Origin of the sequence: Aureimonas sp. Leaf427 (assembly GCF_001425485.1) — a bacterium.
In the GTDB taxonomy this organism is placed as follows: domain Bacteria; phylum Pseudomonadota; class Alphaproteobacteria; order Rhizobiales; family Rhizobiaceae; genus Plantimonas.
Genome location: NZ_LMQW01000043.1, coordinates 112805 through 334786 on the forward strand (window position 1 = coordinate 112805; position 221982 = coordinate 334786).

207 protein-coding genes (1 of these 207 running past the window's edge) are annotated in these 221982 nt (G+C 67.8%); 118 read left to right on the top strand and 89 right to left on the bottom strand.

Going from position 1 to position 221982, the window contains the following annotated elements:
* The 5 genes from ccoG to ccoN all read right to left on the bottom strand — a co-directional run.
* Positions 1 to 573: the beginning of a cytochrome c oxidase accessory protein CcoG gene (gene ccoG, locus ASG62_RS18415; protein ID WP_082537377.1), read on the bottom strand. It extends 990 nt beyond the left edge of the window; only the first 573 of its 1563 coding nucleotides appear in the window; the start codon lies at positions 571 to 573; its stop codon lies beyond the left edge, outside the window.
* A 97-nt stretch (positions 574 to 670) separates the two neighbouring features.
* A complete protein-coding gene (ccoP, locus tag ASG62_RS18420) occupies positions 671 to 1603 on the bottom strand; it encodes a cytochrome-c oxidase, cbb3-type subunit III (RefSeq protein WP_244487646.1) in 933 nt (310 codons plus the stop codon).
* 1 nt (position 1604) lies between these two features.
* Positions 1605 to 1778: a cbb3-type cytochrome c oxidase subunit 3 gene (locus ASG62_RS25885; protein WP_082537378.1), complete on the bottom strand. Its 174-nt coding sequence runs from the start codon at positions 1776 to 1778 to the stop codon at positions 1605 to 1607.
* A 6-nt stretch (positions 1779 to 1784) separates the two neighbouring features.
* Positions 1785 to 2555: a cytochrome-c oxidase, cbb3-type subunit II gene (gene ccoO, locus ASG62_RS18425; RefSeq protein WP_056696992.1), complete on the bottom strand. Its 771-nt coding sequence runs from the start codon at positions 2553 to 2555 to the stop codon at positions 1785 to 1787.
* A gap of 60 nt (positions 2556 to 2615) precedes the next feature.
* Positions 2616 to 4229, bottom strand: a complete 1614-nt coding sequence (gene ccoN, locus ASG62_RS18430) for a cytochrome-c oxidase, cbb3-type subunit I (protein WP_056696994.1) — start codon at positions 4227 to 4229, stop codon at positions 2616 to 2618.
* A gap of 637 nt (positions 4230 to 4866) precedes the next feature.
* Here ccoN and ASG62_RS18435 point away from each other — a divergent pair.
* From ASG62_RS18435 to ASG62_RS18445, 3 genes are all read left to right on the top strand, one after another.
* Positions 4867 to 5703, top strand: a complete 837-nt coding sequence (locus ASG62_RS18435) for a cache domain-containing protein (RefSeq protein ID WP_056696997.1) — start codon at positions 4867 to 4869, stop codon at positions 5701 to 5703.
* 3 nt (positions 5704 to 5706) lie between these two features.
* Entirely contained in the window at positions 5707 to 7299 is a 1593-nt protein-coding gene (locus tag ASG62_RS18440; RefSeq protein ID WP_056696999.1) for a methyl-accepting chemotaxis protein, read from the top strand.
* 239 nt (positions 7300 to 7538) lie between these two features.
* The gene (locus ASG62_RS18445; RefSeq protein ID WP_056697001.1) at positions 7539 to 7760 is read left to right on the top strand and encodes a hypothetical protein; all 222 of its coding nucleotides are present in this window, start codon (positions 7539 to 7541) and stop codon (positions 7758 to 7760) included.
* Between the two features lie 99 nt (positions 7761 to 7859).
* Here ASG62_RS18445 and ASG62_RS18450 read toward each other — a convergent pair whose 3' ends face one another.
* From ASG62_RS18450 to ASG62_RS18465, 4 genes are all read right to left on the bottom strand, one after another.
* Positions 7860 to 8237 carry a DUF779 domain-containing protein gene (locus ASG62_RS18450; protein ID WP_056697003.1) on the bottom strand — a complete coding sequence of 126 codons (378 nt, stop codon included), beginning with the start codon at positions 8235 to 8237 and terminating at the stop codon, positions 7860 to 7862.
* A gap of 82 nt (positions 8238 to 8319) precedes the next feature.
* Positions 8320 to 9816 (bottom strand): aldehyde dehydrogenase, encoded by a 1497-nt coding sequence (gene adh / locus ASG62_RS18455; RefSeq protein ID WP_413814220.1) that lies wholly within the window; start codon positions 9814 to 9816, stop codon positions 8320 to 8322.
* Between the two features lie 674 nt (positions 9817 to 10490).
* On the bottom strand, positions 10491 to 11507 hold the full coding sequence (locus ASG62_RS18460; RefSeq protein ID WP_056697006.1) for a DUF6976 family protein: 1017 nt from the start codon (positions 11505 to 11507) through the stop codon (positions 10491 to 10493).
* A gap of 11 nt (positions 11508 to 11518) precedes the next feature.
* Positions 11519 to 11731, bottom strand: coding sequence for a hypothetical protein (locus ASG62_RS18465; protein WP_056697008.1), 213 nt, complete (start codon positions 11729 to 11731; stop codon positions 11519 to 11521).
* 350 nt (positions 11732 to 12081) lie between these two features.
* Between ASG62_RS18465 and ASG62_RS18470 the strand changes: the two genes are divergently transcribed.
* The 6 genes from ASG62_RS18470 (at position 12082) to ASG62_RS18490 (ending at position 18205) form a co-directional block, all read left to right on the top strand.
* Complete coding sequence (locus ASG62_RS18470; protein WP_056697010.1) at positions 12082 to 13557, top strand: PAS domain S-box protein; 1476 nt, start codon at positions 12082 to 12084, stop codon at positions 13555 to 13557.
* A complete protein-coding gene (fixJ, locus tag ASG62_RS18475; protein ID WP_056697012.1) occupies positions 13547 to 14158 on the top strand; it encodes a response regulator FixJ in 612 nt (203 codons plus the stop codon). The genes ASG62_RS18470 and fixJ overlap by 11 nt, the downstream gene beginning before the upstream one ends.
* 114 nt (positions 14159 to 14272) lie before the next feature.
* Positions 14273 to 14710, top strand: coding sequence for a response regulator (locus ASG62_RS18480; protein ID WP_156382240.1), 438 nt, complete (start codon positions 14273 to 14275; stop codon positions 14708 to 14710).
* 72 nt (positions 14711 to 14782) lie between these two features.
* Positions 14783 to 15478 (top strand): helix-turn-helix domain-containing protein, encoded by a 696-nt coding sequence (locus tag ASG62_RS18485; RefSeq protein WP_056697016.1) that lies wholly within the window; start codon positions 14783 to 14785, stop codon positions 15476 to 15478.
* 144 nt (positions 15479 to 15622) lie between these two features.
* A complete protein-coding gene (locus ASG62_RS26700) occupies positions 15623 to 15859 on the top strand; it encodes a hypothetical protein (protein WP_156382241.1) in 237 nt (78 codons plus the stop codon).
* A 402-nt stretch (positions 15860 to 16261) separates the two neighbouring features.
* On the top strand, positions 16262 to 18205 hold the full coding sequence (locus tag ASG62_RS18490; protein WP_056697018.1) for a hypothetical protein: 1944 nt from the start codon (positions 16262 to 16264) through the stop codon (positions 18203 to 18205).
* 144 nt (positions 18206 to 18349) lie between these two features.
* Here the strand turns inward: ASG62_RS18490 and ASG62_RS18495 are convergent, their stop codons facing one another.
* From ASG62_RS18495 to ASG62_RS18525, 7 genes are all read right to left on the bottom strand, one after another.
* Entirely contained in the window at positions 18350 to 18556 is a 207-nt protein-coding gene (locus ASG62_RS18495) for a hypothetical protein (protein ID WP_056697021.1), read from the bottom strand.
* Positions 18557 to 18780: 224 nt separating this feature from the next.
* A complete protein-coding gene (locus ASG62_RS18500; protein ID WP_156382242.1) occupies positions 18781 to 18966 on the bottom strand; it encodes an SPOR domain-containing protein in 186 nt (61 codons plus the stop codon).
* A gap of 153 nt (positions 18967 to 19119) precedes the next feature.
* Positions 19120 to 19917 carry an ABC transporter permease gene (locus tag ASG62_RS26705; protein ID WP_056697024.1) on the bottom strand — a complete coding sequence of 266 codons (798 nt, stop codon included), beginning with the start codon at positions 19915 to 19917 and terminating at the stop codon, positions 19120 to 19122.
* A 3-nt stretch (positions 19918 to 19920) separates the two neighbouring features.
* Positions 19921 to 21096 carry an ABC transporter permease gene (locus tag ASG62_RS26710; RefSeq protein WP_056697026.1) on the bottom strand — a complete coding sequence of 392 codons (1176 nt, stop codon included), beginning with the start codon at positions 21094 to 21096 and terminating at the stop codon, positions 19921 to 19923.
* Positions 21093 to 22160, bottom strand: coding sequence for an ABC transporter ATP-binding protein (locus ASG62_RS18515; protein ID WP_056697028.1), 1068 nt, complete (start codon positions 22158 to 22160; stop codon positions 21093 to 21095). The genes ASG62_RS26710 and ASG62_RS18515 overlap by 4 nt, the downstream gene beginning before the upstream one ends.
* Before the next feature lie 80 nt (positions 22161 to 22240).
* Positions 22241 to 23290 carry an ABC transporter substrate-binding protein gene (locus ASG62_RS18520; RefSeq protein WP_056697029.1) on the bottom strand — a complete coding sequence of 350 codons (1050 nt, stop codon included), beginning with the start codon at positions 23288 to 23290 and terminating at the stop codon, positions 22241 to 22243.
* 155 nt (positions 23291 to 23445) lie between these two features.
* Positions 23446 to 23994, bottom strand: a complete 549-nt coding sequence (locus ASG62_RS18525; RefSeq protein ID WP_056697032.1) for a cupin domain-containing protein — start codon at positions 23992 to 23994, stop codon at positions 23446 to 23448.
* Positions 23995 to 24224: 230 nt separating this feature from the next.
* On the opposite strand from ASG62_RS18525, the gene hisD reads away from it, so the two are divergent.
* Positions 24225 to 25526, top strand: a complete 1302-nt coding sequence (hisD, locus tag ASG62_RS18530; RefSeq protein ID WP_056697374.1) for a histidinol dehydrogenase — start codon at positions 24225 to 24227, stop codon at positions 25524 to 25526.
* A gap of 4 nt (positions 25527 to 25530) precedes the next feature.
* On the opposite strand, the gene ASG62_RS18535 is transcribed toward hisD, so the two are convergent.
* The 3 genes from ASG62_RS18535 to ASG62_RS18545 are packed head-to-tail and all read right to left on the bottom strand — an operon-like array spanning position 25531 to position 30102.
* Positions 25531 to 29052, bottom strand: a complete 3522-nt coding sequence (locus ASG62_RS18535; protein ID WP_056697033.1) for a molybdopterin cofactor-binding domain-containing protein — start codon at positions 29050 to 29052, stop codon at positions 25531 to 25533.
* Positions 29049 to 29582, bottom strand: a complete 534-nt coding sequence (locus ASG62_RS18540; protein WP_056697035.1) for a (2Fe-2S)-binding protein — start codon at positions 29580 to 29582, stop codon at positions 29049 to 29051. Before ASG62_RS18540 ends, ASG62_RS18535 begins: the two co-directional genes overlap by 4 nt.
* Positions 29583 to 29616: 34 nt before the next feature.
* A complete protein-coding gene (locus ASG62_RS18545) occupies positions 29617 to 30102 on the bottom strand; it encodes a MarR family winged helix-turn-helix transcriptional regulator (RefSeq protein ID WP_056697036.1) in 486 nt (161 codons plus the stop codon).
* A 455-nt stretch (positions 30103 to 30557) separates the two neighbouring features.
* Here ASG62_RS18545 and ASG62_RS18550 point away from each other — a divergent pair, with 455 nt between their 5' ends.
* The 6 genes from ASG62_RS18550 to ASG62_RS18575 all read left to right on the top strand — a co-directional run bounded on the left by ASG62_RS18550 (position 30558) and on the right by ASG62_RS18575 (position 36539).
* A complete protein-coding gene (locus ASG62_RS18550; RefSeq protein WP_056697038.1) occupies positions 30558 to 31709 on the top strand; it encodes an FAD-dependent monooxygenase in 1152 nt (383 codons plus the stop codon).
* Positions 31706 to 32524 (top strand): alpha/beta fold hydrolase, encoded by an 819-nt coding sequence (locus tag ASG62_RS18555; RefSeq protein ID WP_056697041.1) that lies wholly within the window; start codon positions 31706 to 31708, stop codon positions 32522 to 32524. Before ASG62_RS18550 ends, ASG62_RS18555 begins: the two co-directional genes overlap by 4 nt.
* The gene (locus ASG62_RS18560; protein ID WP_056697042.1) at positions 32521 to 33276 is read left to right on the top strand and encodes an Asp/Glu racemase; all 756 of its coding nucleotides are present in this window, start codon (positions 32521 to 32523) and stop codon (positions 33274 to 33276) included. The genes ASG62_RS18555 and ASG62_RS18560 overlap by 4 nt, the downstream gene beginning before the upstream one ends.
* Positions 33277 to 33288: 12 nt before the next feature.
* Positions 33289 to 33924, top strand: coding sequence for an N-carbamoylsarcosine amidohydrolase (locus ASG62_RS18565; RefSeq protein ID WP_056697045.1), 636 nt, complete (start codon positions 33289 to 33291; stop codon positions 33922 to 33924).
* Between the two features lie 62 nt (positions 33925 to 33986).
* A complete protein-coding gene (locus tag ASG62_RS18570) occupies positions 33987 to 35015 on the top strand; it encodes a hypothetical protein (protein ID WP_056697047.1) in 1029 nt (342 codons plus the stop codon).
* 207 nt (positions 35016 to 35222) lie between these two features.
* Positions 35223 to 36539 (top strand): MFS transporter, encoded by a 1317-nt coding sequence (locus tag ASG62_RS18575; RefSeq protein ID WP_056697049.1) that lies wholly within the window; start codon positions 35223 to 35225, stop codon positions 36537 to 36539.
* Between the two features lie 88 nt (positions 36540 to 36627).
* Here ASG62_RS18575 and ASG62_RS18580 read toward each other — a convergent pair whose 3' ends face one another.
* The 4 genes from ASG62_RS18580 to ASG62_RS18595 all read right to left on the bottom strand — a co-directional run bounded on the left by ASG62_RS18580 (position 36628) and on the right by ASG62_RS18595 (position 43669).
* Positions 36628 to 37527, bottom strand: a complete 900-nt coding sequence (locus ASG62_RS18580; RefSeq protein WP_056697051.1) for a hypothetical protein — start codon at positions 37525 to 37527, stop codon at positions 36628 to 36630.
* Positions 37528 to 37556: 29 nt separating this feature from the next.
* Positions 37557 to 40262 (bottom strand): carbohydrate-binding protein, encoded by a 2706-nt coding sequence (locus ASG62_RS18585; protein ID WP_156382244.1) that lies wholly within the window; start codon positions 40260 to 40262, stop codon positions 37557 to 37559.
* A 5-nt stretch (positions 40263 to 40267) separates the two neighbouring features.
* On the bottom strand, positions 40268 to 42505 hold the full coding sequence (locus ASG62_RS18590) for an MGH1-like glycoside hydrolase domain-containing protein (RefSeq protein ID WP_056697054.1): 2238 nt from the start codon (positions 42503 to 42505) through the stop codon (positions 40268 to 40270).
* An 84-nt stretch (positions 42506 to 42589) separates the two neighbouring features.
* Positions 42590 to 43669 (bottom strand): ABC transporter substrate-binding protein, encoded by a 1080-nt coding sequence (locus ASG62_RS18595; RefSeq protein ID WP_056697057.1) that lies wholly within the window; start codon positions 43667 to 43669, stop codon positions 42590 to 42592.
* 322 nt (positions 43670 to 43991) lie between these two features.
* Here ASG62_RS18595 and ASG62_RS18600 point away from each other — a divergent pair, with 322 nt between their 5' ends.
* The 4 genes from ASG62_RS18600 (at position 43992) to ASG62_RS18615 (ending at position 47276) form a co-directional block, all read left to right on the top strand.
* Positions 43992 to 44855 (top strand): ABC transporter permease, encoded by an 864-nt coding sequence (locus ASG62_RS18600; RefSeq protein WP_056697059.1) that lies wholly within the window; start codon positions 43992 to 43994, stop codon positions 44853 to 44855.
* An 11-nt stretch (positions 44856 to 44866) separates the two neighbouring features.
* The gene (locus tag ASG62_RS18605; RefSeq protein WP_056697061.1) at positions 44867 to 45646 is read left to right on the top strand and encodes an ABC transporter permease; all 780 of its coding nucleotides are present in this window, start codon (positions 44867 to 44869) and stop codon (positions 45644 to 45646) included.
* Between the two features lies 1 nt (position 45647).
* Positions 45648 to 46721 (top strand): ABC transporter ATP-binding protein, encoded by a 1074-nt coding sequence (locus ASG62_RS18610; protein WP_056697064.1) that lies wholly within the window; start codon positions 45648 to 45650, stop codon positions 46719 to 46721.
* Between the two features lie 105 nt (positions 46722 to 46826).
* A complete protein-coding gene (locus tag ASG62_RS18615) occupies positions 46827 to 47276 on the top strand; it encodes a MarR family winged helix-turn-helix transcriptional regulator (protein ID WP_056697066.1) in 450 nt (149 codons plus the stop codon).
* A gap of 122 nt (positions 47277 to 47398) precedes the next feature.
* Here the strand turns inward: ASG62_RS18615 and ASG62_RS18620 are convergent, their stop codons facing one another.
* The 8 genes from ASG62_RS18620 to ASG62_RS18655 form a co-directional block, all read right to left on the bottom strand.
* Positions 47399 to 48121, bottom strand: coding sequence for an ABC transporter ATP-binding protein (locus ASG62_RS18620; protein WP_056697069.1), 723 nt, complete (start codon positions 48119 to 48121; stop codon positions 47399 to 47401).
* The gene (locus ASG62_RS18625) at positions 48114 to 50177 is read right to left on the bottom strand and encodes an ABC transporter permease subunit (RefSeq protein ID WP_056697071.1); all 2064 of its coding nucleotides are present in this window, start codon (positions 50175 to 50177) and stop codon (positions 48114 to 48116) included. Before ASG62_RS18625 ends, ASG62_RS18620 begins: the two co-directional genes overlap by 8 nt.
* Before the next feature lie 61 nt (positions 50178 to 50238).
* Positions 50239 to 51111 carry a branched-chain amino acid ABC transporter permease gene (locus ASG62_RS18630; protein ID WP_056697073.1) on the bottom strand — a complete coding sequence of 291 codons (873 nt, stop codon included), beginning with the start codon at positions 51109 to 51111 and terminating at the stop codon, positions 50239 to 50241.
* A gap of 192 nt (positions 51112 to 51303) precedes the next feature.
* Complete coding sequence (locus tag ASG62_RS18635; protein WP_056697075.1) at positions 51304 to 52551, bottom strand: ABC transporter substrate-binding protein; 1248 nt, start codon at positions 52549 to 52551, stop codon at positions 51304 to 51306.
* Between the two features lie 321 nt (positions 52552 to 52872).
* On the bottom strand, positions 52873 to 54060 hold the full coding sequence (locus ASG62_RS18640) for an aminotransferase class V-fold PLP-dependent enzyme (RefSeq protein ID WP_056697077.1): 1188 nt from the start codon (positions 54058 to 54060) through the stop codon (positions 52873 to 52875).
* A 404-nt stretch (positions 54061 to 54464) separates the two neighbouring features.
* Positions 54465 to 55622 carry an efflux RND transporter periplasmic adaptor subunit gene (locus ASG62_RS18645; RefSeq protein ID WP_056697080.1) on the bottom strand — a complete coding sequence of 386 codons (1158 nt, stop codon included), beginning with the start codon at positions 55620 to 55622 and terminating at the stop codon, positions 54465 to 54467.
* A gap of 16 nt (positions 55623 to 55638) precedes the next feature.
* Positions 55639 to 58800, bottom strand: coding sequence for an efflux RND transporter permease subunit (locus tag ASG62_RS18650; protein ID WP_056697081.1), 3162 nt, complete (start codon positions 58798 to 58800; stop codon positions 55639 to 55641).
* Positions 58801 to 58846: 46 nt separating this feature from the next.
* On the bottom strand, positions 58847 to 59107 hold the full coding sequence (locus ASG62_RS18655; RefSeq protein ID WP_156382245.1) for a hypothetical protein: 261 nt from the start codon (positions 59105 to 59107) through the stop codon (positions 58847 to 58849).
* A gap of 143 nt (positions 59108 to 59250) precedes the next feature.
* Here ASG62_RS18655 and ASG62_RS18660 point away from each other — a divergent pair, with 143 nt between their 5' ends.
* The 5 genes from ASG62_RS18660 to ASG62_RS18680 all read left to right on the top strand — a co-directional run bounded on the left by ASG62_RS18660 (position 59251) and on the right by ASG62_RS18680 (position 63883).
* Entirely contained in the window at positions 59251 to 59841 is a 591-nt protein-coding gene (locus tag ASG62_RS18660; protein WP_056697085.1) for a TetR/AcrR family transcriptional regulator, read from the top strand.
* Between the two features lie 295 nt (positions 59842 to 60136).
* Entirely contained in the window at positions 60137 to 61147 is a 1011-nt protein-coding gene (locus tag ASG62_RS18665; protein ID WP_056697376.1) for an iron-siderophore ABC transporter substrate-binding protein, read from the top strand.
* The gene (locus tag ASG62_RS18670) at positions 61144 to 62130 is read left to right on the top strand and encodes a FecCD family ABC transporter permease (RefSeq protein WP_056697087.1); all 987 of its coding nucleotides are present in this window, start codon (positions 61144 to 61146) and stop codon (positions 62128 to 62130) included. Before ASG62_RS18665 ends, ASG62_RS18670 begins: the two co-directional genes overlap by 4 nt.
* Positions 62127 to 63107 carry an iron ABC transporter permease gene (locus ASG62_RS18675; protein ID WP_082537382.1) on the top strand — a complete coding sequence of 327 codons (981 nt, stop codon included), beginning with the start codon at positions 62127 to 62129 and terminating at the stop codon, positions 63105 to 63107. Before ASG62_RS18670 ends, ASG62_RS18675 begins: the two co-directional genes overlap by 4 nt.
* On the top strand, positions 63104 to 63883 hold the full coding sequence (locus ASG62_RS18680; protein WP_056697091.1) for an ABC transporter ATP-binding protein: 780 nt from the start codon (positions 63104 to 63106) through the stop codon (positions 63881 to 63883). The genes ASG62_RS18675 and ASG62_RS18680 overlap by 4 nt, the downstream gene beginning before the upstream one ends.
* Before the next feature lie 194 nt (positions 63884 to 64077).
* On the opposite strand, the gene ASG62_RS18685 is transcribed toward ASG62_RS18680, so the two are convergent.
* The 5 genes from ASG62_RS18685 to ASG62_RS18705 form a co-directional block, all read right to left on the bottom strand.
* Complete coding sequence (locus tag ASG62_RS18685) at positions 64078 to 64344, bottom strand: hypothetical protein (protein ID WP_156382246.1); 267 nt, start codon at positions 64342 to 64344, stop codon at positions 64078 to 64080.
* Positions 64345 to 64494: 150 nt separating this feature from the next.
* Positions 64495 to 65658, bottom strand: coding sequence for an N-acetylglucosamine-6-phosphate deacetylase (gene nagA / locus ASG62_RS18690; RefSeq protein WP_056697095.1), 1164 nt, complete (start codon positions 65656 to 65658; stop codon positions 64495 to 64497).
* Positions 65658 to 66683, bottom strand: coding sequence for an SIS domain-containing protein (locus tag ASG62_RS18695; protein ID WP_056697378.1), 1026 nt, complete (start codon positions 66681 to 66683; stop codon positions 65658 to 65660). The genes nagA and ASG62_RS18695 overlap by 1 nt, the downstream gene beginning before the upstream one ends.
* 2 nt (positions 66684 to 66685) lie before the next feature.
* The gene (locus tag ASG62_RS18700) at positions 66686 to 67438 is read right to left on the bottom strand and encodes a GntR family transcriptional regulator (RefSeq protein WP_056697096.1); all 753 of its coding nucleotides are present in this window, start codon (positions 67436 to 67438) and stop codon (positions 66686 to 66688) included.
* Positions 67435 to 68322 (bottom strand): BadF/BadG/BcrA/BcrD ATPase family protein, encoded by an 888-nt coding sequence (locus ASG62_RS18705; protein WP_056697098.1) that lies wholly within the window; start codon positions 68320 to 68322, stop codon positions 67435 to 67437. Before ASG62_RS18705 ends, ASG62_RS18700 begins: the two co-directional genes overlap by 4 nt.
* Before the next feature lie 271 nt (positions 68323 to 68593).
* On the opposite strand from ASG62_RS18705, the gene ASG62_RS18710 reads away from it, so the two are divergent.
* From ASG62_RS18710 to pbpC, 10 genes are all read left to right on the top strand, one after another.
* Positions 68594 to 69640: an N-acetylmuramic acid 6-phosphate etherase gene (locus tag ASG62_RS18710; RefSeq protein ID WP_244487639.1), complete on the top strand. Its 1047-nt coding sequence runs from the start codon at positions 68594 to 68596 to the stop codon at positions 69638 to 69640.
* A gap of 115 nt (positions 69641 to 69755) precedes the next feature.
* Entirely contained in the window at positions 69756 to 70970 is a 1215-nt protein-coding gene (locus ASG62_RS18715) for an ABC transporter substrate-binding protein (RefSeq protein WP_413814221.1), read from the top strand.
* A 124-nt stretch (positions 70971 to 71094) separates the two neighbouring features.
* On the top strand, positions 71095 to 72018 hold the full coding sequence (locus ASG62_RS18720; protein WP_056697102.1) for a carbohydrate ABC transporter permease: 924 nt from the start codon (positions 71095 to 71097) through the stop codon (positions 72016 to 72018).
* 11 nt (positions 72019 to 72029) lie between these two features.
* Entirely contained in the window at positions 72030 to 72881 is an 852-nt protein-coding gene (locus ASG62_RS18725) for a carbohydrate ABC transporter permease (protein ID WP_200944742.1), read from the top strand.
* Positions 72878 to 73927 carry a Gfo/Idh/MocA family protein gene (locus tag ASG62_RS18730; RefSeq protein ID WP_056697106.1) on the top strand — a complete coding sequence of 350 codons (1050 nt, stop codon included), beginning with the start codon at positions 72878 to 72880 and terminating at the stop codon, positions 73925 to 73927. The genes ASG62_RS18725 and ASG62_RS18730 overlap by 4 nt, the downstream gene beginning before the upstream one ends.
* Positions 73928 to 74002: 75 nt before the next feature.
* Positions 74003 to 75004: an ABC transporter ATP-binding protein gene (locus ASG62_RS18735; protein ID WP_056697382.1), complete on the top strand. Its 1002-nt coding sequence runs from the start codon at positions 74003 to 74005 to the stop codon at positions 75002 to 75004.
* A gap of 119 nt (positions 75005 to 75123) precedes the next feature.
* The gene (locus tag ASG62_RS18740) at positions 75124 to 75831 is read left to right on the top strand and encodes a fumarylacetoacetate hydrolase family protein (RefSeq protein WP_056697384.1); all 708 of its coding nucleotides are present in this window, start codon (positions 75124 to 75126) and stop codon (positions 75829 to 75831) included.
* A 556-nt stretch (positions 75832 to 76387) separates the two neighbouring features.
* Positions 76388 to 78865, top strand: a complete 2478-nt coding sequence (locus tag ASG62_RS18745; RefSeq protein WP_056697108.1) for an EAL domain-containing protein — start codon at positions 76388 to 76390, stop codon at positions 78863 to 78865.
* 102 nt (positions 78866 to 78967) lie between these two features.
* A complete protein-coding gene (locus ASG62_RS18750) occupies positions 78968 to 84457 on the top strand; it encodes an alpha-2-macroglobulin family protein (RefSeq protein ID WP_056697110.1) in 5490 nt (1829 codons plus the stop codon).
* A gap of 4 nt (positions 84458 to 84461) precedes the next feature.
* A complete protein-coding gene (gene pbpC / locus ASG62_RS18755) occupies positions 84462 to 86558 on the top strand; it encodes a penicillin-binding protein 1C (protein ID WP_056697112.1) in 2097 nt (698 codons plus the stop codon).
* A gap of 89 nt (positions 86559 to 86647) precedes the next feature.
* Here pbpC and ASG62_RS18760 read toward each other — a convergent pair whose 3' ends face one another.
* Positions 86648 to 87073, bottom strand: coding sequence for a hypothetical protein (locus tag ASG62_RS18760; RefSeq protein WP_056697113.1), 426 nt, complete (start codon positions 87071 to 87073; stop codon positions 86648 to 86650).
* Positions 87074 to 87390: 317 nt separating this feature from the next.
* Between ASG62_RS18760 and ASG62_RS18765 the strand changes: the two genes are divergently transcribed.
* A complete protein-coding gene (locus ASG62_RS18765) occupies positions 87391 to 87726 on the top strand; it encodes a helix-turn-helix domain-containing protein (protein ID WP_162246032.1) in 336 nt (111 codons plus the stop codon).
* A complete protein-coding gene (locus ASG62_RS18770; RefSeq protein WP_056697116.1) occupies positions 87723 to 88217 on the top strand; it encodes a DUF6456 domain-containing protein in 495 nt (164 codons plus the stop codon). Before ASG62_RS18765 ends, ASG62_RS18770 begins: the two co-directional genes overlap by 4 nt.
* Positions 88218 to 88227: 10 nt before the next feature.
* Here the strand turns inward: ASG62_RS18770 and ASG62_RS18775 are convergent, their stop codons facing one another.
* Together ASG62_RS18775 and ASG62_RS18780 are read right to left on the bottom strand one after the other, a co-directional pair.
* Positions 88228 to 88653, bottom strand: coding sequence for a SufE family protein (locus tag ASG62_RS18775; protein ID WP_056697119.1), 426 nt, complete (start codon positions 88651 to 88653; stop codon positions 88228 to 88230).
* 110 nt (positions 88654 to 88763) lie between these two features.
* Positions 88764 to 89240: a DUF5330 domain-containing protein gene (locus ASG62_RS18780; RefSeq protein ID WP_056697121.1), complete on the bottom strand. Its 477-nt coding sequence runs from the start codon at positions 89238 to 89240 to the stop codon at positions 88764 to 88766.
* A gap of 311 nt (positions 89241 to 89551) precedes the next feature.
* Between ASG62_RS18780 and ASG62_RS18785 the strand changes: the two genes are divergently transcribed.
* From ASG62_RS18785 to ASG62_RS18795, 3 genes are read left to right on the top strand one after another with little or no spacing between them, the layout of a single operon-like run.
* Positions 89552 to 91372, top strand: coding sequence for a sensor histidine kinase (locus ASG62_RS18785; RefSeq protein WP_056697123.1), 1821 nt, complete (start codon positions 89552 to 89554; stop codon positions 91370 to 91372).
* A gap of 31 nt (positions 91373 to 91403) precedes the next feature.
* Positions 91404 to 92084: a peptidoglycan-binding protein gene (locus ASG62_RS18790; protein WP_056697125.1), complete on the top strand. Its 681-nt coding sequence runs from the start codon at positions 91404 to 91406 to the stop codon at positions 92082 to 92084.
* A 31-nt stretch (positions 92085 to 92115) separates the two neighbouring features.
* The gene (locus tag ASG62_RS18795; protein WP_056697127.1) at positions 92116 to 92448 is read left to right on the top strand and encodes a DUF1491 family protein; all 333 of its coding nucleotides are present in this window, start codon (positions 92116 to 92118) and stop codon (positions 92446 to 92448) included.
* Positions 92449 to 92562: 114 nt separating this feature from the next.
* Here ASG62_RS18795 and ASG62_RS18800 read toward each other — a convergent pair whose 3' ends face one another.
* On the bottom strand, positions 92563 to 93609 hold the full coding sequence (locus ASG62_RS18800; RefSeq protein ID WP_056697129.1) for a DUF2336 domain-containing protein: 1047 nt from the start codon (positions 93607 to 93609) through the stop codon (positions 92563 to 92565).
* 157 nt (positions 93610 to 93766) lie between these two features.
* On the opposite strand from ASG62_RS18800, the gene ASG62_RS26715 reads away from it, so the two are divergent.
* Complete coding sequence (locus tag ASG62_RS26715; RefSeq protein WP_156382247.1) at positions 93767 to 93943, top strand: hypothetical protein; 177 nt, start codon at positions 93767 to 93769, stop codon at positions 93941 to 93943.
* A 7-nt stretch (positions 93944 to 93950) separates the two neighbouring features.
* Here the strand turns inward: ASG62_RS26715 and ASG62_RS18805 are convergent, their stop codons facing one another.
* From ASG62_RS18805 to ASG62_RS18815, 3 genes are all read right to left on the bottom strand, one after another.
* Positions 93951 to 94568: a hypothetical protein gene (locus ASG62_RS18805; protein ID WP_056697131.1), complete on the bottom strand. Its 618-nt coding sequence runs from the start codon at positions 94566 to 94568 to the stop codon at positions 93951 to 93953.
* Positions 94561 to 95145, bottom strand: a complete 585-nt coding sequence (locus ASG62_RS18810; protein ID WP_056697133.1) for a DUF1214 domain-containing protein — start codon at positions 95143 to 95145, stop codon at positions 94561 to 94563. The genes ASG62_RS18805 and ASG62_RS18810 overlap by 8 nt, the downstream gene beginning before the upstream one ends.
* 119 nt (positions 95146 to 95264) lie before the next feature.
* The gene (locus ASG62_RS18815; protein WP_056697386.1) at positions 95265 to 97418 is read right to left on the bottom strand and encodes a transglycosylase domain-containing protein; all 2154 of its coding nucleotides are present in this window, start codon (positions 97416 to 97418) and stop codon (positions 95265 to 95267) included.
* Between the two features lie 148 nt (positions 97419 to 97566).
* Between ASG62_RS18815 and ASG62_RS18820 the strand changes: the two genes are divergently transcribed.
* From ASG62_RS18820 to ASG62_RS18975, 32 genes are all read left to right on the top strand, one after another.
* The gene (locus tag ASG62_RS18820) at positions 97567 to 98064 is read left to right on the top strand and encodes a YcgN family cysteine cluster protein (RefSeq protein WP_056697388.1); all 498 of its coding nucleotides are present in this window, start codon (positions 97567 to 97569) and stop codon (positions 98062 to 98064) included.
* A 119-nt stretch (positions 98065 to 98183) separates the two neighbouring features.
* A complete protein-coding gene (locus ASG62_RS18825) occupies positions 98184 to 98591 on the top strand; it encodes a hypothetical protein (protein ID WP_056697135.1) in 408 nt (135 codons plus the stop codon).
* Positions 98592 to 98641: 50 nt separating this feature from the next.
* Positions 98642 to 99898: a DNA-packaging protein gene (locus ASG62_RS18830; RefSeq protein ID WP_056697390.1), complete on the top strand. Its 1257-nt coding sequence runs from the start codon at positions 98642 to 98644 to the stop codon at positions 99896 to 99898.
* Positions 99899 to 99926: 28 nt separating this feature from the next.
* Entirely contained in the window at positions 99927 to 101141 is a 1215-nt protein-coding gene (locus tag ASG62_RS18835) for a phage portal protein (RefSeq protein ID WP_056697392.1), read from the top strand.
* Between the two features lie 38 nt (positions 101142 to 101179).
* The gene (locus tag ASG62_RS18840) at positions 101180 to 101506 is read left to right on the top strand and encodes a DUF6107 family protein (protein ID WP_056697137.1); all 327 of its coding nucleotides are present in this window, start codon (positions 101180 to 101182) and stop codon (positions 101504 to 101506) included.
* Positions 101503 to 102051, top strand: a complete 549-nt coding sequence (locus ASG62_RS18845; RefSeq protein ID WP_056697138.1) for an HK97 family phage prohead protease — start codon at positions 101503 to 101505, stop codon at positions 102049 to 102051. The genes ASG62_RS18840 and ASG62_RS18845 overlap by 4 nt, the downstream gene beginning before the upstream one ends.
* A 46-nt stretch (positions 102052 to 102097) precedes the next feature.
* Positions 102098 to 103351: a phage major capsid protein gene (locus ASG62_RS18850; RefSeq protein WP_056697140.1), complete on the top strand. Its 1254-nt coding sequence runs from the start codon at positions 102098 to 102100 to the stop codon at positions 103349 to 103351.
* Between the two features lie 86 nt (positions 103352 to 103437).
* Positions 103438 to 103998 carry a head-tail connector protein gene (locus ASG62_RS18855; RefSeq protein WP_056697143.1) on the top strand — a complete coding sequence of 187 codons (561 nt, stop codon included), beginning with the start codon at positions 103438 to 103440 and terminating at the stop codon, positions 103996 to 103998.
* Complete coding sequence (locus tag ASG62_RS18860; protein ID WP_056697145.1) at positions 103998 to 104330, top strand: phage head closure protein; 333 nt, start codon at positions 103998 to 104000, stop codon at positions 104328 to 104330. Before ASG62_RS18855 ends, ASG62_RS18860 begins: the two co-directional genes overlap by 1 nt.
* Positions 104327 to 104521 (top strand): hypothetical protein, encoded by a 195-nt coding sequence (locus ASG62_RS18865; RefSeq protein ID WP_056697147.1) that lies wholly within the window; start codon positions 104327 to 104329, stop codon positions 104519 to 104521. The genes ASG62_RS18860 and ASG62_RS18865 overlap by 4 nt, the downstream gene beginning before the upstream one ends.
* Before the next feature lie 109 nt (positions 104522 to 104630).
* Positions 104631 to 105041 (top strand): DUF3168 domain-containing protein, encoded by a 411-nt coding sequence (locus tag ASG62_RS18870; protein ID WP_056697149.1) that lies wholly within the window; start codon positions 104631 to 104633, stop codon positions 105039 to 105041.
* A gap of 153 nt (positions 105042 to 105194) precedes the next feature.
* Complete coding sequence (locus ASG62_RS18875; protein WP_056697150.1) at positions 105195 to 105608, top strand: phage major tail protein, TP901-1 family; 414 nt, start codon at positions 105195 to 105197, stop codon at positions 105606 to 105608.
* Between the two features lie 2 nt (positions 105609 to 105610).
* Positions 105611 to 105958 carry a gene transfer agent family protein gene (locus ASG62_RS18880; protein ID WP_056697152.1) on the top strand — a complete coding sequence of 116 codons (348 nt, stop codon included), beginning with the start codon at positions 105611 to 105613 and terminating at the stop codon, positions 105956 to 105958.
* A complete protein-coding gene (locus tag ASG62_RS18885; RefSeq protein WP_056697154.1) occupies positions 105955 to 106188 on the top strand; it encodes a rcc01693 family protein in 234 nt (77 codons plus the stop codon). Before ASG62_RS18880 ends, ASG62_RS18885 begins: the two co-directional genes overlap by 4 nt.
* A gap of 2 nt (positions 106189 to 106190) precedes the next feature.
* On the top strand, positions 106191 to 106778 hold the full coding sequence (locus tag ASG62_RS18890) for a phage tail tape measure protein (protein WP_156382249.1): 588 nt from the start codon (positions 106191 to 106193) through the stop codon (positions 106776 to 106778).
* 44 nt (positions 106779 to 106822) lie between these two features.
* Positions 106823 to 107458, top strand: coding sequence for a DUF2460 domain-containing protein (locus ASG62_RS18895; RefSeq protein WP_200944744.1), 636 nt, complete (start codon positions 106823 to 106825; stop codon positions 107456 to 107458).
* On the top strand, positions 107455 to 108345 hold the full coding sequence (locus ASG62_RS18900) for a DUF2163 domain-containing protein (RefSeq protein WP_056697156.1): 891 nt from the start codon (positions 107455 to 107457) through the stop codon (positions 108343 to 108345). Before ASG62_RS18895 ends, ASG62_RS18900 begins: the two co-directional genes overlap by 4 nt.
* Complete coding sequence (locus tag ASG62_RS18905) at positions 108342 to 108773, top strand: NlpC/P60 family protein (protein WP_056697158.1); 432 nt, start codon at positions 108342 to 108344, stop codon at positions 108771 to 108773. The genes ASG62_RS18900 and ASG62_RS18905 overlap by 4 nt, the downstream gene beginning before the upstream one ends.
* A gap of 3 nt (positions 108774 to 108776) precedes the next feature.
* Positions 108777 to 112670, top strand: coding sequence for a glycoside hydrolase/phage tail family protein (locus ASG62_RS18910; protein WP_056697160.1), 3894 nt, complete (start codon positions 108777 to 108779; stop codon positions 112668 to 112670).
* A 54-nt stretch (positions 112671 to 112724) separates the two neighbouring features.
* Positions 112725 to 112931 (top strand): hypothetical protein, encoded by a 207-nt coding sequence (locus ASG62_RS18915; protein ID WP_056697161.1) that lies wholly within the window; start codon positions 112725 to 112727, stop codon positions 112929 to 112931.
* 104 nt (positions 112932 to 113035) lie between these two features.
* Positions 113036 to 113401 carry a hypothetical protein gene (locus tag ASG62_RS18920; protein ID WP_056697163.1) on the top strand — a complete coding sequence of 122 codons (366 nt, stop codon included), beginning with the start codon at positions 113036 to 113038 and terminating at the stop codon, positions 113399 to 113401.
* Between the two features lie 64 nt (positions 113402 to 113465).
* On the top strand, positions 113466 to 114137 hold the full coding sequence (locus ASG62_RS18925; protein ID WP_056697166.1) for a response regulator transcription factor: 672 nt from the start codon (positions 113466 to 113468) through the stop codon (positions 114135 to 114137).
* Positions 114118 to 115503 (top strand): ATP-binding protein, encoded by a 1386-nt coding sequence (locus tag ASG62_RS18930; RefSeq protein WP_056697168.1) that lies wholly within the window; start codon positions 114118 to 114120, stop codon positions 115501 to 115503. The genes ASG62_RS18925 and ASG62_RS18930 overlap by 20 nt, the downstream gene beginning before the upstream one ends.
* Positions 115504 to 115591: 88 nt before the next feature.
* On the top strand, positions 115592 to 116008 hold the full coding sequence (locus ASG62_RS18935; RefSeq protein ID WP_156382250.1) for a hypothetical protein: 417 nt from the start codon (positions 115592 to 115594) through the stop codon (positions 116006 to 116008).
* Positions 116009 to 116104: 96 nt separating this feature from the next.
* Positions 116105 to 117277 carry a c-type cytochrome biogenesis protein CcmI gene (gene ccmI / locus ASG62_RS18940; protein WP_056697172.1) on the top strand — a complete coding sequence of 391 codons (1173 nt, stop codon included), beginning with the start codon at positions 116105 to 116107 and terminating at the stop codon, positions 117275 to 117277.
* Between the two features lie 19 nt (positions 117278 to 117296).
* Complete coding sequence (ccmE, locus tag ASG62_RS18945) at positions 117297 to 117797, top strand: cytochrome c maturation protein CcmE (protein ID WP_056697174.1); 501 nt, start codon at positions 117297 to 117299, stop codon at positions 117795 to 117797.
* A complete protein-coding gene (locus ASG62_RS18950) occupies positions 117794 to 119785 on the top strand; it encodes a heme lyase CcmF/NrfE family subunit (RefSeq protein WP_056697176.1) in 1992 nt (663 codons plus the stop codon). The genes ccmE and ASG62_RS18950 overlap by 4 nt, the downstream gene beginning before the upstream one ends.
* Positions 119786 to 119823: 38 nt before the next feature.
* Positions 119824 to 120297 carry a cytochrome c-type biogenesis protein CcmH gene (locus ASG62_RS18955; RefSeq protein WP_056697398.1) on the top strand — a complete coding sequence of 158 codons (474 nt, stop codon included), beginning with the start codon at positions 119824 to 119826 and terminating at the stop codon, positions 120295 to 120297.
* A gap of 311 nt (positions 120298 to 120608) precedes the next feature.
* Positions 120609 to 122129: a Do family serine endopeptidase gene (locus ASG62_RS18960; protein WP_056697178.1), complete on the top strand. Its 1521-nt coding sequence runs from the start codon at positions 120609 to 120611 to the stop codon at positions 122127 to 122129.
* A gap of 172 nt (positions 122130 to 122301) precedes the next feature.
* Positions 122302 to 122979, top strand: a complete 678-nt coding sequence (locus ASG62_RS18965; protein WP_056697401.1) for a response regulator transcription factor — start codon at positions 122302 to 122304, stop codon at positions 122977 to 122979.
* 19 nt (positions 122980 to 122998) lie between these two features.
* Positions 122999 to 124486 (top strand): ATP-binding protein, encoded by a 1488-nt coding sequence (locus tag ASG62_RS18970; protein WP_082537386.1) that lies wholly within the window; start codon positions 122999 to 123001, stop codon positions 124484 to 124486.
* Complete coding sequence (locus ASG62_RS18975) at positions 124455 to 127418, top strand: bifunctional [glutamine synthetase] adenylyltransferase/[glutamine synthetase]-adenylyl-L-tyrosine phosphorylase (RefSeq protein ID WP_057180554.1); 2964 nt, start codon at positions 124455 to 124457, stop codon at positions 127416 to 127418. The genes ASG62_RS18970 and ASG62_RS18975 overlap by 32 nt, the downstream gene beginning before the upstream one ends.
* A 92-nt stretch (positions 127419 to 127510) precedes the next feature.
* Here the strand turns inward: ASG62_RS18975 and ASG62_RS18980 are convergent, their stop codons facing one another.
* On the bottom strand, positions 127511 to 129865 hold the full coding sequence (locus ASG62_RS18980) for an ATP-binding protein (RefSeq protein ID WP_056697182.1): 2355 nt from the start codon (positions 129863 to 129865) through the stop codon (positions 127511 to 127513).
* A gap of 131 nt (positions 129866 to 129996) precedes the next feature.
* A complete protein-coding gene (pepN, locus tag ASG62_RS18985) occupies positions 129997 to 132645 on the bottom strand; it encodes an aminopeptidase N (RefSeq protein ID WP_056697188.1) in 2649 nt (882 codons plus the stop codon).
* A gap of 186 nt (positions 132646 to 132831) precedes the next feature.
* Here pepN and ASG62_RS18990 point away from each other — a divergent pair, with 186 nt between their 5' ends.
* Entirely contained in the window at positions 132832 to 135138 is a 2307-nt protein-coding gene (locus ASG62_RS18990) for a xanthine dehydrogenase family protein molybdopterin-binding subunit (protein ID WP_057180556.1), read from the top strand.
* A 95-nt stretch (positions 135139 to 135233) separates the two neighbouring features.
* Positions 135234 to 136187, top strand: coding sequence for a DMT family transporter (locus tag ASG62_RS18995; protein ID WP_056697192.1), 954 nt, complete (start codon positions 135234 to 135236; stop codon positions 136185 to 136187).
* An 18-nt stretch (positions 136188 to 136205) separates the two neighbouring features.
* Here ASG62_RS18995 and ASG62_RS19000 read toward each other — a convergent pair whose 3' ends face one another.
* Positions 136206 to 137180, bottom strand: coding sequence for an MBL fold metallo-hydrolase (locus tag ASG62_RS19000; RefSeq protein WP_056697194.1), 975 nt, complete (start codon positions 137178 to 137180; stop codon positions 136206 to 136208).
* Between the two features lie 138 nt (positions 137181 to 137318).
* Here ASG62_RS19000 and ASG62_RS19005 point away from each other — a divergent pair, with 138 nt between their 5' ends.
* On the top strand, positions 137319 to 137561 hold the full coding sequence (locus tag ASG62_RS19005; protein WP_056697196.1) for a hypothetical protein: 243 nt from the start codon (positions 137319 to 137321) through the stop codon (positions 137559 to 137561).
* 88 nt (positions 137562 to 137649) lie between these two features.
* On the opposite strand, the gene ASG62_RS19010 is transcribed toward ASG62_RS19005, so the two are convergent.
* Together ASG62_RS19010 and ASG62_RS19015 are read right to left on the bottom strand one after the other, a co-directional pair.
* Positions 137650 to 138897 (bottom strand): MFS transporter, encoded by a 1248-nt coding sequence (locus tag ASG62_RS19010; RefSeq protein ID WP_056697198.1) that lies wholly within the window; start codon positions 138895 to 138897, stop codon positions 137650 to 137652.
* 125 nt (positions 138898 to 139022) lie between these two features.
* Entirely contained in the window at positions 139023 to 139889 is an 867-nt protein-coding gene (locus tag ASG62_RS19015) for a uracil-DNA glycosylase (RefSeq protein WP_056697403.1), read from the bottom strand.
* A 248-nt stretch (positions 139890 to 140137) separates the two neighbouring features.
* On the opposite strand from ASG62_RS19015, the gene ASG62_RS19020 reads away from it, so the two are divergent.
* Positions 140138 to 141766, top strand: a complete 1629-nt coding sequence (locus ASG62_RS19020) for an electron transfer flavoprotein-ubiquinone oxidoreductase (protein WP_056697200.1) — start codon at positions 140138 to 140140, stop codon at positions 141764 to 141766.
* Between the two features lie 50 nt (positions 141767 to 141816).
* Here ASG62_RS19020 and ASG62_RS19025 read toward each other — a convergent pair whose 3' ends face one another.
* The 3 genes from ASG62_RS19025 to ASG62_RS26720 form a co-directional block, all read right to left on the bottom strand.
* The gene (locus tag ASG62_RS19025) at positions 141817 to 142869 is read right to left on the bottom strand and encodes an endonuclease/exonuclease/phosphatase family protein (RefSeq protein ID WP_056697202.1); all 1053 of its coding nucleotides are present in this window, start codon (positions 142867 to 142869) and stop codon (positions 141817 to 141819) included.
* Positions 142870 to 142871: 2 nt separating this feature from the next.
* Positions 142872 to 144374: an AMP nucleosidase gene (locus ASG62_RS19030; RefSeq protein WP_056697204.1), complete on the bottom strand. Its 1503-nt coding sequence runs from the start codon at positions 144372 to 144374 to the stop codon at positions 142872 to 142874.
* 89 nt (positions 144375 to 144463) lie between these two features.
* Entirely contained in the window at positions 144464 to 144616 is a 153-nt protein-coding gene (locus ASG62_RS26720; RefSeq protein ID WP_156382251.1) for a hypothetical protein, read from the bottom strand.
* Between the two features lie 171 nt (positions 144617 to 144787).
* Here ASG62_RS26720 and ASG62_RS19035 point away from each other — a divergent pair, with 171 nt between their 5' ends.
* Positions 144788 to 145492: a glutathione S-transferase N-terminal domain-containing protein gene (locus tag ASG62_RS19035; RefSeq protein WP_056697205.1), complete on the top strand. Its 705-nt coding sequence runs from the start codon at positions 144788 to 144790 to the stop codon at positions 145490 to 145492.
* Positions 145493 to 145621: 129 nt separating this feature from the next.
* Here ASG62_RS19035 and ASG62_RS19040 read toward each other — a convergent pair whose 3' ends face one another.
* Positions 145622 to 145945 (bottom strand): DUF2147 domain-containing protein, encoded by a 324-nt coding sequence (locus ASG62_RS19040; RefSeq protein ID WP_244487640.1) that lies wholly within the window; start codon positions 145943 to 145945, stop codon positions 145622 to 145624.
* A 453-nt stretch (positions 145946 to 146398) separates the two neighbouring features.
* Between ASG62_RS19040 and ASG62_RS19045 the strand changes: the two genes are divergently transcribed.
* Complete coding sequence (locus ASG62_RS19045; protein ID WP_056697207.1) at positions 146399 to 146674, top strand: hypothetical protein; 276 nt, start codon at positions 146399 to 146401, stop codon at positions 146672 to 146674.
* A 10-nt stretch (positions 146675 to 146684) separates the two neighbouring features.
* On the opposite strand, the gene ASG62_RS19050 is transcribed toward ASG62_RS19045, so the two are convergent.
* Both ASG62_RS19050 and ASG62_RS19055 read right to left on the bottom strand, forming a co-directional pair.
* Positions 146685 to 147800, bottom strand: a complete 1116-nt coding sequence (locus tag ASG62_RS19050; RefSeq protein WP_056697210.1) for a pyridoxal phosphate-dependent aminotransferase — start codon at positions 147798 to 147800, stop codon at positions 146685 to 146687.
* Positions 147797 to 148336 carry a gamma carbonic anhydrase family protein gene (locus tag ASG62_RS19055; RefSeq protein ID WP_056697405.1) on the bottom strand — a complete coding sequence of 180 codons (540 nt, stop codon included), beginning with the start codon at positions 148334 to 148336 and terminating at the stop codon, positions 147797 to 147799. The genes ASG62_RS19050 and ASG62_RS19055 overlap by 4 nt, the downstream gene beginning before the upstream one ends.
* Before the next feature lie 627 nt (positions 148337 to 148963).
* Here ASG62_RS19055 and ASG62_RS19060 point away from each other — a divergent pair.
* Positions 148964 to 150460, top strand: coding sequence for a porin (locus ASG62_RS19060; RefSeq protein ID WP_056697212.1), 1497 nt, complete (start codon positions 148964 to 148966; stop codon positions 150458 to 150460).
* Between the two features lie 675 nt (positions 150461 to 151135).
* Here ASG62_RS19060 and ASG62_RS19065 read toward each other — a convergent pair.
* The gene (locus ASG62_RS19065) at positions 151136 to 153211 is read right to left on the bottom strand and encodes a lytic transglycosylase domain-containing protein (protein WP_413814222.1); all 2076 of its coding nucleotides are present in this window, start codon (positions 153209 to 153211) and stop codon (positions 151136 to 151138) included.
* 516 nt (positions 153212 to 153727) lie between these two features.
* Here ASG62_RS19065 and dapA point away from each other — a divergent pair.
* The 4 genes from dapA (at position 153728) to ASG62_RS19085 (ending at position 155947) form a co-directional block, all read left to right on the top strand.
* On the top strand, positions 153728 to 154609 hold the full coding sequence (gene dapA, locus ASG62_RS19070; RefSeq protein ID WP_056697215.1) for a 4-hydroxy-tetrahydrodipicolinate synthase: 882 nt from the start codon (positions 153728 to 153730) through the stop codon (positions 154607 to 154609).
* A 140-nt stretch (positions 154610 to 154749) separates the two neighbouring features.
* Positions 154750 to 155223, top strand: a complete 474-nt coding sequence (gene smpB, locus ASG62_RS19075) for an SsrA-binding protein SmpB (protein WP_056697217.1) — start codon at positions 154750 to 154752, stop codon at positions 155221 to 155223.
* Positions 155224 to 155316: 93 nt separating this feature from the next.
* Positions 155317 to 155544 (top strand): DUF4160 domain-containing protein, encoded by a 228-nt coding sequence (locus tag ASG62_RS19080; protein WP_056697218.1) that lies wholly within the window; start codon positions 155317 to 155319, stop codon positions 155542 to 155544.
* Positions 155537 to 155947, top strand: a complete 411-nt coding sequence (locus ASG62_RS19085) for a DUF2442 domain-containing protein (RefSeq protein WP_056697221.1) — start codon at positions 155537 to 155539, stop codon at positions 155945 to 155947. The genes ASG62_RS19080 and ASG62_RS19085 overlap by 8 nt, the downstream gene beginning before the upstream one ends.
* A gap of 7 nt (positions 155948 to 155954) precedes the next feature.
* Here ASG62_RS19085 and ASG62_RS19090 read toward each other — a convergent pair whose 3' ends face one another.
* Both ASG62_RS19090 and ASG62_RS19095 read right to left on the bottom strand, forming a co-directional pair.
* Positions 155955 to 156626 (bottom strand): uracil-DNA glycosylase, encoded by a 672-nt coding sequence (locus ASG62_RS19090; protein ID WP_056697223.1) that lies wholly within the window; start codon positions 156624 to 156626, stop codon positions 155955 to 155957.
* Positions 156627 to 156645: 19 nt separating this feature from the next.
* A complete protein-coding gene (locus ASG62_RS19095; RefSeq protein WP_056697225.1) occupies positions 156646 to 157242 on the bottom strand; it encodes an NYN domain-containing protein in 597 nt (198 codons plus the stop codon).
* 269 nt (positions 157243 to 157511) lie between these two features.
* On the opposite strand from ASG62_RS19095, the gene rpoZ reads away from it, so the two are divergent.
* From rpoZ to nadC, 12 genes are all read left to right on the top strand, one after another.
* Positions 157512 to 157916 (top strand): DNA-directed RNA polymerase subunit omega, encoded by a 405-nt coding sequence (gene rpoZ / locus ASG62_RS19100; RefSeq protein WP_056697226.1) that lies wholly within the window; start codon positions 157512 to 157514, stop codon positions 157914 to 157916.
* Positions 157917 to 158055: 139 nt separating this feature from the next.
* Positions 158056 to 160269: a RelA/SpoT family protein gene (locus ASG62_RS19105; protein ID WP_056697227.1), complete on the top strand. Its 2214-nt coding sequence runs from the start codon at positions 158056 to 158058 to the stop codon at positions 160267 to 160269.
* A gap of 29 nt (positions 160270 to 160298) precedes the next feature.
* Entirely contained in the window at positions 160299 to 160877 is a 579-nt protein-coding gene (gene pyrE / locus ASG62_RS19110) for an orotate phosphoribosyltransferase (protein WP_056697228.1), read from the top strand.
* Between the two features lie 72 nt (positions 160878 to 160949).
* Complete coding sequence (locus tag ASG62_RS19115) at positions 160950 to 161543, top strand: DUF2062 domain-containing protein (RefSeq protein ID WP_056697229.1); 594 nt, start codon at positions 160950 to 160952, stop codon at positions 161541 to 161543.
* On the top strand, positions 161540 to 161947 hold the full coding sequence (gene acpS, locus ASG62_RS19120) for a holo-ACP synthase (RefSeq protein WP_056697231.1): 408 nt from the start codon (positions 161540 to 161542) through the stop codon (positions 161945 to 161947). Before ASG62_RS19115 ends, acpS begins: the two co-directional genes overlap by 4 nt.
* A 202-nt stretch (positions 161948 to 162149) precedes the next feature.
* Positions 162150 to 162899, top strand: coding sequence for a signal peptidase I (lepB, locus tag ASG62_RS19125; protein WP_156382252.1), 750 nt, complete (start codon positions 162150 to 162152; stop codon positions 162897 to 162899).
* Positions 162887 to 163591, top strand: coding sequence for a ribonuclease III (rnc, locus tag ASG62_RS19130; protein WP_056697234.1), 705 nt, complete (start codon positions 162887 to 162889; stop codon positions 163589 to 163591). The genes lepB and rnc overlap by 13 nt, the downstream gene beginning before the upstream one ends.
* Positions 163588 to 164535 carry a GTPase Era gene (gene era / locus ASG62_RS19135; protein ID WP_056697235.1) on the top strand — a complete coding sequence of 316 codons (948 nt, stop codon included), beginning with the start codon at positions 163588 to 163590 and terminating at the stop codon, positions 164533 to 164535. The genes rnc and era overlap by 4 nt, the downstream gene beginning before the upstream one ends.
* 107 nt (positions 164536 to 164642) lie before the next feature.
* On the top strand, positions 164643 to 165401 hold the full coding sequence (gene recO, locus ASG62_RS19140; protein ID WP_056697236.1) for a DNA repair protein RecO: 759 nt from the start codon (positions 164643 to 164645) through the stop codon (positions 165399 to 165401).
* Between the two features lie 271 nt (positions 165402 to 165672).
* Positions 165673 to 166704, top strand: a complete 1032-nt coding sequence (nadA, locus tag ASG62_RS19145; RefSeq protein ID WP_413814223.1) for a quinolinate synthase NadA — start codon at positions 165673 to 165675, stop codon at positions 166702 to 166704.
* 104 nt (positions 166705 to 166808) lie between these two features.
* Positions 166809 to 168380 (top strand): L-aspartate oxidase, encoded by a 1572-nt coding sequence (locus ASG62_RS19150; RefSeq protein ID WP_056697238.1) that lies wholly within the window; start codon positions 166809 to 166811, stop codon positions 168378 to 168380.
* Positions 168377 to 169243 (top strand): carboxylating nicotinate-nucleotide diphosphorylase, encoded by an 867-nt coding sequence (gene nadC, locus ASG62_RS19155; protein ID WP_056697241.1) that lies wholly within the window; start codon positions 168377 to 168379, stop codon positions 169241 to 169243. The genes ASG62_RS19150 and nadC overlap by 4 nt, the downstream gene beginning before the upstream one ends.
* A gap of 15 nt (positions 169244 to 169258) precedes the next feature.
* Here nadC and ASG62_RS19160 read toward each other — a convergent pair whose 3' ends face one another.
* Positions 169259 to 170827: a hypothetical protein gene (locus ASG62_RS19160; RefSeq protein WP_056697242.1), complete on the bottom strand. Its 1569-nt coding sequence runs from the start codon at positions 170825 to 170827 to the stop codon at positions 169259 to 169261.
* Positions 170828 to 170998: 171 nt separating this feature from the next.
* Between ASG62_RS19160 and panC the strand changes: the two genes are divergently transcribed.
* Both panC and panB read left to right on the top strand, forming a co-directional pair.
* Positions 170999 to 171934 (top strand): pantoate--beta-alanine ligase, encoded by a 936-nt coding sequence (gene panC, locus ASG62_RS19165; RefSeq protein ID WP_082537388.1) that lies wholly within the window; start codon positions 170999 to 171001, stop codon positions 171932 to 171934.
* Positions 171903 to 172721, top strand: a complete 819-nt coding sequence (gene panB / locus ASG62_RS19170; protein ID WP_056697243.1) for a 3-methyl-2-oxobutanoate hydroxymethyltransferase — start codon at positions 171903 to 171905, stop codon at positions 172719 to 172721. Before panC ends, panB begins: the two co-directional genes overlap by 32 nt.
* Before the next feature lie 22 nt (positions 172722 to 172743).
* On the opposite strand, the gene ASG62_RS19175 is transcribed toward panB, so the two are convergent.
* Genes ASG62_RS19175 through ASG62_RS19190 form a run of 4 tightly spaced genes read right to left on the bottom strand, consistent with a single transcriptional unit; the run spans position 172744 to position 175682 of the window.
* The gene (locus ASG62_RS19175) at positions 172744 to 173703 is read right to left on the bottom strand and encodes an NUDIX hydrolase (RefSeq protein WP_056697245.1); all 960 of its coding nucleotides are present in this window, start codon (positions 173701 to 173703) and stop codon (positions 172744 to 172746) included.
* Between the two features lies 1 nt (position 173704).
* The gene (locus ASG62_RS19180; RefSeq protein ID WP_056697246.1) at positions 173705 to 174214 is read right to left on the bottom strand and encodes a tyrosine phosphatase family protein; all 510 of its coding nucleotides are present in this window, start codon (positions 174212 to 174214) and stop codon (positions 173705 to 173707) included.
* A gap of 5 nt (positions 174215 to 174219) precedes the next feature.
* Complete coding sequence (locus tag ASG62_RS19185) at positions 174220 to 174807, bottom strand: HD family hydrolase (protein ID WP_056697413.1); 588 nt, start codon at positions 174805 to 174807, stop codon at positions 174220 to 174222.
* A gap of 32 nt (positions 174808 to 174839) precedes the next feature.
* Positions 174840 to 175682: a YgfZ/GcvT domain-containing protein gene (locus tag ASG62_RS19190; protein WP_056697247.1), complete on the bottom strand. Its 843-nt coding sequence runs from the start codon at positions 175680 to 175682 to the stop codon at positions 174840 to 174842.
* A 117-nt stretch (positions 175683 to 175799) separates the two neighbouring features.
* Between ASG62_RS19190 and ASG62_RS19195 the strand changes: the two genes are divergently transcribed.
* Positions 175800 to 177128 carry a dihydroorotase gene (locus tag ASG62_RS19195; protein WP_162246033.1) on the top strand — a complete coding sequence of 443 codons (1329 nt, stop codon included), beginning with the start codon at positions 175800 to 175802 and terminating at the stop codon, positions 177126 to 177128.
* 56 nt (positions 177129 to 177184) lie between these two features.
* On the opposite strand, the gene ASG62_RS19200 is transcribed toward ASG62_RS19195, so the two are convergent.
* The 4 genes from ASG62_RS19200 to ASG62_RS19215 form a co-directional block, all read right to left on the bottom strand.
* Positions 177185 to 178111, bottom strand: a complete 927-nt coding sequence (locus ASG62_RS19200; RefSeq protein WP_056697249.1) for a hypothetical protein — start codon at positions 178109 to 178111, stop codon at positions 177185 to 177187.
* Between the two features lie 34 nt (positions 178112 to 178145).
* A complete protein-coding gene (locus tag ASG62_RS19205; protein ID WP_156382253.1) occupies positions 178146 to 178406 on the bottom strand; it encodes a hypothetical protein in 261 nt (86 codons plus the stop codon).
* 102 nt (positions 178407 to 178508) lie between these two features.
* A complete protein-coding gene (locus ASG62_RS25895) occupies positions 178509 to 179015 on the bottom strand; it encodes a TIGR02301 family protein (protein WP_082537389.1) in 507 nt (168 codons plus the stop codon).
* Between the two features lie 109 nt (positions 179016 to 179124).
* Positions 179125 to 179583 carry an NUDIX domain-containing protein gene (locus ASG62_RS19215; RefSeq protein ID WP_056697253.1) on the bottom strand — a complete coding sequence of 153 codons (459 nt, stop codon included), beginning with the start codon at positions 179581 to 179583 and terminating at the stop codon, positions 179125 to 179127.
* A gap of 84 nt (positions 179584 to 179667) precedes the next feature.
* Between ASG62_RS19215 and ASG62_RS19220 the strand changes: the two genes are divergently transcribed.
* Positions 179668 to 180420: an SOS response-associated peptidase gene (locus tag ASG62_RS19220; protein ID WP_056697255.1), complete on the top strand. Its 753-nt coding sequence runs from the start codon at positions 179668 to 179670 to the stop codon at positions 180418 to 180420.
* Between the two features lie 193 nt (positions 180421 to 180613).
* On the opposite strand, the gene ASG62_RS19225 is transcribed toward ASG62_RS19220, so the two are convergent.
* A complete protein-coding gene (locus ASG62_RS19225) occupies positions 180614 to 180805 on the bottom strand; it encodes a hypothetical protein (protein ID WP_056697258.1) in 192 nt (63 codons plus the stop codon).
* A 287-nt stretch (positions 180806 to 181092) separates the two neighbouring features.
* Here ASG62_RS19225 and cysS point away from each other — a divergent pair, with 287 nt between their 5' ends.
* The 9 genes from cysS (at position 181093) to rarD (ending at position 187755) form a co-directional block, all read left to right on the top strand.
* Complete coding sequence (gene cysS / locus ASG62_RS19230; RefSeq protein WP_056697259.1) at positions 181093 to 182697, top strand: cysteine--tRNA ligase; 1605 nt, start codon at positions 181093 to 181095, stop codon at positions 182695 to 182697.
* Positions 182698 to 182754: 57 nt separating this feature from the next.
* The gene (locus ASG62_RS19235; protein ID WP_056697261.1) at positions 182755 to 183051 is read left to right on the top strand and encodes a type II toxin-antitoxin system Phd/YefM family antitoxin; all 297 of its coding nucleotides are present in this window, start codon (positions 182755 to 182757) and stop codon (positions 183049 to 183051) included.
* Positions 183048 to 183434 (top strand): type II toxin-antitoxin system VapC family toxin, encoded by a 387-nt coding sequence (locus ASG62_RS19240; protein ID WP_056697263.1) that lies wholly within the window; start codon positions 183048 to 183050, stop codon positions 183432 to 183434. The genes ASG62_RS19235 and ASG62_RS19240 overlap by 4 nt, the downstream gene beginning before the upstream one ends.
* A gap of 15 nt (positions 183435 to 183449) precedes the next feature.
* Positions 183450 to 184421, top strand: a complete 972-nt coding sequence (gene pip, locus ASG62_RS19245; protein ID WP_056697265.1) for a prolyl aminopeptidase — start codon at positions 183450 to 183452, stop codon at positions 184419 to 184421.
* A gap of 20 nt (positions 184422 to 184441) precedes the next feature.
* Positions 184442 to 184939 (top strand): GFA family protein, encoded by a 498-nt coding sequence (locus ASG62_RS19250; protein WP_056697267.1) that lies wholly within the window; start codon positions 184442 to 184444, stop codon positions 184937 to 184939.
* Positions 184936 to 185889 carry a prolyl aminopeptidase gene (gene pip, locus ASG62_RS19255; protein WP_056697270.1) on the top strand — a complete coding sequence of 318 codons (954 nt, stop codon included), beginning with the start codon at positions 184936 to 184938 and terminating at the stop codon, positions 185887 to 185889. The genes ASG62_RS19250 and pip (ASG62_RS19255) overlap by 4 nt, the downstream gene beginning before the upstream one ends.
* A gap of 179 nt (positions 185890 to 186068) precedes the next feature.
* The gene (locus ASG62_RS19260; RefSeq protein ID WP_056697271.1) at positions 186069 to 186341 is read left to right on the top strand and encodes a DUF433 domain-containing protein; all 273 of its coding nucleotides are present in this window, start codon (positions 186069 to 186071) and stop codon (positions 186339 to 186341) included.
* A gap of 9 nt (positions 186342 to 186350) precedes the next feature.
* On the top strand, positions 186351 to 186776 hold the full coding sequence (locus ASG62_RS19265; protein WP_056697272.1) for a DUF5615 family PIN-like protein: 426 nt from the start codon (positions 186351 to 186353) through the stop codon (positions 186774 to 186776).
* A 37-nt stretch (positions 186777 to 186813) separates the two neighbouring features.
* Positions 186814 to 187755, top strand: a complete 942-nt coding sequence (rarD, locus tag ASG62_RS19270) for an EamA family transporter RarD (protein WP_056697274.1) — start codon at positions 186814 to 186816, stop codon at positions 187753 to 187755.
* A gap of 32 nt (positions 187756 to 187787) precedes the next feature.
* On the opposite strand, the gene ASG62_RS19275 is transcribed toward rarD, so the two are convergent.
* From ASG62_RS19275 to ASG62_RS19340, 14 genes are all read right to left on the bottom strand, one after another.
* Positions 187788 to 188399: a TIGR00730 family Rossman fold protein gene (locus ASG62_RS19275; protein ID WP_056697276.1), complete on the bottom strand. Its 612-nt coding sequence runs from the start codon at positions 188397 to 188399 to the stop codon at positions 187788 to 187790.
* Positions 188400 to 188468: 69 nt separating this feature from the next.
* Entirely contained in the window at positions 188469 to 189215 is a 747-nt protein-coding gene (locus tag ASG62_RS19280; protein WP_056697278.1) for an ABC transporter ATP-binding protein, read from the bottom strand.
* A complete protein-coding gene (locus ASG62_RS19285) occupies positions 189208 to 189954 on the bottom strand; it encodes an ABC transporter permease (RefSeq protein ID WP_056697281.1) in 747 nt (248 codons plus the stop codon). Before ASG62_RS19285 ends, ASG62_RS19280 begins: the two co-directional genes overlap by 8 nt.
* Before the next feature lie 34 nt (positions 189955 to 189988).
* A complete protein-coding gene (locus ASG62_RS19290) occupies positions 189989 to 190975 on the bottom strand; it encodes an ABC transporter substrate-binding protein (protein WP_244487642.1) in 987 nt (328 codons plus the stop codon).
* Between the two features lie 116 nt (positions 190976 to 191091).
* Positions 191092 to 192585: a glycerol kinase GlpK gene (gene glpK, locus ASG62_RS19295; RefSeq protein ID WP_056697290.1), complete on the bottom strand. Its 1494-nt coding sequence runs from the start codon at positions 192583 to 192585 to the stop codon at positions 191092 to 191094.
* 113 nt (positions 192586 to 192698) lie between these two features.
* A complete protein-coding gene (locus ASG62_RS19300; RefSeq protein ID WP_056697296.1) occupies positions 192699 to 194441 on the bottom strand; it encodes an ABC transporter substrate-binding protein in 1743 nt (580 codons plus the stop codon).
* A 119-nt stretch (positions 194442 to 194560) separates the two neighbouring features.
* Positions 194561 to 194845: a DUF2160 domain-containing protein gene (locus ASG62_RS19305; RefSeq protein ID WP_056697302.1), complete on the bottom strand. Its 285-nt coding sequence runs from the start codon at positions 194843 to 194845 to the stop codon at positions 194561 to 194563.
* A gap of 2 nt (positions 194846 to 194847) precedes the next feature.
* Entirely contained in the window at positions 194848 to 195753 is a 906-nt protein-coding gene (locus ASG62_RS19310) for a carbohydrate ABC transporter permease (protein ID WP_082537390.1), read from the bottom strand.
* Entirely contained in the window at positions 195750 to 196637 is an 888-nt protein-coding gene (locus tag ASG62_RS19315; RefSeq protein ID WP_056697304.1) for a carbohydrate ABC transporter permease, read from the bottom strand. Before ASG62_RS19315 ends, ASG62_RS19310 begins: the two co-directional genes overlap by 4 nt.
* Complete coding sequence (locus ASG62_RS19320; protein WP_056697305.1) at positions 196634 to 197716, bottom strand: ABC transporter ATP-binding protein; 1083 nt, start codon at positions 197714 to 197716, stop codon at positions 196634 to 196636. The genes ASG62_RS19315 and ASG62_RS19320 overlap by 4 nt, the downstream gene beginning before the upstream one ends.
* A 9-nt stretch (positions 197717 to 197725) precedes the next feature.
* Positions 197726 to 198808, bottom strand: a complete 1083-nt coding sequence (locus tag ASG62_RS19325) for an ABC transporter ATP-binding protein (protein ID WP_056697307.1) — start codon at positions 198806 to 198808, stop codon at positions 197726 to 197728.
* Positions 198809 to 198874: 66 nt separating this feature from the next.
* Complete coding sequence (gene glpD / locus ASG62_RS19330; protein ID WP_056697308.1) at positions 198875 to 200386, bottom strand: glycerol-3-phosphate dehydrogenase; 1512 nt, start codon at positions 200384 to 200386, stop codon at positions 198875 to 198877.
* Between the two features lie 91 nt (positions 200387 to 200477).
* Positions 200478 to 201242: a DeoR/GlpR family DNA-binding transcription regulator gene (locus ASG62_RS19335; RefSeq protein WP_056697309.1), complete on the bottom strand. Its 765-nt coding sequence runs from the start codon at positions 201240 to 201242 to the stop codon at positions 200478 to 200480.
* A gap of 130 nt (positions 201243 to 201372) precedes the next feature.
* On the bottom strand, positions 201373 to 202233 hold the full coding sequence (locus ASG62_RS19340) for a D-amino-acid transaminase (RefSeq protein ID WP_056697310.1): 861 nt from the start codon (positions 202231 to 202233) through the stop codon (positions 201373 to 201375).
* Between the two features lie 211 nt (positions 202234 to 202444).
* On the opposite strand from ASG62_RS19340, the gene xylB reads away from it, so the two are divergent.
* The 4 genes from xylB (at position 202445) to ASG62_RS19360 (ending at position 207038) form a co-directional block, all read left to right on the top strand.
* Entirely contained in the window at positions 202445 to 203899 is a 1455-nt protein-coding gene (xylB, locus tag ASG62_RS19345) for a xylulokinase (protein ID WP_056697422.1), read from the top strand.
* 171 nt (positions 203900 to 204070) lie between these two features.
* A complete protein-coding gene (locus ASG62_RS19350; RefSeq protein WP_056697311.1) occupies positions 204071 to 205561 on the top strand; it encodes a sensor histidine kinase in 1491 nt (496 codons plus the stop codon).
* Positions 205558 to 206007: a response regulator gene (locus ASG62_RS19355; protein ID WP_056697312.1), complete on the top strand. Its 450-nt coding sequence runs from the start codon at positions 205558 to 205560 to the stop codon at positions 206005 to 206007. The genes ASG62_RS19350 and ASG62_RS19355 overlap by 4 nt, the downstream gene beginning before the upstream one ends.
* Positions 206004 to 207038, top strand: coding sequence for a sensor histidine kinase (locus ASG62_RS19360; RefSeq protein ID WP_056697313.1), 1035 nt, complete (start codon positions 206004 to 206006; stop codon positions 207036 to 207038). Before ASG62_RS19355 ends, ASG62_RS19360 begins: the two co-directional genes overlap by 4 nt.
* Before the next feature lie 19 nt (positions 207039 to 207057).
* On the opposite strand, the gene ASG62_RS19365 is transcribed toward ASG62_RS19360, so the two are convergent.
* Positions 207058 to 207975: an NAD-dependent epimerase/dehydratase family protein gene (locus ASG62_RS19365; protein ID WP_056697314.1), complete on the bottom strand. Its 918-nt coding sequence runs from the start codon at positions 207973 to 207975 to the stop codon at positions 207058 to 207060.
* A gap of 48 nt (positions 207976 to 208023) precedes the next feature.
* Here ASG62_RS19365 and ASG62_RS19370 point away from each other — a divergent pair, with 48 nt between their 5' ends.
* Complete coding sequence (locus ASG62_RS19370; protein WP_056697315.1) at positions 208024 to 208557, top strand: sugar transferase; 534 nt, start codon at positions 208024 to 208026, stop codon at positions 208555 to 208557.
* 110 nt (positions 208558 to 208667) lie between these two features.
* Positions 208668 to 210656: a polysaccharide biosynthesis protein gene (locus tag ASG62_RS19375; RefSeq protein ID WP_056697317.1), complete on the top strand. Its 1989-nt coding sequence runs from the start codon at positions 208668 to 208670 to the stop codon at positions 210654 to 210656.
* Between the two features lie 175 nt (positions 210657 to 210831).
* Here ASG62_RS19375 and ASG62_RS19380 read toward each other — a convergent pair whose 3' ends face one another.
* From ASG62_RS19380 to ASG62_RS19405, 6 genes are all read right to left on the bottom strand, one after another.
* Positions 210832 to 211938: a branched-chain amino acid ABC transporter substrate-binding protein gene (locus tag ASG62_RS19380; protein WP_056697425.1), complete on the bottom strand. Its 1107-nt coding sequence runs from the start codon at positions 211936 to 211938 to the stop codon at positions 210832 to 210834.
* 151 nt (positions 211939 to 212089) lie between these two features.
* Complete coding sequence (locus tag ASG62_RS19385) at positions 212090 to 212464, bottom strand: DUF6867 family protein (RefSeq protein ID WP_056697319.1); 375 nt, start codon at positions 212462 to 212464, stop codon at positions 212090 to 212092.
* Complete coding sequence (locus ASG62_RS19390; protein ID WP_056697320.1) at positions 212464 to 213213, bottom strand: ABC transporter ATP-binding protein; 750 nt, start codon at positions 213211 to 213213, stop codon at positions 212464 to 212466. The genes ASG62_RS19385 and ASG62_RS19390 overlap by 1 nt, the downstream gene beginning before the upstream one ends.
* A complete protein-coding gene (locus ASG62_RS19395; RefSeq protein ID WP_056697322.1) occupies positions 213210 to 214208 on the bottom strand; it encodes an ABC transporter ATP-binding protein in 999 nt (332 codons plus the stop codon). Before ASG62_RS19395 ends, ASG62_RS19390 begins: the two co-directional genes overlap by 4 nt.
* Positions 214208 to 215602, bottom strand: coding sequence for a high-affinity branched-chain amino acid ABC transporter permease LivM (livM, locus tag ASG62_RS19400; protein WP_056697427.1), 1395 nt, complete (start codon positions 215600 to 215602; stop codon positions 214208 to 214210). The genes ASG62_RS19395 and livM overlap by 1 nt, the downstream gene beginning before the upstream one ends.
* A gap of 79 nt (positions 215603 to 215681) precedes the next feature.
* Positions 215682 to 216602, bottom strand: a complete 921-nt coding sequence (locus ASG62_RS19405) for an ABC transporter permease subunit (RefSeq protein WP_056697324.1) — start codon at positions 216600 to 216602, stop codon at positions 215682 to 215684.
* 305 nt (positions 216603 to 216907) lie between these two features.
* Between ASG62_RS19405 and ASG62_RS19410 the strand changes: the two genes are divergently transcribed.
* The 3 genes from ASG62_RS19410 to ASG62_RS19420 all read left to right on the top strand — a co-directional run bounded on the left by ASG62_RS19410 (position 216908) and on the right by ASG62_RS19420 (position 220663).
* On the top strand, positions 216908 to 218185 hold the full coding sequence (locus ASG62_RS19410) for a nucleotide sugar dehydrogenase (protein WP_056697429.1): 1278 nt from the start codon (positions 216908 to 216910) through the stop codon (positions 218183 to 218185).
* A gap of 150 nt (positions 218186 to 218335) precedes the next feature.
* Positions 218336 to 219559 carry a methionine adenosyltransferase gene (gene metK, locus ASG62_RS19415; protein WP_056697326.1) on the top strand — a complete coding sequence of 408 codons (1224 nt, stop codon included), beginning with the start codon at positions 218336 to 218338 and terminating at the stop codon, positions 219557 to 219559.
* 90 nt (positions 219560 to 219649) lie between these two features.
* Positions 219650 to 220663 carry an adenosine kinase gene (locus ASG62_RS19420; protein WP_056697329.1) on the top strand — a complete coding sequence of 338 codons (1014 nt, stop codon included), beginning with the start codon at positions 219650 to 219652 and terminating at the stop codon, positions 220661 to 220663.
* Positions 220664 to 220898: 235 nt separating this feature from the next.
* Here the strand turns inward: ASG62_RS19420 and ASG62_RS19425 are convergent, their stop codons facing one another.
* Positions 220899 to 221858, bottom strand: a complete 960-nt coding sequence (locus ASG62_RS19425) for an IS481 family transposase (protein ID WP_057180560.1) — start codon at positions 221856 to 221858, stop codon at positions 220899 to 220901.
* Positions 221859 to 221982: the final 124 nt, after the last annotated feature.

Here is a 221982-nt window from a genome sequence, read left to right on the forward strand (position 1 = left end):
CGCGGCGATCAGGAGCCATGCGGTCCAGACCGTCAGGCGCTTACGCATCTTGCCGAGCGACCAAGGGGCTTGGTCGAGTTTCCGGCGGGCGTTGCGGTCGCCCTCGATCCAGCGCTCGACGGAGACGAAGAGGTCGGTCCAGACCGTCTGCGGACAGGCGTAGCCGCACCACGCGCGGCCGGCGACGGAGGTGACGAGGAACAGGCCGAGCGCCGCCATGATCAGGAGCCCGGCGACGTAGTAGAATTCCTGCGGCCAGATCTCGATGCCGAAGAAGTAGAAGCGGCGGTGGGCGAGATCGAGGAGGACCGCCTGGTTGGGCGCCGTCGGGCCGCGGTCCCAGCGAATCCAGGGCACGACCCAGTAGATGCCGAGGAGGACCGCGACGATGATCCACTTCGCGGTCCGGAATGTGCCCCGCACCTTGGACGGAAAGATCTTCTGCCGAGCCACGTAGTCCGAGCGTTGCTCGCGGTCGTTGACGGGTCGGGTGCCGCCGATGGCTTCGTCGGAGCCCAGCGGATCGGGGCCGGAGCGCTTGTCGTTGCTGATCGTGTCGACGACGGTCGCCATGGAGGCTCCTCGGAAGGGAAGACGGTGTCCACGCGTTGCCGAGACACCGTCTGCGGTTCCGTCTACGCGACGACCGGGTGAAGCACCTTGATCGAGATCAATTGCTTGCCGCCTTCTCTTCCGGCCCCGGCTCGCCGCCGCCGCGCGAGTGGACGTAGATGGCGAGTTCCTTGATCGTCGCCGCGTCGAGGCGCTGCCCCCAGGCGGGCATCGCCCCGTGCCGCGGAGAGTTGACCTGCGCCCGGATGGACGCGGGATCGCTGGAGTAGAGCCAGACCGCGTCGCTGAGGTTCGGCGCGCCGACGTCGCGGTTGCCCTCGCCGTTGCCGCCGTGGCAGGCGGCGCAGTTGTTGGCGAAGACGTCGGCTCCGGCCGCGTCCGCGGGCCCTGACTTCGACAGCGACAGAACGTGCCGGGTCACGGCGGAAATCTGGTCGCGGTCGAGAAGGCCGTCCTTGCCGAAGGCGGGCATCTCCGAAATGCGGGTGTCGTCGTCGCCCGCGTAGCGGACGCCGTGCGTGATCGTCTGCGCGATCGCCTCGAGCGACCCGCCCCAGAGCCAGTCGTCGTCGTTGAGGTTCGCGAAGCCGACGCCTCCGGCCGCGTCCGAGCCGTGGCACTGCACGCAGTTCACCTTGAAGGCGGACTCGCCCCCACGGACGGCGAAGTCGTTCAGCGTGGGGTCGCTCGCGACCTGCTCGATCGGCAATGTGCGGATCCGTTCGACCTGGTCGGCCCGCGCGGTCTCGACGGTGTCGATCTCCTCGGCGACCTCGGACCGGGCGTGCCAGCCGAGGAGGCCGGGGGTCGACGATGTCAGGAGAGGGATGGCAGGAAACAGCAGGATGTAGACCAGCGCGAAGGCGTGCGTCGCATAGAAGACCCAGAGCCACCAGCGCGGCATCGGGGTGTTCAGCTCCTTGATGCCGTCCCATTCGTGGCCGGTCGTCGCCGTGCCCGTGACCTCGTCGATATCTCCCCGGTGGGGCTCGGAGCCGGGAACGCGGGGAAAGCCTTCGTCTTTGCCGATGTCAGTCACGGTCCATGCTCTCCAGGTCGTACTTGAAGGGAATGTCCGCCTGATCGCCGTATCCACCTTTCGATCCCGGGCGGAAGGCCCAGACGAGGATGGCCGCGAAGACGAAGGTGAGGGCGAGGAGGGCCCAACTGTCGGCGAAGTGCCGCAAGGCGTCGTAGAAGCTCATCGCGGTCTACCTCAGGTTCTCGTGGCTGAGCGGCTCGTAGCTCGTGAAGTCGACGGAGGTGCCGAGCATCTGGAGATAGGCGACGAGCGCGTCCATTTCGGACACGCGCTGCGCGTTGCCGTCGAAGTCCCGGATCATGACCTTGTCGTATCGGAGCTTCAGGCCCTCCTCGGCGTCCGCCGACCTGTTCGTGGGAACGGCGAGCTGCGCGTAGAGGTCGGTCAGGGCGTTGTCGATCATCTCGGGCGTGTAGGGCACGCCAACCGCGGCGTTCGCCTTGAGCGTACCCGCGACGTCGTCGACCTTCAGGTCCGCGGTCGCGAGAAAGCCATAGCGCGGCATGATGGACTCCGGCACGACGGAGCGCGGGTCCGAGAGGTGGCGGACGTGCCATTCGTCGGAGTAGCGGTTGCCGACGCGGGCAAGGTCCGGGCCCGTGCGCTTCGACCCCCACTGGAACGGATGATCGTACATCGATTCCGCTGCCAGCGAGTAGTGCCCGTAGCGCTCGACCTCGTCGCGCATCGGCCGGATCTGCTGTGAATGGCAGACGTAGCAGCCCTCGCGGACGTAGATGTCGCGGCCGGCGAGCTCGAGGGGCGAGTAGGGGCGCACCCCCTCCACCTTCTCGATCGTGTTGTCGATGTAGAAGAGCGGCACGATCTCGACGATGCCGCCGATGGAGACGACGAGGAACGACAGGACGAGCAGGATCGTGACGTTCCGCTCGACCTTGTGGTGGTGCCGGAAGAGGAACTTGGAAAGCGGGTCGAGCATGGGCCTGCCTTTGAATGGGGAGGGCGGATGGCGGCCGGGCCGGGCGACCCGGCCGCGGTCTCACTCGGCGGGCTGGACGACGCCGACGAACTGTTCGGAGGGAACCGCGCTGCGGATCGTCTTCCAGACGTTGAAGGCCATGATCAGCCCGCCCGCGAGGTACATGAGGCCGCCGAGCGCACGGATGGCGTAGAACGGGTGGAGGGCGGCGACCGTCTCGACGAAGGAGTAGACGAGGTATCCCTCGCGATCGTATTCGCGCCACATCAGGCCCTGCATGATGCCCGAGACCCACATCGAGGCCGCGTAGAAGACGATGCCGATCGTCGCCAGCCAGAAGTGCCAGTTCACGAGGCGGAGCGAGTAGAGGCCCTTCGTGTTCCAGAGGCGCGGAACGAGGAAGTAGATCGCGCCGAAGGTGATCATGCCGTTCCAGCCGAGGGCGCCGGAGTGGACGTGGCCGATGGTCCAATCGGTGTAGTGCGACAGCGAGTTGACCGACTTGATGGACATCATGGGTCCCTCGAACGTCGCCATGCCGTAGAAGGCGACGGCCATCACCATCATGCGCAGGATGGGATCGGTCCGCAGCTTGTCCCACGCCCCGGAGAGCGTCATCAGGCCGTTGATCATGCCGCCCCAGGAGGGCATCCAGAGCATGATCGAGAACACCATGCCGAGCGTCTGCGCCCAGTCGGGAAGAGCGGTGTAGTGGAGGTGGTGGGGTCCCGCCCAGATATACATGAAGATCAGCGACCAGAAGTGCACGATCGACAGGCGGTACGAGTAGACGGGCCGGTTCACCTGCTTGGGGATGAAGTAGTACATCATCCCGAGGAAACCGGCGGTCAGGAAGAAGCCGACCGCGTTGTGCCCGTACCACCATTGGATCAGGGCATCCTGCACGCCGGAGAAGGCCGGATAGGACTTGGCGCCGAGGAAGGAGACGGGGACGGCGAGGTTGTTGACGACGTGAAGGAGGGCGATCGTCACGATGAAGGCGAGGAAGAACCAGTTCGCCACGTAGATGTGGGGTTCCTTTCGCCGGACGATCGTGCCGAGGAAGACGACGAGATAGGCGACCCAGACGACCGTCAGCCAGATGTCGATGTACCATTCCGGCTCGGCGTATTCCTTCGACTGGGTGGACCCCATCAGATAGCCGGTCGCTGCGAGCACGATGAAGAGCTGGTAGCCCCAGAACACGAACCATGCCGTGTTGCCGCCGAAGAGACGGGCCGCCGTCGTCCGCTGGACGATGTAGAAGGACGTCGCGATGAGCGCGTTGCCGCCGAAGGCGAAGATGACGGCCGAGGTGTGCAGCGGCCGCATGCGGCTGAAGTTGAACCAGGGCTCAATGTTGAGGTCCGGCCAGGTGAGCTGGAGCGCGATCACGACGCCGACGAGGAACCCGGCCACCCCCCAGAAGACCGTCGCGACGACGCCGAAGCGGATCGGGCCGTCCATGTAGACCGGCATCCCGCCGACGGTCGTCTCGGGACGAGCGACGGCCTTGGCCGGCTCGGCCGACGTCAGCCGCCATACCGACAGCGTTGCGGCCAGGAACGACACGAGGCCCATGTGGAAGGCGAAGACGTTGTCGTGCGCGTAGGCCGACGCCATGAACGCCGCCAAGGCCACCGGGATCAGCACGATCGGGTTTGCGAGTTCCATCGCCAGTCCTCGAATGGGGGCCGGGCCCCGTTGTCGTCCGGCACCGACCTACGCCCTCGGTCCGGGTGGACGCATTGATCGAGGTCAAATCGCGCGAACGAACATCTGCGCATGCTGCCGTTCGCGGCGCGCCGCCGTTTCAGGGATTGCGATATCGACCCTGACGAAGCGGCGGTCGCCCGGGACGGCGAGTGCCGCGCACCGACGGTGGTATCGCCTGCCGACACGTTCCAGCGATCCGAGCGACAGGTCGCTTGCCGTTCGGGCCTTCGACGGTTCGAACGAAACGTCATGTCGATTGATACTAAAGTCGTTGTCAGTAGAGCCGTGTGTCAAAGCGCTCTAGGTACAAATACTGACTGTCGCTCGGTATTTCCAATCGCGTAAATATACCAGTGATTATCCTTTGCGGGCGAAGTTGATCCGGTGTTGAAGGTCGCGTGTGAGGGGCACGTCATCTGGTTCATCGCCGACGGACTGTCGGTGTGCGACGCGGGACCTGCAACGCTTCTTTCGTCTCCGGCGGACCGTGACGAGGTCGTAGCCGTCCTGCGACGGCCGCTTCGGCCACCTTGCTCACCCTACCGATGTCCACCATCGACGCGATCGTCGGTGGAACGAACCCCAGAGGTCCCGAATGCGCTTCCGTTCCATTCAGATGAAGATCGCCGTGCTCTCGGGAGTTTGCGTGCTCGGTGCCACGGGTGCGCTGGTGCTGGGAAGCAGCATAGCCTCGAACGGCACCGTGACGTTCGTCGCCGACACGGTCGGCGAACTGGTCAAAGCCAAAACGGCGCAATCCATCGCCAGCATCGCCGCCACCAACGCGGGTTCCATTCGATCGACGCTCGATCACGCCTTCGACTCGGCCAGGATCATGGCCCGCTCCTTCGAGATCCTCGCCAAGGGTGACGCCGACGCCCCCGGGTTGGACGACAGACGGGACCGCTTCAACGCGATCCTGCTCGGTGTGCTGAAGGACAATCCGGGCTTCAACGGCACCTACAGCGCCTGGGAGCCCGACGCCCTCGACGGAAGCGACGGCGCCTACAAGAACCGCCGGGACGTCGGCTCCGACGCGACGGGTCGCTTTCTTCCCTACTGGACACGCGACGCCGGCGGCCGCGTGGCCGTTCAGCCTCTCGTCGAGTATGACAGCCACGACCTGCATCCGAACGGCGTCATGAAGGGCGGATGGTACATCGGACCGCAGACGGGCCAAGGCGAGAGCATCCTGGCCCCGCTGCCCTACGTCGTCCAAGGCAAGAACGTCCACCTCGCGACGATGTCGGTCCCGATCACGATCGACGGGACGTTCAAGGGCGTCGTCGGCGCCGACTTCGACCTGGCCTTCGTCCAGGCGCTGGCGCTCGACGTGAAGCGTACGATCTACGGGGGAAGCTCCGCGATTTCGATCGTCAGCGGCGAGGGCCTCGTCGTGGCATCCAGCGAACATCCGGAGGCCATCGGGTAGTCGATGGAGAAGGCCGGAATCGACGCCGGCCGTTACCTGGCCGTCGTGCGGGAGGGCCGCGAAGAGGTGGCGATGGAAGGGGACGCGACGATGGCCGTCACGCCCATTGCCCTCGGCCGGACCAAGACGCCGTGGTCCTTCATGATCGAGGTTCCGACGGCCGTCGTCATGGCCGACGTGGTCAAGCTGGACTCGGCCCTTTCGACCCGCAACATGCAGGACAGGACGATCCAGATTCTCGTGGCGCTCGCCGTCGGCCTTGCCGGCATCGGAGCGATGTGGATGGTCGCCCGAAGCATCGCAAATCCCATCGGCCGCATGACGACCGCGATGAGACGGCTTGCCGACCACGACTTGGCGACGGACATTCCAGGCACCGGGCGGGCCGACGAGATCGGCCGGATGGCCGAGGCTGTCCAGGTCTTCAAGGACAACGCACTGAAGGCCGTCGAGCTGGAGGGCCTCGCGAACCGGACGCGGTCGCAGGTCGAGGCGGAGCGGGCCGGGACCGAACAGACGAGGCGAACGGCGGAGGCCGAGCAGAAGCTCGTGGTCGAAACCCTCGCACATGGGCTCGGACAGATCGCGAACGGCAATCTGACCGCTGAGATCACCGAGGCGTTTCCGGGGGACTATCGCCAGATCCGGGAGGATTTCAACGCAGCCCTCGCGAAGCTGCGGACGGTCATCGGCACGGTGACCACGTCGGTCCAGAGCATGAAGTACCAGACCGCCGAGATCAGCACCGCGTCCGAGGACATGGCGCGCCGGACGGAACAGCAGGCGGCTTCGCTCGAGGAGACGGCGGCGGCCCTGACGGAGGTGACGCGCGCGATCCGAACGACGGCGGACAGCGCCAAGCAGGCCGCCAACGTCACCGTGACCACCCGGCGCGACGCGGAGAAGTCCGGCGAGGTCGTCGGTCAGGCCGTCCTTGCCATGGGCGAGATCGAGAAGTCGTCCGACCAGATCGGGCGCATCATCGGCGTCATCGACGAGATCGCCTTCCAGACCAATCTCCTGGCCCTCAACGCCGGCGTCGAGGCCGCGCGGGCCGGCGAGGCGGGAAGAGGCTTCGCCGTCGTCGCACAGGAGGTGCGCGGACTTGCACAACGGTCGGCCGAGGCCGCCAAGGAGATCAAGACCCTCATCTCGACCTCCAGCACGCAGGTCGCCCACGGCGTCGAACTCGTCGCGCAGACCGGAACCGCGCTGGGACGGATGGTCGAGCAGGTGAGCGAGCTGACGTCGCTGATCACCGAAATCGCCGAGTCCGCGCAGGAACAGGCGGTCGGACTGAACGAGGTCAACACGGCCGTCAGCCAGATGGATCAGGTCACCCAGCAGAACGCCGCGATGGTCGAGGAGTCGAGTGCCGCCAACAGGGAGCTTGCGGACGGCGCCAAGGCGCTCGGGCAGCTCGTGTCGCAGTTCAAGACGGGCGAAGAGGAGAGGCAGCGTCCCATGGGGACGACGAAGTCGGTCGGTCCGGCAGCCACGTCCCGGCAGGTCCGACAGCCGGCGCGGGGAGGCGGCGCGGCCGCGGCGAGGAAGATGGAGCCGAACGGAGACGCGAACGGATGGTCGGAGTTCTGAGCGGCGTCTGTCCCATGCAGGGACGACGATGATCACAGTGCTTCTGCCGGAAGTCACCCGCTGGTGGCCCCCGGCAGAAGCGGCCGGCGTATCGGACCGATCCCGAAAGGGTCGAATGGCGCTGCTGCCTTACTGCCGAGGCTCCCTGCGGTTCACAACCGTCTCTCGGCAGGAAGCACCGCCGCGGACCCGGGCCCGGTTGCGGAAACGTTTCCCTTCATACGATCGAGGTTCGACACATGGCCGAAGACGCCATTCGGGTTTTGCGGGAACACATGGCGAATGCATGGATCGCTTACGACGCCGCGTTTCCCACGGCGGATGGATTTTCGCAGACCTCCTTGGAAGCGAAGGCCTTGCGCGATGCGTTGGAGCGGCTCGGACTCATGGTCCGCGGACTGGAGCACTTGGCCCGCGAGCGTGTCGTCATGCAGCGGCGCCAAGCGTTTCGGGTCGTTTGAGACGCTGGCGAAGTGGTTTGAAGACGCTGGCGTCGGGACGGGGGCAGGCCCGTCATGCGGTCGCCTCCCGACGCTCTGGTCCCGATATGCCGCTCAGGATCAGGCTTGTGAGGGGAGAACCTCGTCAGGGCGGTTGGCCGGAGCGGGTGCCGCGCAGACCGTGGAGCGGGTGAGGAAGCGCCGCTCGCGGCCGTTGTCGAGCGAGAACATGCCGCCGCGCCCCGGCACCACGTCGAGGATGAGATCGGTGTGCTTCCAGGCCTCGAACTGCGCCCCGCCGATATAGACGGGCGTGTCGTCGGCGAGCCGTCCGAGGAGCACGTCGCCCTCGCCGATCCGGAACTCGCCGCGCGGGTAGCACATGGGCGAGGAGCCGTCGCAGCATCCGCCCGACTGGTGGAAGAGCACCGGGCCGTGGTCGGCGACGATCTCGGCGAGGAAGGCCATCGCCGCCGGCGTGGCCGTTACCTTGTCCATGTCCCAACTCCGCCAAGTGTGAAGGGCATGGCGACGGTCGCTTCCGCCGCCATGCCTTTGAGTGCCGGCGCCTGCTACCCGCTTAGAAGAAGCCGAGAGCCTTCGGCGAGTAGCTGACCAGCATGTTCTTGGTCTGCTGGTAGTGGTCGAGCATCATCTTGTGGTTCTCGCGCCCGATGCCGGACTGCTTGTAGCCGCCGAAGGCCGCGTGCGCGGGATAGGCATGGTAGCAGTTGGTCCAGACGCGGCCCGCCTGGATGCCGCGCCCGAAGCGATAGGCGCGCGTGCCGTTGCGGGTCCACACGCCCGCGCCGAGGCCGTAGGGTGTGTCGTTGGCGATGGCGAGGGCGTCCGCATCGTCCTTGAACGTCGTGACCGAAACGACGGGGCCGAAGATCTCCTCCTGGAAGACGCGCATCTTGTTGTGGCCGGCGAAGATCGTCGGCTCGATGTAGTAGCCCTGCGAGAGCTCGCCGCCGAGCTCGGCCCGCTTGCCGCCCGTCAGCACCTCTGCGCCCTCCTGCCGACCGATGTCGAAGTAGGAGAGGATCTTCTCGACCTGCTCGTTCGAAGCCTGCGCGCCGATCATGGTCGTCGGGTCGAGCGGATGGCCCTGCTTGATCGCCTTCACGCGGGCGACGGCCCGTTCCATGAAGCGGTCGTAGATCGACTCGTGCACCAGCGCCCGGCTCGGGCAGGTGCAGACCTCGCCCTTGTTGAGGGCGAACATCGCGAAGCCCTCCAGCGCCTTGTCGAAGAAGGCGTCGTCCTCGTCCATCACGTCGGCGAAGAAGATGTTCGGCGATTTGCCGCCGAGCTCCAGCGTCACCGGGATGAGGTTCTCGGAGGCGTATTGCATGATCAGCCGGCCCGTCGTCGTCTCGCCGGTGAAGGCGATCTTGGCGATGCGCTTCGACTGCGCCAGCGGCTTGCCGGTTTCGAGGCCGAAGCCGTTCACGATGTTGAGGACGCCCTCCGGCAGGATGTCGGCGATCAGCTCGGCGAAGACGAGGATCGAGAGCGGCGTCTGCTCGGCGGGCTTCAGCACCACGCAATTGCCGGCGGCGAGCGCGGGCGCGAGCTTCCAGACCGCCATCAGGAGCGGGAAGTTCCACGGAATGATCTGTCCGACGACGCCGAGCGGCTCGTGGAAATGGTAGGCGACCGTGTCCTCGTCGATCTCCGAGATCGCGCCTTCCTGCGCGCGCAGGCAGCCGGCGAAGTAGCGGAAGTGGTCGACGGCGAGCGGCAGGTCGGCATGGGTCGTCTCGCGGATCGGCTTGCCGTTGTCGAGCGTCTCGACCATTGCGAGGAGGTCGAGGTTCTCCTCCAGGCGGTCCGCGACGCGGTTGAGCAGCTTGGCGCGTTCGGCGGCTGGCGTCCTGCCCCAGCGCTCGCGGGCGGCATGGGCGGCGTCGAGCGCGAGTTCGACGTCGGCGGCCGAGGACCTGGCGACGTGGCAGAGCGTCTTGCCCGTGACCGGGCTCGGATTGTCGAAATAGCGCCCGTCGGTCGGCGCGACCCATCGGCCGCCGATGAAGTTGTCGTAGCGTTCGCGGATCAGGCCCTTGTTCGACATCTGATCGATGGCTTGCTGATACATTTGGTTCCTCCCGGTGTCCGGATCTGGCCCGCGTTCGTTTCGTGTTCGACGCGGCTTTGACAGGGAAGGGTGCGTTGGAAAGACAGCCCGGCGGGGGCCGAGCAGCGGTTCGACAGCCTCCCCCGTCGCCGCGGAACTTGTGCGAGATGCTGAGCGCCGTCAACGACAGGTCTGCGGAAATACGGCTTGAATACGTATATCTACTTATCGGATCTCAGTATGTCTGCAGGCGATACGATTGAATATTGGGTGAAAAGGAGGATTTTGCTGCTTCGGTGACGCTGCCGCCGACGTCCCGTCGCCCCTTCGACGGGCTTCGGCGATCGGGTTCGGAGAGAAGAAGGCCCGCCCGTCGGTTCTTGCGCAATCCAGCACCGTGAGATCCGGGCGGAACGTGGATTTCAACTCCGCAAGCCGACGATGGCCGCATGTATCAGCGCCGTCTCGAGGGCCGCGAGGACGAGGTGCGCATGGAGATGGAAGTCCGGCGCTCGCAGAAACGGCGGCTCCTCGGGAAGACTTAAACTGGGCTCGATTTGAGCCGGCGTCATGGAATCCGTCAGGTTCATTGCGAACCCGACGGATTCTCGTCTCGTTTGTTGCCACTTGTCTTTTCGGGATAACCGGTTCCTGCTTATCCCTCACAAGTTCTAGGCTGCCCGCAGACCGTGTCCGGCGCCTTCCGCCGTGTCGATCAGCAAGACCCTGGCCAAGGTCTGGTTCAGAAGGATGTAGGCGAACTCGCCGAACGTGACCGGGCCGACGAAGCCGCCCGCGCCGCCGCCCTCGAGGTCGGCATGCAGGTAGTTCAAGATGCAGTTGCACGACAACGCAGCGGATGCGGCCTTGCCCCCGGCGGCCAGATCGTAGGCCCCGGAACGGTCATGGAGCGGCTTGGCCAGCTTGTATTCGGTTCCGGCCGTCACCGGGGCATAGAACGCGACGTCACCCTTCACATGGTCGACCGACTGGAACGAGACGTTGACCATCGCCCCCGCATGGTCGGCGACCAGCGGAAGCCGCGTGTCGATGTTGTGGGTGCCGACATAGGTCGCGAAGTTGACGGACGTGCCGTTGACGAGGCAGTCGGTGACGCCGAAACCCGTCCGCGGAAACACGATGGTGTCGCCGTCCCCCTGGACGAACATGTTCACGATGTCGAGGTCGACGTCGGTGGTCTCCGAAATCCTGACCCACATCGTGGCAAGACCGTCCTCATGCGCGGTGCGGGTCGCGCCGTCGTAGACCTTCGGCGCGATCTGGCCGATCCGGTCGAGCGGGACGCCTGCCACCCAGCCGAAGACCGGCTGGTCGAAGAGGGCCGGAAGCGAGGGACCTTCGACGGCGTATCGCTCGTGGACGGAGCTGAAGGCCGGCGCGACGATGCACGCGAAACCCCTGTCGAAACGGCTCGTCACGAGGGCTTTCAGATCGTCGGCCGGAATGATCGAGGTTCGCACGTCGAGGGCCTCGTCGAACACCGTGCAGAACAGGCGGTCGTCGCGCGAGACGCCACCGTCCTCGGTCACGAAGTAGGCGGTCGTGCCGCCGATCCAACGCCCGGACGGGAGGGTCTCGAGCAGCTCCTCGGGTCCCGAGACGAACAGGGCGGCACCGGACGAGATCAGCGCGGCCGCTTCTTCAACGGCTAGGAAAAGGTTTTTCATCGTCGTCTTCCTCAGTTCAGTTGCAGGTCGCGTTGCGCGAAGTCGTTTTCCGCGACGAAGCGGTGCAGCTCGGACGTGGCTTGGCCGACGGTCATCGACTTGTTCTGGAGGGATTGCCTCAGGCGCGTGACGACCAGCCGGGTGGCGAGAGACTTGAGTTCGGGGTTTTTCGACCCGGTCAAGATCTGCCCCCAGAGCGGGTCGCTTTGAGGTTTCATTGCCATGTGTCTTGCTCCGTTGCTGATGGAGAAAGTAATCTCACATGAAACGATAAGGGAATATTTCGACATTCGAGCAAAGTTACCGGAGTAACATAAGTAGAAATACGCAGGGCAGCGTCGAGCGTCGCGAGATGGCGAGCGGGGCGACGAGGGCGCATCTCTGTCGCAGAGCCTTCACGCCCGTCCGCGTCGAGCTTGCTCCCCGGTCGTCCATGCCATAGCGTCCGCGGCCTCACCGATGGATGCGTTGAATGGAAAAGTCGCCGACTCCCCCCGTAGGCGCCGTCGGAAGCGGGAGGGATTCCGTGGCGCAGGCGGGAAGCGGGCCTCACGGCGATCCCGGTCGATGGGCGATGATCGCACAGTCGGTCGGCGACGCGATCATCGGCGAGACGCTCGACGGCGTCGTCACCGACTGGAACAGCGGCGCCGAAAGCATCTTCGGATACACCGCCGCCGAAGCGGCCGGCCGGCATATCTCGTTTCTGTTCCCGGAGGATGCCAAATCCGAGCCGGACACGATCCTCAACCGGATCCGGCTCGGCGAGAGAGTCGAACTCCACATTGCCAAGCGGCGCCGCAAGGACGGCCGCCTCATCGACGTGTCCCTGACGGACTCGCCCGTCTACGACGGGGCAGGCCGTCTCGTGGGGGCGGCGAAGGTTGCCAGGGACGTGACCGACTTCATGGGCTCGCAGGCGCGCCTGGAGGCCAGCGAGGCGCGCCTGAGGTCCGTCCTCGACACGGTGCCGGAGGCGATGATCCTGATCGATGAAGGCGGCGTCATCGAGTCGTTCAGCGCCACGGCTGAGGTGCTCTTCGGCTACACCGCAGAAGAGGCCATCGGCCGGAACGTCAGCACGCTCATGCCTGTCCCGCACGGAGAACGGCACGATGGATACATCCTTCGGTATCTCGCGACGGGCGAGCGCCGCATCATCGGCATCGGCCGGAAAGTGGAGGGACTGCGCCGCAACGGCTCGACGTTCCCGATGCAGCTGACGGTCGGCGAGCTCCGGGCCGGCGGCAGGCGCTACTTCACCGGGTTCGTCCAGGACCTGACGGAGCACGACGAGGCCCAGCGACGGTTGGGGCAGTTGCAGGACGAGCTCGTCCATATGTCCCGCCTGACGGCGCTCGGGGAGATGGCGACGACGCTGGCGCACGAGCTGAACCAGCCGCTGACCGCCACGGCGAACTATTTGAACGGAGCCCGCCGCCTTCTCGCCAACGTCACGCCCGAGCGCCTGGACATGGTTCGCGAGGCCATCGAACAGGCCGCCGGCCAAGTGCTGCGCGGCGGCGAGATCATCCGGCGCCTGCGCGAGTTCGTGGCGCGGGGCGAGACGAACAGGCAGCCGGAAGACCTTCAGACCCTCGTGCAGGAGGCCTGTGCCCTCGGTCTGGTGGGCGCAGGCGAAAGCGGCGTGGAGATCAGGTACAACCTCGACCCGAAGGCCGACGTCGTGCTTGCGGACCGTGTCCAGATCCAGCAGGTGTTGCTGAACCTCGTGCGCAATGGCATCGAGGCCATGCAGGACGTACCGTTCAAGCGGCTGACCGTCGGCACTCGGCGCATCGACCGGGCGACGGTGGAGGTGTCCGTCGCAGACACGGGAACGGGCATCGTGCCGGAGATCGCCGCCAAGCTGTTTCAGCCGTTCGTCACGTCCAAGACGAGGGGCCTGGGGGTGGGCCTGTCGATCTCCCGCACCATCGTCGAGGCGCATGGCGGGCACCTCTGGGCGGAACCCGTGGCAACTGGAGGAACGACGTTCCGCATGACGCTGGTGACGGTACAGGACGGGGAGGGCGACGATGGCAAGTGACGGGATCGTCCATGTGATCGACGACGACGACGAGGTCCGCCGCTCGCTGGTGTTCCTTCTGTCGACGGCCGATTTCGCGGTCCGGGCCTATCCGTCGGCGCTCGCCTTCCTCGACAAGCTCGAAGGAATGCAGCCCGGATGCGTCGTCACCGACGTCCGGATGCCGGGAATGAGCGGAACCGAATTGCAGCGACGCCTCAAGGTCGTGGCGCCCGACCTGCCCGTCGTCGTGATCACGGGGCACGGCGACGTCGCCTTGGCCGTGGAGGCGATGAAGGCGGGTGCCGTGGACTTCATCGAGAAGCCGTTCCACGACGAGGCGTTGATCGGTGCCGTCTCCGCTGCCTTCAAGCGCCGGACTCAGACGGTCGACCGGGCGGGAGAGGCGATCGCCGCGGCCGAGGATCTGGCGCAGCTGTCGCCCCGCGAGCGGCAGGTTCTCGAAGGGCTTCTCAAGGGCCACGCGAACAAGACGATGGCACACGACCTCGGCATCAGCCATCGGACGATCGAAGTGCATCGCGCCAACGTCATGTCGAAGCTCGGCGCAACGAGCCTGGCCGATCTCGTCAGGAAGGCGCTTGTGGCCAACGGCCTCTAGCGATCCGTCAGTCCTCCTTGGATTTGCGGTTTGTCAATGCGGTCGGGCGCAAGGTTCGAGTATGCCGTGATCTCCGAAGGTGGCCACGGCGGCCGCAACGCCCCGGAGCGTCGCATGTTCGAAAACAGGGAGATCGTGCTCGTCGCGGATGGGGACGCCGCCGTTCGCCAGTCCGTCAAGTTCGCTCTCGAGCTGGAAGGGCTGACCGTCGGCACCTGCGCCAGCGGCGAGGAACTTCTCGGCCACCCGGACCTCGACCGGGCATCCTGTCTCGTCTTCGATCATCACATGCCCGACCGGGACGGCCTCGCGATCGCGGACCTGCTCACCGAGCGCGGCGTCCGGGCATCGAGGGTCCTGACGACACAGACGAGCTCGGTGCAGCTCCGTCGGGAAGCGGCCAAGCGCCATGTCGCCCGCGTCCTCGAGAAGCCGCTGCTCGGCGACGTCCTCGCAAGGGCCATCCGGGACGCCGTCGCATGCGGTCGCGGCCGGGCCCCCGACACGGAGCCGGGCTGCGTCACGGCCATGCTCCTCCGTACGACTACGTAGTGGACTGACCGAATTACGCGGGCGCGGGAGCCGGGCTACTCCAGGGCATCGGTTCACGAAGGGATCTGCCCGATGTCCGCACCTTCGCTTCACGCATCGTTCGAGCTTCTGGCCTCGGCTTCAAACGCTGCACGCGTTTCGCGCGAGGCGGGTGGTCAGCCTCTGGCCGGACACGTCGTCGAGTTCGCTCAGGATGCCCGGATCTACGACGAAGGCGAGGCGACGCGATCGTTCTACAAGGTTGTCGGCGGCATGGTGCGCACCTGCAAGTACCGCTCCGACGGTCGCCGGCAGATCGACGGGTTCCACGAGGAGGGGGACGTCTTCGGCCTGGAGCCCGGCACGACATACAGCCTGACCGCAGAGGCGGTGTCGGGCTGCACGCTCGTCGCCTACAAGTGGCGCGGCCTGGAGGCCGCCTGCGGCGACGGGGAGCGTTCCGCCCTGGTTTTCGGGTTCGCTCTGACGTCGCTCCAACGTACCCGGGACCACGCGCTCCTCCTCGGCGGCGCCACCGCTGCCCAAAAGGTCGCAACGTTTCTCGTCGAGATGGCCGAACGGCGGCAAACCGACGGAGCGGTCGACCTCGTCATGTGCCGACAGGACATCGCGGACTATCTGGGTCTCACCATCGAAACGGTCTCCCGCACGCTGTCCCAGTTCGAGCGCAAGGGCCTCATTGCGCTCCCGAGCTCCCGGCACGTCGTCATGCGCGACCCCCGTGGGCTGGGAGAGCACTGCCACGGAACGGCTTCTGCCAGCGCATGAGCTTTGTCCGGCGGTCAGGCCGAGCGTTTCATCCGTGTTGGACGACGATGGCGAAGTTCTTTCCCCGATGTCGGATCTTGATCCGCCCGAGGCTCCATGACGTAAGTGGAGATGCCGATCATGGCTCCAAGGGGGGATCATCAGATGTATCGAGCGACCGTTACGCTTGCGCTTGGCGTGCTTCTACTGGCCGGTTGTCAATCGAGCGACGGACAGCAAAGTCGCATCGCGACGACGATGCCTGTGGTGGCTGACATGGCTCCGAACGAGACGCAGCTTTACGATGACGGAAAATGTGGTCCCGGCGAGATCGCTCGCTACCACAAGCGCGGCAAGAATGCCGGTCTGAGTCGGTCGTGCGTGGAAGCGCCGGCCCGGTAATGCCATCGGCCGTCGATGTCTTTCGGGGCACCGGCGGCTTTCATTGTTCGGGGCCGGTGTTGCCGTGCAAATGTCGCCTTCGCCGCCGGATGTTATTCCTACCAGCCCGTTAAGTGGGTCGATCCCTGGTCTTCGCATCGGCCGGGGGCCATGGCTCACGCGACCGCCCTCGGCTCTCGGTCGATCCCATCGAGACGAAGGCGAGACGACCTATCTGGCCTCGACCTTCCCGGTTCCCCATCGCAGGGACGGCCGACCCCGTCATGCGCGAAGCGGTCGAGCCTTGTTGGGAACGCTCTTGGCTGCCATCACCGATTCGACGGACGGTGGAGCGGTCGGCGCTCTTGTTGGATAAATCGGAGACGGGCACTGGACGAGACGCGAAGGAGGCTCATCGTCGGTTTGGGTGCAGCGGCGGCGGCGGGCACGTCGGTCGGGACGCTGGCGGCGAGCGTGGAGCATGCGTTCGGCCTGCCGCCGGGCGCCGGCGGGGATGGCGCTGTCCCTGTCCGCCGTGCGGCCGCGTGGGGCACGAGCGCGACCAATGTCAAGGAAACCGCGGGCTCCACGCAGAGCGCCTATCTCGCCCGCGATCCGATCTGGCTGACCTCTCCGGTTAAGGCCGGCGAGGAGATCGAATTCGCCTATCCGCTTTGGACGAACGAACGGATCTCCGGCGTCTGCCAGGAGGTATTGATCGAGGAGGCGAACGATTTCCAGTTCGCCATGGAGTATCCGTTCACCGACAGCGCGACGGTCTCGGCCGATCTCGGCCGGCGCATCGAAGGCAAGGCCAACGGCCGGAAGACCTATAGCTACGTGCCGGGGCAGGGCTCCGACATCATGATGGTGTTCAAGGTCACGGCACCCGCCGACATTCCGGCGGGCGTGCCGGTGGGCGTTCTCCTGCTGCAGGACAATGTCGCCGGCCGTACGGGCGCGGTCGTGAACAAGCGCATCGCGCGCATATGCGGGAGCAGCACCTTCATGGGCCGCAAGGGCGGCAGCTACAACGTCGCCAGTGGCACGGGCGGCGCGCTGGGTGCCGATCTGACCATGACGCGCACGGCGTTCACCGCGAACTCCCCGCTCCAGACGGGGTCCGCCGGCGGCCTCATGCTGCCCGGCGCGGTGCGGATCGCGGTGCCATCGACCACGTCGTCCGTCTATGTCGACGACAACTCGATCGGTCAGGGCTCGAACGAGGGCGCGGGAGAGAGCAGCGCCGCAGGCATCGACTATGGCGACGTGGGCGGCGACGCCTACGGCAATACCGGCTATGCCATGCGCACGTGCCAAAAGCTCGGGATCGGCGGCACGAACGGCTCGCGCGGCGCCGACAGCATTTCCAACCATCTGTCTGCCGGCTTCTCGCGGCGTCTGGCCTTCGCGGCCTGGTGCGGTGCGACCAGCTACATCGGCATGAACATGCACAACGACGCGCTGAACCAGGCTCCGGCGCAGGCCTGGGCTCCCGGCGCGACCTATGCTCCGGACGACGTCGTGATCTCGGGCGGCCGCGGCTATCTCTGCCTCGCCGCCGGCTCCGGCACCGTCGCCCCTGCGGGCACGGCCCTGTCCGGCATCGCCTCCGGCACGGCGCAGTGGGGCTATCTCGACGAGGTCGACATCACGGCCGGCAAGGCCTCGTCGCTCGGCATCACCTATCTCGGCAAGATCTCGGCATATGTCCGCGCGATCAAGGCGGCGATCCCGGGCGTCAATGTCGTCATGCCGACGAGCACGCCGGATGCCACCTCCGCGGTCGTCGCCTCGGCCTATGCCTACGACGCGACCAGCGGCGAGCTGCGGGCGACGATCGACGCGGCGACGATCGCGCAGCTGAAGGTCGGCGATCTCATCCGCATCCAGCTGGCCGCGCCCTCGGACGCCAAGGTTGGAACCCGAGGCGTTACCAACTGGCCGATCATCCGCATCGAAGGTGACGACGTCGTCATCCAGCGGGCGGCCGGCCTGCCCGCGCCGACCAGCGAGACGGCCACCGTCGTCACGGGCTGGACGCGTCCGGACTTCCAGACGCCGAATGCGGGGTTCACGGCGGGAAATTCCATCCGCTCCGTCACGCACCGCTATCTGCGGCGGGCGCCTTCGGTCGCGATCCCGATCGACGGGGTCATGGACCTTGCCCGCGTCACCGAAAGCGGGAATCCCGTCACGCTCGAGACGGAAACGGGCGTGTTTGCGAGCTTTCCCGCCGATGGCGCCCCGCTTGCCTTCGCCATTTCCAGCGACGGCGGGCATCTGACGTCGCTCGGAAACGACGTCGCGGCCGCGGGGCTTGCCGCCGATGCTGCGCTGGCGGCGATCCTGCGGCGGACAGCTTGAAGCGGTTGGCGACCGCGTTGCATCACCGTCATCGCCGGTCCGGCTCCCGCTTCGCGGTGGGTGATAATGGAAAGGCGCAGGGTCGCTCGTCGGTTGCGACGCGGCGGCATCGCGCTCGCCTCGGAGGTCGCCGCCGACTGCAGATCAAATCGTGACGTCGTCGCTGAGGGTGCTGACGAAGTCCGCATCCTTTTGGCGCTTCAGATAGCCGCCGGCTTCGAGCCCCTGGATGATGACGACGCGCATGGCGGCATAGCGCGATTCCAGGCCCCGCTCCTTCGCCACGACGTCCAGCGCATCGGCGACCTGATGGCTCGTATAGTGGTCCTGCCGGAAGTCTGAAGGGTCCATGGTCGTTCTCTACGGCTGCTCAATAATGACAGCTTAGCATCTGTGACCTTCGACTGTCGAAACGAATTCTTGGAGTGGCATTTCCACATGAAAGAACGGCTGCGCGGGGCGGAGTGTTCTTCGATTGCGGACTGTGAAGTGAAGGGGTGCCCGTGCAGACGGGCGGCGCGGTCAGCGAAGTCCTTCGTCCTCGAAGACGGCACTGCGCTGCGTAGAGGTCGTGATTACCGAAACCGCAGGGTGTCTGCTTCGGGGCTATAGTAGGAGGCGGCAAGGCGGCTCAGATAGGCGTCGGCCTCGTTCGAAGTTCCGAACGGCATCGACGGGCTCTGCATCTTTTCCCGCCCGGCGGAGGGGAAGGCGGTCGAGAGCTTGGCGAGAAGCGAGCGGGCGTCGGCGGGTGCGGTCATGCCATGGATCATAGAGCGCGTGGGATGGCTGCGCGATGTCATCCTGAATTAAGCGTTAACGGCAGCGGCCCGGCCGAGAGGGCATCCCTCGCTTCGCCGGAAGCCTCTCCGTTTTCCATCCGGCCGCATCGCAAGGCCTGCAGCGCCGAAAGGTCAGGGGACGGCTGCCGCGTTCGGCTTCTTCGGGCTGCGTCGCTGAAGGAGGGCGGCGAGCGCGGCGAGGAGGAGGGTTCCGACGATCAGAAGGAAGGCGGCGGCGGCGACGGTCGGGGAGATGTTCTCGCGGATGGAGGAGAACATCTGGCGGGCCAGCGTGCGCTGGTTGGGACCGGCCACGAAGAGCGTGAGCACGACCTCGTCGAGCGAGGTCGCGAAGGCGAAGACGGCGCCGGTGACGATGCCCGGCATGGCCAGCGGCAGGGTCACACGGCGAAAGACGGTCGCGGGCGGCGCGCCGAGGCTGGCGGCCGCCTGCTCGGTCCGCCGGTCGATGGCGTCGAGCGCGGTCGAAACGCTGACGATCACGAAGGGCACGCAGAGCACCGTGTGGGCCAGGATGACGCCGGTATAGGAATTGGCGAGGCCGAGTCGGACGAGGGCGATCTGCAGGCCGACCCCGAGCACCACGGCCGGCACCACCATCGGCAGAAGGAAGACGGTGCGCAGGAGGTTGGAGAAGGGAACCCGTCCACCCTTCAGGCCGAGGGCCGCCGCCGTTCCGAGGACGACGGACAGGAGTGTCGCCGCCGTTCCGATGACGAGACTGTTCACGATCGAAAGCCGCCATGCGTCGGCGCTGGCCAATTCCCCGAACCAGCGCAGCGATACCGAGGGAATGGGATAGTTGAGAAAGATGCTCGACGTGAAGGCGAGCGGCAGGATCGCCACGAGCGGCAGCAGCAGGAAGGCCATGACCGCGATGCCGAAGACGAGTTGGATCGGGCGCAGCATGGGTCAGGCCCCCAGGGGCGAGCCGGCGCGCGAAAGCCGGCCGTAGATCAGGTAGAGGATGGTGGTGACGGTGAGGAGGATCAGCCCGAGGGCGCCCGCCATGCCCCAATTGGCCGTCTGCAGCGAATAGAAGGCGATGATCGACGAGATCATCTGGTCGTTCGGCCCGCCGACCAGAGCCGGCGTGATGTAGTAGCCGATGGCCACCATGAAGACGAGCAGCGAGCCCGCGAGGATGCCCGGAACGGTCAAGGGCAGGAGAACGCGCCAGAAGGCCCGGAGCGGGCTGGCGCCCATGGAGGCGGCCGCCGGCATCAGGGTCTTCGGAATGGTCGAGAGCACGCTGTAGATCGGAAGGACCATGAAGGGCAGGAGCACATGCGTCATCGCCACCACGACGCCGGCCCGGTTGAAGATGAGGGGCAGGGGCCCCGCGATCCAGCCGAGATCGACAAGGGTTCGGTTGATGATGCCCTGGTCCTGGAGAAGGATGAACCATGCGGCCGTGCGCACGAGAAGCGAGGTCCAGAGCGGCAGGAGCACGGCGAGAAGGAGAGCGTTTCGCCTCCAACCCGTGCTGGCCGCGAGGAGCATCGCATAGGGTAGGCCGATGGCGAGGCAGACGAGGGTGATCGTGCCCGCGATCACGAAGGTGCGCCCGATGATCAGGCGGTTCGCCGATGACGTGGCGGGGAGGGAGGCGATGCTGCCGGCCGCATCGCGCTGAAGATCGACGGCGGCGAGGAGGTTGCGGTCCGTGTAGGCCGAAGTCGCGTTCTTGATGGCGAGCCAGAAGCGCGGGTCGCTCCAGCGTGGATCGACGTCCCGGAGCGGCGGCGGCGACGCCTCGGACTTCGCGGCGGTGGTCGTCTTCGAGATCAGCGTGCGAAACCCGTTCACCTCGCCGTTCAGCCGGCGGACGGCCGGGCCGAGGCTTGCTGCGGGCCCCGTGCGAAGATCCGCCAGGAGCGCGGCCTCGATCTGCGGGCCGGGCTCGCCCTCGCCGTTCCAGTCCTGAATGGCGACCGTCGTCTGGGGCAGGGCGGCGGACACCGCGTCGTCCCGCACCGCGACCGAGACCATCGTCCAGAGCGGCCAGAGAAAGAAGACCGCCAGAAACAGTAGGAGCGGCGCGACGAGCGCCAGGGCCTTCAGGCGGGAGGCGGCGCCCATGCTCATGCGGAAAAGACCGAGCAGTCTTCCGGCGCGAAGGACAGCGTCGCGCCGGCACCGAGCGTCGGCGTGACGTCGCGGCGGTCGGCGCGCGCGACGATGCGCTGGGAACCGACGTCGAGATGAAGGCGCAGATGGTCGCCCTGGTAGACGACGTCCTGCACGATGGCGGCCTGCGCGTTTGGCCCGTCGCCGCCGGGCGCGCCGACGCGGATGCGCTCGGGCCGAATCGACACGACGACGGCTTCGCCGACGGCGCCGGCCGTCGGAGCCGCCGCTTCGATGGTCAGGCCCTGTCCGAGATCGACGCGGATCGTTCGTTCGGATCGTGCGACGACCTTGCCCTCCAGGAGATTGGTCTCGCCGATGAACTGCGAGACGAAGCGGTTCGCGGGACGGTCGTAGACCTCTGCGGCGCTTCCGATCTGGGCGATGCGGCCCTTGTCGAAGATGGCGATGCGATCGGACATGGTCAGCGCCTCGCCCTGGTCGTGCGTGACGAAGACGATGGTGAGGCCGAGCCGGCGGTGCAGCGCCCGGATCTCCAGCTGCATTTCCTCGCGAAGCTGCTTGTCGAGCGCGCCGAGCGGCTCGTCCATCAGGACGACCTTGGGCTCGAACACGAGCGCGCGGGTCAGCGCCACGCGCTGCTGCTGTCCGCCCGACAGTTGCGAGGGCTTGCGGTCCGCCAGATGCGCGAGCTGCACGCGCTCCAGCGCCTTGGCGACCCGCTCGTCCCGCTCGGCGCGTCCGACCTTCCGCATGTCCAGCGGGAAGGCGACGTTCTCGGCGACCGTCATATGGGGAAAGAGCGCATAGTTCTGGAAGACGACGCCCATGCCGCGCTTGTGCGGCGGAAGTCCCTGGATGCGCTGGCCTTCGAGAAGGATGGTGCCCGACGTCGTGGTCTCGAAGCCGGCCAGCATCATGAGCGTGGTGGTCTTGCCGGAACCGGAGGGGCCGAGCAGAGACAGAAACTCTCCCTTGCCCACCACCAGTTCCAGATTTTCGATCACCCGTATCGGACCATAGGCTTTCGACACCTGCTGAAACTGGATGAAAGGTGTCATCGATCCGTCCGTTGGAGGTCTCCGGTGGAGGAACCCGGCCGCTTCGGCCGCCGGGTCGCCCCTCGTCTTTCGCTTCAGGCCTACTGTGCGACCCAGGCGTTGAAGCGTGTCGTCAGCGCCTCGACATTGTCCACCCAGAAATCGCCGTCCAGGGGAATGGAAACGTCGAGATTGGCCGGCGCGGTCGGCAGCTGCGCCGCCACGTCCGGCTTCAGCATCGCGCCCGCTTCCTTGTTGGGCAAGCCGTAGGCGATGAAGTCCGGCAGTTTCGACTGGTTCTCCGGCAGGCTGGCGAACTGGATGAAGTCGAAGGCCGCCTCCTTGTTCGGCGAGCCCTTCAGGACGACCCAGCTGTCGATCGCGTAGATTGAGCCGGGCCAGACGATCTGGAAGTTCTTGCCCTCCGACTTGTTGATGCCGGCGAGACGGCCGTTATAGGCCGAGGTCATCACGACCTCGCCGGAGGCGAGCAGCTGGATCGGCTGGGCGCCGGATTCCCACCAGACGAGATCCTTCTTGATCGTGTCGAGCTTGGCGAAGGCGCGGTCGACGCCCTCCGGCGTCGCCAGCGTCGTGTAGACGTCCTTCGGCGCGACACCATCGGCGATCAGGGCGAATTCGAGCGCGTATTTCGGGCCCTTGCGAAGCGCCCGCTTGCCCGGAAACTTGGCGGTGTCGAAGAAGTCGGCCCAGCTCGCCGGCGGGGTCTTGAGCTTGTCGGCGTCGTAGCTGAGACCCGTCGTCCAGACGATGGCGCCGACGCCGCATTCGTTGACGGCGGAGGGAATGAACTTGTCCTCGCCGCCGAGCTTGGCCCAGTCGACCGGCTCGTAGAGCCCGTCGGCGCAGCCGAGCGCCAGTTCCTCGGTCTCCACCTGGACGACGTCCCAGTTCGGCGTTCCGGCCTGGAGCTTGGCCGCCAGCACGCCGTAGCCGCCGTCCCAGGACTCGTCGAGCAGCGGCTTGGCCGACTTGGCCGCGAAGGGCTGGAAGTAGATCTGCCGCTGCGCGTCCTGATAGTTGCCGCCCCATGAGACCACGGTGAGGTCGCGGGCAAGAACCGGTTGGCTCGCCAGAAGCGATCCGACCAAGAGGGCACCGATCGTCGTCCACCGTCCCGTCGCGCGCATCGCACTCTCCTCTTCGTCATCTTAAGGGAAGGAGACTGAAGCACAAAAAATGCAGTCCGCAGAGCTATTCGACCGCCTGTTGAAGATAATCGACGTTTGCGATGCACTCTGCGGGTCAGGCTGCGCAAGGCGGGATCAGACGACGAGCGCCGACCCTAATAGGTGGGAGGCGTGATCGCGCTGATGAGCTCGGCCGGCGAGTCCGTCGGATTGCGGAAGCGGTGGGGCGTCTGGCTGTCGAAGTAGTAGGCGTCGCCCGCAACCAGAAGCCGGGTTTCCTCGCCCACCGTCACCTCGACGGAGCCCTTCGTGACGACGCCGGCCTCCTGCGCCGTGTGGGAGAAGGCCTGACCGGTATCGGAGCCGGGCGTGTAGGTTTCGCACAGGAGCAGGAGATGCCGGTTCGGGTGGTTGATGCCGACCATGCGGTAGGAAATGCCGTCGGCGCGTCCGATCTCCGCAAGCTCGTCCGCCCGGTAGAAGGGCGAAAACGGCGTGGTCGCCTCGATCTCGGAGAAGAAGCCGGTCAGCGTCGATCCCATCGCCTCCAGAATGGCGCTCAGCGTATCGAGCGAGGGACTGAGACGATCGCGCTCCAGAAGCGAGATCGTGGAATGGGAGATGCCCGAGCGGATGGCCAGTTGCCGCGCGGACAGCTGGCGCCGACGCCTCAGCTCCTGGATCTTCAAGCCGATCGCCGCCATGGAACGCTCCTCCTCCGGATGGGGCCGACGCCCGATCGTCGGCGAGCGGCGATCCCGGTCATCGATCCGCGGCGCCGCAGACCGGTGTCCGACTTGTTTGCACCGCCGTCGCCGCGTGGTGAGTATATCGACCAGTTCGGGTCCTTGTCATTGTGAAGTCGAGACGAGTTTGCGAGCTTCGACGCGATCGGTCGCGGGAACGGTCGATCATGTCCCGGCTGGAGATATCGATGACGACCGCCAATGCAGTGCAGAGCCTTCGCGTGCAGCACCTCAAGGCTCCCGAACGCGATGTCGCGGACGAGAACGCGATCGAGGCCACCGTCAAGGAGATCGTGGCCGCGGTGCGCGAAGAGGGCGACACGGCGCTGACGCGCTACGGCGCGCTCTACGACAAGCTCGACATCTCCGTCTTCGAAGTGTCGCTGGCCGATCGCGACCGGGCCGTGGCGTCGCTCGATCCGCAGACGCGGGAGGACACGCTGTTTGCGATTGCCAACGTCACGGCCTTCGCCGAGGCGCAGCTGGCGACGATCCTGCCGCTCGACGTCGAGCTTCTGCCGGGCGTGCATCTGGGGCACCGGGTCATTCCGATCGGGCGCATCGGAGCCTATGTGCCGGGCGGCCGCTATCCGCTTCTCTCCGCGCCGGTGATGACCATCGTGCCCGCCAAGGTCGCCGGCGTCGGCGAGATCATCGCCTGCCTGCCGCCCGGCGCGCACGAGGCGATGGTCGCCGGATGTCATCTGGCCGGCGCCGATCGCATCTTCCGGATCGGCGGCGCCCAGGCCATCGCCGCCATGGCCTACGGGACGGCCCAGATCCCGGCCGTCGACAAGATCGTCGGGCCGGGCAACGCCTATGTGAACGAGGCGAAGCGCCAGGTCTTCGGACAGGTCGGCATCGACCAGCTCGCGGGGCCGAGCGAGATCTACATCCTGGCGGATTCATCGGGCGATGCGGAGACGATCGCGACGGACCTGCTCGCGCAGGCCGAGCACGACGTGCGCACGCGCGTCGGTCTCATCACCACCGACCGGGCGCTGGGGGAGGCCGTCATCGCGGAGGTCGGCCGGCAGCTCGAACATCTGCCGACCGCGCCGGTGGCCGGGATCGCCTGGGATCGCTTCGGCGAGGTGGTCCTGTGCGAGGACGAAGCTGCCATGATCGCCTATTCCGATCACATCGCCGCCGAGCATCTGCAGGTCCATACGCTCGACCCGCACGCGACAGCCGCCAAGCTGTCCAACTACGGGTCGCTGTTCATCGGCACGATGGCGAGCGTCGTCTATTCCGACAAATGCTGCGGCACGAACCACACGCTGCCGACGATGGGAGCGGGGCGCTACACCGGCGGCCTCTGGGTCGGCTCCTACGTGAAGGTCGCCACGCACCAATGGCTCGACGAGCGCGGCGTGGCCGCCGTCGCGCCCGCGGCCGTTCGGCAGAGCGCCAGCGAGGGTCTGGAAGGCCATCGCCGAGCCGCCGCGCTCCGCCTCGAGCGCGGACAGGCTTCATCCCGAGATCGGTGAGGGCCTACCGCCCGCCCGTCGAAACGGCCGTCGAAACGGCGGTCCAGGGCGCCTTGTCCGGCGCGAAGCGGGCCCGGAGATAGCGCACCAGCGAGGCCGTGGAGGCATCGTCGAGGGTTCCCGCGAAGGCGGGCATGGCCATGGCCTGCGCATCGAGGCCGAAGGGCACGGGAATGCCGAGGCGGATGGCCTGGATCGTGTTGGTCGGTTCGGCAGCGTGGAGAGCGGTGTTGAGGGCGAGCGGCGTCAGCTCGCTATCGTCGCCGTGGCAGGAGGCGCAGGCGCCCTCGAAGATGCGCGCGCCGATCGGCTCGGCGGCGGCGGCGCTCGAAGCCGTCGCGTCCGCGGCGATGATGACAGTGGCGCTGTCGGCTGACGGCGCGGGCTTCGCGGTGAGACTGCCGAGATAGGTGGCCATGGCCAGGATGTCGGCATCGGGCAGGTCGCGGAACGATTCGACGACATGGGCCATGGGGCCGGCGGCCGCGCCGTGGTCAGCCGAGCGTCCGGTGCGCAGGTAGTCGTAGAAGGCGTCTTGCGTCCACGCGACCGGCGCGACGGAAAGAGAGGTCAGGGCCGGCGCGTCCCAGCCGTCGGCATGACCGCCGGCCAGATGGGCCTCGCCGGTCTTCTCCGCGCCCAGCGCGTTGCGCGGGGAGTGGCAGGCCGAGCAATGGCCGAGACCTTCCACGAGTTCGGCGCCTCGGTTCCAGACGGCGCTCTTCGCCGGGTCAGCCAGGGCAGGCGAGGTCGAGAGGAATAGGGCGTTCCAGCCTGCCATGAGCGGGCGAAAGCCGAAGGGGAAGCGAAGGCTCGTCTCGGGGACCTTCGCGGCGGAGGGTGCCGCTGCCATGAGATAGGCATAGAGCGCCTGCAGGTCGCGTTCGCTCGTCCCTGCGAAGGACGTGTAGGGATGGGCGGGATAGAGGAAATGCCCGTCGCGCGAGACGCCCTGGCGCATCGCGCGCTCGAAGGCCGGATAGGTCCAGGCCCCGATCCCGGCCTCGGCATCCGGGGTGATGTTGGTGGCGTAGACCGTGCCGAAGGGCGTCTCCAGCGCCCGGCCGCCCGCGAAGGGCGTTCCGTCCGATCCGATGTGGCAGACGTTGCAGGCGCCGGCGGCGGCGGCCAGACGGCCCCGCTCGATCGTCGCGGAGGAGAAGAGGTCGGCCGCCGGGCGCTCCGCCGGCGCGATCGGCGGGCGCCAGGGCAGGACCGCGGCGCCGGCCGCCAGCAGGCCGGCGAAGACGCCCGCGACCGATCCGAACCAGCGGCGGCGTTTCGCGGCGCGCGGCGCGGGGGCGCGTTCCGGCGGCGGCGGCGGGTGCGCCAGCGGGTTCAAGGCCGCGCGCACGCGCTCCGGGGTGAGCGGTAGCTCGCGGAAGCGCACGCCGGTCGCGTCGAAGATCGCGTTGGCGATGGCGGCGGCGCTCGGCACGGAGGCGGATTCGCCCGCGCCGAGCGGCGGCTCGTCCGGGCGCTCCATCAGGAGAACGTCGACCTCGGGAACATCGGGAAAGCGCAGGATGGGATAGGCGCCCCATTCGAGGCTCGCCACCCCGGTCTGCGAGAAGCGGACCTCCTCCTTGAGCACGCGGCTCGTGGACTGGATGACGTTGCCGTGGATCTGGTGGCGCACGCCGTTCGGGTTCACCATCTCGCCGGTGTCCTGGCCGCAGGTGACGCGCGTCACCGCGATCTCGCCGGTCGCCTTGTTCACGGCCACGTCCGCGACCCAGGCGGCCCAGGCGGCGGCCGTGCCGGGAAACTTGCCGTGGACATAGACGGCATAGGCGAAGCCGCGCCCGTAGAGAATGTCGCCCTCGCCGCCATGGGTGAAGGGCGCCGTGTGCGGCACCCAGGCGGCGCGCTCGGCGACCGCGCGCACCAGATCCACCGCGCGCGGGTCCGTCAGGTAGCGCAGGCGGTATTCGATCGGATCGACCTTCGCGGCGGTCGCCAGCTCGTCGATGAAGGATTCGTGCGCGAAGGTATTCGGCATGGCCGAGACGCCGCGGAACCAGGAGGCCCGCGCGATCGGCGGCATGTCGTGGACGGTGACGCGCAGGTTCGGGAAGGCATAGGGCGGGATCGCCGTGCGGTCGCCCATCTCGGCGATGGCGGCGACGGGCGCGAGCTTGCCGGTGAGGATCAGCGGCAGGGTCGGCGCGAGGTTGGACGGATAGCGCGTCTCGAAATCGTAGAGCGCGGGGCCGCCCTCCCGGTCGAGCCCGCCGCGCACGTCGACGACCTGCGCGGCGCCCTTCGGCTCCCAGGCATGTTCCTGCTCGCGCGTCAGCTGGACGCGAACGGGCGCGCCGACGGCACGCGACAGGAGGGCGGCGTCGGCCGTGACGTCGTCGGCGCAGTTGCGGCCGTAGCACCCGGCCGCCTCCAGCCGCTCCACGGTGATCCGCTCTTCCGGCATGTCGAGCAGCCGGGACAGATCGGTGCGCATGGGAAACGGGTTCTGCGTGCCCGACCAGACCGTCAGCGTCTCCTCGCGCCAGTCCGCGACGGCGCAGGACGGGCCGATCGAGCCGTGCATCTGATAGGGCCAGACGTAAGTCCGCTCCATCGTCTCGGCCGCCCCATCGAAGGCCCCGTCGGCATCGCCCCGGTCGGCCAGTGTCCGGGCGCTGGACGGGTTGGCGCGCAGCGCCTCTTCAGGCGCGTTGAGGTCCGGGATCAATGGGGCAGGGCGCCAGGCCACGCGAAGCCGCTTCATCGCCTCGACGGCATCCTCCTCCCGAACCGCGACGACGCCGACGAAATCGCCGATCGCGACGACGGCGACGCGGCCGGGGATCTCGGCGACCGAGGCCTCGTCGACCGCGATGAGGCTCGTTCCCACATGCGGTCCGGCGTCGAAGCCGGCATAGGGCGGCCGCACGACGCGCCCGTGCAGCATGCCGGGAACGCGCACGTCATGGACATAGGTGAAGCTGCCGCTCGCCTTGGCGGCGATGTCGGTGCGCGCCTGCGGGCGGCCGACGATCGTGTAGCTCGAACGCGGTTTGAGCGGCGCCTGCGGGTCGAGCGCGAGGCGGAGCGAGCGTCCCGCCACGAGATCGCCGAAGGGGACGAAGGCATTGGCCGCGCCTTCGCCGGACACACGCACCACGCCGGCCTCGGCGACGAGATCGCCGGCGGGGCGGCCGAGCCGGGCGGCGGCCTCATCGAGAAGGAAGCGCCGGGCCGTCGCCGCGGCGGCGCGCAGCGGTATGGCGGCGACCTGGATCGTCTCGCTCGCGATCGTCGCGCCCTGGTTCGGGGCGACCGAGGTCGAGCCGAGAACGAGGCTCACGGCCTCGAAGGACACGCACAGTTCCTCCGCTACGATCTGGGCGAGCGAGGTGCGGATGCCGGTGCCGAGATCGACATGGCCGTTGAAGGCGGTGACGCGGCCATCGGCATGGATGGCGATGAAGAGCTCGTCCATCCCGGCTGAGCTGGAGCGCGTGACGATCAGCGCGTCGGGATCGGCGAGGTGCTCGGCGGCGGTGCGGTCCTTCGGGACGGTCATGCTTCGCCTCCATCGTCGTCGCGCGCGTCCCGCGGGGGTGCTCCATCCGGCGGGGGCGCCGCCTCGGCTGCGGCCGCCCGGACGGCGGCGAGGATTTCCAGATGCGTGCCGCAGCGGCAGAGATGGTGGCGCAGCGCCGCGCGGATCGCCGCCTCGTCCGGATCCGGATCGCGGCGCAGGAGCGCGACGGCAGCGATGATCATGCCGTTCAAACAATACCCGCATTGCGCGGCCTGCAGGCGCACGAAGGCGGCCTGGACGGGATGAGGCTCCCCACCCCGAGCAAGCCCCTCCAGGGTGGTGACGGCGCGGCCGGCGAGCGCGCCGACCGGCACGGTGCAGGACCGCATCGACCGGTCGCCGACGAGCACGGCGCAGGCGCCGCATTCGCCGAGGCCGCAGCCGAATTTCGGCCCGTTCAGGGCGAGATCGTTGCGCAGGATGTAGAGGAGCGGCGTCGCCGGATCGGCCGTGACGGTCTCGCTGCGACCGTTGACGCGGATCTCGATCTCGGCCGCCCGCTTCAGCATGGTGCCGTCCCCCGGCCGCCGGCTTGTTTCGTCGTCAGTCCGCCCTGTCCTGCTCCAGCATGCGCTGCAGCGTGTAGAGGAGCGCGGTGCGCTCGCCGGGATTGAGGGCGCCGAAGGTCGCCTCGGTGATCTCCTCGGCGCAGGGGATCATGCGGTCCAGAAGGTCCGAGCCCTCCGGCGTCAGCGTGTTGATCACCTTGCGCGCGTCGCCCGGGTCCTTCGACAGGACGATGAGCCGGCGCGCCTTCAGCCGGTCGACGATGCCCCGGATGGTCGCCTGATCGACGCCGGTCGCCTTGACCAGCTCGCCTTGCGACTGCGGCCCGCCGTCGCGCAGCGCGCAGAGCGTCGCGAACTGGACGCTGGTGAGCTGCGGATCGCAGGCCTTGGCCTGGAAGATGGCGAGATGTCGCTGATAGGCGCGGCGCAGGAGATAGCCGACCTGATCGGAGAACGTGTAGGCCGGTCCGCCCTCGTCGTTTCGGGTCTCGCCGGGCGGCGCTGACGGTGAGGCAGGCATCGAAACGGGCTCTCTGATGGTCGCCGGGGAAGGGAACGCCGGAGCGCCGCGAGACGCCGGACGGCCCGCTTGCCCTTGTCGCAAGCCGGCCCGGAAATGCAAGTCCGGCGCGGCGCGGCACGGCCGGTCCAGCGTCCCTTCCCGGGGCGGGACGAGGCTCGGGCCGTTCCACGGACCGCTTGCCGGGGGGCGCTGAAGCTGAAAGGGCCGTCATGGGCAAGGCTCGGCGGCTGGCGGGGCTATATGTAGCGTAAGCGCTGATAATGAGGATTTCGGTTGGTCTGTCAAACTGAGCAAGATCGCGCCATCATGCTCTTAATTCGAGCGTCTCTGTCGGAAAATAAGCGTTGCAATCTCGGAAAATGCGTCCAAGAATAGTGATGACGCTATAAATGGCTTGCCGGACCCGGGCCTCGTCCCGGCCGCGGCGGCCACGCCCGCAAGAGGTCCGATCCATGTCCCAATCCCCTCGCATCGCCATCGTCGGCGCAGGGCTCGGCGGCGCCTGCGCCGCGTCCCTCATCCAGAAGGCCGGGTTCCAGGTCGACGTCTTCGAGCAGGCGCCGGAATTCTCGCGCTTGGGCGCCGGCATCCATATGGGGCCGAACGTCATGAAGATCTTCCGCCGCATGGGGATCGAGCAGGCGGTCGCCGATCTCGGCTCCAAGCCCGACTTCTGGATGAGCCGCGACGGCGAGACGGGCGAGTATCTCTCGCGCATTCCCCTCGGCGATTTCGCCGTTCGCGAATACGGCGCGCCCTATGTCACCATCCATCGCGGCGATCTCCACGCGCTGCAGATCGCGGCTCTCGACCCCGGCACGCTTCATTTCGACAAGCGCCTGACCGCGATCGAGGACGACGGCGCGGGCGTCGATCTCTCCTTCGCCGACGGGACGCGCCACCGCGCCGACATCGTGATCGGGGCGGACGGCATCAACTCGCGGCTGCGCGAGGTCCTGCTCGGACCGGAGAAGCCGAACTACAGCGGCTGGGTCGCCCATCGCGCGCTGATCCGCGGCGAGGACCTCACGCGCTACGGCTTCGACTTCGAGCCCTGCGTGAAGTGGTGGACCACGGACCGCCACATGATGGTCTATTACACGACGGCCAGTCGCGACGAATACTACTTCGTCACGGGCGTTCCCCATCCCGCCTGGGATTTCGACGGGGCGTCGGTGCCCTCCAGCCAGGAGGAAATGCGCGAGGCCTTCGCCGGCTATCACCCGGAGGTCCAGGCGCTGATCTCCTCCACGACCGAAATCTCCAAGTGGCCGCTGCTCAACCGCAGCCCCCTGCCGCTCTGGAGCCGGGGCCGGGTGGTCCTGCTCGGCGATTCCTGCCATCCGATGAAGCCGCACATGGCGCAGGGCGCGGCCATGGCGATCGAGGACGGCGCGATGCTGGCGCGCTGCCTTGCCGAAACCGGGCTGTCCGACCACGCCACCGCCTTCAGCCTCTACGAAGCCAACCGCCGCGAGCGGGCCTCGCGCGTCCAGGCGGTCTCCAACGCCAACACCTGGCTTCGCACGCAGGAGGACCCCGCCTGGGTCTTCGGCTACGACGTTTACGCCGAACCGCTGCGTGCGGCGGAGGAGGCGGCATGAGCGTGACCCCGACCGGCCATAACGTCGCCGCCAACGGCATCCGCCAGCATGTCCTGCGCTATCGCGGCCCCGGCGCGCCGCTGGTCCTCGTGCCCGGCATCACCAGCCCCGCCATCACCTGGGGCTTCGTCGCCGAACGCCTCGCCCAGGAGTTCGACACCTATGTCGTCGACGTGCGCGGGCGGGGCCTCTCCTCGACGGGGCCGGATCTCGACTACGGGCTCGACGCCATGGCGGACGATCTCTCCGGCCTGATCGCAGCGCTCGGTCTGGACGACGCGACGGTGCTCGGCCATTCGATGGGCGCGCGCGTCGCGATCCGCGCGGCAACGCGCCGGCCGGCCGGCATGGGCCGTCTCGTGCTGGTCGATCCGCCGGTCTCGGGGCCGGGGCGCCGGGCCTATCCCTCGAAACTGCCCTGGTATGTCGATTCCATCCGTCTCGCCGCCGCCGGCATGGACGCCGAAGCCATGCGCGCCTTCTGCCCGACCTGGACCGACGAGCAGCGCGCCCTGCGCGCCGAATGGCTGCACACCTGCTACGAGCCGGCGATCGTGACGGCCTTCGAGGCCTTCCACACCGACGATATCCATCAGGATCTGCCCGCGCTTTCCGTGCCGGCGGTGCTGATGGTCGCGGGGCGCGGCGGCGTGATCGAGCCCGCCGACGAGGCGGAGATCGCCGAGCTGAACCCGGCCATCCGCATCGCGCGGGTTCCGAACGCCGGCCACATGATCCCCTGGGACGATTTCGACGGCTTCTTCCGGGCGCTCGACGAGCTTCTGGGAACACGCTTCGAGGGAGCGCGCGCATGACGACCAAGACCTTCCGCATCGGCCAGATCGTGCCGAGCTCCAACGTTACGATGGAGACCGAGATCCCGGCGATGCTGGCCGCGCGCCAGCTCATCCGGCCCGAGCGCTTCACCTTCCACTCCGCCCGCATGCGCATGAAGCATGTGACGAAGGAGGAACTCGCGGCCATGGACGGGCAGTCCGACCGCTGCGCGCTGGAGCTTTCGGACGCGCGCGTGGACGTGCTCGGCTATGCCTGCCTCGTCGCCATCATGTCGATGGGCCACGGCTACCACCGCGAAAGCCAGGCTCGGCTGCAGGCGGTGACGGCCGAGAACAAGGCGCCGGCGCCGGTCGTCACCAGCGCGGGCGCGCTCGTCGAGGCGCTTGCCGTGATGAAGGCCAAGCGCATCGCGCTCGTCGCTCCCTACATGAAGCCGCTGACGAAGATGGTCATCGACTATATCGAGGCCGAAGGGTTCGAGGTCGTCTCGCATGCCGCTCTTGAGATTTCCGACAACCTGAAGGTCGCCGCGCACGATCCGGCGAACCTGCCGGGTATCGTCGGGGGGCTCGACACGTCCGGCGCCGACGTCATCGTCCTGTCGGCCTGCGTGCAGATGCCCTCGCTCGCGAGCGTTCCCCTCGTGGAGGCGCTGACCGGCAAGCCGGTGATCACCGCGGCCATCGCCACGACCTACCAGATGCTGAAGGCGCTCGAACTCGATCCCGTCGTGCCGGGAGGCGGCGCGCTTCTCTCCGGCGCCTACTGAAGGAACCCGGCCATGAGCGTCACCGCATCCGACAACTACAAGGGCGTCTGGGGCACAAGGATCGGCTTCGGGTCGAAGCCCGCCCTTCTCGTGATCGACTTCATGAAGGCCTATACGACGGAGGGCGCGCCGCTCTTCGCGCCGGGCGTGGTCGAGGCGGTGGCGAAGACGCCGGCGCTTCTGGAGGCCGCGCGCGCCTCCGGCGTGCCGGTCGTCCACACCAATATCCTCTATCACGCGCCGGGCTGCGCGGATGGCGGCGTCTGGGTGAAGAAGGCGCCGGTCATGACGGCCATGGTGGCGGGCAATCCGCTCGCCGAGTTCTGCGAGGGCGTCGAGCCGCTTAGCACCGAGCCCGTCTTCACCAAGCAATATGCCAGCGCCTTCTTCGGCACGAGCCTCGCCCCCATGCTGCACGCGCAGGGCATCGATACGGTCATCCTCGCGGGCTGCTCGACGAGCGGCTGCATCCGGGCGAGCGCGGTGGACGCCGTGCAGCACGGCTTTCGCACCATCGTCGTGCGCGACTGCGTCGGCGACCGGCACGAAGGGCCGCACGAGGCCAATCTCTTCGATATCGACTCCAAGTACGGCGACGTCGTCTCCCTCGACGAGACCCTCGCGCATCTCGCCCGCGCCGCCGCCTGAGCCGACCGCTAGAACCCTACGCTTCCCGGTGCCGTCAGGCGCTCTTTCGAAAGGAGACCAGAATGGACCAGTCCAGCTTCACCGAGATCTGCCTGCATCAGCTGAAGATGTCCGGCGTTCACGAGGGCGAGAAGCTCATCGTGCTCACGCAAGGCAACGACCGGCTCGACTATGCCGACGCCTTCATGGCGGCCGGCCAGCGGCTCGGGGCGAAGATGTATCACATGCGCCTGCCCGCGCCGCCGATCGTCGGCGCCTGGGCGGTCGGGCAGACCGGCCTTGCCGCGCTGCCGGACGCGGTCGAGGCCCTGAAGGCCTGCGACATGCTGATCGACTGCGTCTTCCTTCTCTTCTCGCCCGAGCAGTTCGCCATCCAGGCCGCCGGAACCCGCATCCTGACGGCCGTCGAGCCGCCGGAGCTGCTGGCGCGAATGCTGCCGACCAAGGAGCTGCGCGAGAAGGTCGAGATCGGCGCGGCCTATCTCGACAAGGCCAAGGTGATGCGCATCACCTCGCCGCACGGAACCGACGTCACCTACAAGCTGAACACCTATCCGACGGTCGCCGAATATGCCTGCACCGACGAGCCCGGCCGCTGGGACCATTGGCCCTCCGGCTTCGTCTTCACCGGCGGGGACGACGACGGCGTGGACGGCACGATCGTGGTGGCGCCCGGCGACATCCTCCTGCCGCAGAACATGTACGTTCGCGAGCCCATCACCTACACGATCGAGAAGGGCTGGGTCGTCGACATCCGCGGCGGGCTCGATGCCGAACTCGTCAAATCCTACATGGACGGCTTCCGCGATCCGCGCGGCATGGGCATGAGCCATGTCGGCTGGGGCATGAACCCCAATGCCAAGTGGCACGGCATGGTGCCCGGCGAGTTCCCCGGCGGCATGGGCATGGAGCCGCGGTCCTTCTACGGCAACGTCATGTTCTCCACTGGCCCGAACAACGAGCTGGGCGGCCCCAACGACACGGCCTGCCATCTCGACATTCCGATGCGCGGCTGCTCGCTCTTCCTCGACGACGCGCCGATCGTCATCGACGGCGATCTCGTCGTCAAGGAAATGCAGCACCGCTTCTGACCCTGCTTCGCGCGCGGCCCGAAGGTCGCGCATGCGCCCCGCCGGGTGCGCCCCGCCGGGTGCGCCCCGTAGCCGACATCCGACATCGCCGTCACACGACAGGCCGTTCGCCCTTGGCGGACGGCCCCGGCGATGCTTTGCCCTCAACCCGAGCGGCGCCGCCGATTCCGGCGGCCAAGGCGCCCGCAGCCAGACAGGAGACGCGACATGTCGTCAACGCTCATATCCGTCGAGCAGGGCATTCAGGCTGCGGGGGTCGGACGCTTCCAGCAGCGCCTCTTCGTCATCTTCGGCCTCGTCTGGGCCGCCGATGCGATGCAGGTGCTCGCCATCGGGTTCAGCGCGCCCTCGATCGCCAAGAGCTTCGGCGTCTCCATTCCCGAGGCGCTGCAGACGGGAACGATGTTCTTCGTCGGCATGCTGATCGGCGCCTTCGTCTTCGGCCGTCTCGCCGACCGGATCGGGCGGCGCCCCGTCCTGATGATCGCCATCCTGATCGACGCGATCTTCGGCATCGCCTCCGCCTTCGCGCCCGATATGACCTGGCTTCTCGCGCTGCGCTTCATGACCGGCATCGGCGTCGGGGCGACGCTGCCGGTGGACTACACGATGATGGCCGAGTTCCTGCCGGCCGATCGGCGCGGGCGGTGGCTGGTGCTTCTGGAATCCTTCTGGGCGGTCGGCACCATCCTCCTCGCGGTGCTCGCGCTGGCGGCGGGTTCGCAGGGCGGCGAAGCCTGGCGCACGATCTTCTTCTTCACCGGCATTCCCGCGCTGATCGGTATCGTCCTGCGCTTCTACGTGCCGGAATCGCCGCTCTACCTGAACAAGCAGGGCCGATCGGCGGAGGCGAGAGCCGTGCTGCAGCGGGTGGCCAAGGCGAACGGCTCGACGGCCCCCATCGGCGAGCTTCGCTCGGAGACGATGGCGAAGACCTCAATGGCGGCCCTCTTCTCGCCCACCCTGCGCCGGCGGACGACGTTCCTTCTTCTCGCCTGGCTCCTGATCTCGGTCTCCTATTACGGCATCTTCGTCTATCTGCCGGTCCGCCTCTCCTCGGAAGGCTTCGGCTTCCTGCGCGGGCAGATGTTCCTCGTCCTCGTCGCGCTCGTGCAGCTTCCAGGCTTTGCGCTGGCGGCCTACGGCGTCGAGAAATGGGGCCGCAAGCCGACGCTGATCGGCTTCCTCCTCCTCAGCGCGGCCGGGTGCCTGCTCTACAGTCTGGGGCAGAGCAACACGGTCGTCATCGGCTCGACGCTTCTCATGAGCTTCGCGCTGCTCGGCACCTGGGGCGCCATCTACGCCTTCACGCCGGAAATCTACCCGACCGGCCTTCGCGCGAGCGGCATGGGCACGGCCGGCGCGGTGGCGCGGGTCGGCGGCCTGCTCGCGCCCTCGATCATCGCCCCAATCATGGCGACGAACTTCGTCCTGGCGCTGGCCGTCATCTCCGGCGTGCTTGCCGCGGCGGCGGTCTGCGTCTGGATGGTGGACGTGGAATCGAAGAACGTCGTTCTGGAGTAGCGAGGCCACTCCTCCCGCGACGTCCGGTTCCGCCTATGAAAAAGGCCCCGTCCTGCGGGGCCTTTTTGCTGCCTCGAGAATTGGCGCTTCAGCAGGTGCCGCCGCGCTCGCCTTGGGCGAAACGGACGTCCTCGCGCGCCGTCAGCGTGCGCAGCTGGTGGCAGCCGCAGGACTGGGTCAGCGAGGTGCGGATCATCGTGCGCAGGCTGATGCGGGAGGCCGAGTGGCGAAGGCCGGCATGGAGATCGGAGGAGTCGGCGGGGGGCGTATCGAGGATGCCGTCCTGCCAGCGCACGATGAAGCTCGCCGCGACGTAGCAGGCGCCGATCTCGCGGGCGAGCGAGGCCTCGGCGCCCGTCGAATGGTTCATCGCGTCCGCGCCCATGATCCGGTAGGCGTTCGCCTCCGCACGGCTGCCGAAGCGCGGACCCCAATTGTGCGCGAAGACCAGCTGCTGGTCCTGGCCGACGACCCGGTGGGGCTGGGGCCAAAGCTCCTCGGCGGTGTCCTGGAGGAGGCCGGCGAGCTGCGGGCAGAAGAGCTGCGTCGACTGGCAGGCCGCCGTCATCTTGCCCGACAGCGAATAGCGGGTCTGCGAGACGTCCAGCACGTCGAAGGGAATGATGAAGTCGCCGGGCTTCAGCATCTTGTTGAGCGAGCCGCTGGTGGAATCGGCGAGGATCTTCTGGACGCCCGCTTCCTGCAGAATCCAGGCGACCTTGCGGAACGCCTCGTGGTCGATGGAATCGATCGGCCAGCCATGGGCGAAGACGTTGAGGATGCGGCGCGGCTCGCCGTCCGGCGTGCCTTCGCCGGAGACCTCGATCACCTGCCAGTTCTCGCTGACGCCCCAGGGCGTCTGGAAGCGCAGGCCCCGCTCGCGAACGGAAACGCCGGGCTCCAGCACGTCGTCGGGAAAGCGCAATCCCCATTGCGCGCTGCCGGAGATCAGCGCGAAGGGGGTCATCGGAATGGTGTCGATGGGCATGTCTGTCGATGGTGCGGTCATGGCTTGGCTCACGATGGCGCCTCGCTTCGAGGCAGGATGCGGATGTCGGAGGTTCTCAGCGGCCGGGCTTCGAGGCGGGGCGGCGCGAGGATGCCGGAGGGCTGATCGGCGCCCGCGGCATGGATCGTGCCGGCATAGTAGAGGTTCGCCGCCGTGTTGCGGATGGCGATTTCGACCGCCGTCTTTTGCCGGGAGACGGGAAGCGAGAAGGCGGCTTCGCCGGCGATGCGGCACCCGATGGGCTCGCCATCCGCGAAGGCGGCCGCGACGTCGCGAAGGCCGGGCAGAACGAGATGCCAGGCATGGCCGGCCGGCAGTTCGGACAAGTCCACCTTGCGCCGATAGAGGCCGGTTCCGGCAAATCGCGCAAAACCCTGCCGCTCCCAGCCTCGATCGGTGGCGATGGGCCGGAAGGGGCCGGCCTCGCCGGTCGCGGAGAAGGTCCAACCATCCCCGAGCGGAACGGGCGGCGGCAGGGTGACGGTATGGGGTGTCGGCGGTGCCGTCGGTGCCTCGGTGGTGCGACGGATCTCCAGGCAGAGAAGCGCGCCGGCATCCAGTTCGACGGTGACGGTGCTGCCGGGCCAGATGCCGAGCCGTTCGCGCTCGCCCGTTCCCGCATGCCAGCGACGGATATCGACGGGCCCGTCGCCGAGATCGAGGTTCGCTCGGCGGATGGTCGCGCCGTCGTTGAAGGCGGCGATCCGCATCGCGCCGTCGAACCGCGCCGACGTCGCCCAGGTGGAGCCGGTCTCCATGCGGAAGCCGGGCGGGGGACAGGCGGCGGCAAGCGCCGCGTGATCCGCTTCGCCCGGCGCGTCGGCGAAATGGAGCGTCGCGGGATGTTGCGTCGCCCGATCGACGAGGTCGCGCAGGGTCTTCGGATCGCCATCGAGCCGGGTCCGGGACGGCAGGGGGCCGGACGCGACGAGGCGACCGCCGGCGCGCGAGAAGCGCTCGATCAGCTCGGCGGATGCGCCGGAGGCAAGGGTCGTGACCGCGGGCAGAATCAGGACGTCGTAGCGGCCGGAGGGGAGAACCAGACGGCCATCCGCGATCCCGGCCGATGCGAAGGCGCTTTCGTCGACGATGTCGTAGCCGATGCCGGCCTTGGCGAGAGCCTCGGCGAAGGCGCCGAAATGGCGCGCGCAATCGGGGCTCTGCGGCTCCGCGCGGATCGTCTCCAGCGGATAGAGGAGCCCGACCGGGCGGACGGGCTCGCCCTCTTCCAGAAAGGCGGAGAGACGCGTCAGCTCGTCCATGACGGCGGGCGCATCCGCCCACCAGGGCTGAAGATTGTAGCCCGGCGGAAAATCGAAGAGGGGATCGGAGCGCTCGCCGGGTGACGAGCCGTCGAGATAGAGGGCATGCAAGAGGATGCGCCGGGCGCCGAACAGCGTGTGGCGGATCGACTGCGCCCGCAGCGTCTCCAGCGTCAGGCTCCACTGGCCGGCTGATGTGGGAAGGCCGATCTCGCGGCCCGTCGCATATTGCTCGATCGTGCAGCGGGAGCGCCCGTTCGCACGGGCGAGGCTGTCGCCGAAGCGCGCGGCCAGCTGCGGCTGGAAGTCCGCCGCGTCGACCGCCGTTTCAGAGCGATAAGCGTCGAGCCCGAAATGATCGACGCCCGGCATGGAGCGGGCATCGATGCCGGGAAGCCCGGCCTGAAGGTCCCAGCCGCCGACATGGGTCAGGAGTTCGTGGCCGGAAAAGGCGAGACCGCGCGCATCGCACCAGCGCCGGAGCGTTCCGAAGAAGGCCTCGTGCATCCGCCCGGAATAGGCCGCGAAGAACCGGGCGCGAAGTCCGGCACCCGTCTCGCCGACGGAACCGACAAGGGCGTAGAGCTGGAGCGACAGCGGCTCCGGCCCGAGATGGCGGGGCAGATCGGCGTCCCAGAGAAAGCTATTGCCGAAATCGCCCTCGAGACCCCGCCAGCGATAGAAGCCGGCATAGGGATGGTCGAAGAAGACCGCCCGCGCGGCCCCGCCCGCCGCCTCCACGAGGGGCGCATAGACGGTCTCAGCGAAACGTTCGGCCGTCTCCGGCAGGAGGTAGTTGACGAGGCGCGAGGTGGCGCAGCGGGCGGAGAGGAAGACCGTCAGGCGCGTGCCGTCGGGGAAGGAAGGCCCTCCCTCAAGCCGGACATGGCAGCCGCGCGGGCCGGCGGGTTCGAGAGAGACGGCAATGCCTGACGAGCGGTCCGCGCCGGTCTCGTCGGCGATGGCGACGAGCGTCCATTCGTCGAAGCGGGGCTCGCCGCCCTCGTAGCACCAGGCAAGGCCCTCGGGGCCGAGGAATTCGAGGAAGGGGGAGCGGATATCCTCGATGCCGACGGTCAGCGCGCCGCTCTCGACGCGCCCGCTTGCCCAGACGAGGTGGCGCTCGCGCAGATGCCCGGCGCCGGCGACCACCCGTCCGCCACCATGGCCGGACATCCAGTTGTACTCGTCGTAGATCTCGATGCCGAGGCCGAGCCGCATGGCCTCGGAGCAGGCGAAACGGTAGGCGTCGAGGAAGGCCGGGGAGAGATAGGTCTCCAGCGGCATTCCAAGGCGCGCCTGGATCAGGATCGTGCCGAGGCCGGAGGTCGCGATCTCTGAGAGCCGGGCCGAGATCTCCGCCGGGCTCGGCAGACGGTGCCAGAACCAGAAGGCGGCCGGCCGAAACCGCCGGTCCGGATCGCAGAACGGGTCCGGCAATGCTGCTTCCATCGCCGTCAGGCGAGCGGCGTAAGGTGGATGTCGAGCCGCTCGCCGGCTGCGGCGCCCGACAGATCGAAGGCGAGGAAGGGCTGGCCCTCGAGCGGCGCAAGATCGCGCCCGCCCATCCGGGCCGCGACGAGGCGGTCGGGCGCGATGTCGGGCAGAGCGAGCCGGGCCGTCTCCTGCGCGCCGGAGGCCGGGTGAAGGCGGAGCGAGACGAAGTTCGGCTCCAGGGTCAGATGCGACAGGCGGCCGACGAGATCGGTCTCCAGGCGGATGCGCGAGGCCGAGCGCAGCGTGAGGACGCCGTCCTCGACGCGCAGCTCGACCGGACCGACAGGGCTTTCGACCGGGCCGAGGCGCACGGGTTCGCCGGTGTTTCTGACCTCCCAGCCGCCCCAGGGGTTGAAGTCCATCACTTCGGCGACCCCGAGCAGCGGCAGCATGGCGCCCCAGGAGTAGAAGGGGTCGGTGTCGCCCTGGTCCATCGCCTCGCCGGTCTCGGCATTGTAGTTTTCGGCGACGATCCGCTGCTCCGCCCAGGACTTTTCGAAGAGCTGGAAGCTCTTGCGGGCGAAGGTGCCGGCCTCGTCCTCGAAGCCGGCGGCGCGAAGGGCGTGCCAGAGGAAGTAGTTGACGTTCGGCCAGATCCGGCCGCGCCAGTAGACATTGTCCTTGTAGGCGGGGTCGTCGCGCGAGGCGTTGGGGATGATCCAGTCGCCGCCGAAGCTCTCGGGATCGTCGAGATGGGCGAGGAGGCGCTTGGCCTGCTCCGGCGTCGCCGCGCCGCAGAGAAGAGGATAGAAGCTGGTCGGGCCGACCGAGCGCACGAAGCCGCCCGTCCGTTGGCGGTTGGCGAAAAGGCCGCGCGCCTCGTTCCAAAGCTCGGTCCGGATGAGATCGCGGCTCGATGCCGCCAGCGCCTCGAACTCGGCGGCCTCCGCGTCCCGTCCCAGTTCGCGCGCGATCAGCGCCAGCATCTGCGCATCCAGCGCCAGCACCGCGTTGAGGCCGACGTCGAGCGTCGAGAGCGTGCGTGTCTCGGGATCGTAGACGGCCTCGTCGTGGGTCGCCGAATTGTCCATGCCCGTCTCGTTGCGCGCGCCGAAATGCAGGCCCTTGTACATGCCGTCGCCGACATCAGACGTGCCGCAGGAGACGAGGCCGAGGCGGGTGGGATCGCGATGTTCCCGCCACCAGCGCTGATTGCGCGCGAGCGGCTCGTAGACGAAATCGAGGCCGGAGCGCTCGCGCGTGCGCAGATACATCATCCAGGCCATGAAGGCCCCGTTCGGCGCCTGGCTCCGGTCGACCCACTGGTCGGTCGTGCTGAGAAGGCAGGTGAAATTGCCCTGCGGTGTCGCGCTCGCCATGGCGGCGGCCATGTTCTCGTAGCCGGCGGCCCGGTCGAAGACGTTGGTCATGAGGGCGGCATAGGTCTGGTCGTTGAACCAGACGGCGAAGCCGCCGAGATCCCACATGCGGCTCGTCGCGGTGAAGTTTCGCCGGCTGTCCGTGTCGCGCAGCGTGTTCCAGGCCATGACGTCGCGCACCGCGTCGAGCGCGCCGGCATAGCGGCCGGTCTGCGCGGGCAGGGCGGGTTCGGGCGCGGGATCGGCGAGCGCGGCCTTGGCCTTCGCGATGGCGAGCGCGGCGCTGTCGGCGACGGCGGCGGCAAAGGCGCCGTCGTGGGCCATTTCCAACTCGAAGCGCAGTGCCAGCGCGGGCGCCTCGGTGCCGCGGCTGCCTTTGTAGAAATAGCCATGCGCGTCGAAATCGGCGACGAGGGCCGCGACGTCGGCATGGGCCGTGACCTGGACGGGCCGGTCGCGCGTGACGAGGGCGACGAAGCGCGTGCCGACCTCGACCACGGTGGCACCCTCCGCCGCATCGTAGCGCACGGTTGCGCCGCTCTCCGCGGAGAGGCAGAGCGAGACCCAGTAGCGAAGGCCCCATTCGGCCAGATCGAGCGCGGTCCAGCGCCCGGTGACAATGTAGGGATCGGCCTTGCGATAGGCGAAGGAGAGGCGGCTTCCGCCGTGGCGCGTCTCGAACTCGATCGCCTCGCCATCGAGCCCGTGGCGGCCGAGGAGAAGGTCGGCGCCGGGGCGGATCGTGGTGGCCTTGGCCGCGCGCGAGGAGAAGAGGACCGGCGTCAGCCGGACGCCGAGCGGCAGGAAGACCAGTTCCGCCGGACGGTTCGACCAGGTGTTCCAGGCCTTGGAGGCCTCGACGGTGGCGTCGACGAGCATCGGCATTTCATCCTGCGGCAGGCGGGAAGCGGGATAGACGAAGGGGCGGCCGGCGAGCGGCCGCCCCTTCGATCATGGTGGTACTTACTGGACGAATTCGGTCTTCACCTCGGACCAGAGCTCCTGCAGCTCCTGGCGGCGCTCCTCGGTCAGCGGAACCGCGAACTTCAGGCGCGAATAGACCTCCGGCTTGCCCATGACGGCACGATTGAAGGCCTCGGGCGGCAGGCCCTCGACGGCCTTGGCGTTGGCGGAGACGGCGGCGCCCGAGGTCGTGTCCCAGGTAACGTAGAAGTCGGGGCTGATCATGTAGTCCATGAACTTCGCCGCGCCTTCCTTGTTCGGCGCATCCTTGGCGAGCATGAGGACGTCGAACCAGGCGGAGGCGCCTTCCTCGGGCACGACGAAGGCGACGGGGAGCTTGTACTTCTTGATCGCGCGGGCGGCGCCGCCGGCCCAGATCTCGCCGATGTCGAAGTTCTTGTTGGCCATGCCCTTCATCCACTCGTCCTCGGACGCCCAGAAGGAGCGGACCTGCGGCTTCAGCGCGAGCAGCTTGGCCTTGATCGCCTCCATGTCGGTCGGCGCGTTCATGTCCTGGCCGAGCGCCATGGCGGCGAGCTGCACGTTGAGGATGGCGTCGTCGCGCAGCGAGACGCGACCGGCATATTTGGAGTCCCAGAGCGCGTTGATCGACGTCAGGTCGTCCTTGATGGCGTCGGTGTTGTAGGCATAGGAGTTGATGCCCCAGACCCAGGGCACGCCCCAGGTCTGCCCATCCACCTTGACGATCTCGCTATCCTTGAACTGGGCCGAAACATCCGCGAAGTTCGAGATCTTGGACGTGTCGATCGGCTCGATCAGGCCCTCCTCGCGCGCGGCGGGCAGGAAGGGCGTGCCGACCACGACGACGTCGTAGGCGCCCGGGCTCGTGCGCATCTTCGTCAGCATTTCCTGCTCGGACGTGTAGTAGTCGTGGATGACGGTGATGCCCGTCATTTCCTTGAACTTCTCGACGGCGAACTTTTCGTCCGTGCCGTAGCCGTTCCAGTTGAGCACTCGGATCTCGTTGTCGGCGGCGGCCGCGAGGCTGACGGGCGCGACGGACGCAAGGGCACCCGCGAGAAAGGCGGAGGCAGAGAGAAGGACATGACGCCTGTTCATGAACTGACCTTTCAAGGGGAAGTGGAGCGGCACGAAGCACGCGGATCAAACCTCAAGCAAGCCGTCCGTGCATCTTCGACACGCTGCCCGCTTGTGTTCGTATACAAACAAAACACGAGCCAAAGCGTCTGGCAAGAGGCGGAATGCGTCGTTGGAGGCAAAATTCAGGATGCTCAAAAAAAGGGCTTGCGCTCCTCCGCAAATGCCATATCAATTCGTACACTAACGATTTTCGAGCCCCCATCGACCGATACCTCAGTCCCACGGGCCCTCGTCCGCCGGGGCTCGATTTCGGTTGCGATGCGGTAGGGAAGGTCCCCCCATGACGAGCAATGGCAGACGCCTGAGATCGATCTTCGGCCTGACGGGCGCCACCTATCTGTGGCTGACCGTCACCGTTCTGCTGCCGCTGTCGGCGATGCTCTACTTCAGCTTTCTCGACGTGGCGCCGATCAACGGGCGCAGCGCGAGCTTCTCGCTGGAGAACTACACGGACTTTTTCACCAAGCGCGTCTATCTCGTGAACACTTGGCGTTCGGTGCAGCTCGGGCTCACCGTCACCTTCTTCTGCGCGCTGATCGGCTATCCCGCGGCGCTGGCGCTGGCGCGGGCCATCAAGGGGCGCTGGCGCGAGGCGCTGCTGCTCCTCGTCGTGCTGCCGTTCTGGAGCAACGGGCTGGTGCGCACCTTCTCCTGGACCATGGTTCTCAACGACAACGGGCTGGTGGCCCGCGCGGTCCATGCGGTCTGGCCGGGGGCGCCGTCCTTCGGCCTGCTCGACAGCTACCCGGCCATCGTGATCGGCCTCGTCCACGGCTATCTGCCCTACATGATCCTGACCTGCTACATTTCCCTGCAGGCGATCGACGACAGCCTGACGGAGGCCGCGCGCAGTCTCGGCGCCTCGCATCTGGCGACCTTTCTGCGCGTGACGCTGCCGCTCAGCCTGCCGGGCCTTGCGGCCGGCGCCATCCTCATCTTCGTGCCGGTCATCGGGTCCTTCATGGAGCCGCGCATTCTCGGCGGCCAGCAGGCGATCATGCTGGGAACGCTGATCGAGAACCAGTTCACCGCCGCCTTCAACTGGCCGCTCGGTGCCGCGCTCGGCTTCATCCTCCTGGTGATCGTCATCCTCATCATGGCCCTCTTCTCCCCGGTGCTGAAGAAGCACATGACCGTTTCGTGAGGGCCGCCGCGATGAAAACCAGCACCGCCGTCTCTGGCCTCTATCTCGGCCTCCTGCTCTTCTTCCTCTACCTGCCGATCGCCGTGATGATGGCGATGTCGTTCAATGCCTCCGAGCTCTACATGCTGCCCTTCGAGTTCGATCTCGTCTGGTATCGGCAGCTCGCCGGCAACGGCGCGCTTCTGCAGGCGGCCGGCAACAGCATCGTCATCGCGCTCGTCAACATGGTGGTCGCGACCGCGCTCGGCACGATGACGGCGCTGGCCTTCGCCCGCTACGACTTCGCCGGCAAGCGCTTCCTCCAGGCCATGCTCCTGCCGACTCTCACCATGCCCTGGCTGATCACCGGCACGGCCATGCTGATCTTCTTCTTCTGGTCCGGCATCGGGCGCGGCCTTCACGCCATCCTTCTCGGCCATGTCGCGCTGTCGCTGCCCTATGTCATCATCATCGTCGGCTCGCGGCTGAAAAGTCTCGGCGTCTCCATGGAGGAGGCGGCGGCGACGCTCGGCGCCAGCGCCTGGCAGACCTTCTGGCGCGTCACGGCCCCCCTGATGGCGCCGGGCATCGTCGCCGCCGCGCTCTTCGCCTTCGCCATTTCCTTCGACCAGTTCGTCATCTCCTACTTCCTCGCCCCGGTCGGCACCTCGACCCTGCCGGTGCAGATCTATTCGGCCATTCGCAAGGGCTTCACGCCGGAGATCAACGCGATCTCGACCATCATCATCCTCGCCTCCATGGCGCTGATGATCGGCTTCGCCCGCTTCTCGAAATTCGGTGGAGAACGCTGAGATGAGCGCTGTCGGCATTCAGAACGTCGCCAAGTACTACGGTAAGATCGCCGCCCTCGAGGACGTCTCGATGACGATCGGCGACGGCGAGTTCTTCGGCCTGCTCGGTCCCTCCGGCGGCGGCAAGACCACGCTCCTGCGCTCGATCGCCGGCTTCGTCGATCCCGATCGCGGCGAGATCACCATCGGCGGCAAGCCGGTCCAGAACATCCCGATCAACAAGCGCGACATCGGAATGATGTTCCAGAACTACGCGCTCTTCCCGCATATGACGGTCGCCGACAATATCGGCTTCGGCCTGTCCGTGCGCAGCCGTCCGAAGGCCGAGATCGCGGCGCGCGTCGAGCATCTCCTGAAGCTCGTGCGCCTGTCCGGCTTCGAGAGCCGCAAGCCCAAGCAGATGTCCGGCGGCCAGCAGCAGCGCATCGCGCTCGCCCGCGCGCTCTCGACCAATCCGCGCGTGCTCCTCCTCGATGAGCCGCTGGGCGCCCTCGACAAGAAGCTGCGCGAGGAGATGCAGTTCGAGCTGAAGCAGATCCAGCGCGAGATCGGCATCACCACGGTCTTCGTCACGCACGACCAGGAGGAGGCGCTGACCCTCTCCGACCGCATCGCCATCATGAACGGCGGCAAGGTCGAGCAGATCGGCGCCCCGCGCGAAATCTACGAGCGCCCGCGCACCGCGTTTGCCGCCAGTTTCCTCGGCACGGCGAACTTCTTCGAGGGCACGGTCTCGGGCCGCGACAACGGGCTGACGCGCATTCTTCTCGACGGCGGGCAGGCGATCTACACCGCCGACACGGCCGAGGAGGGGCGCCGCGTGACGGCGGCGGTGCGGCCGGAGAAGCTCCTGGCCGGGCCGGTCTCCGCCGGCCACGACACGTCTCGGACGAATTCGATCGAGGGCCGCATTTCGGCGGAGGTCTATGCCGGCAACAGCGTCACCTATCGCGTCAATGCTGCGGGACGCCCGATCACGGTCTTCGTGCAGAACCGCACGGGCGAGGGCTTTTCGCCCGACCAGCCCGTTGCGCTCAGCTGGAACCCGAGCCAAACGGTCCTGGTCGAGGCCTGACGCTACGGCGGCGGGCAGCGTCCGGCGGACGGCGCGCGACGGATCGTGCTACGGCGGTACCGGTAAGCGCGGGCGTCACGGGGCCGCGGCATGGAAGGGATCGCAATGGACAACCGGTCGGCCGGACTTCAGGAGACGGGCTCCGCCGCCTATGTGCTCGACGAGCAGGTGGGCTTCATCCTGCGCCAGGTCCAGCAGCGCCATGCCACGATCTTCGTCTCGCATTTCGCCAGCGACCTGACGCCGACCCAGTGGGCCGTGATCGCCAAGCTCGCCGAGATCGGCGAGGTCTCGCAGAACCTTCTCGGCCGCCACACCGCCATGGACGTCGCCACGATCAAGGGCGTCGTGGAGCGACTCGTGAAGCGCGGCCTCGTGCGCACGCAGCCGGACCCCGTCGACCGCCGCCGCCTCTCCATCTCGCTCTCCCCCGCCGGCCGCGACTGCTTCGACGCCTCCGTCGCGAACGCCCGCACCGTGACGGAGGAGACCCTCCAGCCGCTGGACGCGCAGGAGCGACAGCTGCTCCTGGGGCTTCTGGAAAAGATCCGCTGAGAGGAACCGGAGGCCGGACGCGGCGCGGCCGTGCTGCTGGTCGAAGGCGCGTGGGTCCACAGTAAAGCGTCGATGTGCCCCGGGCATCGGTTGTCCGGGGCATAGGCCACTGCTCCCGCCCGTCAGTGGTCTCCGCCGAGATAGGCGGCACGGATGGCGGGGTCGGTCTTGAGCTGGGCAGCGGGGCCTTCGGCGCGCATCCGGCCGTTTTCGAGGACATAGGCGTAGTCGGCGACGCCGAGGGCGGCCATGGCGAACTGCTCGACGAGCAGCATCGTCACCTGCTCCTCCTTCAGCTGCCGGATGATCTTGAAGACCTCCTCGACGAGCTTCGGGGCGAGGCCCATGGAGGGCTCGTCCAAGAGGAGAATGTCGGGCTTCAGCATCAGCGCGCGGCCCATGGCGAGCATCTGCTGCTCGCCGCCGGAGAGCGTGCCGGCGAGCTGGGTGCGGCGCTCCTTCAGGCGGGGAAAGAGGACGAAGGCGCGCTCCCGGTCCGCCGAGACATCGCCCCTGGCGCGCGACCCGGTGAGGCGAGGGAAGGCGCCGAGGGTCAGATTGTCCTCGACGCTGAGTGTCGGGAAGACGCGCCGCCCCTCCGGCGAATGGGCGAGACCGGATCGCGCGACGGCATGGCTGTCGAGGCCGCCGATCTCGCGGCCGTTCAGCCGGATCGAGCCGCCCTTCGGCGCGATCATGCCGGACAGGGCGCGCATGGTCGTCGTCTTGCCCGCGCCGTTGGAGCCGATGAGCGTGACGATTTTGCCCTTCGGCACGTTGAAGCTCAGCCCGTGCAGGACCTCGATCTGCCCGTAGCCGGCGGAGAGGTTGGAGACCTCAAGCATGGGAGCCCTCCGCCGTGATGCTGTCTTCCGGCACGCCGATATAGGCTTCGATCACTTTCGGGTCCTTCTGCACCTCGCGGGCCGGGCCTTCCGCGATCTTCTGGCCGAAATCGAGGACCGTCACGCGGTCGCAGAGGCTCATGACGACATCCATGTGATGTTCGATCAGGATCACCGTGATGCCGGCATCGCGGATCTTGCGGATGGCGGCGGTGAGTTCGGCGATGTCGGGCGCGGTGAGGCCGGCTGCGGGCTCGTCGAGGAGAAGGAGCACGGGATCGATGGCGAGCGCCCGCCCGATCTCCAGCATGCGCTGCTTGCCGTAGGGAAGGTTGCGCGCCTCCACATGGGCGACGCCGCCGAGCCCGACGAAATCGAGGATCGCCATGGCGCGGCCGCGCGCCTCGGTCTCCTCCCGGCGGCGGCGGGGCGTGGCGAGGATCGCGTCGGTCAGCGTGCCGTCGAACGTGTGGTGAAGGCCGACGAGCACGTTTTCGAGCGCCGTCATCTCGCGGAAGAGCTGGACGTTCTGGAAGGTGCGCGCGACGCCGGAGAGCGCGATCTGCGAGGGCGTCAGACCGTTCAGCCGCTTTTCGCCGCCCGCGACGGCGAGCGTCACCGTGCCGCCCGTCGGTTTGTAGATCCCGGTGAGGACGTTCATCATCGTGCTCTTGCCGGAGCCGTTCGGGCCGATCAGCCCGTGGATCGTGCCGGGGCGGATGTCGAGATCGACATTGTTGAGGGCCTTCAGCCCGCCGAACTGCATCAGCGCCTGATCGACCTTGAGGAGGGAGCCCGCCGCGCCGCCCTTGCCGCCCTTGGCGATGAGCGCCGTTCCGTCGGTCGAGAGCGTGCCGCCTTGCGCGGTGTGGGCGGGGCGAAGGGCGGGGATCTTCTCGCGCAGGAAGCCGATGATGCCGTCCGGCAGGTAGTAGACGACGAAGAGGATCATCAGGCCGAAGACGGTCAGTCGAAAGTCCGTGACCGATTCCAACGCCAGCGTCGCGGGGAAGAAGAGGATGCAGAGGACGACGGGCACGATGATCCGGAAACGGTTCGGCCGCTTGCGCAGGAAGGCATTGGCGCCGACGAGGACGGCGGCGAGCGCGATGATGCCGGCCATGATCCGCACGAGTTCGATGTCGGCCAGAATGTTCGGCATCATGACGATGATGGCGGAGCCGATGAGCGGTCCGGCCCGCGACTTGCGCCCACCCATGGTGACGGCGAGGAGGAAGAGGACCGTCAGCTCGAAGCCGTAGGAGTTCGGCGCGACATAGCGCTCCGACCAGGCGAAGAGCGCGCCGGCAAGGCCGGCGAGCGCCGCCGAGACCGCGAAGGCGTAGATCTTGTAGCGATAGACGCTGACGCCCATGCAGTCGCAGGCGATCGGGGAATCGCGCAGGGCCTCGAAGGCGCGGCCGAAGGGCGAGCGGACGATGCGGTTCACCACGACGATCGTCACCAGCAAGGCCGCGCAGACGAGGTAGTAGAATTCGAGCTTGCGGCCGGCGGAGCCCCAGAGGGGCTCCATGCCGACGAGCGAGAAGTCGAGGACGCGCGGCGGCGGCAGGGTGATGCCGAGCGGACCGTTGGTCAGCGGCGTCAGCTCGTTGATGAAGATCTGGATGATCGTGCCGAAGGCGAGCGTGACCATGGCGAGATAGGGGCCGGTCACGCGCAGAGCCGGCACGGCGAGGAGGAGGCCGAAGCCGGCGGTGACGCCGATGCCGGCGAGGAGCCCGAACCAGATGCCGAGCTTGAACTTCAGGAAGAGGATCGCCGCCGCATAGGCCCCGATGCCGAAGAGGCCGGCATGGCCGAGGCTGACCTGGCCGGTATAGCCGACGACGATGTCGAGCCCGAGCACGAGGATCGCGTAGATCGCGATGACGGTGAGGAGGTGGATGTAATAGGTGCTGGTGACGACCAGCGGGAAGACCGCGAGCACGAGGATCAGGAGGCCTGCGCCGACGAGGCTCATGCCGCGAATGGCGGGCCGACCGGATGCGGCGGCAGGCCCTGCGGCGGCGGCGGTCGAGGGGGAAGGGGCCATGCGTCGTGAGCTCTCGTTGTCGAACGCGGGTCGGGTCGGCGGGATCGGGCGACCCGGCCGCTCAGACCTTCTTGATGACGGCCTTGCCGAACAGGCCGACGGGCCGCACGGACAGGACCACGAGGAGGAGGATCAGGCCCGGCACGTCCTTGTAGCCGGTCGAGATGTAGAAGCCGGTCAGCGTTTCCGCGACGCCGAGGATCAGCCCGCCGACGATGACGCCGAGGCCCGATTCCAGCCCGCCGATGATGGCGACGGCGAAGGCCTTCAGCGCCAGGACCGCGCCCATCGTGGCTCCCGTCAGCGTCACCGGCGCGACGAGCACGCCCGCGAAGGCCGCCGTCATGGCCGAGATCGAATAGGACAGGGTGATCACGCGCTGCGTGTTGATGCCCATCAGCCCGGCCGCGTCGATATCGTCGGAGGTCGCGATCACGGCCTTCCCCCAGATCGACTTGCGGTTGAAGATCTCGACCGCCAGCATCATGAGGAGTGCGCCGGCGATGATGAGCATTTCCATCGGCAGCATGCGGATGCCGCCGAACTGGACGGCGGTCTCGGAGACGGGCGAGGGGAACTTCAGATCGTCGCGGCCCCAGATGTTCTCGGCAAGGTTCCGGAAGATGATGCCGAGCGCGATCGTCGCCATGATCCATCCGTATTCGGACTTGATCTTGATGGCGGGGCGCACCGCCAGCCGCTCCACCACCGCGCCGAGCCCGAGCCCGAAGACGAGGACGAGCGGGATCATCAGCCAGTAGCCGGTGAAGGGCGCCAGCGTCAGCCCGAAGAGCGCGCCGAGCGCCAGCGCCTCGCCCTGGCCGAAGTTCAGCGTCTTCGAGGTGGCGAAGGTCAGCTGATAGCCGAAGGCGATGGCGGCGTAGATCATGCCGATCGCCACGCCCGACGCGATGAGCTGAAGAAAGATGTTCATGCCTCAGAACCGTCCGGGTGGCTTCGTTGCAGTCGCCGCGGGCATCGACGATGCCGCGACAGGTCGAACTGGAGATGCGGCGCCCGGAGCCGCGCGAGCCGCCGGCGGCCCGGCCGCCTCGCGGCGGGGATATCCGTGCCTTTGCTCCGGCCCGGCCTTACGAAGCGAAGCCGGGCTGAAACCACGCGGGTCTTACTGGCTGATGGCCGGATTCGAGCTCGGGTCCTTCAGGCGGACGACGCCGGCATTCTTGGCGTCCTCCTCCTTGTCGTAGACGATCTTGCCGTCCTGCACGCGGCCGAAGACGACCATGTTGCGGGTGATGGCGTTGTGATCCGTCGCGGAGAAGGGCTTCTCGTAGGTCGTGACCACGCCCTCCACCTTGGCCTCCAGATTCTCCAGCGCCTCGCGGATTTCGGGGCCCTCGGTGGAGCCGGCCTGGGTGATCGCGGCGGCGAGGAGATAGACCGAATCGTAGCTCTGCGCGCCGGCGACGGGGGTCGGAATCTTCTGGACGTTGTTGGCCTTGTAGTAGCTCTCGAGGAAGGCCTTGCGCTTGGGAAGGGTCTCGTCCTCGATGAAGGTCTGCGGCATGATCACGCCGTTGCCGTTGGCGCCCGCGATGTCGATGAAGCTCTGCATCGAGGAGGGCCAGGAGGTGATCATCGGCACTTTCCAGCCGAGCTTGGCCATGCCGTTCGCGATCTGCCCGAGCTCCGGACCGATGCCGTAGGCGAGGATCACGTCGGCGCCCGCCTGCTGTGATTTGAGCAGCTGCGCCGTCATGTCCACGTCCTTGACGTTGAACTTCTCGACGGCGACCGGCGCCAGGCCCTTGGCGGTCAGGTACTTCTCGATGTCCTCGCGGCCGAGCTGGCCGTAATTGCTGCTGTCGGCGAGGACCGCGATCTTCTGGTGGCCGCGGGCGAGCGCCTCGTCGACCATCATCGAGGCCTGCAGGACGTCGTAGGCGGAATTCCGGAAGACGTAGTTGTTGTCGTAGTCGGGCTGGAGGAACTGGTTGGTGATGATCGTGCCGGTCGCCACGTTGTTGAAGACCGGGATCTCGGCCTCCTGATAGAAGCGCTGGGCCGCAAGGGCGACGCCGGTGTTGATGAAGCCGAGGGTCGCGACAACCTCTTCCTTGTTGATCAGCTCCTGGGCGACCTGCGCGCCCACTTCGTTCTTCGCCTCGTCGTCCCGCTCGATCAGCTCGATCGGCCGGCCGAGCACGCCGCCATTCGCATTGATCTCGGCTGCGGCGATCCGGGCGCCGTCGCGCATCGAGACGCCCATGGCGGAGGAGCCGCCGGTGAAGGGGCCGGACACGCCGATCTTGATCGGGTCCGCCGACTGCGCCTGTGCCGCGCCGGATACGAGACCCGCCAGAACCGAAGCGCCGAGCAGCGCACAAGCAAACCTGCGCGTGATGGATGTCATCTTGCTATCCTCCCAGGGCCGCCCTCGAGCCTGTTGTGCGGGGCAGACCGACCGTTCTGGCCCGCTTTTGCGGGCTCGTTGGGTCAAGTGTTGCGGAAGGGTCGGCGCTTGTCCAGTGAAGACAGGGCGGCTCATTCTAAAGAACGATACGCGGTGCGGAGGAGGGGCTTAGGCTAGCGTTCTCAATGGAATGGCGGGGTAGGCCGAGCCTTCGAGGTCTCTATCGGAGTCTCGCGAACGGCACGTCCTTGTGCAAGAAGCGGTTGAAGCGCCTGCTCCCCGCCCCGAACGAAGCGGGGCAGGGATCGGGCGTGTGAGGGCTTAGGCGGCCTTGGCGAGGACGGCGGGGCGGGCGCCGTAGCTCGACTGGGCGGCGGCGACTCCGGAGCCGAGTTCGATCCGGGCTCCGCAATCGACGAGCGCCATCTCCGCCGCGGCCAGGGCGCCGAGCAGCATCACCTCGTTCGTCGCGCCGATATGGCCGATGCGGAAGACCTTCCCGTTGAGGCGCGCGAGGCCGGAGCCGAAGGACACGCCATAGCGATCGAAGGCGCGGCGCAGAACCGCGACCGCGTCGACGCCGGGCGGCGTGTAGACCGCCGAGACCGTGTCGGAATGCCATTTCGCCTCCTTCGCCACGAGGTGGAGGCCCCAGGCGGAGACGGCGGCGCGCACGCCGGAGGCGACGTGACGGTGGCGGGCGAAGACGTTTTCCAGCCCTTCCTCGAAGAGAAGATCGAGCGAGGCGCGAAGGCCGCGCAGAAGGACGGTGGCGGGCGTATAGGGGAAATAGCCGTCCTTGTTGGCGCGCATCATGTCTTCGAAGGAGAAGAAGCAGCGCGGAAAGGTCGAGGACTTGTGTGCCTCCAGGGCCTTCTCGCTCATGCAGATGATGGCGAGGCCCGTCGGCAGCATGAAGCCCTTCTGGCTGCCGGACACGATGCCGTCCACGCCCCACTCGTCCATGCGGAAATCGATCGAAGCGATGGACGAGACGCCATCGATATAGAGGAGGGCGGGGTGGTTCGATGCGTCGAGCGCCCTTCGCATGCCGGCGACGTCGGAGGTCACGCCCGTCGCCGTCTCGTTGTGCGTGCCGAGCACGGCCTTGATCCGGTGCTCCTTGTCCTTCGCCAGACGATCCGCGAAGATTTCGAGCGGAACGCCTTCGCCCCACTCGGCCTCGACGATTTCGGTCTCGAAGCCGAGGCGCCGGCACATGTCCGCCCAGAGGGTGGAGAACTGGCCGAAGGTCGAGACGAGCACCTTGTCGCCGGGATTGAGCGTGTTCGTCAGCACCGCCTCCCAGCCGCCCGTGCCGGACGAGGGATAGATGAAGGGCTGGCCCGTCTGCGTCTTGAAGACTTTCTTCAGGTCCGAAAAGAGCGGCAGGGTGAGCTTGGGAAAGTCCGGGGAGCGCATGTCCTCCTGCGGAATGTTCATCGCTCTGCGGACGGCATCCGGGACATTGGTCGGGCCGGGAATGAAGAGGCCGGGGTGATGGTGCATCGCTATCCTCAAGAGATCGCGGCGAACGAAGCGTCGCCTTTGGTGTGTCTTGAAGTCAACGCGACGCCACGAAGGGTGCCCGCATGAATGCGGTCCCTCCATCGCGGTGCCCATCGTCGCGAAGGTCTCCCGGCGACGACGGTGCTCCCGGGTGGGGGTCTTGAAAAGTCAGTTCTTCAGCAGCAAAGATAAGAAAATCTTATCGTTGGTTTGGCCAACATGCCGTTTCGACTGTCGCGGGGGGATCGATGTGCCGACGGCACGGGCGCTCGGCGGCTTTGGTCTCGACGGTAATCCCCGCTTTGAAGGCCGCGTCCGGGCTCATGCGAAAGGGCCCCGCACTGCGGAGCCCTTTCCAAGGTTCTGTCGGGTCGGGGGTCGCCTCAAGGCCCGAGGCGGCTTCGCTATTTCAGCGCGAGAGCGGGCTCCAGGGGAGCGACGGGCATTCCGGGACCGATCTTCTGGAGATTGCCGACGATGATGCGGTCCTGTTCCGAAACGCCGGCCACGGCGACGAGATCGCCCTCGGTCTGGCCGAGCGTGACGAGCTTCTGCTCCACCTTGTTCTCCTTCCCGACGATATAGACGTACTTGCCGAGCTGGCTGGAGCCGATCGCGATGTTCGGCACCATCAGGACGTCGTCGTCGTCGCGCAGCTTGAGCCCGGCGCTGACATACTGGCCGGGAAGAAGCAGGTCGTCGTCGTTTCGGATCGAGGCTCTCGCCGTGATCGTGCCCGACTGCGGATCGACCATGTTGTCGATGAAGGTCAGCTCGCCCTTGTGCCGGATGCTCTCCACGCCGGGCACCGTGACGTCGACCGAGACGGGGCCCTTGCCGCGGGCCTCGATGATCTCCTTCAGGTCGCGCTCGCTCGGATTGAAGGTCACGTAGATCGGGTTCAGCTGAACCAGCGTGTTCAAGGTGGCGCCGCCGGCGCTGATCAGCGTGCCGACCGGGGCGCGGTCGCGGCCGATCCGGCCCGCGAAGGGCGCGCGGATCTCGGTGTAGCTGAGGTTCAGCTCGGCCGAGCGGACGGCGGCCTCGCTGACGGCGAGACCCGACTCGGCCTGGAGGCGCGTGCTGGAGCGCTGGTCGAACGTGTCCTTGGCCAGTGAGCCGCTCTGGACGAGCGAAGACGAGCGGTTCGCCGTCGCGCGGGCATAGTCGAGGGCGGCGGAGTCGCGGGCCGCGACCGCGCGGGCCTGCTCCAGCGCCACTTCGTAGTCGCGCGAGTCCAGGCGGTAGAGGAGGTCGCCCTCCGCCACGTTCGCGCCGTCCGGGAAGAGCTGGGCGGCGACGAAGCCGGAGACCTTGGCCTGGAGGCCGACCGACCGGATGGCCTCCGTCCTCGCGGAATAGGTGAGGAGAACCGGCAGCGTCTTCTTGACGACGGCGGCGGTCGGAACCGGCATGGGCGGCGGAGCGCCCGCTGCGGGCGCGGGCGCCTGTTCCTCCGCTGCGAAGGTCTGGAGGGCGGCGCGGTTGCGCCAGGCCATGTCGGCGCCGACGGCCAGAGCGAGCACGGCGGCCGATATCAGGGTGAACTTGATCAGTTTCATGAAACGGACTCCAGCTTCATTCTGCCGGGAGGGGATGGGCGGCGTCGGGCGAGCCGGACGGGGCGTGGTCGCCCGTCGGCTCCTTGCGCTCGCGCCACTCTTCAATGATCGCATAGAAGACGGGCACGAAAAGGAGGGTGAGGATCGTCGCGGCGAGCATGCCGCCGAAGACGGTCGTGCCGATCGACTGCCGGCTCGCCGCGCCCGCGCCCGTCGCCCGCATCAGCGGCACGACGCCGAGGATGAAGGCGAAGGCGGTCATCAGGATCGGGCGCAGGCGAAGCCGCGCGGCATCCTTGGCGGCCTCGACGATGCTCAAGCCCTCCATACGCCGCCGCTTGGCGAATTCCACGATCAGGATCGCGTTCTTGGCGGCGAGGCCGATCAGCATGACGAAGCCGATCTGGGAATAGACGTCGATCTGCAAACCTCGCACCTGCAGCGCCAGGACCGCGCCGAAGAGGGCGAGCGGCACGGCGAGCAGCACCATGAACGGCATGGACCAGCTCTCGTACTGCGCGGCGAGGATCAGGAACACGAAGACGATGGCGAGGCCGAAGATGATGCTGGCGAGCGAGCCGGCCTTCAGCTCCTGGAAGGTGATGCCGGTCCATTCGAAGGCGAAGTCGCGGGGCAGCGCCACCGCCGCCGCCCGCTCCATGGCCGCCACGGCATCGGAGGTCGAGAAGCCGGCGGCCGGGCCGCCATTGATGAGGGCGGAGGCATAGTTGTTGTAGTGCGGCACGGTTTCCGGCCCGACGATGGGCTTCAATGTGCCCAGCGTGGAGAGAGGGACCATGACCCCGGCCGCGTTGCGGACGTAGAGCCGGGACAGGTCGGAGGCGGTCGCCCGCGCGGCCTCCTCCGCCTGCAGCGTCACGCGGAACGTGCGGCCGAAGAGGTTGAAGTCGTTCACGTAGAGCGAGCCGAAGAAGATCTGCAGCGTGTTGAACACGTCGGGCAGGTCGAGCCCCAGAAGCTTGGTCTTGTTGCGGTCGAGGTCGAAGTCGAACTGCGGCGTCGAGGTCGAGAAGGACGAGAAGAGCTGGTAGGGATTGAGCTCCGGCTGCTTGCGCGCCTCCGCGATGACGGCCTGGACCGCCTCGTTGAGCGCCACGCTGCCGCGGCCGGCGAGGTCCTCGACCTGGAACTCGAAGCCGCCGGTCGCGCCGAGGCCCGGGATCGAGGGCGGATCGAAGGACAGGGCGAAGGCTTCGGGAATCTGCATCAGCTTGCCGCGAACCTCCTCGACGATCTTCGAGGCGTTCTGCTCGGGCCCGCGCTCGTCCCAGGGCTTCAGGATCGCGAACTCAACGGCGGAGTTGGACTGCGCCGCATTGGTCAGGAAGTTCAGGCCGCTGATGGAGCCGACGATCTCGACGCCCGGCGTCTCTTCCAGAAGCTCGCGCACCTTGGCCGCGACCGTATCGGTGCGCTCCAGCGAGGCGCCGTCGGGAAGCTGGATCACGACGAAGAAGTAGCCCTGGTCCTCGACCGGCAGGAAGGTCGAGGGGAGCTTCTGCCAGATGTTGAAGGTCGCGACCATCGTCAGCACGAAGGCGATCAGCACCGCGATCCGCCAGCGGATGAGGACGCCGACGAGATTGGCATAGGCGTGGGACAGCCATTCGAAGGCCGCGTTGAACCAGCGGAACGCGAAGAAGCGGACGGCTGGCCGATGCGTCAGGAAGGCGGCGCTGAGCGCGGGGCTCAGCGTCAGCGAGTTGAAGGCGGAAATGCCGACCGAGATCGCGACCGTCAGGGCGAACTGGTTGTAGAGGCTGCCGGCGACGCCGGGAATGAAGGCAACGGGAATGAACACGGCCATGAGGACGGCCGTCGTCGCGATGATCGGTCCCGTCACTTCCTTCATGGCGCGGCGCGTCGCTTCCAGCGGCGGATGACCGTCCTCCAGCTGCCGCTCGACATTCTCGACGACGACGATCGCATCGTCGACCACGAGGCCGATGGCGAGCACCATGCCGAGCAGGCTCAGCATGTTCAAAGAGAAGCCCAGCATCTCCATGACGACGAGCGTCGCGACCAGCGAGACCGGAATGGCGATGATCGGGATCAGCGTCGTGCGCCAGCTCTGCAGGAAGACGAAGACGACGAGGACGACGAGGAACAGGGCCTCGCCGAGCGTCACGACCACGTCGTGCATGGCGGCGGAGACGAAGCGGGTCGTGTCGTAGTGCATCGCGTAGGCGATGCCCTTCGGGAACCGCTGCGACAGCTCGTCCATCTTCGCCTTGACGTTCTTCTGAAGGTCGAGCGCGTTGGAGCCGGGCATCTGGAACACGGCGAGGACGACGGTCGGGTCCGTTCCGAAGAAGGCGGTCGAGGCATATTGCAGCGAGCCCAGCTCGATGCGCGCGACGTCGCGAAGGCGCACCGCAGACCCGGTCTCGGGATTGGCGCGCACGATGATCTGGCCGAACTCGGCGGGGTCGCTGAGGCGGCCGACCGCATTGACCTGCATCTCGAAGGGCGTGCCGGCGGGGGCGGGCGACTGGCCGATCTTGCCGGCCGCCACCTGGACGTTCTGCTCGGCCACGGCCCGGCTGACGTCGACGGCGGTGACGTCGAGATTGGCCATGCGATCGGGGTCGAGCCAGATGCGCATCGAGTAGCGCCGCTCGCCGAAGATCTGCACGTCGCCGACGCCGGGAACGCGCTTCAGCGGATCGGCGACCTGAAGGAAGGCGTAGTTGGAGAGCGCCACGGGATCGAGCGACCCGTCGGGGGAGACGAGATTGACGATGAGCGCGAAGTTCGGATTCTGCTTCTTGACCGTCACGCCGCCCTGATTGACGATTCCGGGAAGGGCGGAGGAGGCCTGGGAGACGCGGTTCTGCACGTCGACGGCCGCGATATCGATGTCGTAGCCGATGTCGAACGTGACCGTGATCGTCGCCGAGCCGTCGTTCGAGCTGGTCGAGGACATGTAGGTCATGCCCTGCACGCCGTTGATCTGCTGCTCCAGCGGGGTCGTCACCGTGTCGGCGACGACCTGCGCGCTCGCGCCGGGATACTGCGCCGATACGACGACCTGCGGCGGCGTGATGTCGGGAAACTGCGAGACAGGCAGCAGGAAATAGCAGATGGCGCCCGCCAGAACCATGACGATGGCGATGGCGGACGCGAAGATCGGCCGGCGTGTGAAGAAGTCTACCATGTCAGTCCGATCGATCTAAAATCGCGGCACGAGACCCGTGCGGCTTTCAGCCTTGGCCCTGTTTGCGGTGCACCGTAACGGTGACGGCATGCGGAGCGCCGAGGCCACGCGAGGGGCGCAAAGCGAAGGGCTCGTTGGCGGCCCAGGCGGAGGCCTGCTGCCGCAGTTTCGAGCGCAGACGATCCACATTGACCCGATCCGCCTTCATCAGGGCATGAATGGTCGGGTCCGCCATGATCTCGTCGATCGTGGGTTCGGTGCGAGCACATTCGGACATGGTGTCAACTCCTTGTGTCTGCATCTTCATCCCACCCGTCTTTTCAGGGGGCGCTGCCAGGACCATCTACCTTGCAGCTCACTGAGGAGGGTGTTACTAGTCAGTACCAGTTATGGGTGACAGATCGGTAACATCTCGTCAAGTGGCGGATGAAATGGAGTTCGTAGGGTTCTATGACCGACATCACTTCAGGCATCGGACGCCCGAGAGACCGCATTCTGGGCACCGCCCGCTCGCTGTTCCGCCGATGCGGAATCCGGGGGACCGGCGTCGACGCCATCGCCGAGACGGCGGGCACGAACAAGATGACGCTCTATCGCCACTTCCAGTCGAAGGACGCGCTCATCGTCGCCTGCCTGCAGCAGGCGACCATCGATGCCGACGTGTTCTGGCAGAAGCTGGAGGAGATGGCCCCCGGCGATCCGGCGGGGCAGCTCGACGCCTGGGTCGCCTGCGTGGAAGAGAACCTGCACGACAACCGGGGCTGCGACGTCTCCAACGCGGCGGTCGAGCTTCCCGAGGCCTGCGACACCGTTCGCCAGACGATTTCCGATTTCAAGAAGGATCAGCGCCTGCGCCTGATCCAGCTCTGCCGCGATGCCGGCGCCGTGGAGGCCGAGGAACTGGCCGACACGCTGGCGCTTCTCGTGGAGGGCGCGCGCATCAGCAAGCAGACGATGGGCGAGACGGGACCGAGCGGAAGCTTCGGCCGCTGCGCCAAGGTCGCGGTCGCCTCCTTCCTTCGACACGGCGCCGCCGCCTGATCCGGGACCGGCCTACTCGGCTTGGAGGACACTTGGCGCGGAAACGCGCCTTCGACCGGGCCTTTATGTTGACGAACACCATCAAGTTTTTATACGGCTGACGGGGGCGGCGATCGGTTGCTCGCCGACAGAGTGAGCCTGCCATGTTCCGCGACCATCGCGCCGTCTCACGGGGCCCGTCCGAAGCGACCTGCGCTGCATCGATATCGGGATCGGTCGGCTTTTGGCGCTTCGCATCATCGGATGCGGCAATGCCGTCGGGCAGGGCGACCTTCGGGCTCGGCCGGGCAGGACGATGAGGATCTCCCGCACGCCTGTCCCGCTGGCGATCACGCGCCGCGCCGTTCTCGGGGCTCTGGCCGCTTGTGCCGCGGTGCGCCCGGCCCATGCGCAGGAGATGCGCTTCAGCCATGTCTACGGCGAGACCGTCCTGCCGCGTCCGGCCGAGCGCGTCGTCTCGCTCGGCTTCACCTCGCACGATCCGCTGCTGGCGCTCGGGCAGCCGCCGATCGCGCTGCGCTACTGGTTCGGCGACGAGCCGAACGGCGTCTGGCCATGGGCACGACCCTATCTGAACGGTGCGGAGCCCGCTGTGATCTCCGGCGAGATCGCCATGGAAACGGTCGCGGCGCTTCAGCCCGATCTCATCGTCGGCATCGGGTCGGGCATCTCCGAGGCCGAGTACGCGATCCTGTCGCAGATCGCGCCGACGCTGATGCAGGAGAAGGACCGGCCGGCCTATGGCACGCCCTGGGACGAGCTGACGCGTCTTCTCGGCCGCGCCCTCGGCAGGGAGGCCAAGGCCGAAGAGGTCATCGCCGCCACGCGGCGGCAGTTCGCGGAGGCGCGTGCGCGCCATCCCGACTGGGCCGGGCGTACGGCGGCGGCGGCCTATCATTTCGGCGGCGAGACCGGCGCCTTCGCCCGCACGGACACGCGCGGCGGGTTCCTGGCCGAACTCGGCTTCGCGCCGATGCCGGAGGTCGAGCGGCTGGCGGGCGACGCCTTCTTCGTCGGACTGTCGCCCGAGGACCTGTCGCCGATCGACGCCGATCTCCTGATCTGGATATCGACCTTCGACGAGGCGCCCGATCTCGTATCCCTGGCGATGCGCCGGATGCTGAAGGCGCATCGGGAGGGCCGGGAGGTCTTTGCGGGATCGCAGATCGCGGCGGCCTTGTCCTTCGGCAGCGTCCTGTCGCTGCCCTTCGCCCTGTCGCAGCTGGAAGGCGACATCGCGGCCGCTTTCGACGGCGATCCGGCAACCGTCGTCGCCAGCGCCGAGAAGGCGGGTCTTTCGCCTTGAAGGCAGCGATCGGCGCCGCGGCGCTTCTCCTTCTCGCCGCGGTCTCGACATTGGCCCTCGGCGTTCGCAGCGCGGCGCCCCTCGACATCTGGCGGGCCTTTACGGCGTTCGATCCCGGCGACCCGCTCCATTCGACCATCGTCTCCATCCGTCTGCCGCGCCTCGCCGCCGGCCTCATCGCCGGCGCGGCGCTCGGCATGGCGGGAACGGTGATGCAGGCCCTGACGCGCAATCCGCTCGCGGACCCCGGTCTTCTCGGCGTCGGTGCGGGCGCGGCCTTTTCGGTCGTCATCGGGTCGCTTCTTCTCGGCGAAGCCGACAGCGGCACCGTCACCGCGCTCGCCTTTCCCGGCGCCGCCGTGGCCGCGCTGCTCGCCTTCGCGCTCGGCGGCGGCTTTCGCGGCGATGTGGGGCCGGTTCGGCTGACGCTGGCGGGCGCCGCGCTCAACGCGCTGCTTCTGTCGCTCGTCTCGGCCGTGGTCCTGACGCGCAGCGACAGTCTCGACGTCTTCCGCTTCTGGGTGACGGGATCGCTCGCGCAGGCCGGCGAACGACCGCTGATCGGCATGGGGCTCGTCGTTGTCGCCGCGACCGCCTTCGCCTGGGTGGCGGCTCCCGCGATCGAGACGCTGTCGCTCGGCACCACCCTTGCCAGGGGACTGGGAACGCGGCTCGTGCGGGCGCAGGTCGCCTCGCTCCTCGTGGTCACGCTCCTGACGGGCGCCGCCGTTTCCGTGGCCGGGCCGATCGCGTTTCTCGGCCTGATGGTGCCGCCGCTCGCCCGGCGTCTCGCCGGCCACGGCCTGCGGGCGGGGCTCCTGGCCTCGGCGGCGATCGGGGCCTCGATCCTTCTCCTCGCGGATACGGCGGGCCGCCTCGTTCTGGCGCCGAGCGAGGTGCGCGTCGGCGTGATGACGGCGCTCGTCGGCGGGCCGGTCTTCATCGGCATCGCGCGCCGGCTGCAGGGCGGGCGCCACGGATGAAGCGCGGGGGCGTTACTCTGGCCGTGCTGCTGATCGCGGCCGTGCTCGCGGCGCTGATGATCGGCGAGGTCCTGATCGGCCCGGCCGATCTCTGGCGCGGCCTCTGGGCCGGCGAGGGACCGGGGAGCCTGACCCTGCGCGTCATCCGGGGGCCGCGCGTCGCGAGCGCCGTCGGGGTCGGTGCGCTGCTCGGCCTCTCCGGCGCGGTGCTGCAGTCGCTCTTGCGAAACCCGCTCGCCGCGCCCGACATTCTCGGCTTCAATGCGGGCGCGGGCTTAGCCGTGGTCGCAGCGCTCGCCTTCGGGATCGTCGCGCCGGCGCCTCTTCTGGCCGCGGCCGGCGGTATCGCCGCAGCGCTTCTGATGGCGGCGCTCGCCTATCGACCGGGCCATGCGACCTCGACGCTGACGCTGATTCTCGTCGGCCTCGGCGTCGGCTTCTCCGCTGGCGCGATCGGTGCCTTCCTGCTGCTTGCTTTGCCGACGACGCAAGCGGCCGAAGCGCAGCGCTGGCTTTCCGGATCGCTCGCGGCGCGGACCTGGGCGCATGCGGCCGAGGTCTGGCTGCTCGGCGCAGGTCTGACGCTTCTTCTCGCCGTGCAGATTCCTGCGCTGAAGCTTCTGGAACTCGGGGCCGATCTCGCCGCCGGGCTCGGCCTTCGCGTGGAGCGCGCGCGCTGGGGTCTCGTCGGGACGGCGGTTCTGCTGGCTGCGGCGGCGGTCGCGATCGCGGGACCGGTGCCCTTCGTGGCGCTGATGGCCGCGCCGCTCGGCATCGCGTTGACGGGCGCGCGGGAGCCTGCCGGCCGGCTCGCCGCCGCGGCCGGCGCCGGAGCGCTGGTCACGGTTCTGTCCGACCTGGCCGCCCGCGCGGCGATCCCCGGCCTTCAGCTTCCCATCGGCGTGATGACGGGTCTTCTCGGCGCGCCCTACCTCTTGTGGCGCCTGTCGCGCGAGATGGAGAAAGGCGAGCTGTGAGCGACTTCCTTCTGCGGGCCGAGGGCCTCGGCATCGGCTATCGCGACCGCCGCGTGATCGACGACCTGACGCTGGACCTGCCGGCCGGCCGCGTGACGGCGCTGCTCGGCCCGAACGGCTGCGGCAAGTCCACGCTGCTGCGCACCTTCGCCCGGCTCATCGGGCCGCAGGCCGGGCGCGTGACGCTGGGCGGCACCGATGTCCACGCACAGGACACGAGAGCGCTCGCGCGAAAGCTCGCGATCCTGCCGCAATCGCCGCTGGCGCCCGGCGGCATCACGGTGCGCGAGCTCGTGCATCGCGGGCGGGCGCCCTGGCGCGGCTTCCTGTCGGCCTGGACGACAGCGGACGAGGCGGCCTGCGCCCGCGCGCTGGAGGCGGTCGGCATGGGCGATCTGGCGGAGCGGCCGCTGGACGAGCTGTCGGGCGGGCAGCGCCAGCGCGCCTGGATCGCGCTCGCGCTCGCGCAGGAGACGGGGCTGCTGCTGCTCGACGAGCCGACGACTTGGCTGGATCTGCCGCACCAGATCGAGGTCCTGTCGCTGCTCCGGCGCCGAAACCAGGAGATCGGAACGACCGTGATCAGCGTGCTCCACGATCTCAATCTCGCGGCACGCTTTTCCGATCACCTCGTCCTCATGGGTCCGAGGGGACTGGTCGCCACGGGCAAGCCGGCGGAGGTCGTCACGCCCGACCATCTCCTGGCCGCCTTCGGCCTTTCCGCCATGGTCATGCCGGACCCCGTCACGGGCTCTCCGATGGTCATTCCGCTGTAGAGACAGGCGCCGGGCGGCCAAGTCGGCCACCCGCGGGCGTGCTTGTGCGGCAGCCGATGGCGGGACAGCGCGAATCGTCGGCCCCGGGCCGACGTCGAACGCGAAAAGGCGCCCTTCACATCAGGTGAAGGGCGCCTCGTCATATCGATCGTGGCATAGAAAACGAGCGGAGCCAGCGGCGCCGCCCGCCCGTATCAGCCGAAGCTTGCGAAGGACGGCGTGCTCGGGGAGACGCTCATCTCGGCGGCCTGGATCGTGGGAACGTTCGGGATCTGTGCCGGCGAAGGCTCGGACCCGTTGTCGATGTCGCCGGCCATCTTCCGCCAGGCGGCTTCGGAACGGAGCGAGCGCTCGCGGACATTCTGCAGGGTCGCGGAGGCCGCGATCTTGCTGCATTCGGCGGCCTGATCGAGATAGAACGCGATCTTGGCGGAGGGAGCGGACTTCGAGGAGATGATCATCATATCTCCGTTATAGGGCATCGATGATGAAAGTCGCGCCACAATCGTCGCAGCCGGCTTCTTTCTTCATTTCTTCTCAAGATTTCACGTTCGGCAGATTTTTACCGGCCCGCTCTTTGCGAGATATTTCCTCCGATGCCGGAGCATCGGTTATTTTCCCGACATCTGCTGGAGATCGACCGGATTTCCGCCGATCCAGACGCCCTTCAACGCCGGCACCTCGTTGATCCACACCATGTCGGCGCGGCTGCCGGGGCGAAACTGTCCGTGACGTTCGGAGAGGCCGAGGAATTCGGCGGGATAGAGCGAGCACATGCGCAGGGCTTCTTCCAGCGGAACGCCGAGCATCCGCACGAGGTAGTGCAGCGCGCCGATCATGGTGAGATCGGAGCCCGCCAGCGTTCCGTCCGCGAGCGTCAGGCGGCCGTTCTGCCGCGTGGCCACGCGCCCGCCGAGTTCGAACCGATCCTCGCTGGAGCCGACGGTCGGCATGGCGTCGGTGACGGCGACGAGCTTGCGCTTCCCGCTCTTGGCTCTAAGCGCGGCGCCGAGCGCGGCGGGATGGACGTGGAACCCGTCCGGGATGAAGCCGCACCAGACCTCTTGGCTCGCCAGCGCCGCGCCGACGAGGCCGGGGCTGCGGTGATTCATCTGGCTCATGGCGTTGAAGAGGTGCGTCACGCAGCTCGCGCCCGCCGCGAAGGCGGCGGTGGCGGTCTCGAAATCGGTGTCGGAATGGCCGAGCGAGACGCGGATGCCGGCCTCGGACAGCGCGGATATCTGGGCGTTCGACACGCTTTCGGGCGCGACGGTGAGGAGGAGCGGGCGAAGCGTCGTGGCGAGAAGCGCCTCCAGGTCGCTCGCCTCCATCCGACGGATCAACGCGGGATCGTGGGCGCCCTTGCGCGCGACCGATAGGAAGGGGCCTTCGACATGGATGCCTATGCAGCCGGGCACGCCGGCGGAGACCGCGGCGGCGGCGGCCTCGATGGCGGCGAAGGTGATCTCCGGCCGGTCTGTGATGACGGTGGGCAGAAGGGCGGTCGAGCCGTAGCGGGCATGTGCCGCGCAGATACGCCGGATGCCCTCGACGGTCGGCTCTTCGTTGAGGAGCACGCCGCCTCCGCCGTTCACCTGGATGTCGACGAAGCCGGGCGCGAGGAGGCCGCCGTCGAGACTGCGGCGCTCGATCGACGACGGCAGCGCAGCCTCGGAGACGATCTCCGCGACCTGTCCGTCCTCGACGACGAGCGCCTGGCCGGATCGGCTGGTGTGCCCGTCGAAAATATCGGCTCCCACATAGGCGATGCGCATCAGACCGTCTCCGTCACCTTCTTCAGACCGCGCGGCACGTCCGGGTTCTGGCCGCGCGCCCGCGCCACCGTCTCCACGAAGCGGTAGAAGGAGACCAGCATGGAGAGGGGCTCGGTCAAGGCGTGGCCCGTGGCGACATGCGGCAGGCGGACGCCCGATCCGGCTTCGCCGACCGTGAAGAGCGCAGCGCCCGAGGCCGAGACGCGGGCGCAGATCTCGGAGAGGCCGGGCCGGGCGGCGTCGTCCGGCACGAAGGCGAGAATGGGGAAGCCGTTTTCGACGAGCGAGACCGGACCGTGCAGCACTTCCGCGCCCGAATAGGCCTCGGCATGGAGGACGGAGGTCTCCTTCAGCTTCAGCGCCGCTTCGCAGGCGACCGCGAAGCCGGGGCCCCGGCCGAGCGAAAAGAGTGACTTGGCTCGAACGCAGTTGTCGAGCGCCGGCGACCAGTCCTGTTCGAGCGCTTGCTCCAACTGGTCCGGAAGAGCGTCGAGCGCGCCGGAGAGGCTCGCGTCCTCGGTTCGGGCCGCGAGGATCGCGAGGGCGGCGACGACGGACGTGACGAAGCTCTTCGTCGCCGCGACGCTGCGCTCGGGCCCCGCATGGAGCGGCAGACGCCAGGCGGCCGCCTCCAGAAGCGGGGAGCCCTCGACGTTTCCGATGGCGATCGTCTCGGCGCCGCCGGCGCGGGCGGCGGCGAGGAGAGCCACGATATCGGGGCTCTTGCCCGACTGGGAGACGGCGAGCGCGGCCTGACCGCCGAGCGCCAGCTTGGTGCCGTAGACCGAGACCACGCTCGGCCCCAGCGAGGCGACGGGACGGCCCGTCATGATCTCGCAGGCATATTTGAAATAGGTGGCGGCATGGTCGGAGGAGCCGCGCGCGATCGTGACGACGACGGCGGGATCGAGGTCGCGCAGGCGCGCGCCGATCCGCGCGGCCTCCGTGCCGGACTGGCGCTGGAACCGCCGGATCGCGTCGGGAATCTCGTCGATCTCCCGTCGCATGATGCTGGATTCGGTCACGATCATATCCGTTCGCTGAGATTGAGTTCGGCGACGAAGTCGTAGGCGTCGCCGCGATAATAGGACTGCGTCAGTTCCACCGGGCGACTCTGCGCATCGAAGGCGACGCGGATGATGGAGAGCGCCGCCGATCCCGGATCGAGGCCGAGAAGAGCCGCCTCGGCGGGTTTCAGATTTTCCGCCGTCAGCCGCTGGAGGGCGCGGACGGGCTTTCGCCCGGCCGCCTCCATCGCGGCATAGAGCGAAGCGCCGACGAGGTCCGGGTTCGGCAGGATGGAGGCGGGCACGCAGGCCCGCTCCACCGCCATCGGCATGCCGTCGGCGCGGCGCAGGCGGTGGAACCGGGCGACCTCGACGCCGGGCGAGAGGGCGAGCTGCATCGCCTCGGCGGGCGTGACCCGATCGAGCCCGCGCATCAGCCAGTCCGACGTCGTCTGGCGGCCGCGCGTGCGCATGTCCTCGGTGAAGGAGGTGAGGTGCGACAGACCCTGCTGCACCTTCCGCTCGCGGGCGGCGATGAACGTGCCCGAGCCCTGCCGTTGCTCAACGACGCCTTCGCCGGCAAGGCCGAGCATCGCCTTGCGGACGGTGACGCGGGAAATGCCCATTTCCTCCGCAAGATCGCGCTCGGAGGGGAGCGCATCGGCGGGTTTCAGGCGGCCGGTCTCGACGGCATCGCGAATTAGCGTCTGGAGCTTCAGATAGAGCGGGCCATCGCCGCGCGGCAGTGAGCCGGGGCCGAAGACGCCGCTCATCGTGCGCCCTGCCGGGCGGCGAAGACCGCGCGGGCGAGATCGAGGCCGCCCTCCATCGCATCGCCCAAAGGCTCGACGATCCGCCGGCCGAGATGGGGCGAGAGGCGCGGCCGGTAGCGCGGCGCCAGGCCGCCGAGAAGCGCGAGGGCGGGCGCGCCGAGATCGAGGGCCCGCTGCAGCATCGGTTCGATCGCGGCCAGGGATTCCTCGATCAGCCGGTTCGCGGTGGCGTCGCCGGCATCGGCATGGTCCCAGACGAGAGGAGCGAATCGCCCGAAGTCGCGGGGCAGGGCGGTGCTCGCGAACTCCACGATGGCCGGGGCCGAACCGGAGAATTCGCCGAGCACGGCCTCGCACAATCCCTCGCGCGGCAGGACGCCGTCGAGGGCGAGGAGGGCCGCCGCGAGGGCCCGGCGACCGAGATCGGCGCCGCTGCCCTGGTCGGACACGAGCATGCCCCAGCCGCCGAGAAGCGTGACGGCATCGCCCACGCGGACCGCGTAGGCCGAGCCCGTGCCGAGGATCGCGATGGCGCCGTCGCCACCGCCGAAGGCCCCGCGACAGGCCGTCACCGCATCCGTTTCCAAACCATAGGCCGCAAAGGGCAGTCCGCCCGCGCAGAAGGCTTCGGCCACCGACGTCACGTTCGCGCCGGCAAGGCCGAGGCCGGCATAGCATTGCGGCAGGGCCTCGGCTCCGAGCCCGCCTTCGCGAAGGACACGCTGCACCGTCGCCACGATCGTCGCGGTCGCGGCTTCGACGCCGGCGAAGACATTGGCGGTTCCGCCCTCGGCTTCGCCGACCAGCGTTCCGTCGGCATGGCGGATGCGGACGCGGCACTTGGTCCCGCCGCCATCGACCCCCACGAGGAAAACATTCGACATAGCGACGTCCGCGGTTTCTATAAGCCCAAAACAATACCACATGAGCGCGAGATGCGTACATGCTTTTCGGCGCTGAGCGGCGCATGCAAAGTTTAACGACCGTTTAGCCCTCGAAACAATGGGTTTCGAAAGGATGGTCCGAAAAATCGTTATTTTGATGCTCGATTTTTTTGCACTGCAGAAATTGTTGAAAAAAACTTCAACGGACCGCTGGACGAATGGCATTAGGGTGGTAACACTATTGGACGAGTGAAGCCGGGAGCGCGATGTGGTGGACGGAAGCGGGAAGGACGGTCTGGACAGTTTCGGAGCGCCGTCGTTCGCGCGGGCCGAACGCCGTCCGTTCGACGTCGATGACCAGGGTTCGGAGTCTGCCGCTTCGGGCGCAGTCGCCGGGGTCGAGGTCGCAATAGATGCGGCGGGCGAGCTTCGCTCGACCGAGCGTCTGGCGCCCCTGTCGAAGGGTCTCGATACGTGCGGCGGTGAGGAGGCTCTGGCTCGGCTCTTCGCCGGCCAGCTGCAGGCGGCCCGGGCCGTCGAGGCTGCGATACCCCGTATCGACGACGCGGTCGATCTGGCCGTCGCCTCGCTGTCGGGCGGCGGGCGGCTCGTCTATCTGGCGGCGGGCAGTCCGGCGCTGATCGCACTCGCCGACGCGCTCGAGATCCCGCAGACCTTCAGCGAAGATCCCGGCCGCTTCATCACCATTCTGGCCGGCGGGGCCGAGATCACGACGCGCTTCGGCGGCGTGGCGGAGGACGACGCGGCGGCGGCTCGCGATGCCGTTGCAGAAGCCGGGATCGGCCCGCGGGACTGTGTCGTCGCGATTTCCGCCAGCGGCTCCACGCCCTTCGTCGTCGAAGGTCTTGCCGCCGCGCGCCATGCGGGAGCGGCGAGCGTCGCCATCGCCAACCATGCGGAGGCGCCGATCCTTCGTGCGGCCGACGTCGCGGTCCTTCTCGACACCGGCCCCGAGATCGTCGCGGGCTCGACCCGCATGGGCGCGGGGACGGCACAGAAGATCGCGCTCAACATGCTTTCGACCGGGATCGCGATCCGTCGCGGCCATGTCCATGACGGGCACATGGTGTCGCTTCGCGCCGACAATGCCAAGCTGCGCGATCGCGCAGTGCGGATGATCGGCGACTGCGCCGGCGTCTCCCCGGGGCGGGCGGCGGAGGCGCTGGCCGAGAGCGGCGGCGCGGTGAAGCCTGCCATTCTTCTCGCGGCGGGAACCGCCGACCTTTCGGACGCCGAGGCGCGGCTGGCGCGGGCATCCGGACATCTTCGCGACGCGCTCGGCGCTCTCGAACCCTGACGGCAGCCGGGCGAGCCCGGATGCGCATGCAACTTCGACCGGCCGCGGCCGCAGGACAAAGGAAACGGCAATGCAGACGAGCATCCTGAAAGCCTCGATCAGCCTCGCAGCGCTCATGGCGCTCTGCGCCCCGTCGCTGGCGCAGACGACGCTGACGATCGAGAGCTGGCGCAACGACGACATCGCGACCTGGCAGGAGAAGGTCATTCCCGCCTTCGAGGCGGCTCATCCCGACATCAAGGTCGTCTTCTCCCCGACCGCGCCGACCGAGTACAACTCGGCCCTGTCCGCCAAGCTCGACGCCGGCTCGGCCGGCGACCTCGTCACCTGCCGTCCGTTCGACGCCTCGCTGAAGCTCTTCGAGAAGAAGCAGCTCGTCGATCTCGCGACGCTGCCCGGCATGGAGAACTTCACGCCGATCGCGCGCACCGCCTGGTCGAGCGACGACGGCAAGTCGACCTTCTGCGTGCCGATGGCCTCCGTCATCCACGGCTTCATGTACAACAAGACCGCCTTCCAGGAGCTCGGCGCCGAGGTGCCGAAGACGGAGGAGGAGTTCTTCGCGCTTCTGGAGAAGATCAAGGCGGACGGCCGCTACGTGCCGCTCGCCATGGGCACCAAGGACCAGTGGGAGGCGGCCACGATGGGCTACCAGAACATCGGTCCGAACTACTGGAAGGGCGAGGAAGGTCGCGAGGCGCTGATCGCGGGCAAGGAGAAGCTGACCGACGCGGCCTGGGAAAAGCCGCTGGAGACGATCGCCAAATGGGCGCCCTACATGGGCGACGGCTTCCAGGCCCAGACCTATCCCGACAGCCAGAACCTCTTCACGCTCGGCCGCGCCGCGATCTATCCCGCCGGCTCCTGGGAGATCACGCCCTTCGAGACGCAGGCCGATTTCGAGATCGGCGCCTTCGCGCCGCCGGTCCAGAAGGCGGGCGACACCTGCTACATCTCCGACCATCCCGACATCGCGCTCGGCCTCAACGCCGCCTCGCCGAACGCGGAAGCCGCCAAGACCTTCCTGTCCTGGGTCGCGAGCGCCGAGTTCGCCGACATCTACGCCAATGCCGCGCCGGGCTTCTTCCCGCTGATCGACAAGCCGATCGAGATCAAGAACGAGCTGGCCAAGAGCATCGTCGGCTGGCGCAACGACTGCCAGCGCACGATCCGTTCGACCTACCAGATCCTGTCGCGCGGGACGCCCAATCTCGAGAACGAGACCTGGACGGCGGCCGCCAACGTGATCAACGCGACGGAAACCCCGGCGCAGGCCGCCGAGAAGCTGCAGAAGGGCCTCGACGGCTGGTACAAGCCGGCGGCCCAGTAACTGCGCCATTCCGTTCGTCCCGGGCCGGCTTTGCCGGGTCCGGGACTGTGGATCATGGAAGGCGGCTCGGCCGCCTTCCTCCCTTCTTCAGACATGCGAGGCGGGTGGCCGGCGATGAGGCGTGATGACCGATAGTGTGAAGCCACGGCGCCGATGGCACATCGCCGTCTTTCTGGCGCCCGCTCTCCTCGTCTACACGATGATCATGCTGGTGCCGCTGGCCCAGACGCTCTGGCTCGGGCTCGAGAACGTCCGGGACGGAGAGGTGCGCTTCGTCGGGCTGGAGAACTTCCAGCTTCTCTTCGGCGATCCGCGCTGGTCGGCCGGGTTCTGGAACGCCTTCGCCAACAATTTCTATTTCTTCCTCTTCCACATGCTGGTGCAGAACCCGATCGGCATCGCGCTGGCCGCGCTCCTGTCGGTGCCGCGCCTGAAGGGCGTCGCGCTCTACAGGACCGCGCTCTTCCTGCCGACGATCCTTTCCTTCGTGATCGTCGGCTTCATCTGGAAACTGCTGCTCTCGCCGCTCTGGGGCGTCGCGCCGAACCTTCTCGGCGCCATCGGCCTGCGCTCCCTCTTCGCGCCCTGGCTCGGCCAGGAGGCCTACGCGCTGACCGCCGTCTCGCTCGTCTCGGTCTGGCAGTTCGTCGGCATTCCGATGATGCTAATCTATGCCGCGCTCATCACCATTCCCGACGAGATCACGGAAGCGGCCGAATGCGACGGGATCGTCGGCTTCAAGCAGTTCTTCAAGATCAAGCTGCCGCTGATCCTGCCGACGATCGGGCTGGTGGCGATCCTCACCTTCGTCGCCAACTTCAACGCCTTCGACATCGTCTATTCCATGCAAGGGGCGCTGGCCGGGCCGAACGGATCGACGGACATCCTCGGCACCTTCCTCTACCGAACCTTCTTCGGCTTCCAGCTGCAGAGCGGCGACCGGCACATGGGCGCGGCCGTCGCGACCGCCATGTTCCTCATCATCCTCATCGGCGTGTCGCTCTATCTTTTCGTCGTCCAGCGGCGGCTGCGCCGCTACCAGATGTGACGGGCGCGACCATGACGAAGACCACTCTCCGTGCCCCGACGCAGCGCCTGCGCATGGGCCTCGTCCATCTGGCTCTCCTCGCCTACACGCTCGTCTCGGTCCTGCCTGTGATCGTCGTGGTGATGAACTCGTTCAAGACGCGCAAGGCGATCTTCGCCTCGCCGCTCTCCCCGCCGATGCCGGGGACGGCGAGCTTGGCTGGCTATCGCACGGTCATCGCGCAGGGCGACTTCCTCCTCTACTTCCAGAACAGCCTGATCGTGACGATCGCGTCCCTCGTCTTCGTGCTCCTCTTCAGTGCGATGGCGGCCTTCGCGCTGTCGGAGTACCGCTTCCGGCTGAACGCCTTTCTCGGCCTCTTCCTCGCGCTCGGCATCATGGTGCCGATCCGGCTCGGAACCGTCGCGCTGCTGCAGATGATGGTGTCCGCCGGGCTCGTGAACACGCTGACGGCGCTGATCCTCGTCTACACCGCACAGGGTCTGCCGCTCGCCGTCTTCATCCTGTCGGAGTTCATGCGCGGCGTGTCGGACGATCTGAAGAATGCCGGGCGCATCGACGGCCTGTCGGAATACCGGATCTTCTTCGTGCTCGTCCTGCCGCTGGTGCGCCCGGCCATGGCGACGGTCGCGGTGTTCACGATGATCCCGATCTGGAACGATCTCTGGTTTCCGCTGATCCTGGCGCCCGGCGAGGCCACCAAGACCGTGACGCTCGGCGCGCAGATCTTCCTCGGCCAATACGTGACGAACTGGGAGGCCGTGCTGGCGGCGCTTTCGCTGGCGATCCTGCCGATCCTCGTGCTCTACCTTCTGTTCTCGCGCCAGCTGATCCGCGGCATCACGGCGGGAGCGGTGAAATGAAGCCGCTGCGCACCTTCGTCATGGGGCTCGGCCAGATGGGCCGCTCCCACGCGCTCGCCTATCACGCCGATCCCGGCTTCGAGATCGTCGCGCTCGGCAACCGATCGCCCGTAGATCTGCCGGGCGAGCTGGCCGGCTATCACCGCGTGACCACGTTCGAGGAGGGGCTGGCGCTGAAGCCGGACCTGGTCGCGATCGCGACCTACACCGACAGCCACGCCGATTTCGCGATCCGGGCCATGGAGGCGGGGGCGCATGTCTTCGTCGAGAAGCCGCTCGCCGCGACCGTGGAGGACGCCGAGCGCGTCGTCGAGGTCGCCCGCCGGACCGGGGCCAAGCTCGTCGTCGGCTATATCCTGCGCCATCACCCGTCCTGGATCCGCTTCATCCGCGAGGCCCGCGCGCTCGGCGGCCCCTATGTGTTCCGCATGAACCTCAACCAGCAATCGTCGGGCGCGGCCTGGGCGATCCACAAGCGGCTGATGGAGACGACCTCGCCCATCGTCGACTGTGGCGTGCACTATCTCGACGTGATGCTGCAGATCACCGATCCCGCGCCCGTCGAAGTGCGCGGCATGGGCTTGCGCCTGTCCGACGAGATCGACGGGTCCCAAGTCAATTACGGGCATCTCCAGGTGCTCTTCGCCGACGGCTCGCTCGGCTGGTACGAGGCGGGCTGGGGCCCGATGATCTCCGAGACCGCCTTCTTCGTGAAGGACGTGATGAGCCCGAAGGGCTCGGTCTCGATCGTCATGGAGGAGGGCGCGCGCTCCGCCGACATCGACACGCACACGCGCACGTCGCGCATCCGCGTGCACCATGCGGGGCTCTCGCCGGAGGGCGACTTCGCGCGGGCCGACGACATGGTGTCCATGGCGGGCGAGCCCGACCACGACGCGCTCTGTCTTGCCGAGCAACGCTTCGTTCTGAAGGCGATCGAGGACGACCTCGATCTCTCACGGCACATGGAGGACGCCGTGCGCTCGCTCGCCGTGGTTCTCGCCGCCGACCGCTCGATGCGCGAAGGGCGCCCGATCCAACTGTAAACGCCGCTTGTCCCGACCGGCCGCGAGCCCCCGGCCGGTCGCCAGCCCATGATCCGTTTTTCGTGAAAGATGCCCGTGCGATCCCTCAAGCTTACCAACATCGTGAAGACGTTCGGCCAGGTCGAGGTCCTCAAGGGCGTCGATCTCGACGTGGAAGAGGGCGAGTTCGTCGTCTTCGTCGGCCCGTCCGGCTGCGGCAAGTCCACGCTCATGCGGATCATCGCCGGGCTGGAGACGCAGACCTCCGGCTCGGTCGAGATCGCCGGACGCAATGTCGACGCGCTCGTCCCGTCCAAGCGCGGCATCGCGATGGTCTTCCAGTCCTACGCGCTCTATCCGCACCTGACCGTCGCCGGCAACATGACGCTGGCGCTGAAGGAAGAGGGCGTCGGCAAGGCCGAGCGCGAGGCGCGCGTGGAGAAAGCGGCGGGGCTCCTGCAGCTCTCGGCGCTTCTGGCGCGGCGCCCGGCCGAACTTTCCGGCGGGCAGCGCCAGCGCGTCGCCATCGGACGCGCCATCGTGCGGGAGCCGGCGCTGTTCCTCTTCGACGAACCGCTATCCAATCTCGATGCCGCGCTTCGCGTCAACACGCGGCTGGAGATCGCCAAGCTCCACCGAACGCTCGGCGGGACCATGGTCTACGTCACGCACGACCAGATCGAGGCGATGACGCTGGCCGACAAGATCGTCGTTCTCAACGGCGGACGGATCGAGCAGATCGGCCGGCCGATCGACCTCTACAACCGGCCGGACAACATCTTCGTCGCGGGGTTCATCGGATCGCCCAAGATGAACTTCCTGACCGGCCCGCTCGCCGAGCGGGCGAGTGCCGCGACGATCGGCATTCGTCCGGAGCATCTGAGGATCGATCCGGCCGGCGAGTGGGCAGGGGTGGTGCGGCATGTGGAGCATCTGGGCTCCGACAGCTATCTCTATGTCGTGCTGACGGAGGGGCCGGAGGTGACCGTTCGCATTCCCGACCAGACGGAGATCGGTCTCGACGACGCCGTCCGGCTGACGCCGATGCCGGGCCGCATCCACCGGTTCGGCAAGGACGATCGCGTCCTGCGGGACTGATCCGTGCATCGAACCGAGGCGGCCGGGCTGGGAATGGCGGGCGGGCGCGTCTATCAGGACGCATCACAGAGTCGCGCGAAGGATCGACGTCGCGCATTCGAACGAGTGGGGTGTTTTCGATGAGCCGATCCGGCGATGTCCGTTCCTACGTGTTTGCGCCTCCGCCCCAGGCGGCCGTGCCGGTCGCCGGCGGCGAGGGGCTTTTCCCGGTCCGCCGCATCTATTGCGTCGGACGCAACTTCGCCGACCACGCGATCGAGATGGGCCACGATCCCGCCCGCGAGCCGCCCTTCTTCTTCCAGAAGAACGCCGACTGCCTCGTCGTGTCCGGCGGGGACTTCCGCTACCCGTCCGCCTCCGAGGACGTCCATCACGAGGTGGAACTCGTCGTCGCGCTGAAGAGCGGCGGCACGGATATCTCCGCGGACGACGCCCTGGCGCATGTCTACGGCTATGGCGTCGGCCTCGACATGACGCGGCGCGATCTCCAGGGCGAGGCGAAGAAGGCCGGGCGGCCCTGGGAGATCGGCAAGGCCTTCGACGGCTCCGCTCCCTGCTCGGCGATCGTGCCGGCCGAGAATGCCGGCGATCTCTCCAAGGGGCGCATTCGTCTCACCGTCAACGGCGAGACGCGGCAGGACGGCGACCTGTCGCAGATGACCTGGAAGGTGCCGGAGATCATCGCCGTCTTGTCCGGACTGTTCGAGCTGAAGGCCGGCGATCTGATCTTCACGGGAACGCCGGCAGGCGTCGGCGCCGTCCAGCGGGGCGATGTGCTGGTCGGATCGATCGAGGGCCTCGGCGAGGTCACGACGCGCGTCGTGTGAGGCGAATACGCCCGTCCGAGCCCTCTGCCGCAGGGCTCGCGGGCAGCTCGCCGCATGTGCCGCGGATGGCGGCGGGGGCTCGGCAAGTCCAAAGTGCTTTGTAGAGCGAACAATTAGTCCGCTCTCCGAGCCGCCCCGATCTTCGGGCGGGCTCCGATATAGGCTCTATCGTTCGGTGAGGCGCGCACCGCACGATATGCTAAGTGACAGAGGAGCATTTACACTTCGCTCATCAATTGGGTCGGAAAGAGAGCGCGGTGTGGCAAGCTGGGACAGGACGAGCAGTTTGCCGCTTTGAAAGGCATCTTCCGGCCGAAGCTTCCGCCGTTCCGATCAATGATTGAAATTTCGTTGTCCGAGGCCCCCCGATTTCTCGGCGGCGCCATTAAGACTGTTTTTGCAGGTATATAGCCATGGTCGAACTTGCCCACGATGGGCCGAGAGTTCGCCATGTCCTTCGCCGAGACATACCCCACCGTTTTCGCTGGCCGTCATCCGACGCGCGGAGCGCTGGGCCGCGAAGTTCCGACGGCCCGGGACGGGCGGCGGGTTTGAAATGTCCATCAAGCTGAAGCTCGTCGGCGGCTGCATCTGCATCACGATGGCGACCGTCATGGTCGGCCTGCTCGCCCAGTCCTCGCAGCAGCAGATCGGCACGCTGGCGGTGCGCATCTACGACGACGCCCTCCTGTCGACAAGCGCGCTGCGATCCGCCCAGGCCTCGATGATCCGGCTCGAAGTCGGTCTGAGGCTCGACGACGCCGCCACGCCGCCGCCGTCCTCCGCCCTCGACGCCGACCAGACCGCCTATCTCAGCGCCGAGGTGCCGGGAATCCTTGCCGAACTCGCCACGGCCAGCGCCGGCGCCATCACGCCGAACGGCAAGGAAGCCGTCGATTCCGTCCAGCGCGCCCTCGCGCGCGTTAAGGCGGCGCAGGGCAAGCTGACGGGGCGGCTGCTTCTGAACGAGCTGCGCTACATCAATGCCGAGCTCGCATCGACGGTGAAGATCTTCCAATCGGACGCCTACACGGTTCGCAGCGACGTCGATCGGCTCGTGGACAAGACGGTCGAGCGGACCTGGCTCGGAATGGCGGCGACCGCCGTCCTCATGATCGTCATCACGAGCTTTCTGATCTGGAGGATCGTGCCCTCCGTGCGGCGGGCGCTCGTGGTCACGCGATCGATCGCCGCGAGGAAGCTCGACAACGACATCCGCCCGCGCGGGATGGGCGAGATGGCCGAGCTTCTGTCGGCGATGTCGCACATGCAGGACAGCATCTCGCTCTATCTCGACGAGGCCGAGGGCCGGGCGGCGATGCAGGCGAGCGCCTATGACGGCCAGTTCAACCTCCAGAACGCCCGCTTCGAGGCGGCGCTCAACAACATCACGCAGGGCCTTTGCATGTTCGATCGCCAGCAGACGCTGGTGGTCACCAACAAGCGCTTCGTGGAGATGTTCGGAGAGGTGAAGCTCGGCCTCTCGATGAGCAAGCTCGCGCGGCTTCCGCATCTGTCGGGACTGCTCGCTCCCTCCCGCGAGGTCTTCTCGACGATCGAGATCGAAGGCGGCCGGATGATCGCCGTCTCGCGCCAGTCGATCCCCAGCGGCGGCAGCGTCATGACCTTCGACGACGTCACCGATCGTCATCGCGCGGTCGAGCGCATGAACCACATGGCGACGCACGACACGCTGACGGGACTGCCCAACCGCCTTCGCCTGCGCGATCTGCTGGAGGAGACGATCGCGAGCGGACGGTGGCGCAACGGCGGCTCGATGCTGACGCTCGATCTTCGCGGCTTCAAGTTCGTCAACGACACGCTCGGGCATCTCGTCGGCGACGATCTCCTGCGCGTCGTCGGACAGCGGCTGACCGCGATGGTCCAGCCCGGCGACTTCGTCGCGCGCATCGGCGGCGACGAATTCGCGATCGTGCAGCTGCAGCCGGCGAAGCAGCCGCGCGCCGCCGAGGCTTTGGCAGACCGCATCATCGACATGCTGGGCAAGACGCTGGAGATCGCGCACCAGCGGATCAATGTCGGCGTCTCCATCGGCATCGTCGCCCACATGCCGGGCGGAGCCGCCCTCGGCGACGTCGACGCGGATGCGCTGATCAAGCGCGCGGACCTCGCGCTCTATTCGGCCAAGGAGCAGGGCCGCAACTCCTATCGCATCTTCGAGACCGCGATGGAGGACGCCGTCCAGCAGCGGCGCAGGACGGAGATCGATCTGTCCTCCGCGCTGGAGCGCAACGAGTTCGAACTCTACTTCCAGCCCTTCGTCAACGTCGCGTCCCACCGGGTCACCGGCTTCGAGGCGCTCCTGCGCTGGACGCATCCCGAGCGCGGACCGATCTCGCCGGCCGAGTTCATTCCGATCGCGGAGGAAACCGGACTGATCGAGCCGATCGGCCTCTGGGTTCTGGAGCAGGCCTGCCGGCAGGCGGCGGGTTGGCCGCTCGATCTCTGCGTCTCCGTCAATCTCTCGCCCGCCCAGTTCCGCAGCCGGACGCTCTATGCGGACGTGGTGGCGACGCTGAAGCGCTCGGGACTGAAGCCGTCCCGGCTGCAGCTGGAGATCACCGAGAGCGTGCTTCTGCACGACACGGAAGCGATCCTCGAAATCCTGAAGGCCTTCCGCCTGCTCGGCATCCACATCGCCATGGACGATTTCGGCACCGGCTACTCCTCCCTCGGCTATCTCTCCCGCTTCCCCTTCGACAAGGTCAAGATCGACCAGTCCTTCGTGCGCGATCTCTCCAAGCGCGAGAACATCGCCGTCGTGCGCGCCGTCGTCGGCTTGTCCAAGGCGATGGGCATCTCCGTCATCGCGGAGGGCGTGGAGACGCGCCAGCAGCTGGAGACGCTGCTGGAGGAAGGATGCCACGAGATGCAGGGCTATCATTTCAGCCGGCCGCGCCCGATCGCCGAGCTTCCGCAGTTCCTGATGACCTACGGCTCGATGGCCCAGGCGCCCGCAGGCAAGGCGCGCACTCCGAACGTGCCGATGGTCGCTTCGTTCGTCACGGTCTGAAACCGGCCGCGCATTCTTCGCAAAGCTGCCGAATGAGCTCTGGCAGCCGAGACCAAAGGCACCTATCGTCGCCCCGCTCATCAGCGACGGGGGGACAGGCCGATGATCCGCAGTCGAGGACTTGCTGCCGCCATTCTCGGGTTCTCGCTTCTCTTCGGTGTCGCCGGAGGAAGCCATGCCGAGGAGGCCGAGCGCCGGATCGCCTCCTCGCCCGATGCGGACTATTTCGGCGGCGACTACGACGTCCTGAAGGATGTCGACGCCAACGTCTGCGAGACCGCCTGTCTTGCCGACAACCGGTGCCAGGCCTTCACCCTCAATCGCAAGACCCGGTGGTGCTTCCTGAAGGACAGCGTCGGCGAGCTTCGTCAGGCGGCGGGGGCGACCTCCGGGCGGATCGTGCTCGCCTCGCAAGCGCCGGACGAGAATGCGCTGGAGGCGCGCGAAGCGAAGCTGACCTTCCTGCCGAAGCCCGAGATCGACGAAGCTCGCCGGCTGCGGCTCGGCCTTGCCGACGAGGAGCGGGACGGCTCGGTGGAGGACGCAGCGCTTGCGCCGAACGCCGATCAGGCCGTCGCCGAGCAAAGGTTCGCGGACGCGGCGGCGCTCTATCGCGAGATCCTGAAGCGCGATGCGGGCAACGGCGCGGCCTGGATCGGTCTCGCGCGGTCGGTGCTCGCCTTCAAGTCCGACGACTACGGGCTGAAGCAGGCGAACGACGCGCTGCGCTCGCCGGCGTCGATCAACGCCTTCCTCACGGCCGGGGACGAGGCCGGCAGGGCGGCGGCGCTCGACGTGCTGGCGCTCGGCAAGGAAGCGGGCGAGGACTGGAAGGGCGCCATCAAGGCCTATCGCGCGAGCCTTGCCGAGTTCGAGGTGCCGGTCGTGCGGATGCGGCTGGAGCAGGCGATCGCCGGCCATGGCTTCCGCATCACCGAGAACACGGTGGACAACAATGCCGCAAGCCCGCGCCTCTGCCTTAGCTTCTCCGAGGAACTGGCGCCGGGAATCGTCAATTCCGAGACGGCCGGCGACTACGTCTCCGTCGAGGGCGGCGACAATCTTGCGGTCTCGGCGAGCGGATCGCAGATCTGCATCGACGGCGTGACGCACGGGGCGCGCTACCGGATCGTCGCGCGCGCCGGCATTCCGGCGGCGAGCGGCGAGACGCTGGCAAAACCGGCGGAGCTTTCGGTGTACGTGCGCGACCGTGACCCGTCCGTCCGCTTTTCCGGCAATGCCTACGTGCTGCCGGCGGGCGGCGAGGCGACGATCCCGGTGACGACAGTGAACACGGACAAGATCGAAGCCCGCCTCTTGCGGCTCGGCGACCGGGAACTGGCGCGCACCATCGGGGACAGCCGCTTTCTCAGCCAGATGGCCAGCTACGATCTCGATCAGGTCGCCGAAAGCCAGGGCGAGGCCGTGTGGAAGGGCACGGTCGATGTCTCCGCCAAGACCAACGAGGAGGTGACGACCGCCATTCCCGTCTCGCAGATTCTCGGCGAGACCAAGAGCGGCGTCTACGTGCTGGCCGCCTCGGCCTCCAACGTCAAAGGATACGAGGACGCCGTCGCCACGCAGTGGTTCATCCTGACCGATATCGGCCTGTCCAGCTTTTCCGGCGAGGACGGCTTCCACGTCTTCGCCCGCTCGCTCGGGACGGCCGAGCCGACGGCCGGCGTGAAGATCGAGCTCGTCGCCCTGAACAACGAAATCCTCGCCACGGCCGAGACCGACGAGAAGGGCTATGCGCGCTTCGCGCCGGGGCTCCTGCGCGGGACGGGCGGCGATCGGGTGGCCGTCTTGACCGCGACGGGCGGCGCTGACGGCAAGGACTTCGCCTTTCTCGACGTCACCGCATCCGCCTTCGACCTGACGGACCGGGGCGTGGAGGGGCGCGAGCCGGCGGGGGCGCTCGACGTGTTCCTGACGGCCGACCGGGGCATCTTTCGCGCCGGCGACACGGCGCATCTGACGGGCCTCGTGCGCGACGGGCGCGGCGAGGCGGTGGAGGGGCTGAACCTCACCGGCATCGTGACGCGGCCGGACGGCGTGGAGGCGGCGCGCGTCGCGCTGACGGACAAGGGAGCGGGCGGGTTCGATTGGCCCGTCGCCTTCTCCGAGACGGCGATGCGCGGCAGCTGGCGGATGGCGGTTCACACCGATCCGAAGAAGCCGGCGATCGCGGACGAGACCGTTCTGGTGGAGGATTTCGAGCCGCAGAAGATCGACTTCAATCTCAGCGTGGAGGGCACGGTTCTCGATCCCGCCGCGCCGCCGTCGATCGCGCTCGATGTGCGCTATCTCTTCGGCGCGCCGGCGGCGGGGCTGGAGCCCTCCGGCGAGGCGCTGCTGTCGGCCGTGGACGGGCTCGATGCCTATCCCGGCTATCGCTTCGGCCTTGCCGACGACCTGCCGACCGCGCTGCGCCTTCCCTTTGCCGGCGACGCGACGGACGAAGCGGGGAAGACGAGCGTTTCGCTCGACGCGTTCGAACTGCCCGTCACGACGAAGCCGCTGACGGCGAAGCTGCAGGTGCGCGTGACCGATGCGGGCGGGCGCCCGGTGGAGCGGACGGCGGATATGGCGGTCGCAGGCGCCAAGCCCCGCCTTGCCATCAAGCCGCTCTTCGACGGGGCCGTGGCCGACGGGGCGGAGGCGGCCTTCGAGGTGATCGCCGTCGATGCCGATGGAACGCGCATGGCGGCGTCCGGCATCGGCTGGGTGCTGAACCGGGTGACGACGGACTATCAGTGGTATTCCAGCAACGGGCGCTGGAACTACGAACCGATCCGCCGGAGCGAGCGGGTGGCGAGCGGAACGCTCGATGTGGCGGCGGATGCCGCGGGACGGGTGTCGCAACCGGTCGCCTGGGGCGGCTACGAGCTGGTGCTGACCGATCCGACCGGCGCGGCCGTGCCGGCGAGCGTCGGGTTCGAGGCCGGCTGGTACGTCGCGGCCAAATCGATGGAGACGCCGGATATCCTGAAGGTCTCGCTGGACAAGCCGCGCTATGCGGTCGGCGAGACCGCCATCGCCCATATCGAGCCGCGCTTTGCCGGCAAGGTCGAAGTGCTCGTGATGGACGAGCGCGTGATCGCCATGGAGACGGCCGACATTCCGGCCGAAGGCGGCGATGTCAGCCTGCCCGTGACACGGGACTGGGGCCCGGGGGCCTATGTGACGGCGGTGCTCTATCGCCCGATGGACATCGCGCAGAAGCGCATGCCGGGCCGGGCGATTGGTCTGGCGCATGCCGCGGTCGATCCCGGCGAGAAGGCGCTCTCGGTGCGGATCGAGGCGCCCGAGAAGATCGAGCCGCGCCGGGCCTTGGAGGTCGGGCTGACCGTCGCCGGGGGCAAGACCGGCGAGACGGCCTATGTGACGCTGGCGGCGGTGGATGTCGGCATCCTGAACATCACGCAGTTTGCGCCGCCGTCGCCCTCCGACTTCTACTTCGGCAAGCGGCGGCTCGGCGTCGAGCTGCGGGACCTCTACAGCCGGCTGATCGACCGGATGCAGGGCGCGCCGGGCGCCGTGCGCTCCGGCGGCGATGCGAGCGGACAGATCGTCAGCCCGCCGCCGATGGAGGAGCTGGTCTCGCTCTTCTCCGGCGTCGTGACCATCGGACCCGACGGACGGGCGGTCGTGCCGCTCGACATTCCCGACTTCAACGGCACGCTGAAGCTGATGGCGGTGGCGTGGTCGAAGACCGGCGTCGGCGAGGCGAATGCGGATGTGGTGGTTCGCGATCCCGTCGTGCTGCAGGTGGCGCAGCCGCGCTTCCTCAGCCCGGGCGACAGTTCGCGAATCGCGATCGACGTCGTCCATGTCGAGGGACCCGCGGGCCGGATGCAGCTTTCCGTCGAGGGCGGGGCCGGCGTCGTCTCGATCGCGGCGAACGAGCGCAGCGTGCTGGACCTTGCCGAGGGCGGGCGGGCGCGCGTGCTCCTGCCGATCCAAGCGGAGGCGCTGGGCGACGCCGCCTTCAGCGTCGCGCTGACGACGCCGGACGGGACGGTTCTGACCAAGGCTTTCTCGCTGCCGGTGCGCTCGATCCAGCCGGAGGTGGTGGCGAAGAGCCGGTTCGAGATCGCGCCATCGGGCGGAAAGCTGACGCTCGGCGGCGATCTCTTCGCCGACTTCAAGCCGGGCGCGGGCGAGGCGACGGTGAGCATTACCGGACTGCGCGGCTTCGATGTCGCGGGCGTCGTCCGGGCGCTCGACCGCTATCCCTATGGCTGCACCGAGCAGATGACGAGCCGCGCGCTGCCGCTCGTCTATCTCGACGAGACCGTGCTCTCCGCCGGACTTTCCGGGCGGGACGACGTTCGCGAGCGCATTCAGGGCGCGATCAAGGGCGTGCTCGCCAACCAATCCTCGAACGGAAGCTTCGGGCTCTGGCAGCCCGATTCCGGCGATCTCTGGCTCGACGCATATGTCACCGACTTCCTGACGCGGGCGCGCGAGGCGGGTTACGAGGTGCCGGCCGAGGGCTTCCAACTGGCCGTCGACAATCTGCGCAACACGATCAACTACCTGCCGGAAAAGCCCGACTGGAGCCCCGTCGCCTATGCCTATTACGTGCTGGCGCGAAACGGCCGGGCGGCGATCGGCGATCTTCGCTACACGGCGGACAACGAGGCGACCTCGTTTCCGACGCCACTGGCGCAGGCCCATCTCGCCGCAGCGCTCGCGCTCTACGGCGACCGCGTGCGGGCGGAGACGCTGTTTCGCATGGCGGTGGCGGGGGCGACGGACGCCAAGGCGGCGGCCCTAGAGCGGAGCGACTACGGCACTGCGCTGCGCGATGGAGCCGCCGTGCTGACGCTCGGGCTGGAGACCGGGATCGAGGGCGTTTCGCTGGACGGGCTCGTGACGAAGGTCGGGCTGGAGCGCTCGCAGAAGAGCTATACCTCGACGCAGGAGGACAACTGGTCGCTTCTGGCGGCCCATGCGCTTCTGAGCAAGCGTCCGCCCAGCCTTTCCGTCGACGGCGAGAACCGGGACGGCGCTTACTCGGCGCGGTTCGACGCGGACCGGCTGCAGGTGCCGGTAAGCGTCGTCAACCGGGGTGCCGAGGCTGTGTCGGCGGAGGTGACGCTGGCGGGCGTGCCGCTCGTCGCGCCGCCGGCGGAGGCCAGAGGCTACGAGATCAAGCGGCGCTACTTCACGCTGGAGGGCGAGGAGGCCGATGTCTCGACGGTCGGGCAGGGCGACCGGCTGGTCGCGGTCGTCGAGGTCCTGCCGGTCGATGCGGAGGCGTCGCGGCTGATCGTGAACGATCCGCTGCCGGCGGGTTTCGAGATCGACAATCCCTCGATCCTGCGGGGCGGGGACGTCGCCAGTCTCGACTTCCTCGAACTGACCACCGAGGTCGCGCATACGGAGTTTCGCGCGGACCGCTTCATCGCTTCGGTCAACAAGGCGTCCGGGACGACCGATGCCCTGCGCTTCGCCTATATCCTGCGCGCGGTCTCGCCCGGCGAGTTCGTGCATCCCGCCGCGACGGTGGAGGATATGTACCGGCCGGAGCGGCGGGGGCAGACGGGCGAGGCGCGCGTGACCGTCGTCGGCGCGCTGCGCTGAGGCGATGACTGGGGCGACGGTCCTGCGGGGGCGGTTCGGGCGCTGGATGCTCGGCGGCGCTTGTCTCGTCGCCCTGTCGCTGGGCGCGGCGGTGGCCGGCTGGGAGGCGTTGGACCGGGCGGTGGAGGCGCGCGTGTCGCGGCTCGCCGAGCCTTCGACAGGCCTGATCGTGGAGGACCGAGACGGGGCGATGCTGCGGGCCTTCGCCAATTCCGATGGACGCTGGCGGCTGGACGTCGCGCCGGGCGATGTCGATCCGCGCTTCGTGGCGATGCTGACGGCCTGGGAGGACAAGCGGTTTCGCGAACATGGCGGGATCGACGGATGGGCCGTCGCCCGGGCCGCGTGGCAGTCGGTGCGGCATGTGCGGATCGTCTCGGGCGGCTCGACGCTGACCATGCAGGTGGCGCGCATGCTGGACGGCCTGCCGACGGGAAGCGCGCTGGCGAAGGGCGAGCAGGTGCTGGGCGCCCTGGCGCTGGAGCGGGCGCGCACGAAGGACGAGATCCTTGGCCTCTATCTGAAGCTCGCGCCCTATGGCGGGAACATCGAGGGCATCCGCGCGGCGACGCTCGCCTGGTTCGGCAAGGAGCCGAGACGACTGACGGTCGCGGAGGCGGCGCTGCTCGTCGCGCTGCCTCAGTCGCCGGAGCGCTATCGGCCGGATCTCCACCCCGAGCGGGCGAAGCGGGCGCGGGACCGGGTGATCGACCGCATGGAGGCGCTGGGGCTTCTCGCGTCGGCGGAGGCGCGGCGCGGGCGGGCGGAGGCCATGCCGACCGGGCGACGGGAAATGCCGATCCTGGCCGCCCACGTCGCGGAGCGGGAGCGGGCGGCGCATCCGGGCGCGGCGAAGGTGCGGCTGACGATCGACAAGGCGCTGCAGGAAAGGTTGGAGGCCTATGCCAGGGCGCGGGCAGCCGCGATGCAGAAGCCGCTGAGCCTCGCCCTCCTGGTGAGCGACCATCAGAGCGGGGAGGTGCTGGCCTCCGTCGGCTCGCCCGACCTCTTCGATACGGCGCGCCAGGGGCATGTGGACCTGACGCAGGCGCTGCGCTCGCCGGGCTCGACGCTGAAGCCGCTGATCTACGGGCTCGCCTTCGAGCGGGGCGTGGCGCATCCCGAAAGCCTGATCGACGATCGGCCGACGGCTTTCGCCGGCTATACGCCGCAGAACTTCGACCACGAGTTCGAGGGCGTGATCACGGCGCGGCGGGCGCTGCAGCTCTCGCGCAACCTGCCGGCCGTGGCGCTGCTCTCGGCGGTCGGTCCGTCGCGGCTGGTGCAGCGGATGAAGCGGGCGGGCGCCCATCCCGAACTCGGCAGCCGGACCATTCCGGGCCTTGCGATCGGGCTAGGCGGGCTCGGGCTCTCGCTGGAGGACCTCGTCGCGATCTATGGCGGCATCGCGAATGGCGGGATCGCCAAGCGCCTGCGCCTGGAGGCGGACGGCGAGATCGGGGGAGCGGCGGCGGCCCGCATTCTGTCCGAACAGGCCGCGTGGTACGTGACCTCGATTCTCGCGGGCGCGCCGAACACGGCGAAGGGCTCGCCGGGGACGATCGCGCACAAGACGGGGACATCTTTCGGTTATCGTGATGCGTGGTCGATCGGCTATGACGGCCGGCATGTCGTCGGCGTGTGGCTCGGCCGCCCGGACGGCGCGCCGGTGGCGGGGCTCGTGGGGCAGGATGCGGCCGTGCCTGTCATGCGCGACGTTTTCGCCAGGATCGGGCCGCCCGCGCGGCTGCCGGGCCCGCCGGCCGGGATTCTGGCCGCCGCCGGCAAGGCCCTGCCGCCGCCCATGCGCATGGTGGGGCGGACGGGGCTCTCCGGCGCGACGCCGCTGCGGCCGGAGATCGTGTTTCCGCCGAACGCGGCTCGCATCGAGACCGGGCTCGGGGAGGGCGGGACGGCCGGACTGTCGCTGAAGGTGCGAAACGGACAGCCGCCCTTCACATGGTATGTCGACGGCGCGCCCGTGGTGCGGGCGCTGTTCGACCGGCAGGCCTCCTGGGCGCCGCGCGAGCCCGGCTTCGTAGACATTTCGGTGATCGATGCCACGGGCGCGGCCGCAAGTTCGCGGGTGTTCGTGGAGTAGAGCGGTCATGCGCGCCGCGGCCGGTGGGAGTGGGGGGCGTGCCCCGATGGAGCGCTTGGCGGGTGATGGCCGATTCCGATCCGCTTCGTTCAGATCTCGCGACGGATCGGTTGCGCTAAGGTTCGCTGTCCTTTCCTGTCGCTACAGTGCCGGGATGGCGGGGACGGGGTTGGTGCGGGCTTCGGGGCCGCGTCGAGGGCCGTGAGGAGACGGCGGACGGCGATGTGGCGGTTGAGATCGTAGGCGGGGTGGCGGGCGCGGGCGAGGCGGGCAAGGCGCCGGCTTTCGATGCGCAGACGCATCAGCGCCGTATCGCGGACGGCGGCGGGGAGAGCGGCGCGGTCGGAGCCGGATGGATCAATCGCGTCGGCGGGAAGGCCGGCTCGGGCCAGAAGGGAGCGCATCTCAAGGCTGGAGAGGTCGGCGTGTTCGGCCGTCCTCAACGTTTCGCCATAGCGCCGCGCGGCACATTGGAGGGCGGCGCCGAGGCGATGGATGGCCGATTTCTTCGACATGGAATTCTCCTTGGGGGAGGAGAATTTGGACCAGCTTGCAGTTGACGAGGAAAAAGAGCCTATCAACGGGGTGTGGGATCGGCTTGTTCGTCAGCGTTGGCTGGCCGTTCAACAGCTTTTCCACACTTCGGTTAAAGGAAAGATTTCCTATATCTGGCTGGGTCCGCTAAATCTGGGTTGTCCCGCGTTTTTGAGGAGCCCTTGTAATGTCGAGAACCCTGTCACCCAGCGAGCGCATGCCGGAGAGGCCCTCTCTGTTTGCGGGACGCGGTGGCCCCGCCTTCGAGATGCCCGATCGCAGAACCGAGGCGCCGGCCATGCCGATCGCCCTAGCGGCGGCGCGATGCCGGCTGGCGCGGGAGATCGCGAGCGCGGTGCTCTGCGTGCCGGTCGAGGAGATCGCGCGGCCGAACCGGTCCGCGGCGGAGACCTGCAAGGCGCGCCATCTCGCGATCTATCTCGCCCATGTCGTGTTCCAGGTCTCGCTCGGCGCGATCGCCGTGCATTTCGGACGCGACCGGACAAGCGTCGCTCATGCGGTGCGGCGGATCGAGGATGGGCGCGACCTGCCGGCCTTCGAACTGCTGGTCGCGCGGCTCGAACGTTTGGCGGGCGCCTGTCTCGATCTCTCCGCCGAAGAGCCGACCGCATGAGCGGGCCGGGCTTCAATGCCGAGGAGTCACCGCTGGCGCGGCTGGCGCAGCGCCGGGGCAAGGGGGGAGAGCCGTTTCTCGCCGAGGCGGAGGCGATCGCGGGCGAGCGGCTGCGCGCGGACTTCACGCGGGCGGGGCTGACGCCGGCCGTCACCCAGCGCTGGGAGGAGACGACGCGCGGCGGCGGCTCGCGCGGCGGCGGGCGCGACTTCTCCGACATGGCGATCGACGCGAAATCGCGGATCGACGCGGCGATGACGGCCGTGGGGCCGGAACTGTCCGGCATTCTCCTCGACGTCTGCTGCTTCCTGAAGGGGCTGGAGACCGTGGAGCGGGAGCGGCAGTGGCCGGCGCGCTCGGCCAAACTCCTCCTGAAGGCGGGGCTCGGTGCGCTCGCGCGGCATTACGGGCTTGTCGGAACTGCCTCGGCCGGTCGGGGCGGGATCAGGCGCTGGGGAGCGGAGGACTATCGGCCGAAACTGAGCGGTTAGCCCGTTTCGGTCAGGCGGGGGCTTGAACCTTCGCGGCGTCCTCGCGGATGCGGGCGACCATGGAGCGCAGGCCGTTGGAGCGCTGCGGGGTCAGATGCTCGCGAAGGCCGAGGTCGTCGAACGTCGCCTCCGCGTCGATCAACAGGATCTCGCCGGGCGTCCGGCCGGAATAGAGGGCGATGGCGATGGCCACGAGCCCCTTGACGATATGGGCGTCGGAGTCGCCCTGAAAGCGGATGCGGGGCGGGCAGCCCGGCTCGATCTCGCTCGTCAGCCAGACCTGGCTGACGCAGCCTCGGACCTTCGTCTCGTCGGTCTGCGTGCCGTCCGGCATGGGGGGAAGCTGGCGGCCGAGTTCGATGACATAGCGATAGCGCTCCTCCCAATCGTCGTCGAGAAGCTCGAAATCGGCCTTGATGTCGTCGATCGTCTGCATCGGGCGGTCCGTCCGTCGGCAGCTTCCTCAAGCCGCGCTCGGACGGGATATAGGCAATGGGGGAGAGCTTGTCAGCGGCGCGCGGCGCGTCTTGCGCGATGAGCTCTGCGTCAGACGCGAGGCGCGGGCGTCGGGACGGCGGCGGGAGCGGAGCGGGCGGGCTCGGCTTCGACGGCCGCGGCGCCGCGCTTGGGAGCGATGTAGGCGCGCGGAAGCACTGGCGCTGCCTCGTGGGCGGAAACGCCACCGGTCATGAGCGGATCGGGGGAGGCTTCCGGGCCGGTCTTGTGGGGAAGCGGGGCGGCATCGACATCCGTCGCGGCGGCGCGGCGCGTATCGACGAAGTCGTAGGCGATGGCGACGCCGTCCGCGATGCGCTCGCCGGCGAAGAGGGCGACCTCGCGGCCAGTGTCGCAGGCGCGAGGCGCGCGGTCGCAGAAGCCGCCGAGATCCTCGATCGCTTCCTGAGCCCCGGCGAAGGCGCCGAGCCAGGAAATTTCAGCGGTCGTCTCGCCCTTGTGCTCGCCGAAGGGGAGAAGGAACGCGACGAGGCCGAGCCAGAAGGCGCACTTCAGGATGAACCGCATGATCCCTCGCAAATCTCCTGGTCGGGGCCCCGAGAGGCCTCCGCCGAACCGGCGGGTGGCCGTGACACCCACCGTCGGCACCATCTGACATGCCTCGTGCCAAGGGCCGGTTCAATCGACCTAGGGCATTTGTCTAAAATTGTAGAGAACGCGCGTTCGGCCGGTGCCTCGTTGTCGATCGCCATGGTGAATGTCGGCTTATGCCTTCCTTAAAGCATCGGCGGCATGATCCTGCCAGACAAGGCGCCGCGAGCGAGACAGGGTCCGAACCGGATTTTCGCGCGTCCGAATGCAAATGATCTGGATCGTTGATGGCGCAAACGAGCGAGGCAGAGGGAGCGACGGCGCTCGCAGCAGCGCTGACCGCGCGATGCGAGGCGCTCGTCTCTCCCCTGGTGCGGACGGCATCGGAGCGGGCACGGCAGGCGCGTGTGCTCGGCGGGCTTCTGGCCGCGGCGCTCGCCATCATGCTCGCCGCGCCGCTGCTCTGGGCCGCCGAATCCTCCGTGCAACTCGCGGCGGGGCCGCTGATCGCGTCCGGCCTGATCCTCGGCGTCGCCGCCGCCCTTTCCGCGACGGGCCGGCTTGATGCCGTCATCCTCTTCGGTGCCGCGGCGATCGCCGGTGCCATCGCGCTGGTCGCCGTCGGCACCGACGGGCTGTCCTCCATCTGCCTGATCCTTCTCGCCTTCGTGCCGGCGGGCGCCCTGTCGCTCGGCCGCAGGATGCTGGCAGGTCTCTCCGGCGCCTTCGGTTTCCTGGCTTTCGGCGGCGTCGCCTTCGCGGACTGGGCGGGCGTCGGCCGGCCGCTGGCGGAGCTTTCCGGCGCCGCCGACCTCGTGACGGTCGCGTCCGCCATCGCCTACGGCTCGTGGCTTGCCCGGCGCGCGATGAGGGCGCGCAAGGCGTCGCTCGATCTGCGCATGCGCGACGCTGCCGAAGAGGCGCTGGCCGATGCGGCGCTGGAGGAGGCAGTTCTTCGCTTCTCCAACGAGGGCGCGCTGCTTTCCGCCTCGCCGGTGGCAAGCTCCCTCTTTGCGGGATCGGCGCCGATGACGGCATCGCGGATCGTCCAGGCGATCCACGTCACCGACCGCGTGCGCTATCTCCAGGCCTTCGCCGACATTCGGAACGGGGCGGACCGGCTGGTCGTCAGGGTTCGGACGGCGAGCGGCGAGGGACGCTTCGCCGATGTCGAGTTCGACCTGCGCGCCCATCGGGGCGTGGGACGCAAACTCGTTTCCGTGGTCGCGGTCGCGCGGCCGGCACCGCCTTCGGCTGATGTGCTGGAGACGCTGGAGCGCGCGCTGGAGGCGGAGCGGGAAAGCTCGCTGGCCAAGAGCCGGTTTCTGGCGACCGTCAGCCACGAGCTGCGCACGCCGCTGAATGCGATCATCGGCTTCTCCGACGTGCTCGACCAGGAGTTCTTCGGCGGCTTCGAGGACCCAAGGCAGAAGGAATATGTCGGCCACATCCGCCAGTCGGGCGAGCATCTGCTCGGCATCGTCAACGGGCTTCTCGACGTCTCCAAGATCGAGGCGGGGCGCTACGATCTTTCGGTGGAAAGCGTCGGCGTCGAGGAGCTTTGCCGCTGTGCCCGCGATACGATGGCCGGGGAGATCGCGAGGAAGGGGCTCGGCTTCGAACTCGCGATCGAGCCCTCCATCGGCCGGCTTCAGGCCGACCGGCGGGCCTGCCACCAGATGCTGCTCAACCTTCTGTCGAACGCGCTGAAGTTCACCGATGCCGGCAGCGTGACGTTGACGGCGCGGCGCGAAGGGCGGACGATCGAACTCGCCGTCCGCGATACGGGCATCGGGATCGCGGCCGCCGATCTGCCGCGTCTCGGCCAGCCCTTCGTGCAGCTGTCGAGCGGAACGACGCGGCGCTACCAGGGGACCGGGCTCGGCCTTTCGCTCGTCAAGGGCTTGGCCGAACTCCATTCCGGCCGCATGGTCATCGAAAGCCAACCGGGGGCGGGCACGACCGTCCGCGTCTTCCTGCCGCTCGACGGGCCCGCCCGAATCGAGCATCCATCGAACCCAACGACAACGGTCCTAGCGCTCGCCCATGCCCGCAAGAAGCACAGCCACACCACGCCAGACGACGACCAGGCGCGCCGCACGGCCTAGCGCCGGACGGCGCCTGGGCGCGCTGGGTCTCGTGGCGATCGGGAAGCTCGGCGCGCCCATCGCGGGGCGGCCCGTGCTCTCGCTCGGGATCGCGGCGGGCGGCATCGTCTTCGCGCTGATCGCGTCGAACGCGCTCTACGGCCAGCACGGGCGGCATCCGCGCCCGATCATGGCGACGCGCGGACCGGTCGCGGAGGGCGTCGAGGTCGCCGACCTGTCCGGCAACGAGACGGGGTTGATGCCCGTGCCGCTCGTGCTCGAAGTGCAGACGGCGCTGAACGAGACCGGCCATTACCAAGCCGGGCTCGACGGCAAGCCGGGCGCGGCGACGACGGCGGCGATCAAGTCCTTCCAGAGCGAATGGGGCCTGCCGGTGGACGGGCAGCCGACGCCCCGCCTGCTGCAGGCCATCCGCAAGGCGGCGACGAAGGCTCAGGAGCCGGTGCGCGTCGCAAGCGGCGGCCCCGTCGGCGCCGAGGTCCAGGACGACCGGACGGGGTCGGTGCCGTCGATCCCGAAGGCCGATCTCGTCAAGCGCATCCAGAGCGGGCTGGCGGCGGCCGAAGTCGCCAAGCTGAAGCCGGACGGCGTGGCGGGCGAGCAGACGCGCGCGGCCATCCGCACCTTCGAGGCGCTGGAGGGGCTGGACGTGACGGGCGAGCCGAACGAGCGCATCCTAAAACGGCTGATCGAGATCGGCGCGCTGCATTGAGGCCGCTTGTATCGGCGAAGGAGCGCGGCCGATGCGGGTGACGAGCGACTTCTTCGCCTCCTCGCTGGTGCGGCGGGTCTTCGGCGACGGCGGGTTTGCCGCCGTGGAGCGGCGCGGCGCGGAAGCGGCGGGGGCGATCTTCGTGATCGTGCGCCATCGCGACGGGACGCTCGACCTCTACGGCCCGGCGTCGCAGACGCATTCCGCCGAGGATGGCGGCCGGCGCTTCATGCGCGAGGCTCTCGCCGACGAGGCGGCTCTGGAGGCGCGGTTCCAGCGGGAGGCGCGGTTCGATCCCGACTTCTGGGTGGTCGAGATCGAGACAGGGACGCCCGAGACCTATATCGAGATCGTCGAAGACTGAGGGGCCGGACTGCCGGTTCTTTGAGGTCGTGAAGTGGGTTGCCGGCGGGCGCGGCTTGGCCCGCCGTTTCGGTGCGACCGGAGCGATGGCGCCTCGGCCGGGGTTCTTCAGCCGTCAGCCGTTTCGCGACTGCTGGTCGTTGCGTCGGACTTCCGGGCGCTCCGTGCGGCGGCCGAAGGCGGCGCGGGGGGCGGGGCGGTTCAGGCGCTCGATATCGTCAAAGATCGGCTCGAGCTTGGGTGCCTCGACCTGCCGGCGCAGGCCGAGCAGCGCGGCGCAATCGTCGCGCTTCAGGCAGCGATAGTAGCGCGTCATGACGTCGAAGGCGGGGACATCCAGCCCGATCTTCGGCTTCAGCATCATCATGACGGTCATCGCATCGGCGTCGCGCATGCCGATCGCCTTGAGGGCGACGGCGAGACGCTCGCCGCTTTCGTCGTCCGCCACGAGCGCCAGCGTGGCTTCGTCGAGATGGGCGATGGAGGCGAGGGCGGCGAGGGTCGCGGCGGTGTCGCCCTCGACGGCTGCCTCGACGAGGTCGGCGGGCCTGAGCGCGCGGGCGACCGGCGCGCGGCCGGGCTGGACCATGCGGCGAAGCGCTTCGCGGACGGCCTCGGCGGCCATGCCGGGCCGATAGGCCGGCTTTTCCTCGGCCTTGGGCTGGATGGGCGCTTCGACCTCGGCCGTGGGGACCCTTGGAGCGGGGGTGGGCGACGGGACAGGCTCCGACGTTTCAGCGCGCGCCGGTTCGGCGGGGGGAGCCTCGACATCGGCAGGCGCGGCGGCGTCGTTTCCGCGGGCGAGGCGGCGCAGGCGGCTGTCGCGGCTTTCGGAGAGATGGCGGCGGTCCGTCTCGGTGAGGACGGGGCTCGACAGAAGGAAGGGCGCGGCGATCTCGATGGGCTCGGCGAGCAGCTTCTCGACGATGCCGCGCGGGACATTGGCCGAATGACAGAGCGATGCGCCGAGGGCGCGCCGTGTCTCCGGCTTCAGCCGGTCCCAGACGGGCAGGACGAGATCGGCGAATTCGCGGGCCTTGGCCTCGCTCGGATGGCGCACGGCCCCATAGGACGCGACGGCGGCCGCCACGATCGTATCGAATTCGGCCAGACCGCCGGCCTTCTCGAGGCTGCGGAAAATCCGGGGATTGGCTTCCTTCATGTCTCTGCGGCCACCAGTCGTTTCACCGACCGCAAGGATTAGACAAGAAAGATTAGCAAGCTGTTAACCTTGTGCCGCTTTTCTAGCTACGGGAAAGGTCGATGGGCCAAGGTCGGCTTTCCGAACGAACCCGTTTCTCGATCAAGGTTCCTCTCGAATGGCATTGCTCCTGAGCCTTCCGGCGCGCACGCCGTCGGCAAACCGGACGGCACGCGCCGCGACCGGGCCCGCCGAAATCGTCATCCTGCCCTGCATCCGCCGCGAGCGCATCGACATCGAGCCGGCGGATTTCGCCACCCGTGCCGTCGAGTTGCCGACCCAGCGGCAGGCCTGAGAAAGTCTCAGCCTGCCCGATGGCCGAGCGCCGACGAGGTTGCTCCGCCGGCGGGCTCGCAGACGACCTGTCGCAGAAACGCGTCCGCGAGGGGCCTTGCGCTTTCCTCGTCCACCAGCACGCGCAGCGTGATGTAGCCCTCCACCGCCGGGATCTCGACGGGGATCGCCGTGTCCTCCCGTTCGGCGGGAAGCGACTGGGCGGCCACGATCTGTTCGTGCGTGCCGATCAGGAGGTCGAAGCGGCCGTCGACGGCCGAGCGATCGTTGATCGAGTAGAGATTGTCGCCCTGGCGCGAGTAGATCGAGGCGGACCAGAAGCTGGTCTGGTCCCTCGCCGCGACGCGCACGAGCCCATCGGCCAGCGAGAAGCGGCAGCCGGCCGTGATGAAGGCAGGATCGACGAAGGCGAAGTCCTGGTCGCCGGCGCCGAGGTCGAGCGAGGCGGCGTCCGTGCCCTGGCGGCGGAGCGGATCGATGCGCACCATCCTGAAGGTCGGGCCGATGCGCGAGAGACGCCCCCATGCGTTGTTTTCCGCGACGCGCGGGATGGTGAAGACGACGGCGATGTGGACGACGAGGGCACCGACGAGGGCGATGGCGAGGCCGAGAAAGATCCTACCCAAGGTCGCACGCCTCCCGGACGAGGTTCGGCATTTCCAGATCGCCGAGGCCGCTCGATGAACTGGCGGGCGTGTCGTAGAGGGTCAACGTCAGGACGAAGGACCCCGAGCCTTGCACCGACAGCCAGTTTCCGGGCGCCGCGCGCGGGCCGACGGTCGCGGTGAAGCTGTTGTCTTCGGCGCGGATGATGTTGCGCGAGACGAGCCAGCCGGGACGGCCGGCGCCTGGCTGGACCACGCGGCCGTCGAGCCCGAAGGCGGCGAGTGTCCAGACGCGGGCCGGCGGCGTCTGGCCGGAGAGGCGATAGGAACAGTCGAGCCGAAGGGGCTGGCCCGTGGAGTCGCGGGAGGCGCGGAACTGGATGCCTTCGCCGATACCGAGCGTGAGATTGCCGATGCGGGCGAGACGGGCCTTCGAATAGGGATCGGCATCGACCGAACCCGCCGTCGGATTGGCCGACCAGGGGCCGACCGTCTCCGTGCCGAGATCGGCCGCCGCCTCCAGCGCGCGCTCGGCCGACCAGCCGCCGAGGCCGAGGGCCAGAGCGATCGTCGCCGCCAGGAGAAGAAGGAACCGCATAAGCCGCTATCGCTCGCAATCGGGGCGCTGATCCGCGCTCATTCCACGGCCTCGGACGCAAAGGCAAGGGGCCACGGGGCCGACGAACGCGAGGCGTCGGGCGGAGCGCGGCGCGGGTTCTATCGCTGGACGGCCTGGGGCGCCGTGCCGTCGCGGTTGGCCGCGAAGGTTTCCGGGCTGAGGGGCGGGGCGTCCGACAGGCGCTCGGCGAGATCGGCGAGGACCTTCTGGGCGCCGAGGGTGAGAGCGAGCGGTCGGACGGGGAGAGCGGCTTCGCCCTCCACGGCCTTGGCGACCTTGTCCTTCGGCGCATCCGGGAAGGGCTTTTCGAGATAGGGCAGGGGGCGAAGCTCAATGCCCTGGTGGGCCGCCTCCATGACGCGCTGCCACGTCATGGCGGGAAGCGAGCCGCCGGTCATCTTGTTGGTCGGGCGGTAGCTGTCGTTGCCGTACCAGACGGCGGCCGTGAAGTTGCCGGTGTAGCCGACGAACCAGGCGTCGCGGTAGCTCTGCGTCGTGCCGGTCTTGCCGGCCGCGCGCGTCATGGAGAGCTGCGCCTTGCGCGCCGTGCCGACCTCGGGAATGCGCACCATCATCTCGATCATCGACTTGGCGGCCTGCTCGGACAGGACGCGCTTGCGCGGCGGCATGTCGCGCGCGGCGTCCCAGAGGACATTGCCGTTGGTGTCGGTCAGTTGGAGGATCGCATGGCGATGGGATTCCAGGCCGCCGGCGGAGAAGACGGCATAGCCTGTCGCCTGATCGAGGACCGTCACCTCGTTCGTGCCGAGCGCGATCGTCTTGTCGCCGCGCAAGGGGGTCTCGACGCCCATGGCCTTGGCGAGCTCGGCGACCTTGCCGGGGCCGGCCTCCTGGCTGAGGCGCACGGCGACCGTGTTCAAGGATTTCGCCATCGCATCCTGGATCTGGATGCGGCCGGCGAAGGAATTGCCGTAGTTCTGCGGCATCCAGTTGCCGACGCGGATGGGGCCGTCGACGATGACGTCCGTCGGCTTGTGGCCCTTCTCCATGGCGGCCGCATAGACATAGGCCTTGAAAGACGAGCCCGGCTGGCGGAGCGCGCGGGTGGCGCGGTTGAACTGAGACAGGCCGTAGTCGCGCCCGCCGACCATGGCGCGCACGCCGCCATCGTCGTCGAGGACGACCATCGCGGCCTCCTCGACCTTATAGTTCTTGCCGTACTGGCGCAGGTGATACTCGACGGACTCGTCGGAGAGCTGCTGGATGCCGGAATCGAAGGTCGTGCGCGCGACGAAATTGCGATGCGGGATCTTCTCGGCGATGCGCTGGATCTCGTCGAAGGCGAAGTCGAGGAAATAGTCGGGCGAGATCGTGGTCGAGCGGTCGACTGCGGTCGCGGGCTGGCGGCGGGCGGCCACGACCTGGCCCTCCGTCATGAAGCCGGCCTGGACCATGTTGGATAGGACTTCGTTCGCGCGCGCTCGGGCCGCGGGCAGATTGATGTGCGGCGCGTATTTGGCCGGCGCCTTGAAGAGGCCGGCGAGCATGGCGGATTCCGCGAGGCTGATCTCGCGCACGTCCTTGTTGAAGTAGAACTTGGCGGCGCCCGCCGCGCCATGCGTGCCGCCGCCCATATAGGCGCGGTCGAGATACATGCCGAGGATCTGGCGCTTACTGAGATGCGCCTCCAGCCAGAGCGAGAGGAAGGCCTCGTTGATCTTGCGGTCGATCGTGCGCTCGTTGGTGAGGAAGACGTTCTTGGCGAGCTGCTGGGTGAGGGTCGAGCCGCCCTGGACGACGCCGCCGGCGCGGGCGTTCTCGGTGAGAGCGCGCACGAGGCCGAAGAAATCGATGCCGTAATGCTCGAAGAAGCGACGGTCCTCGGTGGCGAGGACCGCCTTGATGAACTGGTCCGGCATCTCGTCGATGGGCACTTCGTCCGCCCGCAGGACGCCGCGGCGGCCGATCTCGTTGCCGTGGCGATCGAGCATCTGGACGGAATAGTCGGTCTCCGGCGGCAGGCCGTCGGCGGTCAGACGCATGGCCGGCTGGGCGAGGAGCAGCATGGCGACGAAGCCGACGAGGCCGAGCGTCAGGGCCTCGCAGGACAACTCGACGAGAATTCGGTTGAAGCCGCGCGCCCGGAAGCGGCGCGACAGAATCGTGACGCTTTCCCAGGCCGAGGAGAAGCCATGGAAAAAACGCCAAAGGCTGCTATCGATCCAGGCGTCGACCTCGATCAGGCGCGAGGGCCTGCGCAGCTTCGGCTTGGGGCTCAGGGAATCACGCAAGTTCAAACCGTCGACGTTCGGCGGCCAAGCCGCGCTGCTGCGGTTCTGCCTACCACAAAGGACCCTACACCAAGATTAAGTGTAGGGACCCTGAGGCGACAACAAGGACGGACGTCAGGCTTGGGAATGATTTTGGCGCATGCGTGATATCGGCAACAAACCCTTCTGGAAGGACCGGCCGCTCGAGGCCTTCAGCCCAGAGGAATGGGAGAGCCTCTGCGACGGCTGCGGACGGTGCTGCCTGAACAAGCTGGAGGACTGGGACACCGGCGCCATCGCCTGGACCAACGTGCGCTGCCGCCTGCTCGACGACCATTCCTGCCGCTGCTCGGACTACGAGAACCGGCAGGCGAGCGTGCCGGACTGCATCGGCCTGACGGTTGAGGCGGTGCACAGCATCGGCTGGCTGCCGCCGACCTGCGGCTATCGGCTCGTGGCGGAGGGGCGCGATCTCTATTGGTGGCACCACCTCGTTTCCGGGGATCGGCAGACCGTGCACGAGGCCGGCATTTCGGTGCGCGGGCGGACGGTGAGCGAGGAGGGGATGGAGGTCGAGGATCTCGAACGGCATCTCGCGCGCTGGCCGGGCGAAGACCCGATGGCGAAAGGCACCACAAAGAGCGAAAAGAGGAAATTCCTCAAATAGGAAAATTGTCCTTGACTGCGTGACGGTGCTCGGGTAGGGTTCAGGCACAGTCAGAGATTTGCGGGCGGCGGGCTTCACGGGAAGCTTCGTCGCCCGCTTTGGTTTTTAGGGATAGCGGCATGGCGACGACGGCGGCGAGGACGAAGCGGCGGGCCCGTCGGCCCGATCCGCTGATGGCGGACCGGCTATTGGCGCTCTTCGGCTTCGAGCTTGCCGTGATCGAGCGCTCGGTGGAACCGCTGAAGGCGGAAGACGGCGAGATCCGCGACGTCGCGACGGGCGCGAAGGGGCGGATCGAGGCGCTCGGGCAGATGGTGCGCACGCTGGAGAAGCTGCTGGAGCTGAAGCAGCTGGAGGCGCTCGCGGCCGGCGGGACGGAGGCGCCCGATGCCGAGGCGGAGCGACTGGCGGCCGAGCTGATGCGGCGGCTGCGGGTGTTGGACCGGCGGCGGCGCGGGGGAGTCAAGGTCGTCGCGGCGGCTGATGGTGCCGAGGGCACGGCGGTTGCCGAAGGCGCTGCGGCTTGACGGATACGGAGCTCGACGAGGCGGCCTATTGGAACGCTGCGGCCGACGAGATGGCGGGCATGCCGAGTGCGGCTCTGGCGCGGGCCATGCCGCCCTGGGCGGAGGTCGCGCGGGCCGAGCAGCTGCCGCCAGGCGGCGACTGGCGGCAATGGCTGATGATCGGCGGGCGAGGATCGGGCAAGACGCGGGCCGGGGCCGAGTGGATCGGCGCGATGGCAATGGGAACGGCGCCGCTGGCGGCCAAGGCGCATGGACGGATCGCGCTGGTGGCGGAGACCTTGGGCGACGCGCGCGAGGTGATGGTGGAGGGCGAAAGCGGCCTTCGGGCGATCTCGCTGCCGCCGCGCCCCATCTTCGAGGCCTCGCGCCGCCGGCTGGTTTTTCCGAACGGGGCGATCGCGCAGATCTTCTCGTCGGAGGACCCGGATTCGCTGAGAGGCTACCAGTTCGACGCCGCCTGGGGCGACGAACTCGCCAAGTGGCGCCATGCCGAGGCCTGTTTCGACAATCTTCAGCTTGCCCTGCGCCTGGGGGACCGGCCGCGCGTGCTGCTGACGACGACGCCGCGGCCGATCCCGATTCTGAAGCGTCTCTTGAAAGAAGGCTCGACGGCCGTGACGCATATGCGCACGGCAGAGAATGCGGAGAACCTGGCGGGCGGGTTCCTTGCCGCGATGGAGGCGCGCTACGGCGGCTCCAGGCTCGGCCGGCAGGAGCTCGACGGCGAGATGATCGAAGCGCGGACCGACGCGCTCTTCGATCGGGCGGCGATTGACCGGCAAAGGGTGCGGGCGGCGCCGGCGATGCGGCGCATCGTGGTGGCGGTCGATCCGCCGGCGACGGCGACGAAGCGCTCGGACGCCTGCGGGATCGTGGCGGCGGGGGTCGCCGAGGACGGGCAGATCTACATCCTCTCCGACGGAAGCCTGGAGGCGGCCAAGCCCGCCGACTGGGCGCGGGCGGCCGTGCGGCTCTTCGAGCGGCTGGAGGCGGACCGGATCGTCGCCGAGGTGAACCAGGGTGGCGACATGGTCGAGGCGGTGATCAGGACGATTTCGCCGACCGTGCCGATCCGCTCGGTGCGCGCGACGCGAGGCAAGTGGACGCGGGCCGAGCCCGTGGCCGCGCTCTACGAGCAGGGGCGCGTGCGCCATGCCGGGAGCTTTCCGGCGCTCGAAGACGAAATGGCCGATTTCGGGCCGGACGGGCTTTCGAACGGGCGGTCCCCGGACCGGCTGGACGCGATGGTCTGGGCGGTGACGGCGCTTTCCACGGCGCAGGCCGAACCGCGGGTGCGCGGACTCTAACGCCGACAGAGACAGAATGGAGACGACCATGGGACTGCGATCCTTCATCGCGGCGCTGACGGCGCGCGCGGGTTCGCCGGAGGCGCCGGTCTCGCGCGCCGGCATCGGGGAGGCGAAGGCGGCGGGCGGGGGGACGCTCTTTCTGACCGGAGCCTTCGGGGACGGAGAGGGCGGGGCGGAGCCGGGCTATGCGGCGCTGGCGCGGGCCGGCTTCATGCGCAATCCCGTCGTGCATCGCGCCGTCCGGCTGATCGCGGAGACGACGGCCGCCGTGCCGCTGCTCCTCTACGAGGGCACGAGCGAGGTGACGGCGCATCCGATGCTGGATCTCCTGCGGCGGCCGAACGGGCAGGAGGACGGCACGACGCTGATCGAGACGCTCGCGGGCCATCTGATGCTGGCCGGGGACGCCTATCTGGAGGCGATCGGGATCGACGGGCGGCCGAGGGCGCTGCATGCGCTGCGGCCGGACCGGATGCGGGTGGTGGAAGGGCGCGACGGCTGGCCGGAAGGCTACGAGTACCGTGTCGGCTCCCATGTGCGGCGGCTGAAGACGGGGGCTTCCGACGAGGGGTCGGGCGCCCTGCTGCATCTCAAGCTCTTTCACCCGCTGGACGACCGTCACGGGTTCGCGCCGCTCGGGGCCGCGGAGGCCGCGCTCGGCCTGCACAATGCCGCGGCGCGCTGGAACACGGCGCTTCTCCAGAATTCGGCGAGGCCCTCCGGCGCGCTGGTCTACCAGCCGGGGGACGGGGCGAACCTCTCGCCCGATCAGTTCGACCGGCTGAAGGCGGAGCTGGAAAGCGGATATACGGGCGCGGCGCGGGCGGGGCGGCCGATGCTGTTGGAGGGCGGGCTCGACTGGAAGGCGATGGGGCTTTCCCCCCGCGACATGGACTTCATCGAGGCGAAGAACCAGGCGGCGCGCGAGATCGCGCTCGCCTTCGGCGTGCCGCCCATGCTGCTCGGCATTCCGGGCGATGCGACCTATGCCAACTATGCCGAGGCGAACCGGGCGCTCTACCGGCTGACCGTCCTGCCCTTGGCGGGGCGGATCGCGGCGGCGCTTGGGCTCTGGCTCGGCAGCCATTTCGAGACGCCGGCCCTGTCGCTTCGGCCCGATCCCGACCGGGTGGAAGGCCTCAGCCTGGAGCGCGAGGCGCTGTGGTCGCGCGTCGGCGCCGCAGGCTTTCTCAGCGAGGACGAGAAGCGCGAGGCGGTCGGCTACGGGCCGCGCGGCTGAGTTCTCCCGAACCGACAATCGAACATGGAGGTCATGCGATGAGTGCCGAACCCTTGTCGGGTGCCGCCCTTTGGACGGCGAAGCTTGTGGGCGCGGGAGCGGGGTCGGCGATTTCCGTGGCCTATCTCCTGCCGGCCGGACGCCGGGATGCAGCGGCGCGGTTTCTGATCGGGGTCGTCACCGGCATCGTCTTCGGCGCCCCGGCCGGGCTCGCGCTGGCGCAGCATCTGGGCATTGAGGATGCGATCTCGGCGCAGGAGCTGGTTCTGATGGGCTCGGCGGCGGCAAGCCTTTCGGCTTGGTGGGCGCTCGGCGTTCTCTCGCGCTTCGCCGGAACGCTCTTTCGCGACGGAGGCCGGCCTTGATCGTCGGCGGGGCCGAGCGGGCGGTTGCGGGTGTCGAAGGGCGGATCGCGGGCTATGCGAGCCTTTTCGGGGCGATCGACCTGTCCGGCGACAGGGTTCTGCCCGGCGCCTTTCTCGCCTCCCTGCGCCGCCGGGGAACCGCCGGCATCCGCATGCTCTGGCAGCACGACCCGGCGCGGCCGATCGGGGTCTGGACGAAGCTGACGGAGACGGCGACCGGGCTTTTCGCGGAAGGACGGCTGGCGCTGGACACGGCGGGCGGGCGGGAGGCCTTCGAGCTGATCCGCGCCGGCGCAGTGGACGGGCTGTCCATCGGCTTTCGCACCAAGACCGCCCGGCGAGGCTCCGCCGGCGCCAAGCGCCTTCTGGAGGAGATCGACCTCTGGGAAATCTCGGTCGTGACCTTTCCGATGCAGGAAAGCGCGCGCCTTTCCGAAACGCGCGGCGGCATGGCGGCGGTTGCGGCCGGCGCCGCGCTGGCCGCCCGCATCGAGGCGGCGGCCCGCTGGCTGGCCGCGCCCTCGCGGGCCTCCATCGCGACCTGAGCGCCTTAGCGCGCCTTCAAATCTTCCGTTCAACCAAGGAGAGACCATGTCCGGTATCAACCTGAACGCCCCCGAGACCAAGGCCGAGACCCGCGAGGTGGGGACGGCGTTCGACGAGCTGATGCGCACCTTCGCGGGGTTTCGCGAGAACAACGACGTGCGCCTCGACGAGATCGAGCGGCGCATGAGCGCCGACGTTCTGACCGAGGAGAAGGTGGAGCGCATCGACAAGGCGCTCGGCGACCAGCAGAAGAAGCTGGAGGCGCTGATGCTGAAGGACATGCGCCCGCCGCTGGAGGGCACGGGCGGGCGCGGGCGCGGTGCCGAGCCGAGCGAGCACCGACAGGCCTTCGAGACCTATGTGCGCGGCGGCGACGAGCGGGGCCTCCGGCGCATCGAGGAAAAGGCGATGTCGACCCTGACCGGGGCGGATGGCGGCTTCGTGGTGCCGGCCGAGACGGAGCGCGAGATCGGCCGCCGGCTGTCGCGCATCTCGCCGATCCGCTCCATCGCCTCGGTGCGCACGGTCTCCGCCATGGTGCTCAAGAAGCCGTTCTCGCTGGCCGGCGCGCAGGCCGGCTGGGTGGGCGAGGCGGATGCGCGGCCGCAGACGACGAGCCCGACGCTGGCCGAGCTGTCGTTTCCGACCATGGAACTCTACGCCATGCCGGCCGCGACGAACGCGCTGCTCGACGACGCGGCGGTCGATATCGACCAGTGGATCGGCGAAGAGGTCGAGCAGGCCTTCGCCGCCCAGGAGGGCGCAGCCTTCGTGACCGGCGACGGCGTGAACAAGCCGAAGGGTTTCATGACCGCCGCGACGGTGGCCGAGAGTGCCTGGAGCTGGGGCAAGGTCGGCACGATCTCGACCGGGGCGAGCGGCGCGTTTGCCGCCAGCGGCGGTTCGGACGCGCTGATCGACCTCATCTACTCGGTGAAGTCCGGCTATCGCCAGAATGCCAGCTTCGTCATGAACCGGCGCACCCAGAGCACCATCCGCAAGATGAAGGACGCGGACGGCAACTACCTCTGGCAGGCGCCTTCCGCGGCGGGGGCGCGGGCGACGCTGATGGGCTTTCCGCTGGTCGAGGCCGAGGAGATGCCCGACATCGCGCCGGCCGCGAAGGCGATCGCCTTCGGCGATTTCGCCCGCTTCTACCTGATCGTCGACCGGCAGGGCGTGCGCGTGCTGCGCGATCCCTATTCCGCGAAACCCTACGTGCTCTTCTATACGACCAAGCGCGTCGGCGGCGGCATCCAGGACTTCGACGCGGCGAAGTACCTGACCTTCGCGGCCTGACAGCCGAGGGCGGTTCCAGACGTTCCTTCCACGGGGCCGGTCGGTGAGACCGGCCCTTTTTCGTTTCCAGACCTTGGAGTGCCCTCATGACCCTGATCGATCTCGGCCCGCCCGCGTCCGAACCCGTGACGCTGGCGGACCTCAAGACCTGGTGCCGGATCGAGCGGGACGACGAGGACGCGCTGGTCGTCTCGCTCGGCAAGGCGGCGCGCGAGACGGTGGAGGCGCTGACGCGCACGATCCTGTCGAGGCGGGGCTTCCGGCTGGTCGTGGACGAGGCGCCCGCCGATGGCTGGATCGAGGTGCCGCGCGTGCCCGTTCGCAGCGTCGGCGCGGTGACGGCCTACGATGCGGCGGGCACGCCGCATGCCTTCGGCGCATCGCATGCGGTGATCGAGCGGGCGCTCGGGATCGAGGCGGTGCGGGTGTCGCCGGACGTCGTGGCCGCTGCTGCGAACGGGCTGGAGATCGAGTTCGAGGCAGGCTTCGACGCGGGCGCAGCGCCGGAGGGACTGAAGCTCGCGCTGCGCCGGATCGTTTCGGCCAGCTACGAGGTGCGGGCGGCGCTGCCGGCTTCGCAGCAGCCGGCCATCGTGCCGCAGGCGGCCGAGGTGCTGCTGGCGCCCTATCGCCGGGTTCGGCTCTGATGGCGCTGATCTTTCTCGACCCCGGCCTGCTTCGTCGGCGGGTGCGGCTGGAGGCGGCGGTCGCCGTGCCCGACGGAAGCGGGGGCATCCGGCAGAGCTTCGGCGAGGTGGCCGAACTCTCCGCCCATGTCGAGCCGGTCTCGGCCGAGGTGCAGGAGCGGTTCGCCGCCCGCGAAGGGCGTGTGACCCATCGCGTGATCTGCCGGTTTCGCCCGGACGTGGTGCGCGGCATGGCCTTCGTTTTCCAGGGACGGCGGCTCGCCATCCGCACGGTGCACGACCCCGACGAGAGCGAGCGGTTTCTCGTCTGTCGCTGCGAGGAGGAGGCGTGAGGTTCTCGGTGCGCATCACGGCGCCGCTCGACGCACTGGTCCGGCGCATGCGCGCCTCGCCTCAGGCGGGACGGCGTGGCGAGGGCGATCGCGGGCCGACGGTCGGGCTGCCGTCGACGTCGAGCCTTCGTGATCCCGCCGAAATGGCTGTGCTCACGCGGTTCGACGAGCCGCTTCGGGACGGGACATGAAATTTCCGTCACCCGGTTTACGGACGCTTCGAGTCACGGCAGATTGTGTCTTGTCATCTTGCGTGAAGCCGCGTTCCCAGTGTGACGAGAGCCTCGAAAGGACGACGCCATGGCGCATCCGAGCGCTGAACTTCAGACATCGATCTACCAGACGCTGACCGCCGATGCCGGGCTGCTGGCGCTGCTGGGCGGGCCGAAGATCTTCGACCACATCCCCGAGCGCGCGGCCTATCCCTACCTGACGCTCGGCCGAACGACGGTGGTGGACTGGTCGACGGGCACCGAGGACGGCTCCGAGCACCTTCTGACGCTCCATGTCTGGGCGAAGGGCGGGGGCAAGCAGGCGACCTACCAGATCATGGACCAGGTCTCGAACCGGCTGCACGATCAGCATCTTTCGCTGGACAAGCACCGGCTGGTGAACCTGCAGCTCCAGTTCGCGGAGGCGCGGCTGGAGCCGGAGTCGACGACCTATCACGGCATCATGCGGTTTCGCGCCGTGACGGAGCCTGTGGCCTGATCGGCTGACGCCGCCCCGACGAGGGTGGACACGGATCAGGTTTAGGCCGGGGCTTCCGCTGCCGGTTTGGGCCGGCTGTCCGCAAACAACCGAAACTTCATCGAGGCGGTCCGTTCGGGCCGCCTTTTTTCGTGTCCGAACGAGGAGAGACGAATGGCGGCGCAAAAGGGCAAGGACCTACTCCTGAAGGTCGATCCCGCCGGCGGCACGGCCTATGCGACGGTGGCGGGGCTGCGGACGCGGCGGATCGCCTTAAATGCCGAGACCGTGGACGTGACGGATGCGGCGAGCGCCGGGCGCTGGCGCGAGCTGCTCGGCGGGGCCGGCGTGCAGAGGGCAGCGCTGTCCGGCTCCGGCATCTTCAAGGACGCCGCGTCGGACGCCACGCTCCGCCAGCTCTTTTTCGACGGGAAGGTCGCGACCTATCAGGCGGCGATCCCGGATTTCGGGACGGTGAGCGGGCCGTTCCAGATCACTGCGCTCGAATATGCCGGCGAGCACAATGGCGAGGTGACGTTCGAGGTGACGCTGGAATCGGCCGGCGCGCTCGCTTTCGCGGTGGTTTGAGCGTGGCGGTGAACCGGCGGCGCGGCGAGGTCGGCGCGATCATCGACGGGCGCGAGCGCGTGCTCTGCCTGACACTCGGCGCGCTCGCGGAACTCGAGGACGCCTTCGCGGCGGAGGATGTCTCGGCGCTGCTCCGGCGCTTCGGGGCAGGGCGGCTCGGGGCCCGCGATCTCACCCGCATTCTCGGCGCCGGCCTTCGCGGCGCGGGCGAGACGGTGACGGATGCGGACGTGTCCGCGATGCGGATCGACGGCGGAGCGGCCGGGGCGGCGACTGTCGCCGCCGAGCTGCTGGCGGCGGCCTTCGGCGAGAGCGCAGGGGCGGGCGGAGATGCCGCGTCAAACCCTTGAGCGCCGCGCCGGGGCCGGTGCCCGATCCCGGCGCGGCGGGGTTTCCCTTCGACGAGGCGATGACGGCGGGCTTCGCCCTCATCGGCCTTTCCTCGGCGGAGTTCTGGGCGATGACGCCGCGCGAGTTCGCGCGGGCCCTGGCGCCGTTCGCCTCGCGCTGTTGCGAGCCGATGGGGCGGGCCGATCTTGCCGCGCTGATGGCGCGGTTTCCCGATGACGAGGCGAGGTGACGATGGCGGCCGACGAGACGTTCAAGGTGGCGGTCGAGGCCGATACGAGCGGTTTCGAGACCGCGCTCGACGATCTGTCCACCAAAGCGAGAGCCTTCGGAGCGACGTTCAACGAGGCGCTGAAATCGGCGGCCGGTGGCGGGCGCTCGCTGGAGGGGGTGATGCGCCAGCTCGGGCAGCGCATCTCCTCGATCGCGCTGAACGCGGCGCTGAAGCCGCTGGAGACGGCGATCGGGGGGCTGTTCGGCCAAGTTCTCTCGGGCCTTGAAGGCTTGGCCGGAGGGACGGCGAGCGGCGCGGCGACGGTGACGCCGTTTGCCAAGGGCGGCGTCGTGGCGGCGCCCAGCTATTTTCCGAACGGACGGCAGATCGGCCTGATGGGCGAGGCGGGGGCGGAGGCGATCCTGCCGCTGAAGCGCGGGGCCGACGGAACGCTCGGCGTCGCGGCTCCGGGCGGCGGGGGCGGGCGCGGCGGGCAGACAATCGTCTTCAACGTGACGACGAGCGACGCGGGAAGCTTCCGGCGCTCGGAGGCGCAGGTGCAGGCGATGCTGGCAAGAGCCGCCGGGCGCGGCCAGCGCGGGCTCTGAGGAAAGACCGGCGCCGCCAGCGCGCTCTTTAAAAAGGACCACTCATGATCATCGCAGCCTTCAGCGAGGAGCGGTTTCCGCTGCGCGTCGCCTTCGGCACGAGCGGCGGGCCGGAGCGGCGCACGGAGATCGTGCGGCTTTCCACCGGCTTCGAGACGCGCAACCAGCGGCATCGGCACTCCTTCCGTCGCTACGACGCCGGCTCGGGTGTGAAAAGCCTTTCGGACCTGGCCGGCGTGCTCGATTTCTTCGAGGCACGGCGCGGCAAGCTGGTGGGTTTTCGCTTTCACGATCCGCTGGACCACCGCTCGGCCGCCCCGGGAACCGCAGTCACGGCGTTCGACCAAGTGATCGGAACGGGGGATGGGGCACTGAAGGTCTTCGCTCTGGCGAAGGCCTACGGGGTGGGGGATCAGGCCTATGTCAGGCCGATCGAGAAGCCGGTGGCGGGAACGCTGAAGGTGGCGGTGAACGGGTCTCCGGTCTCGGCGGGCGTGACGCTCGATGCGGCGACGGGGCTGGTCCGCTTCACGCACGCGCCCGGCGCCGGGGAGGCGGTGACGGCGGGGTTCGAGTTCGACGTGCCCGTGCGCTTCGACATCGACCAGCTCGTCGTCAATCTCGCGGCCTTCGAGGCGGGGGACATTCCGTCCATTCCGCTGGTGGAGATCAGGCCATGAGAGAGGTTCCCCCCGCGCTCGCGACGCATCTGGCAAAGCAGGCGACGACCACGGCCCGATGCTGGCGCCTCACGCGCGGCGACGGTGTGGTGATGGGCTTCACCGACCACGACGCCGCGCTGAGCTTTGCCGGGACGCGCTTCGAGGCGGCGAGCGGTCTGATCGCCGGGGAGGCGGAGGCGATGCTCGGGCTCGGCGCGGGAACTCAGGAGATCGAGGGAGCGCTGTCTTCGGCGGCGATCGAGGAGGCCGATATCCTGGCCGGTCGATACGACGGCGCCAAGGTCGAGATCTTCATCGTCAACTGGCAGGCGCCGGACGAACATCTGCTGCTGGACGTCGCCGAGATCGGCGAGGTGAAGCGGGGCGGGCCGGCCTTTTCGGCGGAACTGCGCGGAATCGCGAGCCGGCTCGATCGACTGCGGGGACGGCTCTACCGCCGGCGCTGCGACGCGGTGCTGGGGGACGCGCGCTGCGGCGTCGATCTCGATGCGGCCGGGTGCTCGCTGGATGTCGTCTTCGTGCGGATGTCGGGGGGCGCGATCGTCGTGGCCGGCGCGACCTTCGGCTCGCCATCGCCCTTCGTCGGCGGGCATCTTCGCTGGACCAGCGGCGCGGCGGCTGGGCTCTCGGCTGAAATCCTGGGGCTGCATCCGGGCAGCGGCGGGGAGGCGCGGATCGAGACGATCGGCGCGGCCCGCTTCGCGCCAGAGGCCGGCGATCGGCTTCGGCTGCATGTCGGTTGCGACAAGAGCTTTGCGACCTGCCGCGAACGGTTCGGCAACGGGCTGAACTTCCAAGGATTTCCGCATCTGCCGGGAAGCGACGCGACGATGGGCGTCGCCAAGCGCGACGGGCTGCACGATGGCGGGCCGGTGGTGCCGTGAGCGACGTTCGGGATCGGGCTCTGACCCTCGCGGAGGCGTTTATCGGCACGCCCTATCGGCACCAGGGAAGCCGCAGGGGCGTCGGCTGCGACTGTCTCGGACTGGTGCGGGGCGTCTGGCGGGACCTCTACGGCGCAGAGCCGGAGGCCGTTTCCGCCTATACGCCGGATTGGGCGGAGCGGGCGGACGGGGAGCCGCTGCTCGAGGCCGCGCGCCGGCATTTTCACGAGATCGCGACCAGCGAGACCGCGCCCGGCGACCTTCTGGTCTTTCGCTGGCGGACGGGGGCCGCGGCGAAGCATTGCGGCCTTCTCGGGCGCGAGGGGCGTCTGATCCACGCCTACGAGGGTTCCGCCGTCGTCGCCTCGCCGCTCGGGCGTGCCTGGACCCGCCGGATCGCCGGCGCCTTTCGTTTTCCGGAGATGTAGGCCATGGCGACGATCCTTCTCCAGGCGGCGGGCGGTGTCGTCGGCGGTCTGCTCGGTGGGCCGTTCGGTGCCATGGCGGGCCGGGCGCTCGGGGCGCTGGGCGGTGCTGCCATCGACAGCCGCCTCTTCGGGCCGGGCACGAGGCGCGTGGAGGGGCCGCGCCTCGGCGCCTCGCGTCTTCTCGACGCGGACGAGGGCGGCGGCATCGCCCGGCTCTACGGGACGGCGCGGATCGCGGGGCAGGTCATCTGGGCGACGCGCTTCGAGGAGACGAGCCAGACCGAGCGCTCGGGCGGCAAGGGCGGAGGGAGCCAGCCAAAGACGGAGACGACGACCTACAGCTATTTCGGCAATGTCGCGATCGGGCTTTGCGAGGGGCCGATCGCGGGTATCCGGCGGGTGTGGGCCGACGGAGAGGAGCTCGATCTCTCGAACCTGACCTATCGCGTCCACCGCGGCGACGCCGCGCAGATGCCCGATCCGCTGATCGAAGCCAAGCAGGGCGCGGGTCTGGCGCCCGCCTATCGGGGCCTTGCCTATATCGTCTTCGAGCGTCTGGCACTGGAGAGCTTCGGCAACCGCATTCCGCAGATCGCCTGCGAGGTGATCCGGCCGGTGGGCGATCTCGAAGGCGAAATCCGAGCGATCACCATCATTCCCGGCGCGAGCGAGCACGGGCTCGATCCGCTGGCCGTGCGCGAGACGCTGCGGCCGGGCGAGGACCGGATCGTGAATCGGACGGTGCGCCATGCGCCGAGCGACTTCGAGGGCTCGCTCGACGAATTGCAGAGCCTCTGTCCCCGGCTGGAGCGGGCGGCGCTGGTCGTCGGCTGGTTCGGGACGGATCTTCGCGCGGGCTCTTGCGAGGTTCGGCCGGGCGTCGAGGCGGCGCAGCGCAACGAAAGCGAGACGTGGCGCGTCGGCGGGACGGCGCGCGCGGGCGGACATCGGATCAGCTGGTCCGGCGGCGGTCCGGCCTATGGCGGTACGCCGAGCGACCGGGGCGTGATCCGCGCCATCCGCGATCTGAAGGCGCGCGGCCTGAAGGTGACGCTCTATCCGTTTCTGCTGATGGACGTGCCGGCCGGAAACGCACTGCCGGACCCTTATGGCGGACCGGAACAGGCCGCCTATCCCTGGCGCGGACGCATGACGGTCGAGCGGGGATCGGATCGCACGGCCGGCGCGCGGACGGCGGTCGAGCGCTTCGTCGGGAAGGTGGCGGCGCGGGACTACGCCGTCGCGGGCGATACCATCACTTATCAGGGGCCGGCGGAGTGGAGCCTCAGGCGCATGGTGCTGCATCAGGCCCATCTGGCGCTGGCCGCGGGCGGGGTGGATGCCTTCGTCATCGCCTCGGAACTGCGCGGGCTGACGCGGCTTCGCGACGAGACGGGCGCCTTTCCCTTCGTGTCGGCGCTGATGGCGCTGGCGGCGGAGGTGAAGGCGCTCCTGCCCGATACGAAGATCACCTATGCGGCGGATTGGAGCGAGTATTTCGGCTATCGGCCGGCGGATGGATCGGGCGATCTCTTCTACAATCTCGATCCGCTCTGGGCCCATCCCGCGATCGACATGGTGGGGATCGACAACTATCTTCCGCTCTCCGACTGGCGGATCGAGGATGCGGGCGGGGCGAGCCCGGATGGCGCGGAGACGCCCCACGATCTCGGTGCTCTCGGCCGCGGAGTGGCCGGCGGCGAATATGCCGACTGGTTCTATGCCTCGGAGGCGGACCGGCAGGCGCGGCGGCGCACGCCCATCACCGACGGGGCAGCCGGCAAGCCCTGGGTCTTCCGGCCGAAGGATATCCTCGACTGGTGGCGCCATCCGCATGTGGAGCGGCGCGGCGGCGTCGAAACGGGCGGGGCGACGGCCTGGGTGCCCTCGGGCAAGCCGATCTGGTTCACCGAACTCGGCTGCCCCGCGATCGACAAGGGCGCGAACCAACCGAACGTCTTCCTCGATCCGAAATCCTCCGAGAGCCTCGCGCCGCATTTCTCGACCGGCACGCCCGACGACCTGATGCAGCGGCGGTTTCTCTCCGCGCATCTGCGTCACTGGGACCCGGCTCAGCCGGAATTCCAGGACGCAGGAAACCCGATCTCGCCGGTCTATGGCGGGCGGATGGTCGAGCCGTCGGGCGTGCATGTCTGGACCTGGGACACGCGGCCCTATCCGGCCTTTCCCGAGCGGGCCGACATCTGGAGCGACGGGGCCAACTGGCGGCGCGGCCACTGGCTGACCGGGCGGCTGGGGCGTGCGCCGGTGTCCGAGCTCATCCGCCGGCTTCTCGCCGAGCACGGGTTCACCGAGGTCGACACGTCGCGCGTGGATGCTCTGGTCGGCGGCTATCTCGTCTCGGGTCCCGGCTCGGCGCGGGCGGAGCTGGAGGAGCTGATGCGGCTCTGCGCGATTTCGGCGCATGCGAGCGGCGGGCGTCTCGTCTTCACCTCGCTCGACCGAGCCGCGATCTCGCGGCAACTCGACGTGCTGGCCGAGGAGACCGGGGACGGGTCGCTGATTGAACAGCGGCGGATGGAGGATAGCGAGACGGCCGAGGAGGTCGTCGTCGGCTACAGCGATCCGGCGCGAGCCTATCAATCGGCTGCGGCGGAGGCCCTGCGTTCGCGCGAGGCCCATCCCCGCAAGACGACGATCGAGCTGCCGGTCATCCTCGACGAGGGGGAGGCGCGGCGTTTCGCTTCGGCCGTCCTGGCGCGGGAGGCGGATGGGCGCGACACGATCCGCTTCTCGGCCTCGCCGACCGAGATCGGACTGGAGCCCGGCGACGTCGTCGGACTCGGCGCTGTGCCCGGCCGCTTCCTGATCACCCGCATCGAGGATGGCGAGACGCGGCGTATCGAGGCGCGGCGCATCGCGGACGCCGCTCGCGAGGCAAGCGACGAGCGAGGCGTTGCGCCGGCTCCGGTGCCGAAGGGGCCGGTGCCCGTGTCGCGGCCGGTCGCGGTGTTTCTCGACCTGCCGCTGCTGGGGGCCGCGACCCCGGCCGCCGCGCCGCGCCTTGCCGTTCACGCGCGGCCCTATGTGCCCGTGCGCGCCGAGGTCGCCGTGCCCGGCGGAGCGTTTCGGACGGCGGCTCTCGCCCTTGCGCCGGCGACGATGGGTGTGCTGGCGGGCGAACTGGCGCCCGGGCCGGAAGGCCTGATCGATCGCGGGCATCGGGTTCTCGTCGATCTCTTCAGAGGATCGCTGTCGAGCGTCACCGGTGAAGCGCTGCTGGCAGGGGAAAATCTTTGCGCGGTGCGCTGCCGAAACGGCGGCCTCGAAGTCCTGCAGTTTCAGGATGCCGAGGAGATCGCGCCGGGCCGCTTTCGTCTCGGCCGCCTCTTGCGGGCGCAGGGCGGAACGGAGGACGCGATGGCCAGCGGAGCGGAGCCGGGTGCGGACTTCGTGTTGCTCGACGGATCGACGACGGGGCTCGATCTCGCCGGCAACGAGTTCGGCCGCGAACTCGACTGGCGGATCGTGCCGGCGGGGCAGGCGCTCGACGATCCCGCCGTGGTCCGGCTGGGCGGGCTGACGCTCGGCGGCCGGGCGGCGCTGCCGCTATCCCCGGTTCACCTGACGGGTCGGTTCGAAGCGGATGGGGCGCTGTCCCTCGGCTTTGTCCGGCGCACCCGAACGGGCGGCGACGGATGGGAGGGGATCGACGTGCCGCTGGGCGAGGAGATCGAGCGCTATCGCATACGCTTGTCGATCGGCGGCGCGGCGCTGACGGTCGAGACCGCCGAGCCGAGGGCGAGGGTTTCGGCGGCCGATCAGCAGGCCGCCTTCGGCGGGCTGCCGGCGAGCATCTCGGTCGAGGCTTGTCAGTTCAGCCTGACGGCCGGAGCGGGTCTGGCGCGGCGGGCGCTGTTCCGGCGCCCGGCCTGATGCGCCCGGCCTTTGTGCCAGGCGGTTCGTTCACCCAGGAGAAGGAGACGTTTCATGGACGATGTGAAGAGCTGGTATCGGTCGAAGACCATCTGGGGCGGGATCGTCGCGCTTGTCGCGGCGCTCGGAGGGCTCGTCGGCATCGAGCTCGACGCGGCGACGGGGAGCGAGCTGACGATCGCGCTGTCGCAGGCCGCGGCCGCAATCGGGGCGATCGTCGCCATCGTCGGGCGCCTGGAAGCGGTGAAGCCGATCGCCTGACGGGCCTGGAGCGGCGCTTCACATCCCGCGCCGCTCCGGCTCCATTCATTCGACATTCAGAGCAGAGCCGCTAGAACGGAGGGAGTTCGATAGCTGGATCACCCATGAGCCACCGCGCCCTCTTCAAGAGACGTCCGATCGCGATGGCCCTCGCCGCAACGGCGCTTGCGGGAGCGGTCCTCACCGGGTTTCCGGCCTCCGCCGAGTTTCGCTTCGCCTCTGCTTCGCCCTTCGCGAGTTGGAGCGAGGAGAGACGCGAGGCGGCTCCGCGGGAGCGCGTCGACGGCGTTCGCATGGCCGACGCCGACTGCTCGGCGGCCGCGGCGGAGGCGGCGGCGCAGACGGGCGGGCAGGTTCTGTCCGTCTCCAGCCGCGAGCAGGGCGGGCGCACGGTCTGCATCGTGACCGTGCTCGTTCCCGGCGAAGGCGGGGAGCGACCGCGCAAGCGCACCCTAACCCTGCCGCAATGATCCGCGAAGCGCCGATGGTCCTGCGCTCCCGCAGGCGGCTCGCGAGGAAGGGCAGACCGGCTCCATGCGCATCCTGATCGTCGAGGACGACCCGAACCTCAACCGGCAGCTGACCGAGGCGCTGCAGGGCGCCGGCTATGTCGTGGACAAGGCCCTGGATGGCGAGGAGGGCCATTTCCTCGGCGATACCGAACCTTACGACGCGGTCGTGCTGGATGTCGGACTGCCGTCGATGGACGGGATCAGCGTGCTCGAACGCTGGCGGCGCGACGGGCGCACCATGCCGGTGCTCATCCTAACGGCGCGCGACCGATGGAGCGACAAAGTCGCCGGAATCGACGCCGGCGCCGACGACTACGTGACGAAGCCCTTCCACATCGAAGAGGTGCTGGCGCGGGTTCGCGCGCTGATCCGGCGTGCGGCGGGGCACGCATCCTCCGAGATCCATTGCGGGCCGCTGCGGCTGGACACCAAGGCCTCCAAGGCGACGGTCAACGGGACGGCGCTGAAGCTCACCTCGCACGAATACCGGCTGCTCTCCTATCTGATGCACCATGCCGGCGAGATCGTCTCGCGGACGGAGCTGATCGAGCACCTCTACGACCAGGATTTCGACCGCGATTCCAACACGATCGAGGTCTTCGTCGGTCGTCTTCGCCGCAAGATCGGCCTCGACCTCATCGAAACCGTTCGCGGGCTTGGCTATAGGATCCCCGATGATACGCCGGGCGCGTGAGAGCCTTGCGGTCCGGGTCATCGCCTTTTCCAGCCTCTGGGCTCTGACGGGGCTGGTCGTCGTGGGCGGCCTCATCTCGACCCTCTACGCCCGGACGGCGTCGCGCGGCTTCGAGGAACTGCTGGTCGCGCAACTCTACAACATCGTGAACGTCGTCTCGGTCTCGCCCGAGGGGAACGTCTCGGGCTCGCCCGATCTCGGCGACCTGCGCTATTCGCAGCCACTGTCCGGCTGGTACTGGGAGGTTCTGCCGGCGAGCGAGAACACGCAAGGTCGGCTCGCCTCGATCTCGCTCGGGCCGGCCGACATCGCCTCGCCTCCGACATCCGCGCTGCCCTTCGATGCCCAGTACAGGCGGGACTACGAGGCGAAGGGGCTGGAGGGCGAGACGCTGCGGATCGTCGAGACCGAGATCGTTCTCGATCAGGACAATCACATCGCGCGGTTCCGCGTGATGGGAAATGCGAGCCTCGTCGAGGCCGACATCGCGCAGTTCGACCGGACGCTCGCCTTCTATCTTTCGCTCTTCGGGCTCGGCTCGATCCTGATCAACGCATTCGCGATCCTCTACGGCCTGAAGCCGCTGACCGGCGTGCGCCGGGCGCTGGGCGAGGTGCGGGCGGGGCGCGCCGAGCAACTGGTCGGCGCCTTTCCGCTCGAAATCCGCCCGCTGACCGTCGAACTGAACGCGCTGATCGACAACAACCGGCGGATCGTGGAGCGGGCGCGCACGCAGGTCGGCAATCTCGCCCATTCGCTGAAGACGCCCGTCGCCGTTCTGATGAACGAGGCGGAGGCGCTGGGCGGCGAGAAGGGGCGGCTCTTCGCGGAGCAGGGTGAGCGGATGCGGTTTCAGGTCCAGCACTATCTGGATCGGGCGCGGATCGCGGCGCAGAGCGAAGGCATCGTCTTTCGCACGCCCGTCGCGCCCGCGCTCGAGCGGCTGATCCGCGTTCTCGTGAAGCTGAACCCGAAGATCCGGTTCGATCTGGCGGGACTGGAGGGCCGGTCCATCGTCTTCGCGGGCGAGCGGCAGGACTTCGAGGAAATGGTCGGCAACCTCCTCGAAAACGCGGCGAAATGGACGCGGGGCCGCATTCGGATCGCGGTCGCGCCGCTCGGCGACGGCACGTTTCGCCTCAGCATCGACGACGACGGGCCGGGCCTTGGCGAGACCGAGATCCTGGAGGCGCTGAAGCGGGGACGGCGGCTCGACGAGACCGTGCCGGGCAGCGGTCTCGGCCTTTCCATCGTCAGCGACACGGCACAGGAATATCGCGGGACGCTAAAACTTTCGCGCTCCGACCTCGGCGGTCTGTGCGCAACGCTCGTTCTTCCTCTGGTCCTCGATCCACAGACTTCCTAGTATGGATGCGTTCGTCGACGCATTCCGAGTCCTCGACGGATAACCGTTTCGCCGCCGGAACGGCAGATGCGCCTGATGGGACCGACCGATGAGAAGACGCCTCCTGAGGGCTTGCCTGCCGATCCTGATGCTGCCGCTTCTCGCCGGCTGCCTTTCGACGACCCGCGATACGTTCGGCCTCTCCTCCGCCGCTCCTGCCTCCGCCGGCGCCATGGCGCTCGGAGACGGCCTGATCGGGCGCGACAAGAAGCAGCGCCTGTCGAGCGACGCACGCAACCGGGCGCTGGATGCGGAGTATCAGGCGCTTCAGTTCATGCCGGCCGGGCAGCCCGTCGCCTGGGAGGCGGGAAGCCTCAAGGGAACGGTGGTTCCGACGCAGCTTTATCGCGTCGGTTCCCAGGACTGCCGCGGCTATTCGCAGACGGTCCTTCGCGACGGGCGCGAGGCCAAGACGGTCGGCACGGCCTGCCGGAGCGAGGACGGGTTCTGGAGGCCGGTCGCCTGACGGCGACTTGTCTGGCGATGCCGGATCGGTCCTGATAGGGCGGGCGCGAGATGTCCGGGTGGCAGAGGCCGCTTGGACCCGCTAGACTGGAAATCAATGCTGTTCTGGATCATCGCTGGCCTTCTGACCGTCGTCGTCGTCGCATCCGTTCTCTTTCCGATCCTGCGGAAAAGCCCGGCTGAGGCGCCTGCGCGCGCCGAGCACGACGCCGAAATCTATGCCGCCCAGCTTCGCGAACTCGATGCCGATCTCAAGCGCGGCGCGATCGCGGCGGAGGACGCGGCGGTGGCCAGAGCGGAAATCGGACGTCGGCTCCTGAAGGCGTCCGCCGCCGAGACGACGGCCGCCTTTCCAAGACATCGAGCCGCCCTGGCGGCATCCGTCTTCGCGGTCGGCCTCGGCGTTCCTGCAGCCAGCCTCTACGGTTACGTGACCTATGGCTCGCCGGCGCTTCCCGACCGGCCGCTGGCCGCGCGTCTGGCGGTCGACCCCGCAATGGCCGATCTGCCGACGCTGGTCGCGCAGGTCGAGGCGAAGCTTCGCGCCAAGCCCGATGACGGCGCCGGCTGGGACATGCTCGCCCCGATCTATCTGCGCAGCGGGCGCCCCGAGGATGCGGTTCGCGCCGTCAGCGAGGCCATCCGCCTGCTCGGCGCGACGCCGGAACGCGAGGCGACCCGGGGCGAGGCGCTCGTCCAACTCGCCTCCGGCGAGGTGACGGACGAGGCCAAGGCCAGCTTCCAGAGGGCGCTGGCGCTCAATCCCGACTTCCTTCCGGCGAAGTTCTTCCTGGCGCTCGATCTTTCGCAGGAAAACCGGTTCGCGGAAGCCGCGCCCGCCTGGCGCGATCTCGTCGCCAAGAGCCCGCCCGGCGCGCCCTGGCTGGAGATCGCGCAGCTTGCGATCGACGATGCCGAGAAGCGGCTCGCCGGTGGTCCCGGGCCTGCACCGGTTCAGGCGCCCGGCCAGCCCGGGCCCGCCCCGGAGGATGTGGCGGCGGCCGCGGCCATGCCGCAGGCGGATCGTCTGGCGATGATTCAAGGCATGGTGTCGCAATTGGCCGACCGCCTGAAATCCGCCCCCAATGACGCCGAAGGTTGGAAGCGGCTGATGCAGTCCTATACGGTTCTGGGCGACGGCGACCGGGCGCGCGGCGCCTTTGCCGAGGCATCCGCCGTGTTCGCCGAGGGGACGGCGGAGCGCCGCGACATCGAAGCCTTCGCCGCCGGGCTCGGTATCGGCACACCGCCGCCGTCGACCATGCAATGACCGGGATCTGGATTTCTCCATGACGCGCAAGCAGAAGCGGCTGACATCGATCGGTGCCATTCTCGGTGTGATCGCCTGCGCCGTCGGGCTCGTCCTCTCGGCTGTGTCCGACGGCATCGCCTACTTCAATTCGCCGACCGATCTCGTGACCAAGACCCCCGGCCCGTTGCAGCGGATTCGCCTGGGCGGGCTGGTCGAGAAGGGCTCGCTGGACCGGGGCGCGGCCAGCACGGTGCGCTTTCGCGTGACGGATTCGGTGGAGAGCGTCGTCGTCGTCTACGAGGGAATCCTGCCCGATCTCTTCCGCGAGGAGCAGGGAATCGTCGCCGAGGGCACGCTCGGCCCCGACCATGTCTTCGTCGCCGACACCGTGCTCGCCAAGCATGACGAGACCTATATGCCCAAAGAGGTCGTGGACGATCTGAAGGAGCGCGGTCTCTGGGAGGACGGCAAGCCCAAGGCGGCGTCGAACACGATGCAGCCGGCGCCGATGCCCGTTTCGACGGGGGCCGGCTCGTGATCGTCGAACTCGGCCATTACGCGCTGATCCTGGCGCTCGCGACCGCCATCGTCCAGTCGATCCTGCCTGTGGTCGGCGCACGGATGGCCGACCTCCGGCTGATGGAGACCGGACGCTCGACGGCTGTCGCGAGCTTCGCGCTCCTCGCCTTCGCCTTCGGCTGCCTGACGACGGCCTACGTCACCTCGGACTTCTCGGTCCTCAACGTCTTCGCCAACTCGCATTCGGCCAAGCCCCTTCTGTTCCGCATTACCGGTGTCTGGGGCAATCACGAGGGCTCGATGCTCCTCTGGGTGCTGATCCTGGCGCTCTTCGGCGCCCTCGTCGCCCTGTTCGGGCGCGATCTGCCGGCAAGCCTCAAGGCCAATGTGTTGGGCGTTCAGGCCTGGATCACGACGGCCTTCCTCGCCTTCATCCTGATCACGTCGAACCCGTTCCAGCGGCTCGATCCCGCGCCCTTCGAGGGGCAGGATCTCAACCCGATCCTCCAGGATATCGGCCTCGCGATCCATCCGCCGATGCTCTATCTCGGCTATGTCGGCTTCTCCATCTCCTTCTCCTTCGCGGTCGCCGCCCTCATCGACGGGCGGATCGACGCGGCCTGGGCGCGCTGGGTGCGGCCTTGGACGCTGCTCGCCTGGGTCTTCCTGACGCTCGGCATCGCGATGGGCTCCTACTGGGCCTATTACGAGCTCGGCTGGGGCGGCTGGTGGTTCTGGGACCCGGTCGAGAACGCCTCCTTCATGCCCTGGCTGTCCGGCACGGCGCTGCTGCATTCGGCCGTCGTCATGGAGAAGCGCTCCGCTTTGAAGATCTGGACCGTGCTCCTGGCGATCCTCACCTTCTCGCTCTCGCTGCTCGGCACGTTCATCGTGCGATCGGGCGTGCTGACGTCTGTCCACGCCTTCGCCACGGACCCGACGCGCGGCGTCTTCATCCTCGCCATCCTCATCCTGTTCATCGGCGGATCGCTGGCGCTCTTCGCCATCCGGGCGGGCACGCTGGAATCCGGCGGGCTCTTTGCGCCGATCAGCCGCGAGGGGGCGTTGGTCTTCAACAACCTCTTCCTCACGACCGCCTGCGCCACCGTTCTGACCGGCACGCTCTACCCGCTGGTGCTCGAGGTCGTCACGGGCGAGAAGATTTCCGTCGGCGCGCCCTTCTTCGATCTGACCTTCGGGCCGCTGATGGTCCCCCTTCTCATGGCCGTGCCCTTCGGGCCGCTGCTCGCCTGGAAGCGGGGCGATCTCTACGGCGCGGCGCAGCGTCTCTACTTCGCCTTCGGCCTCGCGCTCGTGGCGGTCGTCGGCACACTGGCCTTCACCTCCGGCACGCGCATCCTGGCGGCGCTCGGCTTCGGTCTCGCCGTCTGGCTGCTCGCGGGGGCGGTGGTCGATCTGGCCGGGCGCGCCGGCTTGCCGAAGGTCTCGCCCGCCGTCGCGCTGCGGCGGCTCGCGGGTCTGCCGCGCTCGGCCTTCGGCACGGCGCTCGCGCATGCCGGCCTCGGCCTCACCGTGCTCGGCGTCATCTCCACCTCCGCCTTCCAGACGGAGCTCGTCACGGCGATGCGGCCGGGCGAGGTGCGCGATGCCGGCGGCTATCAGGTTCGCTTCGACGGGATGAGCCCGCGTCAGGGCTCCAACTTCAGCGAGGAGGTCGGGCGGTTCACGCTGATGCAGGGCGGCGTCGCAAAGGGCGAGATGGAAAGCTCCAAGCGCTTCTATCCCGCGCGGCAGATGCCGACGACGGAGGCCGGCATTCACACCCATGGCTTCAGCCAGCTTTACATCGCGATCGGCGACACCTCGCCGGATGGGGCCGTGGTCGTACGCCTCTGGGGCAAGCCCCTGATCACGCTGATCTGGATCGGCGCTCTCGCGATGGCGGCGGGCGGCACGATCTCGCTGGCCGATCGTCGGCTGCGCGTCGGGGCGCCCGCGCGCTCGCGCCGCCGGGCCGTGGCGCCGGCGGATCCGGCCGCCGCATGAGCCGGTTGCGCGAAATCCTGCTCGTGGCGGGCGGGCTGATGCTCCTGCCCGTTTCGGGGCCGTTGCCGGTCGACAGGCTGACGGGCATCGGTGCATCGGCTTATGCCGTCCAGCCGAACGAGGTTCTGGCGGATGCCGACCTGGAGCGGCGGGCGCGGGCGCTGTCGGCTGGTCTTCGCTGCCTCGTCTGCCAGAACCAGTCGATCGACGATTCCGATGCGGACCTCGCGCGGGACCTCCGCGTTCTCGTTCGCGAGCGGCTCGAGGCCGGCGACAGCGATGGTCAGGTCGTCGATTACATCGTCGCGCGCTATGGTGAGTTCGTGCTCCTGCGTCCGCGGCTTTCCGCCGGGACCGCGCTTCTCTGGGCGACCCCGGTCGTCCTCATCCTGGCCGGCGGCCTCTTCGCTCTCGTCTCCGCGCGGCGGCGGCGGACCGATCGTCCGGCGGCCGAACTGACGGCCGAGGAAGAGCGCGCCGTTGAGGCGGCCCTGCGCGAAAAAGGCCTCTGACGGCCTGAGCCGGGTCGGACATCGTGCCCCTGCTCGAGACGAGCGCGCCGCCCGGTTTCACCCAAGATGTTGCTGCGCCCGTCTCCCTGCTGACGGCGACCGCCAGATGCGGGATTCCGCCTTCGGCTTCGGCCTTCCCAACCTTACCAACATTTCACGGCCCTGAAGGGGTCCCGTAAGTTGGTACTCCCTATCTTCCCTCCTGTCGGCGGCGGACGAAGCTCCTCCGCCCGGTGATTTACGCGAGGTTCCGCAAACGGCTTATCGAGGAAGCCGGCGGGATCTGCGATCAACGAGGGAAGAGAAGATCCATGGCCCAGTCCACTCAGTCTCCCAAGCGCAACCGTCTCTTCGCGGCCGCGCTCGCGGCCGGCGTCGCCGGATCGGTCATCACCGGCGGCGTGATGAGCAACACGGTTCCGAGCTATGCCGAGCCGGTGACGGTTCAGGCGCCGAGCCAGAATTTCGGCTTTGCCGACGTCGTCGAGAAGGTGTCGCCCGCCGTCGTCTCCGTGCGCGTCAAGGAGAAGATGGCGCAGGTCCAGTCGAGCGGCCTCGGCGACAACCCCTTCGAGAACCTTCCCGAAGACCATCCGATGCGCCGCTTCTTCGAGAGCCCGAACGGCCCCCGTGGCGGACAGGCGACGCCGCGCAACGGCCAGCCGCGCCGCGATAGCAAGCAGGCGATGGCGCAGGGCTCCGGCTTCTTCGTCTCGGATGACGGCTACCTCGTCACCAACAATCACGTCGTCGAGGACGGCGAGAACTTCACCATCGTCATGGACGACGGCAAGGAATACGAGGCGCGCCTGATCGGCACCGACAAGCGCACGGATCTGGCGGTTCTGAAGGTCGACGCCAAGAACCAGAAGTTCGCCTATGTCGAGTTCGGCGACGACTCGAAGGCGCGCGTCGGCGAGTGGGTCGTGGCCGTCGGCAATCCCTTCGGCCTCGGCGGTTCGGTGACGGCGGGCATTATCTCGGCGCGTGGCCGTGATATCGGCGCCGGTCCCTACGACGACTTCCTGCAGATCGACGCGGCGGTCAATCGCGGCAATTCCGGCGGCCCGGCCTTCGACCTGAACGGCAAGGTCATTGGCGTCAACACCGCGATCTTCTCGCCCTCCGGCGGCAATGTAGGTATCGCCTTCGCCATTCCGGCGTCGACCGCGAAGACGGTCGTGCAGTCCCTGCGCGACAAGGGTAATGTGCAGCGCGGCTGGCTCGGCGTGCAGATCGCGCCGGTGACGGACGACATCGCCGAGGCCGTCGGTCTGTCCAGCGACCAGGGCGCCATCGTGACGCTGCCCGACAGCGACACGCCAGCGACGAAGGCGGGCATCCAGACCGGCGACGTCATCACCGCGATCAACGGCGAGACGGTGGCCGGGCCGCGCGAACTCGCTCGTAAGGTCGCCGAGTACGCGCCGGGCGTCGGGATCGACGTGACGATCTGGCGGGCTAATAAGGCCTCCAACGTGAAGGTCACGCTGGGCGATCTCGCCACGCTCGACGAGTCGGCCTCCGCCTCGGGTCAGTCCGGCGCACCGGTCGATCCCTCCGCCCTGTCCGGCTACGGGCTGACCCTGACGCCGTCGGACGATGGCGCGGGCGTCGTCGTCACGGATGTCGATCCGTCCTCCTCGGCCGCCGACAAGGGCGTTTCGGCGGGCGACGTCATCGTCTCCGTCAACGGTAAGGATGTGAAGACGCAGCGCGATGTGGAGACGGCTCTGAAGGACGCCTCGAAGTCCGGCCGCAAGGCCGCGCTCTTCCAGCTGCGCACCGGCGAGCAGAACCGCTTCGTCGCGCTGCCCGTCGCCAAGGGCTGATCGTCTCCGTTCGCGAGGGGGTACGCGGTTTCGGCCGCGACCCTCTCGCCGGCCTCGACCTTTCGCGCGGCGGCGGATCTCAGCGATCCGCCGCCGTTTTCACGTCCCCTCTCGCGTGTCAGGAGATCCGAATATGATGGCCGAAGCCGCGAAATCCGCTACATCCGAAGCCATGAGAATCCTCATCATCGAAGACGACCGGGAGGCCGCTGCCTATCTGGTGAAGGCGCTGAAGGAGGCCGGGCACGTCACCGACCAGGCGCTGGACGGCGAGGCCGGATTTCATATGGCCACGACGCGCGACTACGACGTGCTGGTAGTGGACCGCATGCTGCCCGAGCGCGACGGGCTCTCCGTCGTCGCGGGCCTGCGCGAGAAAGGCAACGGCGTGCCCGTGCTCATCCTCTCCGCCCTCGGGCAGGTGGACGACCGCGTGACCGGGCTTCGCGCCGGCGGCGACGACTATCTCGCCAAGCCCTACGCCTTTTCCGAGCTTCTCGCCCGTATCGAGGTTCTCGGGCGCCGGCGCGGCGGCAAGGATGTCGAGACGCAGTACAAGGTCGGCGATCTCGAACTCGACCGCCTGTCGCACGAGGTGAAGCGCGGGGGAAAGCCGATCGTCCTGCAGCCGCGCGAGTTCCGGCTGCTCGAATATCTGATGAAGCATGCGGGACAGGTCGTCACGCGCACCATGCTTCTCGAAAACGTCTGGGACTACCACTTCGACCCGCAGACCAATGTCATCGACGTCCATATCTCGCGCCTCCGCTCCAAGATCGAGCGCGAATTCAATGCCCCGCTGCTCCACACCGTCCGGGGCTCCGGCTACATCATGCGCGCCGGCGACTGAGCGTGCGGGCGTTCGACGCATGAATCGCCTGCGGTCCCTCCTGCGCATGACGGCGGTGCGTCTCTCTGCCATCTATCTCGCGCTGTTCGCGATCTTCGCCGTGATCCTCGTCGTCTACGTGACCGCGACGGCGGCGACGATCCTCGAGACGCAGAGCCGCGAGACGATCACCGAGGAGATCGAGGAGCTCGGCCGGATCTATCGCAATGCCGGCATCGTCGGGCTGGTGCGCTCGATCGACCGCCGAGCGCGCCAGCCGGGCGCCTCGCTCTATCTCGTCACCGATCCGAGCGGGCGCATCCTGGCCGGAAATGTCGAGAGCCTGGAGCCCGGCATTCTCGACGATGCCGGCTTCACCAAGGAGGCCTTCGGCTACGAGCGCTTCACCGACGACGTTCAGGACCGCTATCATCTGGCGCTGGCCGAGGTCGTGAACCTGCCGAACGGGATGCGCGTCCTCGTCGGGCGCGACCAGACGGAGCAGGAGCGCTTCCGCCTCATCGTCCGGCGTGCGCTGATCCTCGCCCTCGCGCTGATGAGCGCCGGCGCGCTCTTCGCCTGGCTCTTCGTCGGGCGCCGCGCCTTGCAGCGGCTGGACCAGATGTCGGCGGCGAGCGCGCGCATTCTCGGCGGCGATCTCAACGAGCGGCTTCCCGTGACGGGTGCGGGGGACGAGTTCGACCGGCTGTCCGCCAATCTCAACACGCTGCTCGCCCGCATCGCGCTTCTCCAGGAGGGCCAGCGGCAGGTCTCCGACAACATCGCGCATGATCTGAAGACGCCGCTGACACGCCTGCGCAACCGGGCGGAAGCCGCGCTCCGCGACGCCACGAGAGGCGATGACCCGCGCCCGGCGCTGGAGAGCAACATCGCGGAGGCCGATCAGATGATCCGCACCTTCGACGCGCTCCTGATGATCAGCCGCGTCGATGCCGGCTTCCATCCGGCGGAGAAGACCGACGTCGATCTCTCCGCCATCGTCGCCGAGGTCGCCGAGCTCTACGAGCCGGTGGCGGAGGACGCGGGCGCGCGCTTCGTCGTGGAGGCGGGCGGGCCCGTCGTCGCCCATGTCAGCCGCGAGCTGATCGGGCAGGCGCTCTCCAACCTCATCGACAACGCGCTGAAATATGCGCCCGTCGACGGCCGGGAGATCGTGATCACGGCGGGACTGGAGCGTCGCGGCGACCATTGCCGTCTCTTCATCGCCGACAACGGGCCGGGCATTCCCTCCGACAAGCACATGCGCGTGCTCGAACGCTTCTACCGGCTGGACGAAAGCCGTACCAAGCCCGGTTCCGGCCTCGGCCTCTCGCTGGTTCAGGCGGTCGCGCGGCTGCATGGCGGGCAGCTGATCCTGGAGGATGCCGAGCCCGGTCTGCGCGTCGTGCTCGACTTGCCCATGGACGGGCGGGGAGCCGACGGGCAGGGTGCGGAGGCAAGAGCGGGCGAGGGCAGGGATGGAGACGTTGCCGAAGATGGCATCCCGGAAGGAGCCGCAAGGGCCTAGGATCGGCGGCGGCGCCGAACTCCTTGCGCTCGACGCATCGCGGGCGGAGGTTCTTCTTCGCGATCTGCAGGCCAAGGCGCTCGACGCGGAAGCCGTGCGCCTCGCCGAATTCCTGCAGACGGCCCACCCGGATCGGACGCGTCTCGGCGCCGTCCTCGACCTCTCCTCCTACCTTCGCGATCTCGCTCTCGCTCATCCCGACTGGCTGGAGCGGCTCTTCGAGACCGGTGCCGGGGATCGTGTCTGCGAGGTGATCTCGAGCCTCGGCGCGCTGCCGATCGAGGGCGAGAGCGAGACGGCGCTGATGGCCCGGCTGCGGCTTGCCAAGGCGGAGGTCTCGCTGCTTCTGGCGCTGCGCGATCTTTTCGGCGCCGCCCATCCCGCGGAGACGACGCGCCTTCTCTCGGATCTCGCCGAAGCCTCGGTCCGCGCCGGCCTTCGCTTCGGTCTCCGCGAGCTTCAGGCGCGGGGCAAGCTGCATCTGCCCGATCCCGCGAACCCCGAGACCGGCTGCGGCCTCTTCGTGCTCGGGATGGGCAAGCTCGGCGGCTTCGAGCTGAACTATTCCAGCGACATCGACCTCATCGTCTTCTTCGATCCGGACTGTCCGGCGCTCGTCGATCCCGACGAGGGCGTCGAGACCTTCTCGCGGCTGATCAAGAAGATCGTGCGCATCATCGGGGAGCGAACCGGCGAGGGCTACGTCTTCCGCACGGACCTGCGCCTGCGGCCCGATCCCGGCGCCATGCCGCTCGCCATCCCCGTGCCGGCGGCCATCACCTATTACGAGAGCAGCGGGCGCAACTGGGAGCGCGCTGCCATGATCAAGGCGCGCTGCATCGCGGGCGACGAGCAGGCCGCCGCCGCCTTCATCGACGAGATGACGCCCTTCGTCTGGCGGAAATATCTGGATTTCGCCTCCATCGCCGAGATCCAGTCGATGAAGGAGCGGATCGACCGGCATCGCGGCTTCGAGGGAATCGCGGTGGCCGGGCACAATGTAAAGCTCGGGCCGGGGGGCATCCGCGAGGTCGAGTTCTTCGCCCAGACCCAGCAGCTCATCGCCGGCGGCCGCAATCCGGCGCTTCGCCTGCGGCGCACCGACGAGACGCTGGAGGCGCTGGCCTCGGGCGGCTGGATCTCCGGCGATACGGCGCGAGACCTAACGGAGGCCTACTGGTTCCTGCGCCGCGTGGAGCACGCGATCCAGATGGTCGCCGACGAGCAGAGCCACACGCTGCCCGAGGACGAAGCCGGGCTTCTTCGGATCGCCCGGCTTCTCGGCCTGCCCGATCTCGGCGCCTTCTCGCAGGAGCTCAGCCGGCGGCTCGAATTCGTCGAGCGCAGCTTTGCCGGCCTTTTCGCGGGGCGCGGCGAGGAGGCCGACGACGAGGCCCGGCTCGGCCGCCTTCTCCTCTCCGGCGAGGACGATGCCGCCGAGACGGCGCTCGCCGATCTCGGCTTCTCGCGGCCGGCCGATGTCCTGCGCATTCTGCGCGTCTGGGGCGCCGGGCGCTATCGCGCGACGCGCGCCGAGGCGACGCGCACCCATCTCGTGCGCGTTCTGCCGGCGCTTCTCGGCGCCCTGGTCAGGGGGCGCGATCCCGATGGAGCGGTCGCGTCCTTCGACACGTTCCTGGCGCGCCTGCCCTCCGGCCTTCAGTTCTTCGCGCTGATCGCCTCCAACCCGCGCATCCTCGACCTTCTCGCCCTCATCATCACCGCCGCGCCCCGCCTTTCCGACACGCTCGCGCGCCGTCCGCACGTCTTCGATGCGCTGCTCGATCCCGCCTTTTTCGCCGAGGGCGTCGACGAAGAGCTGCTTGCCCGTCGCCTCGACGCCTTTCTCGACGATGCGTCGAACTACGAGGACCGCTTGGTGCGCCTTCGCATCTTCGCGTCCGAGCAGCAGTTCCTCGTCGGCGCGCGTCTTCTCTCGGGTGCGATCGAGGGCGAGGCGGCCGGCGCCGCCTATACGGCGATCGCCGACGTGGTCATCGCCGCGGCCCTCGCCGCCGTCGTTTCGGAGTTCGAGAGTCGCCACGGCCGCGTGCCGGAGGGGCGGCTAGTGCTGTTCGGCATGGGGCGCCTTGGAAGCTACGAGCTGACCGCCGGCTCCGACGTCGATCTCCTCCTGCTCTACGACCATGCGGAGGAGGCCGAGGCGTCCGATGGGGAGAGGCCGCTGGCGCCGGCGCTCTACTATTCGCGCCTGACCCAGCGCCTGATCGCCGCGCTGACGGCGCCGATGGGCGAGGGCGTGCTCTACGAGGTCGACTTCCGCCTGCGCCCCTCGGGCAACAAGGGGCCGCTGGCGACCCATATCGAAGCCTTCCGCAAGTATCAGCGCGGCGAGGCGCGCACCTGGGAGCGCATGGCCTTGACGCGGGCTCGCCAGATCGCGGGCGATCCGGCCCTCGGCGAGGCGGCGCGCGACGCGATGCGCGCGGCGATCGCGGCGCGGCAGGACGAGCCCGAGACGATCGCCGCCGACGTGTCCGCCATGCGCGCGCGGATCGCGGAGGAAAAGCCCGGGCGCGGGCCGCTCGACGTGAAGTTTCGCGCGGGCGGGCTGGTCGATCTGGAGTTCATCGCCCAGTGGGCCGTCTTGGCCGGCCTCGTGCCGCCCGACCTAATGGGCCGGCCGACGGCGGAGGTTCTGGACGCGTTCGAAGCTTCCTCCGCTGCGCCGCGTGATCCATCCGCCTCCGTGCTGCACGCGGCTGTTCAGGCCTATACGCGCGTGCTGCAGGCGATGCGGCTCGGCCCGGCCAACGTCCACGGCTCGGCGGAACTGCCGATGGGGCTCGCGATGCGGATCGCGGCGTCGCTCGGAGAGGAACCCGGCTCGGACGTCGAGGCTGCGGTCGATGCCATCGGAGCCCGCGTGGCCCCGATCTTCGAACACCTGCTGCCGCTACGCTCTGCGTAGCGCGTCGGACACGGGAGGCATCGGCTGGAGCAGGTTGCTCGTTACGAAGGCGAAACGAAAAGAAACGGTCGTTTCGCTCTCGTAACGGCGCCTCATGCGACTCGGGTGGCGGCCAGCGGTTCGGCGAGAACGGGGTGGCGGCAGTCGAGCGGCATGCGGATCGAGACGACGGTGCCGTGGCCGACGCGCGAGGTGATGCGCATGCGCCCGCCATGCAGCTCCACGAGCGAGCGCGCGATGGCAAGGCCGAGGCCGGTGCCCTTGTGGGTGCGCGTCAATTCGTTCTCGACCTGCTCGAAGGGCTTTCCGAGAGACTGGAGCGAGGCCTTCGGGATGCCGATCCCCGTATCGGAGATCGACACGAACGCGGCGTCCTCGCAGACTCTGGCCCGCACGCGGACCTCGCCGTTCGTGCCGGTGAACTTCACGGCGTTGGCGAGGAGGTTGAGGAGGATCTGCTTGGTCGCTCGGCGGTCGGCGAAGAGCATGAGCTGCTCGGGGCCTTCCGAGCGTATCCGAAGGTCCTTCTTGGCCGCCTGGACTTCGACGATTTTGGTGGCTTCCGTGACGATCTCGGAGAGATCGATCTGCTCCTCGGCGAGGATGAGCCGTCCCGCCTCGATCTTCGACATGTCGAGAATGTCGTTGATGAGCTTCAGGAGATAGTGGCCGCTGTCGTGGATGTCGGAGGCGTATTCGGTGTACTTGCCGCAGCCGAGAGGGCCGAAGGAGCCTTCGCGCATGATCTCGGAAAAGCCGATGATCGCGTTCAGCGGCGTGCGCAGCTCGTGGCTCATATTGGCGAGGAAGGTCGTCTTGGCGCGGTTCGCGCCCTCGGCGCGCTCCTTTTCGCCGATGTAGCTCGCGTTCAGCTCGGTCAGCTGGCGGGCCTTGGCTTCGGCGTCGCGGCGCGAGCTGGAAAGGTCGTTGATCGTCGCCATCAGCCGGCGCTCGCTGTCGCTGAGCCGTTCCTGGTGAACCTTCAGCTGCGTGACGTCCGTGCCGATCGAGACGTAGCCGCCGTCGTTCGTGGTGCGCTCGGAGATCTGGAGCCAGCGCCCGTCGGCGAGCATCGCTTCCATGACGCGCTCGCCTTCGACGAAGCTCGGGCTGGTGATCTGCTTCAGGCCGATCGGCTTGCGCGAGCGGGCGAGCACGTCCTCGTAGAGCGTGCCCGGCCGCACATCCTCGTCGGAGAGGCCGAAGACCTCCTGATAGCGGTGGTTGCAGAGGACGAGCTTGTTCTCGCAGTCCCAGAGAACGAAGCTTTCGGAAATGTTCTCGACCGCGTTCTGAAGGCGCGTGTTGGCCTCGTCCGTCCGGCGCACGAGAGCGTGCTGCTCGGTCACGTCGACCGCGACGCCGATGAGGTGCACGTCGTTGCCGGCCGTGCGCGTCACCTCGGCGCGCGCGCGCAGCCAGATGTAGGAGCCGTCGGAGCGGCGCATGCGGAAGGAGCGGTCGAGATTGCCGATCCGGCCGGAGGCGACGGAGCGGGCGACCTCGAAGAGGCTGCCGTCGTCGGGGTGCATGAGATGGGCGATGTCGCCGAAGGACAGGACGCCGTCCTTGGCCGGCATGCCGAGGATCTCGTACATGGAGCGCGACCAGTACATCCGGCCACGCGCCAGATCCCAGTCCCAGAGGCCGCATCGGCCGCGCGAGAGGGCGGTGTCCACCCGCTGGTGGGCGACGAGATAGAGCGCGTCGGCCTCGCGGGCGCGCATCGCCTGCCGGAAGTAGGCGTAGAGGATGACGAGCATGATGAGGCTCGTCAGGGCGAACATCGTGACGTTCACCGAGACGCTGCGGCGCCAGTCGGCGAAGAGCTGGGCCTTGTCCTCGATGATCGTGATCGATCCGAGCGGTCCGCCGAGCGTGGCATTGGCCACGTAGACGGCGCGCCCGTCGAAGAGGGTGGAGAGAACGCCGGCGCGCTCGCCGAACATGATGAGCGGCTGGACGCTTGCCAGAAGCTCGTCGAGATTGCGGCCGAGATAGCGCTCGTAGCCGGGAGCCGCCGCGATCACTGCGCCGTCGGGATCGGTGATCAGGGCGAAGAGGCCCTCGTCGTTGAAGCCGTTCGGAATGGCGCTCGTCAGAAGCGCGCTGCCCTGCTCCTCGGCCGTCAGATCGCCGGTCGAGAGAGCGGCCTGCTCGGCCCGCATGAGGCTCGCGCCCAGCATGAGATGCCGCGTCGAGGTTTCCTCGATGAAGGTGCGCTCTTCCATCAGGGCTATGAAGCGCGCGAGCGCCAGGATCGCGAGAAAGGTGACGATGAGAACCGGAATGGCCCGCCGGAGAGCCGGCTCGGCGTTCAACAGGGTCTGGTAGGACGGCCGGGCCAGCCATTTGGCCAGTCCGACGATCTCTTCACGTGCTTTCAGCAGGCTCTCGATTCGAGACAAACGTCCCCCTGCCGGCACGCTCGACGCGTCCGCCTTCATCCCACCGCCCTTTGATTGACCCCGATCGATTCGGCACGCCGCACATCCGAATCGATTGCAATTGATCAGAGGCGAATCGCCTTGTCCAGGGCTTGCCGGGGCGTGGACTCCGGGAGTTCCTTAGAGTCAATTCAGCTCAAGGATCTGTCCACAATGTCGCGCAGATCGACGGAAAGATTTGTCTTTCCAGCGAGTTCGACGAGGGTCGAACGGGCGGTCTCGCGCCGTCCCGCCTCGAAACAGCGCCAGGACCGGAACGCCGTCGCGATACGCGCCGCGATCTGAGGATTCAGTTCGTCGAGGGACTGAATCATTTCCGCCACCCAGGCGTACCCCGCGCCGTCCGCGCGGTTGAAGCCGACCTGATTGCCGGCCGCGAAAGCGCCGATCAGCGACCGCGCGCGATTGGGATTGGCGAGGTTGAACTTCGGATGGGCGGCCAGCGACCGGACGCGCGCCAGAGCGCCCTCGAAGGGCGCCGTCGCCTGGAGCGTGAACCACTTGTCGATGACGAGGGCGTTGTCCTCGAAGCGCGCGTAGAAGTCGGCGAGCGCCGCGTCCGTCTCGGGCGCCTCGGGGAAGCGATGGGCGAGGACGGAAAGGGCGGCGAGCCGGTCGGTCATGTTGCCGGCCTTCGCATAGGCGTCTGCGGCCGTCTTAGGGCTCCCCTCGGCCGCGACGATGAAGTCGAGCAGGACGTTGGCGAGCGCGCGGCGTCCGGCGCTGGCCGCATCCGGCGAGAAGGCTCCCGCGTCGATGAGCCCTTCCCGCAAGGCGCGGAAGCGGTCGAGACCGCGCTGGCCCGTGCTGCGCACGACCTCGCGGCGCGCCACATGGATGGCGTCGGGATCGACATTGTCTCCGAGGAGACGCGCGATGTCGGACTCGCTGGGAAGGGCCAGGGCCTGCGCCCGGAGCGCGGGGTCGAGCGCCTCGTCGCCGGCCGTGGCCACCAGAGCGTCCGCGACGGCCGCGTCGAACTCGATCTCGCCGCCGCCCCTGGCCGAGCGCGTCGCCCGCTCCAGAGCCTCGCCGACGAGATCGGAGAGCGCGCGCCAGCGGTTGAAGGGATTGGTGTCGAGCCGGGCCAGCGCGAGCCGGTCGGAATCGCGCTGGCGGAACTTCAGATCGACCGGCGCCGAGAAGTCGCGCAGCACCGAGAGATAGGGCCGCTCGGAGAGGCCCTCGAAGACGACCGTCTCCTCCGCCTCGCGCAGATGGATCACGTCGCCCTCGACCTCCGCGCCCGCGGCGGGCTCGGCATCCATGTCCTGCCCGTTCGAGCCGACGAGGCCGAAGCGGATGGGAATGTGCATCGGCGCCGTCCCCGTGCCGGCCGGTCCCGGCTTCAGCGCCTGGGCGAGCTTCAGCGTCAGGCGGCCGGCGGCCTCGTCGAAGCTCTCCTCGACGGTCAGGGTCGGGGTGCCGGCCTGATGATACCAGAGGGAGAACTGCCCCAGATCGGTGCCGCTCGCCTCTTCGAAGCAGCGGATGAAGTCCTCGATCGTCGCGGCGTCGCCGTCATGGCGCTCGAAGTAGAGATCCATGCCCGCGCGGAAGTCCTCGCGGCCGAGGATCGTCGCGATCATGCGCACGAGCTCGGCGCCCTTGTCGTAGATCGTCGACGTGTAGAAGTTCGAAATCTCGCGATAGGTCGAGGGGCGGACGGGGTGCTGGAGCGGTCCCTGGTCCTCGGGGAACTGATGGGCCTTCAGCCCGCGCACGGAGGAGATGCGCTTGACCGGAGCCGAGCGCTCGTCGGCCGTGAACTCCTGGTCGCGATAGACGGTCAGGCCTTCCTTCAGGCAGAGCTGGAACCAGTCGCGGCAGGTGATGCGATTGCCCGTCCAGTTGTGGAAATATTCGTGCGCGATGACCGTTTCGACACCGGAATAATCCGCGTCCGAGGCCGTGTTCGGGTCGAGCAGGACGTATTTGTGGTTGAAGACGTTGAGGCCCTTGTTCTCCATGGCCCCCATGTTGAAATCCGAGATGGCGACGATGTTGAACACGTCGAGATCGTATTCGCGGCCGAAGCGGCGCTCGTCCCAGACCATCGAGCGCTTCAGCGCATCCATGGCGTAGAGCGATTCGTGGGCGCGGCCCTTCTCGGTGTAGATCGCGAGATCGACCTTGCGGCCGCTCATCGTGGTGAAATGGTCGTCCAGCCGGTCGAGATCTCCGGCGACGAGGGCGAAGAGATAGGAGGGCTTGCGGAAGGGATCGTCCCAGACCGCGAAGTGGCGCCCGCCGTCGAGCGGGCCGTGCTCGCCGGGATTGCCGTTGGAGAGGAGCACGGGCGCTTCCGCCTTGTCCGCCTCGATCCGCACGCGGTAGGTCGCGAGCACGTCCGGCCGATCGTAGAAATAGGTGATGCGCCGGAAGCCTTCGGCCTCGCACTGCGTGCACCAGACGCCGTTCGAGCGGTAGAGGCCCATCAGCTTGGTGTTCGTCTCCGGCCGGATGCGCGTCTTGACGCCCAGCCGGAACGTGCCGTTCTCGGGCAGGCCGCGCACGACGAGCCGGTCGGGCGTTGCCTCGTAGCGGCCGGGCTCCAGGGCCTCGCCGTCGAGCGTCACGCCTTCCAGGACGAGGTCGTCGCCGACGAGGTCGATCGGCGCCTCCGCCGAGACGCCGTCGCGGCGCTCCAGCGTGAACAGCGCGTCCACTTCGGTCTCGCCGGCGAAAAGCCGAAAGGTCAGGCCGACATCGTGGACATCGAAGTCGGTCGGCCGGTAGTCTTCGAGGCGGATCGGCTGTCCCTGATCGGTGCGGAGCATCGCGGCATTCCTTGAATGGTCGAAAGGTTCGTTACAGCCTCTAGACCTGCCCGAGGGGTTTGCCAAACGCGCGCCGGGACCGGCATAGGTTAAAGCTCGACGCATCCGGCCTTGCGCCATAAATGATAAGTGATCCTGCCTTAGAGCGCGCGGTCCCGCGTGCCGCTCCGGTTCTCGAGGTTTCCGATGACGATCATGACTCCGAAGTTCGGCCTGGGAGCCTCCGTTCTTCGCAAGGAGGACGACGCTTTCATCCGCGGGCTCGGCCGCTACACGGACGACGAGACGCGCGAGGGCCTGCTCCATGCCGTCGTGGTGCGCTCGCCCCATGCGCATGCCAGCTTCACGATCGGCGATCTTTCGGCCGCGCGCTCGGCGCCGGGCGTGCGCCTCGTCCTCACCCACGAGGACATTCCCGAGATCGGCGATCTGCCCTGTCAGGCCAAGGCCAAGCAGGCGGACGGCACGCCGATGGAGGCGCGGGACACGCCCGTTCTCTGTCGCGGGATCGTGCGCCATGTCGGCGACGCCGTCGCGTTCCTCGTCGCCGAGTCCGCGACTGCAGCCCGGGATGCCGCCGAACTCGTCGAGATCGACTACACGCCGCTGCCCGCCGTCGGCGATCTCGGTGTCGCGATCCGCGATGGCGCGCCGCTCGTCTGGGGCGACCGGGCCGGCAATCTGGCGGGCCGGCTCCACGAGGGCGACCGGGCGCGCACCGAGACGGCCTTCCTGAACGCGGCGCATGTCTCCTCGGTGCGGCTCGTGCAGAACCGGCTCGTCTGCAACTACATGGAGGTGCGCTCCGCGATCGGCGAATACGATGCCGAGACGGGCAAGTATCTGCTGACGACCGGCAGCCAGGGCGTCCACGGCATGCGCGACACGCTGGCCGAGGCCGTGATGAAGGTGCCGGCGGATCGCATCCGCGTCGTCACGCGCGATGTCGGCGGCGGCTTCGGCACCAAGGCCTTTCTCTACCGCGAGCACGCGCTGGTGCTCGTCGCGGCCGAGCGCCTGGGCCGGCCGGTCAAATGCACGGCGGACCGCTCCGAGCATTTCGTCTCGGACACGCATGGCCGCGACAACATCGTCACCGCGCACATGGCGATGGACGAGGAGGGGCGCTTTCTCGCGCTGAAGATCGATCTGGCCGCCAATCTCGGCGCCTACACGTCGCAATACGGACCGATGATCCCCTGGTTCGGCATGTCGATGGCGACCGGCCTCTACGACATCCAGGCGATCGACGTGGATGCCAAGCTCTACTTCACCAACACGGTCGCCGTGGACGCCTATCGCGGTGCCGGGCGGCCGGAGGCGGCCTATCTCATCGAGCGGCTGGTGGACGAATGCGCCGTCGATCTCGACCTGCCGCGCGAGGAAATCCGCCGCCGCAACTTCATCCGGCCGGACCAGCTTCCCTACAAGACGCCGCTCGGGCGGCTTTACGACACCGGCGACTTTTCCGGCCATCTGGCGGAGGCGCTGCGCCAGTCCGGGTGGAGCGACTTCGAGACGCGGCGCGCAGCGGCCAATGAGGACGGGCGGCTTCGGGGCATCGGCCTTGCCACCTATGTCGAGGCCTGCGCCTTTCCCGGCTCAGAGCCCGCCTATGTCGAGCTGAAGGAAACGGGCCGCGTCGAGCTGAAGATCGGCACGCAGTCGAACGGGCAGGGGCACGCAACCGCCTATGCGCAGTTCGTCGCCGAGGCGCTCGATCTCGACTACGACGCGATCGACGTTCGCCAGGGCGATACCGACGACACGCCGACCGGCGGCGGCACCGGCGGCTCGCGCTCCATTCCGCTCGGCGCGGTCTCCGTGCGGCGGGCGAGCGAGGGGCTGGCCGATAAGCTGAGGAAGCTTGCGGCGGACGAGCTGGAGACGGCGGCGGCCGATATCGAGCTGTCCGGCGGCACGGCGCGCGTCGTCGGCACCGACCGGTCGATCGACTTCGCCGGGCTCGCGGCGGCCGCCAAGAGCGAGGACCAGCTGAAGGCGGTCGGCGAGTTCAAGCAGACCGAGGCGACCTATCCGAACGGGACGCATGTCTGCGAGGTCTCGATCGATCCCGAGACCGGCCATGTCGCGGTCGAGCGCTATGTGATCGTCGACGATTTCGGCGTGACCGTGAATCCGATCCTGCTCGCCGGCCAGATCCATGGCGGCGTCGCCCAGGGGATCGGACAGGCGCTGACGGAAAACGCGGTCTACGACGCGGACGGGCAGCTCGTCACGGCGAGCTTCATGGACTACCAGATGCCGCGCGCGGAGGACTTTCCGTTCTTCGAGTTCCGCACCCGCAACGTGCCCTCCACGACGAATGCTCTGGGAATCAAGGGCGCGGGCGAGGCCGGGACGATCGGCGCCGCGCCCGCCGTGATGAACGCGGTGGCGGATGCCCTGCGCTCGGCGGGCGCCCGGCCGGTGGATATGCCGGCGACGCCGATGCGCGTATGGGAAGCGTTGCAGGCCGCCGGTTCGAGGTGAACCGGCAGAGACGAACCGCCCGACCGGGCGCCGGGGCACGCTCCGGCTGAACGACCGCCGGCCGCTGACGATGCGAGCCGGGGCGAAGGCATGAGATGGACAAGGCCACCGGCGGCGCGAAGCCGCATCACGACCCGCTGCGCGGCATCGGGCTGAAGGTCCTGTCCGTCGTCATCTTCGTCGGCATGCAGACCTCGATCAAGATGGCGGGCACCGGAATTCCGGCGGGAGAGATCGTCTTCTTCCGGTCCTTCTTCGCGCTCGTTCCCGTCTGCATCTACCTCGCCTGGCTGGGCGATCTGAAGACCGCGCTCCACACCGACGATCTCGCCGGCCACTTCTGGCGCGGCACGATCGGCGTCACCTCGATGGGGCTCGGCTTCTTCGCGCTGACGCGGCTGCCCTATCCCGAATGGATCACGATCTCCTACGCCTCGCCGCTCCTCACCGTCGTCTTCGCGGCGGTGTTTCTGAAGGAGGTGGTGCGGCTCTACCGATGGAGCGCGGTCGTCGTCGGGCTCGTCGGCATCCTGGTGGTCTCGCTGCCCAACCTCTCGCTGCTTTCCGAGGGCGTCTCCAGCGAGCACGGGATCGGCATGGCGGCCTCGCTCCTGGCCGCGGCGGTCGCGGCCGTGGCGATGATCCAGATCCGGCGGCTCGTACGCACGGAGAAGACGGCGACGATCGTCGTCTACTTCTCGCTGACATCCTCCGCGATCGCTCTCCTGTCGCTTCCCTTCGGCTGGGTCTGGCCGAGCGCGCAGCAGGCGGCCTATCTGATCTTTGCCGGCCTTTGCGGCGGCGTCGCCCAGCTTCTCCTGACCGCCTGCTACCGCTATGCCGACGCCTCCACGATCGCGCCCTTCGAATACACGTCGATGATCTTCGCCATCGTCATCGGCGCGACGCTCTTCGGTGAGGCCGCGAGCGCCACGACCTTGGCGGGCGGCGCCATCGTCATCTCGGCCGGCATCTTCATCATCGTCCGGGAGCACCGCCTCGGCATCCAGCGCGCCAAGGCCCGCAAGGTGGCCTCGCCGCAAGGGTGAGCGGCGGTTCGGGCCGGATCAGAGGGAGACGTGCTCGCCCGGCCGCATCGGCTGAAAGCGCGACCCATCGAGGCCGGCGGCGTCGAGGGCTGCGGCGAGGTCGGCCACCGGCTGTTCCAGCCCCTCGTCGGACAGATTGAACGTCCCCCAGTGGAAGCCGAGGGCCCGGGCGGCGCGCACATCTTCGAGGATCTGCACGGAGTCCGCCGGGGAGGCATGCTGATCGCCCATGAACCAGCGCGGCTCGTAGGCGCCGATCGGAAGCAGGGCGAGATCGAACCCGCCGAATGTTTCGCCGATCGCGCGAAAGATGCTGCCGTCGCCGTAGCCCGTGTCGCCGGAATGGTAAAGGCGCCGCTCGGCCGTCTGGATGACGAAGCCGCTCCAGAGGGCCATGCGGCGGTCGCGAATGCTGCGAGCGGACCAGTGGTTCGCAGGCGTGAAAACGGCGTTGACGCGATCGGAGAGGGCGACCGTTCCGCCCCAGTCTCCGACCGTCGTCTCGGCTCCCTCGATCGCGCGGCGAAGGATCGTGTCGTTGCCGAGAGGCGTGACGAAGCGGGGACGATGCGCGGCCTGTAGCCGACGAAGCGTGTCGAGGTCCATATGGTCGTAATGGTTGTGCGTCAGAAGAACCGCATCGATCGGCGGCAGATCTTCGAAGGCGATGCCCGGCGGGTCGATCCGCTTGGGGCCGATGCGTCGGAAGGGGCTGACGCGTTCCGACCAGACGGGATCGAAGAGAATGTTGAACCCCGCCACCTGCAGCAGGAAGGACGCATGCCCGACGAAGGACAGCCGAAGCGCCTCGGAGCGCTGCGGCGGGCGATCCGGCGGCAGGGCGGCGCGGCCCTTCGGCCATGGCTTCGCCTCTCCCGCCATTCGCCAGCGCAGGACCGTGCGCAGGGATTTGTCGGAGGATTTCCCGCTGTTGGAAAATCGAAGGCCGTCGAAATGATCCGTGACGGGGCCGGTGTAGTAAGGGTTTTTCATGGTCCCATGTCGTCACGAGGCGCGGCCGAAAGCCAGCGCTCCGCGCAGCGGCAAATCTCTTCGGCGGTGGAACCAATATCACGCTTCCGTGTTTCGACGCCACGCTGGAATGGTCCGGCTCGGATTACGGGTGTTGATATGGGTAGAGTTCTTGGCATTCTGGTCGCCATCGTGGTCGTCGTCGGCGTCGTCGGATATTCCCTCGGCTATTTCACGGTCACGCAGACCCAGGAGGGCTCTCTGCCCAACGTGAGCGTCACCGGCGGCAGCCTGCCGAAGGTCGATGTCGACGCGCCCGACGTGTCCGTCGGCACCGAGACGAAGACGATCGAAGTTCCGAAGGTCACGGTCACGCCGCCGGCCGCCGCGCCCGCCAACTGAGCGGATCGCCGAAACGTTCGAACGATCGACGGCCCCGCGAGGGGCCGTTTTTCGTTCGAGAGCCGAGCGCGTTCGACGCTTGCGACCGTCAGCCGATCTCCGGCTCTTCCTTGGCGCGGGGATCGAGCGAGAAGGAGGCCGGCGTCTGGGTGCGGGCGAGGGGCGTCTGCTGGAAGTCGGCGCGCTCGCTGGCCAGAGGCGCCTGGCGGCGGAAGGTGCGATAGAAGGCGTAGCCGGCGAAGATCGCGTGGGCTGTGCCGGTCGCAGCGAAAATGCCGGAGGGGCCGAAGGTCTCCATCAGCCAGGCGGCCAGCAGCGGTCCGCCCATCGTGCCGAAGCCGTAGAGGATGAGAAGGCCGCCCGAGACCTTCACGAAGTCCTCCGGCCGCGCATAGTCGTTGGCATGGGCGACGGTCAGCGAGTAGGCGGGGTAGATCACGCCGCCCAGCGCGAAGGCGATGACGAAGAGGGTCAGCGGGTTGTCGCTGGACAGCGTCATCGCCGTCAGCGCGATGGCGACGCCGAAAAGGCCGGCGCCGGTCATCACGATGCGCCGGTCCAGCCGGTCGGACAGGCGCCCCAGCGGATATTGGCAGACGATGCCGCCGGCCATGGTCGCCGCCAGAAGCGTCGCGATCTCGGCGTTGGAGAAGCCGCTGCGCTGGCCGAAGACCGGCGACATGTTGTTCCAGGAGCCGGAGAGGACGCCCGCCAGGAAGACGCCGACGGCGGCGGCGGGCGAATTGCGGAAGATGCCCTTCAGATCGAGCGAGGCCTGCTTCAGGGGCTTGGGGGCCGGCGCCTGCGACAGCGAGGTCGGAATGACGGCCAGAGCGAAGAGGATCGCGCCGATCATGAAGGGGGTCGTCAGCGCCGGGTCGGTCAGCGGCATGATGTACTGGCCGCCCATCATCGCTGACATCGAGACGATCATGTAGACCGAGAAGATCTTGCCCCGGGTTTCGTTCGTCACGCGCTCGTTCAGCCAGCTTTCGATGATCATGTAGCTGCCGGCGAGCGCGAAGCCCATCAGCCCGCGAACGAAGATCCAGGCGAAGGGCGAGACGATCAGGCCGAAGAGGAGGCCGGCGATGACCAGCGTCGCGCAGAGGCTGGAGAAGGTCTTCACATGCCCCGCGCGCCGGACGATCTGCGGCACGACGAGGCAGCCGATCGTGAAGGCCACGGCATAGCCGGTGCCGAGAAAGCCGATCTCGTAGGTCGACCAGCCCTCCAGCGAGCCGCGCACCGGCAGGACGATGCCCAGAAGCCCCGCGCCCGCCATCAGGAAGAAGGTCGAGCAAAGAAGCGAGACGATCGGGAGGATCACGGACATGGAACGACCTTCCGGAAACGCGGAGCGCGCATCGGCTCGGGCAGGGACTGCACCCCGTCCTATCAGGGGCGGGCGGCGCGGCCGCTTCGCTTTACGACGGGGTGTGGCGGAAACCGCCGCCGGCTTCAACCCGCAGCGTTCAGCCGCTCGCGAAGCGCCAGGAGATCGGTCCAGGCCAGGCGCTTCTGCGCGGGGTGATTGAGAAGATAGGTCGGATGCAGCATCGGCAGGACCGGCACGGCCTCGTCCGGCAGGATGCCGAAGCTATAGGTCTGCCAGCGTCCGCGCAGCCGCGCGATGTTGCCCTCGCTGCGCAGCAGCATGCGCGGCCCCAGCATGCCGAAGGTGACGATCGCCTTCGGCCGGACGAGTTCGACATGGCGGGCGAGGAAGGGCAGGCAGATCTCGATCTCGGCAGGCGTCGGCACGCGTCCGCCCGGCGGGCGCCAGGGCAGGGCGGCGGCCAGCCGCACGGCCGACCGCTCCAGGCCGATCGCCGCCAGCATGCGCTCCAGAAGCGTGCCGGCGCGTCCGGCGAAGGGCGCGCCCGCCATGTCCTCGTCGCGCTCCGGCGCCTCGCCGATGATCATCAGCGTCGCATCCTCCGGCCCCTCGCCGAAGACGAGATGCCGGGCGGCGAGTCTCAGGTTGCAGCCTTCGAAGGCGGCGAGCGCGGCCTGCAGTTCGCCGAGCGTCGATGCCGAGCGGGCGCGCTCGCGCGCATCGGCAACGGCGACGTCGTCGGGAACCACGGTCCGCTGCGGCGCGGCCGGCGGCGGCGCGAGCGCGGTCTCGCGGCGCGGGGCCTCTTCGGCGGTCGGGCGCTCGGCGCTCCTCGCCGCCGGCCGGCGGGATGCGCTTTCGGCGGCCGTCTCGGCGAAACGATCGCGCGGCGCGTCTTCTAAAATGACATCGACGCCGGCCTGCGCATACCAGTCGAGGAGCGCGGCCAGCGCGTCTCGTGCGGTATGGGTCTCTCGGGCGTCGCTCATGAGGCTCGACATAGCGCATCCCGGCGTCCCGCGCGACCGCTGCCGCGCGTCTGCCGGACCCTCGTGTTAAACCTGCTTTATCCCATATGCGACGTCTTGCGCCCGATCCGCACCTTCGAAACTTTCTAGACTTGCGCTACAGCTGATTGACGTGCACGTCAAAATTGGTAGGCGTTGGCAGCCTGGCAGGGAGAGGGATCGGCAACTTGAACACGACCGCAGCAGAGAGCTTGCCCGAGCGCGAGGCGATGGAGTTCGACGTGGTGATCGTCGGCGCGGGGCCGGCGGGACTTTCGGCCGCCATCCGGTTGAAGCAGCTCGATCCCGAACTGACCGTCGTCGTCCTGGAAAAGGCGGCCGAGGTCGGCGTGCACATCCTCTCCGGCTGCGTGCTCGATCCGTCCGCTCTCGACGAGCTTCTGCCCGAATGGCGCACGGAGGAGACGCCGATCCGCCAGCCGGTCACGGAGGATCGCTTCTACGTCTACGGCGCCCATGGCGGGGTGCGGCTGCCCAATCTGTTCATGCCCAAGCTCATGGACAACCATGGCAATTACGTCGTCTCGCTCGGCCTCGTCTGCAAATGGCTGGCGGAAAAGGCCGAGGCGCTCGGCGTCGAGATCTATCCGGGCTTCGCGGCCACGGAGCTCCTGACCGACGAGTCCAATGCCGTGATCGGCGTCGCGACCGGCGATATGGGCATCGAGCGCAACGGCGAGCCCGGCCCGAACTACCAGCGCGGCATGGCGCTGCTCGGCAAATACGTGATGATCGGCGAGGGCGTGCGCGGCTCGCTCGCCAAGCAGCTCATCCGCGACTTCGGCCTTTCGGAGGGCCGCGATCCGCCGAAGTTCGGCATCGGCATCAAGGAGCTTTGGGAGATCGACCCGGCCAAGGCCAAGCCCGGCCTCGTGCAGCACTCGTTCGGCTGGCCGCTGGATCTCTCCACCGGCGGCGGCTCCTTCCTCTATCACCTCGAAAACAATCAGGTCTATGTCGGCTTCGTCGTCCACCTGAACTACAAGAACCCCTATCTCTCGCCCTTCGACGAGTTCCAGCGCTTCAAGACCCATCCCGACATCGCCGAGCTTCTGGAGGGCGGCAAGCGCCTTGCCTACGGGGCGCGCGCGATCACGGAGGGCGGCTACCAGTCGGTGCCCAAGCTCGTCTTCCCCGGCGGCGCCCTGATCGGCTGCTCCGCCGGCTTCGTGAACGTGCCGCGCATCAAGGGCGTGCACAACGCCATGGCCTCGGGCTGCCAAGCCGCCGCCGCCGCCGCCGCCGCCATCGCGGAAGGGCGCTCGCACGACCGGCTCCATGCCTACGAGAACGGTTGGCGCGCCTCCTCGATCGGGCAGGACCTGAAGCGCGTTCGCAACGTCAAGCCGCTCTGGTCGAAGCTCGGCACCGTCTTCGGCGTCGCGCTCGGCGGTCTCGACATGTGGACGAACCAGCTCTTCGGCTTCTCCTTCTTCGGCACGCTGAGCCATGGCAAGTCGGATCATGCCTCGACGGAGCCGGCGGCCCGGCACAAGCCCATCGTCTATCCGAAACCCGACGGGAAGCTGACTTTCGACAAGGCCTCCTCGGTCTTCCTGTCGAACACCAATCACGAGGAGGACCAGCCGGTGCATCTCCTCGTCAAGGACATGGGGCTGCAGAAGCGCTCCGAGCACGACGTCTATGCCGGGCCGTCCCAGCGCTACTGCCCGGCCGGCGTCTACGAGTGGCTGGAGACGCCGGATGCCGAGCCGGTCTTCGTGATCAACGCGCAGAACTGCGTCCACTGCAAGACCTGCGACATCAAGGACCCCAACCAGAACATCACCTGGGTTCCGCCCCAGGGCGGCGAGGGGCCGGTCTATCAGACGATGTGAAGGCGGGTCGCGGATGCGACAGAGGCGAGGATAGCCGGCCGTGGGGCCTGCTATCTCAAATCAAACGGTCCTTCGTCAGGGCTCGTCGGTATCAGACCCACGCTCTGCACCTCGGGCTCGGCCGATTTCGGAAACGGAATCGCGAAGCTGACGAGAACCGGCGAATGGTCGGACGCGGTCGCCTCCGGGCGCTTGGTGGACAGGACGACGATCTCGTTGGAAACGAGGACGTTGTCGATCGGCAGGCCAAGGCGCCGCCGAAGTCCGTCGGGCATGAAGGCCGGCGCATAGGTCGGCCCGATGCCGGCGACGACCCGCAGGGCGGCCGCCGCGGCATAGACGCGGATCGCGGCGGACCAAGGCGCGGCGTTGAAGTCGCCGCCGATGACGAGCGGTGTCGCCAATTTCCCGAGAGCGGGAGAAACGCGCTCGATCTGGCTCCATTGCCGGCCGGGATAGGGCCAGCGCAGGTGCTGCGCGCCCACCGTGACGGGATGGCCGTCGAAGTCCACGACGCGCGCCTCGAAACTGGCCTTCGGCTCGCAGACGGAGCGTACCCCTTCCACGAACGGTCGTCGCGACAGGATCGCGACATCGCCCATCGCGTCGCCCGGCGAGCAGTAGGATTGATACGGGTAGCGGTCCGAAATCGTCTCGAAGGCGGTTTGCCAGGAGACCGTCATCTCCTGCAGCGTCACGACGTCCGGATCGAGATCGAGAATGCGACGGATCGCCTGCTGCTTGTCCTCGGTATCGTATCGAAGATTCATCTGGAGCAGCGTGTAGCGCGGCATGCTCGCGGGCAGAACGCCTGCGGCTTCGCCTTGCGGCAGCACGAGCGGCAGCGTGGAGGAAAGGCCGAGAGCCGCCGCAAGGGCGGCTGCGAAGGCCGCGAGGAAGAAGCGGTGCAGGCTCAGCGCCAAGGCGAGCAGGACGAGGGCCGCGGCGAGGTGCGCGCGAAATTGCCCGAGCGTGTCCAGCAGCGGAACGCTCTCGCCGAAGAAGCCCGCCACGACGGCGAAGGCCGTGGCGAAGCCGGCCGCGACGAGCGCGGCGTCGAAGCGGCGCGCGCGAGGCGTCGCAGGTCTCGGCGGGGCGGCCACGTCTACTGGAAGGCCGTTTCGAAGAAGGAGCGGAGCTTTCGCGAGTGCAGGCGCTCGGGCGCCATGCCGGCCAGCTTCTCCATCGCGCGGATGCCGATTCGCAGATGCTGCGAGACCTGTCGCTTGTAGAAGTCCGTCGCCATGCCCGGCAGCTTCAGCTCGCCATGCAGCGGCTTGTCGGAGACGCAGAGCAGCGTTCCATAGGGCACGCGGAACCGGAAGCCGTTGGCTGCGATCGTCGCCGATTCCATGTCGAGCGCGACGGCGCGCGACTGCGACAGGCGCTCCACCGGCTCGGTCTGGTCGCGCAGCTCCCAGTTCCGGTTGTCGATCGTGGCGACCGTGCCCGTGCGCATGATCTTCTTCAGCTCGTAGCCGGAGAGGCCCGTGATCTCGGCCACCGCCTCCTCCAGCGCGATCTGCACCTCGGCGAGCGGCGGGATCGGCACCCAGACCGGAAGGTCGGCGTCGAGGACGTGATCCTCGCGCACATAGGCATGGGCAAGCACGTAGTCGCCGAGCTCCTGGCTGTTGCGCAGGCCGGCGCAGTGCCCGAGCATCAGCCAGGCATGGGGCCGGAGCACCGCGACGTGGTCGGTGATCGTCTTGGCGTTGGACGGGCCGACGCCGATATTGATCATGGTGATGCCCGACCCGTCCTCGCGGATCAGGTGATGGGCCGGCATCTGCGGCAGGCGCAGGGGAGCGAGCCCCCGCTCGGGCTCGGCCGCGCCGGACAGCGTCACGAGGTTTCCGGGCTCGACGAAGGACGTGTAGCCGCTATCGCCGCGCGCCATCAGCTCGCGCGCCATCATGGCAAATTCGTCGACATAGAACTGGTAGTTCGTGAAGAGGACGTAGTTCTGGAAATGAGCCGGGCTCGTGGCCGTGTAGTGCGCGAGGCGGTGCAGCGAATAGTCGATGCGCTGCGCCGTGAACGGGGCCAGCGGCAGCGGCTCGTCCGCGCCGGGGCGGAAGTTGCCGTTGACGATCCTATCGTCCGTCGAGGCGAGATCGGGCACGTCGAAAATGTCGCGTAAGGGCTTGTCCAGGCGCTCGGCGGCGGTGCCGTCGACATAGATGCCCTCGGGAAAGGCGAAGTGCAGCGGGATCGGCGTGTCGCCGTCGCCGATCGAGACCGGCTGGGCATGATTGCGGATCAGGAGCGCGATCTGCTCGGTCAGGTAGCCTTCGAAGAGATCGGGGCGCGTGATGTTGGCGGCATAGCGGCCGGGGCCCGGCACATGGCCGAAGGCGAGTCGCGAATCGACGCGGCCATGGCTGTCCGTCACGAGCGTGATCTGCGGATAGAAGGCCCGGTAGCGCTTCGACGTGTCGCCGCTTTCCAGCACCTCCTCGAAGCGCGTGGACAGAAAGCCGACGGCGCGATCGTAGAGCCAGCGAAGCTCGGCCACGGCCGCTTCGGCATCATCGAAGAGGCGGCCGGGCGTCGGCTCCGGCGTGATGAAATGGGGGGTGATCCTGGCCTGGAAGAGCTCCGTCATCGCTCTTCCTTAATCGCCCCCGACGACCAGAGGAAGACGGCGGAGCGAAAACCCGCGCTTCACTCCAACAAGGAATAGGCGGCGCCCGGTCAGCGTCCCGCGCAGACCAGACCCTGGTCGAGACAGGATGTACCCGACGGCGCGAAGGAGGCATGCGAGGGCCGCGTCGATTCGACGAGCCCGGCCATGGACACGGCGAAGAGGGCGAACAGCGTGGCGACGACAGTCAGGCGGGCGATCATCGGGAAAACCTCCGTGCGAGCGCCGCCATTTTACGAGGGCAAGATGATCCCAGGCTGACGCGGCCGTTCAGCCGCCGTTCGAAATCCTGAACGATGCGTAAACGGCATTCGGCTGGCGTCCACGCCGCGGAACGCTAGATTCCGTCGCCCCGCCGATCAGGAGAAACCCACATGACCGAGCAGACCCAGCCGATCGAACTCCACTATTGGCCGACGCCCAACGGCTGGAAGATCTCCATCATGCTGGAGGAGCTCGGCGTTCCCTACGATGTCCGATACGTCAATATCGGCACGGGCGAGCAATTCGAGCCGGCTTTCCTCAAGATCGCGCCGAACAACCGGATGCCGGCCATCGTCGACCCGGAAGGGCCGGGCGGCCAGCCGATTTCGGTCTTCGAATCCGGCGCCATCCTGCAATATCTCGGCCGCAAGTTCGGACGGTTCTACCCGGGCGACGAGCGGGCACGCGTCGCGGTGGACGAGTGGCTGTTCTGGCAGATGGGCGGGCTCGGGCCGATGGCCGGACAGGCGCATCACTTCCGCCAATATGCGCCGGAGAAGATCGCCTACGGCATCAACCGCTATACGAACGAGGTGAACCGCCTCTACGGCGTGATGAACCGGCGGCTCGAAGCCAACGCCTATCTCGGCGGCGCCGAATATTCGATCGCGGACATGGCAGCCTTCGGCTGGATCGTGCCCCACGAGAACCAGGGCCAGAACCTCGACGACACGCCGCATCTTAAGCGCTGGTTCGAGGCAGTGAAGGCCCGCCCCGCCGTGGAGCGCGGATTGGCGGTCGGCCGGGATTATCGGAAGAACATCGCCGAGGACAAGGACGCTCAGGCCATCCTGTTCAACCAGCGCGCACGTTGAACGCCGGGCCCGTCGCCCTCGCCATGAGGGGGCGACGGACCGCGTTTTCTCGATCGGCCGAGCGCCGACGCGGCTCCACGGCCGTCTCGACGGGAACGTGGAGCCTCTTTTACCGGATCGTGGTGGTTTTTACTGCTTCTTCCAGGTCTGCGTCTTGCAGAAGACCTTCAGAGCGCAGCCGGTCAGCTTCAAGGAGGCGCCGTTCACTTCGGCGCTGCCGGCATAGGTCCTGTCGGCTTCGGGGTCGGTGATCTCGCCGGAATAGGAGCCGCCGGTGCCGCTCATTTTGCCGATCTGCTTGCCCTTGAACTTGCCGGTCACGATCGTGATGCAGTAGGCGCCGCCGCAAGAGGCGATGTTCGCCGTCTCGCCGCTCGCCGTGGTCCAGGCGCCGGCGACCGGCTCCGCCGCCTGCGCGCCGATCAGGCCGGCCAGAACCAAGCCGGCGGCCATCGAAAATCGTCTCATCCCACGCTCCCATGTCGATAAGGGCGGCAGCTTGGCTGCTCTATCTTCCCTTAACGTAAGCGTAATCCCACCATCCGGGGAATCCAAGCGCAAAGATGGGATTTCGCGATGGATCGCCGCGTGAATCTCGCCCGGATCTCTGCGCACTGGCAGAGTTTCCCGCGGTCTCGACGTCGCAGCCTATCGCTCGAATGGTTAGACGTGGTTTCCGAGGTGTTGAGGGCCGGTTTGCTGAATCAAAACTTGCAACTCTGCCAAAGCCTGGAGTTGTGGGCCTTTCGGCGAGCGTTTGCCGAAGTCTTACCGAACTCTCTCCAAGGTGTTTAGCGCAAATTAGCCTTGCATTTTAGCGAGTTGTTGAAAGGCTCAGGGCACTCTCAGGTCATCGAAACAGAGCCGGCGACGCTGCCGGCCCGAAACCGGAAGGACCTTAAGTCCATGGCACGCTTCGAACTCCTCGACCCCGAAATGGCCACCGCCGGCTCCACCTCCGGTTCGGCGTCCGGCGACATCCTCTTCGAGATGGGCCTTCGCTGCGCCTCCGGGCGCAACGGCAAGATCGACCTCGTTTCCGCGCACATGTACTTCAATCTCGCCGACCGCAACGGGGCGGAAGACGCCGCCTATCACCGCCAGGAAGTCGCCTCCCAGATGACGAAGTCCGACGTCGCCAAGGCCCTGCGCGCCGCCCGCGACTGGCTGACGCTTCACTGAGCCGTCTCGATCAGAGGTCCGAGATCGTCTCGATCAGTGCCGTGCGGAAGAGCGAGAGGTCAGCCTCGCGCCCGACGGTCACCCGGATCAGCCGATCCAGCGGCGCCACCATCGGCTTGCGGATGAAGACTCCGCGCCGGATCACGCCCTCCAGCACCGAAGCGGCATAGGCGCCGTCCCGCCCGCAATCGATCGCGACGAAGTTCGTCGCCGATGGCAGCGCCCGAAATCCCGCTTCCTCCGCGATGCTCCCCAGATGGAGTCGCGCCTCGCCGATCTGCCGGAGCGTTTCCCGAAGATAGGCCCCGTCCTTCAAAGCCGCGACCGCGCCGGCCTGCGCCATGCGCGAGACGCCGAAGTGATTGCGCACCTTGTCGAAGGCCGCGACCGTTTCCGGCCGGCCGAAGACGAAACCGACCCGCACGCCCGCCATGCCATAAGCCTTGGAGAAGGTGCGGAAACGCAGGACGTTCGCCCGAAGGAACGAGGCGGGCGGCAGCACGCCCTCCGGCGCCATGTCGCCATAGGCTTCGTCGAGCACGAGGATCGTCTCCTCGGGCAGGGCGTCCGCGAAGGCCATGACCGCGTCCGCCCCATGCCAGGAACCCGTCGGATTGTCGGGATTGGCGAGATAGATCAGCTTCGGCTTCAGCTGCTGCGCCGCATCCAGCAACGCGGCCAGATCCTCGCTGTCGTCCCGGTAGGGCACGGTGTGGAGAACGCCGCCGCGCCCCGCGACATGGAAGTTGAAGGTCGGGTAGGCGCCGAGCGAGGTCAGGACCGCATCGCCCGGACCGACCGCGAGATGCACGAGATTGCCGAGCAGCCCGTCGATCCCTTCGCCCACCGCGATATGATCGGCTTCGAGCCCGAGATGCTCGGCCAGCGCCGCTTTCAAAGCACCGAGTTCCGGATCGCCGTAGGCCCAACTTTCCCCGGCCGCGCGCGCCATCGCCTCGACGACACGAGGCGAGGGGCCGAAGACGCTCTCGTTCGCCCCGAGCCGAGCCTTGAAGGCCACGCCCATGCGCCGTTCGAGAGCTTCTGGCCCGACGAAGGGCACGGTCGCCGGCAGCGAGCGCGCCAGAGGCGTGAACAGAGCGGGGCCTTGATTGGTCGGCGTCATGACGCGGGATCGATTCGCTTCAGCCCCGTCGCGAAACGTCTGGCATTCTCGACGTAATGCGCCGCCGAGACCTTGAGGGCGCCTCGCGCGGCCTCGTCCAACTCGCGCACCGGCTTTGCCGGCGAGCCGACGATGAGCGATCCCGGAGCGAAGACCTTGCCCTCCGTCACCAGCGCGTTCGCGCCGACGATGGAATCGCGCCCGATCCGGGCGCCGTTCAGGATTGTCGCGCCCATGCCGACGAGGACGTTCTCCTCGATCGTGCAGCCATGGACGATCGCGCCGTGTCCGATCGTGCAGCCGGCGCCGATCGAGAGCGGCGAGCCGGGATCGCTGTGGAGCACCGCATTGTCCTGGATATTGGTGTCGTCGCCGATCTCGATCGTCTCGTTGTCGCCGCGCAGGACCGCGCCGAACCAGATTCCGACGTTTCGGCCCAGCCGAACCCGCCCGATGACCCGCGCCCCATCCGCCACGAAGGCGCTGCCGTCCGCGGGAAGTTCGGGCGCCTGCCCGTCGAGTTCATAGAGAGCCATGCGCATCCTCGTTTCGGGCGGCGAGATTGCTTCACCGACCGGGGGGAATCAAGGCAGGTCCGATGGCGTCGGGCCGGTTGCCATGAATGCTCCGATCGGCGAGCGACCGCTGCGGGATGCGCCTCTCTATTCCACGAGCGAGCGTCGCCGAGCGCGCTTGCCGCTTGGCCTACACGCGGACGTCCGACCATCGGCGCCCGCACGGCGCCTGTCTTCATGTCGCCGGGTTTCCGCCACGCTCGCCCGTCGCATCGTGCGATTCCGGATGCTTGATTCGAAATTCACGGCGCCCCACCCTCGCCATGCGCTCGTCGAAATCTCTCCGGAACGCACCCGATTGAGGCCACAAACGCCGGGAATTCAGCCTCGGTTAAGCCTCGATTAACGAAGGTTACCGGACGGTAAATAGAAACGTGTCATTCCAGTCACACGGGTGTGTCCAAACCGCTCTCAGGGCCCCGAACCCGTGTTTCAGCGATTGCGTCGGAGGCAGGGCTCGATAAAGGTGGCGTCAGAAAGAACGCGGTCAGTGCTTCGGGCTTTCGACGCAGGGGATGGGGCAGGGAAGGCTTTGCCCTTCATAACAAGGCCCAACCCTAACCTATTAACTTGACTGGAGGTCAGGACATGAACATTAAGAGCCTTCTTCTCGGCTCCGCGGCGGCTTTCGTCGCTGTTTCCGGTGCCCGCGCTGCCGACGCAGTCGTTCAGGTCGAGCCCGAGCCGGCTGAATACGTCCGCATCTGCGACACCTACGGCACCGGCTTCTTCTACATCCCCGGCACCGAGACCTGCCTCAAGGTTGGCGGCTACGTCCGTATGCGCCTCGAAGCGCAGGACAACACGACCAACAACGACATCGACCTCGACAACCTGAACAGCGCTTCCGGCGCTGCTGGCACGATCGTTTTCTCGGACGGCTCTTCTTCGGCTGTTGGTGGTGTGACGGGCAACGTTCCCGGCTTCTTCATCCGGGGCAACGGCAACGACGACTACAACGTCGGCAGCCGCGTTCGTGCTCGCGTCGAGTTCGACGCCCGCGAAGAGACCGAGCTCGGCATGCTCCGTTCGTTCATCCGCCTTCAGGCGACGAACAACGCCGCTACCAACTCCGGCCAGGGCACGATCAACAACGGCGTCGGCATCGACCAGGCTTACATCCAGCTCGGTGGTCTGACGATCGGCAAGCTCGACTCGCTCTGGGCCGAGCGTGACGGCCTCTTCACCGACAACGACTGGTCGGTCGGCGATCTCGGCACCAACCGCATCTCCTACACCTTCGCCGTTGCCGGCTTCACGGCTGCCGTGTCGGTCGAAGACGATGGCTCGGGCGACTTCGTTCCCGACGTCGTCGGTCAGCTCGCCTACGAAGGCGGCTGGGGCGAGGCCTACGTCTCTGGCGTCTACGACGAGCAGAGCAACATCGGCGGCATCGGCCGTTCGGCTGGCGGCACGGGTGCTTTCAACTACGCGATCCCGTCCTATGCCAACACCTTCATCGTCGACTCGTCGGCTGCTGCTGGCTTCCAGCCCGGCTTCGCCACCCTCTACAACGGCGATCTGAACGACTCGGATGACGGCGCTTTCGCTCTGAAGGCCGGCGTCACCCTCAAGGACCTGATCATGGCCGGTGGCCAGTTCAAGGTTGAAGGTCACTACGCTTTCGATCCGACGGTTTACGCCGGCGACACGGGCGGCAACTACATCGTTCCCGGCGGCGCGTTCCGCGGCCAGGGCATCTTCACCGGTGCGGGCGCTGGTGCGCTCCCGACGGTCGTCAACCTGACCTCGACGCAGTCCTACAACCTCGTCAGCGAGTGGCAGGTTGGTGCTGGTTACCAGCAGCAGCTCGACAAGCTCTTCCTGGCCGTCTCCGGCGTTTACGGCGAGACGTTCGACCTCAAGCAGAGCGTCAACACCGTCACCAACGGCGTTTCGACTGTTTCGACCTTCAACCTCGGCAATGCCGAGTACTGGGGCGTTGCCGGCAACGTCGGCTACAACATCACCTCGAACTTCTCGGTTCTGGGCGAAGTTTCCTACCGCGAGGTCGACCTTCCGTCCTCGATCAGCAACGACCTCGACACGACCGCTGGTTTCGTCGAGTTCAAGCGCACGTTCTAATCGGATCACTCCGATCGAATCAGGGAGGCCCGGCGGCAACGCCGGGCCTTTCTTCGTTTTGGGTTGTTTCGCAGCGATGCAGGCGGTCTCCGACCGTCGTGTTGGTTGAGATAAAGCCCCCCTTTCAGTCCCTGCCATGCGAGCCGCTTGGCGCCACTTCTTCTCCGTCTGCTCCTCACCTTGTGGAAAAGGTCCGGCAGCGGCTTAGGGGTTTTCAGCGCGACGATGGGAGAGGTGGGCGCAATCGCCCCTCATCGCCCTGCCGGGCACTTCTCCCCGGAGGGGCGAAGAAGCCTGTGCTGAGTGGTCGTGACGTCGTTTGGCAGTTCCATGACGAAGAATGGCGGAGGGCGTGCCGGGCCGGGGCGAATGAGGGTTCGCTGTGGAAGCGTGCAAGGCGGTTTCCGAGCGGGCATCTTCTCCCCTTTGGGGAGAAGGTCGCGGCAGCGGGATGAGGGGGCTTGGCGCAACAATCAAGAAAGCGGGCGCGAAGGCCCACCATCACCCTGCCGTGCACTTCTCCTCGGAGGGGAGAAGAAGCCGTTCTGCAGCGACTTCGCATGCGTTCGTCGGCTGGATCGGCCATCGAGTCGGTGCACGATTTGCTTCTCTCATAAAAAAAGGCCCCCGGATCGTCTCCGGGGGCCTTTTTCGTCGTTTCAGCGAGCGCTTTCTTCACCCCGCGCGGCGGCCGAAGACGAGGTCCTGCTGGATGTTGGAGCCGGCGCCGAGGCGCATTTTGTAGACCTGATAGTTCTCCATCACGCGCTGCACGTAGTTGCGCGTTTCGGTGAAGGGGATGCGCTCGACCCAGTCCACGACCTCCTCGATCGACTTGCCGCGCGGGTCGCCGAAGCGCTCGACCCATTCGCGGGCTCTGCGGGGGCCGGCATTATAGGCGGCGAAGGTGAGGATGTAGGAGCCGGCGAAGTTGTCGATCTGCTCGCCGAGGAAGCGCGAGCCGAGTGCGGCATTGTAGCCGGGGTCTGTCGTGAGGCGCGCGAGGGAGAAGGGCATGCCGGCCTTCTGGGCCACCGATTTCGCTGTGCCCGGCATCAGCTGAAGAAGGCCGAGCGCGCCGGCGGGCGAGCGGGCGCCGGGGTTGAACTCGGATTCCTGGCGCGCGATCGCATAGGCAAGAGCCTTGCCGGAGGCCGAGATGTTGGCGGAGGCCGGGATGACGCCGATCGGGAAGGCGAGGGCGGCCGCCGAATCGATGCCGCGCTGGTTCGCCTGCTTGCCGACCTTCAGCGCGAGATAATGGTCGCCGCGTCGCTCGGCCTGAGCGGCGAGAAGGGCGAGTTCGCCGGGGCTCGTCAACTCGTCGGCGAGCGCGCGGTAGAGGATGTTGGCGCGGCTTTCGAGGCCGAGATCCTCCAGCCGTCGGATCGCCTGCACGGCGGCGCGGCTTTCGAAGCGCTGGCGCTCGGCGGAGCTGGGCTTGGGATAGGCGACGCTGCCCTGTCCCTTGCCGAGGCGGGAGGCCGAGAGCTGGCCGTAATAGGTCGTGGAATAGGCGGCGGAGCGGCCGTAATATTGCGCGGCATTGCCGGAGCCGCTCTTATCCGCCGTTCGGCCGAGCCAGTAATAGGCGCGGCTCTGCGAGAGCGGGCGATTGGAAAGCTCGGCGATCTTGGAAAAGTGCCGCGCGGCCGTCTTCGTGTCGCCGAGGAAGGACAGTGCGATCCAGCCGGCGTGGAACTCGGCCTCCGCCGCTTCGGCCGGATTTTCCGCCGAATGGGCTGCGGCGACGCGGTAGGCGTCCTTGTAGCGGCGGCGGTCGAGAAGATCGCGCGCGATGATGCGCCGCTCGTTCCACCAGGCTTCGGCATCGACGAGCGCGTCGCGGTCGGTCGGCGCCTGGAGGAGGATGCGCGCGGCCTCTTCTACCTTGTCGGCCTTGCGGAGATATTCGACCTGCGAGAACAGGAAGCCGGGGTCAGAGCGCTGGCCGGCCGGCACGGCGGCGAGGAGCTTGGCGGCACTCTTGTCCTCGCGCACGACGGCGGCGCGCGCGGCGAAGAGGCGCTCGGCATTGGCCAGCGTCTTCAGCCGCTCGGCGTCGGAAACGCGGTCGGCATAGAGCAGCATGTCCATGCGCCGCTTGTGGTCGGCCTTGGTCAGCATGGGGCCGAAGGTCTTGAGGATCTGGCTTTCGACGGCGCGGTCCATCTTGTCCTCGCGCCAGACGCGGGCGATCACCCGGCGGGCCTCGCCGGCCTGTCCGAGTTCGATCTGCGCGCGGGCGAGCGCCATCGCGCCTTCCGCCGTCTGGGGGCGCGTGCCGGCGAAAGCCTGCACCACGTCCCGTGCCGCCGGCTGCTCGCGATAGAGCGCGCGCTCGGAATTGGCCCGCAGCGTCTTCATGCCCGGCCAGCCTTCCAGCTCGGCGGCGGCCGTGGCGATCTCGCGTGCCGGAACGTCCCGGCCGCCGTTGAGGGCGATCGCCCAGGTCAGGATCTGCCGGTCGAGCGTGCCCCGCCGCATGCCTTCGCGGATCGCCCGGGCCTTGTTCACGTCGCCGGCCGAGAGCGACTTCAGGCCGCCCGCCAGTTCGCCGGCAATGGCGCGCACGTCGCTCGGGCGCGAGGAGATCGCCGAGATCGAGGCGGTGAAGGCCTGCGCGCTCCGATCGACTTCGGCTGTGGCGGCTGCGGGCGCGGCTTGCCGGGGGGCCACGAGCGGGTTCGCCGCCGCGGGCGCGGAGCGGCCGAACCTCGCGGGATCAATGGCGACCCCGTCGCGGCTCATCGGGCGAACGGTCGGCATCGGCCCGGCCGGGGGAAGAACGGACTGCGCGCCCGCGGCCTGCACGAGCATGGTCGCGGCAAGCCCCTGCAGGAGAACGCGCTTGGTGACGGCCGGGAATAGCATGGCAACCTTTCGACGCATCAAAATGCTCGTCGGCGCGACGCCGAAAGGGCCGCGCTCTATGGTTTCCCGATTGTGCACGGGCGCCATGAACCAATCGTAAAGTCCGGTGAGAATGGCGCTTTCGGACTTCGCCGCCGCGCTTGCGTCGCTTGTTTCGATCATCGCCCTTCACTATGCTGCCGAGCTTCGTGGAAGGCAAAGCGGCCGTTTTCATGTCGGGTGGACTCTTCGGGTCCGCCGCGCTCGTGGTGCCGCTTGGCATACCCTTTCTCCGGGAGCATCCCGGCGGCAGGGTCTGCCAAGTCCGAGCGGCGCTCGAGCGTCTCGCCGGAACGTCTTCCGGCGCAAAAGTATGCCTCGCATGCGCGGGGACCGATGGGAGTAGGGCAGGGCATGTTCAAGGGTTCGATGCCGGCGCTGGTGACGCCGTTCGCCGCCGACGGTTCGCTGGACGAGGCGGCGTTTCGCGCCCTCGTCTCCTGGCAGATCGCGGAAGGCTCGCACGGTCTCGTGCCGGTCGGCACCACGGGCGAAAGCCCGACGCTGACTCACGACGAGCACAAGCATGTCGTCGAACTCTGCATCGAGGTCGCGGACAAGCGGGTTCCGGTCATCGCCGGGGCCGGCTCCAACAACACGTCGGAAGCGATCGACCTCGCCCGCTTCGCCGAGGATGCCGGGGCGGACGGTCTCCTCGTGGTGACGCCTTATTACAACAAGCCGACGCAGCGCGGCCTCTATGCGCATTACGCGGCCATCGCCAAGGCGGTGACCCTGCCGATCCTCATCTACAACATCCCCCCGCGTTCGGTCATCGACATGAGCGTCGAGACGATGGCGCGGCTTCATGCCGACTTCCCGAACATCGTCGGCGTCAAGGACGCCACGGCCAAGCTCGACCGCGTGTCGGACCAGCGCCAGGCTTGCGGGCCGGACTTTATCCAGATCACCGGCGAGGATGCGACGGCGCTGGCGCACATGGCCCTCGGCGGGCGGGGTGCGATCTCGGTGACGGCCAATGTTGCGCCGCGTCTCTGCTCGGAGTTCCAGACGGCCTGTCTCGCCGGCGATTTCGCGCGTGCGCTGGACTATCAGGACCGGCTCTTTCCGCTGCACAAGGCGATCTTCATCGAGCCCGGTGTGTCTGGCGTGAAGTACGCCCTGTCGCGCCTCGGCAAGGCCGAGAACGTGGTTCGCTCGCCGCTGATGACGATCGAGCGCTCGACGGAGGAGGCGATCGACAGCGCGCTGAGGCACGCCGGCCTTCTCAACTGAGCGTTTCGGCTGTGCCGCCCTCGGCATAGGCTGCAGGTCCGGCCGTCTCCGGTCCCGTCTGGCTGCCGGGCGGCCGCCACCCCATATCCGTCAGCCGACGGCCGGACGATCCGGCCCTCGTCGCATGAGACCGGACTTCCATGGCCAAACCCGCAAAGCAGAAGTCGAACATCGCCGCGGAGAACCGCAAGGCGCGGTTCCACTACGAGATCATGGACACGCTCGAAACCGGCATGGTCCTGACCGGCACGGAGATCAAGTCGCTGCGCGAGGGCCGGTCCACGATCGCGGAAGCCTATGCGACGGAGGAGGGCGGCGAGCTGTGGCTCATCAACTCCTACGTGCCGGAATATCTCTGGGCCAACCGGTTCAACCACGTTCCGAAGCGCCGCCGGAAGCTGCTCGTCCACAAGAAGCAGCTGAACCGGCTCGCCGGCGCCATCCAGCGAGACGGGATGACGCTCGTGCCGCTGAAGATCTACTTCAACGAGCGCGGCATGGCGAAGCTGGAGCTTGCCATCGCCCGCGGCAAGAACGCACCGGACAAGCGCGAGGCCGAGAAGGAACGCGACTGGAACCGCCAGAAGCAGCGCCTGATGAAGGAAAACCGCTGACGGATGGGATGGATATCCCCCGCAAGCGTTCGCTTGAAGCACGGCGATGCTTGCCTTGCGTAAAGCTGCGCCGTTGGCTTACGCTGTGTCCCTATGGTGACGGTTCTTCGCGAGGCCGGTTTGCGGATCGTCATCTATCTGGATGATCACGAGCCGGCCCATGTTCACGCCTATGGAGACGGCGAAGCCCGGATCGACCTCGTTCGTCTGCGGGTTCTGTCTCAGCGAGGAATGACGAGGCGTGAACTCGCGAAGACGCTATCGATCGTCACCAGCCATCATGAGTTTCTCTTGAGGAAATGGACCGAGATTCATGGCTGAGGGTCAAACCGCTACCGCGGCCTATCTGGACGCAACCCGTCGCGGCATTCGGGAGCGGAGTGCAAGTCCGATCCCGGTCTCGGTGCGCTACGACCTGTCGTCCAGGCGTGTCGTCGTGGAGTTTTCGAACGGGTCCGCGTTCTGGGTTCCGGCTCATGCCTTGCAAGGGTTGGAATCGGCCTCCGACGAGGACCTGTCGGAGGTCGAGCTTTTGGGGGAGACCGGTCTTCACTGGGAGCGGCTGGACGTGGACTTTCGCATCTCGGGTTTGATGGCGGGCATTTTCGGAACGGCCGCTTTCATGGAAGCCTCGCGGCGCGACGGCCCGTCGCAGGCGCCTGCAGGAAGTGCCGTATCGCGCCCCGATGGCGCAAAGGGCCGACGCCCCGGAACGTCCGTCTGATCCGATATCACCCGTCCAGAAACTGCCTGACGCTTGCGAAGACCGTTTCGAACATCTCCGTCGTCAGGACGCCCGTGTTCGTGTTGTAACGCGAGCAGTGGTAGCTGGAGGCGATGCGAAGGCCTGCGATGTCTTGGCGTCCGTCGTGGCGGAAGGGCGCGTCCTTCAGACGGATGCCGAGCGCGCGCAGCGTCGAATCATGGGCGATGCGCCCGAGCGTCACGACGGCGCGAAGGTTCGGCAGGCCCGTCAGCGTCGGCGTCAGGAACTGGCGGCAGGTGTTGATCTCGACCGGTAGGGGCTTGTTCTCCGGGGGAACGCAGCGGACCGCGTTCATGATCGCGGTGCCCTTCAGTTCCAGCCCGTCATCCGGGCGGGCGGCGAAGCGATCGTTGGCAAAGCCGAAGCGGCTCAGCGTCGCGTAGAGGAGGTCGCCCGCATAGTCGCCGGTGAAGGGCCGCCCGGTCCGATTGGCGCCCCGCACGCCCGGCGCCAGACCGACGATCAGAAGCTCGACGGCCGCAGGGCCGCCGGCGGGCATGAAGGTTCTGACGGGGGCGTTGTGCCAGTCCGGCTCCTTCTCGCGCCATGTCCGGCGGAACTCGACGAGACGCGGGCAGAGCGGGCAGTCGCGATCGGGCTGGGGCGGCTCGGCGCCGGAAGCGGAGACAGGTGTCAACGGTCGGCGTCCCTTCGGCTCATCCTTCCTCGTTCTGGTCGAGATCGCCGTCGTGCTCGGCGCGGCGGGCGAGACGGGCCTCGCGCTCGGCGGCGCTGCGGCCGATCTCGCTGCGAAGGCTCGCCAGATCGATGAAGTGGTCGGCCTGACGGCGCAGATCGTCGGAGATCATCGGGGGCTGCGTCGTCAGGGTGGAGACGACGGAGACCTTGCGACCCTTGCGCTGGAGCGCGGCCACGAGCGAGCGGAAGTCGCCATCGCCGGAAAAGAGCACGAAATGGTCGACCGTGTCGGACAGCTCCATCGCGTCCACGGCCAGTTCGATGTCCATATTGCCCTTGATCCGGCGGCGGCCCGCCGAATCGGTGAACTCGCGGGCCGGCTTCGTCACGAGCCGATAGCCGTTATAGTCGAGCCAGTCGATCAGCGGGCGAATCGAGGAATATTCCTGATCCTCGATCAGGGCCGTGTAGTAGTGGGCTCTCAGGAGATAGCCGCGCTTCTGGAAGGCGGTGAGCAACTTCTTGTAGTCGATGTCGAAGCCGAGGCTTCGCGAAGTCGCATAGAGATTGGCGCCGTCGATGAAGAGAGCGATCTTTTCGCGGGAGTCGAACATTCGAAAATCGATACCTGGCAAGCGTTTGGAAGACGGTGTCTCGGCTGGTGCGCGACGGGCCGGCGGCTGCTGACACGGTCCGTCCTTTTGTCTTAGGCCGCCCGCAGCGGCTTGCCAACATTGCGCTGGGGTTGCAGACCTAGCTCCCGGTTGCGGGCTTTTATCGTCGGGCGGGGTTGATTTCCCGTCCCTTGCGCTTGTGCCGTCTGCCTTATGCCGCTAAGGGACGCAGCTTACCGTCCGAGTTCAGAGCGTTAGGGGAGACAGGCATGGCCCGCGTCACCGTCGAAGACTGCGTCGACAAGATCGAGAACCGTTTCGAGCTCGTCCTGCTCGCCAGCCACCGCGCTCGCCAGATCGCTCAGGGCCAGCCCATCACGATCGACCGCGACAACGATAAAAACCCCGTCGTCGCGCTGCGCGAGATCGCCGACGAGACGCTCTCGCCCGGCGATCTGAAGGAAGACCTGATCCATTCGCTGCAGAAGCATGTCGAGGTCGACGAGCCGGAGCCGCAGGCGCCCTCGCAGGCGAGCCTGCCGGAGGATGCCTCGACCGTGTTCGGCTCGGCCGCCGACGGCGAGGAGAACATCGCCTTCGACCGCATGTCGGAAGACGAGCTTCTCGCCGGCATCGAGGGCCTGGTCGCCCCCGAGAAGAACGACGATTTCTGACCTTTCGTCGCGGTTTAGGCTTTCGGCTCCGCCGAAAGTCTTCCTATATTGAGAAGGGCGCTTCGCGGCTGCGAGGCGCCCTTTTTTCGTTCCCGCGTATCCGCCGTCCACAACACTCGCAGGATGTCTTCCCCGCCCGATGATGCGCCAATACGAACTCGTCGAGAAGGTCGCGAGCTACAAGCCCGATCTCGACGAAGCCCTCCTGAATCGCGCCTATGTCTATGCCATGCAGAAGCATGGGTCGCAGAAGCGCGCGAGCGGCGATCCGTATTTCTCCCATCCGCTGGAGGTCGCCGCGATCCTGACGGAGATGCACCTCGACGAGGCGACCATCGCGGTCGCGCTGCTGCACGACACGATCGAGGACACGGACGCCACCCGCAAGGAGATCGACCAGCTCTTCGGCTCCAAGATCGGCCAGCTCGTGGAGGGGCTGACCAAGCTGAAGCGTCTCGACCTCGTGTCGAAGAAGGCCGAGCAGGCGGAGAACCTGCGCAAGCTGCTTCTGGCCATTGCCGACGACATCCGCGTCCTTCTCGTCAAGCTCGCGGACCGGCTGCACAACATGCGCACGCTCGGCCATATGCGGCAGGACAAGCGGATGCGCATCGCGCAGGAGACGATGGACATCTATGCGCCGCTCGCCGGCCGCATGGGCATGCAGGACATGCGCGAGGAGCTGGAAGACCTCGCCTTCCGCCATGTGAACGCCGAGGCCTACGAGACGATCACCGCGCGCCTCGCCGAGCTTCGCGAGAAGCACGCCGCGACCATCGCTCAGATCGAGAAGGACCTCACCGAGCGCCTCGCGGGCAGCGGCATCACGGCCAAGGTAAAGGGCCGGCAGAAGAAGCCCTATTCGGTCTTCTCCAAGATGCAGCGCAAGGCGCTCTCGCTGGAGCAGCTTTCCGACATTTTCGGCTTTCGCGTCATCGTGGGCGACGAGGACGACTGCTACCGCACGCTCGGGATCGTGCACCGCGCCTGGCCGATGGTGCCCGGCCGTTTCAAGGACTACATCTCGATCCCCAAGCAGAACGACTATCGCTCGATCCACACGACGATCGTCGGCCCGTCGCGCCAGCGCGTGGAGCTCCAGATCCGCACGCGCGACATGCACCAGATCGCCGAGCAGGGCGTCGCGGCCCATGCGGTCTACAAGGAAGCCGAGCCCGGCCGGGAGGCGCGGGTCGTGCTCTCCACCGAATCCAACGCCTTCGCCTGGCTGCGCCGGACGATCGAGCTTCTGGCCGACGGCGACAATCCCGAGGAGTTCCTGGAGCACACCAAGCTCGAGCTCTTCCAGGACCAGGTCTTCTGCTTCACGCCGAAGGGCCGGCTGATCGCGCTGCCGCGCGGCGCGACGCCGATCGATTTCGCCTATGCCGTCCACACCGATGTCGGCGACACCTGCGTCGGCGCCAAGATCGACGGGCGCATCATGCCGGTCGTGACCGAGCTTGGAAACGGCGACGAGGTGGAGATCATCCGCTCGAAGGGCGCGACCCCGCCCGCCGCCTGGGAGACGATCGCCGTCACCGGCAAGGCGCGCGCCGCGATCCGCAAGTCGACGCGGCTCGCCATCCGCCGCCAGTACGCCGGTCTCGGCCAGCAGATGCTGGCGCGCAGCTTCTCGCGCTCGGGCAAGACCTTCACGCGCGAGGGGCTGAAGCCCTATCTCGGCAAGCTCGGCCATCGCGAGATCGACGATGCGCTGGCCGCCGTCGGCCGCGGCGAGATCGCGACGGCCGACGTGTTGCGCGCGGTGCATCCCGACTTCCAAGACAGCCGCGTCACCAAGCCCGGCGTGCGCACGGAGGAGGACGGCTGGTTCCAGCTGCGGGCGGCGACCGGCATGATGTTCCGCATCCCCTCGATCGCGGAGGCCGAGAAGCAGGGGCTCGCGATCCCGATCCGGGGCGCGGGCGTCGATACGCCGGTGCAGTTCTGCGAGGAGGGGGCCGTGCCGGGAGACCGGATCGTCGGCATCCTCGATCCCGGCCGGGGCATCACGGTCTATCCGATCCAGTCCCCCGCGCTCGCCGCCTTCGACGATCACCCCGAGCGCTGGGTGGACGTGCGCTGGGACATCTCGTCGGAGATGAGCACGCGCTTTCCCGCGCGCGTCCAGATTTCGGTGTCCAACGAGCCGGGAACGCTGGCCGAGGTCGCCGAGACGATCGCGGCCAACGACGCCAACATCCACAACCTCTCCATGGTCAAGCCCGCGCCGGACATCACGAGCATGGTCATCGACCTCGAAGTGTGGGATCTGCAGCACCTGACGCGCACGCTGAATCAGCTGCGCGCCAAGCCCTGCGTCTCCGAGGCGAGCCGCTTGAACGGCTGATCGAAGACGGCGAGACGAAAGGCAGTCGCATGGACACGCGCGAGGTGATCGACATCTTCCGGCAGGCGGGCGCCTATCTGGAGGGGCATTTCATCCTGACCTCCGGCCTGCGCAGCCCGATCTTCCTGCAGAAGGCCCGCGTCTTCATGCATGCCGACCTGACCGAGCGGCTCTGCACCGCGCTGGCGGCGCGCATCCGCGCCGAGGTGCCGGGCACGATCGACGCAGTGGTCGGCCCCGCCGTCGGCGGGCTGATCCCGGCCTACGAGACCTCGCGCCATCTGAAGGTGCCGGCCATCTGGGTCGAGCGCGAGGCGGGCGTCTTCCGCCTGCGCCGGTTCGAGATCGAGCCCGGCGCGCGCGTCGTCATCGTGGAGGATATCGTGACGACCGGACTCTCCATCCGCGAGACGGTCGAGTGCATGAAGGGGCTCGGCGTCGAGGTCGTGGCGGCCGCCTGCATCATCGACCGCTCGGCAGGCAAGGCCGATGTCGGCGTGCCCCTGATCGCGCTGGCCGAATACGAGGTGCCGGCCTATCCCGCCGATGCGCTGCCGCCGGAGCTTGCCGCAATTCCGCCGGTCAAGCCGGGTAGCCGCTCGCTGTAGGAAAAGCGGCTCCAAGGCGACCGTTCTTTCTCCCGACCCGGCGCGACCGCCTTCACGACGATCGAGATTTCCATGCTCTTCCGCCGGCGCGAGCCGCAGACATTCTGGACGAAGCTGCGCACGGCCTGCTGGCCCCGCCGGTCCTTCCGCCGATCGGCGACCTATTTGAAGAAGCGCGTGCTTCGCCTGAACGCCAAGCCGCATGCGATCGCCGCCGGCGTCGCGGCCGGCGTCCTGTCCTCGTTCACGCCCTTTCTCGGCTTTCACTTCCTCATCGCCTTCGCGCTCGCCTTCTGCCTGTCCGGCAACATGGCGGCGGCGGCGCTCGGCTGCGTCGTCGGCAATCCGCTGACCTTTCCCGCGATCTGGGCCGCGACCTACGAGGTCGGGCGCCTGATTCTCGGCGTCTCGCCCGCGCCCGGCGACGCCGCGGCTCCGTCGGGCCTCACCCATGCCCTGATGAACCGCGATCTCGCCGCGATCTGGGAGCCGATCGTCAAGCCGATGCTCGTCGGTTCGGTGCCGCTCGGCCTCGGCTTCGCCGCCGTCGCCTACGGCGTCGTCTATCTCGCCTCTCGTTCGTTCCAGCGCCGCCGTGCGATCCGCCTGCAGGAGCGCCGGGCTGCGAGCGCGCTGCCGCGCGGTCCCATGGGGAGCGCGGCTTGATCATCGGAATCGGCAGCGACCTCATCGATATCCGGCGCGTGGCCAAGGCCATCGAGCGGCATGGCGAGCGCTTCACGGACCGCATCTTCACCGAGGTCGAGCGCGCGAAATCGGACCGGCGGGCTCAGCGCGCCGCCTCCTATGCCAAGCGCTTCGCGGCCAAGGAGGCCTGCGCCAAGGCGCTCGGCACCGGGCTTTCGCGCGGCGTCTACTGGCGCGACATGGGCGTCGTCAACTTGCCCGGCGGCGCGCCGACCATGACGCTGACCGGCGGCGCGCGCGCGCGGCTCGACGCGATCACGCCGGCCGGCCACGTCCCGGTCATCCACGTGACCATCACCGACGATCACCCGCTCGCGCAGGCCTTCGTCGTGATCGAGGCGCGGCCTCTCGACGTCCCCTGACGTTCGTCAGGGATAAGTGGGACCGGTCATCCCGAACAAGACAAACGGCAACAGACGAGACGAGGGTCCGTCTGGTTCGGACTGAACCCGACGGACTCTCGATGACGCGGATTTCGAAAACGTGACGAAACGGTTTCCAGCGGGCGTCGCGGTGCTATAAGGCGCCTGCGGCCGGGCCGCGGGCGCAAGGACGAGGATAGGCATGGTCGATCGGGCCGAAACAAAAGAGAGCGGCGGCTTCGGCGAGACCATCAAGGTCATCGTCCAGGCCCTTCTGCTCGCCCTGGTGATCCGCACCGTTCTCTTCCAGCCCTTCTCGATTCCGTCGGGCTCGATGATGCCGACGCTGGTCGTGGGCGACTACATCTTCGTCTCGAAGTGGAGCTACGGCTTCAGCCGCTACTCGCTACCCTCGCTGCCGCCTTATGTCGGCTATCTGCCCTTCGAGGGCCGCGTCTTCGGCTCCGAGCCGGAGCGGGGCGACGTCGTCGTCTTCCGCAAGCCGCACGAGGAGGAGGTCGACTACATCAAGCGCCTCGTCGGCCTGCCCGGCGACCGGGTCCAGATGCGCGACGGCATTCTCTTCATCAACGACGTCGCCGTGCCGCGCGTCGCCACCGAAGACTTCATCGCCGAGGACGGAAGCCGCGTTCCGCAATATCGTGAGACCCTGCCGAACGGCGTCAGCTATCTGACGCTCGATCTCAATCCCAATTCTTCGACCGACAACACGCGCGAGTTCGTCGTGCCGCCCGGCCATTACTTCATGATGGGCGACAATCGCGACAACTCCGCCGATAGCCGGCTCGACGTCGGCTACGTCCCCGCCGAGAACCTGATCGGCAAGGCGCAGACGATCTTCTTCTCGATCGACGGCGGCGAATCGCCGCTCAAGCTCTGGCTGTGGCCGACGGAACTGCGCCCGAGCCGCTTCTTCACATGGCTCAGCTGAAGATCGACCGGTCGGCGCAGGAGCTCGAGCGCCGGATCGGCCTGCGCGTCTCGGACACGGCGCGGCTGGAGCGCGCGCTGACCCATGCGAGCCTCAAGTCGAACGCGGCGTCGAGCTACGAGCGGCTGGAGTTCCTGGGCGACCGCGTGCTCGGCCTCGTCGTCGCCGAGAAGCTCTTCGAGATGTTCCCTGCGGCCAGCGAAGGCGAGATGTCGCTGCGGCTGAACGCTCTGGTGAGCGCGGAGGCCTGCGCCGAGATCGCCGACGAGATCGGCCTCGCCCAGTTCATCCGCCACGGCGGGGACCTGAAGAAGGTCAAGGGCGAGAAGACCAAGGGCGTGCGCGCCGACGTGGTGGAGGCGCTGATCGCGGCCATCTATCTCGGCAACGGCATGGAGGACGCCCGAAGCTTCATCCTGCGCTTCTGGGCGGCGAAGTTCGAGGCGGTCGGCGAGGCGCGGCGCGACGCCAAGACCGCCCTGCAGGAATGGGTGCACACGCGCTCGACGACGCCGCCGCGTTACGTGCTGGTGGATCGCACCGGACCGGATCATGATCCCGTCTTCACGGTGCGTGCCGTGATCGAGAACGTCGAGCCGGCCGACGGCAGCGGGCGCTCCAAGCGGCTTGCCGAACAGGAGGCGGCTTCGGTGATCCTGCGTCGCGAAGGTATCTGGAAGGACGAAAGTTGAGCCAAGACGATCATCAGGACACCGCCCCCGTCGCGGCCCCGGAGGAGCGGCCGACGCGCTCGGGCTTCGTCGCCCTTCTCGGTGCGCCGAACGCCGGCAAGTCCACGCTTCTCAACCAGCTCGTCGGCACCAAGGTCTCGATCGTCACCCACAAGGTTCAGACGACGCGCGCGCTCGTGCGCGGCATCGCGATCGAGGACCGGGCGCAGATCGTCTTCGTCGACACGCCCGGCATCTTCGCGCCGAAGCGCCGGCTCGACCGCGCCATGGTGAAGACCGCCTGGGGCGGCGCCAAGGATGCCGATATCGTGGCCGCCCTCGTCGATGCCGAGCGCGGCGTCAACGACGAGGTCGAGGCGATCCTCGAGCGGCTGAAGGACAGCCGGAACCCCGTGATCCTCCTACTCAACAAGGTCGATCGCATCCAGCGCGACAAGCTTCTCGGCCTCACCAAGGACCTGACGGAGCGCGGCGTCGAGTTCGAGAAGGTCTTCATGATCTCCGCGCTGAACGGCTCGGGCTGCGCCGACCTTATGGCTTGGCTGGCGCAGCGCCTGCCGGAAGGTCCCTGGTACTATCCCGAAGACCAGATCACCGATCTGCCGATCCGCCAGCTCGCCGCCGAGATCACGCGCGAGAAGCTCTTCCTGCGCCTGCACCAGGAACTGCCCTATTCGAGCCATGTCGAGACCGAGCTCTGGCAGACGCGCGACGACGGCTCCATCCGCATCGAACAGACGATCTATGTCGAGCGCGAGAGCCAGAAGAAGATCGTGATCGGCCACAAGGGCGAGACGATCAAGGCGATTGGCCAGTCCGCGCGTCGCGAGATCGGCGAAGCAGCCGAGGAGCGCGTCCACCTTTTCCTCTTCGTGAAGGTCCGCGAGAACTGGGGCGACGACCCCGAGCGCTACCGCGAGATGGGTCTCGACTTTTCCGGCTGACGGCGCTTCGCCGATCGGGCCGGAATCCCATATGATCGTGGAGGCGGGGCGGCGGATCGTCCTTCCTGCGAACGGGTTGCAGGCAGGCTTGGCGAAGGCGTCCGATCATGGAATGGCGTGAGGAGGGGATCGTCCTCGGCGTGCGGCGCCAGGGCGAGACGAGTGTCGTCGTGGAACTGATGACGCGCGATCGGGGCCGGCATCTCGGTCTCGTGCGCGGCGGGCGGTCGCGCAAGCAGCAGCCGGTGCTCCAGCCCGGCAACCAGGTCGAGGCGACCTGGCGCGCGCGGCTCGACGAGCATATGGGCACCTTCGTCATCGAGCCGGTCGAGCTTCGGGCGGCGCGCCTGATGGAAACGCCGATCGGGCTCCACGGCATCCAACTTCTCGCCGCGCATCTGCGGCTCCTGCCCGAGCGCGATCCTCATCCCCGGCTCTACGACGGACTGGCCATCATCGCCGAGCATCTCGGCGATGCCGGACGATCGGGCGAACTGATCCTGCGTTTCGAACTGGCGCTTCTCGAAGAGCTCGGCTTCGGCCTCGATCTCGGCGCCTGCGCAGCCACCGGGTCTCGCGAGGACCTCGTCTATGTCTCGCCGAAATCGGGTCGTGCGGTGAGCCGGGGGGCGGGCCTGCCTTGGCACGACCGCATGCTGGCTTTGCCGGAGTTCCTGGCGCGGGAGGGCGGGCGCGCCGACGAGACGGCGCTCGCCGACGGCTTTCGCCTGACGCGCCATTTCTTCGCCCGCCACGTCTGGGATGCGCGCGGCATCGACGAGCCGCCGTCGCGCGAAGGTGTCCTTGCCGCGATCCGGGCGGCAAGCGTTCACGCCGCCGCGCTCGGCACTGGTCCCGCTGCTTAGAGGACGCGGATCGGGACGTGCGTCCGACCGCGGAGCCGTTCGGCAACCGGGCCGATGGCGTTCATGGGCCGTTGCAACCGAGCACTCTTGTCACGGCTCGAAGAAGCGAATATCTGAAAGTTTAGCCGGGCAGGGAGCCCGGTCTTCTCGGCGCCACCTTATGCTCATCGTGAGTATATCCGGCGCCACCTTCGCGGTAGGGAGAGCGGCGATGGTGCATATGAGCGAAACGACAGCGCGGGGCCCCGACGCCTTCGGCTTTCTGCCCGGCATGGCCGCATCCGCCTTCGAGCCGGTCGAGCGTCCCGATCTGTCCTACACGCCCGAGGTCGCGGCCGAGACCGAGCATCTCTATGCCCGCGTCGCCCATCATATCCCGCGCATCGAATGGCCGCTCCATGCGCCCTATGTCGCCGCGATCAACCGGCTGAAGGCGCAGCGCGGCGCGGTCATCCTCGCCCACAACTATCAGACGCCGGAAATCTTCCACTGCGTCGCCGATATCGTCGGCGACTCGCTGCAGCTTGCCCGCATGGCGAGCGAGGTCGATGCCAAGGTGATCGTGCAGTGCGGCGTGCACTTCATGGCCGAGACCTCGAAGCTCCTGAACCCGGACAAGACGGTTCTGATCCCCGATCTCCGCGCGGGCTGCTCGCTGGCCGAATCGATCACCGGGCGGGACGTCCGGCTCCTGAAGGAGCGTTATCCGGGCGTGCCGGTGGTCACCTACGTCAACACCTCGGCCGACGTGAAGGCGGAGTCCGACATCTGCTGCACGTCGTCCAATGCGGTGGCCGTGGTCGAGAGTCTCGGCGTCGACACCGTGCTCCTCATCCCCGACGAGTATCTGGCGCAGAACGTCGCCGCGCAGACCAAGGTGAAGATCCTCACCTGGAAGGGCCATTGCGAGGTGCACGAGCGCTTCACCGCGGCCGAGCTTCAAGCCTATCGCGACGCCGATCCCGCGATCGAGATCATCGCCCATCCCGAATGCCCGCCGGAGGTCGTCGCGATCGCCGATTACACCGGCTCGACCAAGGGCATGATCGACTATGCCAAGGGCCGCAAACCCGGCGCCAAGGTGCTGCTCGTCACCGAATGTTCCATGGCTTCCAACATCGAGGGCGAGGCGCCCGGCGTCACCTTCATCAAGCCCTGCAATCTCTGTCCGCACATGAAGCGCATCACGCTGCCGAAGATCCTCGACAGCCTTCTGACCATGACGCACGAGGTCGAGGTCGATCCCGCGCTTGCCTACCGCGCCCGCCTCGCCGTGGAGCGCATGGTGAACCTCAAGGTCTGAGCGGCTGCCGGAGGCTTGGAGGACGCCGCCTCTTCGCGGGCGCATCCTCGCGCAACTCCGGCCGCAGGCAGGAACGGGTCTCAACGAAAGAGGCGGATGGGCCGATGGCAGCCTTGAGCAGCGCGGGCGACGCGACGGCGTCGATCCTCATCGTGGGCGGCGGGCTGGCAGGGCTCTTCTGCGCCCTGAAGCTCGGCCCCCGTCCGGTCACGGTCCTGGCGGCCGCGCCGATCGGCGAGGGGGCCTCCTCCGCTTGGGCGCAGGGCGGCATCGCGGCGGCGATGGCCGAGGACGACACGTTCGAGAAGCATCTCGCCGACACGCTGGTCGCGGGCGCCGGCATCGTGGACGAGGCGGTGGCGCGGCTGATGGTGTCGGAGGCGCCCGCCCGGGTGCGCGACCTCCTGGCCTATGGCGTTCCCTTCGACCGGGATCTCGAAGGCCGGCTGCAGCTTTCGCGGGAGGCGGCGCATTCGGAGCGGCGGATCGTGCGCGTGCGCGGCGACATGGCGGGGCGCGCGATCATGGAGGCGCTCGTCGCGGCCGTCCGCGCCACGCCTTCGATCCGGGTCGTCGAGAATATCGTGGCCGAGCGCCTCCTGATCGAGGACGGCGCGGCGGCCGGGGTGGTCGCGCGGACAATCGACGGCCGACGCGTGACGATTGCCGCCGGGCAGGTCGTGCTCGCCTCCGGCGGCATCGGCAATCTCTATGCGGTCACGACCAATCCGCCGGAGGCCCATGGCGCGGGACTCGGCATGGCCGCCGCCGCCGGCGCGCTGATCGCCGATCCGGAATTCGTGCAGTTCCACCCGACCGCGCTCGATGTCGGCCGCGATCCCGCGCCGCTCGCGACCGAGGCCCTGCGCGGCGAGGGCGCCGTTCTCGTCGATCGCACCGGCCGGCGCTTCATGCCGGACTATCACCCCGACGCCGAACTCGGGCCGCGGGACATCGTGGCGCGCGGCATCTTCGCGGAACAGGCCGCCGGGCGCGGCGCCTTTCTCGATGCGCGCGCCGCCGTCGGCGCGGCGTTTCCCGAGCGCTTTCCGACCGTCACCGCCTCCTGCCGCGCGGCCGGCATCGACCCGGTGACCCAGCCGATCCCCGTCGTTCCGGCGGCGCACTATCACATGGGCGGCGTCCTCACCGATGCGGACGGGCGAACCAGCGTGCCGGGCCTCTGGGCCTGCGGCGAGGTCGCCTCGACCGGGGTCCATGGCGCGAACCGGCTCGCCTCCAACTCGCTGCTGGAAGCCGTGGTCTTTGCCGCGCGGATTGCCGAGGCGCTGACGGATGCGAGCGATGCCGCGCCCGCCACGGTCCGCCCGCCCCCCGAGCCGCTCGTCGCAGGGGCCGACGACGCAGAGGCCATCCGCGAGCTTCGCGCCGTCATGAGCCGCGATGTCGGCGTCATCCGCGACGCCGGCGGATTGCGCCGGGCTCTGCGGGCGCTGGCCGCCCTGGCACGGCCGCCGCGCGGCGCCGATTTCGCCAACCGGCTGATCGCGGCGCGCTTCGTGGCGGTCGGCGCTCTCCTGCGCGAGGAGAGCCGCGGCGGGCATTTTCGCTCCGATCGTCCCGAACCCGTCGAATCCTGGCGCCGCCGCACGCGCTTGACGCTGGCCGAGGTCGATCGCGTCACGACCGAACTCGCCGAGGAAGCGCTGACATGAAGCCGTCCGACATGCTGCCGACATTGCCGCTGCCGCTCGTTCGGGAAGCCGTGCGGGTGGCGCTTCTGGAGGATCTCGGCCGGGCCGGCGACATTACGAGCGCCGCCACCATCCCCGCCGCGGCTCGCGCGCGTCTCGTCATCGGGGCGCGCGAGGCCGGCATTCTCTGCGGCATGGACCTCGCCGAAGAGGCGTTCCGCGCCATGGACGGCGCGATCGAGATGCGCCGTCTCATGACGGACGGGGACCGTCTCGCCCCCGGCGCGATCGTCGCGGAGGTCGAGGGACCCGCGCAGGCGATCCTTTCGGGCGAACGCACCGCGCTGAACTTTCTAATGCACCTGTCGGGCGTCGCCAGCCTCACGCAGACCTATGCGGCGCGCATCGCTCACACCAAGGCGCGCGTCACCTGCACGCGCAAGACCGTGCCGGGCCTGCGCGCGCTGCAGAAGTACGCTGTGCGATGCGGCGGAGGATCGAACCACCGCTTCGGCCTCGACGATGCGATCCTCATCAAGGACAACCACGTCGCGGTGGCCGGCGGCGTCGCGGAGGCCGTGTGGCGGGCGCGTGCCTATGCCGGGCACCTCGTCGCCGTCGAGGTCGAAGTGGATACGCTGGAGCAGCTGGAAGAGGCGATGACGGCGGGGCCGAACGCCGTTCTTCTCGACAACATGACGCCCGAGCAGCTCGCCCGTGGCATCGCGATCGTCGCGGGGCGCGCGGCCGTGGAAGCCTCGGGCAATATCTCGCTCGCCACGATCGGCGCCGTCGCGGAGAGCGGCGTCGACTACATCTCGACCTCGAAGATCACCATGTCCGCGCCCTCGCTCGATCTCGGGCTGGACATTCGGATCGATTGACCGGAAGCGATCCGGTCAGGGCGTCTTCGGTGCCGGCTCGTCGCCCTCGGTCGCGGGATCTTCGGTGGGCAGCGCGTTCTCGTCGGTCGGCGCCGGAGTCGGCGGCGTGTCCACGTTCAACTCGTCCGCCTCCGGCGTGGGCGCCACGATCTGGTTGCCGTTCAGGATCACGGAACCGTCGGACTTCGCCGAGACGATCCACTGCGAGCGCCCCTCCGGAAGCGGCTTGGCGAAGCCCTGCGCCAGCGCCAGCATGCCGACGACCTCGTTGACGGACGGGTCCTTGGCGGCCTCGGCCTGGAGGGTCGAGATGACCTTGTCGAGGCCCTTCGCCTCGATCGTCACGTTCGATTCCGGCTGAGCGGCGCTGAAGAGAAACTGCCCTTCGAAGGTGAGATCGAGATCGCGCGAGGTCAGCCGGCTCTTCTCGATCAGAAGACGCGGGGGATTCTCGGAGAGGCCGGCGAGGAGGTCCGTGCTCGTCTCCTCGGGCAGGGCGGGGTCCTTGGACAGATCGAACTCGGCGATGACGCGCTTCAACGGCGTCTCGATGTCGGCGCCCTCCAGCTTCATCGTGACGGAGGCGTCCCGCGGCATGAGGCTCGCCGCCCAGCCCGGCATCATCGGCGACTGCGCGGAAAGGCCCGCGAGGTCGAACCCGTAGCTCAGGCCGCTGGAGGTCGAGATGCCGTCCATCGCGAGCCGGACCTTGGCCGACTTGGCGGAAAACGAGCCGAAGGCCGAGGTGACGTTCACGTCGTTGAACGCGGTGGCGCCGTCGATCTTCGACCAGAGCGGGAGCGCGGTGCCGAGCAGCCCGCGCAGGATCTCCTGATCTTTGACGATGGCGTCCTTGTCGGCGCGCGCGACGGCGAAGGCCCAGAGATCGAGAAGGGCTCGGCTCTTGAGTCCTGCCATCGTCGTTGCCGACGTGATGTCGGCCACCGCGACGTCGACGTTGGCGCGCTCCGTTCCCGCTTCGGGATCGAGCTTGACCGCGACCGTCTCTTTGAGCCCCGTCATCGTCTGGCGGATATCGGCGTCGACCGCGCCGCCCGCGACCTCGCGCGCCGTGCTCTCGGAGCCGATCGCCCCGAAGGTCGCGGTCACGTCTGAGGCCGGATCGCTGGCGGTGATCGTCGCGCCCGGAATGCTCGCGGTGCCCGACAGGAACACGCCGAGCTTCGGGGAATAGACGCCGGTGAACGTGCCGGCCTGGAACTTGTAGTCGCCGGTCTGGCGCTGGCCCTCGATCGTCACGTCGAAGACGGCGCTGATCGGGTCCTTGGACGAGACGTCCCAGTTTCCGTCGCTCCGCTCCGCCGCGAGGATCGAGTAGGGCGCGATCTCGACCTTGGTTCCGGGCTCCAGAAGCGGCGCGATGGCGGCATTGGGCGCGAAGGTGATGCGGTAGCCCGGGCCCTCGGGCGCGACCGTCACGACCTTCGCCTCGAAGGCGGAGGTGCCGAAATAGACCGCCAGCTCCTCGGCCAGCGCCTTGGCGCCGGCATCGGACGGCGCCGTCTGGGCGGCTGCGGGGCCGGCGAGCGCAAGGCCGAGGGCGAAGGCGGGCGTCAGACGCATCGATGGACTCCAAACCGGCGAAGGATTCGCTCTCCGAAGCGTTACAAACACGATTTTCCGGCGCCGTTCCAGCATGCGGGTCGCATCGGCGACCGCAATGCGCAAATGTGGATGACGCGCGCCTGCAAAACTGGCAAACGGTGCGGCATAAAAGGGCACCGGTTGAGATCGATGACACAGACCCTCGTCACGCGAACCATCGCCGAGCTGCGTGCGGCGCTGAAGGATCACCGCCGCGCCGGCCGGACGATCGGCCTCGTGCCGACCATGGGCTATCTCCACCGCGGCCACATGGCGCTCGCGACCGAGGCCCGGCGGGCCTGCGACGTCGTCGTGCTCTCGATCTTCGTGAACCCGACCCAGTTCGGGCCGAACGAGGATCTGGCGACCTATCCGCGCGATCTCGAGGGCGACCTCGATCTCTGCCGCCGGCACGATGTCGATATCGTCTTCGCGCCCGATGTGGAGGAGATGTATCCCGAGCCGATGCAGACGGCGGTCGAGGTCACGTCGCTTTCGACCATCCTCATCGGCGCGCAGCGTCCGGGCCATTTCAAGGGCGTGGCGACCGTCGTTGCCAAGCTCTTCAACATCGTCCAGCCGGATTGCGCCTATTTCGGCGAGAAGGATTTCCAGCAGCTCGTCACGATCCGCCGCATGGTGCGCGATCTGTCGATGGACATCGCCGTCGTCGGCGTGCCGACCGTGCGCGAGGTCGACGGGCTCGCCGCCTCCTCGCGCAACGTGCGGCTGACCGCCGAGGATCGGCGCGCCGCCGTCGTCATCTCCCGCGCGCTCGACCGCGCCGGCGCGATGGCGCAAGCGGGCGAAAGCGATCCGTCCGCGATCGTGGAGGCCGTGCGCGCGATGATCGCGGCGGAACCGCGCGCTGAGCTTCGCTCGGTCGATCTGCGCGATGCCGCGACGCTGGCGGAGATCGCAGCGATCGGGGATGCGTCCGCCGTCGTGCTCGTGACGGTGCGCTTCGGAAATGTGCTTCTCATCGACCAGCGCGAAATCGGCACGGCCGGACGCGCTTCAGCTCGCCAGGGAGCTGCCACGGAAGGAAACGGGCATGAGCGCACGAAGCGAGATCAAGCGGCATAGCGCTCCGGCCATCCGCGCCCGCAAGGGCGGCGAGCCGATCGTCGCGCTCACCGCCTATAGCGCGCTGACCGCAAGGCTCGTGGACGAGATCGCCGACGTGATTCTCGTCGGCGACAGCCTCGCCATGGTCGAGCACGGGCTGGATTCGACGCTCGGCGCGACGCTGGACATGATGATCCTGCACGGGGCGAGCGTCGTGCGCGGCTCGGCGCGGGCGCAGGTCGTGGTGGACCTGCCCTTCGGCTCCTACGAGGAAAGCCCGGCCGCGGCCTTTCGCAGCGCGTCCCGCGTGATGGCGGAGACCGGCTGCGGCGCGGTCAAGCTCGAAGGCGGCGTTCATATGGCCGAGACCATCGCCTTCCTCACCCGGCGGGGCATTCCGGTCATGGCCCATGTCGGCCTGACGCCGCAGGCGATGATGGGCTTCGGCGGCTTCAAGACGCAGGGGCGCGAGCGCGCCGAATGGGCCGCGATCGAGGCCGATGCGAAGGCGGTGGCCGAGGCGGGCGCCTATGCGGTGGTCGTGGAGGGCGTGGTCGAGCCGCTCGCCGTGCGCCTGACCGACGCGATCGACATTCCGACCATCGGCATCGGCGCCTCCGCGCGCTGCGACGGGCAGATCCTCGTTCTGGAGGACATGCTCGGCCTCAGCCCGCGCGTGCCCCGCTTCGTCAAGCGTTTCGGCGATGTCGGCGGCGCGGTGACGGAGGCCGTGAAGGCCTATGCGGACGCCGTGCGCGACCGCAGCTTCCCCGGGCCTGAGAACGTCTACCAGCCGAAGGACTGACGTTCGGGACAGTCGGCGGCTTCTACGCGCGGCCGAAGCGGATGCCGGGCGAGGGGCGCTCGTTCAGCACCTCCTGGCGGAAGCGGAAGAGGGCGGCGGGGCGCCCGCCCGTCGCGGAACTCGACTGGCCCGTCGGCTCCACGAGCTGGGTCGTCTCGACGAAGCGGCGAAAGTTCTGCTTGTGGATGTGCCGGCCGGCGATGGCCTCCGCGACGGTCTGAAGCTCCGTCAGCGTGAAGGTGGGCGATAGAAGCTCGAAGATCACCGGGCGATACTTCAGCTTGGCCCGCAGCCGCGCGATGGCGGTGGCGAGAATGCGGCGGTGGTCGAAGCGCATGGGCGTGCCGAGTTCGGCCTCGGCCGAGACGGCGGGAAAGCGCCCGTCGCGCACCGCCTCTTCGACGAGACCGGCCTCGTAGAGAAGCTCGTATCGGTCGAGCACGCGCTCCTCGTCGAAGCTCGCGCCCTCGCCGGTGCCGAAGGCGAGGCGGAGCCGGCTCGCGCGCTCCTCGCTTCGTGGGCTCGGCATGGCGGCCCAGCGGAGGAGCCCGGGCAGAATCACTGCGTCGATCACGGCCGGCCGGCCGCCCCGCCAGTCTTCCCAGGGAAAATAGCGGTAGAAGCAGCGCCAGGCCGCGCCCGTCTCGGCGAGCGCGGGATCAGCGGAGGCTTCCATCCGGGCGAGCGCGAGATAGCCGACGGAGACGACATGCGGCGCGGCATCGCCCGCCGCGCGGTGCCGGCCCCGATCACCGAACGTATAGAGCTGCTCGACATAGCCGAGCGACAGGCCGGCCTGGCTGCCGACGAAGGTGCGCAGTCCCGCCTCGAAGGTGCGATGGCGCAGGGGATCGAAGGGGCCGAAGGGTAGGCCGTCCGGCTCGCCCGGCTCCGCCGCCGGCACGATCAGGACGAGGGGCGCGTCGCCGCCGACGGCGACGATGGCGGCGTTCAGCCCGACCTCGACCTGCAGCGTGCCCATTTCAGATCGGCAGGACGAAGGGCGTGCCGGAAAAGGCGTCCGCGCCCCGGCCGATGCCGGCGATAGCGCGGATCATGCGGCCCTCGCGCCCGAGCGCGGCATCGGCGAGCGCGATCAGCTTGGGGTTCGGCGTCGCGGACGGCGCCCGCCGCCGAAGCTCCTCGGCGAGCGCCGTCTCGTCGAGATCGGGGCGCAGCGCGAGGGCGAGGATGTAGGCTGCGGCCGTGGAGCGGCTGATGCCGGCATAGCAGTGGATCGCGAGCGGAGCCTCCCGGCTCCAGGCTTTTCCGAAGGCGAGCAACCGGCCGAGATGCGAGTCGGCGGGCAGAACGAGGCCTTCCGAGGGCTCGGCGATATCGTTCATGCCGAGGAAGAGATGACGATGCGGCTCGATGGAAGCGGGGCGCTCGACGATCGCGTGCTCGTTGATGAGCGTCACGAGATCGAGCGCGCCGTGTTCGGCGACGGTCGCGGTGAGATGCGCCAGCGAGGAGACGACGAGATAGGGCATGGGTCTCAGCGGGCTCCAGACGTGGCACCCCCGGCGCGAACGAGCACGTCGAGTTCGCGAAAGCGGGCGAGGAACAGCCGGCCGACGACCTCGGCGGGTTTGGGCTCCAGCGTCGCCGGCGCGGGCACGCCCTCGGCGGGGCGGCCGAAGAAGGCGCCGGCCTCCTCGGTGGAGAAGCCCGCGAGCCGCGTCGCCTCGTGATAGGCCGAGAGCCGGTCGGCCGCCTTGATCGCCTTCAGGACGGGTGCGGGCAGCACCGCGGGCAGGCCGAAGCGCAGGTGGATCGCGCGCTGCAGCCGCTCCTCCACCAGCTTGTAGTCGCCGCCGACGATGCTCTTGAAGGGCGAGATCATGTCGCCGATCACGTATTCCGGGCCGTCATGCAGGAGCGCGGCCAGACGCCAGCGCGGATCGTCCTCGGGCAGGCGCACATTGGCCTCCACGATCAGCGAGTGCTGGGCGACGGAGAAGGCGTGCTCGCCGCGCGTCTGGCCGTTCCATCGCGCCACGCGGGCGAGCCCATGCGCGATATCCTCCACCTCGATATCGAGCGGGGAGGGATCGAGGAGATCCAGCCTTCGCCCCGACAGCATGCGCTGCCAGACGCGCGGCGCCTTCTCCGCTCTCACGAGCCCGCATCCTCGCCGGCGGGAGCCGGCTCCGGCAGGACGTAGCCGGCCCAGGGCGGAATGGCGACGTCCACCCTCACGCCGTCTGCGGCGAGCGCGATATCGGCGGCGAGCGCGGCGGCGAGACGATCGATGCGCACGATCGCCATGCCCGCGCCGCCCGTCGCCGTCAGCACCGTGCCGATCGGGCGCTCGCCGGCCTGGATTTCGGCGCCCGGCGTCAGGTGGCCGTCCGCCTCGACCAGGACCAGCCGGCGCCGCGCGGTGCCGCGATGCTGCATGCGGGAGACGACTTCCTGGCCGACATAGCAGCCCTTCTTGAAGGAGACGCCGGCGTTCTGATCGAGAAGAACGTCATGCGGAAAGACGTCGGAGGCGGGAAAGTCGCGCTCGGCCTCGGCGATGCCGGCCCGGATGCGCAGGGCCTCGAACTCGGCGGACGGGCGCTCCTCGATGCCGGCCGGCGCCTCGCCGTAGAGCCGGCGGACGGACGTCTCGGCAAAGCGACGGTCGACCGAGCCGACCTCTTCGTCCCAGATGGCGAAGACCTCCGTCTCCGGCGTCTCGAAGGCGATCGGGGCGCGCAGGCGATAGAGCGTCAGCCGCTTCAGGAGATCGGCGCGCGCGATGCTTGCTACGTCGATGCGGATGCCGTCCTCGATCCGGCTAAGCAGGAAGTCGAAGAGAATCTTGCCCTGCGGCGTCAGGAGCGCGGAGGGGCGAACCTCGTCACCTCCGATCGCGTCGAGATCGGAGGTGACGAGATTCTGGAGGAATGCGGAAGCCGTCTCTCCCTTCACCAGAAGAAGGCGGCGGTCGGCCAGTCGGGCAAAGGGCATGGCGTCTCGCTTCGCTGCGTCTCTTCGGTTACGTAGACGCGCCGGCCCGAAGTCACAAGCAAGGCCGTGCTCCCCGCCCGTGTCCCGGCGGGGTCGAGCCGCGAAAGGAATGCGCCCGTGCCCATCAGCTACGATCTCATCCTCAAGGGCGGCACCGTCGTCAACCAGGACGGCGAAGGCCTGCGCGACATCGGCATCCGCGCCGGTCAGATCGCGGCGATCGGCTCGCTGGACGCCGCCTCGGCCGGCGAGGTCGTTGACTGCCGGGGGCTGCACATCCTGCCCGGCGTGATCGACAGCCAGGTGCATTTCCGCGAGCCCGGCCCGACCCACAAGGAGGATCTCGAATCGGGATCGCGCGCGGCCGTGCTCGGCGGCGTCACGGCGGTCTTCGAGATGCCGAACACCGATCCGCTGACGACGAGTGAGGCCGCGCTCGCCGACAAGCTCGCCCGAGCCAAGGGGCGCATGCACTGCGACCACGCCTTCTGGGTGGGCGGCACGCGCGAGAATGCGGGCGATGTCGCCGACCTCGAGCGCCTGCCGGGGGCGGCCGGCATCAAGGTCTTCATGGGCTCCTCGACCGGCAGCCTCCTCGTGGAAGACGACGAGGGCGTGTCGGAGATCCTGAAGCGCACGCGCCGGCGCGCCGCCTTCCACTCGGAGGACGAGTTCCGCCTTCGCGAGCGGCTCGGCGAGCGCGTCGAGGGCGATCCGTCCTCCCATCCCGTCTGGCGCGACGCCGTGGCGGCGCTTCGCTGCACGGAGCGCCTCGTCTCGATCGCCGAACGGGTGCGCGCACGCATCCACGTTCTCCACATCTCGACGGCGGAGGAGATCGAGTTTCTCGGCCGGCACAAGGATCTCGTCACCGCCGAGGCGACGCCGCATCATCTGACGATGAGCGCGGCCGACTACGCCCGGCTCGGCACGCTTCTGCAGATGAACCCGCCGGTGCGCGACGCGCATCATCGCGACGGGATCTGGCGGGGCGTGGCCGACGGCGTGATCGACGTTCTCGGCTCCGACCACGCGCCGCACACGCTGGAGGAGAAGGCCAAGCCCTATCCCCAGTCGCCCTCCGGCATGACGGGGGTTCAGACGCTCGTGCCGATCATGCTCGACCATGTGGCGAACGGCCGTCTGTCGCTCGCCCGCTTCGTGGACCTCACCTCCGCCGGCCCGCAGCGCATCTTCGGCATCGCCGGCAAGGGCCGGATCGCGCGCGGCTACGACGCCGACTTCACCATCGTCGATCTCAAGCGCCGCGAGACGATCCGCAATGCCTGGATCGGCTCGAAGGCGCAATGGACGCCCTATGACGGCGTCGAGGTGACGGGCTGGCCGGTCGGCACGGTGGTGCGCGGGCAGCGGATCATGTGGGAGGGGGAGATCGTCGCGCCGGGCGAGGGGCAGCCGGTGCGTTTTTCGGAAGGGCTTGGCTGAAATAGGCCGGCCGGGATCGGAGCAACTGCTTCGAAGAGCGTTCGATGCGCGGGCCTTCAGTCGCCCGCGACGAAGAACTGCAGCTTGCCGTCCGGCGAGATGCCCATGCGGTAGAAGTTGTAGGCGCCGAAGTTCAGCATTTCCTGATAGTCGCCGGCGGTCACGAGTTCGAAGAGCTCGACCTTCTGCGGCTTGGTCAGCTTGTCCACGGCAACCGCCGTGAAGTAGGGCCAGACGAAGATCTCGTTGTCGGAATCGGGCTCGTTGCGCACATGCCCGGCTTCCAGAACCTCCAGCATGATGGCGAGAAGCTCGACGCCTTCGCCGTCGCCGGAGGCCGATTTGAGGAACTGGATGGGATCGCCGCTCGCCTCGCCGAAGGAGAGGAGCGTGCCCTCCTCGCCGACCTGGATATAGGGCCGCAGCGCCTCGATATCGCCGGTCTTGGCGATGGCCATCAGGGTGTGACGCAGATCGCGCACCGGCTTGGGCAGGCCTTCCTCGCCATAGACGATGACGGCGGGCGGACCTGCATCCTCTTCGTCGATCGTCTTGGCGATCGCGCCGGCCGGCACCGTCGACGGGTCGATCTCGCCGGTGGTCGGCGCCTCTGCGCCCTCGCCATCCGGAGCCTCGCCGTCGGGTGCGGCGTCGGGCGCTGCGGGTTCGGTACCCGGGGCGTTCTCGGGCGGTTGCGTGGCCGGGGCCGCCGGCGGCGTCGGCTGTGGCCCGGCATCCGCAGGAGCGGTTGGAGCGGCAACGGGCGGGTTGGCGACCGGCGCTGCGGGCGCCGCTGCCGGTTCCGGCGAAGCCGAGGGCGTGACCGTGCCGGCCAGCGGCGGCAGCGGAACGGAGACGATGCCTTCGCGCTGCTGCGCGACGCCGTCCTTGGTCACGATCTGCGAGAAGGCGTGAGCCGGCTGTGCCAGCAGGACGGCGAGGCCGAGGGCCCCGCAGAGCTTGGCAAGATGGACGTCGATCATACTCGTCTTCTTTCGCGCCCGCAAAACGGCGCGCCTATTGCAGGTTCCGGTCGGCGCGGAACTCGCCATATTCGATGCGCTCGCGCAGCCGGACGAGAAGCTCCAGGACCTCCTCCTCGCCGTGCAGGCGCACGAGCTCGGTCAGCGCCGTGGAAATGGCCGTTTCCGCCAGGATCTCGGCTTCGATCCCGTCGGAGATGCCGTCGGCCCAAGCCTCGTGGTGATATTCGAACGCAACCTGCTTCTTCTCGGCTTCGATCATCGCGTCGAGTTCGGCGTTCTGCAAATCGATCATCCCGATCCCTCTCATTGAGCCTTTCGGCTTCACCTGTCGTTAAGGTCCTACACGATCCTGCGGCAGGCTGGCGTCCGACTTTCGCTGATCCTTAGCGAAGCGTTAATTTCCGTAGCGGGTGCCGATTTCCCGGCTGAGTGTTGCGCCTTCGGCCTGATATCGCGAGACGGCGAGGCGCGCGGCGGGCGTGCATTGGCGATAGGTCGACTCGAAGGAGCGATAGCCGCTGTTGAAGCTGGCGATCAGGATCTTGCGGTCCGCCTCGTTCGGCGCCTGGGCATCCAGCAGCTCGTTCATCTTCTGCCGCCACACCGCCGCGCCGGGATCGCCGCAGAGCGTGCGCAGGAAATGCACGGAGCCGAGGATCGAGGAGAGACGCCCGAGCGGCTTCATGAAGCTCGCATTCGAGGGCGCGGTCGCGGCCGGCTTCTCCTCGGCTTTCTCTGCGTCCTTCGCCTTGTCCTTGGCCGAGGATTTTGCCGGCGCTTCGGCCGCGGGCACGTCCGGAGACGAAGGCGGCTCCTGCGCCGAAACCGGTCCGCCCGCGACCAGGGCAGCCGCCAGGAGCAGCGCCGGTACGAGGCTGGAAACGGATCGACGTTCGGTCATGACCGTCGATCTGCAGCCTCCTTAAGGCTTTTGCAAGGAATGCGAAAAAGGCCGTCGGAATTCATCCCGCACTGCGCCATTCGCGCCACATGAGAGACGAGCGAACGGCTCAGAGGCCCAGGAGATGCGAGCGGTGCGCCGAGGCGACGATCTCGACGAGGCCGCCGGTCAGAAGGCCTTCGCTCTCCATCGCGGCCAAGTGCGCGACCTCGTGGAAGACGGCGGCGCGCGCATCGTCTCCGGCTTCCGGCTCGATGCCGACGGGAAGCTCCTGCGCAGCGCGGTGAACCGCGATCACAGCGTGGATGCCGGCTTCCGCCTCGATCGCCTCGTGGATGCAGTAGAAGGCGTAACGCGGCAGCGCGATGCCGGTCTCTTCCTCGACCTCGCGGCGCACGGCGGCCTCCAGGCGCTCGCCGAAGCGCACGCGCCCGCCCGGAAGGCTCCACAAGCCCTGGAAGGGCGGGTTGGCGCGCTGGACGAGCAGCACCTTCCGCGCGCGAAAGATGCAGGCGGATACGCCGAGGACGGGCGGCTTGGTGTCGGCCAGAGGCGCAGCGCTGATCATGAAACGGCAGTTAAACGCCGGGGCGCGATCCGGCAAGAGCCTTGCGGCTTGACGGCGCGGGCGCCTTGAGGCTCAACCCCTTCCATGTGCGGACGTTTCACACTGACCGCGACACCTCGGGAGGTCGCCGAGTTCCTCGATCTCGACGAGCTCGACGGTTTTCCGCCGCGCTACAACATCGCGCCGACCCAGCCGATTCTCGTGGTGCTCGGCGGTCGCGACGCACGCCCGGAGGCGATGACCGAGGGGCGCGAGGGGCGGCTCGTGCGCTGGGGTTTCCTGCCCGGCTGGCTGAAGGATGCCAAGGGCTTTCCGCTGACCTTCAACGCACGATCCGAGACGGCGGCGGAAAAGCCGAGCTTTCGCGGCGCGATGCGCCATCGCCGGTGTCTCGTGCCGGCCAGCGGCTTCTACGAATGGCGGCGCGACGGCAAGGGCACGAAGGGCCAGCCCTATTTCATCCGCCCGAGATCGCGGGGGCCGATCGTCTTCGCCGGGATCGTGGAGACATGGCACGCGCCCGACGGATCGGAGATCGACACGGCTGCGATCCTCACGACCTCGGCCAATGCGACGCTGTCGCCGATCCACGAGCGGATGCCGGTCGTCATTCAGCCCGACGAGATCGCGCGATGGCTGAACTGCCGTGCCTTCGAGCCCCGGGAGGTCGCCGATCTCCTGATGCCGGCGGCCGACGACCTCTTCGAAGCGGTCGCTGTGTCGGATCGTGTGAACAAGGTGGCCCATGTCGGCCCCGATCTCCAGCAGCCCGTCGAGGGCGCGGATCGGGTGGCGGAGGCGAAGCCGGACGGGCCGGCGCAGGGCAGCCTCTTCTAGCGGGTGTTTGCAGACTGTGGTCGCCTCGGCTGAGAGCGTATGTCGCCGGGCTCGACGCCGGGCGCTGTCGTTCTGGGATCGGCGGCATGGCCGGCGTGCGATGAACGCCGGCGTCACCCTGGCGGGCGAGGCCCGTTTCCGATCGGACCGATGCCATCGGTCGGACCGATGTGATCAGTCGGACTGATGGCTATCAGTCGGAATAGCCGACGGCGCGCATCTGCTCGGAAGCCTGCTGCTGCATCTGCTGCTGTTTGTGCTTGCCGCGGAAGGCCTGGTTGGCCGCATTGATGGCGGCGATGCCGATCTCGCCATACTGGGCGAGGAGATTGACGTCCTGCTCGCGTTCGCTCTTCGAACGAAACTTCACTACGGTCTGGTTCATGTCACTTTCCAAGGGTTCGGCCGCTTCGGGCTCGTGCAGCCCCTAGAGCGGCTGCGATTGAGACAGTTTAGAGGCGAATGATAACCGAACCTTAAACACGAATTCTTACCGGACGACTTGAAGGCGTTAAGTGGCGACGCCGCAACAGGGATTCCCGTGGCCGAGCGGTTGGCGCGGGCGGCGCGCGCTTCGCGAGGTTGCCCATCCCGGCGGGAGTCTCTATCGCGGCTGCGGGCGGAGCCTTATCGACGGCGCCGCCCGCATGAAACCAGAGCCGGGAACGGGCGATGAGCGACGATGGCGTCCGGGGCTTGCGCCTCACCAATACGATGACCCGCACGAAGGAAACGCTGCGGCCGATCGACTGGCGGCCGGAGAGCGGCGTGCCGGAGGCCGAGCGGCAGGTGCGCCTCTATGTCTGCGGTCCGACGGTCTACGACTTCGCCCATATCGGCAATGCGCGTCCGGTCATCGTCTTCGACGTGCTCTTCCGGCTGCTCCGTCATCTCTACGGGGCGGACCACGTCACCTATGCGCGCAACATCACGGATGTCGACGACAAGATCAACGCGCGGGCGGCCCGCGACTTTCCGGACTTGCCGCTGAACGAGGCGATCCGCCGCGTCACGGAGGGGACGGCCGCGCAGTTCCATCGCGACGTCTCGGCGCTCGGCGCCCTGCCGCCGAGCTTCGAGCCGCGCGCCACCGATTTCGTTGCGCCGCGCGGCGACGGCAAGCCGGACATGATCTCGATGATCGAACGGCTGATCGCCCGCGGCCATGCCTATGTCGCGGCGGGGGAGGTGCTCTTCGACGTCACGTCCATGGCTGATTACGGCCGTCTTTCGAACCGCCGGCTGGACGAGCAGCAGGCCGGCGCCCGCATCGCGGTGGACGCGCACAAGCGCAATCCCGGCGACTTCGTGCTCTGGAAGCTCTCCGATGCGGAGGAGCCCGGCTGGGACAGCCCCTGGGGCCGCGGCCGGCCGGGCTGGCATATCGAATGCTCCGTGATGAGCGAGGCCTATCTCGGCGAGACCTTCGACATCCACGGCGGCGGCCTCGACCTGATTTTCCCTCACCACGAGAACGAGATCGCCCAGTCCCGCTGCGCCCACGGCACCGAGACGATGGCCGAGATCTGGATGCACAACGGCTTCCTCCAGGTCGAGGGGAAGAAGATGTCGAAGTCGGACGGCAACTTCGTCACGATCGACGAATTGTTGAGCACGACCAAGTTCGGCGGCCGTCCATGGCCGGGCGAGGTTCTGCGCCTCGCCATGCTGATGACCCACTATCGCGAGCCGATCGACTTCTCGGTCCGGCGGCTGGAGGAGGCGGCTGCGAAATCGGCGGCATGGGCGGCTTTGGTCGGCGATCTGGCTCTGCACAGTTTCGAACTCGTTCCGAGTTCCGAGATCGTTGCAGCCCTCAGCGACGATCTCGACTTCGCTTCGGTCATGTTCGAGTTGAACAAGCTCGAAGGCGAGATCCGCTCCGGTCACAAGCCGGCCGAGACGCTGGCCGCGAACCTTTACTTTCTCGGAATCGGGCCATGGCAGAGCGTCATCGCATCTGAGGTCAGTCCAACGTCTCACGAGATCGACGGGGAAGCGGCTCGCATGGCCGAGGTCGAAGGCGGATCGGACGGAGTTCCTTATGTTCCCGTTTCGAAGCCGACGCTCAAGGAACTGGCAGCGGCGAAGCTGTTGGGCCTCGATACGACCGCGATCCGCGAAACGGTGATGGCTCGCAAGAACCTCATGGCCGCGAAAAACTTCGCCGAGGCCGACCGCCTTCGCGACGAACTCTTGGCGCAGGGCATCCAGCTCAAGGACGGCAAGGACCCGGCCACCGGCGAGCGCGTCACGACCTGGGAGATCAAGCGCTAAGCTTGCGAGTAGCGTCCCCCTCGACTAAGTTGGGTGAACTAAGTCGAGGGGTGCCCCATGCGCACGGTGAACATGCACGAGGCGAAGACGCATCTGTCGCGTCTCGTCGAAGAGGCGGCGGGCGGCGAGGCTTTTGTGATCGCCAAGGCCGGCAAGCCGATGGTGAAGGTCGTGCCGCTGGAGCCCGAGGTGCCCAGGAAGCAGCAGCGCCTCGGATTCATGAAGGGCCAGTTCAAGGTTCCCGCCGATTTTGACACCATGTATGCCGACGAGATTTGCCGGATGTTCGAAGGCGAGGACACCAACGAGACCCCCGCCGACGACGCTTCAAATGCAGGCGACCGCCAAAGGTGAGGTTCCTTGTCGATACGCATCTTCTGATATGGGCCGCCGAGCGAGCTGAACTGCTATCGCCGCGCGCGCAGGCCGCGATGGAGGACGAGGCGAATGAACTCGTCTTCAGCGTCGTCAGCCTCTGGGAGTTCGTCGTCAAGAAGGGTACGGGTCGTTCCGGCTTTCGAGGCGAGGCGAGCGATCTGAGGCGGGGCCTTCTGGAGAACGGCTATGCCGAACTGACCGTGTCGGCCGCGCATGTGCTTGCGGTCGGCACTCTGCCCTTCGTGCACTACGATCCGTTCGATCGGCTTCTCATCGCCCAAGCCCGCGTCGAGGGTCTGACCTTCCTCACCGCCGACGCCGCCGTCGCGCGGTATCCCGGCGCGATCCTGCGCGTCTGACCCGTTCGGAACTTCATGGTCGAGCCGCCGAAACCCTATCCGCCGATCGAACCCTACAAGATGGACCGCCTCGACGTCGGCGACGGCCACACGCTCTATTACGAGCTGTGCGGCAATCCCGAGGGGCGTCCGGTCGTGTTCCTGCATGGCGGGCCGGGCAGCGGCTTCGGCTCGCATCACCGTCGGCTGTTCGACCCCAAGCGCTATCACATCCTGCTCTTCGACCAGCGCGGCGCGGGCCGCTCCATGCCGCAGGGCGAGCTGGAAGCGAACACGACCTGGCATCTCGTGGCCGATCTCGAACGCCTGCGCCTGATGATGGGCGTGGAACGCTGGATGCTCTTCGGCGGCTCATGGGGCGCGACGCTGGCGCTCGCCTATGCCGAGACGCATCCCGAGCGCGTGACGGCCATGGTGCTGCGCGGCGTCTTTTCCGGCCGGCGCTCGGAACTCGACTGGTTCTTCCGCGACGGCGCCAACCGGCTCTTTCCCGAACTTTGGGAGGCGTTTCTGGGTCCCCTCGACGCGGCCGAGCGCCACGAGCCCCTGCAGGCCTATCGCCTCCGGCTGACGAGCCCGGACGCGCAGGTGCGCTCGGAGGCGGCGGGCGCCTGGGCGGCCTGGGAGGGCGGCACGGTCATGCTGCGCCGGGATGCGGGGATCGGGCCCGCCGCGCCGCCGCGCAAGCCGGCCCCGGCCGGCGAATCCACCATCGCCTTCGCGCGGATCGAGAACCATTACTTCATCCACGACCTCTGGCTGGAGGAGGGCCAGCTCCTGCGCGATGCCGGACGCCTGGCCGGAATTCCCGGCGTGATCGTGCAGGGACGTTACGACGTGGTGACGCCGGCGGCCACCGGCTACGCGCTGCACAAGGCCTGGCCGGGCTCCGAGCACCGGATGGTGGAGGGCGCGGGCCACGCCTTTTCCGAGCCGGGCATCCTCGCCGAACTCCTGGCCGCGACCGGGCGTTTCGCCGACGAGTGAACCAGGGAAGGATCGATCCGATGTCGCTCGACAACAGGCCGCTCTACACGGGCGGGTGCCAGTGCGGCGCCGTGCGCTTCCGCATCGAGGGCGCGCTCGGGCGTGCCTCCATCTGCCACTGCCGAATGTGCCAGAAGGCGTTCGGCGCCTTTTACGCGCCGCTCGTGGGCGTCGAGGCCGAACGGCTGGCCTGGACGCGAGGGAGCCTCTCGCATTTCCGCTCGTCCGATGCCGTCAGCCGCGGCTTCTGCTCGGCCTGCGGCACGCCGCTGACCTATGAGGCGCCCGACGGTCTCTCGCTGGCGATCGGTGCCTTCGACGATCCCTCCGCCATCGCGCCGGTCATTCAATTCGGCACGGAAGCCCGCATCGGCTATGTCGATCGCCTGCACGAGCTACCCGCGCGGGACACGATGGAGGGCGAGGACGGCGAGGACGCACCGGCCTTTCTCGCAAGCTTCGTCTCCTACCAGCATCCCGACCACGACACCGATCTCGATTGGAAGCCCAAGCCATGAGCCGCACGCCCGCCCTCTATCCCGAGATCGAACCCTATGCGTCCGGCCATCTCGATGTCGGCGACGGGCACAGCGTCTATTGGGAGCGCGTCGGCACGCCCGGCGCCAAGCCGGCGGTCTTCCTGCATGGCGGGCCGGGCTCGTACGCCACGGCGACGCATCGGCGCCTCTTCGATCCCGCCCGCTACGACGTTCTGCTCTTCCACCAGCGCGGCTGCGGGCTTTCGACGCCGCATGCCGAGCTGGAGGCCAACACGACCTGGCATCTCGTCGCCGATATCGAACGGCTGCGGGAGATGGCGGGGGTCGAAAGCTGGCTCGTCTTCGGCGGCTCCTGGGGCTCGACGCTAGCGCTGGCCTATGCGCAGACCCATCCCGAGCGCGTCTCGGCGCTGATTCTGCGCGGGATCTACACGCTGACCCGGGCCGAGCTGGAATGGTACTATCAGTGGGGCGTCTCGCAGATGTTCCCGGACAAGTGGGAGCGCTTCCTCGCCCCGATCCCGGAGGCCGAGCGGGGCGATCTCATGGCGGCCTACCGCAAGCGGCTGGTCGGCGACGACCCGGTGGCGCAGATCGAGGCGGCCAAGGCCTGGAGCCTCTGGGAGGGCGAGACGATCACGCTCCTGCCGGACCCCGAAAGCAGCGCCAAACACGACGAGGACCGGTTCGCGCTGGCCTTCGCGCGGATCGAGAACCACTATTTCGTCCATGCCGGATGGCTGGAAGAGGGCCAGCTCCTGCGGAACGCCCACCGCATCGCCGATATTCCGGGCGTGATCATCCACGGTCGTTACGACATGCCCTGTCCCGCCCGCTACGCCTGGGCGCTGCACAAGGCCTGGCCGAAGGCCGAGTTCCATCTCGTCGAGGGCGCCGGCCACGCCTTCTCCGATCCCGGCATCTTGGAACGGCTGATCGCGGCGACCGACGCCTTCGCCGGCCGCTGACCTGGGGCAAAGGATCGGCCGATCCAAGCCGAAACGTCACGGCGGCAATTGCTGCACGTTCGACCGGCATCGCCCGGATCGGGCCCCGTCCTCGGGGCCGGAGCGTGCTCGTACCGAGGACGTCCGCGTGCTACATTTTCGTTCGGTCGGCGCATCGTTCCGGCCTTCGGAAGGAACGAATGATGGTCACTCTTGCCAGAAAGCCGAAGGTTGCCTCTCGGATCGTCCGCGACTCCTCCGTCATGAGCGGCTCTCCGGTCGTCAAAGGAACCCGCGTTCCTGCGATGACGATCGTCGCCTATCTGAGAGCGGGACGTTCCGACGAGGAAATCTTCGAGGACTATCCCACCTTGCCTGTCGACGGGATCAAAGCCGTTCGCGAATGGGCCGAACTCGAACTGGGCGAGAGCTTGGTGGAGACGAGGGAACCGTCCCGAAGGGTCGCGGGCTGACCGCTTCGGATGGACCGGTTCTTCATCGACGAATGTTTGAGCGCCCAGCTTGTTGCGGTCGCGAAGGCCCGAGGTCTCGATGCGGACTTCGGACCGCATATCGGGAAGGCTGGCTGGCAGGACTGGAACCTGACGCGCTTCGCGCTCGAGAACGACTACATCTTCGTGACCAACAACCGGAGGGATTTTCTCAAGGAATATGCCGCTCAGGAGCTTCATAACGGTCTGATCGTCATCGTCCCCAATGTCGAGCGCGACGACCAGAAGCGCCTGTTCGGAGTGGTCTTGGACCATCTCGCCGATATGTACGAGCTGCCTGTCAACAAGCTCATCGAAGTGTTGGAGGATGGCAGCATCCATCAGCGGGATTGGTTCGACGGCGACGTCGATCCGGGTCATATCGACGAGCCGGACTGGAGCTCTCCGATCCGCTGATTCCGGCGCTTCTCGGTCTCTGTAACTTTGGTGACAATTGCTCTCTCAGCGTGAACGATCGCCGGCCTCGCGGGGTCTTGGATATGCGCTCGGTGCCTATCTCATATGGGGCCTCGTCATTCCGCTCTACATGAAGCAGCTCTCGCATGTCCCGGCGCTGGAGCTCGTGTCGCATCGCATCGTGTGGGCTTTGCCGTTCACGGTTCTGATCGTCTGGTGGCGAGGGCTTTTCGGTGCGGTTGCGCAAGTGTTCCGCACGCCGAAGCATCTCGCGATCCTCGTGCTGACGGCGGCGATCATCTCGGTGAACTTCGGCGTCTTCACCTATGCGATCATCGAAGGGCACGCGATTGACGCGGCGCTCGGCTACTACATCAACCCGCTGGTCAACGTGTGCTTCGGCGCGATCTTTCTTTCGGAAAGGCCGACGCGGACGCAAAGTCTCGCCATCGCGCTTGCCTGCATCGCCGTCGTCATTCTCACGGTTCAGGCGGGTGGGCTGCCCTGGATCGCGCTCGTCCTGGCGATCACGTTCGGGCTCTACGGGCTTTTGCGCAAGGTCGTGCCGGTCGGGTCGATCGAGGGGTTCTTCGTCGAGCTCCTGGTCCTCATCGGACCGGCCGTCGTCTTCCTGCTGGTGCTGGCCGGCCGGCAGCCCAGCCACTTCACGGCGGACACGTCGACGGCCATCCTGTTGATCGTTTACGGCCCGCTCGTCGCGATCCCGATGATCCTCTTCACGGCGGGAGCCAAGCTCCTCGACTATTCCACGATCGGCATCCTGCAATACGTCTCGCCGACCATGCTGTTTCTGACCGCGGTCTTCGTCTTCGGCGAGCCGTTCTCCAACTGGCAGCTCATTGCCTTCGCGCTGATCTGGAGCGCGGTCGCGATCTATGTCGGCTCGCTTCTCTTCGAAAGGCGGGCACGCCTGCGCGCCGAGCGCTGCCGCCTGGAGGCGGAGCCGCCGGTCGCCTGACGACCGGGCGGAGCCTACCTCGGCAGGGCCGGTCAGAGCTTGTCGATCACCGCGAGATCACCGGTCTCCAGACCGGACGTGCCGGCCGCGGCGGCGTTCAGCCCGGGCACGATGTCCTCCGCGCGGTCGATGACGAGCGGGCGGACCTGATGGCCGGTGTGGATGTAGCCTTCCGCCCGCATATGATCGAGCAGGGCCGAGAGCGGGTCCCAGAAGCCGCCGACATTGGCGATGACCACGGGCTTGCGGTGCCGGCCGAGCTGGCCCCAGGTCATGATCTCGATCAGCTCCTCCAGCGTGCCGATGCCGCCGGGCAGGGCGACGAAGGCATCGGAGCGCTCGAACATGATGTGCTTGCGCTGGTGCATGTCGTCGGTGATCACGAGTTCGTCCAGCCGCTTCAGCTCGGACTCCGTCGCCTCCATGTCGATCAGGAACCGCGGGATCACGCCCGTCACCTGCCCGCCTGCGCGGATCACGGCATCGGAGACGGCACCCATGATGCCCTTCGTGCCGCCGCCGTAGACGAGGCGGATGCCGGATGCTCCAAGAGCGGTCCCGAGGGTTTCGGCGGCCGCGAGATGGGATGCGTCGCGGCCCGAGGAGGAGCCGCAATAGACGCAGACGGATCGAATCATGTTCATGCGACCAAGGTCGGATGCCGCGCTGCGAAGGTCAAGCCGCCGAGGGCGGAAAGGGGCTCGCGCGGTCGCTCAGAGAACGCCGGGATAGGTCTCGTCGAGCCTTGCCAACGTCGCCTCGCGCCAGGCCCGGTCCCGCTCGGTCCGCGGCGTCGAGATGTCCTCGATGCCGCGCACGCGGGCAGGGCGGGGGGATAGGAAAACGATCCGGTCCGACAGTTCCACGGCCTCGCGCAGGTTGTGCGTGACCATCAGCGCCGTCGTCGGCCGGGCCGACCAGACCTCGATCAGGAGGGCGCGAAGTCGGGTCGCCGTCTCCTCGTCCAGCGAGACGAAAGGCTCGTCGAGAAGGAGCAGCGCGGGCTCCAGGGCGAAGGCTCTGGCCAGTGCGGCGCGGCGGGCAAGGCCGAGCGACAGCTCGCCGGGAAAGCGACGCTCCATGCCGGCGAGCCCCAGCGTTTCGAAGAGCGGCGCCAGATCGCGGGTTCGCATGGCCTTAGGCAATGCGAGGCGGACATTGGTCTCCACGTCGCGCCAGGGGAGAAGGCGCGGCTCCTGGAAGACGGCGGCGATGCGCCCATCATCCGTCGGCCGAGCGATCGTGCCGCGAAACTCGGCGTCGAGGCCGAGGATGAGCCGCAGCGTCGTCGTCTTGCCGCAGCCGGACGGGCCGATCAGCGTGGTGAAGGCGCCGGCTCGCGCCTCGAAGGCGAGGCCCCGGATCGTCTCGACGCTTACGCCATCGGCCGAGAGAAAGGTCTTCTCCTCGATCGCCACGCGCAGTCCGCCGCCGGCCTCGATATCCTTGCGGTCAGGCATGACGGCCCCGCCAGCGGGTGGCGCGCGCTTCCAGCGGCTGGAGGACCAGAAGTTCGATGGCGAGCATGACGGCGACGAAGGCGAGCGTATAGGCGAGGATCGCGGCGACGTCGGCCAGCGAGAAGTAGAGATTGATCTGGAAGCCGACGCCGTTGGAGCGGCCGAGCAGTTCGACGACGAGGGCGATCTTCCAGATCAGCGAGAGGCCCGAGCGGGAGGCCGCCGCCGCATAGGGTTGGAGCTGCGGTAGGACGAGATGGCGCAGGCGATCGAGAAAGCCGAAGCGATAGACTTTCGCCATTTCCGCGAGCGGCCGGTCGAGCGCCCGCGCGCCTTCGCGAAACGTCACCACGACGTTCGGAATCTTGTTCACCGCGATCGCGCCGATCGCGGCCGTCTCGTTCAGCCCGATCCAGAGATAGGCGAGGACAATCACGACGAGGGCCGGGATGTTCAGAAACAGCACGAGCCAGGGATCGAAGAAGCGGTCGGCACCCCGGTTCATGCCGAGCGCGATGCCGATCGCCGAGCCGAGCGCCATCGCGACGACGAAGGCGCCGGCGACGCGCATCAGCGTCATGGCGAGATGATAGGGCAACTCGCCCGTCCGCGTGTCGGCCCAGCCGGCGGCCAGCACCGCCGAGGGCGTCGGGACCAGCCGCGACTGCGCCAGATGGGCCGCGACAGACCAGACGAGAAGAAGCACGATGAGGGATGCGAGCGCGACGAGCGCCGGCATCGCCTGAGCTCGCGCTGCGGCGGCTGCGCCGGAGTTAGGAGGCATTCTTCAAGCCGGCCCAGTAGGTTCCAGGGTCCAGCACTTCGCCGCGCCCGACCAGCTTCTCGCTGCCGATCGCGCGGAGCGTCCGGTAGAGCCGCTCGGCGTCCTTCTCCTCCTCGGCCACCGGCCGGGCAGGAATGCCGCGCCGGTAGCGATCGCGCAGGGTGCGGAGCGTCGCCTCGTCCTCCGCTCTGACCAGCGGGGCGAGGGCGGTCCATTCGGCATCGGAAGTTGCCAGCAGCGCCTTGGTCTCGCGCGAGGCCGCGAGGAACCCCTCGACGGCGGCGGGATGAGCCTTGGCAAAACCCTCGGGGAAGACATAGCCGATCGCCGCGACGGGGCCGCTCGCACCTGCCGCGCCTGCGGCTTCCTCTCCCGAGACGAGTTCGCGGAAGCCGGCGGCTTCGAGGCGCGCGGCGTAGTTCCAGAAGATGAGGACGGCGTCGAGTTCGCCCTGTCTCGCCTTCTCGGCCAGGAGCGGCGGCGCGGCATAGGCGATGTCGGCCTCTTCCGCGAGGTCGATCTTGCCTTCGCGCCGGGCGAGCGCCTGGATGAGGAGCCAGTTCTTGTCGAGCGGACCGCCGGCGACGCCGAGGCGCTTGTCCTTCAGATCGCTCAGCGCGCGGATCGGGCTGTCCTTCGGCACCATGATCGAGCCGACCGAGGTCGAATAGGGGGCGAAGACGTACGGCACGCCCTCGGCGCGCATGCGCGAGACCCAGAGCCAGTCGGAGACGATCATGTCGACCGCGCCGCCCTGGAGCGCGACGGCCGTCGCGTCCTCGCCGGCATAGGGCTGCACCTCGACGGAGATTCCGTGCTTGGCGTCGAGCCCGTTGCGCTTCATCGCATCGAGCTCCCAGTTCACCGTGCCGAACTTGAGGACGCCGACGCGGACGGTTTCCTGCGCAAGGGCCCCCTGAGCACCGGCGAGCGTCAGCGCGACGGCCAGCGCCGCCGTTTTCCAACCGAAACCCATGGCGTTCCTCCCGATCATGCTGCTTCGGCGCCCAGGCGCGACGATAGCATGGCGCAGGCCGGCGTCACGAGGCGGAAGCGCTTCTTCGGTCCCCGAGGTTTCGTGCGGGGAAGCGTTCAGGCGGGCTTCGACAGCGTCCGGCGCACGGCGTCCTGCCAGCCGGTGAGCTTGGTGCCGCGCGTCACGGCGTCCATTTTCGGCTCGAACCGCTGTTCGAGCTGCCAGCGGGCGGAGAAGCCGGCGCGGTCGGGCCAGACGCCGGCCTTGTAGCCGGCCAGCCAGGCCGCGCCGAGCGCGGTCGTCTCCAGGACGACGGGCCGGTCCACGGGGGCGGCGAGGATGTCGGCGAGGCGCTGCATGGTCCAGTCGGAGGCGACCATGCCGCCATCGACGCGCAGGACCGTCCTGCCGCTCGCCGCGCCGTCGCGGCGCATGGCGTCGAGAAGGTCGGCGGTCTGGAAGCAGACCGCCTCGAGCGCGGCGCGGGCGACCTCGTTCGGGCCGGTGTTGCGGGTGAGGCCATAGATCGCGCCGCGCGCCTCGGCGTCCCACCAGGGTGCGCCGAGGCCGGTGAAGGCGGGCACGAGATAGACGTGCTCGGCGTCGCTGGCGGAGGCCGCCATCGGGCCCGTGGCATCGGCACGCTCGACGATCTTCAGCCCGTCGCGAAGCCATTGCACGGCGGCGCCCGCGATGAAGATCGAGCCCTCCAGCGCGTAGGTCGTGACGCCGTCCAGCCGGTAGGCGACGGTCGAGAGAAGGCGGTTGCGCGAGACGACCTTTTCGGAGCCCGTGTTGAGAACGGCGAAGCAGCCGGTGCCGTAGGTCGCCTTCATCATGCCGGGCTCGAAACAGGCCTGGCCGACGGTCGCGGCATGCTGGTCGCCGGCCATGCCGAGGATCGGGATCGCGGTGCCGAGGAGAGCGGGATCGGTCTCGCCGAAGCGCGCCGCGCAGTCCATGACCTCCGGCAGGAGCGAGGCGGGAATGTCGAGAAGCCGGAGAAGCTCGTCGTCCCAGCGGTTCTCGACGATGTCGAAGAGCATGGTGCGGCTGGCATTGGTCGCGTCGGTCGCGTGGACCTTGCCGCCCGTGAGGCGCCAGAGGAGGAAGCTGTCGATCGTGCCGAAGGCGAGCTTCCCGGCTTCGGCAGCGCTCCGAGCGCCTTCCACGTTGTCGAGGAGCCAGCGCAGCTTGGTGCCGGAAAAATAGGGATCGATGATAAGGCCGGTCTTCGCCGTCACCATCGCTTCCGCGCCGTCCTCCACGAGCTTGCGGCAGAAGGGAGCGGTTCGGCGGTCCTGCCAGACGATGGCGTTGTGGACCGGCTTGCCCGTGCCGCGATCCCAGAGAACCGTCGTCTCGCGCTGGTTGGTGATGCCGATCGCGGCGATGTCGGCGGCCGAAAGGGAGGCGTCGGCGAGCGCGGTGCGGATCGTCGCCAGGACCGTCTTCCAGATTTCCTCGGCGTCGTGCTCCACCCAGCCCGATTGCGGGAAGTGCTGCTCGAACTCCTGCTGCCCGACGCCGACGATGCGGAAGGCGTCGTCGAAGACGATGGAGCGCGTCGAGGTGGTGCCCTGGTCGATCGCGAGGACGTAGCCGGACATGAAGCTTTGCCTTCCAGAAAAGGGGGGCGAGATCGGTGGAGCGGATATGGGAAAGGCCGGGAGGGCCCGGCCTTTCCGTCGTCGTCGTTAGAGCCGCGTTGCGCGGGCCGCGCTTACTTCGCGGCGGCGTTGGCGTCCGCCCAGCTCTTCACCAGCTCGTCGTAATTGACGGTGACCGGCTTTTCCTTCTCGTTCTCGATCTTGGGCTGCGGGGCGAGCGTGCCGTTCGCCTTGGCCTGCTCGACCCAGTAGGCCATGTCCTTCTCTTCGTTGAGCTTGGGGCCCTTGTCGCCCTGGATGCCGGCGCGCTCCAGGCGCTGCATCACCTTTTCCTGCTCGGCGCAGAGGCTGTCCATGGCTTCCTGCGGCGTCTTGTTGCCGGCGGCCGCATCGCCGACAGCCTGCCACCAGAGCTGAGCCAGCTTCGGGTAGTCGGGAACGTTCGTGCCGGTCGGCGACCACTGCTTGCGGGCCGGCGAGCGGTAGAACTCGACAAGGCCGCCGAGATTCTTCGCGCGCTCGGTGAAGCTCTTGTCGCGGATCGTGGATTCGCGCGTGAAGGTCAGGCCGACATGGCTCTTCTTCACGTCGACGGTCTTGGAGCCGACGAACTGGGCGTAGAGCCAGGCGGCCTGGGCGCGGTCGACCGGGGTCGACTGCATCAGGGTCCAGGAACCGACGTCCTGGTAGCCGAGCTTCATGCCGTCCTTCCAGTAGACGCCGTGCGGCGAGGGGGCCATGCGCCACTTCGGCGTTCCGTCCTCGTTGACGACGGGCAGGCCCTTCTTCACGGCATCGGCGGTGAAGGCCGTGTACCAGAAGATCTGCTGGGCGACCTCGCCCTGCGCCGGGACCGGGCCGCTTTCGGAGAAGTTCATGCCCTGCGCGGTCGGCGGAGCGTAGGCCTTCATCCAGTCGAGATACTTCTGGATGGAGTAGACGGCCGCGGGGCCGTTCGTGTCGCCGCCGCGCGCGACGCAGGAGCCGACCGGCTGGGACTGCTCGTTGACGCGGATGCCCCATTCGTCGACCGGCAGGCCGTTCGGAATGCCCTTGTCGCCGTTGCCGGCCATCGAGAGCCAGGCATCGGTGAAGCGCCAGCCGAGCGAGGGGTCCTTCTTGCCGTAGTCCATGTGGCCATAGACCTTCTTCCCGTCGATCTCGCGACCGGTGAAGAACTCGGCGATGTCCTCGTAGGCGGACCAGTTCACGGGAACGCCGAGGTCGTAGCCGTACTTCGCCTTGAAGTCGGCCTTGTTCTTCTCGTCGTTGAACCAGTCGTAGCGGAACCAGTAGAGGTTCGCGAACTGCTGGTCGGGCAGCTGGTAGAGCTTCTTGTCCGGCGCCGTGGTGAAGGACGTGCCGATATAGTCGGGAAGATCGAGCGTCGGGCTGGTGACGGTCTTGCCGTCGCCTTCCATCCAGTCGGTCAGGTTGCGGACCTGATTGTAGCGCCAGTGCGTGCCGATTAGATCGCTGTCGTTGACATAGGCGTCGTAGATGTTCTCGCCCGACTGCATCTGGGTCTGGAGCTTCTCGACGACGTCGCCCTCGCCGATCAGATCGTGCGTCACCTTGATGCCGGTGATGGCGGTGAAGGCGGGCGCCAGGACCTTAGACTCGTATTCATGCGTCGTCAGCGTCTCGGAGACGACCTTGATCTCCATGCCGGCGAAGGGCTTGGCGGCATCGATGTACCACTGCATCTCCTTTTCCTGGTCCGCGCGGGGAAGGGTGGAGAGATCCTTCACCTCGGCGTCGAGGAAGGCCTTCGCCTCGTCCATGCCCGCGAAGGCCGGGTTCGCACCGAGCGTCAGCGCGAGCGCCGCGCAGGATAGCAACCAGTTGCGTTTCATCGGGGTTCTCCTCCCAGAGTGTTCAGGGCCGGTCGCCGTTTCCGGACGCTGTCCGCGTCGACCGGCCGAGGTCGCGCGCGCCGTATACCGCTCCGGCCATCCGGAGCGAAGGGTTTGCCTCAGACGAGGCGGAAGACGAGGACCGCATAGGCCGCGCAGACGAAGAGCGCATACCAGAGCGGCAGTTCGGTCGAGCCGAGCCAGCCGAGGCAGATGAAGGCCGAGCCGAGAAGTGTGAGGAAGAGCCGGTCGCCGCGAGTCGTCTCGAAGCGCAGGATACCGTAGCGCGGATTGCCGCCGGGCGAGACGTATTCCCACACGCCCATCAGCGCGATCAGCCCGAAGATGCACAGGAAGAAGATCGCGGTCGGCCAGGTCCAGGCCATCCAGGACAGGTCAGGCATGGTCAAACCCTCCCCAGGGCGAAGCCCTTGGCGATGTAGTTGCGCACGAACCAGATGACGATCGCGCCGGGAATGATGGTGAGGACGCCGGCGGCGGCCAGCACGCCCCAGTCCATGCCGGAGGCCGAGACGGTGCGGGTCATGATGGCGGAGATCGGCTTGGCGTCGGTCACGGTCAGCGTGCGGGCGATGAGAAGCTCGACCCAGGAGAACATGAAGCAGAAGAAGGCCGCGACGCCGATGCCGCTCGCGATGAGAGGCGTGAAGATCTTGAAGAAGAAGCGCGGGAAGGAATAGCCGTCGATATAGGCGGTTTCGTCGATCTCCTTCGGCACGCCCGACATGAAGCCTTCGAGAATCCAGACCGCGAGCGGCACGTTGAACAGGCAGTGCGCCAGCGCCACCGCGATATGCGTGTCGATCAGGCCGAAGGCCGAATAGAGCTGGAAGAAGGGCAGGGCGAAGACCGCCGGCGGCGCCATGCGGTTCGTCAGGAGCCAGAAGAACAGGTGCTTGTCGCCGAGGAAGCGGTAGCGCGAGAAGGCATAGGCGGCCGGCAGCGCGACGGAGACCGAGATCACCATGTTCATCACGACGTAGATGATCGAGTTGATGTAGCCGTCGTACCAGGACGGGTCCGTGAAGATCACCGTGTAGTTGCGCAAGGTCGGCTCGACCGGCCAGAGCGTGAAGGCGTTGGTGATCTCCGTGTTCGTCTTGAAGCTCATGTTGACGAGCCAGTAGATCGGCAACAGGAGGAAGAAGATATAGACGATCGGGATCAGGGCCTTGGGCTTGAACGAGCCGGAACGGCGGCGCGAGCGGGCCTTCAGGGCGACTTCCGAATGGGCGCTCGCGGGGATGCCGCCGGCTTCCGCGGTGGACGTGACCATGGTCTGTGCGCTCATTCCACCGGCTCCTTCACGGCGCGGTCCCGGCCGGCATTCTCCATGATCGTGTAGAAGATCCACGAGAGGAGAAGGATGATCAGGAAGTAGATCAGGCTCATCGCGGCGGCCGGACCGATGTCGAACTGTCCGACGGCCGTCTTCACGAGATCGATCGAGAGGAAGGTCGTGGAATTGCCGGGTCCGCCGCCCGTGACGACGAAGGGCTCAGTGTAGATCATGAAACTGTCCATGAAGCGCAGGAGCACGGCAATCAGGAGCACGCGGCCCATCTTGGGCAGCTGGATGTAGCGGAACACGGCCCAGCGCGAGGCGCCGTCGATCTTGGCGGCCTGATAGTAGGCGTCCGGGATCGAGACGAGGCCGGCATAGCAGAGGAGCACGACGAGGCTCGTCCAGTGCCAGACGTCCATGACGATCAGCGTCGCCCAGGCATCGAACGTGTTCTGCACGTAGTTGTACTCGATGCCGAGACCGGTCAGCGTGTGTCCGAGAAGACCGATATCGGTGCGCCCGAAGACCTGCCAGATCGTGCCGACGACGTTCCACGGGATCAGCAGCGGCAGAGCCATCAGGACGAGGCAGACCGGAACCCAGATGCCCTTCTTCGGCATGGCCAGCGCGACGAGAATGCCGAGCGGCACTTCCAGCGCGAGGATGATGGCGGAGAAGAGGAGGTTGCGCAGGAGCGCCTGATGGAAGCGCTCGGAGGTCAGCGTCTCCACGAACCATTCGGTGCCGGCCCAGAAGAACTGGTTGTTGCCGAAGCTGTCCTGCACCGAATAGTTCACGACCGTCATCAGCGGGATGACCGCCGAGAAGGCGACCAGCAGCAGGACCGGCAGGACGAAGAACCATGCCTTGTTATCGAATGTCTTGTTCATGACGGCCTCCGCTCGACCAGCCAGGAGTCGGCATAGAGATTGAGAGCGGCCGGATCGAAGACGGCGTCGGCCTCGGCGGGAAGGCTCGTGCCTTCGCTGAGAACCGAAACCAGCTTCTGTCCGAAGAGCGAGGCGCGCACGATGCGCTCGGAGCCGACATCCTCGACGCGGTCGATCGTGACGGGCAGGCCCTGGCCGCGCGGAACGAGGCGCACGAATTCCGGGCGGATGCCGAGTTCGGTCTTGGCACCGGCGGCCGCCGCGCGCGCGCCGCCGGGCATGGAGATGCGCGCGCTTCCGACCACCGCGTCCGTGCCGTCCAGCTGGCACTGCAGCACGTTCATGCCGGGCGAGCCGATGAAATAGCCGACGAAGGTGTGGCGCGGGCGCTCGAACAGCTCCTCGGGCGTGCCGATCTGCACGACCTCGCCGTCATACATGACGACGACCTTATCCGCGAAGGTCAGTGCCTCCGTCTGGTCGTGCGTGACGTAGACCATCGTCATCTTGAACTGGCGGTGCAGCTCCTTCAGCTGCGAGCGGAGCTGCCACTTCATGTGCGGGTCGATGACGGTCAGCGGCTCGTCGAAGAGGATGGCGTTCACGTCCGACCGCACGAGGCCACGGCCGAGCGAGATCTTCTGCTTCTCGTCGGCCGTCAGTCCCTGGGCCTTCCGGTCGGCCTTGGTCTCCAGGCCGATGCGGCGGAGCATGTCGGTGACGCGCGTTTCGATCTCGGCCTTCGGCACCTTCCGGTTCTTCAGGGGGAAGGCGAGGTTCTCGCGCACCGTCATCGTGTCGTAGATGACGGGAAACTGGAAGACCTGCGCGATGTTGCGCAGCTCGGGCGACAGGTCCGTGACGTCGCGCTCGTCGAAGCGAACGTGGCCTTCGGAGGGCGTCAGCAGGCCGGAGATGATGTTCAGAAGCGTCGTCTTTCCGCAGCCGGACGGGCCGAGCAGCGCATAGGCGCCGCCGTCCTCGAAGGCGTGGTCGATCTCGCGGAGCGCGTAATTGCCGGCACGCGCGAGTTCGGGCGTGTAGGCGTGGCGGATGTGGTCGAGGCGGATGCGGGCCATGGTCGTTCCTCAAGCCGCCAACGGAAGGGCCGATGCGACCGCCCGGCCGCTCGGCTCGAACAGGAGCATATCGGCGGGATCGAAGCCGAGTTCGACCGCATCGCCCGGCGAAACGCGGTGGATGCCGCGCACCAGCGCGACGATCCGCGTCTCGTCCCAATCGGCATGGACGAAGCTTTCCGAGCCCGTGACCTCCGAGATCACCACGCGGCCCTTCAGGCGCACGTTCTCGCCGCGGGCGCTGCCGAGGAAGAGGTGGTGCGGGCGAAGGCCGACCTTGTAGGGCCCGTCCGCCAGCGCGTGGAAGCGCTCGGGAACGGGCACGTCGAGGCCGGAGGCGGAGGAGAGGCGCGTGCCGGATTTGATGAGCTCGAGCACGTTCAGCGGAGGATCGGAGAAGGTGCGCGCCGTCACGAGATCGGCCGGGCGGCGGTAGATGTCGGGCGTGCGGCCGAACTGGGTGATGCGGCCTTGGCTCAGCGTCGCCGTGTTGCCGCCAAGCAGCAGCGCCTCGGTCGGCTCGGTCGTGGCATAGACGAAGACCGCGCCCGTTTCGGCGAAGAGGCGCGGCAGTTCCTCGCGCAACTCTTCCCGCAGCTTGTAGTCGAGATTGGCGAGCGGCTCGTCGAGCAGCACGACCTCGGCATTCTTCACGAGGGCGCGGGCGAGCGCGGTGCGCTGCTGCTGGCCGCCGGACAGGTTCAGCGGGGTGCGCTGCAGATAGGGCGTCAGCTTCATCAGCCCGGCCGCCTTCTGAACCGCCGTGTCGATCTCGGCCGCGGACTTGCCCTGGATGCGGAGGGGGGAGGCGATGTTCTCGTAGACGGTCATCGCGGGGTAGTTGATGAACTGCTGGTAGACCATCGCGATGTTGCGCTTGGCGACGGGAACGCCGGTCACGTCGCGGCCGTCCATGACGATACGGCCGCTGGTCGGCCGGTCGAGGCCGGCCATGAGGCGCATCAGGCTCGTCTTGCCCGACAGGGTCGGTCCGAGCAGCACGTTCAGCGAACCGCGCTCGAGCGTCAGCGACACATTCGCGATGTGCGTTTCAGCTCCGACGGTCCTGCCGACGTCGATCAGTTCCAGCACCGCACCCTCCCGAGGTCGTCTGATGTCAAGGTCGCGACCGGCGCCATCGAGGCCGGCCGGATGGTCTCATTCCGCTGCGAGCCGCCCCAGCCGCGAATGTTCGCGCATGTAGCCGTCGAGCCGCTCGATCTCGGTCTTGGAGAACCGAAGGCCGAGCTTGGACCGCCGCCAGAGGACGTCGTCCGCCGTCACGGCCCATTCCTGTGCGATCAGCCAGTCGACCTCGGCTGCGAAGAGGCCGTGGCCGAAGTCCTCGCCGAGATCGGCGCCGGCAAGAAAACTCGGCGCGTCGAGCCCGTAGGACCGCACGAGCCGCCGCACGGTGCGCTGGTCGAGACGCGGCGCGGCGGTCGCCACGCGCGCCTCCAGCGCGCCCACGCCGTCGAGCGGAAAGGCGCCGCCGGGCAGAGCCTGCCCGCCCGTCCAGGGGGACCCGCGCTCGCCGATGCGCTCGCCGATGCGCTCCAGAACCTCTTCGGCCAGCTTGCGATAGGTCGTGATCTTGCCGCCGAAGGCGTTCAGCACGGCGGCCTCGCCGGCCGCCTTGTCGCCCTCGACCTTCAGCACGTAGTCGCGGGTCGCCTCCTGCGCCTTCGAGGCGCCGTCGTCGTAGAGCGGGCGAACGCCGGAGAAGGTCCAGACGATGTCGGAGCGCGAGAGCGGCTTCTCGAAATACTCGCCGGCGGCCGAGAGGAGATAGTCGATCTCGCCTTCGGTGATCTTCGCCGCGCCCGGTTCGCCGTCGAAATCCTGGTCGGTCGTGCCGACGAGGGTGAAGTCGTCCTCGTAGGGGATCGCGAAGATGATGCGGTTGTCGGCGTTCTGGAAGATGTAGGCGCGGTCGTGGTCGAAGAGCTTGGTCGTCACGATGTGCGAGCCCTGCACGAGGCGAATGTGATGGGCCTCGTTGCGCCCCATGGCCGCCTGGATCACGCGGTCGACCCAGGGGCCGGCCACGTTGACGAGAAAGTCCGCCGTGACGACGCGCTTGGCGCCGCCGTCCCGCTCGCGAAGGGTGATGCGCCAGCGCTTGCCCTCGCGGCGCGCCTCCGTCACCTCGGTGCGCACGCGGATGTCGGCGCCGCGGGCGGCGGCGTCGCGGGCATTGAGGACGACGAGCCGGGCATCGTCCACCCGCGCGTCCGAATATTCGAAGCCGCGGGCGAAGATCTTCTTCAGCGGCGCGCCGAGCGGACCCTTCGTCAGATCGACCGTGCGCGTGGCCGCCAGCGCCTTCCGGCCGCCGAGATGGTCGTACATGAAGAGGCCGAGGCGGAGCATCCAGGCGGGGCGAAGGCCCTTGGCATGGGGCAGCACGAAGCGCAGCGGGCGGATGATGTGCGGCGCGATGCGCCAGAGCACCTCGCGCTCCATCAGCGATTCGCGCACCAGCCGGAACTCGTAGTGCTCGAGATAGCGCAGGCCGCCATGGATCAGCTTGGTCGACCAGGACGAGGTGCCGGACGCCAGATCGTTCATCTCGGCAAGGCCCACGCGATAGCCGCGGCCGGCCGCGTCCCGCGCGATGCCGCAGCCGTTGATGCCACCGCCGATGATGAAGACGTCGAAATGCGTCATGGTCCGCCCTTTTCGCATTGCAGCAAATCGGTTGCGCTTGCGAAACTGAATGGAGGATTGGCGAAAACAAACCGAAAGTCAAGCGAGCGCTTCAGCTGCGCTCCGTTTCGATCAGGCGGACGCTCTGCTCGGCGCAGACGGCGCGGATGGACTCGAGCGGGCAGTGGTCGGTGACGAAGGTGTCGATCTGGCTGAGATGGCCGATTCGCACCGGGGCGCTGCGCTCGAACTTCGTCGCGTCGGAGGCCAGGATGACGTGCCGGGCGTTGGAGATGATCGCCTGCGCGACGCGGACCTCGCGGTAGTCGTAGTCGAGAAGCGAGCCGTCGGCATCGATGGCGGAGGCGCCGATCACGGCGAAGTCGACCCGGAACTGGCGGATGAAATCCACCGCCGCCTCGCCGACGATGCCGCCGTCGGAGCGCCGCACGACGCCGCCGGCGATGACGACCTCGATCTCGGGATAGGGCCGCATGGCGGTCGCGACGTTGATATTGTTGGTGATTACCATGAGCCCGGCATGGCGCAGAAGCGCCTGCGCGACGGCCTCCGTCGTCGTGCCGATGTTGACGAAGAGCGAGGCGCGGTCCGGGATGAGGTCGGCGACGGCGCGCCCGATCGCGGCTTTTTCCGAGGCTGCGATCGCGCGACGCGCATCGTAGCCGACATTCTCGACGCCGGAGGAGAGAATGGCGCCGCCGTGGACCCGGGACAGGAGGCGCTGGTCGCAGAGCTCGTTCAGATCCTTCCGGATGGTCTGAACGCTGACCTCGTAGCGCTGGGCGAGGTCCTCGACCTGCACGCGGCCGGCCCGCTTGGCCATTTCCAGGATCTGCTGCTGGCGTTCCGAAAGCATGGGTTTCCCGCATCCGAGATCCAAGGGTTCGATCTTCTCTAAAGCGAAACCTCGATCTTGAAAAGCGAAACCCGCCGGCGCGCCCGACCTTTGCCAAGCGAAACCGACGGTCGCGGGGAGGGCCGATTCGTTAGATCGCCCGTGCGAGGCTCTCCTCGATGTAGATGGCGCGGAGCCGCTTCGTCGTCTCTCCGGGCAGGCCGTCGCCGATGGCCGTGCCGTCGATCTCGACGACGGGCGTGACGAAGGCGGAGGCCGAGGTGATGAAGGCTTCCCGGGCCGCCTTCGCCTCGTGAAGCGCGAAAGGCCGCTCCTCGACGCCGAGGCCGGTCTCGGCCGCAAGGCGCAGGACGGCGGATCGCGTGATGCCGTGGAGAATCGAATGGCCGAGCGGGCGCGTGACGATCGTGCCGGCGCCGGTGACGATATAGGCGTTGTTCGAGGAGCCCTCCGTCACCTCGCCGTTCTCCTCGACCATCCAGGCATCGTCGGCGCCCTTGGCCTTGGCCGCCATCTTGGCCATGGACGGGTAGAGAAGCTGCACCGTCTTGATGTCGCGGCGCGCCCAGCGAAGGTCCGGCACGGAGGCGACCTTGATCCCGCGCTTCACGCTCTCGCGCTCCAGGACGGCGAGGCGCTGGGTGAAGAGGACGAGCGTCGGGGCCGTATCCTTGGCGGGATAGGCGAAGTCGCGGTCGGCGACGCCGCGCGTCACTTGGAGATAGATGAGGCCCTCGTCGAGCCCGTTGCGGGTCACGAGCTGGCGGTGGACCTCCAGCAGAGCCTCGGTGCCAAGCGGTCGCGCCATCTCCAGCTCGCCGAGCGAGCGCTCCAGCCGCGCGGCGTGGCCGGCGAAATCGATCAGCTTGCCGCCGACGACCGTCGTCACCTCGTAGACCCCGTCGGCCATCAGGAAGCCGCGATCGAAGACGGAGACTTTCGCCTCCGCCTCGGGCAGGTAGTCGCCGTTGACATAGACGATGCGGCTCATGGGACCTCTCCGGGGACGGTGTATCGGGGGAGCGCTAGCCGATTGCGGCGCGGGCTTCCAGTCGCGGCGGGGCAGGACCGTCCTGGAACTTGCGCGTCTTGCTCCGGCTTCGCGCTTTGCGCTACGTACCTCAAACGATCGGAGCCGCTTGCGGCGGAGGAGCGGGCGGGGCAGCGAGAGGGCGGCCTCGACCGTCAGGGAGAGAATGATCATGACGAACACGCTCGGTCTCGACCTTGGAACCTCGTCGCTGAAAGTGCTGCTCGTCGGAGCCGACCAAGCGCCGATCGCGACCGTCAGCGTTCCGCTCTCGGTCGAGCGTCCGCATTTCGGCTGGTCCGAGCAGGACCCCGACAGCTGGATCGCCGCCTGCCGGTCCGCCCTGGCGCAGCTCAAGGCGAGCCACGGCGCCGAAATGGCTGCCGTCGTCGGCATCGGCCTGTCCGGGCACATGCATGGGGCGACGATCCTCGGTGCCGACGAGACGCCGCTGCGCCCCTGCATTCTCTGGAACGACACGCGCAGCCACGCGGAAGCCGCCGAACTCGACGACGAAGCGGCGCGCGCGATCACCGGAAATATCGTCTTTCCCGGCTTCACCGCGCCGAAGCTTCTCTGGGTCGCGCGCAACGAGCCTGCGATCTTCGAGAAGGTCCGCCGCGTCCTCCTTCCCAAGGACTATCTCCGCCTCTGGCTGACGGGCGAGGCGGTGTCCGAAATGTCCGATTCGGCGGGTACGTCCTGGCTGGATACCGGCGCGCGCGACTGGTCCGACGCCATGCTCGCGCGCACCAAGCTCGACCGCTCGCACATGCCCCGTCTCGTCGAGGGCACCGAGGCCGGTGGCGCGCTGCGGCCCGAGCTTGCCGCCGAGTTCGGCATTCCGGCGGGAACGGTCGTCGCGGGCGGCGGCGGCGACAATGCGGCTTCGGCTTGCGGCGTCGGCGTGGTGCGCCCGGGTTCGGGCTTCCTCTCGCTCGGCACGTCCGGCGTGCTCTTCACGGCCGCCGAATCCTATGCGCCCCGCCCGGAAACGGCGCTGCACACCTTCTGCCACGCGCTGCCCGCCACCTGGCACCAGATGGGCGTGACCCTCTCGGCGGCCGGCTCGCTCGAATGGCTGTCCTCCGTTCTCGGCGAGACGCCCGCCGCGCTGGCCGGCGCCGTCGGCGATACGGCCGAGGGCCCGGGGCGGCTTCTCTTCCTGCCCTACCTGTCGGGCGAGCGCACGCCGCACAACGATGCCGGCGTGCGCGGCGCCTTCGTCGGCCTCGAGGCCGGCACCGATCGTGCCGCGATGACGCGCTCCGTCATGGAAGGCGTCGCCTTCTCCATGCGCGACTGCCTGGAGGCCGGCGTCGGGCGGGGCGGCATCGAGCGCCTGATCGCGGTCGGGGCGGGCTCGCGCTCGCCGGCTTGGCTGCAGACCATGGCGACCGTGCTCGGGGCGGAGATCGTGCTGCCGGCGGCCGGCGACTTCGGCGCCGCGCTGGGTGCCGCGCGTCTCGGCTTCTGCGCGGCGACGGGCGCCGATCCGCTGGAGGTCATGTCGGAGCCGCCGGCCGCCCGTGCCTTCCAGCCGAGCCGCGAGCACGAGGGCGCCTTCGAGGAGGCCTACGGCCGTTACCGCGCGCTCTATCCGGCGATCCGCTCCGCTCTTCTCTGAGCGGCGGCGGACGGCGTCGAACCGAAAGCGCGCCCGTCATTCCCGTCGAGGCGCAACGAAGGGGCTGGACTCTCGCTCGCTCCGGGGCACTTCTGCGAGCGTCGAACGGCGGGCGCAAAACGCCCGCCGGCGCCTTCGCACGACGCCAGGACGACGGGACGACAGCCTGCCATGACGATTTCGAACCGGTTCTTCGAACGTTTCATCCTTCTCGCCATTCTTCTCGGCTTTCTCGGCGTCGGCCTCGGCGTCGGGGCGGCGGTCTGGGGCGTGGTGCGCTCGCACGAGATCAGCGATCTCGTGACGCACACGCTGGAGGTCGAACTGTCCCTTGCCGAGTTTCGGGGCCTGACGGAGCGCAGCGAGACGGCGCGGCGCGGCTTCCTTCTCGATGCCGACGAGCGATTCGCCTCGAGCGCCGCGGAAGCCGCGGCCTCGGCCACCAGTCTCCTGGAGCGGGTGGCCCAGCTGACGAAGGACAACCCGGCGCAGGAAGTCCTCGTGGCCGAGCTTCGCAAGGCGAGCCAGCGCCAGCTCGACGACGTGTCCCGCGCCATCGAGGCCCGGCGGATCGGCGATCCCGAGTCCGCGCGAAACGACTTCATTGCGAGCGGAAGCGCCGATGTCGTCCGCGAGATCCGCGAGATCGCCCGGCGCATGACGGCCGCGGAACAGCGGCTCCTGGCGGAGCGCCGTTCGCGCCAGGAAGCCAGTATCCGGACCTCCTATCTCATCCTCGCCGCGGCGGGAGGGCTGGTGCTGCTCCTGGCGGCCGGCACGGTCTGGACCGTCCGGCGCAGCATGCGCGAGCTGAAGGGCTCGCGCGACACGCTGGCCGCGCTGAACGAGAATCTCGAAGGCGCAGTCGCCTCGCGCACCGCGGACCTCCAGCGCGCCAACGACGAAATCCAGCGCTTCGCCTATATCGTCAGCCACGACCTGCGCTCGCCGCTGGTCAACGTCATGGGCTTCACCGCCGAGCTGGACGCGGCGACGAAGCCGCTGGGCGAGCTGATCGACCGGCTGGAGGCCGACGCGCCCGACTTCGTGACCGAGCCGGCCAAGCTCGCGGTGCGCGAGGATCTGCCGGAGGCGATCGGCTTCATCCGCTCCTCGACGCAGAAGATGGACCGGCTCATCAACGCGATCCTGCGTCTTTCGCGGGAGGGGCGGCGCATCATCACGCCGGAGCCGCTCGACATCGGCGAGATGGCGGACGGCATCGTCGCCAGCCTGCGCCACAGGCTGGACGAGATCGGCGCGGAGGTCGAGGTGGTCCGGCCGATGCCGGGCCTCGTCAGCGACCGCGTCGCGGTGGAGCAGATCTTCTCCAATCTCGTGGAGAATGCCGTGAAGTACCTGAAGCCGGGCCGGCCCGGGCGAATCACCGTGCGCGGACGGAGCGAAAAGGGGCGCATCCTCTACGAGATCGAGGACAACGGCCGGGGCATCGACCCCAAGGACCACGAGCGGATCTTCGATCTCTTCCGCCGGTCGGGAATGCAAGATCAACCGGGCGAAGGCATCGGACTGGCCCATGTGCGCGCCCTGGCCTACAGGCTGGGCGGGATGGTCAGCTGCGAGTCGCAGCTCGATCGGGGCGCCACGTTCGGCATATCGATGCCGCCGCGCTACCATGCGAACAAGGAGCAGGCTCGATGAGCGCGCATCAGACCGTGAACATCGTCATGATCGAGGACGACGAGGGCCATGCCCGGCTGATCGAGAAGAACATCCGTCGCGCCGGCGTCACCAACGCCATCCGCCATTTCACGGACGGCACCTCGGCGATGGAGTATCTCTTCAACGCGCCGGAAGGCCCCGCGAAGAACGGCCCAGCGCTCGTGCTCCTCGATCTCAACCTTCCCGACATGAGCGGCACCGACATCCTCGCCCGGATGAAGGCGGACGGGCCGTTGAAGCGCACGCCCGTCGTCGTCCTCACCACGACGGACGACAAGGTCGAAATCCAGCGCTGCTATGATCTCGGCGCGAACGTCTACATCACCAAGCCGGTGAACTACGACAGCTTCGCCCAGGCGATCCGCCAGCTCGGCCTCTTTCTCAGCGTCATCCAGGTGCCGGACGTGGAGGACGACGCCAGATGAGTTCGGCGCCGCGCCTCCTCTATATCGACGACGACGAGGGCCTGTGCCGCCTGACGGCGCGCGCGCTCTCGCGCCGTGGATACGAGGTCGTGACGGCCGCATCCGGCCCGGAGGGTCAGGCCGCGCAGGCGGAGGGACGGTTCGACGTGGTCGCCGTCGATCACTACATGCCGGGCCAGGACGGACTGGAGACGCTGAAGCGTCTTCTGGAGCAGCCGGACCCGCCGCCCGTCATCTACGTGACCGGCTCGGAGGAGAGCCGGATCGCCATCGCCGCGATGAAGGCGGGGGCGAGCGACTATGTCGTCAAATCGATCGGCGACGACTTCTTCGATCTCCTGGCGGGCAGCCTCGTCCAGGCTCTGGAGCGCCGTCAGCTCCGACGCGACAAGGAGAATGCGGAAGCGGCCTTGCGCGAATCCAACGGCCGCCTCCAGGCGCTCCTGAAGGAGGTCAACCATCGCGTCGCCAACAGCCTGCAGCTCGTGTCGAGCTTCGTGCAGATGCAGGCCGGAAGCGTGTCCGACGAGAGCGCCAAGGCCGCGCTCCGCGACACGCAGCGCCGCATCCTCGCGATCGCGCAGGTCCATCGCCGGCTCTACACGTCCGACGACGTCGATCTCGTCGACATGACCGACTATCTGGCGGCCCTGGTCGGCGAGCTGGAGGAGACCTGGTCGACCCCCTCGGCGCCGCGCCCGATGCGTCTCGACACCGATCCCATCCGCCTCGACACGGACCGTGCGGTCTCGCTCGGCGTCATCGTCAACGAACTCGTCAGCAATGCCTGCAAATACGCCTATTCGCCCGGAGCGCCCGGCGAGATCCGCATCTCGCTGAAGCAGGCGGAGGGCGAGCGCTTTCGTCTCGTGGTCGAGGATGACGGCAGCGGCTTCTCCACCGCGGCCCCCGCGCGCGGCACCGGGCTCGGCCGCCGGCTGATGGCGGCCATGGCGAACAGCCTGAAGACCGAGATCGTCTACGAGCCGATCGAATTGGGCACGCGGGCGACCCTCTCGGCCGCCATCTGACGGCTGGCCCCGCGCGGCTTCAGAGATCGCCGGCCGCAGCCATCCGCGCCAGCTCCGATCGCGTCGATTCCGCCGGCCGCCAGCCCGTCCTGGCGGACAGGCGGGATACGTCGAGGACGAAATCCGCCATGAGGCCGCGTCCGCCGATCTTTCCTTCGACCGTTCGCCGCAGCAACGAGGGCAGGGCGCCCGTGCCCGCCCGCCGGCCCCAGCCCTCTCGAAGGGCGCCGACGATCTCGGCCGGGCGCAGAGGCGTGCGATCGGCAACGAGGAAGGTCTCGCCGATGGCGCCGTCCGAGGTCAGGCAGATGTCGATCGCGGAGAGGAGGCGATCGATGGAGAGCAGGCTGCGCCGTCCGCCGAGCCCTTCGATCGGCAGGGGAAGCGGCAGCCGGGCAAGCTTGACCAGCATCGCGACATTGCCGCCTCCGCCCCGGCCGTAGACGGGCGCGGGCCGAAGGATGCAGCCCTGCGTTTCGCCGCCCGCAAGCTCCCGCCAGAAGGCGGCCTCGGCTTCCGCCTTGGAACGGGCATAGGGGCTTTGCGGGCCGAGCGGAGCGTTCTCGTCGATCGGGACCGCGCTCGGCGCGTGAACGTTCGAGGTCGAGAGAAAGACGATCCGCGGCACGCCTTCCCGCTTCGCGCGGCGGACGAGGGCGGCGGTGCCGGCGACATTGGCATGGGCCAGCGCCTCCGGCGTCGCCGGCTGGCGGCGGGACGGATTGAGCGCGGCCAGATGCACGACGGCGTCGAGGTCGCGCGGCCAGTCCGGCCATGTGTCGAGATCGGCAAGGTCCGCCGGCCCCGCGAAACGGTCGGGGTCGGCCAAGGCCGCTCCGCCGCGCTGGAGGACCATCACGGATTTGCCGTCGCGGCGCAAACTCGCTACGAGATGGCGCCCGACGAACCCGCTGGCGCCCGTGACCAAGATCCGCATGGTTTCTCCTCCCGTAGCGCTCCTGCGCCAGCGCATAGCACGTCCCGGATGAAGCGCCTCTTCGACGTCACGGCGAGCCTTGCCGGCCTTGTCGTCCTCGGCTGGCTGATCGGCGTGCTTGCCTTCGCCATCCGGCGCAATTCGCCCGGCCCCGGCCTTCTCGCGCAGGAGCGCGTGGGGCGGGGAGGCCGTGTCTTCACCTGCTACAAGCTGCGCACGATGCATGTCGGAACCGCTTCGCTCGGAACGCACGAGCACAAGGGCGTGGCCCACATCACGGGCATCGGCCGCTTCCTGCGCCGATCGAAGCTCGACGAATTGCCACAACTCTGGAACGTGCTGAAGGGCGAGATGAGCCTCGTCGGCCCACGTCCCTGCCTGCCCGTCCAGACCGTTCTGATCGAGGCGCGGCGGCGACGCGGCGTGCTCGACGTTCGGCCGGGCATCACCGGCAAGGCGCAGGTGATGGGGGTCGACATGTCCGAGCCCGAGCGCCTCGCCGAGATCGACGCATCCTACATCGCGGACGCGACGTTCTTCGGCGATCTCGCCCTGATCCTGCGGACCGTCACGGGGCGCTGATGGCCTTTCTGTCGTCCATTCGAACCGGTATCAGGAGGATGCGCGAAGCGGCGGGAATGCTATGGTCCGCTCGCTATCCGGGAACCAAGGCGAGCGGCGAAGGCAGATCGATGGTCAGAAACCGCCTTCGGGCGCTGATTTCCAGGACGGCTGTCTGGATTCACGACAGCATCATGGGCGCGGCGGCCTTTCTCCTGGCCATGGTGCTGCGCCTCGACGTCCGTCTCTTCGCGCAGGACTGGCCGGTCTACGTCTCGGCGGCCCTCGTCTTCGGCCTTCTCGTCGGGATCGTCGGATACTTCGTCGGCACCAACAAGGGCGTCTGGCGCTACGCCTCGCTGCCGGACTTCGTCTATATCTGCAAGACCGCGACGATCGCGGCCTGTCTCTTCGTCGTCGCGCATTTCCTGATCTCGCGGCTCGACCTGATCCCGCGCTCGGTGCCGATCATCGCCTGGTCGTTCCTGGTCTTCCTGCTGGCCGGCCCGCGCGCGGCCTATCGCACCTATCGCAACCAGCGCGACCGCCGGCGCAAGCCCGGCGATCCGAGGTCGGTCCGCCGCGTCATCCTCGTCGGGGCGACCGACAATGCCGAGGCCTTCATCAAGGCCGTGACCGAGCGCGACAGCCGCTCCTTCGACGTGCTCGCCATCATCGACGAGCGCGGCCGCCGGTCCGGCCGCTTCATCCGCGGCGTGCCCGTCGTCGGAACGCTCGACCGGCTGGCGGAGACCGTGAAGCGCTACGAGGCGCTCGGCCGGCGGCCGGATGCGCTGATCCTGACGCGGACGCGCGACGACTATGCGCGGCACGCCATGCTGAACGAACTCGTCGAGGCCGCGAGCGAGCAGGAGCTCGAACTCCTGTCGCTGCCCGACATGTTCGACATTCGCGACATCACGACGGCCTCCGATCTTCAGCCGATCGAGCTCGAGGACCTTCTGGAGCGCAAGCCGCGGCGGCTCGACATGGGCCAGATCACCGGCCTGATCGGCGGGCGCATCATCCTCGTCACGGGTGCCGGCGGCTCCATCGGCTCGGAGCTGACGCGCCAGATCGCGCAGCTGAAGCCGAAGAAGCTGATCCTCCTGGATGCGAGCGAGTTCCTGCTCTACTCGATCGAAAGCGATCTGAGGCGTGCCATGCCGCAGCTCGATCTCCACGCGGCGCTCTGCAATGTGCGGGAGAAGGCGAGCATCGCGCGCATCCTCGCCGAACACCGGCCCTCCGTCGTCTTCCATGCGGCGGCCCTGAAGCATGTGCCGATCGTCGAGGCGCAGCCGCTGGAGGGGCTCTTCACCAACACGATCGGCACGCGGAACGTCGCGGAGGCGGCGGTCGCGGCCAAGGTTCAGCTGATGGTCATGGTCTCGACCGACAAGGCGGTGAACCCGACGAGCACGATGGGGGCCAGCAAACGCCTCGCCGAAATGTGCTGTCAGACGATGGATCTCGCGCCCGACACGGGCGACACGCATTTCGTGACCGTCCGCTTCGGCAATGTGCTGGGCTCGGCCGGCTCTGTCATTCCGCTCTTCGAGAAGCAGCTGAAGGCCGGCGGCCCGCTGACCGTCACGCATCCCGACGTCGAGCGCTACTTCATGACCATACCGGAGGCCTGCCTCCTGATCCTCCATTCGGCCGCGCACAGCTTGGAGGACGACGGCGGGCGGGGACAGATCTTCGTGCTCGACATGGGCAAGCCCGTGAAGATCATCGATCTCGCGCGCAACGTCATCAAGCTCTCGGGGCTCAAGCCCGATGTCGACATCCGCATCGTCTATACGGGGCTTCGTCCGGGCGAGAAGCTCTACGAAGAGCTGTTCGACACGCAGGAACAGCTCGCGCCGACGCGGGTGGACGGCATCTTCTCCGCCTTTCCCCGCACGATCGAATGGGCCGTCCTGCAGCGCATCCTCGACGAGATGCACCGGCTGATCGACCTCGGCGACGCGCCGCGCGCCCTGCGGCTCCTGAAGGCGACCATTCCCGACTTCATGCCGAGCCGGGAGATCCAGGCGGTCATCGATTCCGAGGGCGGTTCCTTCCCGGCGGACTCCAAGCCCTTGATCGGGTTCGACCAGCTGCCCGGCATCTGACGCAGGAGGGCTGACCTTCTGGCCTCGGCCGTCCCGTCCGCCTCTCGCTTGCGTCCCGCGCCGCCGTTCGAGCAGCCCGGAAGGGACCGCAGGCGTTCGATCCACGATTTGTCGGGACACTAAAAAGCCCCGGCGCATCGCTGCACCGGGGCCCGTTTCGACGAGACGCCTTGGCTTACTTGGCGGCCGTCACGTAGTCGTACTTGCCAGCCTTCCACTCGTAGACGACGTAGCCGGGCAGGGTGACGTCACCCTTGCCGTCGAACTTCAGGTCGCCGATCACGGTCTTGAAGTCGGCGGTGGCAAGGATCTTGTTGACCGCCTCGGCTTCGGTCGACTTCGCCTGCGTGGCGGCGTCGGCCCAGGCCTGGATCGCGGCGTAGGTGTAGAGCACGTAGCCCTCGGCGGTCTTGCCGGCCTTGTCGAGCTCGGCGACGACCGGAGCGGCCTCAGGGTTCTTGCGCGGGTCCGGGGAGAAGGTCATCAGCGTGCCTTCGCCGGCATCGCCCGTGATCGCCCAGTACTCGTCCGTTACGATCGCGTCGCCGGACATGATCGTCGCCTTGACGCCCTGCTCCTTCATCTGGCGGGCGAGAAGGCCTGCCTCGGTGTGGTATCCGCCGACGTAGACGAGCCCGACGCCGGCCTGCTTCAGCTTGGTGACGAGCGAGGAATAGTCCTTCTCGCCGGCCGTGTAGGATTCGACCACGGCGGGCGTCACGCCCTTGGCCTTCAGGTTCTTCTCGGTCTCGTCGGCCAGACCCTTGCCGTAGGCGGACTTGTCGTTGAGGACGGCGACCTTGGCATCCTTGAAGTTCGCCGCGATGTACTCGGCGGCGACGAGGCCCTGCTGGTCGTCACGACCGCAGACGCGGTAGATCATCTCGCCGGGGCGCTTCTCGGTGTAGTCCGGGTTGGTCGAAGCCGGCGAGATCTCGATGATGCCTTCTTCGGCATAGACCTGGCTGGCCGGGATCGAAGAGCCCGAGCAGAAGTGGCCGGCCACGAAGGACACGCCCTGGCCGGCGAAGGAATTGGCCACCGCCACGGCCTGCTTGGGATCGCAGGCGTCGTCGCCGACCGAGAGCACGAGCTTCTCACCGTTCACGCCGCCCTTGGCGTTGATGTCGGCGACGGCCTGCTCGGCGCCGATCTTCAGCTGGTTGCCGAAGGTCGCGTACTGGCCGGTCATCGGACCGGCGACGCCGATCGTGATGTCGGCGAAGGCCATACCCGCGAAGACGAGGTTCAGAGCGGCGCCGGCAAAGAGTGCTTTTTTCATGACCATCTTCCTGTTGGTGAACGTGTGCTCGTGTTCGGAGCGGCCGGCCGGGTTCAGCCCGGGACGGATGCGGTTCGAAGCCGGCGATGCGCGAAACCCGAGAAAGCTTCGCGCTCGCTTCAGCCCATTGATACGTCTCGTCGACCAGCCGTCAACGGGGCACGGTCTCTCCCGCGCTCGGCGCGCGCTGAAGGAACCCGTACTGCCGCTCCATCTGGCGCGAGCGGACGAAGAGGCGGCCCACCGAGGCGATGGCCATGAGGATGACGAAGTCGACCACCGCGTAGTGAAGGGCGGTTCCGAGCGTCTCCAAGGGCAGGAAGAACGTGCCTTCGAAGAGCGCGAAATGCAGGAACCGCGTCGCGATCGCGAGAAGCACGACGTAGAAGACGAGGATGCCCCAGCCGCTCCAGGTGAGGGCGGTCGAGCGGCCGATCATCCAGGCCCCGCCTCCGGCGAGAACCACCGTGACGATCAGGAATTCGACGATGCTGACTTCCCAGAGAAGGCCCATCTCGTTCGGCATCAGTGCGCTCCTCCTTCGAGATAGGCCGCGCGGACTTCCGGCCGCGACAGCAGCTCGCGTCCCGTCCCCGTCATCGTGATCGAGCCGTTGACCATGACATAGCCGCGATGGGCGAGACGAAGCGCATGGAAGGCGTTCTGCTCGACCAGGAAGACCGTCAGGCCTTCGTTGCGGTTCAACTCGCGGATCACCTCGAAGATCTGCTTGACGATAAGCGGCGCAAGGCCGAGCGAGGGTTCGTCCAGAAGCAGGAGCTTGGGGCGGCTCATGAGGGCGCGGCCGATGGCCAGCATCTGCTGCTCGCCGCCCGACAGCGTGCCCCCGCGCTGGCCGGCGCGCTCCTTCAGGCGCGGAAAGAGCTCGAAGACCTTCCGCAGATCGTCGTCGTAATGCTTCTCGTCCTGCAGGGTCGCACCCATCTGCAGGTTCTCCATCACCGTCATCCGCCCGAAGACGCGGCGGCCTTCCGGCGACTGCGCGATCTCGCGCTGCATGATCTGGTGCGTGGGAAGCTGCGAGATCTCTTCGCCGCGATAGACGATGGAGCCTTCGCGGGCACGCGGGCTTCCGCAGATCGTCATCATCAGCGTCGACTTGCCGGCGCCGTTGGCGCCGATGATGGTCACGATCTCTCCCGCATTCACGTCGAGGTCGACGCCCCGAAGGGCCTGGATCTTGCCGTAGAACGTCTGGATGCCCCGGACCGTCAGCATCGGCTCGCCGGGAGCCGTTTGAGCCAGCGCGCTCATCGTGCGTCTCCCGTCGGCGCCACGGCCGGCACGTGGGCTTCGCGGATGGCCGCGTCGATGTCGCCGGCCTCCAGCTTTTCCTCCACCGCTTCCACCTCTTCGTCGTCGACGCCGAGATAGGCGGCGATGACCTTGGGGTCCGAGCGGACGTCCTCGGCCGTGCCGTCGGCGATCTTCTTGCCGTAGTCGAGAACGATCACGTGGTCCGAAATCTCCATGACGACGCCCATGTCGTGCTCGATGAGCAGCAAGGAGACGTCGTGGTCGTCCCGGATCAGCCGGAGCAGCTTGTTCAGCTCCGCCGATTCGCGTGGATTGAGGCCCGCGGCCGGCTCGTCGAGGCAGAGGAGGGCGGGATCGGTGCACATGGCGCGCGCGATCTCGAGGCGCCGCTGCGCGCCGTAGGACAGGTCGGCGGCCGGGTCGTCGGCACGGTCGATCAGGTCCGCACGCTCCAGCCAGGCGATCGCCTTCTCCATCGAGGCCTTGACCATGCGGCGGTAGCCGGGGAGGCCGAACAGGCCGCCGATCGTGAAGCCCGAAGCCTTCATCAGCCGGTTGTGCTGCGCGACGAGAAGGTTCTCCAGGCACGTCATGCCGCCGAAGAGGCGGATGTTCTGGAAGGTGCGGGCAACGCCCGCCTTCTCGGTGATCTGGAAGTCGGCCATGCGCTCGAGAAGGTGCACGGTGCCCGTCGGCGCCGTCGTCTGCTGGAGCCCGCCTTTCGTCAGGTTGGCCACGACATCGTCGCCGATGCCGCGCCCGCGCCGGATCGCCATGCGCCCTTCGGTCGGCTTGTAGAAGCCGGTGACGCAGTTGAAGACGGTCGTCTTGCCCGCGCCGTTCGGCCCGATCAGCGCGGTGATGTCGCCGCGCCCGACGGTGAAGGACAGGTCGTTCACCGCGGTCAGCCCGCCGAAGCGCATCGTCAGATGCTCGACGCTGAGGATCGGATCGGCGAGCCAGCGCCGGGCGGAGGTTCTGGTGGTGGACATCAGTGACCCTCCCCCTGGGCGACCATGTCGGCGCCGATCTTCTTCTTTTCCTTGTAGACCGCGGAGGGTTGGCGCGAGGAGATGAGGCCTCGAGGCTTCCACACCATGATCACGATCATGGCGATGCCGAAGATCAGCATGCGGTACTGGGTCGGGTCGAACCCTTCGCCGAACACGACCTTCAGGATCGTGAGGTTTCGCAGCAGTTCGATGCCGCCGATCATGACGACGGAGGCGATCACGACGCCCAGCTGCGAGCCGAGACCACCGAGGACGACGATCGCCAGGATGATGGCGGACTCGATGAAGGTGAAGCTCTCGGGCGAGATGAAGCCCTGGCGCGTGGCGAAGAACGAGCCGGCGAAGCCGCCGAACATCGCGCCCGTGGCGAAGGCGGTGAGCTTCACGTTCGTCGTGTTGATGCCGAGCGAGCGGCAGGCGATCTCGTCCTCGCGCAGGGCCTCCCAGGCCCGGCCGATCGGCATCTTGCGCATGCGCATCGTGACGAAGTTCGTCAGGAGGGCCAAGGCGAGGATGATGTAGTAGAGGAAGATGAAGCGGTGCAGCGAGGAATACTCGATGCCGAAATACTCCGAGAACGAGCCGGCGCCGCGGCCGAACTCGAGACCGAAGAGGGTCGGCTTCGGAATGCCGAGGAGACCGTTCGGCCCGCCCGTCACCTCGGACCAGTTGAGGAGGACGACGCGAATGATCTCGCCGAAGGCCAGCGTCACGATGGCGAGATAGTCGCCCCGCAGGCGCAGCACGGGAAAGCCGAGCACGATGCCCCAGAGCGCGGCGAAGAGGCCCGCCATCGGAAGGCACACCCAGAAGCCGAGCTCGAAATTGATGGCGAGAAGGGCGAAGGAATAGGCGCCGACGGCATAGAAGGCGACGTAGCCGAGATCGAGAAGTCCGGCGAGGCCGACCACGATGTTGAGGCCCCAGCCGAGCATGACATAGGTCACGATCAGGATGGCGAGGTCGATCAGATAGCGGCTCTGCCCCGGCACGACGGCCTGGATGATGAAGGGCAGGGCGAGGCCGAGCAGCAGCATCAGGGCCGAAAAGCCCTTGGCGAGGAGGCCGGCGTTGCGGGCAGCGCTCGCCGGGCGCGGCGCCTTGGCGACCGCCGCGACGGTCTCCCGCCGGGGGGCCCGGAAGAAGAGGTAGGAGACGAGGAAGCGCACCGCGAAGACGATCGCGATCGCGACGATCCAGAGATCGGGCCGGACGGAGAGGACGAGGCCTCCAACCGCGATGTCGCTGCGAAGGAGCAGGAAGAAGATCGTCAGCAGCGCGGCGGCGAGAGCCGCGCCCAGCCCATCCTTCAGCGAGAGTTTCAGGCGGCTGTCGGCCGGCGGCGCCGGAGCGAAGGGTGGCTCGCCACGCATGGCGGCGCGACGCTGCTCCTCCTTGGCCTCGGCACCTTCCGGCAGGATCGAAGAGGTCGGGGTGATGCTCGACATCGGCTCAGACCTTCTCGACTTCCGGACGGCCGAGAAGACCGGACGGCATGAAGATGAGGACGATGGCCAGGATCGAGAACGCGGCGACATCCTTGTATTCGGCGGCGAAGTAGCCGGCGAAGAAGGTTTCGATCAGCCCGATGAGAAGCCCGCCCAGCATGGCGCCGGGCAGCGAGCCGATGCCGCCGAGAACGGCGGCGGTGAAGGCTTTCACGCCGGCGAGGAAGCCGATGTAGAAGTCGATCACGCCGTAATAGAGGAGGTACATGATGCCGGCGACGGCCGCGAGGCTGGCGCCCATGACGAAGGTCAGCGAGATCGTCCGGTCGACGTTGACGCCGAGCAGGGAGGCCATCTTGGCATCCTGCTCGCAGGCGCGCTGCTGCCGGCCGAGCGCCGTCTTGGAGATGACGAAGGAGAAGACCATCATCAGGATGACCGTCGTCACGATGATGAGGATCTGCATGTAGGAGATCTGGACGCCGATCGACCCGCCGCTGCCGAGGTAAAGATCGATCCGGCCGTCGAGCTGGGGGGCGAGCGGCTTGGACCGGGCGCCCTGCGTGACCTGGACGAAGTTCTGGAGAAAGATCGACATGCCGATCGCCGTGATCAGCGGCGCGAGGCGGAACGAGCCGCGAAGGGGCCGGTAGGCGATGCGCTCGATCGACCAGCCCCAGAGGGCGGTGAACGCCATGGCGACGATCAGCATGATCAGAAGGACCAGCGGGAAAAAGGTGATGCCGATCATCGCCAGCGCGAGAATCGTCGTGAGCGCGATGAAGGAGCCGAGCATGAAGACCTCGCCATGGGCGAAGTTGATCATGCCGATGATGCCGTACACCATCGTATAACCGATCGCGATCAACCCGTAGATCGAGCCGAGCGTCAAGCCGTTGATCAATTGCTGAAAGAAGTACTCCATGAAGCGTCCTTGCTTCGCCGCTGGATCGTCGTCTGACCCCTGCGGAAACCCCATTGGCGAACCGCTCGACCACGCCGTGTGGCCCGCCTCTTCGAGCGTCAGTTCTTGGACATGATCACTTTCATAGCGCCGCAGAGGTTGCAAGCTGCCATTCGGCTGATTGATCGCATTGATCAACAGAATTGATCATGGCCATCTACCGTCGGCCATTCCGTCCGTCCGAACCGCAAGCACCCTTGCCAGAGAGGGGACCTTCGAACATGGGACAGGCTGACGCGACTCAGGAAATCGGACGACGGATGGCGATGATCGAACTCGATACGGCGCGGCTCGGCGTGATCGGTCTTGGATATGTCGGCTTGCCGTTGGCCGTCGCTCTCTCTGCGGCATTCGATGTCGTTGCCTTCGATATCGATCCCCAGCGGATCGCGGAGCTTCGCCAGGGGCGGGATCGAACGGGCGAGGTCGGACCCGCAGCCCTTTCGGCGGCCGGTCGTCTGAGCTTCTCTTGTGAGGAGAGCGATCTGTCGGAGGTCGACGTCTTCGTCGTCGCCGTTCCCACCCCGATCAACGGAGCCCTCCAGCCCGACCTCACGGCGCTGGAGGGCGCCTCGGAAATGGTCGGCCGCGCTCTTCGCCCGGGCTGTGTCGTGATCTACGAATCCACCGTCTATCCGGGCATGACCGAGGACGTCTGCGTGCCGATCCTGGCGCGCACGTCCGGCCTTCTCTTCAACCGGGACTTCTTCGCAGGCTACTCTCCCGAGCGGATCAATCCCGGAGATCGCCGGCACGGCTTTTCCGATATCGTGAAAGTGACGTCGGGTTCGACGCCGGAGGCGGCCGACCTCGTCGATGCGATCTATGGCCGCGTTGTCGCGGCCGGGACGCACAAGGCGCCCTCGATCAAGGTGGCGGAAGCCGCCAAGGTCATCGAGAACATCCAGCGCGACGTCAACATCGCGCTCGTCAACGAACTCGCCCAGCTGTTCAAGCGGATGGGCCTGGAGACGCGCGATATCCTGGCCGCCGCCGGGACGAAATGGAACTTTCATCCCTATGTGCCCGGCCTCGTCGGCGGCCACTGCATCGGCGTCGATCCCTATTACCTGACGCACAAGGCTCAATCGATCGGCTTCCATCCCGAGATGATTCTGGCGGGACGGCGGATCAACGACCGCATGGCCGGCTGGGTCGCGCTCGATATCGTCAAGGCGATGCTCGAGCGGAAGATCGACGTGGCGCGGGCGCGCGTTCTCGTTCTCGGCATTACGTTCAAGGAGGACTGCCCCGACATCCGCAACACGAAGATCGCCGATCTCGTCGCCGAACTTCAGGCCTTGGCGGGGGAGGTGGTCGTGTTCGATCCGGAAGCGGACCCTGACGACGTCGAGCGGGCCTATGGCCTGCGGCTCGTGCCGACCTTGCCGGACGGTCCGTTCGAAGCCGTCGTCGCCGCCGTCGGGCATCGCACGTTTCGAGAGGCCGGCGCGGCGCGCCTCAGGGAACTGCTGGGTCCAGACGGGCTGCTCTATGATATGAAGCAGGTGTTCGCAGTCGGAGAAAGCGACGCCCGAATCTGACGCAAGGTCGCAGAGGTGACGGAAAATGTCGCTTTACGACGTGGCATCGAACTGCGTTTGGGCATCCCGCTCGGTTGGATATGCCTTGACCCTTTCAGGTCCCTATGACTAGAAGCGCGACCGGCGGACTTGGACAAAAGGCCTTAAAAGATGCGTAGCGAGTACTTGTTCACGAGCGAAAGCGTTTCGGAAGGCCACCCGGACAAAGTCTGCGACCGCATCTCCGACGAGATCGTCGATCTGTTCTTCCGCGAAGCGAAGAAGGCGGGCATGCCGGCTTCGGAGGTCCGCGTGGCCGCAGAGGTTCTGGCCACGACGAACTACGTCTGCATCGCCGGCGAAGTGCGCACGTCTCTCGACGAGAAGGCCATGCGCTCGAAGGTGAAGTCCGCCGCCCGCCGGGCGATCCGCGACATCGGCTACGAGCAGGAAGGCTTTCACTGGAAGACCGCGAAGATCGACGTGCGGCTCCATCCGCAGTCGGTCGATATCGCGGCCGGCGTCGACGAGAGCGGCGACAAGGACGTGGGTGCCGGCGACCAGGGCATCATGTTCGGTTACGCCTGCCGCGAGACGCCCGAGCTGATGCCGGCGCCGATCTATTACGCGCACAAGATTCTGGAACTCCTCACCAAATACCGCAAGGCCGGCGAAAAGGGTTGCGGCGTCCTCGGGCCCGACGCCAAGAGCCAGGTGACGGTGCGCTACCTCAACGGCAAGCCGGTGGGCGTCAACCAGATCGTCCTTTCGACGCAGCATCTCGACGAGAGCCTCTCCTCCGCTGACGTCCGCGCCATCGTCGAGCCGGTGATCCGCGAGGCGCTCGACGGTCTGGAGATCGAGGCGAACTGCCAGTGGCATATCAATCCGACCGGCAAGTTCATCATCGGCGGTCCCGACGGCGATACGGGGCTGACCGGCCGCAAGATCATCGTGGACACCTATGGCGGCGCCGCGGCGCACGGGGGCGGCGCCTTCTCCGGCAAGGACCCGACCAAGGTCGATCGCTCCGCCGCCTATGCGGCCCGCTATCTTGCCAAGAACGTCGTCGCGGCCGGACTTGCGGACCGTTGCACGATCCAGCTCTCCTATGCGATCGGCGTTGCCGAGCCTCTGTCCGTCTATGTCGATCTGCACGGCACGGGGAAGGTCGACGAGACGCAGGTCGAACTCGCCCTTCGCGAGGTGATGAGCCTCACGCCGCGCGGCATTCGCGAGCATCTCGGTCTCTCCAAGGCGATCTACGCCCAGACCTCCGCCTACGGCCATTTCGGCCGCAAGCCGGGCCGGGACGGAGCCTTCTCCTGGGAGAAGACCGATCTCGTGGCCAAGCTGAAGGCCGCGCTGTCCTCGAGCGCGGCGAAGGCGGCTTGATCGTAAAGCGTCCCTTGATTTAAGACGGCCATGGCCTGCCTTGAAAAAGGCCGGCTCGAGGCCTTCGCCTTTTGTCCCGAAAGACGCGACATGATCCAGTACGACGTGCTGACGATCGGCAACGCCATCGTCGACATCATTGCCCGCACCGATAATGCCTTTCTCGAGGAGCAGGGAATCCCGAAGGGGTCTATGACGCTGATCGACACAACCCGTGCTCAGAGCCTCTATAATGCGATGGGACCTGCCGTCGAAATGTCCGGTGGCTCGGCCGCCAACACCGCAGCCGGAGTCGTCAGTCTCGGCGGCACGGCCGGCTACATCGGCAAGGTCTGCGACGACCAACTCGGCGCGATCTTCACACATGATATCCGGGCGCTGGGCATCGCCTTTCAAACAGCGCCACTTTCGACCGGTCCTGCGACCGCGCGTTCCATGATTCTCGTCACACCGGACGGCGAGCGCTCGATGAACACATATCTCGGCGCCTGCGTCGAACTATCGCCCGACGACATCGACGAAGAGCTCGTGGCTGCCGCCAAGGTCACGTATTTCGAGGGATATCTTTGGGATCCTCCACTCGCAAAGGATGCGATACGGAAAGCTGCAAGTATCGCACATGCGAACGGCCGTGACGTGGCGATAACCCTATCCGACAGCTACTGCGTTTATCGCTATCGAGCAGAGTTTCTAGATCTCATGAGATCAAGCGCTGTCGACATCGTCTTTGCTAACGAAGCAGAGGTTCTCGCGCTCTACGAGACCAAGAATTTCGACGCCGCGCTCACGCAACTGGCCGCCGACGTCCGCAAGTTCGGTGCTGTTACGCGGGGGGAGAAAGGTTGCGTCGTCGTGGAGGGCAAAACGCGAATTGATGTGCCCGCGACCGAGGTTTCCACGGTTGTCGACACGACCGGCGCCGGTGACCTTTTCGCCGCCGGCTTTCTCCGTGGCTATACGGGGGGTCTATCGAAGAAGGTCAGCGCTCAACTCGGCGTCGTCGCCGCGGGCCAAATCATTGCACAAATCGGCCCGCGATTTGCGGGCTCAATTCGCGACACGGCGGATGTTTCTAAGCTTCTAGGCGTTTCGAGTCACCTTTAGCGTGAATCGGAATGCTTCAGCGTTTGCTCTACGTTTCAAAATGTTGGCTGGATGAAAGGCTAGCATATTCTGAAAAAGCGACTCAGTTCATAGGATCGAACATCTTGTCGCCTTTATTGATACCGTTAGGGCTAACTAGGTGTTCAGTCCCGGCATCTGGTGGATCGGATTGAGGATGAACCGTTGTGGCTCTGACGTCCAGATTTTGGCGATGTATTCGTAGGGCGTCAGGCCNCTAGGTGTTCAGTCCCGGCATCTGGTGGATCGGATTGAGGATGAACCGTTGTGGCTCTGACGTCCAGATTTTGGCGATGTATTCGTAGGGCGTCAGGCCACCGAGCGTCTTGAGCCGGCGGGCAAAGTTGTAGGCCGCCATGAAGTCGGCGAGATGGACCCGAAGCTGATCATGGCTTTCGTAGTGGAAGCGTTTGACGGTGGCTTCCTTGATGGTGCGGTTCATCCGCTCGACCTGTCCATTGGTCCAGGGGTGGTTCGGCTTGGTCAGCCGATGCTCGATGCCGTTCGCCTCGCAGATCATGTCGAAGCGCATCTGCCGGGACCAGGCGGTGTTTCGATTGCGCGGCTGCTCGGCGAACTGGATACCGTTGTCGGTCAGGATCGTGTGGATCTGGTACGGAACGGCTTGCAGCAGGTGTTCGAGGAACTCCCAGGCTGTTCGCCTGTCAGCCTTATCGACCAACTGAGTGACCGCGAATTTGCTTGTTCGATCAATGGCGACGAACAGGTAGAGCTTGCCTTCGCCGGTCTGCACCTCGGCTATATCGATGTRAATGAAACCAATTGGATAGCGTTTGAAGCGCTGGCGCCGGGGCTTGTCGCCCTCGACATCCGGCAATCTGGATATGCCATGCCGCTGAAGGCAGCGATGCAGGCTCGAGCGCGTCAGGTGGGGGATCGTTGGCTGCAAAGCGTACAGGCAGTCATCTAGGGGCAGCAGCGTATGCCGGCGAAAGGCAACCACGATGGCTTCCTCGGCCTCGGTCAGAACCGTTGAGCGCGGCTCCTTCGGGCCGGTCTTCATGTCTTCCAAAGTTTGACGCTTACGCCACTTGGCCACCGTCTTCGGATTGATGCCCAGCTCCCGGCTCAACGTCGCGATCGAAGCTTTCGATCGCTGTATTGCTGCTCGGATGGCGTGCGTGGTCGTGGCGCTGCCGTGACGAACCTGTCCCATAGAGCCTCCTTCCAATTCGAGGAAAGGATCTCACCATGAAACCCTGGGATTGAACACCTAGGAACCTCTGGGGCTCCATCGGCACTTCCAGCCTTCTGGTCAAGGCGCGGGCGGAGAAGACCCT

Bases quoted from the DNA above. Each gene is read 5' to 3' on its own strand.
- ASG62_RS19015 (WP_056697403.1), bottom strand. From the start codon at position 139,889: ATGAGCGACGCCCGAGAGACCCATACCGCACGAGACGCGCTGGCCGCG.
- panB (WP_056697243.1), top strand. From the start codon at position 171,903: ATGAGCGCACGAAGCGAGATCAAGCGGCATAGCGCTCCGGCCATCCGC.
- ASG62_RS19335 (WP_056697309.1), bottom strand. From the start codon at position 201,242: ATGCTTTCGGAACGCCAGCAGCAGATCCTGGAAATGGCCAAGCGGGCC.
- ASG62_RS19260 (WP_056697271.1), top strand. From the start codon at position 186,069: ATGATGGTCACTCTTGCCAGAAAGCCGAAGGTTGCCTCTCGGATCGTC.
- ASG62_RS18665 (WP_056697376.1), top strand. From the start codon at position 60,137: ATGAGGATCTCCCGCACGCCTGTCCCGCTGGCGATCACGCGCCGCGCC.
- ASG62_RS19365 (WP_056697314.1), bottom strand. From the start codon at position 207,975: ATGCGGATCTTGGTCACGGGCGCCAGCGGGTTCGTCGGGCGCCATCTC.
- ASG62_RS18855 (WP_056697143.1), top strand. From the start codon at position 103,438: ATGACCCTGATCGATCTCGGCCCGCCCGCGTCCGAACCCGTGACGCTG.
- ASG62_RS18850 (WP_056697140.1), top strand. From the start codon at position 102,098: ATGTCCGGTATCAACCTGAACGCCCCCGAGACCAAGGCCGAGACCCGC.
- ASG62_RS18955 (WP_056697398.1), top strand. From the start codon at position 119,824: ATGCTCCTGCCCGTTTCGGGGCCGTTGCCGGTCGACAGGCTGACGGGC.
- nadA (WP_413814223.1), top strand. From the start codon at position 165,673: ATGGCCGCATCCGCCTTCGAGCCGGTCGAGCGTCCCGATCTGTCCTAC.
- ASG62_RS18540 (WP_056697035.1), bottom strand. From the start codon at position 29,582: ATGCTGAAGCGGGCGGCCGAGATCGAGATCCGCGTCAACGGTCGCAGC.
- ASG62_RS18535 (WP_056697033.1), bottom strand. From the start codon at position 29,052: ATGACCGTCCCGAAGGACCGCACCGCCGCCGAGCACCTCGCCGATCCC.
- ASG62_RS19360 (WP_056697313.1), top strand. From the start codon at position 206,004: ATGAGTTCGGCGCCGCGCCTCCTCTATATCGACGACGACGAGGGCCTG.
- ASG62_RS18975 (WP_057180554.1), top strand. From the start codon at position 124,455: ATGGCATCCCGGAAGGAGCCGCAAGGGCCTAGGATCGGCGGCGGCGCC.
- ASG62_RS19385 (WP_056697319.1), bottom strand. From the start codon at position 212,464: ATGCCGAACGAGATGGGCCTTCTCTGGGAAGTCAGCATCGTCGAATTC.
- ASG62_RS18895 (WP_200944744.1), top strand. From the start codon at position 106,823: ATGATCATCGCAGCCTTCAGCGAGGAGCGGTTTCCGCTGCGCGTCGCC.
- ASG62_RS18550 (WP_056697038.1), top strand. From the start codon at position 30,558: ATGTCCCAATCCCCTCGCATCGCCATCGTCGGCGCAGGGCTCGGCGGC.
- ASG62_RS18935 (WP_156382250.1), top strand. From the start codon at position 115,592: ATGAGAAGACGCCTCCTGAGGGCTTGCCTGCCGATCCTGATGCTGCCG.
- ASG62_RS19115 (WP_056697229.1), top strand. From the start codon at position 160,950: ATGCTCTTCCGCCGGCGCGAGCCGCAGACATTCTGGACGAAGCTGCGC.
- adh (WP_413814220.1), bottom strand. From the start codon at position 9,816: ATGTCGAACAAGGGCCTGATCCGCGAACGCTACGACAACTTCATCGGC.
- ASG62_RS19055 (WP_056697405.1), bottom strand. From the start codon at position 148,336: ATGGCTCTCTATGAACTCGACGGGCAGGCGCCCGAACTTCCCGCGGAC.
- ASG62_RS19080 (WP_056697218.1), top strand. From the start codon at position 155,317: ATGGTGACGGTTCTTCGCGAGGCCGGTTTGCGGATCGTCATCTATCTG.
- ASG62_RS18970 (WP_082537386.1), top strand. From the start codon at position 122,999: ATGAATCGCCTGCGGTCCCTCCTGCGCATGACGGCGGTGCGTCTCTCT.
- ASG62_RS19300 (WP_056697296.1), bottom strand. From the start codon at position 194,441: ATGAAACGCAACTGGTTGCTATCCTGCGCGGCGCTCGCGCTGACGCTC.
- ASG62_RS19290 (WP_244487642.1), bottom strand. From the start codon at position 190,975: ATGGGTTTCGGTTGGAAAACGGCGGCGCTGGCCGTCGCGCTGACGCTC.
- ASG62_RS18910 (WP_056697160.1), top strand. From the start codon at position 108,777: ATGGCGACGATCCTTCTCCAGGCGGCGGGCGGTGTCGTCGGCGGTCTG.
- pepN (WP_056697188.1), bottom strand. From the start codon at position 132,645: ATGCTCCGCACCGATCAGGGACAGCCGATCCGCCTCGAAGACTACCGG.
- ASG62_RS19105 (WP_056697227.1), top strand. From the start codon at position 158,056: ATGATGCGCCAATACGAACTCGTCGAGAAGGTCGCGAGCTACAAGCCC.
- ASG62_RS19350 (WP_056697311.1), top strand. From the start codon at position 204,071: ATGACGATTTCGAACCGGTTCTTCGAACGTTTCATCCTTCTCGCCATT.
- ASG62_RS19030 (WP_056697204.1), bottom strand. From the start codon at position 144,374: ATGACGGAGCTCTTCCAGGCCAGGATCACCCCCCATTTCATCACGCCG.
- ASG62_RS18485 (WP_056697016.1), top strand. From the start codon at position 14,783: ATGTCCGCACCTTCGCTTCACGCATCGTTCGAGCTTCTGGCCTCGGCT.
- panC (WP_082537388.1), top strand. From the start codon at position 170,999: ATGACACAGACCCTCGTCACGCGAACCATCGCCGAGCTGCGTGCGGCG.
- hisD (WP_056697374.1), top strand. From the start codon at position 24,225: ATGACGACCGCCAATGCAGTGCAGAGCCTTCGCGTGCAGCACCTCAAG.
- ASG62_RS18650 (WP_056697081.1), bottom strand. From the start codon at position 58,800: ATGGTAGACTTCTTCACACGCCGGCCGATCTTCGCGTCCGCCATCGCC.
- ASG62_RS18570 (WP_056697047.1), top strand. From the start codon at position 33,987: ATGGACCAGTCCAGCTTCACCGAGATCTGCCTGCATCAGCTGAAGATG.
- ASG62_RS18715 (WP_413814221.1), top strand. From the start codon at position 69,756: ATGGCGCTCTGCGCCCCGTCGCTGGCGCAGACGACGCTGACGATCGAG.
- ASG62_RS19275 (WP_056697276.1), bottom strand. From the start codon at position 188,399: ATGAACATGATTCGATCCGTCTGCGTCTATTGCGGCTCCTCCTCGGGC.
- ASG62_RS18525 (WP_056697032.1), bottom strand. From the start codon at position 23,994: ATGGCGGCGATCGGCTTGAAGATCCAGGAGCTGAGGCGTCGGCGCCAG.
- fixJ (WP_056697012.1), top strand. From the start codon at position 13,547: ATGGCAAGTGACGGGATCGTCCATGTGATCGACGACGACGACGAGGTC.
- ASG62_RS19410 (WP_056697429.1), top strand. From the start codon at position 216,908: ATGATCGAACTCGATACGGCGCGGCTCGGCGTGATCGGTCTTGGATAT.
- ASG62_RS19010 (WP_056697198.1), bottom strand. From the start codon at position 138,897: ATGTCCGTGATCCTCCCGATCGTCTCGCTTCTTTGCTCGACCTTCTTC.
- rpoZ (WP_056697226.1), top strand. From the start codon at position 157,512: ATGGCCCGCGTCACCGTCGAAGACTGCGTCGACAAGATCGAGAACCGT.
- ASG62_RS19265 (WP_056697272.1), top strand. From the start codon at position 186,351: ATGGACCGGTTCTTCATCGACGAATGTTTGAGCGCCCAGCTTGTTGCG.
- ASG62_RS18810 (WP_056697133.1), bottom strand. From the start codon at position 95,145: ATGCGGTTCCTTCTTCTCCTGGCGGCGACGATCGCTCTGGCCCTCGGC.
- ASG62_RS18590 (WP_056697054.1), bottom strand. From the start codon at position 42,505: ATGCTCGTCGACGCCACCGTCGAGGCCTCCAAGGCCTGGAACACCTGG.
- ASG62_RS19390 (WP_056697320.1), bottom strand. From the start codon at position 213,213: ATGAGCGCGCTGGCTCAAACGGCTCCCGGCGAGCCGATGCTGACGGTC.
- ASG62_RS18870 (WP_056697149.1), top strand. From the start codon at position 104,631: ATGGCGCATCCGAGCGCTGAACTTCAGACATCGATCTACCAGACGCTG.
- cysS (WP_056697259.1), top strand. From the start codon at position 181,093: ATGAGCGACGATGGCGTCCGGGGCTTGCGCCTCACCAATACGATGACC.
- xylB (WP_056697422.1), top strand. From the start codon at position 202,445: ATGACGAACACGCTCGGTCTCGACCTTGGAACCTCGTCGCTGAAAGTG.
- ASG62_RS18645 (WP_056697080.1), bottom strand. From the start codon at position 55,622: ATGAAACTGATCAAGTTCACCCTGATATCGGCCGCCGTGCTCGCTCTG.
- ASG62_RS18930 (WP_056697168.1), top strand. From the start codon at position 114,118: ATGATACGCCGGGCGCGTGAGAGCCTTGCGGTCCGGGTCATCGCCTTT.
- ASG62_RS18770 (WP_056697116.1), top strand. From the start codon at position 87,723: ATGAGCGGGCCGGGCTTCAATGCCGAGGAGTCACCGCTGGCGCGGCTG.
- ASG62_RS18625 (WP_056697071.1), bottom strand. From the start codon at position 50,177: ATGGCCCCTTCCCCCTCGACCGCCGCCGCCGCAGGGCCTGCCGCCGCA.
- ASG62_RS18840 (WP_056697137.1), top strand. From the start codon at position 101,180: ATGAGTGCCGAACCCTTGTCGGGTGCCGCCCTTTGGACGGCGAAGCTT.
- ASG62_RS19175 (WP_056697245.1), bottom strand. From the start codon at position 173,703: ATGGGCACGCTGCAGGTCGAGGTCGGGCTGAACGCCGCCATCGTCGCC.
- ASG62_RS19375 (WP_056697317.1), top strand. From the start codon at position 208,668: ATGGTCAGAAACCGCCTTCGGGCGCTGATTTCCAGGACGGCTGTCTGG.
- ASG62_RS18915 (WP_056697161.1), top strand. From the start codon at position 112,725: ATGGACGATGTGAAGAGCTGGTATCGGTCGAAGACCATCTGGGGCGGG.
- ASG62_RS19085 (WP_056697221.1), top strand. From the start codon at position 155,537: ATGGCTGAGGGTCAAACCGCTACCGCGGCCTATCTGGACGCAACCCGT.
- ASG62_RS18635 (WP_056697075.1), bottom strand. From the start codon at position 52,551: ATGACATCCATCACGCGCAGGTTTGCTTGTGCGCTGCTCGGCGCTTCG.
- rnc (WP_056697234.1), top strand. From the start codon at position 162,887: ATGGCTCAGCTGAAGATCGACCGGTCGGCGCAGGAGCTCGAGCGCCGG.
- ASG62_RS18700 (WP_056697096.1), bottom strand. From the start codon at position 67,438: ATGAGCGGCGTCTTCGGCCCCGGCTCACTGCCGCGCGGCGATGGCCCG.
- ccmI (WP_056697172.1), top strand. From the start codon at position 116,105: ATGCTGTTCTGGATCATCGCTGGCCTTCTGACCGTCGTCGTCGTCGCA.
- ASG62_RS19320 (WP_056697305.1), bottom strand. From the start codon at position 197,716: ATGGCCCGCATCCGCCTCGACCACATCCGCCACGCCTACACGCCCGAA.
- ASG62_RS19340 (WP_056697310.1), bottom strand. From the start codon at position 202,233: ATGAGCCGCATCGTCTATGTCAACGGCGACTACCTGCCCGAGGCGGAG.
- ASG62_RS19205 (WP_156382253.1), bottom strand. From the start codon at position 178,406: ATGATCGATTTGCAGAACGCCGAACTCGACGCGATGATCGAAGCCGAG.
- ASG62_RS19180 (WP_056697246.1), bottom strand. From the start codon at position 174,214: ATGCCCTATCTCGTCGTCTCCTCGCTGGCGCATCTCACCGCGACCGTC.
- ASG62_RS18630 (WP_056697073.1), bottom strand. From the start codon at position 51,111: ATGAACATCTTTCTTCAGCTCATCGCGTCGGGCGTGGCGATCGGCATG.
- ASG62_RS19250 (WP_056697267.1), top strand. From the start codon at position 184,442: ATGTCGCTCGACAACAGGCCGCTCTACACGGGCGGGTGCCAGTGCGGC.
- ccmE (WP_056697174.1), top strand. From the start codon at position 117,297: ATGACGCGCAAGCAGAAGCGGCTGACATCGATCGGTGCCATTCTCGGT.
- livM (WP_056697427.1), bottom strand. From the start codon at position 215,602: ATGCGTGGCGAGCCACCCTTCGCTCCGGCGCCGCCGGCCGACAGCCGC.
- ASG62_RS19185 (WP_056697413.1), bottom strand. From the start codon at position 174,807: ATGCTGTCGGGGCGAAGGCTGGATCTCCTCGATCCCTCCCCGCTCGAT.
- ASG62_RS19060 (WP_056697212.1), top strand. From the start codon at position 148,964: ATGAACATTAAGAGCCTTCTTCTCGGCTCCGCGGCGGCTTTCGTCGCT.
- ASG62_RS18780 (WP_056697121.1), bottom strand. From the start codon at position 89,240: ATGCGGTTCATCCTGAAGTGCGCCTTCTGGCTCGGCCTCGTCGCGTTC.
- ASG62_RS18440 (WP_056696999.1), top strand. From the start codon at position 5,707: ATGGAGAAGGCCGGAATCGACGCCGGCCGTTACCTGGCCGTCGTGCGG.
- ASG62_RS18720 (WP_056697102.1), top strand. From the start codon at position 71,095: ATGACCGATAGTGTGAAGCCACGGCGCCGATGGCACATCGCCGTCTTT.
- dapA (WP_056697215.1), top strand. From the start codon at position 153,728: ATGTTCAAGGGTTCGATGCCGGCGCTGGTGACGCCGTTCGCCGCCGAC.
- ASG62_RS18980 (WP_056697182.1), bottom strand. From the start codon at position 129,865: ATGAAGGCGGACGCGTCGAGCGTGCCGGCAGGGGGACGTTTGTCTCGA.
- ASG62_RS18795 (WP_056697127.1), top strand. From the start codon at position 92,116: ATGCGGGTGACGAGCGACTTCTTCGCCTCCTCGCTGGTGCGGCGGGTC.
- ASG62_RS18655 (WP_156382245.1), bottom strand. From the start codon at position 59,107: ATGAAGATGCAGACACAAGGAGTTGACACCATGTCCGAATGTGCTCGC.
- ASG62_RS18480 (WP_156382240.1), top strand. From the start codon at position 14,273: ATGTTCGAAAACAGGGAGATCGTGCTCGTCGCGGATGGGGACGCCGCC.
- ASG62_RS18960 (WP_056697178.1), top strand. From the start codon at position 120,609: ATGGCCCAGTCCACTCAGTCTCCCAAGCGCAACCGTCTCTTCGCGGCC.
- recO (WP_056697236.1), top strand. From the start codon at position 164,643: ATGGAATGGCGTGAGGAGGGGATCGTCCTCGGCGTGCGGCGCCAGGGC.
- ccoN (WP_056696994.1), bottom strand. From the start codon at position 4,229: ATGGAACTCGCAAACCCGATCGTGCTGATCCCGGTGGCCTTGGCGGCG.
- ASG62_RS18860 (WP_056697145.1), top strand. From the start codon at position 103,998: ATGGCGCTGATCTTTCTCGACCCCGGCCTGCTTCGTCGGCGGGTGCGG.
- ASG62_RS19000 (WP_056697194.1), bottom strand. From the start codon at position 137,180: ATGAAAAACCCTTACTACACCGGCCCCGTCACGGATCATTTCGACGGC.
- ASG62_RS18545 (WP_056697036.1), bottom strand. From the start codon at position 30,102: ATGCCTGCCTCACCGTCAGCGCCGCCCGGCGAGACCCGAAACGACGAG.
- ASG62_RS18620 (WP_056697069.1), bottom strand. From the start codon at position 48,121: ATGCTTGAGGTCTCCAACCTCTCCGCCGGCTACGGGCAGATCGAGGTC.
- pip (WP_056697270.1), top strand. From the start codon at position 184,936: ATGAGCCGCACGCCCGCCCTCTATCCCGAGATCGAACCCTATGCGTCC.
- ASG62_RS19065 (WP_413814222.1), bottom strand. From the start codon at position 153,211: ATGAGCCGCGACGGGGTCGCCATTGATCCCGCGAGGTTCGGCCGCTCC.
- ASG62_RS19380 (WP_056697425.1), bottom strand. From the start codon at position 211,938: ATGAAAAAAGCACTCTTTGCCGGCGCCGCTCTGAACCTCGTCTTCGCG.
- ASG62_RS18890 (WP_156382249.1), top strand. From the start codon at position 106,191: ATGGCGGCCGACGAGACGTTCAAGGTGGCGGTCGAGGCCGATACGAGC.
- ASG62_RS19280 (WP_056697278.1), bottom strand. From the start codon at position 189,215: ATGCCTGACCGCAAGGATATCGAGGCCGGCGGCGGACTGCGCGTGGCG.
- ASG62_RS18675 (WP_082537382.1), top strand. From the start codon at position 62,127: ATGAAGCGCGGGGGCGTTACTCTGGCCGTGCTGCTGATCGCGGCCGTG.
- ASG62_RS18705 (WP_056697098.1), bottom strand. From the start codon at position 68,322: ATGTCGAATGTTTTCCTCGTGGGGGTCGATGGCGGCGGGACCAAGTGC.
- pip (WP_056697265.1), top strand. From the start codon at position 183,450: ATGGTCGAGCCGCCGAAACCCTATCCGCCGATCGAACCCTACAAGATG.
- ASG62_RS19020 (WP_056697200.1), top strand. From the start codon at position 140,138: ATGGAGTTCGACGTGGTGATCGTCGGCGCGGGGCCGGCGGGACTTTCG.
- ASG62_RS18465 (WP_056697008.1), bottom strand. From the start codon at position 11,731: ATGGCAATGAAACCTCAAAGCGACCCGCTCTGGGGGCAGATCTTGACC.
- ASG62_RS19355 (WP_056697312.1), top strand. From the start codon at position 205,558: ATGAGCGCGCATCAGACCGTGAACATCGTCATGATCGAGGACGACGAG.
- nagA (WP_056697095.1), bottom strand. From the start codon at position 65,658: ATGCGCATCGCCTATGTGGGAGCCGATATTTTCGACGGGCACACCAGC.
- ASG62_RS18745 (WP_056697108.1), top strand. From the start codon at position 76,388: ATGTCCATCAAGCTGAAGCTCGTCGGCGGCTGCATCTGCATCACGATG.
- ASG62_RS18900 (WP_056697156.1), top strand. From the start codon at position 107,455: ATGAGAGAGGTTCCCCCCGCGCTCGCGACGCATCTGGCAAAGCAGGCG.
- nadC (WP_056697241.1), top strand. From the start codon at position 168,377: ATGAAGCCGTCCGACATGCTGCCGACATTGCCGCTGCCGCTCGTTCGG.
- ASG62_RS18615 (WP_056697066.1), top strand. From the start codon at position 46,827: ATGGACAACCGGTCGGCCGGACTTCAGGAGACGGGCTCCGCCGCCTAT.
- ASG62_RS19315 (WP_056697304.1), bottom strand. From the start codon at position 196,637: ATGAACAAGACATTCGATAACAAGGCATGGTTCTTCGTCCTGCCGGTC.
- ASG62_RS18445 (WP_056697001.1), top strand. From the start codon at position 7,539: ATGGCCGAAGACGCCATTCGGGTTTTGCGGGAACACATGGCGAATGCA.
- ASG62_RS19225 (WP_056697258.1), bottom strand. From the start codon at position 180,805: ATGAACCAGACCGTAGTGAAGTTTCGTTCGAAGAGCGAACGCGAGCAG.
- ASG62_RS19310 (WP_082537390.1), bottom strand. From the start codon at position 195,753: ATGAGCGCACAGACCATGGTCACGTCCACCGCGGAAGCCGGCGGCATC.
- ASG62_RS18990 (WP_057180556.1), top strand. From the start codon at position 132,832: ATGACGATCATGACTCCGAAGTTCGGCCTGGGAGCCTCCGTTCTTCGC.
- ASG62_RS19160 (WP_056697242.1), bottom strand. From the start codon at position 170,827: ATGCGTCTGACGCCCGCCTTCGCCCTCGGCCTTGCGCTCGCCGGCCCC.
- ASG62_RS18825 (WP_056697135.1), top strand. From the start codon at position 98,184: ATGGCGACGACGGCGGCGAGGACGAAGCGGCGGGCCCGTCGGCCCGAT.
- ASG62_RS19035 (WP_056697205.1), top strand. From the start codon at position 144,788: ATGACCGAGCAGACCCAGCCGATCGAACTCCACTATTGGCCGACGCCC.
- ASG62_RS18760 (WP_056697113.1), bottom strand. From the start codon at position 87,073: ATGTCGAAGAAATCGGCCATCCATCGCCTCGGCGCCGCCCTCCAATGT.
- ASG62_RS18800 (WP_056697129.1), bottom strand. From the start codon at position 93,609: ATGAAGGAAGCCAATCCCCGGATTTTCCGCAGCCTCGAGAAGGCCGGC.
- ASG62_RS18450 (WP_056697003.1), bottom strand. From the start codon at position 8,237: ATGGACAAGGTAACGGCCACGCCGGCGGCGATGGCCTTCCTCGCCGAG.
- ASG62_RS18595 (WP_056697057.1), bottom strand. From the start codon at position 43,669: ATGAACAGGCGTCATGTCCTTCTCTCTGCCTCCGCCTTTCTCGCGGGT.
- smpB (WP_056697217.1), top strand. From the start codon at position 154,750: ATGGCCAAACCCGCAAAGCAGAAGTCGAACATCGCCGCGGAGAACCGC.
- ASG62_RS18830 (WP_056697390.1), top strand. From the start codon at position 98,642: ATGGCGGGCATGCCGAGTGCGGCTCTGGCGCGGGCCATGCCGCCCTGG.
- ASG62_RS18435 (WP_056696997.1), top strand. From the start codon at position 4,867: ATGCGCTTCCGTTCCATTCAGATGAAGATCGCCGTGCTCTCGGGAGTT.
- ASG62_RS18520 (WP_056697029.1), bottom strand. From the start codon at position 23,290: ATGCGCGCGACGGGACGGTGGACGACGATCGGTGCCCTCTTGGTCGGA.
- pbpC (WP_056697112.1), top strand. From the start codon at position 84,462: ATGACTGGGGCGACGGTCCTGCGGGGGCGGTTCGGGCGCTGGATGCTC.
- ccoO (WP_056696992.1), bottom strand. From the start codon at position 2,555: ATGCTCGACCCGCTTTCCAAGTTCCTCTTCCGGCACCACCACAAGGTC.
- ASG62_RS18995 (WP_056697192.1), top strand. From the start codon at position 135,234: ATGGACAAGGCCACCGGCGGCGCGAAGCCGCATCACGACCCGCTGCGC.
- ASG62_RS18495 (WP_056697021.1), bottom strand. From the start codon at position 18,556: ATGGACCCTTCAGACTTCCGGCAGGACCACTATACGAGCCATCAGGTC.
- ASG62_RS18560 (WP_056697042.1), top strand. From the start codon at position 32,521: ATGACGACCAAGACCTTCCGCATCGGCCAGATCGTGCCGAGCTCCAAC.
- ASG62_RS19405 (WP_056697324.1), bottom strand. From the start codon at position 216,602: ATGGAGTACTTCTTTCAGCAATTGATCAACGGCTTGACGCTCGGCTCG.
- ASG62_RS26710 (WP_056697026.1), bottom strand. From the start codon at position 21,096: ATGAGCATGGGCGCCGCCTCCCGCCTGAAGGCCCTGGCGCTCGTCGCG.
- ASG62_RS18765 (WP_162246032.1), top strand. From the start codon at position 87,391: ATGCCGATCGCCCTAGCGGCGGCGCGATGCCGGCTGGCGCGGGAGATC.
- ASG62_RS26705 (WP_056697024.1), bottom strand. From the start codon at position 19,917: ATGCTGCGCCCGATCCAACTCGTCTTCGGCATCGCGGTCATGGCCTTC.
- ASG62_RS18610 (WP_056697064.1), top strand. From the start codon at position 45,648: ATGAGCGCTGTCGGCATTCAGAACGTCGCCAAGTACTACGGTAAGATC.
- ASG62_RS18640 (WP_056697077.1), bottom strand. From the start codon at position 54,060: ATGCACCATCACCCCGGCCTCTTCATTCCCGGCCCGACCAATGTCCCG.
- ASG62_RS18585 (WP_156382244.1), bottom strand. From the start codon at position 40,262: ATGGAAGCAGCATTGCCGGACCCGTTCTGCGATCCGGACCGGCGGTTT.
- ASG62_RS19305 (WP_056697302.1), bottom strand. From the start codon at position 194,845: ATGCCTGACCTGTCCTGGATGGCCTGGACCTGGCCGACCGCGATCTTC.
- metK (WP_056697326.1), top strand. From the start codon at position 218,336: ATGCGTAGCGAGTACTTGTTCACGAGCGAAAGCGTTTCGGAAGGCCAC.
- glpK (WP_056697290.1), bottom strand. From the start codon at position 192,585: ATGTCCGGCTACGTCCTCGCGATCGACCAGGGCACCACCTCGACGCGC.
- ASG62_RS19235 (WP_056697261.1), top strand. From the start codon at position 182,755: ATGCGCACGGTGAACATGCACGAGGCGAAGACGCATCTGTCGCGTCTC.
- ASG62_RS18605 (WP_056697061.1), top strand. From the start codon at position 44,867: ATGAAAACCAGCACCGCCGTCTCTGGCCTCTATCTCGGCCTCCTGCTC.
- ASG62_RS19420 (WP_056697329.1), top strand. From the start codon at position 219,650: ATGATCCAGTACGACGTGCTGACGATCGGCAACGCCATCGTCGACATC.
- ASG62_RS19095 (WP_056697225.1), bottom strand. From the start codon at position 157,242: ATGTTCGACTCCCGCGAAAAGATCGCTCTCTTCATCGACGGCGCCAAT.
- ASG62_RS19370 (WP_056697315.1), top strand. From the start codon at position 208,024: ATGAAGCGCCTCTTCGACGTCACGGCGAGCCTTGCCGGCCTTGTCGTC.
- ASG62_RS18920 (WP_056697163.1), top strand. From the start codon at position 113,036: ATGAGCCACCGCGCCCTCTTCAAGAGACGTCCGATCGCGATGGCCCTC.
- ASG62_RS25885 (WP_082537378.1), bottom strand. From the start codon at position 1,778: ATGAGCTTCTACGACGCCTTGCGGCACTTCGCCGACAGTTGGGCCCTC.
- ASG62_RS19220 (WP_056697255.1), top strand. From the start codon at position 179,668: ATGTGCGGACGTTTCACACTGACCGCGACACCTCGGGAGGTCGCCGAG.
- ASG62_RS19190 (WP_056697247.1), bottom strand. From the start codon at position 175,682: ATGCCCTTTGCCCGACTGGCCGACCGCCGCCTTCTTCTGGTGAAGGGA.
- ASG62_RS18725 (WP_200944742.1), top strand. From the start codon at position 72,030: ATGACGAAGACCACTCTCCGTGCCCCGACGCAGCGCCTGCGCATGGGC.
- ASG62_RS18660 (WP_056697085.1), top strand. From the start codon at position 59,251: ATGACCGACATCACTTCAGGCATCGGACGCCCGAGAGACCGCATTCTG.
- ASG62_RS19050 (WP_056697210.1), bottom strand. From the start codon at position 147,800: ATGACGCCGACCAATCAAGGCCCCGCTCTGTTCACGCCTCTGGCGCGC.
- ASG62_RS18555 (WP_056697041.1), top strand. From the start codon at position 31,706: ATGAGCGTGACCCCGACCGGCCATAACGTCGCCGCCAACGGCATCCGC.
- ASG62_RS18575 (WP_056697049.1), top strand. From the start codon at position 35,223: ATGTCGTCAACGCTCATATCCGTCGAGCAGGGCATTCAGGCTGCGGGG.
- ASG62_RS19215 (WP_056697253.1), bottom strand. From the start codon at position 179,583: ATGATCAGCGCTGCGCCTCTGGCCGACACCAAGCCGCCCGTCCTCGGC.
- ASG62_RS18600 (WP_056697059.1), top strand. From the start codon at position 43,992: ATGACGAGCAATGGCAGACGCCTGAGATCGATCTTCGGCCTGACGGGC.
- ASG62_RS19200 (WP_056697249.1), bottom strand. From the start codon at position 178,111: ATGATCGACGTCCATCTTGCCAAGCTCTGCGGGGCCCTCGGCCTCGCC.
- ASG62_RS26715 (WP_156382247.1), top strand. From the start codon at position 93,767: ATGGCATTGCTCCTGAGCCTTCCGGCGCGCACGCCGTCGGCAAACCGG.
- lepB (WP_156382252.1), top strand. From the start codon at position 162,150: ATGGTCGATCGGGCCGAAACAAAAGAGAGCGGCGGCTTCGGCGAGACC.
- ASG62_RS18500 (WP_156382242.1), bottom strand. From the start codon at position 18,966: ATGACCGCACCCGCCGACGCCCGCTCGCTTCTCGCCAAGCTCTCGACC.
- ASG62_RS25895 (WP_082537389.1), bottom strand. From the start codon at position 179,015: ATGACCGAACGTCGATCCGTTTCCAGCCTCGTACCGGCGCTGCTCCTG.
- ASG62_RS19045 (WP_056697207.1), top strand. From the start codon at position 146,399: ATGGCACGCTTCGAACTCCTCGACCCCGAAATGGCCACCGCCGGCTCC.
- ASG62_RS19040 (WP_244487640.1), bottom strand. From the start codon at position 145,945: ATGGCCGCCGGCTTGGTTCTGGCCGGCCTGATCGGCGCGCAGGCGGCG.
- ASG62_RS18730 (WP_056697106.1), top strand. From the start codon at position 72,878: ATGAAGCCGCTGCGCACCTTCGTCATGGGGCTCGGCCAGATGGGCCGC.
- ASG62_RS18875 (WP_056697150.1), top strand. From the start codon at position 105,195: ATGGCGGCGCAAAAGGGCAAGGACCTACTCCTGAAGGTCGATCCCGCC.
- ASG62_RS18685 (WP_156382246.1), bottom strand. From the start codon at position 64,344: ATGATCATCTCCTCGAAGTCCGCTCCCTCCGCCAAGATCGCGTTCTAT.
- pyrE (WP_056697228.1), top strand. From the start codon at position 160,299: ATGGACACGCGCGAGGTGATCGACATCTTCCGGCAGGCGGGCGCCTAT.
- ASG62_RS26720 (WP_156382251.1), bottom strand. From the start codon at position 144,616: ATGATCGCCCGCCTGACTGTCGTCGCCACGCTGTTCGCCCTCTTCGCC.
- ASG62_RS18785 (WP_056697123.1), top strand. From the start codon at position 89,552: ATGGCGCAAACGAGCGAGGCAGAGGGAGCGACGGCGCTCGCAGCAGCG.
- glpD (WP_056697308.1), bottom strand. From the start codon at position 200,386: ATGACGCATTTCGACGTCTTCATCATCGGCGGTGGCATCAACGGCTGC.
- ASG62_RS19005 (WP_056697196.1), top strand. From the start codon at position 137,319: ATGGGTAGAGTTCTTGGCATTCTGGTCGCCATCGTGGTCGTCGTCGGC.
- ASG62_RS19395 (WP_056697322.1), bottom strand. From the start codon at position 214,208: ATGTCCACCACCAGAACCTCCGCCCGGCGCTGGCTCGCCGATCCGATC.
- ASG62_RS18775 (WP_056697119.1), bottom strand. From the start codon at position 88,653: ATGCAGACGATCGACGACATCAAGGCCGATTTCGAGCTTCTCGACGAC.
- ASG62_RS19285 (WP_056697281.1), bottom strand. From the start codon at position 189,954: ATGCCGGCGCTCGTCGCGCTCGCATCCCTCATCGTGCTTCTTCTCGTC.
- ASG62_RS18925 (WP_056697166.1), top strand. From the start codon at position 113,466: ATGCGCATCCTGATCGTCGAGGACGACCCGAACCTCAACCGGCAGCTG.
- ASG62_RS18515 (WP_056697028.1), bottom strand. From the start codon at position 22,160: ATGACACCTTTCATCCAGTTTCAGCAGGTGTCGAAAGCCTATGGTCCG.
- ASG62_RS18965 (WP_056697401.1), top strand. From the start codon at position 122,302: ATGAGAATCCTCATCATCGAAGACGACCGGGAGGCCGCTGCCTATCTG.
- ASG62_RS18565 (WP_056697045.1), top strand. From the start codon at position 33,289: ATGAGCGTCACCGCATCCGACAACTACAAGGGCGTCTGGGGCACAAGG.
- ASG62_RS18470 (WP_056697010.1), top strand. From the start codon at position 12,082: ATGATCGCACAGTCGGTCGGCGACGCGATCATCGGCGAGACGCTCGAC.
- ASG62_RS19150 (WP_056697238.1), top strand. From the start codon at position 166,809: ATGGCAGCCTTGAGCAGCGCGGGCGACGCGACGGCGTCGATCCTCATC.
- ASG62_RS18750 (WP_056697110.1), top strand. From the start codon at position 78,968: ATGATCCGCAGTCGAGGACTTGCTGCCGCCATTCTCGGGTTCTCGCTT.
- ASG62_RS18740 (WP_056697384.1), top strand. From the start codon at position 75,124: ATGAGCCGATCCGGCGATGTCCGTTCCTACGTGTTTGCGCCTCCGCCC.
- ASG62_RS18580 (WP_056697051.1), bottom strand. From the start codon at position 37,527: ATGCCCATCGACACCATTCCGATGACCCCCTTCGCGCTGATCTCCGGC.
- ASG62_RS18460 (WP_056697006.1), bottom strand. From the start codon at position 11,507: ATGAAAAACCTTTTCCTAGCCGTTGAAGAAGCGGCCGCGCTGATCTCG.
- ASG62_RS18835 (WP_056697392.1), top strand. From the start codon at position 99,927: ATGGGACTGCGATCCTTCATCGCGGCGCTGACGGCGCGCGCGGGTTCG.
- ASG62_RS26700 (WP_156382241.1), top strand. From the start codon at position 15,623: ATGTATCGAGCGACCGTTACGCTTGCGCTTGGCGTGCTTCTACTGGCC.